Raw genomic sequence first — 229381 nt, 5'->3', positions numbered from 1 at the left:
GCCCGAGGCTTTTTTTGAACCAGCCGACCGTCGGAGGCAGATTCAGCACAGGATCAGAATCCGAATCAAGAACGACGGCCCGCGGAGCGCGAAGCTGCTCTTTAGCGAGCCGATGAAGTATCAGGTTAATGGTGAAACCGAAGGAATACAGCAGCACTCGGTAACAAAGGACAGTGTCCCAGTCGGCATCGGAGAAACACTGGTGGGTGAGTTCACTCTTGCCAGGCCCGCGGCATTCTGGATGGATGCTCATGCATCCAGAGCTCAGGGCAGAGTACCTGACGACTACCCGCAATTCTTTATCAGGTACCTGACCGATGCAGATACGGGAGCGCACGAGAACCACACGATCACACTTTCCGGCGAAGCCCTGAAACCAGATGCTACTCAAAACGGGCGTTGGTTCCACCGTCCCGAGAATGAGTTCAATGGCGAAACCAGCGAATTTGGTGCGTTCGTGGAACCGGCTCGGCGGATGTATTTCCTCTCTCGTGTTCGAAATGAAGCGCTTCCAGAGCTTTCGTGGGAGGAGATATCCAGGACACCCCAACCTCATGAAGGGCCGACAGGGGCATCTGCAGGAAACCCCGGGATCTAGACTTGAGGCCATGATCAGTGCCGAATTGACGATCGGCGGTCTTGCCGTTGGAGATGTTGCCACGTGGGTCGGTGCAGTGGCCACCAGCGGTGCACTCTGGCTGGCGATCCTCGGCCTGCGGAATGAGCGACGCCACCGAATCGCTGCAGAGAATGCAGCAACGGAGCGCGCACACCGCTCTCAAGCTGAATCCGTCTTCGCCTGGTATGCGGGTTTTACTCCAGGTACGGAGCCCGCGCCTGCCGGAGGATACGACTCCCTGATTGTGCGTAACGACTCCAACCTGCCTGTATACGATGCTGTTGTAAGCCTCGTCCTCGTCCAAGGCGCAGGGGCACGGACTAGCGAGCAACTGGCAGAGCACCCGCACCTCAGCTTTACCCTTCGCAAGGAAACCTTTGTAATTCCGCCAGGAACATGGCGATTCCGCATCGTCGAGGGATGGAGGGGGATGAGTGCCCGCGCCGGTGCAGAGGTCGCGTTTAGGGACGCGAGAGGTAGCTCTTGGGTGCGTCGAGCTGATGGGGTGCTGGAAGAGCTTCGGGAAGGGCCGTTTGAACATCTGACCGTGTCGCGCCCGATCAACGACTACGAGCTGGAGCCGGTCCTCTAATCCAACGGTGAGGGTGCCTTGAATGCTTCACAGTTCCCTGTCCCACTCCCTTAGAAGCGGGACGTTCGTGGGTGGGCGCCCGTGGCGGTCAGTGCCGGGCGTCGCAATTGGGTCTCCAGAGGAAACCCACTGCAGGACGTCCAGACCGACGCCTAGACTTCGGGTATGTATACGGGGGGAATGCCGGTTGATGAGTGGACGCCCTTGCGTCAGATGCGCCGGACTCAGAAGTCTGGCCCCCGGCCGGTTATTGAGCACTTCGGGGAACGTCTGAGGCAAAGCAAGTTCGGTCACCAGCTGACGCGTGAAATGTACGCCATTCCGAACAAGAAGCCTTCGGCGGTAAGGCCGCGTGAGCTCGTGGGCGAGGCATTCTGGGCCTCACAGGCATGGGCCTACGAGGACGAGGGGCATACGGTCCTTTCAGATGACTTCTGCCGGCAGCAGCGCGATGACGCGCTGGAGAACTTCGACCTGAACATGGCCTTTTTTGCGACGCTCCGGCCCGATGCTTTCGAGGCTGCCCTGGCCGAGATGCTGGCCAAGAACAAGCAGCTGCGGGAGGTGACTGATTTGAAGACTCTCGACTGGGAGGAAGGCGCCTACGTGATGGTGCTGGACAGGTACCGGCAGGCCTACATCGGCCAGGCCGTGGATATGAGGGCACGCATCCGCAGGCACTGGACCGCCAATAAGCAGTTCGACCGGCTCCTGTGGGGCCACAAGCACCAGTCGGTCCTCTCGGTTGACTCGTTCCGGGCCCTGGACACGACCAGGATCTTTGCCGCGAAGACCATCAACGCGGACCGGCTCGAGCGAAGGCTGGTGAAGAACTTCCCGCCGGACTTCCTGCTCAACCGCATCGAAGGCGGAAAGTTGAGTGCTGTACGTGGGGCATTCATCGCCACTGAGGTCAAACGGCGGCAGCTGGTTGTTGAGCCGGGATTTTGAAGTGCCCGAGAACTTGCCGGGTCGCGTAACCTTTGCGTCCCATAAGATGTCCCAAAACTAGGGGCGCGTTACGCGGCTTCGGACTCGACTTCTGGGACGTCGTTCCTGCTAAGAGCCCGGGTCAGTGAGGAAACGCTGACGCTAAGCCGCTCAGCCGTTTCCTTCAAAGTCTTTCCTTCGCTGCGCAGCTGCCGGGCCGTTTCCAGTTTCCCTGGCGTCATCGACCGCGGGCGGCCGCCGAGCCGGCCTCGCGCTTTAGCTGAGGCCAACCCCGCCTTTGTTCTTTCCGACAGCCGTGATCGTTCGTATTCCGCAAGGGAAGCGAACATGTCAAAGATGAGCTTGCCGTGGGCACTAGTCGTATCCAGCCAAGGTTCAGCCAGGGAACGGAAGCCTATCCCCCGCCTGCCCAGCACTGTGACGATGTCCGCAAGGTCGGAAGTACTACGGCCTAGCCTGGTCAAGTCCGCGACCAACAGCACGTTGCCCGGCTGCAGGTAGTCCAAGCAGTCCTTCCATCGTGCCCTTGCCTGGGTAGCCCCGGACGCGTACTCCTGAAAGACGCGGACTGCTCCGGCCGCTACCAAGGCGTCCACCTGCGAATCGAGCGATTGACCACGAGTACTGACCCTCGCATAGCCGACGATGTTCCTAGGCACGTCAAAAACCCTCTCATAACCCTTTTGACCGAATTTCTTTTCGGCAACCAGTTTTGACTAAGAGTAGGTGTGACTCGCGGCGCTAAATGGCGGCATTTTCGCGACACTAAATGTCGCCCCAGATGACGTTGCGAATGAGGAAGCTCGGACCCAAAAAGCCGGCGCGGTTTTAGGCGGTTCTCTCAAGGTCGGACGGGGATTCGTTCTCCCGCTCCTCCAAGGCGCCTGTCACCGATGCTGTGAGGCTGTTTGCGATGTGGGTGCGAGCGAGTTCTGCCGCGCCGGGCCCGTCTCCCGCGGTGACGAGTTCAAGGATTTGGTGGTGCTGGTTCAGGTCGATGGTGCGGGGCTCGTCACCGGAAGGCAGCTCCAGGCCGATGCGCCGGTAGCGGTCGGACTTGTCCCAGAGGTCATCCAGGAGCTTGATCAGGGTTGTGTTGTGAGAAGCAGTGTAGACGGCGCGGTGGAAGTCGCGGTGAGCGATGATGGCGTCTTCGCCCCAAACGCGAGTGACGGGGAGTAGTTTTTCGGCGGCCGCCCTGATGATGGCAATGTCAGCGTCGGTCCGGCGGTAGGCGGCAAGTTCCGTTGCGGACGGCTCCAGGGAGAGCCGTACTTCCAGCAGTTCGCGGGCTTCGGCGGCGCTCATGTCCGCCACCTTGGAGTCGCGGTGGGTGTCCATGATGATCAGCCCCTCACTCGAGAGCCGGCGGATGGCTTCACGCAGGGGGGTGATGCTCATCTGCATGTTTTCGGCCAACTCGTATTGAGAGATGCGCGAGCCGGGGGCTAAGGCGCCGGTGAGGATCATCTGACGCAATTCGCTGTACGCCAGGCTGCCCTTGCTCGAAAAGACGTTGGTACTCATCTGCCGCTCCAAATCTGTGGGAGCGTTGCCCCCGTCCCGCTAAGTGTAGCCCTCCAATCAACATCTTATAAGAAATCTCGCCTGCGGGCTTGTGCTCCGGGTCACGGGCCGCTAACCTCGATTCAACGTCTTATAAGATATTTACATCCCCCACTCGCCGGATACGCGGCCAGTGCCGTGGCCTGAGTATCGATCTTATAAGAAATAAGATCCGACCAAGAGAGATTCAAAGATGAAAATCGTTTCCGCCCACGTAGGCACCATCCCCATCAGTTCCTCCATCCGGAACGCGTTCATCGACTTCACCAAGATGGACTGCACCATCATCGCGCTCGTCTCCGATGTGTTCGTTGACGGCAAGCCGCTGGTCGGCTATGGCTTTAACTCCAACGGCCGCTACAACGCGACGGGCATCCTGCAGGACCGCATCCTGCCGCGCCTGATGGATGCTCCTGCCGAAGACCTTCTGGATGAGAACGGCGAACTGTCGCCGGAGAAGGCATGGGACATCATGATGTCCAACGAAAAGCCCGGTGGCCACGGCGAACGGTCGGTGGCCGTGGGTGTGGCCGACATGGCCCTGCACGATCTGGCAGCCAAGATCGCCGGTGTGCCCCTGTACCGCTGGATCTCAGATCACTACGGTGACGGCAACCCGGACAAGGACGTCTTCGTGTATGCCGCCGGCGGCTACTACGCCCCGGGCAAGACCCTCGAAGACCTCCAGAACGAAATGCGTGGGTTCCTGGACCAGGGTTACAACATCGTCAAAATGAAGATCGGTGGCGCCGACCTGGCGGAGGACCTCCGCCGGATCGAAGCCGTCATCGAGGTCCTCGACGGCGACGCTTCCCGATTGATGGTGGACGTCAACGGCAAGTTCGACCTGGACACCGCCCTGGAATACGGCAAGGCCATCGATAAGTACGGACTGTTCTGGTACGAAGAAGTCGGCGACCCGCTGGACTACGCCCTGAACGCCGCCCTTTCCGAGCACTACAAGAATCCGATCGCGACCGGCGAGAACCTGTTCTCCCTCCAGGACGCCCGCAACCTCATCCGCTACGGCGGCATGCGCCCGGACCGGGACTTCATCCAGGTCGACCCGGCACTGAGCTACGGCCTCACCGAATACCGCCGGATCCAGGACATGCTTGCCCAGCACGGCTGGTCCTCCCGCCGCTGCATCCCGCACGGCGGACACCAGTTCTCCCTGCACATCGCCGCAGCCCTCAAGCTCGGCGGCAACGAGTCCTACCCCGGCGAATTCCAGCCCACCGGCGGCTTCACCGACGACGCAGTCGTCGTGAACAGCCGCGTAGCCCCCGGCGACCTGCCCGGCATCGGCCTGGAAGGCAAGGCCGAGTTCTACAAGGTCCTGCGCGCACTGCACCACTAAGAAACGCCGCATGGTCCCGGGCAGCAGATCTGCCCGGGACCAGGCAACCACCCCCAACTTTTCTGGCTGACGTGCAAAGGAGCACTCAAGATGTCCCACACTGTGCAGGACCACCACCATTCCCCACACCCTCCCAAGCAGATGTCCCGGTTCGGGCGCCTGATCCGTGAACTCTGGTTCCAAGTGCTCCTGGGTGGAGTCCTCGGCATCCTCGTCGGTATCTTCATCCCGCAGGTCGGTTCACAACTGACCCCGCTCAGCGACTGGTTCATCGCCCTGGTCAAGATGATCATCATCCCGGTCGTCTTCTGCGTCGTGACCCTCGGCGTTGCGTCCATGGACAGCCTCCGCAAGGCAGGACGAATCGGCCTAAAGGCCCTCGGCTACTTCATCGTCCTTTCCCTGATTTCGATGCTCATCGGCCTGGTGGTGGCGAACGTCTTCCACCCCGGCGAGGGCATGAACATCGACGTCTCCAAACTGAACGCCGACAAGATTCCCGGCGCCGGCAAGAGCTTTGACGGCATCGAGTTCGTCAACGGCCTGATCCCGGCATCCTTCTTCGGTGCCCTCACCAGCAGCGCCATCCCGGCCGCACTCCTTGTCTCCATCGTCTTCGGCGCAGCACTGAACCTCTCGGGCGAATCCGGCGTCCTGCTCACCGGCGGCATCCGCGCCCTGTCCACCGTTATCTTCCGCATCGTTGGCTGGCTCATGCGCCTGGCACCCATCGGAACCTTCGGCGCCCTCGCCGCAACGGTGGCCAAATACGGGGCCACCAGCCTTCAGCAACTCGGCTTCCTGATCCTGCTTTTCACCGCCACATGCATCGTTTACGTCCTGGTCGTTCTCGGCATCATCGCCCGGACGTGCGGGCTGAACATCTTCACTGTGATGCGCTACTTCAAAGACGAGCTCCTGATTGCCCTGGCAACGTGCTCCAGCGAAGCTGTTCTCCCTCAGGTCATGAAGAAACTGGAAAACATGGGCGTCGGCAAGCCGACCGTCGGCATCGTCATCCCGTCCGCGTTCTCCTTCAACCTCGACGGATCCGCGATCTACCTCACCATGGCATCCGTCTTCCTGGCCCAGGCAGTCGGGATCAACCTCTCCTGGGAACAGCAGCTGGCCATGGTCGGCATCATGATGATTTCCAGCAAGGGAACAGCCGGTGTCGCCGGCGGAGCCTTCATCGTGCTCGCCGGCTCCCTCGGAGCCGTCAGCGCGATCCCAACCGCCGCTCTGGCCCTCATCGTCGGTGTTGACCGCCTCCTGAACGAAGGCCGCGTCTTCATCAACGTCATCGGCAACGTGCTGGCAACAGTCGTCGTCGGCAAATGGGAGAAAGACTTCGACCTGGAACAGGCCCGCAACGTAATACACGCGTCAGGCCAAAAGAAGAACGAACTCCCTGCCAGGACGCCCGAACACCTCGAAGCCGACACCGTCGACGCCCACTAAAACCCCGGCAGGGCCGCCGCACACTATGCGGCGGCCCTGCCACGTGTGCCACCCCGCACAGCACCAACCCACCGCTACACCGACGAGGAACACACCACCATGGCCCGGCGCATACTCATCACCACCGACTACCTCCACGAAGGAGATGCCGTCGACCAGCTCCTGCGCGACCACGGATTTCATCCCGTCTATTCAGCCGCCACCGGCCCGCGGACCTTGGAAGAACGCCGCAGATTGTTCGACGGTATCTCCGGCGCGATCCTCGCCAGCGAACCCGTCACGGCCGACATGCTCGCTGACGCGTCCTCCCTCAAAGTCCTTGCCCGCAGCGGCGTTGGATACGACTCCATCGACCTACAGGCAGCCACCGGACACGGCATCAGGGTCTGCAACGCCCCGGGAACAAACCACCACTCAGTCGCCGAGCTGACCATCGGCCTGATCATCAATGCCGCACGCCACCTCACCCAAGTCACCGCCGCCGTCCGTAACGGGCAATGGCCCCGCGAGGCCGGCCGCGAGCTGCACGGATCCACCCTCGGGATCATCGGCTACGGACCCAGCGGGCGAGCCACAGCGGACCTCGGTATCGCCCTGGGCATGAACGTCCTGGTCAGCACCTCCCATCCAGACCCCCAGAACACCTCGATTCAGTTCACGGACCTCGACACGGTCATTCGGGACTCTGACTACCTCTCCCTGCACACCCGCGCAGGTCACGCGACGAGAAAGCTCCTCGATGCCTCCCGGCTGCGGGCCATGAAACCCACTGCCGTCCTCATCAACACAGCCCGCGGCTCCCTCGTGGACGAGGAAGCACTGGCCAAAGCATTGTCCGATGGCAGCATCGCAGCAGCTGCGCTGGACGTCCTCGACTCAGAACCTTTACCCGGCGACAGCCCCCTCCGAGGCCTGGACAACGTACTCATCACCTCCCACCTCGCCGGGCAAACAGTTGAAGCCCGCGTCCGGGCCGGACTGGCAGCCGCACACGCCGTCATCGACGTCCTCGAAAACCGCGAACCGGAACACCCGGTCGACCGCTAACCCCAAACACCCGACAAAGACGAAGAAGGTTCCCTGATGTCGAAACCCCACCGCATCGCAGTCATTCCCGGAGACGGAATCGGCACAGAAGTCGTACCCGAAGGCCTGCGCGTCCTGGACGCCGCAGCCTCAGCTTTCGACCTCAACCTCAAATACGAGCACTTCGACTACGCCTCCGCCGATTACTACACCCGGCACGGAAAGATGCTCCCCGACGGGTGGTTTGAGGAACTGCACCAGTTCGACTCCATCTTCTTCGGCGCCGTCGGCTGGCCCGACGTCGTCCCTGACCACGTATCGCTGTGGGGAAGCCTGCTCCAGTTCCGCCGCCATTTCGACCAGTACGTCAGCCTGCGCCCGGTCAAGCTCCTTCCCGGGGTGCCCAGCCCCCTCACCGGGCGCATCCCGGGCGACGTGGACTTCTACGTCGTGCGCGAAAACACCGAAGGCGAATACTCCAGCATCGGCGGGAAAATCTTCGAAGGCACCGACCGCGAAACCGTGGTCCAGGAAACCGTCATGACCCGCACCGGCGTGGACCGGATCCTCAAGTACGCCTTCGATCTCGCCCAAAGCCGGCCCAAGAAGCACCTGACCTCCGCCACGAAGAGCAACGGAATCTCCATCACCATGCCCTACTGGGACGAACGCGTGGAAGCCATGGCGAAGGGCTTTACGGATCTGAAGGTGGACAAATACCACATCGACATCCTCGCGGCGAACTTCGTCATGCACCCGGACTGGTTCGACGTCGTCGTCGCCAGCAACCTCTTCGGCGACATCCTCTCCGACCTCGGACCGGCCTGCACCGGGACCATCGGCATCGCCCCCAGCGGCAACATCAACCCCGAACGCAAATTCCCCAGCCTCTTCGAACCCGTCCACGGCTCAGCCCCCGACATCGCCGGGAAAGGCATCGCCAACCCCATCGGCCAGATCTGGTGCGCCGCAATGATGCTGGACCACCTGGGGGAACCCGAGGCCGCAACCGCCATCACCACCGCCATGGAAACCGTGCTCGCCGATGGACATCAGGCACTCACACCCGACATGGGCGGCAATGCCACCACAAAGGAACTGGGCGAAGCTGTGGCATCGGCCCTGACTGCATCATGACCTCCTCGACCGGCCCCAGCAACGGGCGCACACCCGCCGTCGGAGAGCGGATCATGCTCCGCCAGCACCTCCACTGGCGACGGCTCATAGGAGCGACCGTTCAGATCCGCCAGCACGGCCAACTCATCCGCACCGGAATCGTGGATGATGCCATGGCGGACTCCACAGCGCTCTGGGTCGCAGGGGACGCCACCCAACCACGCTCCATGTACGAATCCGCACACGGGATCGAAGTGTGGGCCCACCCGGAAGAGGCCGAAGACGGGATCTGCTACCGGACGACATCGACAACATCATCACAGAACTGACCTAGCATGGAGACCCATGACCCAGCCCACCTACCTGCCCCAAAGCACCGACGACACCTCCTACTCCACCCCGGTCCTAAGGAACGTGCTCCCGGGCGTCGTCCTTGAACGCAATATCCCCGCAGAGATCGCCCGTTCCTGGCTGCTCGTCAATGCCATGAAGCCGGAGCTCTTCGACCAGTCGGCCGTGTCCCGCGCCGATTCGATCATCCTGGATATTGAAGATGCCGTGGACCCGTCGCAGAAGGACCAGGCCAGGGCCAATGTGGTGGACTGGCTGACCGCCGGCGGCCAGGCCTGGGTCCGGATCAGCGCCGCCACCAGCCCGTTCTGGGCCGATGACCTCGCGGGCCTGCGGGGCACCCCGGGCCTGTTGGGGGTCATGCTCGCCAAGACCGAGTCGGCTGACCAGGTGACCGAGGGCTTCCACCGCATGGACGGCAAGACCCCTGTGATCCCGCTGGTGGAGTCCGCGGTCGGCATCGAGGAAGCCAACAACATCGCCAAGGCCCAGGGCGCGTTTCGGCTGGCGTTCGGTTCCGGTGATTTCCGCCGCGATACCGGCATGGCCGCCACCCCGGAGGCCATGGCCTACCCGCGCGCCAAGCTGGTCGTCGCCAGCCGCGTGGGCAACCTGCCCGGCCCCATCGACGGCCCCACCGTGGGCACCAACCACCCCATCCTGCGCGAGCAGACCGGCATCACGGTGATGATGGGGATGACCGGTAAGCTGTGCCTGGCCATCGACCAGACCCCGGTGATCAACGAGGTCATCAGCCCCACCCCGTCCGACGTCGCATGGGCCACCGACTTCATGAACGACTTCGAAGCCAACGGCCGCGTGATCCGTGACGGCTCCGACCTGCCCCGCCTGGGCCGCGCCGAGAAGATCATGAAGCTCGCCGTAGCCTTCGGCGTGCACCCGGCGCACTAACCTCCGTTCCCAACACGGACGCCTGCACGAGGCGGCCAAGGCGAACAACCATGCCCTTTGCACGTCCGACCCCCAGCAGCCTCATCAGCAAACACAACCGTCAAGAGAGAACGAATGGCTTACGCAAACTACCGGTATAAGGGTCACAACTACCTCGGCGAAGTTCACGGCGATTACCTCATCCCGCTAGCCGGGCTCACCGACATCGGACCGGAAACCTCCGCCGATCTCCTTGCCAGTGCCGCCCGTCTGACCGAATCCCGTGTTCCCCTATCCGAAGTGACCCTGCGCGCGGCGTCACCGAGGGCCGGCAAGATCCTCTGCGTGGGCCTGAACTACAAAGACCATGCCGATGACACCAGCACTGCCACCTTTCCCGTCCTGTTCCCCAAGTACACGTCCACCCTCATAGGACCGGCCGACGACATCATCCTTCCCCCGGAATCCACCCAGGTCGACTTCGAGGGCGAACTCGCCGTCATCATCGGCAAGACAAGCCGCCGCATCGCCGAACACAACGCAATGGAGCACATCCTTGGCTACTGCGTCTCCAACGACGTCACCATGCGCGACTTCCAGAACAAGTCCCACCAATGGCTGCAGGGCAAGATCTGGGACAACACCACCCCGCTCGGCCCGCACATCGTCACGCAGGCAGACACCGACATCAGCAAAGCTGGCATCAGCACCACCCTGAACGGGGAAGTGGTCCAGAAATCCGACCTCTCCCACCTGATCTTCAGCATCCCCACACTCATCGCCACCATCTCCGAATTCACCACCCTGGAACCAGGGGATCTCATCCTCACCGGTACACCAGCCGGAGTCGGATACCGCCGGGACCCCCAACTATTCCTCAAGGACGGAGACACCGTCACCGTGGCCGTCGAAGGCGTCGGCAGCGGGACTGTCCGATAAACGGTGTGTGGAGTCCGGCCGGTTTCATTATTGAGTGGTTCTTTCGAACCGGCCCGCGAAGGTAATCGCGAACGCGTTTAGAGCAGGCTTCCATCTCATCACCCAGCGTGCCCGGCCACCGCCGGTCGGATCAAGAGACCTGGTGACCAGATACAGGCATTTCAGCGCAGCGGCCTCGTTCGGAAAGTGCCCGCGGGCCCTCACCGCCCTGCGGTAGCGGGCGTTGATCGACTCGATCGCGTTCGTCGTGCAGATGACCCGCCGGATCTCCACGTCGTACTCCAGGAACGGCACGAACTCAGCCCACGAGGCTTCCCAGAGCCGCACGATTGCCGGATACCGTTGGCCCCACTCCGCCGTGAACTCGGCGAACCGGTCCTTCGCCGCTTGCTCGGACGGGGCCGTGTAGACGGGCTTGAGGGCCTTGACGATCCCGTCGCGGTGCTGGCGTCCGGCATAGCGGAAGCTGTTGCGGATCAGGTGCACGATGCACTGCTGCACGACCGTTCGCTCCCAAGTGGTGGTGATCGCCTCCGGCAGGCCCTTGAGCCCGTCGCAGACGGCGATCAGCACATCTTCCACGCCCCGGTTCTTCAGCTCGGAGAAGACCTGCAGCCAGAACCGGGCACCCTCGCCACCGTCGCCGGCCCAGATGCCCAGAATCTCCCGCTCCCCGCTGGTGGTGACACCCATGACGACATAGAACGGGGTGTTGCGCACCTGCCCGTCACGGACCTTGACCACGACCGCGTCGACGAAGAGCACCGGATAGATCGGATCCAAAGGCCGGGCCGACCATTCGGCCAGCTCCGAGGCGACCTTCTCCGTGATGCGGCTGATGGTGTCTTTGGAGACCTTTGCCCCATAGACCTCCTCAAAGTGCGCCGCGATCTCACCGGTGGTCAGACCCCGGGCGGACAGCGAGAGGACGATCTGGTCGATCCCGTCCAGACGCCGTTTCCGCTTGGGCACGATCACCGGCTCGAACGACCCGTCCCGATCCCGGGGCACCTCAATCTCGACCGGGCCGATCTCGGTCAGCACGGTCTTGGACCTCGTGCCGTTCCGCATGTTAGCGCCGACCGGCGTCTGGCCATGCTCGTGGCCCAGGTGCTCGGTCAGTTCCGCTTCCAGCGCGGTCTCCAGCACATTTCTCGTGAGCTCGTTCAGCAGCCCGCCCGGGCCCACCAGGCTCACGCCCTGTTCCTTGGCCTGCGCGAGCAACCGCTCCGCAAGCTCCTTCTGATCGATGATCTCTCCCGTCACAGGATCGATCATCACCCCTGTCATGTCGGTCGTGGACTCTGACACGGCCGTCTCCTTTCGGATCAGGCCGGACCCCACACACCGTTATTCAGACAGTCCCTCGGCAGCATCACCAACACCGTTAGGGCGGAAGCCAGCTGACGAGGACCCATATCAAGAAACCAGCCCACTTCTGTCTCAGAAAACAAAAGCTTTTCAAGACACTGCCTATTTCCTGGAGAAGCCGAACCGGAGCGGCGTCCGGACGGGCATCTCGATGTCTCGGAAAGTTGTCTCGCCGTGTTTTGTCTTAGACGGATGCCGGAAGGGGTTTTCCGAGGCAGAATGAGCCGGTGAGACATCTCGGATATACGCGGGTAAGCACCGCCGGCCAGGACGCCAAGCTGCAGCTTGATGCACTCGTGGGCGCCGGAGTTCAAAAGCGTGATGTCTTCGCCGATGTCACGTCCGGAAGCAGGGCTGCGATCGAGCGGCCTGGGATGAAGAAGCTGCTGGACTATGTGGAGCCGGGCGACACGGTCGTGGTGTGGCGGATAGACCGGCTCGGCCGGTCCCTGATAGATGTTTTGAACACCGTGAACCTGCTTCGGGAGCGCGGTGTGCAGCTGAGGTCAGTCTCGGATGGCATCGACCCTGCCACAACGTCGGGCCGGCTGATGCTGAACATGCTCGCCACCTTGGCGGAGTACGAGCGGGAGTTGATCGTCGAACGAGTCAATGCCGGGATCGCTGCCGCGCGAAAGGGCGGAACAAGGTTCGGCCGCCCGCTCTCGGACCCCGTCGTAATAGCTGACAAGCTGCGGATCGTGACCGACGCGCGGGCCAAGGGCCGCACCGCTGAGGAAGCTGCCCGCTTAGTCGGGTGGAGCCGAGCAACGCTTTACCGCCACCAACAAGCCCTCGCTGCCCGCGAGAGCGCTTCGATTTAGCTGCGTCATGAGAGGCGCAGAGCGGTGGCGGATCCTTCGATTGCACGTCGAAGACGAGATCCCCCTCGCGGAGCTGGCCCGGGAATCAGGGGTCAGCCTGCGCACGCTTGAGCGCTGGCACCGATCCTTCCAGGTCGGTGGCATCGCGGCGCTTGATTCGCGTCTCAGGGTCGATGCCGGCAGCCGCCGCACAGCAGCGGAAACCGTGGCGTTCATCGAGAGGCTAGCGCTGACGAAGCCCCGCCCGAGCCTTGCAACCCTGCACCGGCTCGCTGTCGCCGATGCCCGACAGAGGAACGCTCCGGCGCCTGGGTATTCAACCGTTCGGGACATCGTTAGGGCCCTGGATCCCGGTCTCGTCACCCTTGCCCTCGAGGGGCCGGCGTCCTACCGCGACCGGCACGAACTCGTGTACCGCCGCCGGGCGGAACGGTCGAACCAGATATGGCAGGCCGATCACACCCAGCTCGACATCCTCATTCTCGGCACAAACGGTAAACCGGACCGTCCCTGGCTGACCACGGTGATGGACGACTACTCCAGGGCAATCTGCGGCTACACCGTCTTTACCGGCGCACCCTCAGCCCCGAACACAGCCCTCGCACTTCGGCAGGCGATCTGGCGCAAACAGAATCCATCCTGGGTGATGTGCGGACTTCCAGATATTCTGCACGTCGATCACGGCTCCGACTTCACCAGCCACCACCTTGAACGCACCGCCGTCGCCCTGCACATCCGAACCATCCACTCCACCGTCGGCCGGCCTCAAGGCCGCGGCAAAATCGAGCGCTTCTTCGGAACGATCAACACCGAGGTCCTCGCCGCCCTGCCCGGGCGCCTCGGACCCGGAATCCGCACACCACAGCCTGTGCTGGACCTGCCAGCACTTGATCGGGAGATCGGCGCCTTCATCGCCATCTACAACGACCGGACACACAGCGAACTCGGCACATCACCCCGGGACGCCTGGGTCGCTGACGGCTGGCTGCCCCGCATGCCCGACACCCTCGAAGAACTCGACGGGCTCCTCCTCACCGTCCCGAAGAACCGCGTCGTGCAACGCGACGGCATCCACTTCCAAGGCCAGCGCTACCTCTCTCCCACCCTGGCACCATTCGTCGGGCGCACCATCACCATCCGCTACGACCCCCGCGACATCTCCGAAATCCGCGTCTACGACCACGACACCTTCATCTGCACCGCCATCGACGAGGACCACCCGAATCTCCGGCTGAGTCTTCGGGACGTCGAAGCCGCACGCCGCGCACGTCGGCGCGAACTGCGCCGCACCATCAACGACCGCATCCCGACCAATGCCGCCCGTGAACAACCCCGAACGGCTGAACCACCGCGCCGCCGGCCACGGCTCCGCACCTACGAAGAGGACGAATGATGGACCAGCCATTCATCGTGACCAAAGAACACCGGCGCTTCACCGAGTTCGCCAACGCCGTAAGAAAGGAACGCACCATAGGCATCTGCCATGGTGACGCCGGCGTCGGTAAAACCTACTCCGCCCGGCGCTACGCAAACTGGGATGCCCTGGAACCCTACATAACAGAGTGGCGGTCCCGCGACGCAGAGGAAGACGCCAAGCACTTCTCACTCGCCAACAGATCCCGGGCGGTCTTCTACACCCCCGAGGTACTCTGCCGCCCCAAAGAACTCCTGGCAGAAATCCACCGCGCCCAGGTCCGGGTCGCCTCCTGCATCGATGGCCACCTCCACCGAAACGACCAGACAACCCCTCGCATCATGAACGGCATCACCAAACTCGTCGAGCTGCTCATCATCGACGAAGCCGAACGCCTCACCCCAGCCGCACTGGAACTCCTCCGAGACAACCACGACCGCACCCATCTCGGAATCATCCTCATCGGCATGCCCGGCATCGACCAACGATTCCGCCACTACCCACAGCTCTACAGCCGCCTCGGCTTCTCCCACCGCTACCGGCCCCTCGGCCGCGAGGAGCTCCTGTTCGTTCTTGACCGGCACTGGAAGCGACTCGGCAGGTCCCTCGATCCGGACGACTTCACCGACGCCCAGGCAATCGCCGCGATCGAACGAATCACCCGCGGAAACTTCCGGCTCCTCGAGCGACTCTTCCCCCAGATCACCCGTGTACTGAAGATCAACCAACTCGAAACAATCACCGACGACGTCATCGAAGCAGCCGCCAGCACCCTGGTCATCGGCAACTAACGACAAAGAGCGCCAACAAAAAACCGTCAAAGAGCACCGAACTCCACAAAGAATTGTCCCCTACCGGCCTCTCCCCTATCGCCGGCACGGTCGCGGCTCAGAAACGGTCGTTATCGCTGTGCCCTGACGGGAACATCGCGCCGCCCCTGAAATCTGATCGAGAGTGAGACGAAAGTCAACATCGCCATTGGCAAGACCTCCGACGAGGGACAGTGGTAACCCAACCCGGCAAGCCTTCCTGCCATACACCATGCGTTCATGCATGAATGAATGTACGCATGCATGCGCGCGTGCTGGCGGGTATCCAGAAAACAAGCAAGACCGGTGCACACAAGTGTGCGCACGAACATGCAGGCCTGCTGGGCGGCGCAGCCCACCCTCCCCCTGCCAGCATGGACGACAGCAGAAGGTGACGAGACGCGGATCGCAAGAATCTGCCAGGGGCCGGGGCAATGCCGACCGAACGCAGGCGGGGGAAGGTGTGGTGGGCGGCAAGGGGCAAGGGGCCTTCTCGGGCCGGCGAGCAAGCATTCCTTCATTCATACCTGAATGCAAGCACTCCGCTTTGGTCAGGAGCATAAGCTCCGCCCGGCATGCCGGCTTTCGACGCGCGAGTTTTCTTTCATGCATGAATGAAAGAAGGAGAGACCGGTCGGTTTCGGCATTGCGCTCAGGCATTCACTCATGCTTGAACAATTGACGAAGTTCCAAAGCTCCAGCAGGGCACTTGCATGCATTCATGCGGGAACGTTTAGGATCCACCAGTTCGTGACCCTACTGGGTTAAATGAACCCCGCCGTCGAAGTTCACACGCGCAAGCGACGGGAAGGAATGCATTGATTCATGCATGAAGGACGTGCGGGAAATGAAGCCTGAGTAAAGGCCGGACAGCGCCGCTTACGTAAGCCAGGCCGGACAGCCGAAGAGCAGGCTTGTAAGCTGGAATGCCAGCGTGCGTTCCTTCAGGCATCGTTGACAGCCTTCCCGCATGCAAGCCAGCGTGCCTGCAAGCATTCATGCATGAAAGCATCGTTGCATTACAGCACGTACTCGGGATGCGGGTCGGGTCCGGCTCCCCACCCGGTCGGGTGCCACCTCGGGGGTTACACCTCTTCCCACTTATCCTTCCCAAGATGCATACACCTTGCATTCGTTCATGCATGAATGCACGCAGGAAGGACCAGCAGCAGGATAAGAGAACACCCGAATTAGCAAGGGAAACGGGGCATGGCTTTGGGACGGGGGAGGGGAGTGGTTGGCGTACCGTTGCAGCCGACTCCGACTGAAAGTTGTGAACGAAGCATGCCTGCGTGCTTACTTTCTTTCATGCATGAATGAAAGAACTCTGTCATGCCAGTTTGATCACAGCTGGGGAGTAGACGGCGTGGCTCCTTGTAACGCACAAATGCGCCCGGGAAGCTTGAGCCATGCAAACAATCATGGTTTACAGCGAGTCAGGTGGCGCCACCAAGACGACGTCAGCTGTCTCTCTCGCCGCTGTAACTGCCGCCTCGGGACGCAAGGTCGTCCTCGTTGATCTCGACCCGCGTGCCGCCGCAACCAAGTGGATCGGGGTGGAGCCGAAGGAGTCTGGCCTCCACGTCGGTGCCATCCTGGGCGACCCGGACCCGGAGGGTTGGGCTGAAGACCTAGCCGTGGGGTCTAGCTGGTTCCCCAACCTCCGCGTCGTTCCGTCTGCCCGCAGCGTCTCCAACCGTGAAGCAGACCGGGCCGATCACGCAGAGCTCCGTCTCAAGACATCCCTAATGGGAATCGACGCCGACGTCGTCATCATCGACTGCCCGAACCGTCAGGGTGGGCCGCTCACTCTCTCCGCCCTCAACGCAGCGGACACCATCGTGTACGCCGCCGGCGCCACGGTGGACGGTGTGGATGGGGTAGCGGGTGCCCGCCGAAGCGTTGAACAGTTCCGCACCTCACGCAAACGCATCGGTGCGCCCGACAACCTCCATGAAGCCGGCATCATCGTCGGCGCCGTTGCCTCCACAGTCATGTCCAGAATTGCGGTCGCCAGCATTGAGGAACTGCGTGAAACCGGAATGCTGCTCACCCCGCTGGTCCCGCACCGTACCATCGTCCAAGAGATGCGCATGACCCAAGAGTGGTACGGGGAGTACCGAAAAGGCCTGCCGGTAGTAGAGGCCTACACCAAGCTGATGAAAGAGATCGTCCGATGACCGAGGCAAGCGTAATCAAAGACCGACCGGCACAGCTGCGCCGCAGGCCCCGGCCCGCCCCGGATGAGACGGTGGACCCTGTCGACTACAACCCGGCAACCCATACCCAGGCAGCACCGGCCGCCGCCCCGGTCCAGCCTGAGCCCGACCCAGCCAGTGCGGGAGGGGAGCAGGGGCCTGCCGTGGAGGCAGCGCCTGCGACACTTCCTGCTACCACGGCTGAGCACGTCTCTGTGCCAGAGCCAGAGACTGCAGTCCAGGCTGCACCTGCGGCAGTCGCGGTTCCCTTCGAGCCGCAGGCTCCCGCTCCTGCGCGCCAAGCGTCCAGAGCGTCAAAGGCCAAGGCCACCACGAACAAGAAGTCCCAGCGCCGCGAGGTAACGTTCCCGCTGAGCACCCGCGTCTCCCAGGAGATCCTGGATCTGCTCTACGACGCCCAGGAAAACGAAGGCGTTACCCTGCGAGACGCAATCGAGCAGGGTGTCCGGATGCGCTGGGGCTCCGCCCGCTAACCCGCATCCCCTCGAGCCATGCTTTCGTGCATTCATTCATGCATGAAAGCATGGTTTTTCCCCTCGCCGCCGGAGGAGGGGTCAGGCCGGTTGTCTGAAAGCCATGTCGGATAATGACCACTCATCGGGCGGTGCGTCGAACAGCTCCCACGGGTAATCCTCACCGGGCGAGAGAAGCTCAGCTACGGTAGTAACGTTCTTGGCCAGCCATTCCCGCCAGATGATCCGGTCTTGACGGTACCTCTGCACCTGCGCCGCCACTGCTTCCAGAACTCCGAACTGTTCAGCGAGCTGTCTCAAAGACGTCGCGGTTACCACAGACCAGGCCCTTCCGGCGTCACGGGCGACCAGGTTCCATGCCGTAAGGACTTCTAGCGCCTCGTGCACCGCGGACCTGGAGAGGCGCGTAAAACGGACAATTTCCGATGTCGGCATCGCGGGAGATTGCTCCAGGGCCTCGTAGACGAAGGCCGCCGGCAGCCCCAACTCCCGGAACACCGGACGCAAGGCGTGAAGCTTTCCCTTCTGCCACCTCACATCTTCGGCGGCGGCCCTGAGCCCTTCAGGCACGGTTAGCATGTACAGATCGCCTTTGGTTCCACGAGCTTCTTCCACCAGCGTCACTAGGGGATCCTTCTCTGCACGCAGCTCCCTCAAGTGGAGGCCGACGGTGGTGTGGTCAAGGCCGGTGGCAACCGCGATGGACCGAATGCCGAATTCGATGAACCGGGAAGCTGTCATGTGGGCTGCCTCGCCCAGTGCTCGTAGCACCATTCGTCGTGCCATTCCCTCCCTGGATTCCTGGTAATTCACCTCTCTGATCCTGAGCGCGTTCCGCCAGGTCCTGATGAACCGATGCTCTGCATCGGGGTTGGAATTTGAGGAGGAGCCCTTTACCGCTGCCGCCTGTGTGTGTGGCTGGCTTGTGGGGGATCTGCGGACATTGTTATTCGAGTCGTTATCGGTCTTGTTTTTGCTGAGGTAGCTGAGGGCGTTCATCCAGTCCCGGCGCAGGGACGGAAGTCTGTGACGGGTTGCGTACCGGGCGTAGAAGGAGGCGAGCCCGGGCCAGGTTCCCTGGAGCATGCGGCGTTCAACATCGACCAACTCGAGGCCGGCGGCCGCCGCGGACAGGATGACGGCCTGGCGTGCGTTGGAGTCCGAGGCGTACTGATTTATGTCGTAGAGTCCGGTCTGGGCGAGCACCTGCATTGATCGGGACATGCGTCCGGCGGGCTGGTCGATGGCCGGGGCGTTCGGGATTGAGGGGGTGAAGGATTCTTCCTGCCTGAGGGCCCGGACAGCCCTGATCTCTGCGGCTAGGTCTTTGGTCATGGCGGTCCAGACTGCGGAGCTATTGGGCCGGCGGGCGATGTCGTAGGCCATGGAAAGGCTCATCGCCAGCTGCTGATGGCCGCCGCGCTTGTGCGCTGAGCCGGGGGTTCGCATGCAGCCGTGGAGCAGGTTTTGGTGCGGGGTCTTGTCGAGGGTCCGGTACCGGGTGCCCAGCGCCTCGACAAGATCACGCGCTTCGGAGAAGGTGACCCGCTGCGCCAGCGGGATGTAGACATGGCGGCCGCCGTTGGGAGAGTAGTCCTCGATCCAGCGCGCCCCAACTGAGTGCAGCCAGGTCTGGACAGCCCGGACATCGGCCTGGACCCAATCCTGCCCGGCTACCCCTGAGTCGAAGTCCAGGAAGATCGCAGCGCAGGTGCCGTCCTTGCCAAAGATCCGAACTGCGGCGGGAACCGAAGGAAGTACATCGGTGAGATTTCGTTCATGTTTTTGCGGATAGGACCTGCCCGCATCCTTGGAAAGTCGGACCCGGGGCTGACCTGCGAGGACGGGTGCGAGGGCAGCCCACGCCTCTGCAGGCGAGCATGATGAAGTGGGGTTGCGCGACACGCCCGTGACAGGTATGGCTGGCGACGCCCATGGGTGTCCATGTACGATGGGAACAATCCTTTCGGGGAGAGTTGCTGTGAGAGGCAATGAAAAGGGACCGATCTTGGCGGATCGGTTTTGTTACACAAATGAAGCCCTGTCAAGGACTTCCAAACGATTCGCGGACTGTTCGCCGGCAAGCATCCCAGTTCGTGAATCAGAAGCTTCGAAGGCCCGCCTCGTGCGGGCCTTCGGCTTAAGAAGCTAAGCGGCCAAGTGGCAACTCCTCCTGCTGAACGATTGCGTGAAGTTTGGTGTTGGCCAGGCGTTCTTCGACCACATCGGACAGCCAGTCACTGACGTACTGGTACCCCTCCGCTTTTGCAATTTCCTCCATTGCATCGGCCTTTGGAGTAGCGATGCGGAATCCGACAAATTTGCGGTCGCCCTTAGAGCGCCTGCCCGTACGAGTAGTTGGAGCCATCATCCCTGTCCTTTGAACTACGGCAACCGTGGCTGCCTTTACTTCAATAGAGTGATCGAGCCGCATTCTTTGTGGCCCTAAAGGAGCGAATGCTGGGCCTCCAGCTCCTCTGAAACTGAAACTACCACCGAGAACTTCCACGCCTCGGCATTGAAACAGAAACAGTTCCCGGCGTGTTGAAACGGAAACAGCCCCTTGCGCTCCGGTGCTTGTCCCAACCGCGGAGCCGGGACGGCACACCTGGTGGGATCCTCAACGCGACCGTTGCACGAACAAGCCTTAACGTCCCGTGATGTGATGGCCGCCGTTGACTGGGCTATTTCGCCTGCGGTTGCTGCGAACCTGCCCCATAGTAGGGCTACCCCCGGCCGTTGCCATCAGCTGCGGATTCGGTCCGCGCCCTCTCATGGTGGCCCCGTCTCCTCAATACCCTTTCCGCACTCTCCATGCTGTCAATGAGCGCTCTGTTCGCTTTTTCAAAATCTCGCGCAGCGACAGACTACATACATGCTTCGCACATGTACAACTCGTTGCCTATACCCGCAGGGAGTCATCGGGTAACATTTGGTGTCAGCTGCCCGCCTGCTTTGTGTGGCGGTCTACACAAGAGGCTGAGCTTGGCTAAGGAGCTACCTGGATGGCAAATGGGGGCCGCAGCGTGTTTCTCACGCAGCAACAGAAGAAGGAGCGGCTGGCGGATCGCATGGGCATCCTGGTGGATATCTGGGAGTCCGATAACAACATTGCGCTCACTTACCCTCATGTGGAAGAAGCACTTTCTTCTCACGGAATCCACCTGTCACGAACCCGATGGTCGTACCTGATCAATGGCACTGGGAGCCTTGTGACGGATCAGGAACTGCTAAGGGGCATGGCAGAGTATGTTTTTGCGGTACCTGCCAGTTATTTGTGTGATCTCAACAGTGAGACTCCCCCCGAAGTGGAAGCGCGCATGGAGTTCCTGGTACAGATGCGCAAGCTGAAGGTGAAAAACTTTGCCGCGAGAAACCTGGGGGCCACCTCGCCCGAGATGCTGAAGACGATCACCAGGATCATCGATGGATCGATGAACGGCGAAGAGGAGGACTAAATGAGCCTCCCGTCGGTCGCAGAAAAGGTCGAGGAGCTATGTGGGGACGGTACGACGTCGCTGGAGGACGTTGTCGACCGCTTGACCGTCATCTGTGAGAAGCCGATCAACCTGATCGAGTACAAGGAGTCTTGGGGTGCGTTGACAGCCTTCAAAGCCGAGTTTGAAGATCGCATCAACGTCTACTTCCCACCGCAGAAGTCGCAGCAGTACAAACTTCATTGCATCTATCACGAGCTTGGGCACATCTTTTTGGAGAGCTTTCGGATTTCTCTGGCCCTGCCGAATCTCTCGGAAGAGATGCTGCGGGAAACCGCGGATGCAATCAGTATCACCTGCCGGTCTGTTCCGAATCATCCTGTCGAACGCTGGGTAGAGGAGTTCGCCTTCGAAATGTCGAAAAAGACCCGGACGCGGAGCTCGCTCGAGCCTGAGCCTTTCCTCTAAACCATGAAACTGCTGCTCTTTGTGCTGCTGACTGCCCTATGCCTCCTGCGGATCCCCTCAGTGGTCAAGGCGTCGGAAGCCCGGGCATCGTGGGTGGCATCGATGTTCGGCCTCGCGGCGCTCTATGTCCTGGGGACGGTTACACCGTTGGCGTCCATCGACAGCTATCTGGGTGGCGTCAACGTGACCAACCTTCTTCAAGCCGTCTTCGCGCTACTGGCGATCTTCTTCTTCAACGACAGCGTCCGGCGGTTAGCAAACGTACCCGTCAGATGGACCTACTATGCTCCGCTACTGAGCATTCCCGTCATGATTGTCAGCTTCGCCCTCATTCAGGACAAGGGTCCAACCTCTGCGGACTTCATTGATTACCGCATGGACCAACTCGCAACTGCCACGTACAGCGGCACGTACATGCTCGCGTTGCTCTTCACGGTTCTCCGGATCATCTACATGCTCCGGCACAAGGCCCGGGGCCTGTACGCAACATTTTCAGCGGGCCTGCTGGTGGTTGCAGCGGCTGTCTCGTGCCACATTGCCTACGTGCTGCTGTTCCACTTCACGCCCTGGCATGCGTTCGCAGAGGCGATCGGAGCCTGGTTTGACCGGCTTTTCTATGCCGGCCTCTCGGTGACCGCTGCGGGGTGGCTGATTCTATTTCTGTCCAAGCAGTTGCCGAAGTTGCGGCTCTGGATGGTCGATGCGTTTTGGCTTACTGCGCTGCGGATCCGGGTACATGCCGATCAGTCCCGCGTCAGTCCGGCGTGGGACCTGTTCAATGAAACGCTGGAGAATGGGGTCTACAAAAGCCTCATTGTGCTGCACAACTACCAACGGGCGAGCATGACGACGTTCTCGGACCCTGTTCAGGGCAGAATCAGCCACATTGAGGCCAAGCTTGACGCGCAGACCTAGCCCCTTGCTCAATTCAAGATCGTTTTGCTGATCCAACTCGTGAGTTCATTGGTGAAAGTATCAGGCGAGGCATTCCATTCCTGAGTATGGTGCGCCTCGGGTAGGGGTATCAGGGTGACGGTGTCAGGATTCGCGCGTTGGAACGCAGCCGAGATCTCCCAGGGAACCTCCTGATCGGCGCTGGAGTGCAGGACCAGCGTTGGAACTGCTACCCGATTAGGATTGTCGACCCATTCAAGGGCATTGAAGTTGATCGGTTCCTCCAGCCCGATCATCCTCGCGAATGGGGGAGCCTGCAGCAGGGACATGACAAGGCCGGCCCCCACAGCCGGCACGCAGGCCGCGGCCGCTCCTGCCGCGATGGTCTTCCGCCAGCTCGTGACGGGTCCTACTAGGACCAATCCAACGATCCGGTCCCGGTAAGCGCTGAGCTCCGCAGTGAGTAGAGCAATGGTGCCACCCATTGACCAGCCCGAAAGGATGATTCGCTGCGCTCCATGAGCCACGGCATAGCCCACAGCGCTGTCTACGTCTCGCCATTCCGTTTGACCAAGGTGACTCGCTTCGGCCTGCGGCGGACTAACCTCCAGGTCACTGCGGAATGAGGGCACCAAGGAAGTGAACCCCAAGGGACTGAAGGCATGGACATCCCGGAACATGATCGTGCGATCGGTCCAGCTGCCATGGATATGGATAACCCATGTGTCCGCGTTCCGACCTTCGAAAAGCCATGCGGGCGCCTCACCGTAGGCGGTGGGGATACGGACCTCTTCAAACCGTCCGGACACCGCAGACGGCTCGAAGAACACATCGGGGGTCCAGTCGACCACGGGTCCCAGAGCCGCCGGCCCCGATCCGGCCGGATGGATTAGCCGCTCAACAAACTTTTGATCATGGTCGATCAGAGTGATCTCGCCGACTCCGGTGTACCGCTCCGCTACAGGGTCGAACACTCCAAATTCGCCGGGTGCTTTGGTGTAGTCATCCAGGTCGATGCGAACTTTGCGGCCATCATCGGTCAGCTCGGCGCGACGGTAGTCCTTTGGACCCCGTTTCACGATCTTGCGGGCCATGACGACCGCGAATCCGAATAGTGCGGTCGGCGGTGCAAGGAACGCCACGCAGGCCAGGCCACGCCGTGTCGTCAGCATCAGGTCCCACCCTCCAGCACCGATCCGGGAAGTGTATCCAAGTCCAATTATCGTAAACGTTCCTCTCATTTTGGATATGTATGATGCATGTGCACTACAGGCATTGCACATGTGCGCTACAGGCGGATACCCTTAGTGAGGGCTAGCCAGGGGCTCAAAGGGGGATTTACATGCAGCGGAAGTCACTTGGTCTCGTGGCACTGATCGTCCTCCCTGGCATCTTGATAGGCGCGGTCTTTCCCATCCTCTTACTCCTCACCCCAGCGAGGCCCGCTGCCGCCGACTGCGGGCCAACCGTATCGGTGGCCATCAACGGCGACACTAAGGTGGAGGGTTACTCCCAGGAACAGTTGAAGAACGCAGCGGCGATTCTGGGTGCCGGGAAAACGCTGAACCTTCCCGTGAAGGGCCAGATGATCAGCGTCATGGTCGCACTGGGGGAGTCGGGGCTACGTGTTCTGGACCGCGGCGACGCCGCCGGGCCTGATTCCCGGGGGTTGTTTCAGCAGCGCGGCAACGGTGCGTGGGGTTCGTACTCGGACCGGATGGACCCGACCATTAGCGCGACGAACTTCATCAAGGCACTGCAGAAGGTGGACGGCTGGGAGCTGTTGGAGCCGACCGTTGCCGGCAATAAGGTCCAGCGAAACGCTGACCCGTACCACTACCAGAAGTACTGGCCCGAGGCAGTGAATCTCGTCCAGGCACTCTCCGACGGCAAGTTCTCATTGGAAGGCAGCGGCTGCGCAATCCCTGGGCAGCCCGGCGCCGGAGATGACTACCTGTGGAAAAACTGGCCCACTTGGATACAGGCCGGAGAGGCGGCGGCTTCACCGCTGGGCATGTTTTACCGCGAATGCGTGGACTTCGCCCTGTGGCGGGTGAACCAGCAAATGGGATCCACCAGTGCCCCGTTCAAGTTCCTCAACGGCACCTTCCGCCCTGACGGGCAGAAGCTGGGCTCTGCCCGGACCTGGAAGGACGGCTGGGACGCCAAGGGCTGGGCCACAGGCACGACGCCACGGATCGGTGCGGTCGTTTGGTACGCGCCCGGGGCCGGGGGAGCGGACCCGACCTACGGGCACGTCGCCGTGGTCAAGGAAGTCAAGGACAACGGGACCTACGTCGAAGAGGGCTACAACGGCAACCCGCCACCGGATGACCACAACTACTACACCCGGACGGTCAGCAACACGGTCCCGTCAGCCTTCCTGTACCTGCCCATCCAAGAGGAGAAGAAGTGAAAAAGTCACTGGCCCTGACCGCGGTGGTCCTGCTGTGCACTGCCTGCGCACCGGCAGCGAACACCACACCGGTCCCGGCGACCAGCGCGGTCGCCACGGCCTCTGCGCCGGTCTCCCTGAGCGCGGGCAGCGGCCCGCAGGCCCCCGACGGCACCGTACCGGCCACCATCGGCATCAGCTGGGATCAGGCCAGCAAGGACGCCGCCGTAGACACCGCCCAAAAAGCCATGACTGACTTCGCCCGCCCGGGCGTGGATGACAAACAGTGGGCCAACGACCTCGCCCGTTGGCTCACGCCGCAGGCCACCGCTGATTACTCCGCCGTTGACCACGCCAACGTCCCCGCCACCCGCGTCACCGGGCCCGCGACGCTGACGGTCGATGAGGCCAACGGCTACGGCGTCATGGCAGCCGTGCCCACCGATGCCGGGACCTACACCGTGCAGCTGCTCCGCACCGGCCCGGAAGCCCCGTGGAAGGTCAACCGACTCACCCCACCCACATCCTGAACGCCGCACCTCACTAACCCCGTCAACGTAAGGAATCAGGTTCATGAGCACCACTTCAACAGAGGTCCTGGCCTTCCCGAGCATCAAGGCCATCATCAGTGACAACGGCACCGCCGAGGTCGTCGTGGCAGGCAACTCGCGCGTCGTCCCGGCAGGGGAGACCCTGCAGGACATGCGCGACAACGCCCTGGCCCTTGTCGTGGCCGAAGCCAGGACGCTGCAGCGCCCCGTCCGGGTACGCATCGAGGATCCCGAGGGCCACGGCGAACTGATCGTCCACCCGGACGGCAACGTCGAGTCCGTCTCCTACGAGCCCCGGCCCGCCCGCCGCAGAACTGCCGCACCCTCCAGCACGCACGCTGCAGCCGCCGGCGAAGTTATCGACGCTACTCCAGCGGCAACGCCTGCGGTGAAGCCCGAAGCTGCCCAGCCGACGGTGGAACGCCAGCTGTGGCCGCCCCTTCCAACGGATACTGCGTTGGCCGAGGACGAGGCTCCGGCCGACGATGAGGCACCGCAGCGGGCTGTTGCAGCCGATGCGCCGGTGACCCGAAGTAGTTTGAAGGAGACCTCCTTCCTGGTCAGCGCCCCGGTGCTGGAGCCGGCTACGCAGGGCTGGCGGGGTGCGTTTACGCGCCTGGGCGTCCGGATGGACCCCTCGGAGGAGGAACTGTCCGAGCGTGAAGATATCCGCACCGTCAGCCAGCACTGGCCCGGACCGCGGACGATCGCCGTGGTCAACCGCAAGGGCGGGGCGAACAAGACCCCCACGGTCGTGATGCTCTCGGCGATCCTTGCCCGCTACAGCGGTGCAGCAACGGTGGCCTGGGACAACAACGAATCCCAGGGCACGCTGGGATGGCGGACCGAGAAAGGGGCCCACGGCCGCAGCGTCCTGGATCTGATCGATTCCTCCACCGAGCTGCTGTCCCCTTCCACGAACGCGGCCGAGATCGCCAAGTTCGTACACCACCAGACCGCCGACAAGTTCGACGTGCTGCGCTCGGACGAAAACGAAGAAGGCGACCACGAAGTCACCGCCGAGGAAGTGGACATCGCCCACCAGGTCCTCACCCGCTACTACCGGCTGGTCATCATGGACTCCGGCAACACCGCTAGGGCAGCGAACTGGCGGCGGATGATCGACCACACCAACCAGCTCGTCGTCCCCGTCACCGCCATCGAGGACCGCGCAGAAGCAGCACGGCTGACCCTGCAGACCCTGGAATCCCGCGGCGGACACAACGCCGAGCTGGCACGCAACGCCGTCGTGATCGTCTCCGAATCCACCGACGCCAAGCGCAGCATGACAGGGGATGCCCTCAAGCGCGCCAAAGCCGAGGCACAGCGGATCGCTGACGGCTTCGAGCCGTTCGTGCGCGCCGTCGTCCGCATCCCCTACGACCCCGCCCTGGTCAACGGACCCATCCGCTACGAAGCCCTCCAGCCCGCGACCCAGCGGGCATGGCTCGCCGCGGCCGCCGCCGTGGCCAAAGGCTTCTAAAACATCCCTACGGAACTTGAGAGTTGAGAGGAGGACCAAATGCAACAGACCCTGAACCCCTGGGTTACCCGCCCCACGGCTGATAAACCGGCTGAGGAAACCCGGGCCGCGGCTCCCCCACCGGCCGCAATCATCAGCACACCGCTTCGGGGCATGGTCGAGCCAGACGCGGCAGACAGGCTGGCGACCCGCAGCATGGCCGGCACAGCCCGTCTCTGGGTTGTTGGCACCCATGGGGGAGCGGGTGAAAGCCGGATCGCCGACCTCATGGAATCGGCCCGGTCCACGGATCATTGCTGGCCTGTTCTCCCCAGCGGCGGCAAGCCGCGGGTGCTGCTGGTCTGCCGGGCAGACATGCGGGGCCTGACAACTGCAAGGAACACGCTCACCCAGTGGGCGTCAGGCGCAGCCCCGCAGAACGACCTGCTCGGCCTCGCCGTCCTGGCAGACGCGCCGGGAAAGACACCCAAAGCCCTCCGGGATTTCGCCGCCCTTGTGGGCGGTGGAGCCCCACGGTTCTGGACGCTGCCCTGGGTGGACGCCTGGCGGCACACGGACGCCACGGAACTGCCAGTCGCCCGCGAATACCAGCGCTTCATTACCGACGTGGCCGCCCTGGCCACGGCTACCAACCACTGAAAGGTCTCACCATGAACACGATCACTGCAGTCACCACCAGCGTTATCCCTAACCCCACCCCCGTTGTCCCTGCGCAGGCGGGCGGTCTGCTGACCATCCTGAACTGGGCCTCCGGCATCGGCCTGGTCCTGGGCGTCCTGGGCGTCATCATCGTCGGCATCGGCATGGTCATTCAGCTCCAGCGCGGTGAAGGCGCGCAGGCGATCGGCAAGCTCGGCTGGGTCCTCATGGGCTGCATCATCATCACCGGCGCCGCGGGCATCGTCCGCGCCTTCGTCTAAGCCAGCACCGTCAACGGGAGGTTCTGTATGAGCCAGTCAACAGAGAGCACCACCGAAGGCAATTCGTTCACCAGGCCCGGGTTCATCGTCGCGGCCGCGCTTGTGCTTGCACTGGTTGCGGCAGCGATCGTCATCTTCCTTCTCCCCAAGGGGCAGAGCGATGCCGGCCCCCTACCTGATGCAGCGGAATCCGCTTCAGCTGCAGCAAGTGTCAGTCCCGCACGTGCAGACAAAAGCATCTGTGGGCTGCCTTCTTCTTCTGACACAGCCCTAGGAAAGGCTCCCCAATCCAAGTGGGAACTGGTCGGCCGCATGGCTGCACCGACTGAGCCCACGACTTCCGGCCCAGGTTTGACCGACGCCAGCGGCTTCCGCTCCTGCTTTGCACACTCACCGACTGGAGCACTCTATTCCGCGGCGAACGCCGTCGCTCTCGGTTCCTCCGCTCAGGACGAGGTCAAGCTCGCGGAGCGGCTACTGGTACCGGGCCCTGGCAGAGATGCGGCCATCACGGCCGCGACATCACGAAGTTCATCGACTGAATCCAGTCAAAGCGCACAAATCAGGGGTTTCATCATGAAGTCCTACAGCCCCACTGAGGCCGATGTTGATTTGGCCTTTCAGCTCCAAAACGGGGCCTTGGCGCACAGCGTCCTCTCGCTGCGGTGGGTGGACGGGGACTGGAAGGTTAAAGCCTCAGATGATGGCCAGATATTCACCGGCACCGCCCAGCTCACTGATCTGAGCGGCTTCATTGCCTGGTCTGGGGTGTAAGCGATGGCTGACTGCAAACTGGGGGATATCACGTGCGTTGCCGGCAACGTGGTATCGGGAGCCGTGGACGACGCTATAACCAACCTGGGCAAAGCCATCACTGAAGGCATGAGCCAGATGGTGACGACGTTATCCACGTTCTGGGTTTCCATGCCGACCGTGAACCTGACCAGTGAGGACGGATCAGCAGCGAGTCCAGTGGTATCCGCCGTGAACAGTGAGCTGATGCCCTGGACTCTGGCCCTGGCCGTCCTTGCCGTAATTATTGGCGGCATCCGAATGGTCTGGGAACAGCGCGGGGCGCCCCTAAAGGATCTGCTCCGGTCGCTTCTCACACTCACCCTGGTTTCAGGACTCGGTCTGGGAGTCATCGCCATATTAGTGATCGCAGCCGATACCTTCGCGGCCGCGATCATCCAGAGGTCCACAGATGGTAAGGGTTTTGCCGAGGCAATGAATGGCCTGGTTATGACCGGTCAGAGCGGTATCGCCCGGTTCATTCTGATCGTTCTGGGCCTGGTTGGCTTGATCGCATCTTTGGTGCAGATAGTGCTGATGGTTGTCCGCAGCGGCATGCTGGTGATCCTGGCGGGCATCCTGCCAACCACGGCCGCCTTCACAAACACGGAAATGGGCAGGCAATGGTTCCAGAGGGCAGTCGGCTGGACTATCGCCTTTATCCTCTACAAACCGGCGGCAGCCATCGTGTATTCGGTCGCGTTCCTACTGATGGGCAACACCAGCGGCCGTGACGCTCTGGTGGGTTCCATCAGCGGATTCACGCTGATGATCGTGGCCTTGTTCGCGCTTCCAGCCTTGATGCGGTTCGTCACCCCAATGGTCGGAGCCGTTGCCTCCGGCGGTGGCGCGGCAGCCGGGGCCGCGTTCGGTGCTATTGCAACCGGGGCTGTCTCCATGGGCCGTCCCGGCAGTGGACGAGGTAACGCGACACCGATGCCGGCCAGCAGCAACAGCACGTCCAACACCCACACGGGCAGCTCTCCAAAGGGCAGCGCTGGTTCTTCGGGCCCACGGGGTGGGGGAGGACAGCCGACGCCCGGCACTACAGGACCGGGCGGCGCCGCAGGCACCGCAGGCAAAGCGGGAGCAGCCGCACCGGCCGGAGGTGCTGGGGCTGCGACGGGAGCCACGGCCGCGGGCCCGGCCGGCATGGCCGTAGCCGCAGGCGTACAGGTGGCGTCCAGGACATCAGAGGCAATCAAGACGACCGCGCAGGATTCAACCGGGGAGGGCCCCAGTGGCAGCAATTAACACCGAATACAAGGAACCGTCCTACGGCAACTGGCGCGTCCCGCGCTCAGCCGGACTCGGCAACCTCGGCGCTATCGGCACCGGCATTGTCGTGGTCGGACTCCTTCTGGGCATCGTCAGCTTCGCCATCTGGGGCCTGTTCGTCGGCCTGGGCGTCCTTGCCGTCGCCGGCGCCTGCGCGCTGCTGCTGACCGTGAAAGACAAGCACGGCCAGTCCGTAGTGGACCGTTTCGGTACCCGACTGGCTTTCAAGGTGTCCAAGTCCTCCGGCACCAACCTGTACCGTTCCGGCCCCCTTGGCGTGACCGAGTGGGGCAGGTACCAGCTGCCCGGACTGGCGGCGAAGTCGACCCTGTACGAGTCCACCGACTCCTACAAGCGCCCCTTCGCCATGCTGCACGTCCCGGCTACCAGCCACTTCACCGTCATCTTTTCCACCGAACCGGACGGTGCCTCCCTCGTTGACCCGGAGCAGGTCGATGCCTGGGTCGCGAACTGGGGCGGCTGGCTCGCCGGGCTCGCCGATGAGGCCGGACTGGACGCCGCGGCCGTGACCGTTGAGACCGCCCCGGACTCCGGGTACCGGCTGCGGAATGAGGTCATGATGAACATCGACCCGAACGCTCCGCAGTTCGCCAAGGACATGCTCCATGAGGTCGTAGACACCTACCCGGAAGGCTCGGCCACGGTCCGCGCCTGGGTGTCCCTGACCTTCAACACATCCCTCCGCGCAGGCTCAAAGAAGCGCACCCCGGAAGACGTCGCCCGCGACCTGGCCTCCCGGATCCCCGGCCTCTCGGCACGACTACAATCCACCGGCGCAGGGATCGCCCGGCCCACGGCCGCGCAGGAACTCTGCGAGGTCGTCCGGATCGCCTACGACCCGCCAGCAGCGCTGATCATCGACGAAGCCCACGCCGCCGGCACCCCGGTATCCCTGAGCTGGGGCGACGTCGGCCCGACCGCAACCCAGGCCAGCTGGGACGACTACCGCCACGAATCCGCATTCTCGGCCTCCTGGACCATGACCGGCGCTCCCCGCGGTTCGGTAAATTCCTCCGTCCTGTCCCGGCTGCTGGCCCCGCACGGCGACATTGACCGCAAGCGCGTCTCCCTGCTCTACCGCCCGATGGACTCCGCCAAGGCAGCAACCATTGTCGAAAGGGACCAGAACAACGCCAACGTCCGCATCACCTCGGGCACCCGGCCCACGGCCCGTGCCCTGGTGGATGCCCGCTCTGCTGTCCAGACCGCCCAGGAAGAAGCCCAAGGTGCAGGACTGGTGAACTTCGGCATGGTCGTCACCGCCACCGTCACCGATAAGAAACGCCTGCCCGACGCCGTTGCCGCCATCGAGCAGACCTCAGGCACCGCCCGGGTGCTGCTGCGCCGCGCCTACGGCTCCCAGGACACCGCCTTCGCAGCCTCCCTACCGTTGGGGCTGGTCCTGCCCAAGCACAGCATGGTGCCCGCCGAGATTAAGGACGCCCTCTAATGGCCCGCATGAAGCTTTTGACAGCAAAGAAGGCAAAGACGGTAAAGACAGCACAAACCCCGGTGAAGGAAGCAGGGCCGGGCTCGAGGGGTTGGACCGGACGGGGCGGCGGCATGGCCCAGCTGCTCCCTTCCGTGCGGGAGTACCGGGGAACGACCGTTCAGGTCTGCGGGCTGTGGCCGTTCTCATCCGGCGCATCCTCGCCCATGATCGGTGTGCCGCTGGGCCGGCATGAGGAAACCCAGGCAACGGTGTGCTGTGATCCGATCAGCTGGTTCCAGCGGGCGCGGCTGATTTCCAACCCCTCGGCGTTCATCCTCGGCAAGCCTGGCCTCGGAAAGTCCACGGTGGTGCGGCGGATGTTCATCGGTCTCTCCGCCCAGGGAGTGAACCCGCTGATCCTGGGCGACCTCAAAGGCGAGCACGTCAAAGCCGTGAAAGCCCTGGGTGGGCAGGTCATCAAGCTTGGCCGCGGCGTCGGCTACATGAACATCCTCGACCCCGGGCAGGCCGTCGAAGCGGCCCAGCTGCTCGACGACAGCGGGCACCATGAAGACGCAGCCCGGGTCCGCGCCGACGCCCACGGCCGGCGCCTAACCATGGTCGTCTCCCTCATCACGATCAGCCGGAACAACCCGCCGACGGACCAGGAACAGACCATTCTGGACCGGGCGCTGCGGGTCCTGGACGAACGCTTTGACGGTGTCCCGGTCCTGAAGGATCTGCTGGACGTGATCGTCTCCGCGCCGGACGAGCTGCGCCAGGTCGCACTGGACCGCGGCGACATGAACATCTACCTCCAGGAAACCCGGGCGCTGGAAGCAACACTGCTGGGCCTGACCGGGGGAGGGAAGCTCGGCGAAATCTTCTCCCGCCAGACAACGAACCCGATGAAGCGTGACCGGGCCGTGGTCTTCGATGTCTCCAGCATTGACGAGACCGAGACGGACCTGCAGGCCGCTGTGCTGCTGGCCTGCTGGTCCTACGGCTTCGGTACCGTGAACGTCGCCAACGCCCTCGCCGATGCAGGGCTGGAGCCGCGCAGGAACTATTTCGTGGTCTTGGATGAGCTGTGGCGGGCCCTGCGCGCCGGGAAAGGCATGGTCGACCGCGTGGACGCCCTCACCCGTCTCAACCGGTCCGTCGGCGTCGGACAGATCATGATCTCCCACACCATGTCCGATCTGCTGGCCCTGCCCGCCGAAGAGGAGCGGATGAAGGCCCGCGGCTTCGTCGAACGCTCCGGCATGGTCATCTGCGGCGGCCTCCCCGCCTCCGAAATGCCCCTGTTGACCTCCGCGATACCGCTGTCCCGGCAGGAACAGCAAAAGCTCATCTCCTGGCAGGACCCGCCCGCGTGGGACTCCCGCGGTGTAGACGTCGAACCACCAGGGCGTGGGAAGTTCCTCATCAAGGTCGGCGGCCGTCCCGGAATCCCGGTCCAGGTGGGCCTGACCTCCGTGGAGCACGGCCCCGACGGGGTCAACGACACCGACGGGAAATGGCACGGATCCCACGGAACCCATCCTGGACCCGGTCGCACCTATCCTGCCAACTGAAGGAGACTCACTGTGAGCGCACCGAACCGCAAAGGCATGGGCCTCGGCGACGCCATCCTCGTATGGCTGGCCATCGGCTTCATCGTCGTCTTCGGCGGCGGCACATACGCCGCCGTGCACCTCGGGTCCTGGATGGCCGGCATCGACGCGCCGCCGGCCCACCCCATTGACCTGATCGCCGGGCTCATCAAGGGCAAAGTCCCCTGGCCCACCCAATCGACCGTCGTCGTCTGCGTCATGGCCGGGTTGGTCCTGGCACTGGCCGTCGTCGTCCTGGGGGCGTGGCGGCAGGGTGCGTCCAAACGCGCCCGCGTGGACAAGGCCGCCCGCTACCTCGGCCGCGGAAAGTCCCTCTCCGCGTTCTCCGACAAGGGAGCCCAAGCCAAGGCCGAACGGCTGGGCATCAAGGACAACCCCGGCATCGTCGTCGGCAAAGTGGTCTCCACCGGCCAGAAATTCGTCCAGTCCTGGGAAGACCTCAGCCTCGACATCTGGGGACCCCGAACCGGTAAATCCACCTCCCGGGTGATGCCGGCGATCCTGGATGCCCCCGGCGCGGTCGTCTCCACCTCCAATAAGCGTGATGTCGTGGATGGCACCCGTGGCGTCCGCGAGGCCACGGCCCCGGTATGGGTATTCGACCCGCAAAAGATCGCCCAGGAAGAACCGGACTGGTGGTGGAACCCACTCTCCTACGTCACCGACGAAGAGAAGGCATACAAGCTCACCCAACACTTCGCCGTCGGCTCACGGGTGCCAGGCTCCAAGCCCGACGCATATTTCGACCCCAAAGCAGAAGACATCCTCTCCTCCTATTTCCTTGCAGCCGCGCTCGGAGAGCTGCCGATCACGCAGGTCTACCTTTGGGTGACGGAGCAGGTCAGCCAGGAACCCATCGAAATCCTCCGGGAGCATGACTACGAGCTGCAGTCCAAGGGCCTGGAATCCACGCTCAAGCTGGCCGACAAGCAGCGCGACGGTATCTTCGGCACCGCCGAGAAGATGATCCAGTGCCTCAAGAGCCGCAACACCCTCCGCTGGGTCGCCCCAACCGGCGGCGCGGGGGTCACAGGCGATACCCGTCGGCAGTTCGATCCGCACGCCTTCGCCGCATCCCAGGAGACCATCTACATCCTCTCCAAGGAAGGCGCCGGCTCAGCCGCCCCACTCACCACGGCACTCACCGTCGCAATCGCCGAAGCCATGGAGGAACGGGCAGAGCGCAGCGGCGGCCGCCTGCCCAAGCCAGCGCTGTTCGCCCTGGACGAGCTAGCCAACGTCGTTCGCTGGGCCGCCTTGCCGGACCAGTTCAGCCACTACGGCTCCAAGGCCCTCATCGTCATGGGCATCCTGCAGTCCTGGTCCCAGGGCGTCGAACTCTGGGGCGAGGCGAACATGCGCAAGATTTGGTCCGCCGCGAACGTCAAGGTCTACGGCGGCGGTGTCGCCGAAGAAGGCTTCCTCCGCGCCCTCTCTGACCTGATCGGCGACTACAGCTACATCAACGTCTCCGTCTCCTCCGGCAAAACTGGTTCCAGCCGCTCCCGTCAGGAAAGCAAGGAACGGATCTTCGACGTCTCCAACCTCGCCGAGCTCGACCGCGGCCGCGCCGTCGTCCTCGCCTCCGGCGCCCCAGCCACCCTGGTCCGCACCATGCCCTGGTACACCGGCCCGCACAAGGACGCCGTGGAAGCCTCCATCAAGAGGTACAGCCCGGAGCCGGAGGAAGAACCGGTAGGGGTGGCGGCGGCGCGGGCGGAAAATCCATGGGTAACCGGATAGGGGAGTAGGCCATGACGATAGACATCGGACGCTTCAGTGAAACTCCCAGCTCGGACGCCCACGAAGCTGGCGCTGATGGCGACAAGCAGCAGAAGCCCCCGCAGCTGGTCTACGGCTCTGCCGAAGAATTCCTGCACGAACAGCTGCTCCCTACCTACGTCCGCGCCGTGGACGGGCGCGCAGCGAAATGGTGCCTCGAATGGTATTTCCACCCGGAAGCTGTCTGCCGCGTGGAGGCGCTGTGGCGGGCTTGGGAACATCTCAGACTCGACGGGGCCACCGGCATGAGCGTCTGGTTCAAAGACCACGCAGACCACCACATGAGCGTCCTCCTCGACCCGCGCGGCCCCTTCTACAAATGCGACATGCAAAAGCACCGCGACCCCGAACACCTCGAACCAAAGAAAGCCCCAGCCGGGTGGTTTCCGGACGTGCGGACCATTCTCACTTAGAAACAGACAGCTGCAGGATGAGGCAGCCCAATAAATAGGTCGAGGCTGGAACCTGTTATAGATCCCAGCCCCGACTTTTCTTTGCTTCGGCCCTAGTGAGCGGCTTCGTACTTCTCTACGACTTCCGCTTGAATACGACCACGAGTATTTACCTGGATGCCGTTCTCAACCGCCCACATCCGTACCGCTTTTGCGTCCGGGCCACCCTGCGACGACTTGGTACGGGCCGCCGGACGGCCACGTCCGCCAGATACCCTGCGTCCAGCGTCGGTAAAACGACTCAGAGCTCCGCGCAGTTCATTCGCGTGCCCCTCGTTCAGATCAATCACGTATTCACTGCCGTCGAGGGCGAAAGATATCGTTTCGCTAGCTTCCGAGCCATCAATATCATCTTCCAGAACCACGACTGTCTTTTTTGCCATAAAACAAGGTTAACAGCCAGCTGACTAGGCAGCGTGCCGTCCAAAACAAGTAATCGCCTGCACAGCCCACCCGACCCGTGAAGGTCACTCTAACCTCTGGAAATCAAGTGAAAGCGGCACGCCTCGTAACGGCACCCAAGAAAGCGAGCGATCCGCAGTTGGGGTCAGGCCGGGTTATCCACGCCTGAAAATCGGGAGCCATCGGAAAACCTCCCTCAGCAGCAGTAGCGGTGGATAACCCCATCAGGATCGTTCCCGGCTGTGGGCAGCGGAATCGAGCAGAGAGACACCGCTTCGTTCACGGCTGCATTTGACAATGAACCGAAGGCAACTGACAGGCCATCGGCAAGTCCCCTGCAAACGGAAAGCGAACGAACTGCTTGCTGAACCCGAGTAGCAGCCTTTGCCAAACGTGATTATCGAGAACTCACGCGTCTGATGGCCCGGCGCCTCTGATGCTAGAGGATCCATCGACCCAGGGTACGACTTCAGATTCACCCGCCCAGCCATGGATACGTGTACGATCCGACACCCGCCCTTCGTATTTGAGATTGTGCAGGAGCAACAGATCGAGGTAACGGCGGACTAGTCGCGACGCTTCAGCGACCACACCCGGCCTGGTGTAGAGGTCTTCGGTGTTTTTGGGGTGAGTTAGATTATCTCTAATTCTTGTCACTGCGATTGGTCCGTCACCCAACTGAACCTCACGGGCGTATTCAGCCAAAGCAGGCGTGTGTGCTGGATCCAGAGCGATGGAGACCGACGCGTCCCTAAGCAACCTCCGAATTCGCCAATGAGACTTTTTCCCCGCCATTCGATTTCTGTAAGTCTTCCGGTTTGAACTTCCGTGATCCAAGACAAGTTTTCAATCGCCGCCAGACACGTCATTAGCCTTTGTTCCACGAAAGCCCCCTCCCCGGCGGCTAAGGCGGAAGTTACGAGGAACGACAACGGCTGCCGTTTGGTGGCGTCATCCCAACGATCGATCCACCTGCTCAGGAAAGACCAGAGGTCCTCAGGTCGGTGACTTACCCACCACCGCCCGGAACCGTGCATGGGAGGATCAATATGCCACGCTGCCCAATCGGACCATCGATATTGGCCGTCCTGAGAGAAGCCAACGGGAAAGATCGGCGCAACCCAGCGGCTGAGAGCAAAGCTCATTCCGAACTGCATGCCCGTTAAAACGTCGCAGCATCTTTGGAGGAAAACAGAGTTCCGTCCGCACGTCTAATCTCCATTACATGCGTCACGATGTTGAGGTAGTCTGCCTTGGCTTCTTTGTAGACCTCATTCAGATCGGGCCTGCCATCAAGGCGGCAATGCCAGTCACCCAAGACTATTTCGTGGCGGCCACCCCACTCCTGCCATCCACCGCCTGGAAAAGTGACGTGCAATCTCTCACCGAAGGGAATGTGTGGCAGGTTTACCCAATGCGCGATGACGTGTTCAAGTTTCTTCTCATCCTCGCTAGGAGCAGATTGACTTGGAACGAAGCCTTGGCCAGCCGAAGTTTGGTGCACGCGCAAGGAGATGGTTTGGCCATGAAATTTTAGATCGAGGCTCTCTGAATCTTCAGATACCTGATAGTCCCACGGGTCGTCTTCGACCGCTTGGCTTGGGAAGCTCTTGGACCAATGCAGATGTGTCCCAGCCCGTACGATTAACCGGATCTGTCCTGAAGCAAACCTAGTCTTACGGCCACCGGATCTGAGTCTCATCTGGCCATTGAACAGTTGAAAAGTATCTGAGGGAGAGGACCACGGCAGAATTGCTGCAACCGGTGTAGGGGAATTAGGGACCTTTCCGAAGTGCTCTAACGTAACCAATCTGTAGCTCGCCTCTCATACTGATTTGTTCCGCTATCACTCTTACGGTCGCTTAGGCGCTTGCTAGGCCACCATCCGTTTTTGAACACACGTAGACGCGCCTCCAGCCTACGTTCGGCTTCAGGTTTCAGCCTCCACGTGACGCAAAGGCTTTGCTCTCAGCGCTTCTTCGTAAAATGCGAGCCTTGTAGCAGCGCGCGCCATTTCGTGCTGAGCATGAACAAAGGAGTAGGCAATCCAAAATCCTGCAACCAAGACCACAAGTGCGATGGCAAGAGCTGAGGTGAACGGGCCAACCCATGAGGCCGTTCCCTGGACGAGCAGTGGCAAGGCAGCCAAGGTGACACTGACGTAGAGGGCGGTGTAGGCACCCAAGCTACCCCCACCTAGGTGGGCGGCGCGGGTGCGGAGTTCGCGCAGGTCTTCGAACTGCTTGTTTTCGTCGAGAGCGAGAAAAATGTCAATGTCTTCTCGGGTGACCTCAGGAAAGCGGCGTGATCGCAGTCCGCGGCGCGTGAACGAGTGCATGTTAGAGAGCATAACGACGGCTTCGGACGACCTTGTGAAAGAGGACGAGTTTCTCATCGGCGTACGGTGTGAGCTGGTGGAGGGCGCCTACCGCAGTCAACGATGTCAGACATGGTTCTAAGACCGTTTGCGCGCCATGTTCAAAAGAGGAATCAGGTACCCTATTCCGACGCATATTTACCTGGTGCCTGACGTCCGGTTGGGGTGTGCTCTATCTGGAGCTTTGCGTGCCCGAAACGAGCCCGCGGACTCTGTGTCATCTCTCGCGGCCCGTGACGCGAATCCGACGCCTTGGTTCCACGACGCCATCAGACCGGGGTAGGCGTCTCCTGCCGCCAACATGGGGTCATGGCCACCCGCTCCAGCCCAAGTACGGCTGGCCCTGCAAGGACGTTCGGCCGCCATAGGGAGGCGGCCCGGAGGACCGCCGATCGGGACGAATTCGGTCGCTTTATGAGCGTTCGGGAAGGCGGCCCCACCTATTTTTGAACATTGTCCTGCGTTTGTTGGAAGAATAGGCTAGTCGTGTCCTCGGCAACGAGCTTTGCGGAGGCGCGTTGTCGCTGCCACGGGTCTTCATGCCCTGTCCCCTGCGAGATAGGAGGGCCCGGTGCTGGCCTTTGAGCCAATAGACAGCGGTGACCCCGCTCTGTCCCTGATGAAAGTCGAGACCGGAGCCTTTCGAGCGATTTTCCTGCCTTCGGTCGGCGGACGGTTGCTGTCCTTGCGCGTGGATGGGAACGAGCTTCTGTGGGTCAACCCGCGCATCTTCGACCGCTCCTTCAGGGCTCTGCAGCCTCGATCAGCGTGGCCCGTCTGTGACGGAACCTTCAAGTCTTGGACCAACGTCGGGGGCTCAAAGACCTGGCCGGCGCCGCAAGGGTGGGGCGGTGACCACCAGTGGCCTGGGCCGCCAGACGATGTTCTCGATGCAGGGTCCTGGTCATTGACCACGAAGAGGGATTTGGACTCGCTGGTCGTGACGATGGTCAGCCCACATGACCTTCGTACCGGGCTGTGTATTACACGCGAGTTCACGTTTACCGCTGGCTCGTCCGGTTTCCATGAGCGAATCCGGTTCCTCAATGTATCCGGCCGGGTCGTGGAGTGGTCACTCTGGGAGGTGGCACAAACCGATACTTCGACCGGGGGAGTGGTTGACGTGTCAGTATCAACGCATGCGGAGCCTGTCGACCTCGGGCAGTATGCCGGTTCGGCGGATATCACTTTTCAGGACAACACGGCGCGGATGTTGATTTCACCAGGAGTGGCGAAGTTCGGGTTTCCGAATGCTACGGGACGTGTTGCATGGACCGGGCCGACTGGGGAAAAACTGCAGCTGAGCGTGGACGTCCATGACGGCGCGACCTACCCTGACGGCGGCTCCCGGGTTGAAGTATGGACTCAGTCTCCGCTTCGCGAGCCGTTGCCTTCATTGGATGGGTTCCATCCGGACGCGTGGCTGGTGGAGCTGGAAGTCCTCTCCCCGCTCTACAAGCTCGCGCCAGGGGAGAGCGCTGACTTTGAAATCACGTGGGATACCGCCAGCGGCGGACAACCTGGCGGTTGTTGACAAAACGCCCTAGTAGGAGAAGACCTTCCACCCCCAGCGCTGAACATAGGTCCAGGTCAATGACGAAGTTCGTCCGCCCCTCGACCAACAGCACACGTTCCAACCGGTGCGCGGTCATCGGTCCCCGCTCGCTTAGGCGCTCCGGAGGTGTCGCACGGATGGGTGGTCAGTCCCGTCACCGGGCCACTGTGCTGATCGGCGCGATGTCGCGGACGGGTCGGAGCATGTAACGATTCAAAAAAAGGTTGACGGGTAGGTGCTGGACGTCTAGTTTCGAGAAAGCGGTTACTCAGCAGATCGAGACAAAGTCTCAGACCGTGACCGGTCACGAGCCAGCAATTCGTGGAGATTTGCGTAGGGAATGTTTCCTCGAGGATGTTTCCGGATTCTGTGGTCACGCCCGGATGCCTCCGCTGGTCACAGCAGAGTTAGCCGATACCTACCCCCGAAGAAGTGGAAAAGGAACAAAAATGATCCACAGGAGAGTCTCCCTTGCCGCCGCATTGGGTATTGCCACGGCGCTGACCATGACAGCTTGCCAGGGGGCTGAAACAAGGTCCACGGACCTGGAAACCATCAATATGATGGCACCCTACCTCGAGGCGCAGCCGCCGTCTGCCGACGGTGCCGTTCAGAAGAAACTTGAAGAGTTGACAGGAAAACAGGTCAACATCACGTGGGCACCTAATTCCTCGTACGAGGACAAGACCAACATCACTCTGGCCTCGTCGGATATTCCGCAGGTTCTGGTCATGACGGGAAAGACGCCTGGCTTTGTAAAGAATGCGCAGGCCGGCGCCTTTTGGGACCTGACAGACAAGCTGGGCGAATACCCCAACCTCAAGACGACCTTCCCCGAAGTGCAAACAGCATCGAGTATTAACGGGAAGGTCTATGGTGTGTTCCGTGCCCGCGGCCCGATGCGTGCGCTGGTCATGTTCCGGCAGGACTGGCTGGACAAGCTGGGCCTGCAGCCGCCCAAGACCGTGGAGGACCTCTACAACGTGGCCAAGGCCTTCACGGACCAGGACCCAGACGGCAACGGCAAGAACGACACCTACGGCATCACGATTCCCAAATGGGGCGGGGGCGTTGGCACCAACAGCCCCTACGACATCATTGAGGAGTGGTTTGGCGCCGGCAACCGCTGGACCGAGCGGGACGGGAAACTGGTCCCCAACTTCGAAACGGACGAGTTCCTCCAAGCCGACCGCTTCATCAAGAAAATGGTGGATGAGAAGCTCATCAACCCCGACTTCGCCACGTTCGACAGCACCAAATGGAACGAGCCGTTCCTCAACGGCAAGGGCGGCATCATTGTCGACGTCGATACGCGCGTCCACAGTCTTGTCAGCCTCTTCAAGCAGGCGGACCCCAACAACTTCCAGAACAAAGTGGGCTTCGTGGGCAACCTCGAAGGCCCCGACGGCGAACTGCATGCGCACCCCACCGACGGCTATGGCGGCTTTCTGGCCATCCCCAAAGCGAGCGTTCGTACAGAAGCGGAGCTAAGGACGGTGCTTGAGTTCCTGAACAAGATGAACTCAAAAGAAGCGCAAGTGCTGTTCAAGAATGGCATCGAGGGCGTGAACTTCAAGCTCGAAGATGGCAAGGCGGTCCAGATTCAGCCGGAAACCCCCGAGGGAAAGGCTGTGGCCACCGATATCAAGAGTTATGCGCAGCTGGGTACGAGTGTCACCGGCAACGAGTTTTATCTTCCTAAAGAGGCGACAGATTATGAACAGCAGGTCGTCGACAAGCGCATCCGGGTCATGGCGGAGGACCTGAAGAGCGCGGTCTACAACCCGGCTGCGCCGTACGTTTCCGCCACCTACGTCGCCAAGGGAGCCCAGCTGGACAACATCGTGGCCGATGCCCGGATCAAGTACCTCGCGGGTCAGATCGATGAGCAGGGGCTGAAGGACGCCATCAAGCTGTGGGGCACCAGCGGCGGCAACAAGGTCAAGGAAGAGATCAACAAGCTCTGGCAGGACAACAAGTAAACGGATGGCCTTGGTCATTGACGCAACCGCGGGGCAAACGCATGGAAACTCCCATTCCCCGGGCCGAAACGGCCGCCGAGTCGTCAGCGTAAACCACACTTCGAAAGACACCCAATGAGAAAATCACGAGAATTCAGTTCGGCTACCACTGCCGAGGTCAAGACGTCTGCCAAGGACGGCCGCAAAGCGCGCCTTGCCCTGGTCGGCACCGGAGGGCGTTCCGAAATGTACATCCGCGCAGTGTTCGGCAAGCACGCCGACACCGCGGAACTGGTCGCGTTCTCGGACGTGAACCCCGGCCGCGTGGAGTTCTACCAGGGCCTCATCCAGGAGCTCGGCGCTCCCGGCCCCATTGCCTCGTTCGATCCGGCGGACCTGACGGCCTTTATCCAGGCCAACCACATTGATCGCGTCGTGGTGACCACTCCGGACTACACCCACGCCGACTACATCGTCGAAGCCCTCAGGGCCGGCGCGGACGTGGTGGTGGAGAAACCGCTCACCATCGATGCCGAGGGTTGCCGCCGCATCACCAAAGCGGTCCAGGAAACCGGCCGGAATGTGGTGGTGACGTTCAACTACCGCTACTCGCCCCGCAACAGCGCCCTGAAGGAGATCATCCAGAGCGGCGTGATCGGCAAGGTCACCTCGATCGACTTCAGCTGGGTCCTGGACACGGTCCACGGCGCTGACTACTTCCGCCGCTGGCACCGCGAGAAGAAGAACTCCGGCGGCCTGCTCATCCACAAGGCGTCCCACCATTTCGACCTTGTCAACTGGTGGATCGACGACGTCCCGGAGCGCGTCTTCGCCTCCGGCGGCCTGAAATTCTATGGCGACAAGAACGCTGCCGAACGCGGGCTTGGCCCCCGCCCCGAGCGCGGAACACCCGACGCGGGTGCGCCGGCCGGTGACAAGGACCCGTTCGCGCTGGACCTCCGGGAGGACGAGCGGCTCAAGGCGCTTTTCCTGGACAACGAGCACTACGACGGCTACCGCCGCGACCAGGACGTCTTCACCGGCGGCATCACCATCGAGGACAACCTGGCACTGGTGGTTGAGTACCAGGGCGGGCCGCGCCTGAGCTACTCCCTGAACGCGCACAGCCCGTGGGAAGGATACCGGGTGGCGGTCAATGGCACGGAAGGCCGGGCTGAGCTCGAAGTGGTGGAACGCGCCGCCGTCCTGCACAGCACGGACAAGAAGACCGTGGTGGACCCGAGCGCAACCCCCGTGGAGGAAGAGGACGCCGTCCGCCGCAACGGCGAACGGCTGGTGGTCCAACGCCACTGGGAGGCAGCGTACGAGGTCCCGATCGTCAATGGCGAAGGCGGCCACGGCGGGGGCGATGAGCTCCTGCTCTCGGACCTCTTCAACGGCCCGGGCGAAGACCCGTTGGGCCGCCCCTCCGGCTACCTCGACGGGCTGCGTTCGGTATCCGTGGGCATCGCCGGCAACCAGTCGCTCGAAACCTCGCTCCCCATCCGCGTGGAGGACCTGGACCTCGGCGTCGACCTCCGCCGCGCGAATAACACAGGAGGGGCGAAGTGAAACAAAAGTCATTGAAGCCAAAGGCCAGGGTCCATGGTTATCTAGAATTAAGTGAGGCGCGACTATAGTTTGCGCATGTGCAATTCCACTAAGTCCTGGTGCCGTGAATAAGTCCCCATCAGCTTCGATGCGATCCCATGTTGACCGTTCCTCACCTGTTTCCGAATCTGGTGTGCCGCCAGCGGGGCGCGTGACCATTCGCGATGTTGCCCGGGCCGCCGGTGTGTCGCGCCAAACTGTTACTCGTGCAATCAACGACATGGCTGAGATCAGCGAGGAAACACGTCAGCGCGTGATGAAGACGGTCGAAGAGCTAGGGTACAGACCCAATCGCTTTGCGATTGACCTGTCTCGCCAAAGGACGCATGCCGTAGGCCTCATCGTGGGTACGTTTCGAAATCCGTACTATGCACAACTCGCCGATGCCTTCGTCACCGAGCTCAGACGCCGTGACTGGCAGGTTGTGGTCGGGACGGCCGATCAAGGGGAGGCCGAGGCCGTTCGCTCCATGTCGGCCCAGGCCGACGCCATCATTGGCTACTTCCTGGAGCCCCCCGAACATTTCGTGCCGGCAGCACGCGGCGTACCCATCGTCCTGCTGGAAGACCGAGCCAGCATCCCAGGCGTGCATTCAGTGGAACTTGATTTTCGAACCGGTATCAACGATCTGATCACGGCACTCAAGGCAAAGGGCGCCAGCCGTTTTGGCATGGTTGACTCCTCGAAGCCGGCCTCGGATGGAGTCCCCGTTGGTTCACCGCGCCGTCATTTCTTCGAAGAAGCGGTCGGAACGTCGTGCTCCGTGGTTGCCGAACCGGAGACCATCGCCGGTGGCGCGGAGGGCTTCAGGAGACTTCTTGCCCAGGATCCAGGGATCGACACGGTCCTCGCTTTTAACGATTTGATGGCGATGGGCGCGGTGCAGAGCGCACACGCGCTGGGAGTCGACGTGCCGGGCAAAGTTCGAATTGTCGGCATCGACGGGATCTCGCTCGGGGAAGCTATCAGTCCTGCCCTCACAACCCTGTCTTTAGAGACTCAAACGGTGGCAACCGAAGCTGCGTCCATTCTTGCTGAATTGTTCGCGAGTGAACCTATGTCCTCGGCGTCTATCAGGCGCATCGTCAGACCTGTTCCGCTGTGGCGGGAATCCGCCTAAGAGAGCCGCGCCACATTCATCATTGACATTGCGAGCCTGCGCTACGTAGCATTGTCCGTGACCGGTCACGGGAATGGTGCTGACGGACTTCGCGGCCAGCGACTGATCACAAATGGCCTTTGCAAACTGCCAAGCTGCCAACGTTCCGGGTTTGAGCTGGGGCCCCGCTGCAAAGCGCAACTTTTTTCATTGAACACGCAGTCGAAGGTTCCTAGCGAACGCGACTGGAGCAAGGAGGCTCGTATGATCGACAGAAGGCATTTCCTCACAACCGTGGCCGTCGGCACCGCATCGGCCGCAGCCCTGGCAGCCTGCGGGAACGGAGGCAGCTCGTCCGGCCAGACCGGAACCGCCGAAAAACCGGTGACCATCAATTACACCTGGTGGGGCAACGACGACCGCGCCGAGCGGACCCGCAAGGCCATCGCTTTGTTTGAAGCCAAGAATCCGGACATCAAGATCGCGGGGAATTTCACGGATTTCGGTGGTTATTGGCAGAAGAGGGCTACTGAGGCTGCCGGCGGCGGCCTGCCTGACGTGATGCAGTTCGATCTGTCCTACCTTCGCGATTACGGCCAGCGCAACCAGCTCTTGGACTTGGGCACGGTGAAGATCAATACGGACGCATTCGAGAAGTCGGTGCTGCCGTCGGGCCAGGTCAAGGGCAAGACCTATGGCATCCCAACGAGCACCAACGTATTCGCGGTCTACTACGATCCAGCCAAACTTGCATCCCTTGGGGTGGCTGAGCCGGACGGGAGCTGGACCTACGCTGAGTACAACAAGTTCATGGCGGAGGTTAGCGCCAAGAGCCATGGCGCCATTTTTGGTGGCACCGACTACACCGGTGTTTGGTGGATGTTCAATATTTGGCTGCGCCAGAACAACATCAAGGCGTTTACCGATGACGGCAAGCTGGGCTTCAGCAAGGACGACCTGAAGAAGTGGTGGAAACTTGCCGCTGATGTGCGTGGCACGTCTGCGGTGGTCAGCGAGGAGAAAGTCACCCAGCTGCTCCCGAAGTCACCGTTTGGTTCAAACGTGACCGCCACCGAAGTGACCTGGGATAATTTCATGGCCGGGTACCTGGCTGACAGCGGTGCCAAGGAACTCAAGTTGGTGCCGGTGCCCTCGGATGACCCGAACAACCTGGGCTTGTTTCCCAAAGCTGCGATGTTGATGTCTGCCAGCGCTAAAACCAGGTTCAAGGACGCTGCCGCACGCTTCATCGATTTTATGGTCAACGATCCCGAGGTGGGCCAGATCTTCAAGACCTCCCGCGGCGTTCCGGCCTCCAAGACCCAGCGCGACGGCACCACCTTCGATGGCGCCGACAAGCTGGTGGTGGATTACGAGAAGTCCATCGAGCAGTACCTCAAGGACTCACCGGAACCGCCCATCGTCGGTTTCGGCACACTGGAGGCATCTTTCAAGCGCGTCAGCTCCGACATGAACTACGGCAAACTCACTATCGACAGCGCTGCCGACGCGTGGTTCAAGGAAGCCGAAGACCTCATCAAGCAGAACGCCTGATCCGGCCAGTGCCTGATCGAGTGTTCACGACTGACGGATTGAACTCGTGACTCAAAGCCCAACCCTGAGCAGGCGCCAGGGGCATCCCGGTACCGCGTTGCCGCGCAAGTCGCGGCAGCGCGGGGCGGATGCCCGCGCCGGTTACACCTTCCTGCTGCCCTGGCTGCTGGGTTTCATCGCCCTGACGGTCGGGCCGATGATCTCCTCCCTGTACCTCTCGTTCACCAACTACAACCTGTTCGAGCCGCCCAAGTGGATCGGCTTCGACAACTACGCCACCCTCTTCCAGGACGAACGCTTCCTGCAGTCCGTGGGCGTGACCCTGTCCTACGCGGTCTTCGGTACCCCGCTCAAGCTTGCCGCGGCACTGGCAGTGGCGATGCTGCTGAACAGCAAGCGCCGCGGCCAGGGCTTCTACCGGTCGGCGTTCTACGCCCCGTCCCTGATCGGGGCCTCGGTGTCCATCGCGATCGTCTGGAAGGCCATGTTCGGCGATTCCGGACCGGTGGACCAGGGCCTGTCCTTCTTCGGGATCAACATCGGCGGCTGGGTGGGGAATCCGTCCATGACCATGCCCATGATGATCCTCCTGACCGTGTGGCAGTTCGGCGCCCCGATGGTGATCTTCCTGGCCGGCCTGAAACAGATCCCGGGCGAACTCTACGAGGCGGCATCGATGGACGGTGCCGGCCCGGTCCGGAAGTTCTTCAACATCACCTGGCCCATGCTCTCGCCGGTGATCTTCTTCAACCTCTTGATGGAAACCATCCACGCGTTCCAGATCTTCGCGTCGGCCTACATCATCTCCAACGGTGACGGCGGCCCCGCCGGCTCCACCCTCTTCTACACCCTCTACCTGTACCTGCGCGGCTTCAGCGACTTCCGGATGGGCTACGCGTCGGCCATGGCCTGGCTGCTGGTGATCGTGGTCGGCATCATCACGCTGATCTTCTTCCGCACCTCCAAGTCCTGGGTCCACTACAGCGGTGATGCAAAATGACAACCACGGCAACCCCCGTCCAGCCGGCCCCCGGCGCCACCGCCCCGGCCTACAACCCGAAGTCCGAATCCACCACCGCCAAACGCGCCAAGAGCACCATCTTCCACGCCGCAGCTCTCCTGCTGACCTGCGTGGTGCTCTACCCGGCCCTGTGGATGATCGCCTCCGCGTTCAAACCCAACTCCGAAATCGGCGGCCAGAACACGTCGCTGTGGTCCAACAACTTCAGCTTTGACAACTTCGCCACCGCGATGGACGGAATCGGCGGGGTCTCCACCCTGCAGTTCTTCACCAACTCGCTGATCCTGGCCATCGGCGCCGTCGTCGGCACCATCCTCTCCGCGAGCGTGTCCGCCTACGCCTTCGCCCGGATCAAATTCCCCGGCCGCAGTGTGTTCTTCGGCATGATGATCGCCACCTTGCTGCTGCCGTTCCATGTGGTGATCATCCCGCAGTACATCATCTTCCAGCAGCTCGGACTGGTGGACACCTACGTCCCCCTGCTCATCGGCAAGTTCCTCGCCGGAGACGCGTTCTTCGTGTTCCTGATGGTGCAGTTCATGCGCAACCTGCCCGCCGAACTCGACGAAGCAGCCCGCATCGACGGCGCAGGGCACGTCCGGATCTTCACCTCCATCATGCTGCCCCTGATGAAACCGGCCCTGATCTCCACCTCGATCTTCTCCTTCATCTGGAGCTGGAACGACTTCCTGGGCCCCCTGCTGTACCTGAACACCCCCGACAAATACCCGCTGCCCCTGGCCCTGCGCCTCTTCGTGGACCAAACCCAGTCCTCGGACTACGGCGCCATGATCGCCATGTCTGTCCTGGCCCTGCTCCCCGTGCTGATCTTCTTCCTGATCTTCCAGCGGTACATCGTCGAGGGCGTTTCCACCCAGGGCCTCAAGGGCTGACGGTCAACGGAGAGAAAAATGAGCGCCATGGACAGCACCACCCCCGTTTCCGGCCACGAGCCCATTCCGGTGAACCGGTTTGCCCTGTTCTCCGAAACCCTCCTGGCAGGCCTGCTGGTGCTGGTGCTGTCCATCCCGCTGGTGACCCTGCCGGCCGCCTACGCGGCCGGCATCGCCCACCTGGAACGGCACCTGGCCGGCCGGGATGATTCCGTCCGCGGACTCTGGAGCCTCTTCAAGGCGGCACTGCCAGGCAGCTGGAAGCTGGGCCTCACGACGGCGGCGGCCGGCGTCGTGATTGTCCTCAACCTTTTACTCGCCTGGGTGGGGCAACTGCCCGCTCAGGCAGCGGTCGTGCCAGCCACACTGACTTTGGCGGCCGCGGGTGGTGTGCTTTTACTGCGGACGGCTGCCAACTGGAGCGGCGGGTGGACTTGGGGCGTTGACGCTGGCTGGCAGAGCCCGGACGCGCCGGGCTCCCAGCGGTGGGCCACGGCTTATACCGCCGCGAAGAATGACGCGCTGCGCGATCTGGCTGGATCGCTCCTGCTGATTGCGGCCATCGTCATGTCGGTCGTCTTCGTCTGGATGCTGCCGGCGCTGTTTGTGATAGTCCCCGGCACCCTCGTCCTTGCCGCTACAGCTATCAAGAACAGGACTGCACGGTCGGCCCGAACGTAGCCACATCCATCGGACGCCGGCCAGTACAAATGCCCGCAGGTTTCGCTGTGGCGTTGCAAACCGGAGTTAGCCACTGGGCCGGCGGCCCAGATCACCTATGACACAGCAGTTTCTCTGCTCCATATCGAGTAAATCAACGCATTTCCGAAGTCACTATTGAAACGATTCGACGCCCAGCTGAAGCGCACTTTGCCTGGGACTGCCGTTGGATAACGCGTAATAACCCGAAAAAGCAATCAAGGTTGAAGGAGATTTCCTATGTCCACTTCCATTGCCCGCCGTACCCTTTTGGGCTTGATGGGCGCGGCCGCCAGTGCCGCCGTCCTGCCCGTCTATGCATCAACACGAGCTTCGGCTGCGAACGGGCCGGACGTGACGATTGTCGATCATGGCTCCACGGTGACGCTCAGTAACGGCATCGTTCAGTTCGATGTCGTCAAAGCCAGCGCGGACATCAAGAACCTGTACTTGGTCGGCAGCGCGCAAGGCAATGCAAGCCAAAACCTTCTTCCAGGCTCGCACGGGCATGGGTACACAACGTTCGACTACTCCGGGGCAGCAAGATCGACCGGGATGAAGGGGGAGCCTTTAGCGTGGTCAGCCAGAGCGCCGACCGCGTGGAGGTGTCCATCCTCTCTAATGACCCGACGAAGAACACGTTCTACGTAGACATCCGGATCGCGCTTGAACGAGGTTCATCCGGTCTGTATCAATACTGGATCACGAAGTACACCGACAATATGCCCGACGGCCTAACTTTCGGACAGTTGCGCTACGCCTTTGCGGCCGATGATCCTGCTTTCAAGTGGTTCGTAGTGGACGACGAAAGGGGCATCCAGCAGCGTCCCAGCATCGAAGACACCAAGAACTGGGTGGTGCTCCAGGATTCAACCGAAGTTTTGCCGGACGGCACCATCTATTCGAAGTACCAGAACGCCACCAACCTGGAAGGCGACAACCACGTCTTCATGATCTCCAATGGCAAGTTGGGGCTCTCCCTCGTCCAAGCAAGCAAGGAATCATTCGGGGGCCCGACGCGTCCGGAACTGACGTGCCACGACTATTACGATGGCATGATTCTTCTCTGGCACCCCCTCACCGGGCACTATGGCGAGCCTGACACTCAGCCCTCCCGCGGATGGGAGAAGGTCTACGGACCCTTTTACCTCCACGTGGGCGAGGCGGCGGCGGGCGACGAACGCTCCAATGTCGCGGCACTGTGGGAAGACGCGAAGCGTGCCGCCGTGCGCGAGCAGGCGGCATGGCCGTATACATGGGTCACCGAACCCATCTACGCGGCCAAGGAGCGATCAACAGTCACCGGCAAGCTGACCGTCCCATCTCTTGGAGCAGTCGACAACGGTTGGGCCATCCTGTACAAGCCAGGGCCCGACAGGGATTTCCGCGGTGTAACCCTGGACGGCACAGATTGGCAGTACCTGAGCCTGGACTACACCTACGCCGCCAAGATTGGCCCCGGTGGCAGGTTCAGCATCCCTGCCGTTCGCCCTGGCAACTACACCCTGGCGGCATTCACCAAGGGGGTCATGGGGGAGTACCGGCGCGAAAATATCACGGTCACAGCCGGCGCGAGCATCGACACCGGGAATCACGTTTGGCACCCCACTGAATACGGTCCCACTCTGTGGCAGATCGGGACGCCGGATCGTTCGGGGGAGGAGTTCTTCATCCACGGTGGCCCCGGCGGCTACCGGCGCAACCTCACGTGGCTGGAATATCCCTACGACTTCCCTAACGGGGTCGATTTCAAAGTCGGTGTCGACGACCCCGCCAAGAAATGGAACTACTTTCACCCTGGGCTGAGGACACCGGGGACAGCCAAGCAAGCTCGAATGGCGAGGCACCACACCAGATACTTCACTCGAAACATGGAAAATCCGCTTCGACGCCCACCGCTACCAGCAGGGCAAAGGTTACCTCGACATCGCCCTCGCGGCCCAAGTCTATGCAACACTGGCGGTCACGCTCAATGGAACCCCGATATCGACATTTGACCCCTTGCCTGGTGTCCCCGGTGACAATTCCTCCTACCGGCTGACAGCACGTTCCATGTACCGAAAGCTGCCCACGATCGAATTCCCTGCCAGCCTGATCCAGGACGGCGAAAACGTGATTACCCTCGCCAACGTCCGGCCGCCAGAGGTCCCCATCGCCGACAACTGGATGGCGCCCATGGGCGGGATCATGTACGACAGCATTCGCCTTCAGGTCAACGAAGGCGCATAGAAGCTGCGACCTGGCCTCTCCCCTCCTTGAGGGATATTAGGGGACAGGCCAGGACACAGGACTGACACCACGGAGTTCCGCATGACGGCGGAGACTTCCAACACCACCAACCGAAGTGGTAACACCCAACAAGCAACAGGACACGTCGTGACCGAACAAACCTACCCACACCGGGATGCATCTCCACATCTCTACGTCGGGGCCAACTACCATCCACATGATTCAGGCCACGAGCAGTGGGAACGCGATATCCGCCTGATGTCGGCGGCTGGACTGACCGTCGTAAGACTGGGGCATCTGGCTTGGGACAGCTACGAGCCGCAAGACGGACACTACGAGTTCGAATGGTTCGACGATGTTATGGATCGGATGCACGACGCAGGGATCAGCGTGATCCTCGACATCGCCGTTCGTCCGGCGCCCCTTTGGCTGCACCGCAAACACCCAAGCATAAACATTACCGACTCTACGGGCAGCCGCCTGTATCCCAATTCACGCTACATGGTCGACGTCGGGGACCCGGCCTACCGGGCGCATGCCCTGCGGTTCACCGATAAGCTAAGCTCCCGCTACGCAAGCCACCCGGCGCTCCTGGCGTTCGGCATCGACAACGAGCCGGGAGACGGACCATATTCGTACAGTGAGACGGTTCGATCACGCTTTCTCGAGTGGCTGCGCAAGAAATATGGAACCGTCGAGGACCTCAATTCGGCCTGGGCCGGCCAAAGATGGTCCCGTCGCATCGGCGACTTCAGCGAGATCGGGCTGCCCAAGTCCGCGGCGATTGACGGCGCACCGGAACGTGTCCTGGACTTCCGCCGCTTCGTCTCCGACGAAATCAATGAATTCCTTCTTTCCGTGATGGAACAGGTTGAGCAAAATGCCCCCGGTGTTCTCCTGACGACCAATGCCTGGTACTACAAGGAGGACGCCCGCTACTTCGACTACGCAGAGATCGCGTATACCGGCAAGATGAGCCGTGGCGGCATGGGCTTCTATCCCGGTTACTCGCTGGTGAACAACGATGGGCTTTATGAAGCCCTTCTGGGTCTTGCGCGCATTCAGTTTGAAAGCCAGTATCCGTTTTGGTGCACAGAGTTCACCACGATGACAGCGGTTCCGGGATCAGTCCGAAAGACCGCCTACGCGTCTCTTCTTTCCGGAAACCAGATGGTCTGTGGCTGGACCTGGCAGTCGATGCACAGCGGAGAGGAACAATACCTGCAGGGCATGGTCGACTGGGACGGCCAGCCCAATCGAAAGTACGACGAATACCGACACTTAGCTCAGGAATTCAGCAAGATCGGACGTTACGGGTTTCCATATCGTCCCCACGCCGACATCGCATTGGCGTTCTCTTTCGATAGCCAGCTCGCGAGTGCCTCTTTACCGGAGAAACACGATCATCAGCTCCAAACCTGCTTCAACGCCGTGTTGGAGCGCAACCTGGACCAGCGGATTGTAGATCTGAACCGCAGCACCCTGGACTACAAGATTCTTATCATTCCCGGCGCCACATTAATCGACGAGACCGCATCTGAACAGATCCGTCGCTTCGTAGCGCAGGGCGGAACGGCCATCATGACGTCCTACTCCGGCTTCGTCGACGCCACCGGGCAGGTCCACAGGAGCACGCGGCCGGGGCTGCTTGCTGACGTCTTTGGCATTCGGCTGGGGTCGTATCAGGAAACGGGGCTCCTGAACGAGCTTTCCCGCGGCACGTCAGGGCAGTGCCTGGACATCGTACTTGGTGATGCAATCGTCCAAACCGGATCGCCACGCTTCGACGAGATCAACACCCGCACCGCCAGCGTCATGGCATCGATCGCGGGTTTGGATCGGGACTACCCTGTGGCCACCGTCAACGAGTTCGGTCGCGGGCGCGCCATCTACCTCGGCATACCAGCGAGACGAGAGTTGCTCGACCCCATCCTGGACTCGGAGATCAACCACAGGCAGGTCAGGCGGGGTCCCGAAGTACCGCCCGGGGTACTCGCCAGGTTCATTGATGAGACACACATGCTGTGCGTCAACCTCGACGGCATACCGAAACAGATCACGATGACCGGGCCGTCAAGGAGCATCCTCTACGACCGTGACTATACGGGCGAGTTCACACTCGCCCCGTACGACGCTGATTTCGTCGAGGTGCAGTAATACTGCCGAATTCCCCGGCATCCAAGCACTTCTGTTCAAAGACCAAACCCCACTCCGAAAGATGAAAATGTCAAAAATATTCCCGGGACAACCATGGCTCGATACCAACGGTAACCGGATCCAGGCACACGCAGGATCCATCTTCTTTGAGAACGACGTTTTCTACTGGTACGGCGAGAACAAGGAGCGCACCGAACCCGGATCCGACATCTGGCACTGGGGAATCCGCTGCTACTCCTCGACCGATCTCGTCACATGGGAAGACCGCGGCCTCATCATCCCTCCGACACCTGAAGACATCGATTCGCCCCTTCACCCCACCAAACTGCTTGACCGCCCCCACATCATCAGGCAGCCGGAAACCGGCAAATACGTGTGCTGGATAAAGATCATGGGAGAAGGATTCAGCCAACGCACAACCGTACTGGTGGCCGACGACATCCTCGGACCCTATGAAATCGTCACCACCGGCCTCAAACCCCTAGGGATGAACGCCGGCGACTTTGACCTGGTCGTGGACCCTACAGACGGAAAGGCCTACTACTACTTTGAGCGGGTCCACAGCGAGTTGATCTGCGCGGACCTTACTCCCGACTACACCGGCGTCACCGGCTTCTACTCAACCCATTTCCCACAGCCAGGCCCCCCAGACGTGCGAGAAGCACCCGCCTACTTCCGCAAGGGATCCAAGCACTATCTCATCACCTCTGGAACATCCGGCTACTACCCGAACGCATCCGAGGTGGCCAGCGCCGACACCTACCACGGACCATGGACCGTCCTGGGCGATCCGCACCCGGATGACGACAGCAGGACGTCATACCGCACACAGGTCAGTTCAGTATTCCGCCACCCGCACAAGCGCGACCTCTACATTGCCTTGGCTGACCGCTGGCTACCCGACCTTTCCCCAGAAGAATCCGACCAAACAGAACGATACCGCCGGCTCTTCAGCGGCGATGAAGCACAGACCGAAAAGGCCGACGAATCCGTCCAGCACCAGTCCGACCTTCGCTTCGCCGAATACGTCTGGCTCCCCATCAATTTCGACGGCGACGTGCCGCGGATCGACTGGCGCGACGCATGGTCGCCAGAAGAGTTCGACTGATTCCAGCCACAGCAACTTCAGGGGTTACGACGCCGCCCGCCCGCGGCCCGTCGTCGTAACCCCTGAAAACTCCACCACCACTTACCTGACAAAGGAAGAATTGTCATGTCCGAATGCGATGACCACTGGCGAAATCTTGTGGGCCGCACCATCGAACTCAGGATCGGGGACCGACTCGTGAGAACCGCACAAGTAGAAGAAGTCAGCGCCGACTCCTCATTGGTCTGGCTTCGCCCGCACGGCAATGACGGCAGGCAAATCATAGGGCAATGGGAAGGGTACGACATCACTGTCGTGGACTGATGACCCCCGCTCAACGACCCCGATGCGCTGGCTCTCCTTTTGCAAGCGGGCGTCGCAAAAAACCGATATGAACGTGAAAGTAGAGGTAAATTCCCGTGGGAAGACTACTCGACGGCCCTTGGCCCATGATGATCATCATTGTTGTTGCACTGCTTCTTTTTGCCACACCCAAGCTTCCGGCCATGGCACGCAGCCTCGGGCAATCAATGCGGATCATCAAGTCTGAAGTCAAGGAAATGAAAAACGACGAGAAAGTCGTGGACGCCGATGCAGCAGGTCCCCTTTTCGATGGACACGGTCAGTACTCTCCGGCCAAGTCCGTAGCACCACCAACCGGCACGCCCTGATGAATTCAATCACCGCAAACTTGGAATGGCTCTTTACCGAATCAGGCGACACCACCGCTGAACGTATCCGCGCAGCAGCCGCGCATGGAATCAGCGCCGTAGAGATCTGGGGCTGGCGCGACAAGAACCTGGACGATGTTCGGGAAGCCCTCGACGAGACGGGCGTTCCACTGCTCTCCATGACCGTGGACCCCCAGCGGCAGATTACCGATCCCACCCTCCACGACGAATACCTTGTCGGTGTACGCCAGTCACTCGAGGTGGCAAAGCGGTTGGGTGCACGGTACCTTGTCGTCGTTGCAGGACAGGAGATACCAGGACTTGACCGCGCCCACCAGCATTCCGCGGTCGTTTCCGTCCTCTCCCGCGCGGCCACGCTAATGGAAGGGAGCGACGTGACACTGCTCCTCGAGAATCTAAACTCGCGTGTTGACCACGTCGGCACGTACCTCGACTCAACGCGCGAAGCTCTCGACATCGTGCGCGAGGTTGGATCAACGCACCTGCGCCTGCTGCTCGACGCCTATCACGCACTTGTTATGGGGGAAGACCTCGCCAAAGAAATCGGTGAGGACATAGACCTGGTCGCTCATGTCCAGGTAGCAGATGCTCCAGGCCGTCACGAACCAGGCACCGGAGATCTCGATTGGGAGGCACAATTCCGGCTCCTCCGCAAACTCGGCTACGCCGGCTGCTGGGGCATGGAATACCTGCCGACGTCTAAAACAAGCTCATCACTTGCAGCAGTGGAAAGAATTGCCGCACGGGTGGACGACAATAAAAAACCTACTCGGTGACATTGCATTTCGAAGCGTCTGGTTGGGACTTTGCTCTTGCTGCTGGAGAAGGATCGCTGCGAGGAGAAGCAACTAAGTCGTGGATCTGCGTACACCTGATATCTCCGCCGAGCACCATAGCGTCCGCGACAACCAGGGCCGTTCAACCTTACCCAGGGCGCTTGCCGCCTGCCCGTACGACAAGCTGCCTGCCGCAGGACGCAGACCCCTCCCACCGACGGACTCCCCGCCGCGGCCTTGGAATTGAGCGGCGTAGAGGTGGGGAGCCCATGAGAATTGTCCCTGGCTGTGGGCGGCGGCGGTACCGTCTCTGTGGAGTTGGATGGAAGTCCCTTGTTTCTGGGGCCCAGAGTCCGTCTGTGTCGCGTTTGGGTGTACCCAATCGGGTCGGGTTCGGAGTAGACCGATCGACCTTTTTACGTTGGCCGCTGTTGCTGAAGGGGACTGGGAACGGGCGATGGGATGCAGGCCTTGTCAGGTGGGCGAGAGGCGTGCGAGTACCGCATCGAGACCTTCGCCCACCGCGGTGAAGGTGCCTTTCGCGGTGAGGTGCTTTGCGAATTGTTCGTTGAGGCCTCCTTCTGTCGTGTGCGCGCGGGCCAGGGCACTGAAATCGACATCTGTTGTGTCCAGTTCTTCGGACAGGTCGCTGAACGTGGCGGCGACATATCGACGGGCATCTGTGCCGGCCACTCCATGCGCAGCGAGCCAGTCGGCGATGGTCCCAAGGTAGTGGAAGTAGGCTTCGACAGTGGCCGATGCCGCAGAAACTGCTTCGTATGCGAGTTCATCGGCGAGTTCGAATCGTCCGCCGAGTCTGTCGTAGAGGTCGCGGGCAGCTTCCGTAGAGGGGTAGATCGGTGTAACGCTCGATCGTGTGGCTACGGCTGGCGCGGGGATGCTTCGTGCGATGTCTCTGGCCGGGAAGACCAGGTTTTGCAGGACGGTCAGGTGCACCCCGGCCATGGCACTGACGACTCCCCGGGTTTCTCGAAATGCCAGTTGCCCGAGCACTTCCTCTGCCTGGTGCGGTAGTACGCACAAGACGACCACATCGCTCTGGTCGATGACCTTTTGGTTGGTTGAAGCAATCGTGACTGTTCGGAAGCGTGCGGCAAGATCACTGGAACGCGCCTGGCCGCGCGGTGACAGCACTACCTGTGGGGGTTCTCCCACGTCTTCACATAGGCCCGTGACGATCGCGGAAGCAATGGACCCGACGCCGATTATTCCGAAGACCGTCATGAGGAGGTCCTTTCAAGAAGAGAATGAAGGATCAGGTCCTGGCATGGCTTGGCCCCTGCGGCACCCACGCGGGTTGTTCCTACTACCCTGCGGGTTTCGTGGCTGCGAGTATCTGGGATGCTACCCGTTCTCCTTCGGAATACGCCCCATGGGTGCCGGCAGTCTCCGAGGTATAGTCACCGGCGAAGTGCAGCCATCCAACGGGGTGCTGGAGTTCGGGAAGGGCTGAGGCCCGTTCCGGGCTGAGCAGGGCGAAACAGTGCTGCCAGGTTTGGGCGTGCACGCCGAGCACCCGGCCGCGAAGCTCCGGGGCCACCGTGTACACGTCCTCCATCCAGTCCATGATGTGTTCCTCGTTGTCAGCAAACCCAGGCAGGTAGCCCGACGAATTTCCATAACAGGTCAGCTGGAGAATGTTCGCCTTGCGTGTCTCCTCGGTACCGCCGGGAACAGGGTTGATGATGGCGTCAAAGGCCATGCCGACCGTCACAATGAAAGCCCAGTCCCGGAAGCGGGCAGCCCTTCAATATCGGCGACGATGTTGAGCGTGGTGCTGCCTGGGCTTGCTACCTTTTTCAGCGCTGCGGTCTTCCATTCAGGCAGGCTGTTGACGATGTCTGGAACCACCGGGGCGGGGACGGCCAGCACGACGTGCTTGGCCGTGAGCTTCTGCGGGCCTTCCTCACCGGTCACGGTGACCTCGTAAAGCTGTTCTTCGAGCGGCACCACGTTCGTGACCTGGGTGTTGCAGCGCAGGGTGTGGTTGGGAAGGTGTTTGAGAAGTGCCCGGGGTATGGCTTGCATGCCTTCCAGCGCGAACAGGCGGTTGTTCTTCTCTCGTGCGAGATAGCTGGCAAAGTAGCGGAGCGCGTACTTCGCGGAGAGGTTGGCGGGATCACCTACTGCGCCGCCCCGGATGGCTGTGCTGATGATTTCCTGTACGGCGGGCTGCAGGCCGATCAGGCGTTCAGCTACGGTCTCTTCCGATAGCTTGCCCAGTTCACCGACAGGTGTCGCGTCAGCTACGTAGTCCTGGTATTCCGTGAGGGACGCATCGATGAAGTTGAGAAGCTCTGTTTTTTCGGACTCGCTGATATTAAGGCCGGCTACAACGTCTTCATTGGTTTTGGCCACAACGGTCTTGCCGTTGACGTGGATTCCGTAGGTTTCCGGGAGGAACGGAACGGCATCTATTCCCAGCTCATTGACGAGCTCTTCGGTTTTAGTGTCTTTGTAGACAAACATGGCTCCGGAATTGGCTGCGGTTCCGGCGAGGGGGACTGTGTGTGCCCTGCCGCCGATGTCGTCGCTGGACTCAAGGATGAGGACGTCCAGGCCAGTGTCCCGCAGATGGTACGCGGTGCTGAGTCCCGCCGCGCCGCCTCCGACAATGATCACGTCATGCAATATGGGCTCCTGGTGAAATTCAGACTCTGGACTCGTGAATGCTTTTCGGCAAGCGCTGGTTCAGTCCGCGTCGTATGTATTGGCGATGTAGACGTCGCAGGGGGCGTTGTGGGCCACGCTGTTGGCCACGCTGCCCAGAACCCGTCCGATGCCCTGCATGCGGCGGTTGCCCACCACGATTATTCGTGCTTCTTTGCCGATCGCTTCCCTGATGATGGCGTCGGCTGGTCTGCCCTGTGCTGCGGAATAGGTGATGTTGATGTCCCCGCCCAGGGTGTCAGCGACTGCCCGGGCGACGTGTTCGGCCTTGTCTGCGTCCGATACGAGCCATGTGTTGCTGCCGCTGCCGAACATCTGGGAACGTTCGCTGTCGAAGGCTGAGACCACATGAAGGGTTGCTCCCAGCGCCGATGCCAGGTCCCTTGCGGCCTCTGCTGCCTTTCTGGCCGTTGGGCTGCCGTCAACCCCCACAACGATGGTTCCGCTCATGTGCATGCTCCTTTGCTTGCTTTGCTTTCAGACTCTGATGTACGGCGCCAACAGGGACGCCGCATAGGGCGGCGCCGGAGAAGACATATATTCCGGCGCCGCCCTGTGCAAGACGTGTCGGTTAGAGCTCGCTGGGTGCCCCCGGCTCACCGACAGAGGGGTCGATGCCGTACTTCTCGAGGATCTTCTTGATCGTTCCGTCTTCACGGAGCTTTTTGATGTCCTCGTCCAGCGCTTTGCCGAGAGTGTCGTTGTCCAGGCTGGAGGGCAGCATGACCTGGCCGACCGAGGCGAACTGGGGGACGTGCGGGTTGGGCTTGACGGGAATCACCTGCGCGCCCTCGATAGGGGCGTCCTTGAACCGGTACTTGGCGGATGCGGCGGATGCGACGAGGGCGTCGATGCGGCCGGCTTTCAGGTCGGAGTAGATGGATTCGTCGTCCTGGTAAATCTTGAACTTGTCGCCAAGCCACTTCGACATGCTGTCGTTCCAGAGGTTGCCGGCGACCGAGCCCACGACTTTGCCCTCCAGATCATCGCTGGTTAGGCCCTTGGTGGAGACGATGGCCTGCGGGTCGCTCCACAGCGGGGTGCTCAGGTAGACGATCTTGGTGCGTTCCTTGGTGCGCAGCCAGTTTCCCGATCCGATGTCCACGCGCTTGGCCTGCACGGACGGGATGACTGCTCCCGCACCGCCGGAAGTACTGACGGTGAGCTTGAGGCATTCGAGCTTCGCGATCTCATTGATCAGGTCGCCTTCCATGCCGGTGACGTTGTCGCCCTGCAGGATGGTGGCGGGTGCGTAGTCATAGCTCGCCACGGTCAGCTCGCCCTGGTTGATGGTTTTGAGGTCTGTGTGGGCTGCCTTGCAGTCGCTTGAGCTGCTGGCTGTGTTGGTGCCGCCGCAGGCGGAGAGGCTGATGGCGAGCAGACCGGCGGCGGTGCCGGCCGAGAGCGCGCGCACGAGAGTACGGGACATGGTTTTCTCTTTCTTGTTGAGCTGGTGGGGTGAATCCCCGGGGATGGATGGAAAGGTTTAGTTGCGTTGCAGGTGCCGTCCGAGGCGCTGTTCCAGGAGCCGGACGAGTCCGAGGAAGACGAGGGTGAGGGATCCATAGATGACTGCGGTGAGGGTGTAGACGCTCAGGTACTGGAAGGTGATGGATCCGATTTCGAAGGCTTTGGACATCAGTTCGGGTACGGCGATCACGAAGGCCAGTGCGCTGCCCTGGAAGATAAGGACGGCGAGTCCGGCCAGTGGCGGGGTGGAGATCCTCAGTGCCTGGGGCAGGATGATGAGCCGGAATCCTGTCCAGCCGCGGAGCCCTGAGGTCAGTGCCGCTTCCCGTTGTCCCAGGGGTACCGCGGCGATTCCTGCCCTGAAGTACTCCGAGGCGTAGGCGCCGGTGTTCCAGCTCAGCGCTATGACCGCTGTGGTGAACGACGTTAGGGTAATGCCGGCGTCGGGGAGGCTGAAGTACATCAGGTACAACAGCACCAGGGCCGGAAGGCCGCGACCGATCTCCACGAAGAAGAAGGAGATCCACTGCAGGGGCGCGATTTTCGCGGCGGCCATGACGGCGAACAGCAGGCCGAGCGGGAAGCCGAAGAGCAGCGACAGTCCGGTCAGCTGGAGGCTGATCATGAGGCCCGGGGTGAGGGCGGGCATCCAAGCGAGCCATTGGGTGAAGATGTCCATCACGCCACTCCGATCTTCCTGCGCAGCGTGAGGTCGACCCGCCGGGAGATGAGGGCGACGATGAGGCTGATGACGATGTACAGGGCACCGGCGACGACGAATGACAGCAGGCCTTCGTGCGTCTGCTTGGCGCTTTGCTGCGCGTAGTAGGTGATCTCACGCACGCCGATGGTGGAGGCCAGGGCGGAGTCCTTCAGCAGACCGATACCGTAGGTGGCGATCGCGGGCAGCGCGACCCGGAAGGCCTGTGGTGTGATGATGTGCCCCACCGTGGTGACCGAGCTCAGGCCGAGCGCGTGGGCGGCCTCGCGTTGACCGTCGAGGATGCTCAGCAGGCCCGAGCGGTAAATCTCCGCCATGAACGCCGAGGCGATGACTGAGAACCCGATAATTGCGGCTTGGATGGTGGTCAGCCTCAGTGCGAACTGGGGCAGGCCGAAGTAGATCAAGAACAACCAGGTGATCGGCGGGATGACCCTGACGATGTTGATGTACAGGGTGGCGACGGCCCGAACGGGGGCGATGGGTGAGCGGGCCGCGCCGACGAGCACCAGGCCGCCGATGCCGCCGAACAGCAGGGATGCGCCGGTGACGTAGAGGGTGAGCCCTACACCCTGAACGATCGAGGACAGCAGTTGCGTGATCATCGCCGGCTCACCTGTCCAGCACAGCTTTGAGGAACTGCCGGGTGCGTTCGTTCTGCGGGTCCGACATCACTTGGTGGCTGGGTCCGATTTCCAGCACCCCGCCGTTGCCCATGACCATGATGCGGTTTGAGACGTCCCGGGCGAAGTGCATCTCGTGCGTGACCACAAGCATGGTCATGCCCTCGTCGGCCAGGTCACGCATGACGGCGAGGACTTCCAGGCCGATCTCGGGATCAAGCGCGGACGTCGGCTCGTCAAAGAGCATCACCTTCGGGGACAACGCCAGGGCCCGGGCGATCGCGATGCGCTGCTGCTGGCCTCCGGAAAGTCGGGCAGGATAGGCCTTGGCCTTCTCGGGAAGACCCACCCGCTTCAGCAGCCGGTTGGCGACCTCTTCGGCCTGCTCCTTGCTTGAGCCCAGCACCTTGCGCTGGGGGAGCGTGATGTTCTCCATGACGGTGAGGTGCGGGAACAGGTTGAAGCTTTGGAAGACCATTCCGGTGACCCGGCGAAGGTGATCAAGGCTCGCCTTGTCCGGCAGCTTCCCGCCGGCCACGACGTGGGCCCCGCCGATGGAGATCTCGCCCTCGGTGGGGGTCTCCAGGTAGTTCAGGCAGCGCAGGAAGGTGCTCTTGCCAGCCCCTGAGGGGCCGATGATGGAGACAACTTCACCTTCGTTCATCGTCAGATTCACATCCGACAACACGCGGCTAGCCCCGTAACTCTTGCCTAGTCCGGAGACCACGACGCCTCCAGAGAGCGCGAGCCGGGGAGCTTTCGTGCCAAAGCTTAAGCCCATCTTCGTTTCCTTCAAGTAGCGGACGCCTTGACCCTGAGAGTCGGTCCAAGCCGGGTTTTCAGGGGAGCGTGACTTGCTGATCGCCGGTAACAGTGCTTGCCGGCTTGTGGTCTAAGTCACTGTAGCCAGCCCGCTGCGCCCTGTCTAGATCTGTGATCACATTTCTTTTGCCGGAGAGGCGCCCCCGGTCCTGCAGACGTCCGCCTGCCCAAGCGATCCCAATCCGGGATCGAACACGTCCTGCCGCTGGCAGGCCCCCAGCGCCACTCACCTGGCCACCATCGAACTGAGCGCACCACGCCGTCGCCTCGGACCGACGCGGCGAAATGGCCCCGGGATGGGCCGGCAGTTCGACGCCCCTCACTTCGCATCGTTAAGGCCTACCGGGGAGAACGTGGGCGGGTAGTCCTTGTAATTCGGAGCTAACCCGCGCGTGCAAGGTGGCCGGTTCCCCGGTGTCCCGGCAGGCCTACCGGGGGATATCAAGCACTAAGCAGAGCCCTGGTCGGCCAGGCGGGCCTTGATCCGCTCGCTGGCGTCCAGGAGGGAGGCGCTGTTTACTGCCGCCGCCGCAGCCGGATCGCTGTTGCGGGCGGCGGTGATGAGATCCTGCTGGTAGCGCCACAGTGAGTCGTCGTTCCCATTGTCAAGCGAGCCCTGGGCGCCCACGATCTTGTATGCGCGGCACTGTTGCCACAAGCTCCTGATCATCTGGAGCAGCACGGGGTTGCCGGCAGCCTGGTACAGGATGGCCAGCATTGCCTCGTCATGGTCCAACGTGGGGATAACCTGCCGCTCGTCGATCGCCTTGCGCATCAGGTCGTATTCGGCCTGCATCCGGTCGCAGTCATCCGAACTGACGTTTTCGCTGCCTAGTCGCGCCGCTTCGGTTTCCAGAAGCCGCCGGACGTCGTAGACGTGGATCAGCTCCTCGAAAGTTAAGGTCTTGACCACCGCGCCCTTGTGCGGCTCACGCTCGGCGAGCCCGATCTCCTCCAACCGCCGGATTGCCTCACGGACAGGCATGACGCTCGTCCCTACCTGCTCGGCCAGGTCGCGCACCTTCAGGCGGGACCCGGCGGGGAGGTCTCCGCTCAGGATCGCGGCGCGGATCATCGAATAGACCTGATCGGTCAGCAAGGTGGGCTCTGCGCGCTGGGATATGACCACAGATCAAATATACGGGTGAGTCGGGAGGGTCGGTCCTGGCTTGCCCGGCCAGTCCAAAAGATTTTGCCGCAAACCCTTGTTTGATTTGTGATCACATCTTATGGTGGTTTGTGTCACAACGTTTGGGTTCCTCCTGGGGGAGGGGCAGAAGGTTTGGCTTGGTATCCAGCCAATGATGGCCGGTGCCTGACCAGAGACTTATCTCCTTCTGGTGAATCCGCAGCGCCAGCCGTTCCGCAAGGAACCGGGGCGTGCGGTCGCCAACATATCAGCATCAACACAGCTAGGAATGGGAATCATGAAAGACGCAGTTATCGTCGGTGGTGGCCTGGCCGGACTCTCCGCGGCTTGGCGGCTCCGGCACTGGGACACGGTAGTCCTGGAGTCGGGAGATCGGGTTGGCGGTCGGATCCGCTCCGAACGCCGGGGTGACTACTGGCTGAACTGGGGCGGGCACGTGTTCGCCGGCGCCGGGTCGTCCACCGATGCGCTGCTCAACGAAGTCGGCGTGATGGCAGTCCAGATCCCCGGGTCCCTGCAGGGCCTGTCCATGAACGGCACGTTCATAAAGAAGGGGCACATTGCCACCTACCCTCTCCGCATCCCCATGTCCCTGACCTCCCGCATCGACACATTCCGCGCCGGCCTGAAGGTGGTAAGCGGTGTGGCAAAGTACACCGGCGTGGTGCGGAAGCGCACGGGTGAGTCCGGTGCCATGCGGCAGCAGCGTATCTACGACTTCGAGAACAACACGTCCTTCCAGGACTTCATCGGCAACCTCTCCGAGGACGCGGCCGCCCTGTTCAAGACCACCGTCACCCGCTCCGCCGGCGACATGGACCAGATCTCCGCCGGGGCGGGCATCGGCTACTTCAGCCTTGTCCTCGGGTTCGGCCAGGGCCTGAGCCGGGGCATCGTCGGCGGTCCGTCCACCCTGACCGAATCCATCGCGGCTGCTATGGGCAGCGACCGCATCGAACTAGGCGCCGTCGTCCACGAAGTAGTCCACAAGAAGGAATCCGTCGTGGTCCGGTACCGCCAGGACGGCGTCGACCGCGAAGTGGAGGCGCGCACCGTTGTCCTCGCCACCACCGCCGACGTCTCGCACAAGGTCGGCGTGGACCTTCCCGAGGACCTCCGCGGGGCACTGAGCCAGATCAAGTACGGCCCGCACGTCAGCACGGCATTCCTGACCAACGAAACCACCGCGAAGCCGTGGGACGACATCTACGCCATTGCCGCGCCCAAGCGCTCTTTCGCCATCGCCCTGAACCAGGCCAGCATCGTCCGAGGCACCGAATCCGTCCGCAAGCCCGGCGGCAGCTTCATGACGTTCTCTCCGGCCAGCCTGGGCAAGGCGCTCCTGGAGAAGAGCGAGGAGGAAGTCATCAAGACCCACCTCACCGACCTCGACGAAGTCCTGGGCCACGGCTTCGCCGACAGCGTCGTGGAGGCCAAGGTGGACCGGTGGAAGAACGCTTCCCCCTACTGCTTCCCGGGCCGCGCCAAGATTCAGTCCACTCTGATGCGTGGAGCCGACCGTGTCTTCCTGGCCGGTGACTACCTGGGCACCCTGTACACCGAAAGCTCCATCACCACCGGGTTCTCCGCAGCACAGGAAGCCGCCAGCGTCCTGGCCACCCAGCGCCAGGCACCGCACCAGTCCGGACTGTCCGTCGTCGCCTGACCCCCAAACCACTGACCACACCCACGAACTTCCCTAAGGAACCATTCATGTCGCAGAACCTCCGCGGTGTTCTCACCGCCCTCTCCACGCCCTTCAACCAGGACGAAACCATCGATGTCGAAACCCTCCGCCGCATCGTGGACCGCTCCATCGACGCCGGTGTCGACGGCGTGGTTGCCGCAGGCTCCACTGGTGAGGTCGGCGCCCTGTCCTCGGAGGAACGGCTACTGCTCATCGAGACCGTCATCAAGCAGGCCAACGGCCGCGTACCTGTCATTGCGAACACGGGTGCCACGTCCACCGCCGAGGCCATCCGCCTGTCCCAGGCCGCCGAGAAGCTCGGCGCGGACGTGCTCATGCTGATCACCCCGTACTACGAGCCGCTGTCCCTGGACGAGACCGTCACCTACATCAAGGACGTGGCCAACTCCGTCACGATCCCGGTGATGCTCTACAACATCCCTGCCGTTACCGGCGTGAACCTGGACCCGGCCACCGTCCGTGCCCTCGCCGAGGAAGTGGAGAACATCCGCTACATCAAGGACTCCAGCGCCAACTGGGAGCAGGCACTGCAGCTGATCCACCACTACTCCGACGTCATCGGCACCTTCATCGGCTGGGACGTCTACCTCTACAGCGCTCTTGTCGAAGGCGCGGCCGGCGTCATGGCAGGCACCGCCAACGTGGTCCCCAACGAAATCGTTGCCGTTAGCCGCAGCATCGCCGATGGTGACCTGCAAGGCGCGCTGGACCAGTGGAAGAAGGTGTATCCGGTCATCGATGCCCTGCTCTCCGTGCCATTCATCCCCGCAGTCAAGGTCGGCCTGACCCTCCAGGGTCTTACCGCCGGCGTGCCCAAGCGGCCCACGGCAGAGCTCAGCGCCGAGGACCACGCCCGCGTCGAGCAGGCACTGTCCGCCCTCTACCAGACGGTGGCATAGCAATGAGCACGACCAAGACCTCACCGTTCACAGTTGTGCGGGCAGAAAACACTCCTGCCCCGTCCCTTCCACCCTTTGGCCAGTTCATTGGCGGCGCGTTTGCTCCGTCCACCTCGGACGAAAAGGTCGACGTCGTCAACCCGGCCACCGAGGAAGTCCTCACCCAGGTGCCCGCCGGTTCCGTCGAGGACGTCGACGCTGCCGTCGCTGCCGCAGTCGCTGCCAAGGCAGCGTGGGCGGCGACAACGCCCAAGGAGCGCGCGGCCGTCCTGCTGCGGATCGCGGACATCATCGAATCCAACCGGGAACTGTTCGAGACCCTGGAATCCGCCAACACCGGCAAGACGGCGATGGTGGCCGAGGACGACATCTCCAGCGCCATCGACACCTTCCGGTTTTCCGCCGGCGCAGCCCGTGCCTACAACACCCTGGGCGCGGACGACTACGCCGAGAACCACACCTCGGTGATCTTCCGCGAACCCGTGGGCGTCGTCGGGGTGATTACGCCCTGGAACTACCCGCTGCTGATGGCTGCCTGGAAGATCGCCCCCATCCTCGGCGCCGGCAACACCCTGGTGCTCAAGCCCTCAGAACAGACACCCCTGACCACGCTCAAACTCGCAGAGCTCATCGCCGATGAAGTGCCCGCCGGTGTGGTGAACATTGTCACCGGGCCCGGACGGGTGGTGGGCAACAGGCTCGCCGAGCACCCGGATGTCGACCTCGTGGCCATCACCGGAAGCGTCGGCAGCGGCCAGAAGGTCGCCGCAAGCGCCTCATCCTCGGTCAAGCGCGTGCACCTGGAACTCGGTGGCAAGGCCCCCGTCGTGGTCTTCGCCGACGCCGACCTTCAAGCCGCCGCCGAGGGCGTGCGTTCTGCCGGGTTCTGGAACGGCGGCCAGGAATGCGGAGCCGCCTGCCGCGTCCTGGTGCACGAATCGGTCGCGGACAAATTCATCGAACTCCTCGTCCGGGAAGTCAGCGACATCTCCATCGGCACCCCCGGTACCGGAGGCGACGTCGAAATCGGCTCCATGATCTCCGGCGCCCATTACGAGCGCGTACTGGCCGCACTCGAGGACATCCGCAAGGACGGCCTGACCATCGCCGTGGGCGGCAACGCCATCGACGGACCCGGCTACTTCATCGAACCAACCGTGGTCACCAACGTCCCCGCGGGTGCCGCGATCGCCAGCAACGAGATCTTCGGCCCGGTGGTATCCGTGGAGACCTTCAGCACCGACGAAGAAGCTGTGACCCGCGCCAACGAGACCATCTACGGCCTCGCGGCATCCGTGTGGACCAAGGACAGTGCCCGGTCACTGACCGTGCCGCGGCAGCTGGACTTCGGCACGGTCTGGGTCAACTCGCACCTGGTCATCGCCACCGAGATGCCCTGGGGCGGCTTCAAGGGCTCAGGCTACGGCCGGGACCTCTCCAGCTACGCCCTGGACGACTTCTCCCGCACCAAGCACGTCATGTACAACCGCGGATAAGGCCAGGTCGACAATGTCCCAACGCCAACTTCTCAAAGAAGCGAACAAGGCGAACCCCTCTGTCCCTCCCAGGTCGCCAGGAGTGATCATGTCTTCCATGAAGAACCAAACGGCCCACAAGGCTGTTGCATCAGCGGCCAGCAAACGACGGTTCCTGATCAGAATGGTCACTGTCCTGATCGGCGGAATGGTGCTGGACGGCTACGTCCTGGGCATCATCGGTCCGGTGTCGGGGACCATGGCCCAGGACCTGCACCTAACGGCCCTGTGGCAGGGCCTCATCGCCGCCGCCGCCCTTGTCGGCATCCTGATCGGCTCACCTATCGGTGGATGGGCCTCCGATAAGTGGGGCCGCAAGCCGATCTTCATGTTCGACATCGGAATTTTCGCCATCGCCTCGGGAATGCAGTTCTTCGTCGACTCACCGGTATTGCTCGTTGTGGTCCGCCTGCTGATGGGAATCGCGATCGGCACCGAATATGCCGTGGGCTGGCCCCTGATGGCTGAGTTCTCACCCTCCCACCTGCGCGGACGCCTGATGGCCGCCATGGGGATTGCCTGGTACGGCGGCTTCATGGTCGCATTCCTGACCGGCCACCTGCTCAGCACATACACGCAGCTGAGCTGGAACTTCATCCTCGGCACGAGCACCTTCATCGCAGTGGCCATCTTCCTCGCCCGGCTCGGCATGCCCGAGTCACCACGTTGGCTGTGGAGCGTTGGACGCAAGGACGAAGCCCGTGCCCTCGCTGCCAAATACATGCCCGAGGACGCACTCGAGGACGTCCAGCACGAAGACGTCCGCAAGGGCAGCTTCGGGATGCTGTTCTCCAAAGAATACTGGCGGTCAACACTGTTCATCTCGGGCTTCTGGTTCTGCGCCGTGACACCCTACTTCGCGATCGCCACATTCGCAGACAGCGTCCTGGACCAATACGGACTCTCGGGCGGCCTCGCAGGCGGAGTCGGCCTTTCCGCCGTCGCCCTTGCAGGCGTGATCGTCACCTTCCTGCTGATCGAAAAGATTGGCCGACGTGCCCTGACCGTCCCGCCGCAATGGTTGTGCGCCATTGTCCTGGCAATCATTGGGCTCTGGGCCGGTGCGCCGGCCATCATCGTGCTGATCCTGTTCCTGGTCTTTTCATTCTTCAACGCCGGATACAACACGTTGACGAACGTCTACCCGGGTGAGGTCCTCCCGACCGAAATCCGCGGAATCGGAACAGGCTTCGCGGCTGCCGTCAGCCGGGTCGGGGCAGGCATCGGCACCTTCCTGCTTCCGATATCAATGCAGAACCTTGGACCAGGTCCCACCATGCTGATCGCAGCCGGGGTCGCATTCGCCGGAGCCGCGTTATCCCAGTGGCTCGCCCCGGAAACCAAGGGCAAAACGCTCACGGAAGCGGCCGCCGGGTACGCACACTAGCTACGACCGCCTCCACGCCGGCCGCTTTCCCTTCTTCTGTATGAGCTTGCCCCGAGGTATCGGGGCAAGCTCATACAGAAGACCATGACGACTCAATAACGAACAGGAACCTGAGCTTTGGACAAGCGACGCATCAAAGACTGGACGATCCTTCCCGGGGCAAGTGTCGAGATCCGCCAGCAGGGGACCAGCGTTTGCAGCGGCTACGTAGACGCAGTTACTGACGACGGGAAAATCCTCTGGGTCAGCTCTCCTGCACAAAACCGCAGGCTCTTCGAAAAGGCTGATTTCTACGAGGCCTGGGCAGCGGAGGACCGAGACGGTTTCCATTACGAAGTCACCAAGAGCCTCGAAAAACCAGATGAAGTATCGGCGGAGTAAGCCCCAGACTAGTTCGAGCGTCCGTTCACCATTCCGGGCCGTGCGGCATCAGCAGGCTATGCGGAACATGCCGCCCGCGGCGGCTCAATGACGGCGAGCTGGCCAGTAGTGTCCGGAACGCCGGGAAGTTGCACCGGCGGCGCTTCGCCGGAAGCCGCACCATAGTCCGCACGCATCCGAAAGAGTGCGACAGCGGAAATCAGGAACCAAGCGACGTTCGTGGCAACGGAAGGCCAAGCTCCATGGAAGGCGCTGTTAATGATGAATGCGCAGGCACCCACGAGGTTCGCACTCTGGAATGCCCGCCCGGTCTTCAGCCAGCCCATAGACACGGCGAGGTACGCACCGAGTATCGCGACGGCGCCAGCCCAACCGGCAACTTCCCAAACCAGTTCCATCGTGCCCCTTCCGTAATCGTTACCTGGCAATTGTCCGGGGCCCAAGAGATGTAGTTCAATTGCATTCTTCTGAAGACCTCGTTTAGGAATGCTTAACATGGATCTAGACCCCCGCCGGCTACTTGTGCTTCTGGCCGTCGCCCGGACCGGGGGCATCCTCGCAGCTGCCGACGAGCTGCGCCTGACGCCATCCGCCGTGTCCCAGCAGATCAACAAACTGGAGCGCGAAACGGGCCACGCGCTGGTGGTACGTACTCCGAAAGGCTCAGCGTTGACCCCCGCAGGCGTAGCGATTGCGGAAGCCGGCGAAGAAATCGAACGCGCGCTCAGCGTGGCCCAGGCCCGAATGGAGGGCGGCGCCGAAGTGGCCGGCGAGGTGAGGGTGGGCGGCTTTACAAGCTTCATTCGGACACTGGTGATTCCACGTCTCCCCGAATGGCGGAATCAGTACCCCCAGCTAAAGATCCGCATCATCGAGGACGATTTCCCGGCGTTGATGCGGCTGCTGCGTCAACGCCAGCTTGACGCAGTGGTGGTCGAATTGGATTCGACCACGGCCGCACAGCTTTCACTCGGCGCCGGCATGATCGAGGAACCACTGCTGGACGAACCCTGGAAGCTGGTAGTCCCCTCCGGAGCACTGTTTAGCACCGAAAACGTGGACCTTGGTCGCCTGCCGCTCCCGTGGCTTGGGGTGGACTCCTCAGCCGCAAACTCCACGGTACTCGGAAGGCTTCGCCAGTCGACTGGCGCCAACATTGAGACAGTGCACCAGTACCAGGAAACCCTAACGGCCCTCGCGCTGGTCGCTGCCGGCGAGGGAGTGGCCATTGTGCCCACCCTGGCGCTGGCCGGCGTGGTCCATGACGGCGTGGAGATCTTGGACATCCCCGGGCTGGGAACGCGTCGCATCGTCCTGCGACGGTTTGACGGCCGCCAGCGTAACAGCACGCCGGTCGATACCCTCGCCCGGCTGCTGCGCGAATCAGCTGCGGCCTTCGATACGCGGTCGGCGTCCTGACAGGCGCCGATTATCCCACCCCCCTCTGGAAATGCGTCCAGATCTCCGCAGTCCCGTTCGTTGCAAACGGCGGTTGCGGGATCAGGGCTAAGCCTCCTGGCCTGGGGAGAACGCGCTAATGAAGGCGGGAAATGACCCCGTTTGGCGCCCCTCCCCCGGCTATTTCAGAGAGCCGATAATGGATATTCGGTCAACTAGCTATCGGGTTTATGCCCAGGGGGCAGAAACCGTAGGAGTGTCCCCTCGCACCCGTCCAGGTTCTCGGAGATCGTCTCGCCGAAGAGCCGCATTGGACCGGCCTGGCAGGCAGCGCGGGGCTCACTTGCGGCCGCCGATCGGCCGACCTCACCTGGCACGCGAAACTCGAAGCAACGATCGGCGTGGCGTCAGAATAGGGAGAAGTTTCCGTTTTATTGACAGTCGCTCATGATGTTCTCAAATCCCACCCTGACAGTCGAATGGCAGGAAACCGAGGTGCGGTAGCCCGAGAATCATCGAAATAGGCCAAAGAACCGGGACTCGATGAGACTCGCTTGCGGCAAGGAGCTGACGAAGTCCCCTCTTGCGGCTAGACAGATGCCTGAGAACAAGAGCGAAGCCCCACCGGCAGGTGAATCCTCCCTTGCGAGACCACCTTTACGTCAGGCTGGGGTGTGGTCGAAACTCACAGACCAGGACTAAGCCAGCTTTCATCGCTCAAGCATCGGCGTCATCCGGCCAGCAGCAGGACCTGGAATGCATAGTCTTTAGAGCAACAGCTAGCCCAGCAAATCCGCTGGGCTAGCTGTATGTTCTGCTCGCATTCGTCACCTGGGAGCGATCGATGACGAGCATCTGGATGATCCGGATCCGGTCTATATCAGGCAGGAACGACGACGACCCCTTCGCGATAGTCAAAGGCGCGACGTGAATTTCCTGCCGTTATCCATAGGACGGTTTTGTCCTCAGTAATTTCGTCAACGGTGGCTGGGTACCGAAGGGACGGGGCTTCGGTGACATAGACAGATTGGCCCGGTTCGAGCGCTGCCCAGTTCTGAGCTACATGACTGTTCATCACGCCCAGATGCTACTTGGCGTAGGGGTCGGCGATGCCGATGTATTGGGTGGTGGTGTATTCGGTGATGCCTTCCGAGCCGCCTTCGCGGCCCAGGCCGGACTGCTTGACGCCGCCGAAGGGTGCTGCGGCGTTGGAGATGACGCCGGCGTTGAACCCGACCATGCCGAATTCGATCTGCTCCGCCACCCGCACCAGCCGGTTGAAGTCGCGGCTATAGAGGTAGGACGCGAGGCCGTACTCGGAAGCGTTGGCGAGCTTGATGGCTTCTGGTTCGCTGCTGAAGGTGGTGACGGGGGCGACGGGGCCAAAGATTTCCTGGCCCAGGATCGCTGCGTCGTTGGGGACATTGGCGAGGACGGTGGGCTGGTAAAAGTAACCTGGCCCGTCCACCGGGGCGCCGCCAGTGACCGCTACGGCTCCGGCCTCGACCGCCGCAGAGACCAAAGCATGCACGTCATCCCGGGCGCCGCCATCAATGAGGGGTCCGACCTTGGTGTCCGGGTCGGTGCCGCGGCCCGTGGTAAGTGCCCCCATCGCTGCAGCGAACTTGGCCGTGAACTCGGCCGCAACGGATTCGTGGACCAGAAAGCGGTTGGCGGCCGTGCAGGCCTCGCCCATGTTCCGCATCTTCGCGGCCATGGCCCCTTCAATGGCGGCGTCCAAGTTTGCGTCCTCGAACACGATGAACGGGGCGTTCCCGCCGAGCTCCATGGAGGTGCGGAGCACGTTCTGGGCCGCGTCGGCCATCAGACGCTTGCCAACAGGGGTGGAGCCGGTGAAGGACACCTTCCGAAGCCGGGAGTCCTTCAGCAGCGGCCCGGAAATCCCGGAAGCCGAGGATGAGGCCACGACGTTGAGGACACCGGCGGGCAGGCCGGCGTCGAGCATGGTCTGCGCGAAGTACTGCGCCGTCAACGGCGTCAGCTTCGCAGGCTTCAACACCATGGTGCAACCGGCGGCGACGGCGGGGGCGACCTTCCTCGTGGCCATGGCCAGGGGGAAGTTCCACGGCGTGATCAGCAGGCAGGGGCCAACGGGTTTGTGCTGGACCAGGATCTTATCCTTTCCCTCCGGAGAAGTGAGGTAGCGGCCGTAGTCACGCACGGTTTCCTCGGCAAACCAGCGCAGGAACTCTGCCCCGTAGGTGACTTCGCCGCGGGCTTCGGCCAGGGGCTTGCCCATTTCCAGGGTCATCAGGAGGGCGAAGTCCTCGGCGCGTTCGGTGACGAGGTCGAAGGCGCGGCGCAGGATCTCGGACCGCACCCGGGGAGCGGTCCGTGCCCAGGACGCCTGCGCGGCGTCGGCCGCGTCCAGCGCGGCGACCGCGTCCTCGCTGGTGGCGGACGCGAGGGTGGCGAGGACCTCCCCCGTGGCGGGATCATGCACATCGAACGTGCCGCCGTCGGACGCGTCCCGCCATTCACCGTTGATCAGCAGGCCGGTGGGCACGGATGCGAGCAGGGAGGTTTCGCGGTCGATGGTCAGGGTCGTGGTGTCAGCCATATCGGCTCCTTAGAATGCGTGGTTCAGTGTCTTAGAGTTCCGGCCGCTGGGTTCGTTGCGGGTCTTCGACGGGGATGGGGGGAAGTGGGAGATGGACCATTCGTGGACCTTTTGGACGTCCTGGCGCAGCTGCTCCATAAGTGACTGGACGTTCTCAAAGGCCCGCTGATCCCGGATTTTCGTGGCGAGTTGAATATGGATTGTTCGTCCGTAGAGATCTTCATTGACGTCGAGGAGGTGCGCTTCGAGGAGGCGTTGTCCCTTTTCGTAGAACGTCGACCGGCGGCCTATGGATACTGCGGCCGGGACCCGTCTGCCTGGTTCGAGCAGTACGATGGCTCCCCAAACACCGTCCTCGATGTCTTCGTTCTCTAGCGGGATGTTGGCGGTGGGGAACCCGAGAAGTCTGCCTCTCTGGTCACCGTGTTCCACGGTGCCTTCAATGGTGATCACTGTTGTTCCCCTGTTGATGGGCGTGGCGCTGCCTGTAGGACGGTGTCGAGCCAGGGAACGCGGTTGGAGAACCGGCTGATCTTGGACGGGATCGTCCAACGGTAGGCATCGTGTTCGTCGTTAATCGTCAGCCGGCGCCGCAGGCTTGTCGCGGTGAAGGTGTGCACCAACCAGGGGTTACCTTCGTGGTCGGGGATCAGGAGTTGTTCCCCGCGTTGAAAATCGGCCAGGTCCTGCAGGGTGAGTCCAGCTTCTTCCTCCAGCTCGGTCAGGGCCTGCTGCTCAGGGGACACCTTCGGCTCGAGGTAGCCGCTGATGCAGTGCCAGAGACCGCGTTCGTGGCCGACGGACTGGCTGCGCTTGAAGAGGGCGATCCTGCCGCGCCACTGAACGATGGTGGCGATGACCTCTCGGGGGAGGCCGGTGGTGGGACTGGGATCTTCACGCACCGTATCCGGCAGTGTGGAGGTGTTCATGTGGTGCTCCGGGTGTGGCGGGTTTTCAGGGGCGGGAGTAGTCGTTCCGCACGGTGCGGGTAAGGAACTGCTCGCTGGTCATCACTTCACACATTGGTGGGAGCAGTTCCAGGAGCGCCAGGGTCTGTTGCTGGGCCTCATCGCTTACGGCGGCGCAGGCATCGGAGATGACGGTGATGAAACGTCCGGCGTCGATGGCGCCGAGTGCGGTGGACAGAACACAGCAGTCGGTGGCGACTCCGGTCAGGACCATTTCGGTTCCTTCCGGGATGAGGGCTGCCAGCTGTGGTCCCCATTTGGAGAACGTCGGGGCGTTGACCACCGTTGCCGTGTTTGGGACATCCATGGTGATGTCCCAAGTCTTGGCATCAGCCGGATGACGCATCTCGTTCCAGCGCTGGTAGTAGGCGGCCCACGCACCGTGCTCAGCTTCGTCGCGGACGAAGCGCGTGAAAACGGTGCCGGATCCGAGTTCTTGCTGGAGCCATTCGATGACGGAGACGACCTCGTTGTACCGAGGGACCTGCCATTGCCCCTCGTCCCGGAATGCCCGCTGCATGTCGATGACGACGAGCCTCGCGGTGCTGGGGCGAGGGGCGGCGGTCACAGGGTCTGTCCGGCCGGGGTGCGGTCCAGCATGGCGTGGCCGGAGAGGCGCTGACGGCGGTGGGTGGCGAAGTAGACGCCGGTCGCGACGGCTGCCCCGATGTAGTAGGAGAGGTCGCCGATCTGCGGGAAGGCAGCTGCGATGGGGCCAGTGTAGATAGAGGACATCCAGAAGGGGGAGGAGAGGACGACGCCGGCGGCCCAGGCCACGAAGCCCCATTCGAATTTGCGGGATTTGTCGAAGAGCTCGCGCAGGCCGCGTTTGGTACGGCGGCCGCCGAAGAGGTAGTCGCAGACCAGGACGGCGACGTAGGGGGCGATGCAGTATGCGGTGAGGTTCAGGAAGGCCGTGAAGCCTTCGTTGAACCCTGTCTGCCCCCATTGCGCGACCAGGTAGGAGGCGACGCAGATGAACACGACTGCGGTGTGGCGCTTGACCGGCACGCCCATCGTTTGGATCGAGATCGCGCCACCGTAGACGTTGAGGAAGTTCTGGGTGAATGAGGACAGGGCGACTACGCCGAGGCCGACGGCGGCCCACGGACCCATGAGTTCCTTCAGGGCTCCGATACTGTCGGACGCGGTGGTGGTGGTTCCCAAAAGGGTGCCGAGGATACCCATCCAGACAAGGGTGACGAAGTTGCCGAGCATGGTGGCCCAACCGGCTCCGCGGCGGTTGCCGGGTGTGTTGGGCAGGTAGCGGGAGTAGTCGGAGGCGAAGGGCATCCAGGCGACGATGAAGGAGAAGAACCAGCCGAAGAAGATGATCCAGCCACCGACCCCGTCGAAGCCCTTCGCGGCTGGGTTGAAGTCGCTTTCAATGCGTCCGTTGGCCGCTGCCACGACGGTGATGAAGATGAAGCCGATGACCAGGACGAAGGAGAGGATCCGCTGCAGGAAGTGGATCAGGTTGTAGCCGATGACGGCAACACCGAGCTGGATGCCCATGAGGATCAGCGAGGAAAGCCAGAAAGAAATGTCAGTGAGCAGGGATATGGCCTTGCCGCCGAGGATGACGGTGACGGCGGCCCAGCCGATGCCGGCGAAGACATTCACGTAGGCGACCGGGAAGAGGTTGCCGATGAACCCGAGGGGGCCGCGGCCCTGCATTTGCTGCGGGACTCCAAGCCTGACTCCCATCTGGGACAGGTACCCCATACCCGCCGATGAGGTCACCCCGGCGAGGATGATGGCCAGGGCCGCGGCCCAGAAGGGGAGGCCGAAGTAGGTGGCGCTGAAGCCGAGGACAACGATGGGGAAGTTCATTCCTGCGGCGAACCAGAGGAAGAACTGGGAGCGTGGCTTCCCGTGGCGTTCGACGTCGGGGATGTGCTCGATGCCGTAGGGCTCGATTTTGGTGAGGCTGTTGCGGTATCCGCGGTCTTCGGCGACGCTGTCTTCGCCAGCGCGCATGGTTTCAGAGCTCATCTATGTGTCCTAATGTGGGAAGCGCACCCTTGGTGCGCTGCTTGCGAGCAGATTGGGTCGGTGCGGCTGGTGCCTGTCGGAGGGTGGTCAGTCGCGCCGGCCTTTTTAGAGTTCGGCGAGTTCAGCGCCGTCAAAGAACCGCCCGGCCTTGTAGACCATGGGTGTGGTGTTGCTGGTTTCAGCGTGCCGGACCCGGCAGATAAACACGGTGTGGGTCTTGGCCTGGAACCGTTCCTGGATTTCCGCTTCCAAAGAAGCTGCGGATCCGTCCAGCAGGGGGCTGCCGTTGGGGCCGTCATGCCAGTTCAGTTCGGCGAACTTGTTCGGCGCCTTCGAAGCGAACGTCTTCACGGTGTCCAGCTGTTCGGTGCCGAGGATGTTGATGCCGAGGTGGCTGGAGGAGAAGAGAGCAGAGTAGGTGCTCGAGGTTTTCTGGACGCAGACGAGCACCAGGGGCGGTTCGAGGGAAACCGAGCAGTACGAGTTCGCTGCCAGTCCCTTCGGCGTTTCGCCTTCCTTTGTGGTGACGACCGTTACCCCGGTGATGAACTGGCGGTTGAAGGACTTCATCAGGTCCGGGTCCAGCTCTGGGAACTCCGCCCCGTCCGTGGTGGTGGGCGTGGCGATGCCGCGCAGGGGCCTGATCCCGAGACCGGCAAGCAATTCGCTTCCGTCCCACGTCACGGACTCCTTCAGGATTCGTCCGTTTTCAAGGACGAGTATGTTCGATCCGCGGGTCTGGACGGTCAGTCCGGTTGCGGGGACGCCGAGGTATTCGTTGGTGTGGGTTCCGGTGGAGGTCCAGAAGACGGCGACGGTGCCATCTCCTTCGACGACGTCATCGACCGTGGTGCGCAGATCGGGGAAAGCTTCCCGGACCGCCGCGATCTCTGACTTAAGGCCGGCAAGGTCAACGGTTGCACCCGTCGCCTTGCTGGTGCGCGTGTAACCGGGGGCTACGAGGCCGTCCAGGGCATCAAGGTCACCCTTGTCCCAAGCGGCCAACCAAGCCGACGTGATGAGCGGTTCCAAAGTCTGTTGCATACCAAGAACGGTAATCCAGCTCACAAGCCAAGGTCAAGAGGGTTGAGAAAATCAGCTATATTTCCGGCTTTTCTACGGTTTTTGCAGATTTTTGGAGGTCCTATTGACGTTACTGATGCATGCAACATACGCTTTCATGTATGCAAGATAATCTCGCAACAGTCGGTGAAGCCGCCGAACAGGACGGACTCCTGGATCGCATCCGCAGGCTCGTCCTGAGCGGGGAGTTCCCTCCGGGGGCAGTCCTTCCGGAGGCCTTTCTGGCGCAGGAATTCGATGTCAGCCGAACACCGATCAGGGAGGCGCTTAAGCAGCTTCAGCACGAAGGGCTTGTTGAGATCCGCCCGAAAGTAGGCACCTTCGTCCGCGAGCCTACGCGCCGGGAGATCATCGAACTCTTCCAGCTCAAGGAATCAATGGAGGGACTGGCCGCTTCCCTGCTTGCCCGCCGCGGAGAGGTCCCGGAACTCGCTGTACTGCGGCGGAACCTTGAAGAATCCGAAATGGCCTCGCTCACGCACGACACCGACGCCTATGCCCGGCTTGTCCACGAGTTTCACTGGACCATCGTGCGCGGCTCGGACAGCCGCAAGCTCGTGGAGCACTACGGGCGGCTCATGAACCAGCTCGCCTACCAACGGCTGGTCCTGCGCACGGTCGAACACCCCGGCAGGCTTGAAGCCTCCACCCGTGAACACCGTGCGGTCCTGGAAATGATCGAACACAAAGACCCCTTCGGAGCCGAATCCGCTATGAGGAACCACGTTCATGCCTCCTCCCGGGAAGCTCTGAGCGACCCAGCAGTGGATCCCCGGAGTTGAACACACCACGAAAGGAAGCCATGCGCTTCGTTACGACCGAAAAGACTCAACGATGAACGACCAAACTCCTGGCATCCGGAAAATCGTCTACTACAGCGAGGAAATCCTGGACGAGAACGGCCTCGCGCCGGCCATCCCCGCAGTCCGCGCCACTGCAGCGGCAGTGGTCACCAATCCCTGGCTGAATGGCCGTCCGACGGATGACCTCAGTGAGGAAGTGGTCCAGCTCGCGCCCGTCCTGGCACGTAAACTCACCGACGTGCTCGCTGAAAACCTCGGTGGCGTCGAAGCCATCCAGGCTTTCGGCAAGGCGGCAATCGTCGGTACAGACGGTGAAATCGAACACGGCGCCGCCCTGATCCACACACCCTTCTTCGGCAACCTCGTTCGCGAATTCTTTGAAGGCGAGTCCATCATCTGCTTCGCCGACGACCGCGGTGACGCCGGGGCCTCGCTCGTCGTACCACTGTGGCACAAGAACGCTGCTGCAACACGGACCCACTACCAGACCATCACAACCCGTGTCAGTGACGCGCCGCGCCCGGGCGAGATCGTCGTCGTTCTCGGGGCCTCCACCGGCCCGCGCCCGCACTCGCGCATCGGCGATCGCCGTACCGACCCCATCGTCAAAGCAGACACAGTAGGAGAACTTGTTTCATGAGCATTCGTAAGATCGTCACCGTCACCGAAGACGTCCTCACTGAAGGAGGACGGGAAGTCAGCCCGGCGGCACGTGTCGCGGTTGTCGCGGCCATCGTCAAGAACCCGTGGGCCGGCCAGGGATTCGTTGAAGACCTCTCTGAAGGTATCGACGCCAACGCTTCGGACCTTGGAGCGCTTCTCGCCCCGCGGGTGCTCGAGGCCCTGGGCGCTCCAGCCGAGGCGTATGGCAAGGCCGCCATTGTGGGGCTCAACGGCGAGATCGAGCACGGCTCCGGGCTGATCCACACCTTGGCCTTCGGAAATCATTTCCGGGACGCCGCCAACGCCACGACACTCCTGCCCGCAGTGGAAAAGCGCGGTCCCGCCGGTGTCCTGTTCGACATCCCGCTCAAGCACATCACCGATGCGACCATCCGCTCCCACCACCAGAGCATCGAGGTCAGGATCAACGACGCACCGCACGCCGATGAAATCGTGATCGCCCTCGCCGCCGCTGCCCAGGGCCGGCCCCAGCAACGCCTGGCAGCCTTCTCCACCGAAAAGAACTGAGGTGCCATCCGCCGTGAGCCGTGAGCGTGTAGCACTGATCCACGGGGTGGGACTGGATGGATCGATGTGGGAGCCCCTCCGCGAATACCTCGAACCGGAATACGACGTCCAGGTCCTGGAACTGCTCGGACACGGACAGCGTCCACCGGCCCGGGACGGAATCACGCTTGCCGAGCTCGCGGCGGACGTCGCCGGACGGCTCGAACCGAACACCCATCTGGTGGGTTTCTCGCTCGGCGCCCTCGTGGCCCAGCACGTGGCCAGATTCCGACCTGACCTGGTGGCGAGCCTGGTATCGGTGGCATCCGTGTGCGACCGCACTTCCCAGGAGCATGCCGCGGTTATGGTCCGGCTCGCCTCCGCTGCATCGGATTTCCCTGCGACGGTCGAGGCATCGATCGAGCGCTGGTATCCGGAAGAATCCGCTGTCCCCGCGGCACTGATCGATGCCACGCGCGAGGTGCTGCAGAGGAACGATCCGAAGTCCTTCCTGGCCTGCTACCGCGTCTTTGCCACCGCCGACGCCGAAATCGCGCCAGAACTCCCTGACATCAGCGTCCCTTCCCATGCAGTGACGGGGAAGCTGGACCCGGGCTCCACGCCGGAGATGAGTGCCCGGCTTGCTGCGGCCATTCCCGGCTGTACCTACTCCATCATTCCCGCCGCACGTCACATGATGCCGGTCGAGCGTCCACAGGAACTCGCCCACACGCTGACCGCCTTTATCAAGGAGCATTCAAATGTCCGCTGAACTCCGCTACGACCACTTCATCGGGGGTACCTGGTCGGCTCCAACTGGTGGCGAATACTTTGCCAGCACCAACCCCGCAACCCTCGAAGTGCTCTATGAAGCTGCACGGGGAACCGAAGAGGACGTCCGCCGCGCCGTCGCAGCAGCCAAAGAAGCCTTTGAGTCCCCGCTGTGGCGCGACCTCACGGCCACTAAGCGCGGCCACCTGCTCCGCCGCCTCGGGGACTTGATTGGCGAACACGCCGACGAGCTCGCCGAACTGGAAACCCTTGACAACGGCAAGCTGCTGCGCGAGATGCGTGGCCAGATGGCCTCCCTGCCTGAGTACCTGTACTACTACGCCGGGTTGGCCGACAAAGTCCAGGGCAGCCAGATCCCCACGAACTCCATCACCATGCTGAACTACACCCAGCGTGAGCCTCTTGGCGTCGTGGGTGCCATCACGCCGTGGAACTCGCCCCTGACGCTGACCACCTCCAAGCTTGCCCCTGCCCTGGCCGCTGGCAACACCGTCGTCATCAAGCCCAGCGAGTACACCTCCCGGACCATCCTCCGCGTAGCCGAGCTGGCCTCCCAGGCAGGGTTCCCCGACGGGGTCGTGAACGTTGTGACCGGCTTTGGACAGGAAGCAGGAGCAGCCCTGGTCAGCCACCGCGACCTGGCTAAGATCTCCTTCACCGGCTCAACCCAGACAGGGGCCCGAATCGCCGCAGAGACGGCATCACGCTTCATCGGCTCGACCCTGGAGCTGGGCGGCAAGAGCCCCAACATTGTGTTCGAGGACGCGGACGTATCCAACGCGGCGATGGGTGTCATCGCCGGGATCTTCGCGGCGGCGGGTCAGACCTGCATTGCCGGCAGCCGGGTCTTCGCGCACCGCAGCGTCTACGACGAACTCGTCGAGCGCGTCGCCGAGCGAGCGGCCTCAATCATCATCGGTGACCCGCGGGTGGCCACCACCGAGCTCGGCCCCCTCGCTTTCGGTGCCCAGCTGGACAAGGTCAGCTCCTACGTCGATCTCGGTGTCAGCGAAGGTGCAACTGTCCGCACCGGCGGCAAACGCCCAGAGATCGACCTTCCCGGGTACTTCTTCGCACCCACGGTGCTGACCGATGTGGACAACAGCATGCGCGTCGTGCGGGAGGAAATCTTCGGACCAGTGGCGGCGATCATGCCCTTCGAGTCCGAGGACGAGGTCGTGGGTCTGGCCAACGACACCGAATACGGACTCGCCGCCGGTATCTGGACCCAAAACCTTGCACGTGCCCACAGAATGGCACGGCGGCTGGAAGCAGGCACGGTGTGGGTCAACACGTACCGGGCCATGTCCCCGATGTCACCACGCCAGGGATTCAAGAACTCGGGCGTCGGCATCGAGCACGGACTGGAGTCCATGCACGAATACACCCGGCTCAAGAGCGTCTGGATAAACACCGATGAAGGCCCCGTCTCGGATCCCTTCATCATGCGCAGCTAAAGGAAACCTCACATGCCACTTATCGAAGTATCAATAGCCCGGGGCCGCAGCCCCGAACAGCTCCGCTCGCTCATCAACGAGCTTCACCGGGCAGCGGAAAACGCAGTCGGCGCCGTACCGGAAAACACGACCGTCATCATCCGCGAGATCGAGCACGAGCATTGGTCCCGCGGCAATCAGACCATAGCCGAACGCAACGCCGCAGCCACCAGCTAAGTACAGCACTAAACCGTGCTGGCCCGGCGGACCGCCGCTTACAAAGGAGTTAACAATGCGCTTTTCCCTCTTCGTCCACATGGAACGCTGGGACGAGTCCGTCTCGCACCAGGAATGCTTCGAGAACCTGACAGAGCTCACCCTCATGGCCGAAGCCGGCGGCTTCAGCACCGTCTGGATCGGTGAGCACCACTCAATGGAATACACCATCTCGCCCAGCCCCATGCCCCAGCTCGCCTACCTGGCAGCAAAAACGTCCAAGATCCGCCTCGGCGCCGGCACCATCATCGCTCCGTTCTGGAACCCCCTCCGGGTGGCCGGGGAGTGCGCCCTCCTGGACGTCATCAGCAATGGCCGCGCTGAGGTTGGCCTGGCCCGCGGCGCCTACCAGTTTGAGTTCGACCGCCTCATGGGCGGCATGTCAGCCGTTGACGGCGGCAAGCACCTCCGCGAGCTCGTCCCGGCGGTGCGCAAGCTGTGGGAAGGCGACTACGCCCACGACGGCGAAGTCTGGCAGTTCCCCACGTCCACGAGCGTTCCCAAGCCCGTCCAGAAGCCCACGCCGCCCATGTGGATCGCCGCCCGCGACATCTCCTCCCACGAATTCGCAGTCGAAAACGGCTGCAACGTCATGGTGACGCCACTGATGAAGGGCGACGAGGAAGTCGAAGACCTGGCACGCAAGTTCGACTCCGCCGTCGAGAAGAACCCCGGCATTCCCCGCCCGGAACTCATGGTCCTGCGCCACACCCACGTCCACTCGGCAGACGAGCCTGAAGGCTGGCGCCGCCCCGCCGAAGGCATCAACAAGTTCTACCGGACCTTCGATGCCTGGTTCGGCAACAAGGCCACCCCCAAAAACGGCTTCCTCGAGCCCAGCCCGGAAGAAAAGTTCGCCGATCGCCCCGAGTTCACGCCCGAGTCCCTGCACAAGACAGCCATGATCGGCACCCCGGACGAAATCATCGAACGGCTCCGCCACTACGAATCCCTCGGCGTCACCGAATTCAGCGTCTGGTCCGACAACAGCCTCACTCACGAGGAAAAGAAGCGCTCACTCGAACTCTTCATCGAACACGTCGTGCCGGCGTTCCAGGAGCAGAGTGTAACCGTAACGAGCTGAGGCACCCAGGGGTTCACCACACGGAACCTCTTATCTTTTTCAGGCGGCGGTTCGTCCTTTACGGACGGACCGCCTGTCTATTTCTGAAGGAGGATCTGTTGATGCTCTCGCCTGCCGAATGGAGGGAGCGTTGAGTAGCTCGCCTTGGTCCGATGCGAAAATGCTGTTGTCTAGGATAGCTGATATGACCGAAGAAGCTGGAGACGGCGCCGCAGAGCAGACGGCGGGCAAGTTGGAGCAGGTTATTGCCGCCCAGGTACGGCACTATCGGCTAGCTCAAGGACTATCGTCGGCCGATCTGGCGGTCCGAATCGGAGTGTCTAAGGCGAGTCTTGGAGCACGTGCACAGTACGTGGGATATCTCGCGAGGGCCGGAGGAGACTATCAAGAAGGTCATGTCCCTCGTCGACGGGGTATTGAGAAAGGGTCCGAACCAGCCTGTCTGGAGTGTAGTCGTGGGCCTGCCCGGCCCTGTCGACTTCGCTACGGGACGGCCTGTGGCGCCTCCCTTAATGCCGGGCTGGAATGACATCGACGTCCGCACTCCCTTCGAGGAACGTTTTCACGCTCCTGTCTGGGTGGACAACGACGTGAATCTCCTGGCGCTTGGGGAACGCGCCCGGCGACGTGGCTCCGTCGTGAATTTGATCTACTGCAAAATCGGCTCAGGAATCGGCGCCGGCCTGCTGTCCGAGGGAAAAATTCATCGCGGCGCGAACGGCGCCGCCGGCGACATCGGTCATGTCAGGATTGGGGACCCAGATGCTCAATGCCGGTGTGGCAAGACCGGTTGTCTTGAAGCGTCAGCCGGCGGGTGGGCATTAGTGCAGCAAGCAGAAACGGCGATTAGTGAGGGCCGTACTACCTCGCTTGCCGCCCGGTACAAGAAGGGCGCGCTGACCATCCACGACATAGCCCAGGCCGCTCAGGCAGGTGACGCCCTTGCCATAGCGTTCGTCCAAAAGTCGGCCCATGTCGCCGGGGAGAGCTTGGCGGCCATGGTGAACATGTTCAACCCGGAAGTACTTGTGCTGGGGGGTGCCATGGCCGCAGCGGGCGAAGTCTTCCTTGCAGAGGTCCGGCAGCGCATTTATGAATTATCGCTGCCGCTCGCCACCCGAGATCTCCAAATCACCTTCTCCATCAAAGACGAGCGGGAACCACTGAGGGGAGGAGCCGCGTTGGCACGTGAGCAATTGTTCGACGAAACGTTTCCTCGCTGGTTCGCAAATCAGCAGCCCTTCCCGGAACTGACAAGAGCTACCCAATGACACACTTTGGTTTACGTCCCCGACTTTAATGTCAGCGATGGTCCAAAAATTGGCCACGCCGGCTTGTTGCCCGGTTACCGATATCAGGTGCAGCACCTCCATATTGAACAGGCTCCACGGGGATTGGGAGCCGTCGGGGTAGCCCCCGGCAGCAACGGGGTTAACTCATGAGAATCGCCCCGGCTCTGGCCTGGAGCGCCTTCTTCGCAGCTTAAACGGACATCGATTCCCACTCCTTCTTCAGCCCAGGTCGTGAATAGTCTTGTTGAGGTGTGCTTCCAGATGCCGTAGGTCTGCCCCTTCCGGCCGGTGGGACGGTGTTTTTGCCGGAGGCTGGCTGTGGGGCTGTTCTAAGTCAGCCCTTGGCCAGCCTGACCGTGCGTCGGGCGTCCCAAGGTTTTTACGCACGCCTTGGAGTGCCTGCTCCCAGAATCTGCTGCGCCGTCATCCGGTAGCTAAGTTCGCCGCATAATTTTTGGGGTGTGACCCAGACTTGGTGTCCTTGGCAGGCTTCGAACATCTGCCGTGGTCCGTTGCGGTCGGCGGCGATCCAGAGGGCAGAGGAGTCGGGCATGGCGTTTTCGACGAACCCAGTTCTGAGCACCTGACCGTGGAGTCGGATTTCCACCACGGTGTTGATCAGGAGGCTCCATTTGTCGTGCTTGCGGGGTGCTGCTCGGTTGAGGGTCATGTGCTCTGGCTTTCGCGGTTTGGGGCAGGATCCCGGCGGCCCGTTCCGGCCGTGTTCCTGACGGTCATACTGAGGGCCGCTCTCGCCCTGCTGTTGCGTTTCAGCGTTTGCGGGTGGGACGGCGGGAGGTGCGAAGGGGCCTTCAATCTGGTCGCACGCACGGTGTTTGTCGCCTTCGGTGATGGCGTCAGCGATGAGGTGTGGTCCTGGAGGCTGCGGTGGAGCTCGGTCGAGAGCGTACGACGGCGGAATATTCCCGCCGTCGTACGCTGTCGCTGCTTTATGAAATGGGTGGCGGCTACGACACGGAGTTTCGGGCCGAGGAGGGGACTGTGGCTTTGTCGGCATCCCCAGCATGGAGGTCTGCTTCAAGGGTTGAGCTCTTGGCGGGATCTTTGACCATGACAGCAGCGACAAGGGTGAGGGCGATGCAGACTGTGACGTACCAGAAAAAGGCTGACTCGTTTCCGGCCTGCTTGAGGGCCAGGGCGATGGGTTCTGCGGTACCGCCGAAGGTTGCGGCGACGAGCGCATGGGGAATACCGACGCCAAGGGCGCGGACTCGGGTGGGGAACATCTCGGCCTTGACGACTGCAGCCAAAGCGGTGTAGCCGGAAACGAAGACTAGGCCGGTCATCATGAGTGCGAATGCACCGAAGACGTTGGTCGTGTGCGAAAGAATCGTCATCAGTGGGACGGTCATGATGGTGCCGCCAATGGAAAAGAAGAGCATGACTTTACGTCGTCCGATTCGGTCCGAGAGCGCACCGGCTGCTGGCTGGAGGAACATGAAGACGAAGAGGGCGCAAAAGCTGATGACGGAGGCATCTTCCTTGCTGATCCCCGAGGTGTTGACCATGTATTTCTGCATGTAGGTCGTGAAGACGTAGAACGCCACGGTCCCTCCGAGGGCCAGCGCAAAGACGGCCAGGAGTTGTCGCGGGTACTGCATCAGGGTGCGGAGCGAACCAGCCGGCTTGGTGCTGCTGGAGGACAGTGAGTTCTGCCTGGCCTTTTCGATCTTGTAGTGCTCGGATTCGTCCATGCTTCGGCGGAGGATCATGACGACGAGACCGGCTACCGCTCCGACGATGAAGGGGATGCGCCATCCCCACGCTGCCATTTGTTCGCCGTTCAGGACGCTTTGAAGCAGGATCATGACCAGCAGCGCGGAGAGTTGGCCGAGGATGATGCCCACGTATTGGAAGCTTGAGTAGAAGCCGCGCCGGCCGGGAGTGGCAATTTCTGACAGGTATGTTGCACTGGATCCGTATTCGCCTCCGACGCTGAGGCCTTGTGCGAGCCGCGCGATGACGAGCAGAATCGGGGCAAACATGCCGATGGAAGCGAAGGAAGGCGTGAGGGCAATGGTAAGGGACCCTGCGCTCATTAGCAGGACCGAGGCGGCCAGAGCGTTTCGGCGGCCGAACCTGTCTGCATAAATTCCTAAGATCCATCCGCCCAGCGGCCTCATGAGGAAGCCGACGGCAAAGACGGTAGCCGTTGAGAGCAGTTGTGCCGTTTGGTTTCCGCTGGGAAAGAAAGAGGCCGCGAAGTAGATGCTGAAGGATGCGTAGACAAACCAGTCGTACCATTCGATCAGGTTGCCGAGGCATCCCTTGACCACATTGCTGACGACACGCGGCTTCGCCGCCGGCGCCGAAGCTTGTTGCATGTTCATTTGAACTCCTTTGTTCTTGGACGGTGCCATCGGCGTTCTGCTGCCATTGGCGTCGTGTTCGGGTCTTATGCCCTGGAACTAGTTCAAATGTGTCTCACATCACCGATTCACAAAATAGAAACAGCGAATTCTTAGGACTCCCTTAGGGTTGTTGGGATCCCGCCTACACCCGGGTGAGCCCCAGAGCGGCCCGATTCGGGGCCTCGTCCGACTTTTCGAAAGAAGCCATGCGCTTGTCGAAGTGGGCGCCAAGCAGCTGTCCGCAATACACGATGCGCCCTTCCATTTCCTGTCCGGCCGCGTCGGCGTCCTTGGATCGGATGGCCTCGAGCAGTTTGAAGTGGTCATCCACGCTGCCCCGGGGCCAACCCTGGATGTTCGAGTGGCGGCGCGAGGAACGGAGCAGGTTACTAGGCCCATCACTCAAATGATTTTGCGGTCGTCGGCCAGCAGGTTGATCTCAGGGTGGAAGGCATGGTTCTTCTGCTCAAGGAGCACCTCGTCGTGCCGGGACGCGGCGGCAATGAGTTCGTGGTCGAGGGCCACAAGTTCGGGTCGCCCTCGGACGCGTTCAGTGTTGCCCTGCGGCCAAGTTACGACCAACGAGTGCCTGGACCCGGAAAATATCGCGGATGTCCGTCCCGCTGACCGGGGCGCCACCTGGAATCCCTTGCGGGGACAAGTTCCAGGGACCCTTCAAGCTGCCGGATATGATGAGGGCGCGGATGGAGGAGGAGGACTCATCACTCAGCTGAGGACGACCTCACTTCCGTGTGGTCATGGTTCTGTCTTTCGCTGGTGCGGTCCAAATTACTGCATCCATGCCGGTGTCATCGGTGATGGCGTCGGTAGGCCGCGGCGGCTCCGGGGTGGAGGGGTACGCCGGATGTGTAGATCAGGGACCTGGTGTCGAGATATTGGACACCCACGGTGCCTGGCGGCACCAGCTCGGAGGATCTTTCGATCAGGACATCGACTATTCGGCCTACAACATCGTCCGGGAGGTCGGCCCGGGCCAGGAGGAGGCTGGCGATGCCGATGGAACCGATCTCTTGCTCGGAGCCGTAGAGCCCAATGGGCAGCCTTACCTGCTGGTAGACGGGACCGTATTCTGCTTGCAGGACCTGCAAATAGCTGGACAGATCAATCAGGCGTATGCCTTGGGCGGGCCCGCGCCCAGCGCTTGGGTCCACGGCGGGGTGGGGAACGCCGCCGGCGAACAGGGCTGCCTCCACTTCCCCGCCTGCGAGGGCGTCCAGGACTGCCGTCACGGGAACGGCCCGTACGTTCACATCGGTTTCGGTGAGACCGGCGGCCTTCAACAGCAGGCCGCCCGCCCTGGTGGTCGCGGAGCTTGCTCCCAGGCTGATGGTACGGCCGCGCAGGTCAGCAAGCGTCCGGACCGGGGAATCGGCCGGTACCGCGAACTGGAGATAGTTCAGGTAGACGCGGCCGACCGCCCGCAGGTTGTCCCGTTCTGTGGCGGCGACGTCTGCCAAAGCAAGGGCCAGGTCCAGCCGCCCTGCCATGATGTCCGGTACATTCTCGACGGAGCCCCCGGTTATGAGCGGGTTCAGTGTGAATCCGGTGTGGGCCCGGGCTACGGCGGCGGTCAGTGATTGCCCGAAGTCGAAGAAGAAGCCGCGGTTCTCGGCGGTGCCAAGGCTGTATGCCCGAACATCCGGCCTGCAGCCGCCGAGGGTGATACCGGCGGTGACCGCCGCGGCGCCGGCGAGCAGCCGCCGTCGGGACAGCAGGGCACTTCCGTCTGGTCGAGGTGTCATGTCCCCGTCTCCTTGTGCGCGGGGGCCGCGAAGGACATCACGAATGTCAGGCCGCCACCGGGCGTTTCCCGGATGAACAGCTCTCCGCCGTTACTTTCCACCAGCGCCACCACGATGGACAGGCCCAGGCCGGTGCCCATGGGGCGGTCATCGCCTGTGGCCGTGCCGCCCCGTGAAGTGCCGCGGTAGAACCTCCGGGTGATCAGTTGCAGTTCGTCGGAAGCTACCCCGGCGCCGTCATCGGACACCGTGACTACGGTCTGTTGGCCGGACTCAGGACTGCGGCCCGGACCTAGGCCAACCGAGATCCGCACCGTGGTGCCTGGGCCGGCGTACTTGCAGGCGTTGTCGAACAGCACGTCGAGGATCTGTTCCAAGTCGCCGGCATCGATCTGCGCTTCCAGCCCGTCGGGGTCTTCGTCCACATGGAAGCCGGTGCCGGATTCCGCGGCCGTGTCATGCCAGTAGTCCGCCCGTTCGACGGCGACGAGGTACGGAACGCACGTGTTCTCGCCGGCGCCGCCTTTGATCCGCGGAACTTCGGCTACCGACAGAGCCAGCAGGTCATCGAGGATTTCCTCGAGCCGGATGGCCTCACCCATGGCACGTTCGTGGCTCTTTTTGCCGTCCTCCATCACGCGGGGACCGAGGGTGTCCAGCCTCAGCTGTAGGGCGGCCAGCGGATTGCGGAGTTGATGGGCGGTGTCTGCCACGAGCCTGCGCTGGGCGTCCGCGGACGTATGGACTGCGGTGTCCATGGTCTCGAAGGCGGCAGAGAGAGCCCGCAACTCAGGCGGGCCGGTCCTGCCTACCGCTGAGGGAGCACCCGTGGTTCCGCTGCCAAGTGCAACAAAGGGGAGGCTGCGCGTCAGCCGTTGCATCCGTGTGCTGACTTCTTCGAGTGGGCGCAGCACCCATCTGCTCACCGACAGCGCGAGGACGCCAAATCCGACGATGGCGGCGAGGGAGCCTGTTGTGATGATGACCCAGGCCAGCAGGATGTCTTCACGGGCGGATGCGGTGGATGCAGCGATCACCACAGCCCCGTTAACCTGCGCACCTGTGCCAATGGGTTTGGCAAAGATAATGGTGCCCGGGCTCCAGGGGGTCAGCAGCTCCACCGCGGATGATCGTTCGTTCCTTAAGGCACGGCCGATGGCGGCCGAGACCGCGGGGTCCTCGAGGGTTGTTCCCACCGCCCGCGGCGCTGAGCCCCTGGTGGAGACCACAGCCAGGGCTTCCCCGTACAGGCTGTGGTAGGCATCGGCTTCTTCAAAGAGGAGCCCGGGATTTCCGTTTCTGGCATAGCCGTCTGCGAGGTCCGCGAAGCGCTGCAGGTCAGCGTCCCTGCTGAGGACGAATTCGCGGGTCCGCGCGTCTGCCGTGGAGACAGCGAGCGGGAAGGCAAAGCCCGCGACGACGACGGCGCCTAGGATCGCCAAGACCAGGAGGAGACGGCTGCGCAAAAGTTATCCGATCCAGCGGTAGCCGAAGCCCCGGATGGTCTCGATCCGGGCGGGGCGGCCGAGCTTCGCCCTTAGCGCTGTCATGTGGACATCCAGGGACTTTGAAACTGCTACAAAGGCGTCGCCCCAGACCTGGTCCATCAACTGCTGCCTGCTGACCGCGGTGCCGGGGTTGTCCACCAGTGCGGCGAGGAGGTCGAATTCCTTGGTGGTCAACGGGACGGGTTTGCCCGCCACAGTGAGCTCGCGGCCCGCAAGGTCAACCGCCAGTTCACCGAACTGGCGGACGGTCGCCGTCGACTCACGCGCCCTGCTGGCCCGCCGGCGGATCGCCTCGATCCGGGCCAGCAGCTCGGTCATCCGCGCCGGCTTGACCAGGTAGTCGTCGGCTCCGTTTCGCAGGCCCCTGACCACCGACCGTTCGTCGTCGCGGGCTGTGAGGATGATGACCGGGACGGCCGTGACCTGCCGGAGGCTGCGGAGGACCTCGATGCCGTCCATGTCCGGCAGGCCAAGGTCTAGGAGGATCAGGTCGAATTCCGGGTGGCGCGTGAGGACGTCCCCGCCGCGGGACATCCGGTCCGCGGCGATGCGGTGGGACGCCAGGGCATCGAGCAGTGCGCCGGCCACGCCGTCATCATCCTCGACGACTCCTATCCGCATCCCTTGACTCCTCTCACTGCGCGAAGGCGGTGCAGGTTAGCCTGCACCGCCTACGCGCCTGTCCGATACTCTAGGCCCCGCGTCAGCTGATGCGGTAGTCGACTTCGCCGGCCCGGGCCGCCGTGGCGAGCAGCCGCTCCTGCCCGGCTTTGTGTGCAGCGGAGTAGCCGTCGGCGGGGGAGGCCGCTTCGGGCCTGCCGACGTAGCCGAGGTTGAACTTGCCCAGGCCCAGCTTCAGGAGTTTGGGAAGGACGTAGGTCCAGGCGCCCATGTTCTCCGGTTCTTCCTGGAGCCAGACGATTTCTTCGAGGTTGGCCGCGGCGGCGACTTGCTGCAGGATGTCCTCCTGCGGGAATGGGTAGAGGCTTTCGAGCCTGAGGAGCCGCACGCCGTCGCCGAGGCGGTCCTTGACTTCGACGCCGACCTTCCCGGAGCAGAGCAGCAGCCTGCGGGTCTGGTCGCTGGAGGCTCCGCTGGAGAGGACGGGGTTGAACCGGACCGGTGCGAAGTCGGCCACGGGTGACTTGGCCGACTCTGCCCGTAGGAGGGACTTGGGGGTAAAGATCACGTGCGGCCGCGGGTCATCGGCCGCAGCTGCTCCTACCAGGGCCGCGAAGTACTGGGCCGCTGTTGTGGGGATCAGGATGCGGGAGTTGTTCCGTGCGGCGAGCTGGAGGAATCTTTCCAGACGTGCCGAGGAGTGCTCGGGTCCGGCGCCTTCCCAGCCGTGGGGGAGGAGGATAACCAGCCTGCTGTCGCGGCCCCATTTGTCGCGTCCGGCCATGATGAACTGGTCGAACATGACCTGGGCCACGTTGACGAAGTCGCCGAACTGGGCCTCCCAGATCTGCAGGGAGTTCGTGTTTGTCCGGCCGTAGCCGTACTCGAATCCAACGGTAGCAACCTCGGTCAGGGGCGTGTTTGCAACGAGGAACGGGGCTTTGTCGAAGGCCAGACGCTCGGCCTTGTCACCCGTGGTGGCGTCGTGAACAACGATGTGCCGGTGGCTGAAAGTTCCGCGCTCAACGTCTTCACCCGTCAGCCGGACAGGAACGCCCGCCTCGTTGATCAGTTTCAGTGCGAGCAGTTCTGCCTGCCCCCAGTCAACCATCGCGTCCTTGGCCCGTGTGCTCAGCCGCTTTGAGAACTGGCGCATAAGCTTCGGATGGATCGCAAAGCCATCCCGGTCTTGCTCGGCTACGTCGAGGACCTGGACGGCCCAGTCGGCCGGTGCGGTTGCCAAGGCAGCCCGCACGGCCGGCCGGGGAGGCAACTCCTGGTTGACGACGGTCTTCAGATCGAACGTCCTGGCCTTCTCCAAGGACTCCACCAGTGCAGCGCGCGCCGCGGTCCTGGTGGTTTCCACGTAGTCGGACGGGACCAGCCCGGAGGCCTCGAGGCGGGCAGCGTAGATTTCGTGCACGGGAGGGTGTTCGTCGATGTCGGCGTAGTAGACAGGCTGCGTGTAGCGCGGCTCGTCCGTCTCGTTGTGGCCATGCCGGCGGTAGCCCAGCACGTGGATGATGATGTCCTTGCCGAAGCGCTCCCGGTAGTCGAAGGCGATCTTGGCGGCGACCAGGTTGGCGTCGATGTCGTCGGCGTCCGTGTGGATGACGGGGACGTCGAAGCCCTTGACGACGTCGGAAGGCCACAATGTGGAGCGGAGCTGGAAGGGGGTAGCCGTGAAGCCGAGGCGGTTGTCCTGGACAATGTGGATGCTTCCGCCCACATCGTAAGGCGCCAGGTTCTGCAGGTTCAGGGTCTCGTACACCACGCCCTGGCCGGTGAAGGCGGCGTCGCCGTGGAGGAGGACAGGAAGGACCCGGTGACGGGCCTGCTCCCTGCTTTCTCCGCCGGCCACGATCTGGTCCTGCTTGGCCCGGACCGCGCCGAGCGCCACCGGGGAGACAAACTCCAGGTGGCTGGGGTTCTGCTCAAGGGTGACGTTGATGGAAGCGCCGTCGACGTCGTCAAACCTGCCCTTACCGCCGAGGTGCTGGCGGACATCGCCCACCGGTGCGTTCTCCGAGGCACGCGCCGTGGGCAGGAACTCCGCCAGGATACGCTCCGCCGGCCAGTTCAGGACATGGGCCATGATACTCAGCCGGCCCCGGTGCGCCATACCCAGGATGGCGTCCGAATAGCCTGCCTCCGCAGCATGGCCGGCCATTTCGGCAAGGGCGAGGACTGTCGCTTCCAGCCCCTGGACGGACAGGGTCTTCTGCCCCAGGAACTGGGTCTGCAGATAGGCCTCGAAGACGTCGAGTTCGGTGGCCAGCCGCAGTGCCTGAAGGCGGCGGGAGGAAGCGGGCGACGGCGTGCCGTTCCTCAGGAGCTCGGCGAGCCATTGGCGGGACTCCGGGTCCGAGAGGTGGCTGAATTCCACTTCCACACCGTCGGGAAGCCAGGATCCTTCGTCGCGGGCACGCACCGGTTCAAGCCGGGCGACGGCGGTGCTGGCGGAGCTTTCGTACTCGGCCAGCCTGATGTCGTCGTGCTCGGAGCCCGGCTCTGCGGGAATGCCGAGCAGGACATCGCCGGAGGTGCCGCGCAGTTCGCCTTCGAGCTCAGCGAGGAATTCCGGGGAACGCAGGAGCTTCTCGACGGTCCCCAGGAAGAGTCCGGAATCCGCGCCCTGGATGGCTCGGTGGTCGTAGGTTGAGGACAGGGTGAGCACGGGATCCACCTGCTGGGTGTGGGCGAGTGTCTCAAGTCCGGCCGGGATGCCGATGGCTCCCGCCGCGACGATGATTCCCGAACCCGGCGGGAGCAGCGGGACGCCGGTGGTGGACCCGAAGCGGCCGGTGCTTGTCAGGATCAGGGTGGCGCCGCGGAGATCGGCGACGGCGACCGTCCCGGCACGGCACGCCTGAGACAGTTCGCCGAGGCGGCTGACGAAGGCCGGGAAGGAAAGCTTGGCGGCGTCACGGATCACGGGGACCATGATCGAATGGCCGGCGGCGGTCTCCACATCCACGGCCACCCCAAGGTTCACCGTTGCTTCTTCGACCAGTACCAGGTCCTTCTCCGCCGTTTCAATCCTCCGCCTTGCTGCGGGTACAGGACCCTGGGCGGCTCGGGCCATCGCCGTGGCGAGGACGGCGGCGATGGGGACGTTGAAGCCCTCTGCCCGCAGCTTTTCCCGCCAATGCATCAGGGCCGAGACCTCGAACGTGCGGATGGTTGAGGCCGTGGGGATCGCCAGGCTCGCCTCCATGTTCCGGGCCATCGCGGCGGACCGGCCCCGCAGCGGGCGCCGGACGTCGGCGTCTGGCGTCCTGCTGGATTGTTCCCCGGATTGGGCGGGCTTTGGATCGGGGGTTGTTACGTGGGGCAGCATCTCTATCCTTCGCGCGGTGCAGGTGTGTCGGGTGCCATCAGGATGTTGCCGGGGGCACCAACGGGATTCATTCCATCGTCCGCGTTATGGATCAGGGTCACAAATACCTTTTTGTGATGGACGAATGTCATAGGGTGATCGTGAGCCTATTCGGTGCCTTACCTGCCCCAGGAACGGCAGGTAAGGCAGTGTCCTAGGCTCCGGACGGAGGAACCATGGAAATGAGGCAGCTTCAGGCACTGCTGGCGGTGGCAGACACGGGAAGCGTGACACGGGCCGCTGAGCTGCTGCATGTGGTGCAGCCCGCGGTCACCCGCCAAATTCACAACCTGGAGGCCGAGCTCGGTGCAGTGCTCTTCGATCGGGGCCGCGCAGGGATGAGGGCAACGGACATCGGCGTCCAGGTCATCGAACGCGCACGGCGGGCACTTAGCGAGCTGGACCGCGCCCGGGAGGAGGCGCGCTCCTCCGGTGCGGGCCTCTACGGAATCGTGACTCTGGGCCTTCTGGCCAGCACCGCCGCCTTACTCGCTGTCCCCGTGGTTTCCGCCGTGACGGAGCGGCATCCAGGGGTCCGCCTGCGGATAGTGACCGGGTATGGCGGCCACCTCAGCCGCTGGCTTGAGGCTGGGGACGTGGACGTTGCCCTCACCTACAACCAGCCGCCGGCGGCCGCACTTGACGTTAGGACGCTCTTGGATGAGGACCTGTGGGCGGTGGCACCCCCAATGGAAGGCCTTCTCGCGGCTGAGGGTGTGGACCTTCGCGACCTGTTGCAGCGGTCCCTTGTGATGCCGAGCCCGCCGCATGGCATCCGCTCGCTCGTGGAAAGTTCCGCGGCGCGAATCGGGCTGGCGCTGGACATAGCAGTGGAAACCAATGATGCTCTGGTTCAGAGACAGTTGGTGCAGGGCGGGCTCGGATGGACGGTCCTGCCAGGCATCATGGTGGCGGCCGAAGCGGCGGGCGGCACCCTCAACGCAGCTCCCATCGTCAACCCGGGGATCCCCCGGAGGATCGTCCTCGCCAGGCCCGCGGGCTCACGGTCCACGAGTGCCGTCCGGATGGTCGCGGACGTCCTGGAAGAGACGGTTCTTAGCCTGATTAGTGCCGGAAAGTGGCCGTCCGCCCGCCTGGTTCAGTAGTTCAGTGGCACGTCTGGGAGAAGATAATGTCACCTGCAAGCTGAACCGTGCCTAGGAAGGAGGCGGGACGTCACGCTGGGCTGCGGCGATGCGGTCGTCGAAGTGGGCGGCCAGCAGTTCACCCGAGTGGACGATGTGCTGGTGCATTGCTGCCCGTGCCGCCTCCGGCTCTTTTGCTTTGATGCTCTGGAGCAGTTCGGCGTGGTCGTCCATCGTTGCTTGGGGCCAGCCGGGGATGGTGGAGTAGAACTGCCGGGGAACGTAGCGGGTAACCAGCCCCAAGACCCATACAGTTTTCCGGGAATCGGCCATCAGGTTGATCTCGCGGTGGAAGGCGTGGTTCTTCTCTTCCAGGAGTTCGTGGTTGTTCCGGGCGGCGGCCGCGCTCAGTTCGTGGTGCAGTGCTTCGAGTTCGGCCACATCCTGTTCGGTGGCGTTGGCGGCGGCCCGAGCGGCTAGTTCCCCGCCGATAAGGGCCTGGACCTGGAAGAGGTCGCGGATGTCCTGCCCGGTCAGCGACGCCACGACGAACCCGTGCCGCGGCACAAGTTCCAGGAAGCCTTCCACCCTGAGGGCCTGCAGCGCCTCGCGCGCCGGCGTGGTGGAGATGCCCAGTTGCTCGCCGATTGTCTCGGGGCGGACCAAGGTTCCAGGCCGCAGTTCACCGGACATGATGAGGCCCCGGATATGGGCCGTTGCCTTCTCGCTCAGTTGCGGGCGTGCGCTGCTGCGGGGGCTGCGGCTGGTCATGGGCTGCGGACTCTTTCTGATCAATTTCCCCACCTAACATACGGCATTAGCCACGGCAGGCCCGGGGTTACCGGGCCTGCCGTGGCTAATGCGAAACCCGGGAAACTCAGGTGGTGGTTCCCGGCATAGCCAGCCCGGGGCTCAGAGCCCCAGTTCGGCCAGGATCTTTTCGGTGTGTTCGCCGATCTCCGGCACCGGATCCATCCTGACGTCGGCTTCCCGGGATGTAACCGGCGGGAGCAGGCTGCGCAGCGGGCCCACAGGGGAGCCAACATCACGCCAGCGGTTGCGTTCTGCCAGTTGCGGGTGCGCGGAGAACTCGTGCATGTCGCGCAATTGGGCGTTGGCAACGCCCGCGGCGTCCAGCCGGGACAGGACCTCGGCCACCGGCAGCGTCCCGAGGACTGCGCTGATGGCTTCGTGCAGCGCCGGACGGTTGTCCACGCGCAGGGCGTTGCCGGCGAAGCGTGCGTCCTGCGCAAGTCCGGGCTGCTGCAGCACATCAGTGCAGAACTTGGCCCATTCGCGCTCGTTCTGGATGCCGAAGAACACGGTGCCGTCGGCAGCGCCGAATGGTCCGTAGGGGGCAATGCTGGCATGCTGCGCACCGCTGCGGACGGGTGGGGCCCCGCCGTATTCCGTGTAAAAGTAGGGCTGGGCCATCCATTCGCCCAGTGCTTCGAGCATGGAGATCTCCAGGACGTCGCCGCGGCCTGTGGTAGCCCGTTGCAGCAGTGAGGTCAGGATGCCGGAGTAGGCGTACATGCCGGCGGATACGTCCGCGATAGACACGCCCACCTTGGCGGGGGAATCCGGGGTGCCGGTGACGCTGAGCAGGCCGGTCTCGCACTGGATCAGCAGGTCGTAGGCCTTTTTCTGTTCATAGGAACCGCCGCGGCCGTAACCGGAGATGGAAGTGTGGATCAGGCGCGGGTTCAGGGCCAGAGCCTCGTCCGGGCCCAGTCCCAGGCGTTCGATGGCACCGGGGGCGAGGTTTTGGACCAGCACGTCAGAGGTGGACACGAGCTTGCGGAGTACCGCCATGCCTTGGTCGGACTTCAGGTCCAGAACGATGCTTTCCTTGGACCGGTTCAGCCAGACAAAGTAGCTGGCCATGCCGTGGACCTTGGTGTCGTAGCCGCGGGCGAAGTCACCGGTGTCCCGTTCCACCTTGATCACCCGGGCGCCGAGGTCGGCGAGCTGGCGGGTGGCGAACGGGGCGGCGACGGCCTGTTCCAGGGAGATGACGGTGATGCCTGCCAGGGGGAGGGTGCCCATTTACTGCTCCTTCCCTGCACGCTGCAGGATACGTTTGGCCCGCTCTGTGACGGGCCGGTCGATCATCTGGCCATCCACCTGGGTGGCGCCGCCTTCGGCGCCGATCACGGACAGTGCCCACTCTATGTCCGCCTCCGTGGGCGCAAACGCTTCGTGCACGGTGGCGAGCTGGGCGGGGTGGATACAGAGCTTGCCGCCGAAACCGAAGTTCCGACCCAGCCGTGCCGACTCGGTTACACGTACGGTGTCCTTGATGTCGGTCGACGGCGAATCGAGCGGCGCGGCAATGCCGGCGGCGCGGGAGGCCAGGACAAGGTGGGACCGGGCGTGGTCAAGGAATCGGTCCCCGCCGTCGGCGTCTATGTCGAGGGCGAAGTCGATGGCTCCGAACGCCAGCCGGGTCACGCCCGGCACCCGTGCCAGTTCCACGGCGTTCACCACGCCGAGCGCGGACTCGATGAGCGGGACCAGGGCCAGGTGCTCGGGCATGTCGGCGCGCAGCTGGCGCAGTGCGCCGGGGTCTTCGGCCTTCGGCACTACGAGGCCCAGCAGGCCGGACCCCGGCGTCCGGGCGGCGGAGAGCAGCAAGGTGGTGTCGGCGTCGTAATGGCCGGAACCCTGCGGGTTCACCCGGACCAGGGCAGGCACCGGTGCACCTCGGTCGGACGGTGCCACTGCCTCCACCGTCGCTGCCAGCGCTGCCGACTTGGCGTCCGGGGCCACGGCGTCTTCGAGGTCAATGATCACGATGCCCGCGCCCGCGGCGGCTGCCTTGGCGAGCCGTTCGGGGCGGTCACCGGGAACGAACAAAGCGGTGACCGCAGCAGCGACGGTGTCCGCGGCGGTCAGGCCCGCCGTCCCAAGGTTTCCCGGGGCCGTCACTGAAAGTCCCCGATCGAGGGCAGTGTGGCCTCATCCGGGCGGGCGGACTCGACGCCGGGGAGGTGGCCCTGCCGGTACACCATGAATGTACGGCGGTAGCTGATCACGATCTTGCTGTCCTGGTTGAAGCCTTCGGTGGCGACAGTGACCAGGCCGAGGTTGGGACGGGACTTGGACTCCCGGGTGGAGAGGACCTTGGACCGGGAGTAAATGGTGTCGCCCTCGTAGACGGGGTTCGGCATCCGGACCTCGTCCCAGCCCATGTTCGCGAAGACATTCATGGACAGGTCGATGGTCGACTGGCCGGTCACCAGCGCGAGCGTGAAGGTGGAGTTGACCAGTGGCAGGCCGAACTCGGTGGCCTTGGCGAAATTGCGGTCCACGTGGGTCTTGGCCACGTTCTGCGTCATGAGTGTGAAGGACTGGTTGTCCGCCTCCGTCACGGTCTTGCCGAACGGGTGGTAGTAGATGTCGCCGGGGGAGAAGTCTTCAAAAAGGCGCCCCGTCCAGCCCTCAACCACGCGGCCTTCGGTTGATGCTGCCTGCGTTGCTTCGTCGGTCATTGGTGATCTCCTTGATCCAAATATATTGATGATCCTCCACAAGTTTGGCGGTTTTTTTCCTGTAATGTCAAGGTTTTTGTATGTTGGCTAATGGCAACAAAAGGCCTTGCGAGCTCCCAATATATTAGAGTATCGTCGTGTCCCAGCAGTGACAGAAGGTCGCCGTCAACCATTCAAAGGAGCACCGATGCATACCCTCACCGCCGGACTGGACCAGCTGCGCGAGCAGACCCGCCTTTTGTGCGCAGGCTTCCCCGACGAGTACTGGCGCGAAACGGACCGCAACCGCCGCTACCCTCAGGAATTTGTGGACACGCTCACCGAAGCCGGCCTGCTCTCGGCCTTGATCCCCACCGAATACGGCGGCCTGGGCCTTGGCCTGACCGAGGCCAGCGTCATCATGGAGGAAATCAACAAGTCCGGCGGACACTCAGCGGCATGTCATGCGCAGATGTACACCATGGGTGCTCTGCTCAGGCACGGCAACGCCGACCAAAAGAACGAGTACCTGCCGCAGATCGCCGCCGGCTCGCTACGGCTGCAGGCCTTCTCCATCACCGAAGACAAGGCAGGATCGGACACCACCAGCATCGAGACCGCAGCCGTGCGCGACGGCGACGATTTCATCATCACCGGTCATAAGAGCTGGACCAGCCGCATCGAGGAATCGGATCTGCTCTTCGTCCTGGCCCGCACCTCCGAAAAACCCGAAGGCAGAGGCACCGACAAGACCGACGGCCTCACCCTCTTCCTGGTGGACCTGCGCCAGGTCCGTGCCGAACAACCGGAGACCCTCGAAGTCGTCAAGGTCCGCACCATGTTCAACTACGCCACCAACCAGATCCACTACCACGGCATGCGCGTCCCGGCATCGGCCGTCATCGGCGAGGTAGGCAAGGGCTTCCGCTACGTCATTGACGGCTGGAACGCCGAGCGCATCCTGCTGGCCTCCGAAGCGATCGGGGACGGCTACTGGTTCACAACGCGCGGCGTGGCCTACGCCAACAGCCGCGAGGTGTTCGGCCGCAAAATCGGTACCAACCAGGGGGTCCAGTTCCCCATCACCGACGCCTACATGAAGGTCCGGGCCGCGGACATGATGCGCTACGAGGCCGCGCGGCTCTTTGACGCCGGCGAACCCTGCGGCGCCGAGGCCAACATGGCTAAACACCTGGCCTCCGAAGCCAGCTGGGCGGCAGCGAACGCCTGCCTGGACACCCACGGCGGCTACGGTTTCGTGGACGAATACGACGTCGAACGCAAATTCCGCGAAACCCGCATGTTCCAAGTAGCCCCAGTCAACAACAACCTGATCAAAAGCTTCGTCGCCACCAAGGTCCTGGGTCTGCCCCGCTCCTACTAATAGCATCGAAGCACGCCACGTCGCATTTTCATGCGCCACCGCAGTGCCGCGGCTGGTTTTCACGGCTTTGCAGCAATGACTCCAAGTCCCGGAGATGTCCTATCGGTATAGCCACACCGCAAGCGGGAGGTGGCCGTGGACCGGACATTCGGCCCTGTCGCAAACGACGCCGAGTGCTGTCGGAGCCGGCCGGCAAAACTGCCATGACGGCTGGCGCTGATCCATTGCAGGGACCAAAGACGCGCAGCATCTGCCGGCCATCAAAGGCGCAGGGCCGACCAATGCGAGGACCAGGCAAGGAGACATGCAGCATCTTTGGGTTGGCATTCTTCTGCACCAGCACATCCGCAGTTCCACCTCCGGTAAGAGTTCAAGGGGCTCGCCGCGGACTCCATCTCGATCACTCGGAACCTCTTGTATGGATGTGACAGTTCATCTGGGCCAGAGCCCATCCCGCACAGTCGAGGTAATAAGGCAGCGCCTTACGGATGACGGAAACGTACCCGGTCGCCGACACGGAAAGCAGCCGTCTCCGGCGCGACACAGTCGGCGGGGACGTGCCCGATGACCAGGTCGTGGGACATCGTTTCGCATGTCGCGATGCTGAAGCCTTCGCTGGAGAGTGTCAACGTTCTGGGGGGCACTCTGCTTACTTTCCTGTGCGGCAGGTGTCCGGCTTGTAGGCGGGGGAAGTCCCTCCTGAAAAGCTGGGGAGACCTTAACGCCCTCGCCACAGCCAACCGGCGGTTTCACGAGGCCATCGTGGAACTGGCGGAGAGTAAGCCTGATGCAGCAAGTCCTTGCTGAGATGCGGCTGTTCTTCCATAAGGAATCTGTCAACGTCGCCTCCTGCACCCGCTACTGCAGGAGAACGAGCGCATTGCCGACGCCTTGTCCGCCGGGGACTTCCGCGGAGCTTGCTGACATGCTCCTGGAATACCTTCGCCGGTCCGAAGACCACCTAATGTCGATCTACCTTTATGGGGAAGGGCGAAGAGGCTGACCTGAATGGGCAGCGGGGCGGGCGGCTCTTGCCTTCCCATCCCGCTGCACAGCCGGAGCCGATGGGTTTATGACCCGGGTCGGTCCGTCCGGTCTGCCACGACCGGGAAGCTTCCGGTGTAGCCCTGCCGTTCCCGGGCAGCGGCTTCTATCCCTTTGCGGGCGGCGAACCAGCCCGCGATCAGGAGGGGAATGACGATCAGAAGTGATGCCAGGACCCAGCGGCCGGTGTCGGAGAATCCCATGGATACCAGGACGAAGGCCAGGAAGGCCAAGGTCAGCCAGGCCGTGAATGGGGCGCCGAACAGCCGGAAGGCAGGCCGGACCAGCAATTCGGCCCGGACTTGCCGGTGCAGTTTCATCTGGCACAGGATGATGGTGGCCCAGCAGCCGATGATACCCAGGGCGGACACTTCCAGGACGATCTCGAATGCCTTGGACGGGACCAGCGCGTTGAGCCCGACGCCGAGCAGGGTCAGCACCGTCGTGAGGAGGATTCCGCCATAGGGGACTCCGTTGGTGCTCATTCTGGCCGTGAAGCCAGGCGCTGAACCGTTCAGCGCCATGGAGCGCAGAATCCGACCGGTTGAGTACAGACCGGCGTTGAGGCTTGAAAGTGCTGCGGTCAGGACGACGAAGTTCATGATGGATGCGGAGGCGGCCCCGGCCGCGGGGTTGCCAAGGTGCGAGAAGAACGTCACGAAGGGTGATTCGCCGGCCTTGTATGTCGTGAAGGGCAGGAGCAGTGACAGCAGGAGCACTGAGCCGACGTAGAACACGGCGATCCTCAGCACCACTGTGTTGATCGCTTTGGGCATGATCTCTGCCGGTTTGGCGGTTTCTCCGGCGGCGGTGCCGATCAGTTCGATGCCGGCGTAGGCGAAGATGACGCCGGTGGCGGCCAGGAGGGGCGCTATTGCCCCGGTCGGGAAGAACCCGCCGTTGTCGGCAATCACGCTGAAACCGGTGGGTCCGGCTTCGGTGGTCGCCCCGGTCAGGATGGAGACCACACCGATGATAAGGAAGGCCACAAGGGCGAGGATCTTCACCAGGGCGAACCAGAACTCCATTTCGCCGAAGAGCTTGACGGATACCAGGTTCAGGGCAAGCACCACGACTAGGGCGATCAGGGCCAGCGACCATTGGGGTGCAGCCTGCAGCGGTTCCCAGTACTGGGCCCAGAATTTGAGGTAGAGGGCTGCCGCGGTGACATCGACGATGGAGGTCATGGCCCAGTTCAGGAAATACAGCCAGCCCGCGGCGAAGGCCATCTTCTCCCCGTAAAACTCGCGTGCATAGGAGACAAAGGAGCCGGACGAGGGGCGGTGCAGGACCAGTTCCCCCAACGCGCGCAAAATCAAAAAGCCAAAGAATCCGCAGACCGCGTACACAAGAATGAGCGCAGGACCGCTGTTGCTGAGCCGTGTGCCGGCGCCCATAAAGAGGCCCGTGCCGATCGCGCCGCCGATGGCAATCATTTGGATCTGCCGGGGTTTGAGGCTCTTATGGTAGCCCTGCTCCTCCCTGGCGAAGTCACGGACAGCGGCGGCGGCGTCGCCGGTCAGCTCCCGTTCGTTTTCGAGCTCGTCGGCGAGGTCGTGTTGAGGTACTTTCATTCAGTTTTCTCCGAAGGGTTTGGGACGGCACATCCTCGTGCCGGCGGTGAGGTCACGTGCAGGCGGTCTCCGCAGCATGTGAGGATTCATTCGCCCGTTCCTGGAAGGCCGCGATCCTGCGCCACATCTCCGGGGCGTTGGAGTACATGGGGAAGTGACCGCTGTGCGGGATTTCGGCCAGAACCACGCCGTTGGCTGCCAGGTGGGGCAGGTAGCTGAGGGTCTTGTTCTGCTCTCCGTACATGAACATTCGTGGCAGCGGCAGGGCCAGGAATTTCTCCATCAGGTGTGCGTTGTCCGAGAGGTCCACCATGGATTCGAAGATTCCGCGGACCGCGCGGGCGCGGACCTTGTAGCGGACGCTGGTCGCGTACAGGGGGCTGGAGTAGAAGGGGGCAGCCCAGTTCCTGGCGATGAAGTCTTCAAGAAACTGCTCCGGGTCCTCGTGCGGGTGCAGGAAGATCTGGCGGCTGAGGAAACAGTCCTCAGGCGCTACGTTGCCCTCAATGTCGGTGAAGCTGGCGACGCGTTCGGGGTGCTGGTGGGCGAGCATCAGGGAAGTCAGCCCGCCCATCGAGTGCCCCACCAGGTCGAACCGGTCAATGCCCTGCTCGGCGAGGGCTGTCAGGGCGGTCTTAACCAGGAAGGGAATGGAGATCCGGTCCAGGTCGGAGCACTCGGACTCCCCGCAGCCGGGTGCGTCGTAGGCAAAGATTGGGCGGCCTGCGAAGGCAGGATGCAGCGCCACATCCGCGTAGTCCTCCTTGGTGGAGCCGAAGCCGTGCAGGAACACGATGGGAAGCCCGGCGCCGGAGCGGCTGATGCAGGAGAGCTGCACCGTGGTCCCGTCGATCGTCAAAGGCATTCGGTGCCTGGTTAATGTGCTCGGTGTGGTCAAGATCTTTCCTTCGGGCATGTAGTTTTGGCCGGACGTTTCCGCTGTCGGGGGAGCAGGTTTATCCCAGTGCCGGGGTTTGGCGGATCAGGGGTTGGAGATCCCGGGGGCTGATCCACGCCTCGAAGCCGTCGGACTTTGAGAAGTACCGCCGCTCGTGCATCGGGTCTGCATCCAGCCAGAGCGCGGAGGAGTCCGGCATCACCATTTCCACGACTCCGGTCTGGACCACGTGTCCGTAGCGGCGGATCTCCACCCGCCCGCCCGCCAGTGCATCCCAATCGTCGTAACGGAGGCTCCTGAGCCCCTCTGAGTGAATGGCGGCCCTAAACAAAGAATCCCTGCGTTTCATACCAGTACCTGCACTGCCGCTGTGAAGCGGGCCAGCCCTTCCTTCAGGGCTTCAACGTCCGTCGCAAAGGAGATGCGAATGTGGCCCTCACCGGAGGGCCCGAACTCGCTGCCGGACCGGACCAGTACCCCGGCCTCAGCGAAGCGGGCCGTCATTTCATCCGAGCTGAGGAGTGAGGTGATCTTTGGAAAGGCGTAGAACGCGCCCTGCGGCGTCAACATCTCAACGCCGGGAAGCCCGGACAGGGCCTGGACAACGACGTCCCGCCGTTGCTGGTACATCAGTGCCGCAGCCTGAAGGTCGGACTCGGGAACCTCAAGAGCAGTCAATGCCGCGTCCTGAATGAATGTGCTCAGCGGCCCGTTAAAGGTGCGGTGGATGGTGTTGATCCTGTTGGCCAGTTCCACCGGCGCGACAACGTGTCCCAAGCGCCAGCCGGTCATCGCGTAGGTCTTGGAGAAGGTGCTGCAGCAGATGATTTGCTCCCGTGCATCTGCCAGTGTGAGCGCGGAGGTGAAGGCGCCTCCGTCGAAGGTGATGTCTGCATAGGCTTCGTCAGCCAGGAGCAGCAGTTCAGGGTTGTCCTGGAGGAGCTTCTCGAGCCGGCGCAGGTCGCTGTCGGAGTAGACGCGGCCGGTGGGGTTGCCGGGATTGCACAGGATGATCATCCTGGCCGCGGCTGCCTGTTGCTGGAGGGTGTTCAGGTCCAGGGAACCGTCGGCCAGGTTGGGTACCCAGATGACCTCGGCGCCGATCATGGCTCCGTGGTCTGCATACAGGGAGTAGGTTGGTTCCGGGATCAGGATACGGTCTCCCGGGTTGACCAGGGCGAGCATGGTCGCTGCCAGCCCGCCACTGCCGCCGTGGGTCAGAACGATTTCCTCGGACATGGTGGGCCGACCGTATTTTGTGGTCGTGTGCTTGGCCAGGGCGTGCTGGAGCGTGGGGGAACCGGCCATGGGAGCGTAACGGGTCCTGCCGGAGGCCAATGCGGCCGTGGCCGCTTCGATGATGGCGGCGGGGGTGCCGGAATCCGGTTCGCCCATGGCAAGTGAGATCGCTCCTGGCTTACCGGCCCCAAGGGTTTTGGGGCGTCTGCTGCTGCTGATGATGCGTTCCACGGCGGTGGAACCGGTGGTGCGGGGAAGTGACGGGGCTGCAGTTTCCATGACGTCTTTCGGGCAATGGCCGGGGAAGGGTTCGCCTTCCCCGGCCAGCGGGTTAGCGTGCGCTGAAGGTGCCTTCGGCGCGGAGGTTGTAAAGCTCAAGGGTGGATTTACCGGCCCTGATCTCGGCGATGATGCGCTGCTCGTCGGCAACGCGCTGGTCGGCGCGGCTGATAATGGCGGCGGCGGATTCCTGGGGCAGGACGACGACGCCGTCAGCGTCGCCGACCACGATGTCCCCTGTGTGGACCACGATGCCGCCGACGCGGACCGCGGAGCGCAGGTCACCGGGGTAGTCCTTGACGGTGCCGACGACGGTGACATGCCGGGCAAAGACGGGAAAATTCATGGTGCCCATTTCCTCGGAGTCCCGGACGCCACCATCGATGACGAGCCCGGCAATCCCGCGGTGCTGCGCGGCGACGGCAAGCACTTCACCCCAGTGCCCGTACGCGGCGCCCTGCAGGTCGACGACCAAGACGCTTCCGGCAGGGGCGGAGAGGACGGCGTTGTGCAGGGCTAGGTTGTCCCCGCCGATGCCGCGGACTGTGAACGCCGGTCCGGCGACTTTGGCTCCGGGCCAGGCTGCCTTCAAACCTGGGTCACAGGCGCAGGGCAGTTTGGCGGCTTCGTACAGTGTGGCTGCGGAGTGTCCTCCTGCTGCGTTGCTCATGCTTTCCTCGTCTGCAGGTCGTGGTAGCCCAGGTCGGCGCGGGCCTGGACCAGGGTGGATCCCGCCTTGACGGCCTCGATGATCCGGGCCTCGACGTCTTCGATACGTTCTGCGATCTCGGCGATCTCTTCAGCGCGGGAGGCGGGAACGGTGAGGGCGCCGTCGGCGTCTCCGCAGATGATGTCCAGCGGTGAGATCTCGACGTCGTTGATGGTGACCGGGGCGTTGACAGCGACCAGCCGGACGCGGTCCTTGCCGGTACGCATAAACCGGCCGCGGCTGAACAGCGGGTAGTCCTGCCGCAGGGCCGCGTTCAGGTCGCGGCAGACGCCGTTGATGACGGTTCCGCCGATGCCGCGGGCTGCGGCGATTTCGGTCATGATGCCACCCCAGACGGTGACGTCGGTGCGGGCGTGGTTGTCGATCAGCACGACGGCACCGGGCGGGACGTCGTCAAGGAAGTCACCAACGCTGCCCCGTTCGGAACCGGCGGGTTCGTACTGGACGGTGAAGGCTGGTCCGCCTACCCGGAAGTCATAGGTCAGCGGCGCGAGGCCGTGGAGGGTGCCGTGGATGCCGAGGGAGTCCATGGCATCGGAGATGGAAGCTGTCGGGATCGCCTTCAAACGGGCGGCAATGCCGGAAGTAATGGTGCTCATCAGTGTCCCTCGGTGGTTCCTGCCAGGCGCGCGTCGCGCATGGCCTCGTGAAGTGCGACGCCAGCGCGCAGGTCCGCGGCGATGCCGCGTTCCCGTTCCGCGACGGCCTGGGCCTTTTCAAGAACTTCTCCGGCGTGTGCCCGGGGCACCACGACGACGCCTGTTTCGTCCGCGAAGACCACGTCGCCGGGGGTGACGGTGACGTTGCCGAGTTGGACAGGTTCGCCGGCGGATTTCTGCTGCAGGCGGCCGCGGGCAGTGGCCGGGATGCGGCCCTTGGAGAAGACGGGGAAACCCATTTCGCGGGCTTCGTTGACGTCGCGGCACGCGCCGTCGGCCACGACGCCACGGACACCGTTCAAGGCAGCGCCCAGGCTCAGGAGTCCGCCCCAGCAGGAGACGTCGGTGCGGCCTTGGTTGTTCACCACGATGACGTTCTCACCGGTGGCCTCGGCAACAGCGGCGGACCCAATGTGGGCGCCGGAGGGGCCCGGGACGTAAGGCTCGAGCTGAACAGTGACAGCGAAGCCAACGATTTTCGGGTGTCCCCAGACCGGCAGGAAGCCGGCCTGGCCCGGGGGCAGATCCAAAGCATCCAGGGCGTCCGAGACGGCGGCCGAGTCGAGTTCGGCGTACCCGGCAAGCAGGGAGGTGTTTGAAGTGGTCATGCTTCAAGTGAACCGGACCCGGTTGATAGAGTGAAGGTCTGGTTTGATATAGCTGAAAGACGAAGGGCGACTAGATCACGATGGTGGAAGTACGACAGGCCCGGTACTTCATTGCCGTTGCCGAGGAGCTGAATTTCAGCCGCGCAGCCGACAGGCTGAACATGTCGCAGCCGCCCTTGAGCCAGGCCATTCTTCATCTGGAGCGCCAGCTGGGAACGGCGCTGTTGAACAGGTCAAGCCGGAGCGTCTCGCTGACCGGGGCGGGGCAGTTGTTTTTGGAGCAGTGCAGGCTGCTCGTCGGGGCTTCTGAACGTGCCCGCGAAGTGGCGGCGCTGGCAAACGGCGGAATGACCGGCACCCTCCGGGTCGGGGCGGTCACTTCGGCTTTCAGTGAAACGCTCCCGCAGATTCTGCAAAGGTTCCGGGCGTCCCGCCCGCTCGTGGAACTGCAGGTTCAGGAGATCGACTCCCACCATGGGCGCGATGCCTTGGAGCGCAGGGAGCTGGACGTGGCCGTGATCCGCCAGACCGCCACAGGCAGACGGCTAAGGTCAGTACCGCTGCGCCGGGATCATTTTGTGGTTGCCTTGCCCGAAGACCACAGGTTCGCTCAGGGCGAGGGGCCAGTCAGCCTTGCCGAGTTCCGTGATGAACCATGGGTGTGGCTGCCACGGCATATTTCACCGGACTACCATGACGAACTCGTGGCCGCCTGCCGCCAAGCGGGGTTCAGCCCCGAAGCCCGGCACTACGCCAACTCCATCAACTCCCAGCTCGCCATGGTCCGGTGCGGGCTGGGAGTAACTCTTGCTCCGGAGTCCTCGGCCAGGCAACAGCCCAAGGGGCTTGTCTGGCGGGAGCTGCGCAGGCGCGTTGATCTGGTGGAGCTTTCCGTAGTGGTGCGCTCTGGAGACCATGAGCCCCTCGTCCAACATTTCATTGCCTGCTCCGAGCCGTACGCGGACGCCAGCCCGGCCGGGCCGCCAGCCCTAAAGGAACCGATGATTTGAGCGGCACCGCTCCGCCTTGGGAGTCCGTGCCTCCATGTTTAGGCGAGCCGGTTTCGCCTATATTTCGGCGAGCCCGGCTGCGGTGGTTCGGATATGCCCAAGGAGGGCGTTCTTGGCGATTTCCGGGTCCTGGGATTTCAGGCCATCGATAATTGCCTGGTGTTCAGCGATGACCGCAGCCTGACGCTCGGGGGTGTTCATCAAGGCCCGTATTCCGATGCGGATATGCCGGGCGCGAAGATCCGCATAGGACTTGGTCATCAGTGAGTTGCCCACCGCTCGGACGAGTGCGAGGTGGAACTCGTTGTCCCACTCCACGAACTCTCTTTCATGCCCCGCGTCCGAGCTGTCGGACTGATGTTTTAGCGCCAGTTCCATGGCTTCCACAGGGATGGTTCCACGCTCAATCACGACTTCTGCAGCCTTCGCTTCAATGAAGGACCGGTATTCCAATGCTTCATTGATTTCCTGCTTCGTCACCGGCGGGACATAAGCCCCGTGCCGGGGGACAAGCTGCAGCAATCCTTCCGAAGCCAGCAGCAGGAACGCCTCCCTGACCGGGGTACGGGAAGTCCCGCCGACGCGGTCGGCCACCTGCTCCTCGGTGAGGAAACTGCCGTGCTGGGTCGAGTCCGGCAGGATTTCGTCACGGATAAAGGCGTAGACACGGTCACGGTTGGACGGCACTGTTTGCATGGCCATAGTATACGCTCCGCATACGTAAAGGGGGCGGCGCCGGCCAGGACCGGGCGCGGCGAGGAGGTGGCACCTCATGGGCGGGCGGGAAAGATCTCCGCCCGCCCATGAGTGGCCGGGGATGATCAGCCGATGGGGGTGGCCATCTGCACAACGTCGTAGTTGAGGGAGATGGTGCGTCCAAGCTTTGGGTCAGTCAGTTCTGCACGCCACGCGTCCGCGAACTGGTTGACCCCTTCGACCATATTGACGGTGCCGGAGATCAGGACAGTGCCGGGGTTGAGGAGGTTGCGTTCCTTCAGCACATCCACCCAGTGGGAGGGGGAAGCAGGTCAGCGAATGTGGCGGACTGGATCTTTTCTTCCACTCCGTTGTTGGTGACCCAGGCCGTGAGGGTTAGTTCGTCAATATGATCTTCGACCTCACTCAGGAGCCAGGCGTCCGTCGCGAGCACATCAGGGGAGGCATTCTTTGACCAGGCAATGCCATGGACTTCAAGTTCGCGGTCGGTATGATCACAGGCCAGGGTCAGGAGGATGCGGCCATCCTCGGCCACGACAATGGCCCATTCCACTTCGCCCGACGTCTTTTGGTGCTGCACAGGGACAACGGTGGCCTGTTGTGCCAGGTAGGGCGAGACCGGGTACATCGTCGGAGTAACGGTCGGAGCGGGGACGCCGAGCAGGGCGAGTTCCTCGACGTGCGCCCGGACGTGCTCCTGGTGACGGCCGGCGTAGCCGCCATTCAGAAGGTTGATTACATCAACGGCGACGGATTCGCTGGACGGAAGCGTGAACTTCAGGGACATGAAAGCTCCTTATGAACAGTTGTTAGTGGGGTATTGCTGCGATGCGCATCACAGTATAGTGTCAGCATACACACTCCATACGGCTCTGTATACGCTCTCTATACAAAGCAAGCCCGGAAGTTTGGAAAGCGGCCAACGGCCCTAAACCATCCCGCCGCGAACATCATTCGCATCAATTCCATAAGGAGCTACCCGTGACTGAGCAGATCTCCACGGCGCAACAACAGGGCAATACCGCCCACAAGGGTCAGGGAAAGCGCGGCTTTATCGTCGCCCTTACCGGAACCAGCCTTGAGTGGTACGACTTCGCCATCTACTCCGCGGCCTCGGCGTTGGTCTTTGGCCAGGTGTTTTTTTCCTCGTCCGATCCACTGGCCGGAACACTTGCCGCCTTTGCCACCTACGCCGTCGGATACGTGGCACGTCCCCTCGGCGGCGTGCTGTTCGGCCGGCTCGGTGACCGGATCGGCCGAAAGAAGGTTCTGGTCTGGACGCTGCTGCTGATCGGCATCGCTACCGTCGCGGTAGGCCTGATCCCGGCATATGCCACGATCGGCATCGCTGCCCCGATCCTGCTGGTATTCCTGCGCCTGTGCCAAGGCGTTGGCGTCGGCGGTGAATGGGCCGGAGCCGTCCTCATATCCGCAGAACATGGCGATCCAAGCAAGCGAGGACTGTTTGGATCTGCAGCCCAGATCGGACCGCCCCTCGGCAACCTGATGGCCAACGGAGCCCTCGCACTCCTTGCCCTTATGCCCAAAGAGGACTTCCTCGCCTGGGGCTGGCGCATCGCATTCCTGATCTCCGCCGTCCTGGTGGTTGTTGGCCTCATCATCCGCTTCAAAATCGAAGAAACGCCTGTGTTCGAAGCCATGAAGGAACAGGGCCTGACCCCTAAGTCCCCGCTGGCCGACCTCTTCAGGACCGAGCGCAAGGCGCTGCTCGCCGCCACCATGTCACGCATCGCACCCGACGTCATGTACGCGCTGTCGACCGTCTTCATCCTCACGTACGCAACCCGCGAGTTCGGGCTTCAGCCAGGCCAGGCGCTTCTCGCCGTCGTGATCGGCTCGGCATGCCAGGTCTTCATGGTGCCCGCCGCAGGCTACCTCTCTGACCGTATTAACCGACGCCTTGTTACCGCCATCGGCGCCGGGCTGTCCATCATCTACCCCTTCGTCTTCTTCCCTCTGATGGCTACCGGCTACTTCGGCATCGTCCTCGCCGTGATCTTCGGCCTACTCTGCAACTCGCTGATGTACGGACCCCAGGCAGCACTCGTGTCCGAACAGTTCAGCCCCCGCCTGCGCTACGCCGGCAGCTCCATGGCCTACACCATCGGAGGAGTCTTCGGCGGAGCCATCGCACCACTGCTTTTCACCTGGCTCCTGGGAACCTACGGAACCTGGCTGCCCCTGGCGCTCTACATCGTCGTCGTCGCCACCATCACACTGATCGGCGTCAGCATGGCCCGTAATCCAGACAGCCGGGAACTCGCAAGCCACTCCATCTACTAAACCAAAACTCCGCCTCGTCAATCCAACGCAAACAAAGGACAAACACCATGACCTCCCCGCAGCTCACCGTCGCAGTAGAACAGATCGCCACCACCCAAGACCCCAACAAGAACCTCGAACTCGTCCTGGACGCCGTGCGCAAAGGCGCCGCCACGGGCGCCCGCGTCGTCGTACTTCCCGAGGCTTCCCTCGTCCGGTTCGGTACCGCCCCGGCTGCCCATGCACAAACCATCGAAGGGCCATGGGCCACGGCCGTCCGAGACCTCGCCCGCGAACTCAATGTGATCGTCCTCGTCGGAACGTTCCAGCCCGCAGCCGGCGGCAGGGTAAAGAACACCATCCTGGTCACCGGTGAAGGCATCCATGACGGCTACGACAAGATCCACCTCTACGACGCCTACGGATTCTCAGAATCTGCCGACGTCGAGCCAGGCAGCGAGCCCTTCACCTTTGAAGTGGACGGAATCACCGTGGGCGTCGCCACCTGCTACGACGTACGCTTCCCCGAACTCTTCCGTGAGCTCGCAGACCGCGGAGCCCAAGTCATCATCGTCACCGCTCACTGGGGCGCCGGTGAAGGCAAAGTAGACGCCTGGCGGCTCCTCAACCAAGCACGCGCCATCGACTCGACCACCTGGATCATCGCCTGCGACCAGGCAGACGCATCAACCGCCGGGATAGAGGAACCCGCCGGCCCCCGGTTCGGGATCGGCCACAGCCTGCTCGTTTCCCCGATGGGCGTCGTCCTTGAAGAACTCGACGAAAAAGTCGGCGAACTCGTGGCCACAGTCGACCTGGAAACGGTACAGATGACACGCCAGGTCATCCCCGTGCTGGCGAACCGCCGGCTGCACGCCGGAGTCTGACAACCCCCACCAACCGACCTGCCACTGCCGCTTCAAGCAAAAAGCTGAAGCGGCAGTGGCACGTCGTGGCCGCCCGAAGCACAAGCAGTCCACTCCCAGGGCCAAGGCTGTCCCAACAGTTCTGCCATCAGATGTAACGGCAACGGCCGATGCCACGACAGAGCAGCATCAAGGATTTATATGCAGAAACCGGCGTTGGAACTCCACGAGCCCTTCGCACCTTGGCGACAACTGAACGCACTCGCCCGTAGTGGGATATGGGAGCAGATCCTGGCTCAGGACCCCTCTACAGGGGACTCCACAGCGCGGCAGCGGTATGACCCGGGCGCCGAAACAGGTAGCGGTGTGATCACCCACCACTACTGGGAGGAAATTCTGATTCTCTCCGGGGCCATCACCGACCTGTCCTTGCAGACAACCTTCACCAGCGGGATGTACGCACCCGGCCGCCGGCATGCCCCACGGTCCATATCGCAGCGATGCGGGCTGCCAAATGATCGTTTTCGTACACTCAATGAGCACCTTGACGAACTTCTCGCCAGAGGTGTGTGACGCTACTGCTCCCGGGTGAGCATCTCAAAGCCCAAGCCCTTTCCAGGCCTGACAAGGACCTTCAAGACCCTTCATGGACTGAACAACGGAGACCAACCACGCCGACAGTCACTTCAATCATTATCGAAGCGCAGGACCGCGCAGCGCGAGATCGCCAACTGGAACATGCCTCCCGTCTGCTTTAAGCGAAAGCTACCGATTGCGGCATTCTCGTAGCGAGGCACAGCTACAGGACATTCACCGCCACACTTAGCCCCGATGTCGACTTCGGACTCATCTAGGAGTTGGATCTGCTGTAAAGCTCACCCTCCTCGGGCAACCAAATGCACGCCTATTTTTGCTTTTTGGACTACTCCCCCGGCCGATTTTTCGTACGCCGATAACGGCGATTTCGTCAAGCCGCGCTTCAGTTGCTGGCGCTGTCCAGAGCCTCCTGAGCAACCAGCAGTAAGTCGTCGCGGTTACTGAGTTGCATTGAGTGTTCACCGTAAAGCTCGACTGCTACGTCTACGGCCGCTTCGGCGGTGCTTATGTCCAAGGCGCGACAGAGTACGGCGATGTCGGGGATGTCCCGGTCCCGGCCGGCCGCGAGCTTCATGGCTAAGAGGAATCTTGGTGAGGCGACGCGCAGCACGAGATTGTCTGCGACTGTTACTTCTACCGCTTCCGTGTCCTGTCCGTCCGGGATGTAGGCCCGGGCGGCGTTGTTCAGCCACCGCGGGTCCAGACCCAATTCTCGGGCCATCTCAGTGGCTACATCCTGCACCGTCTGCTCCGGGTGGTACACGGCATCGATGTCTGTCGTCGACCGCCGTGAGTCAAACTCGATGGCGATCGCCGCTCCGCCGACGAGATAGATATCTGCCCCCGCACCTCTGGCGTGGAGCCGGCGTGACAGTTCCACGAGAAGCTCCCGTATGTCATCCGATCCGTAATATGAGCGGCGTCCCGCTCTCACGCTGCGGCCAGGTTCGCGGCGTCGAAGACGATGTTCGCTTCGGCGAATTCAACGGGCGTGCGTTCGGCCATTCGTTGTTTCCAGGCATGCGAGACATGTTTGCGCGGGGTGGCATACCATTTCGACTCCAGCGGGGGAGTGCTCGTCCAGTCCGGCTCTTTCAGTCCGTGCTGATGGCATTTGTAGGCGAAGGTCCTTGCCAGCAGGGCGTCCCAGCGCTTCCGTCCAGTCGACGCAGGCCGGGCGCGGAGGAATCGTCGGCGGTCGGCTGGGTTGAGATCGTCGAAATAGCTGGCGGCCATGGAAAGCACGCGCATGGCGAAATCCGGATCCCCGTTGCGGAGCTCCCGCTTAATCTCACGGGCTGCCGTTTCCGCGGTCCAGTAGAGTTCCGGTTCCCGAGGGATCCCTTCAATGGCCAGCCCGCTGCCCAGCTGGGAGAGAACCTTCAGGGCGGTGCTGACGGAGACGTTCCTGCCCTGCTCGAGGTCAATGAGGGTTGAACGGCTGATACCGGTTGAACGGGCAAGTGCCTCCTGGGACAGGCCAGCATGGAGCCGGTGGCTTTTCACCTGCTCGCCGAGTTCCCGCGCATCCTGGATATTATTCACGGCAATCACACCTCAATGTCGGATAAGTCCATCATAGTGTGCAAGTGACGTTCCGTTCTTCAGGTAGTTCATGCTCACCAATAGCGTCTCCGGCACGAGGAAAATCGGGGACTGACGGCCGGGGGAATTGCCACCTCCGAGGGCCTCCCACACGGGGTACCCGAGGCTGGAGCAGGCTTCGCTGGCCGCCGTGTGGGGGGTCGCCTCGGCGTAGAGTCGCCTAAGACAGTGAACGGTGCCGGGCTCCACTAAAGAAGACTGGAAATGGGACCCAAGCTATACCACAAGGCCTCTGACAGACCGTTCGGTCGCGTCGGCGCCATCCTGCAGCGCTTGGGGCATGAGGTGTCCGTACACCTGTTCGGTAGTCCGAACGGATGCATGGCCTAAACGTCGTGATAGCGCGAAGAGGGAAATTCCGCCGTCTTGGATGAGCCAGGAGGCATGTGTGTGCCGCAGGTCGTGGATTCGTGGTGTCTTTGATAGGCCCTGCGCTTGTGCGGCATGGACAGCTGGTACCCAGTGGTGCTGCCAGAAGGGCTTGTGAGCGATGCGCTGGCCGTCGGGCGTTGTGAACAGCAGTTCGCTGCCGTGCCCTCTTGCGACTAGGGGGATGAGCAGGTCTACCAGGGTGGGATTGATGCCGATGGTGCGTTTTCCTGCCTTGGTTTTGGTCGGCCCGATGTAGTACTGGGATTGCCCGTCACGTTTCCACGCTTTGCTGATTCGTGCAGTCGGCGGTTTGGAGAGCAGATCGATATCGGCGACTCTGAGTGCGGTTGCCTCGCCGAACCTGGCCCCTGTCATGACCAGGAATTGCACCAAAGTCTTGTACTGCGTCGGCAAGCCTGCAATGAGCAAGCTGACCTCGGCATGAGTGAGGAACAGGGCGTCGTCCTCCGCGCTTTCAACCGTGGGGAGCGGGACACCGCGGCAGGGGTTGCGGGAGATGTACCCGAGCAACTCAGCGGTCTTCAGTGCAGCCGACAGCAGCCCGTGCAGGTTGTGGATGCTTTTAGGTGCGAGACCCTGGACGGAGAGGCCTTTGATCCAGCGCATGACGTCCCGGTACCCGAACTCGTCGACTGGAATATGACCGATGGTGTCCCTAATGTGCAGGTCGAGCATCCGCTGGTACGTGCCGATGGTCCCGGGGGAGGGGCGAACCAGCAGGTCGATGTGTTCCTGGACTACTTCCGCGAGGGTGGGAACGCCCCGCTTCCCAAGAAGGTCGGCAGGCCTAGGCAACTTCGACACCTGCCCGTTGTCGTTCAGGTGTCGCACAAGGGCGAGGGCTTCCTGCTCGGACATCAGGGTCAGACGGTGTTGATGACCGGACCTGTAGTCCCGCCACCGCACCGAGACAGCGGTAGTCCCATCCCAACGTGCGCGGGTAACGATGCTGGCCACGAGGACAGGCTACGCCCAAGCGAACCCGTAGTCAGCAGAAAAGCTGACTACCATGGGGTATGGCCACGAAGAGTCCTGATCCGGAACCCGAAGGCCCGGATTATTCACGGCAGCAGCCCGGCAAAGAGCACCGCAAGGACAACGATCTTTGCCCCGGAAGCCAGAAGGTATCCCGACGTCAGACTATCGACGAGGGGCTCAAGTACGTCCTGGTCCACGACGCTGGACTTCTGGTCCGTCTCGCGGACGCCTAACGCACGGGACCCGGGCAGGAATAAGCGAATACGACTTCGAAGCGTAGAACCCCTGTTGCACCGATGGGGCAGCAACAGGTCATGGCTGGCTCCTAACAGACAGGATGCCGGTCAGCCGCCAGCCGCGATGGGGATGAACTATGCCCGGCCCGCAACACCGCGGGGTCTCCTCCCCTGTGCTTAGGACGGCCCCTCGTCGTCCAATTGACCGTCAAAAAATGCCTAGCAGTCGAGCTTCTATTGCGCGGCGTCAGAATGATGTTAGTTTCCGCATTATTGACACCTGCTTATGCGGTTCTCAGATCCCACTCTGACAGTCGGAGGCGAAGGAAACCGCGGGAGGTGTCCCGAGAAACATCGAAATAATCCAGGGAATCTGGACTCATTGAAATCCAATGCGGGCGCGCGGGGGTGATATCGCCTGCTGTGACTTGATAACTCCGGAGAACAAGCCCGAGCTCCAACGCATAGCGGCATTTGCCCTTACCAGGCGCGTTGACGTCAGGTTGGGGTGTACTTCAGTCGGACGATATTCGAAATACTGCCTCGGCGAGGCAGACCCTTTCCAGGGAGTGCCTCGCCGAGCCGTGATTGGGACTTTTGTGGATCAGGCCAGGGCTTCAGACAATCAGTATGTGGCGCGTCCGCCGCTGATGTCGTAGACCGCTCCCGTGGAGAAGCTGACCTTTTCCGATGAGAGCCAGGCGACCAGTTCGGCTACTTCCTCCGCTTTGCCCACTCGTTTCATGGGGATGAGGCTGGTGATGTGGGCGAGCACTTCTGGTGATGTGTTGTCGTTCATTGGCGTCGCGATCACGGCGGGTGCGATGGCGTTGACCAGAACGCCGGTGGTCGCTAACTCTTTGCCGGCCGATTTGGTGAGGGCAATGACGGCGGCTTTTGATGCGGAGTAGATGGACAGGTTAGGATTTCCGTCTTTACCGGCCATGCTCGCGAAATTGATCACGCGACCCCACCCTCGGTCAACCATCCCGGGCACGAAGGTGCGCATGGTAGCGACGACGCCGAGGACGTTTACGTCGAAGACGGTCCGCCAGTCGGTGGATGTCGTTGTGACGAGGGGAATACCCGGGCCGACAATGCCTGCAGAATTTATGAGGATGTCAACTGGACCGATTGCTGCGGCGGCCTCGGCGAAGCGGTCTTCATCAGTGATGTCGACGACGACGTCTACGTCGCCAGCGATGTCGAGTGTGATCACGCGGATGCCGTCCGCTCTGAGCCGATCTGCAACTGCGGCACCAAGGCCTCTGGCGCCACCGGTGACTAGTGCTGTTTTCATAATTTCTCCTGGGTGAGTCGAGGGTCGACGTGGACTTTCGGGCCGTGGCCGGCATTCTTGCCTCGATGTCCCTCGAGTCGGCTTGGGACATCTTCGAGCGCTATCACTTCGCTGACTATGGCGTCGGGGACTACGGAGCCACTCGCAAAACCTGCAATTGCTCCGGACAGGCCAGGGGATGCCGAAAGAATTCCCACTGCCGTGATGTCCTTCAGTGCGATCTCGCGGGTGTCGACGTGGCTGGGGCTTGAGGACAAGCCGATGTAGACCGCTCGTCCGGCTGGCTTCGTGAGGCGAACGGTGAGCGCCGGCATGTCAGCGTTACTCGTCGCCTCGATGACGGCGTCGAATTCATCGGATCGGCCGTCGTTGAGATCGTCGAGCTGCCATGTGTGCTGCACGCCCAATGAACGGGCAAGGGCCAGTGATTCTTCGCGTACGCCACCGACGTGGACCTCGACACCATCCGCGAGTGCGAACAGCGCGGCGAGGAGCCCGATGGTGCCGGAGCCGAGGACGAGGAGTTTTTGCCCTGGAAGCAGACCTGCGGCGCGCACGGCGCGGAGGGAGTTGCCGGCGGGCTCGACGAGAGCGGCGGAGGTGAGGCTGACGTTCTCCGGGATTTCGTACGCAAATTTGCTGGGGACGAGCATGCGTTCGGCAAGGGCCCCGTCCCAACCGTCGCGAACTCCGACTTCGAATCGGTTGGGGCAGACGTGGTGGTGTCCTGACTGGCAGTATTCGCACTGCCCGCAACCGAGCATGGTGTCGCCAGTGACCCGTTTGCCGATCCAGCTCTCATCTGCTGGTGAGCCTGCTGCCACAACCCGGCCGGTCCACTCGTGGCCAAGCCGCAGGGGAAAGCTGGTGAAGCCCTGGTCAATGTAGGCCATTTGGCCCGTGTAGAGCTCCACGTCGGTGCCGCATATACCGACGCGTTCGACGGCAACGAGTAATTGACCGGGCGCGGCGACGGGGTCGGGGACATCCTGCACGTGGGCCTGGCGGGGCCCGGTGACGACAAGTGCACGCATCAGTTGCCGATCACTTGCTGCGTCTGGGTTCCCAGCCTGGTGATGCCGAGCGTCATGGTTTCGCCGCCGTGCAGGAAGACCTGGGGTGACATTCCCATGCCCACGCCGGGGGGCGTTCCGGTGTTGATGAGGTCGCCGGGCTCGAGCGCCAGGAACTGGCTGAGGTAATGGACGATGAAGGTGGGGCTGAAGATCATCGTCGACGTCGAGCCGGTCTGGCGGCGCACGCCGTCGATGTCGAGCCACATGTCCAGGTTCAGTACGTCATCGATCTCGTCCGGTGTTACGAGGTAAGGTCCTGCGGGATTGAAGGTGGGCGCGGATTTTCCTTTGGACCACTGGCCGTTTCGTTCGAGCTGCCATCCCCGCTCGCTGACGTCGTTGACCAGGACGTAGCCGGCGATGGCAGCGGCGGCTTCTGTCTCGTCCGCGAGGTAGGAGGCGCGCTGTCCGATGACGATGCCGAGTTCGACCTCCCAGTCGGTCTTCTCCGAGTTGCGCGGGATGAGCACGTCGTCATTGGGACCGATGAGGGTGTTGGGCGATTTCGTGAAGAGGATGGGCTCGGTTGGTACGGCCTGCCCGGTCTCGGCGGCGTGGTCGCTGTAGTTCAGACCGATGCAGAGAATCTGATGGGGCCTAGCGATGGGCGCACCCAGTCGGCGTCCACCGATCGTTTCACCCCGCCCGTCTGCGATTCGGGCAGCGATAATGGCGGGCAGGCTCGCGATCGCACCCGATGCGAAAAACGCCTCGTTGAAGTCACTGACAATATCTGAGAGGTCGATGAAGGTGTCGTCGTCAATCAGTGCGCCAGCGGTCTCGGAGCCGGCGGCTCCAACTCGTACGAGTCTCATGTGATTTCTTTTCTCCAATAGGGGATGGTTGTGTTGCCTGCCCACCGGTGTGGTGGCAGGCCTGAAACTCCGACGTCGGCGAGGAAGATGGCTCCCGCTTGGTCGGTGAGGGTGTCAAGCCCTTCCTGGGCAGTCGTGATGGCCAGGGTGTCGTAGTTCGGTCCGACGAAACCTGGGCATGAGGCCTGGGCAGCGTCTACGTCCACGATTGCAAGTAGTTCGCCGGTCGGTGCGTGCCGTCGCACGCTCGCTCCGCCCCACTGCGCCACCCAGAGCGCGCCCTCGGCATCCACGGTGAGTCCGTCCGGGTAAGCGGGCAGGCCGTCGATGACAGTGACCCAGGGTTCTTCCGGGTTGAATGGCGCGGGGCTGTAGGAGTGCTGTGAGACTGTGCCGGCGAAGGTGTCGACGTGGTAGATCGTGGCTCCGTCGGGAGAGAACGCGACACCGTTGGAAAGTCCGATGCCTTCGCGCAACGTCTCAATGCGACCATCCGGCCATACTCGTAGCAGGACCTCTTCGTCGGTGCGCTCGGTGAGCGGGAGCGTGCCGACGACGAAGGCGCCGTGGGGGTCGGCTGTCCCGTCGTTGAACCGCACGCCGCTCCGCTCGCTCAGCAAGTCAGGCCCCAGCGATATATCACCTGTGGGTGAGATCGTTGCGAGGCCACGGGCGGCGGCTACGAGGAGTCCGCCGTCGTCGGCGAGTGCGACCGCTCCGGCGGTTTCGCCAATGGTGATCTCGCGGATGTTGGTGATCCGGCCGCTGTCGAGTGCGCCGGAGAGTACGCGGCCTTTCCAGATGTCCACCCATCTGATGAGGCCGACCCGGTCGTCCCAGAGCACGCCTTCGGCAAGGTTGTATTCAGCGGGCGTCGCGGCCGTTGCTGCCAGGCGGAGAATCTCACTCATGGTCGTCCTTTGTGTGTGGATCTGCTGCCCGGTCGAGTACCTCGAGGACGTGGACGTATGGCTGGCCGGTAGCCCTTGTCATGCCGATTTCGCAGGTGCGGTTGCACGAGACGTAGGCATCGAATTCGCCGGCGACGATCTCGTCTGACTCGCGCTCGGTGGCGCTGGCTGTTAGCTCGGGATGCAACATGCCCCGGTCGCCGGCGAAGGCGCAGCATCCCCAGTTGTCCGGGACTGTTACTTCGGAGGCCACGGCGGCGGCCAGCTTGGCGAGGTTTTTGTTGGAACCGGCCCGGGTACTTGAGCACGTGGGGTGCACGGCCACGCTGTTGACTGTCGTGCTGATTTCGAGATGGGGCAGGATGTGCTCGGCGGCGAAATCCACGGCGTCGATGATGCGCATTGCCCGGTAATCCGGATGTTTGTGGATCGCGTTTTCAAGCGCAAGAACGAGGCCTTCGGAGCATGAGGAGTTGTCGCAGACGACGGGCAGCCGGCCGTGATCGGATGCCTCCCATAATGCGGCGGCGGTATGGCCAACCATGCTGTGATACCCGCTGAGGATTCCTTTGGACTTCCAAGGGGTGCCGCAGCACAGGCCGCCGATCCCATCCGGCCGTACGAGCCCGATACCGGCCTTGGTGGCGAGGGATTCGAAGGCGGCTGCGACGCCCTCGCCTCCTTCGGCGGGGCCGAACATGGTTCCCACACAGGCTTGGAAGTAGACGGCGTCAACTGTGGTGTCCGCCCCTGGGCGGCGTCTGCTGCCGCCTTTTGGCAGGTCTTTGGACCACAGCGGAAGCGTGTCTGCGCCGAGCAGGGCCCTGGCGGCGGAGTTCGGGCCGGTGATCAGTGGAGCGGGCACAGCAGACGCGATCGTGAGGGCGGCGGAGGCGGCCTGGGTCACGGGTTTCCATGCCTTGCCCGCGGCGGTCCATACTGCGGCCTCTACTGCGCCGACTTTTTCGGACCGGAGGCGCCGAACTAGGTCTCCTGTGTTGATGAGCACCGGACACGCCGTTTGGCACATGCCGTCGACGGCGCATGTGTCGACGACTTCGTATCCCTGCTCGCGGCGCAGCTCCTTGGCGAGGCCTGTTTCACCGCGCATGTCCGCCTCGGCGATCGCTCGTTGTACAACGATGCGTTGGCGGGGTGTGGTTGTGAGGTCTTTGCTGGGGCAGACCGGCTCGCAGTAGCCGCATTCGACACACCGGTCGACTTCGGCTTCGACGGTGGGTGTGGATTTGAGGTCTTTGAGGTGCAGGTCGGGGTCGGTGGTGAGGACGGCGTCGGGATTGAGGATGCCTACCGGGTCGAAGGCCTTCTTGATGTCCAGCATGATGCCGTAGAGCACTGGGCCATACTGGCGTGCGACGAACGGGGCCATGATCCGCCCTGTCCCATGTTCGGCTTTGAGGGTGCCGCCGGCGCCGAGTACGAGCTCGACCATGTCTTCGGTGAACGCCGAGTACCGGGCGAGATTGGACTGTTCATCGAAGTTTTCGTTGATGAGGAAGTGCACGTTGCCGTCTTTGGCGTGCCCGAAGATGACGGCGTCGTCATAGCCGTGAATTTGGAACAGGCGGGTGAGGCCCGCACATGTCTCGGAAAGCGCCCCAACCGGCACCGCGATGTCCTCAAGGAGAGCGGTCGTGCCCGAAGGGCGTGAGCCGGCAATTGTTGCGTAAAGTCCCTTGCGAATGCGCCAAAGGGAAGCACGGTCCATCTCGTCCTGGGACAAGACAGGCGCAGCAGTAAGCGGCAGGCGGGCAAAGAGTGCCTCTGCCCGGCGGCTGAGCTCCGCGAGTTCAGGTGCGGTCGCCGCCTGATACTCCACCAGCAGCGCGCAGTGGTTGACGGGCTCGAACTGGGGGAGCGCAGCGCGGGACGCTGGATCAATGCGGGCCGCGCGCAACGATGCCGCGTCCATGAGCTCAATAGTTGCCGGTCCGCTGGAGATGATGTCCACGAGCGCGTCGGTAGCCGCGCGCAGGGTGTCGAACACCAGCAGGGTCGTGGCCCCAAACTTGTGCAGCGGCACGGTGTTGAAGGTAGCTTCTGCGACGAAGCCAAGTGTGCCCTCGCTGCCAATCATGAGGTGGGCGAGAATCTGCACGGCCGTGTCATGGTCGACGAGCGCATTGAGACCATACCCCATGGTGTTTTTGATGCTGTACTGACGTGCAATCTCAGCGCCAAGCTCCGGTTCGGCGAGGACCTGCTCCCGCAGTGCCATAAGCGAGTGCCAGAGCTCAGGGTCTGTGGCGCGAAGCATGTCGTCAGCGTCTTCGGCGCTGGTGTCGATAATGCTGCCGCTCGGTAGGACGATGACCGCCGACCGCAAGGTCTGGTAGGTGTTCTGGCGGGTGCCGCAGGCCATGCCGGAGGAGTTGTTGGCTACGACGCCGCCGATGGTGCAGGCGATCTCGCTGGCAGGGTCGGGCCCGAGTTTGCGGCCGTGGCGCAAAAGTCGAGCGTTGACTTGGCGGACCGTCGCGCCTGGGCCTACCCGGGCGATGCGCCCGTCATCTTCGATGGTGATGGAGCGGAAGAATTTGCGCGTGTCGACGAGGATGTTGCCGGTTGAGGCTTGCCCTGACAGGCTTGTGCCGCCGGACCGGAACGTCAGAGCTTGACCGCTAGCCGTCGCGTAGGCGAACAGTGACACGACTTCCTCGGCGTTCTTGGGGGTTACGACTGCACGCGGAGTCAGCAGGTAGTGGGAGGCGTCGACGGCGGCGATCACCCGGTCGAAAGGGCTTGTTGTGACTGCTCCCTCACGGGGGAGGGCCTTGCTAAGGCCGGTGCCCAGCCCGGTCTCCGGGCCAGTGAGAGCGGAGCGAAAGGCTACGTTAGTGGCTTTCACGGCCCGCCGCTTCCCCGCTGGAGCCCACCAGGAAATCCAGGTCGGCGCCCTGGTCGGCCTGCATAACGTGGTCGACGTAGAGTTTCGCCCAGCCGCGCGCGGGTGCGGCATAGCCGGCCTCACTGGCCGGGCTCTGTGTGCGGGCGTGCAGCTCCTCATCCGAAACGTCCATGGTGAGGGAACGGTTTTCGACATCGAGGGTGATGATGTCCCCTGTGCGGACAAACGCGAGCGGCCCACCGGCGGCGGCTTCGGGGGCGACGTGCAGGATGACGGTGCCATACGCGGTGCCACTCATCCGGGCATCGCTGATGCGTACCATGTCGCGAACGCCCTCCTCCAGGAGTTTGCGGGGGAGCGGCATGTTGCCCACTTCGGGGAACCCGGGGTAGCCGCGGGGTCCGCATCCACGCAGGACGAGCACGGAGTCGGCGGTGACGTCCAGGTCCGGGTCGTCGATGCGCGCGCGCATGTCTTCGATGCTGTCAAAGACGACGGCGGGGCCGGTGTGCTGCAGCAGTTCGGCCGTCGCGGCCGCGGGTTTGATGATGGCTCCGCGCGGGGCGAGGTTGCCGCGCAGTACCGCTATGCCCGCATCCTCCATCAACGGGGACTCGCGGGGGTAGATGACGGTTTCGTCGTGGACCGGCTGGTCAACGAGATACTCGACGAGCGGAGTACCTGTAACGGTGATGGGTTCCGGGTGCAGGAGGTCCTTGATTTGCGACAGGAGGGCGAGTACGCCGCCGGCGCGGTACAGGTCATCCATCAGGAACGCGCCGGAGGGCTGCAGGTTTGCCATGACGGGCACCCCAGCACCGGCGGCGTCGAAGTCTTCGAGGGTCAGGTCGATCCCGAGGCGCCCGGCGATGGCGAGCAGGTGCACGACGGAGTTGGTTGATCCGCCCACGGCGGCGACAGCGATGATTGCGTTGAGGAATGCTTCCCTTGTCATGACGTCGCTGGGCCGGCGGCCCTGTGCCACCATGTCAACGATAAGCCGACCGGTGTCGTGAGACATGGAGAGCAGCCGGGCGTCCGGCGCCGGGATCCCCGCGAACCCGGGAATTGTCATCCCGAGTGCTTCGGCGACCACGGCCATGGTCGAGGCGGTTCCCATCGTGTTGCAGTGGCCCTTGCTGCGGATCATCGATTGCTCTGACTTGATGAACTGGCTGTTGGTGATCGTGCCGGCCCTGGCTTCTTCACTCAGGCGCCAGACGTCGGTGCCGCAGCCCAGGGCCTTGCCGCGGAAGTGGCCGGTCAGCATCGGTCCGCCGGGTACGACGATCGCGGGGATGTTGACCGACGCTGCGGCCATCAGCAGCGCCGGGATGGTTTTGTCGCATCCGCCCAGCAGCACGAGGCCGTCGATGGGGTTGGCACGGAACATTTCCTCCATCGCCATGGCGGCCATATTCCGCCAGAGCATGGCAGTGGGCTTGACCTGGGTTTCACCCAGGGAGACGACGGGCAGGTTGAGCGGGACTCCGCCTGATGCCCAAACGCCCTGCTTGACCGAGTCGGCGACTTCGTTGAGGTGCATGTTGCAGGGAGTGAGGTCCGAAGCCGTGTTGGCGATCGCGATCTGAGGTTTCTCGGAATCGAGAGCGTCCTCGGGAAGGCCGCGGCGCATCCAAGCCCGATGAATGTACGCATTCCGGTCCGAACCGGCGTACCAGTCCGCGCTCCTTAGATGATCCACAGCAACCTTTTCCATTAATTAGAATTTAGTAGTAACATATGGAATTATGACACACGATGCATCTTTAGGCCAAGGGGAGCGCCTGGTTGGCTCGGACCGCGTACTCGCCGTTCTTATCGAACTTGCAAAGCGTCCTGAGGGCGCGACCCTGGAGGAGCTCGCAGGCGCCCTCTACAGTCCCAAGTCCACGGTGCACCGCGCCCTGGCGTCGCTGCGGAAGGCATCACTTGCCGAACTGACCTCCCGCGGCGTCTACTCGCTGGGGGATGAGTTTTTCAGGCTTGCCTTCAGCAACCACGCCGCCCGCCCAGAGACAGAGAGGCTCCAGCCGCTCCTGAGTGCACTGGCCGAGGAATACGGCGAGACCGTTCACTACGCTGTGCTCGAAGGCAAGGATGTTGTGTACCGAGCAAAGGTCGACCCCGCCCAGGGGTCAGTAAAGTTGACCTCGTACGTCGGCGGCCGGAACCCGGCCTACCGGACCGGGGTCGGGAAACTGCTTCTGTCCTACATCGTGGAGACGGAAGACCAACTTGCTGCATGGCTTGACGGCGCCAAGCTGGAAGCAAAGACGGCATCGACAATCACAGACCCGGCTGCTCTCCTGACCGAACTACAGGCGACCCGCTCCCGCGGCTATGGGATCGACGACCAGGAAAACGAGCTCGGCATCAACTGCATCGCCGTCCCTGTATTCAACGCCTCCTCCACCACGCCAACAGGTGCCATCAGCGTCAGCGCCTTGCGCTTCCGATACCCCTTAAAGCGACTGGTTCAGACGGCCCCGACGCTCGCCGCCCGCGTGCGCTCCGCCTTGGCTGGCTGAGCGCACGAGCTTCCGGTCAGGTCGTTGACCGCTGGACTACCCCGAAGGCAGGGTTGGCATGATGCCGTCCGTCAACGGACTCGCCTATTCCGGCCAGTGCCAGAGTAATAAGGTTGTGAGCAGCAGCCTTTACGTCATAGCCGACGGTCGTCAGCGGGGGAGAGGTAACGGCCGACAGCGGGTTGTTGTCCATCCCGATGACTGCCACATCGCCTGGAATCCTCCAGCCGCGGCCGGCCGCAGCGGACAGTAGCGCAATGGCCACGTCGTCGTTATAGCAGGCAATCCCTGCACCCGGAAGCTCAAGCGAATCCAGCGCCCTCAGCGCCTCCACAGGATCAAGGCCAAGCCTCACAACAGCCGGCTCACTCAGACCTCGTTCCCGGCAGACCGCCCGAACGCCATCCTCGCGGTCCTTGCCAAACAGGTCCTGCCGCGCGTCCTGCAGGTGGGCAAAAGCCAGCCTTCCACAGCCGCGGTCGATCAAGTGCCGCGCCTGCACAGCGCCGATCTGGAAGTCCGCGTTTGATTCCGCTTCCGAAGTCACAGGATCAAAGGCCTTCGCGCCCCGGGCCGTCAACACTGCCCGCTCGTGATCAGTGAACGGCGTCAGCGAGATGACGGCCCGCGGTTTCATTCCCGTGATGACCCGGTCCAGCGGCGCTGTGGACGACGTGGCCATGTGGAGCAAGAGCGTGAGGCCGCGCGCGGCCAGGTCCTCGGTCGCCGTCTGGAAAATATCCTGCAGATTACCGCCCCAGGTGGTGTTGGGGATCAACGCAAGCAGGACGTCACTTGACCCCTTCGCTAAGGTGCGTCCCGCCGCCGAGGGTTGGTAGCCAAGTTCAGCGGCAGCTTTGGTGACCCGCGCCCGGGTGTCGCTGGAGAAGCGGTGACCCTTCCCGTTCAAAATCATGCTGACCGATCCCCGCGAGACACCAGCCAACTTCGCCACGTCTTCGCTTGTCGCAATCATGGCTTCATCATAACAAGTTGTTGACGCGCGTAAATAGATGTGGCTACCATTACATTTACGCGCGTCAATAAAGCCGGACGCATTCCATCCCGGCACCCTCACCTCCCGCTATCCCCTGACAAGGAAGTCACTCGTGAAATCCACCGATGAGAACATCATCTCGACCGCCGGGGCGGTCCCCCATTGGCTGGCCCGAATCCAAAGCACATAGCTGAAGGCCTGGCTGACGCGAAAGGCCTGAGCGAACCGGGCGATGATATGCCGCCGGTAAGCCGCGGATGGATCGCACTGCTCTTTGCAGGTGTTTTCGGCATTTACATCGCGTATGTCACGCCGGTTGCCATCTCCCTCTCCATCCGCGTTCAGGAGCTCGCGCCGGGCCACGATGAATATCTCGGGTACATCATCGGAGCCGGTGCCCTTGCTGCCCTGCCGCTTAGCCCGTTCGCCGGTCAACTGAGTGACCGCACGCGAAGCAGACTGGGTCGACGGCGGCCGTGGCTCATCGGCGGCACGATCGGCGGTCTCGTTGGTCTGACCGTGATGGCACTGGCGCCGAACGTCGTAGTGCTTGGCATTGGCTGGGTGATCGCGCAGATCACTTTCAGTGTCGTCGTCAACGGCTTTGTGACCATCCAGGCCGACCGACTGCCGGCCATCCAGCGCGGACGGGTCGCCGGAATCACCGGATTGGCACAGCAGGTTGCCCCTGTTACCGGCGCGGTCATGGGCGGCTCCCTCGCCGCCAACCCGATCCTCCTGATGCTCGTACCCGGCCTCGTTGCCGTAGTGCTTGTCGGCCTCTTCGTCCTGCGCTACAAGGAAGCAGACAGTCGAGGGATGACCCTGGACCAGCCGCTGACCGTCCGCTCTGTCCTCGCCGGATATGTCTTCAATCCGCGCACCAACAAGGACTTCGGATGGAACTGGCTTGGTCGGCTGTTCTTCTTCTTCGGCCTCACCCTCAGCTCGACCTACACCGCGTTCTTCTTCGCTTCAAAACTGAATCTCGAGGTCAAGGACGTCGGCGGCCTGATCGCTACGGCCGGCCTGGTTGGTATTGTCGGCACGATCGGCGGCGCCATCGGCGGTGGCTTCCTGACCGACAAGTTGCGCCGGCGCAAGCCGTTCGTGCTCGGATCAGCCATCCTCTTTGCCATGTCGACAGCGATGATGGCGTTCGCCCCTGATCTTCCTCTTCTGATCGCCGGATCGTTCCTGAGCACACTGGCCATCGGGGTTTTTTCCGCGGTCGATCAGGCACTTCTGATTGACGTCCTCCCTGCCAAGGAATCCGACGCCGGCCGCTTTGTGGCCATCACCGGATATTCCGTTGCCATCGCACAGTCATCGGCCCCGTTCCTCGCGTCGATTGTCCTGGTCGTAGGCGTGACAGCGCCCGGGCAGCAGAACTACACGCTCTTGTACGTCATCGCCGGCGTCTTCACCATCATCGGCGGTTTGCTCATCATGCGGGTCAAGGGAGCCCGCTGACCTCCCGCCGCAACCACACATAGTCACAACGAAAATCACCAGGAAACCCTGCCGGGTTAGCCGCTTTGTCACCACATTAAAGGACATCATGACCGACCTACCCTTCCGCCGCGCAACGCTACCCACAGAGGAGCGCGTCGTAGACCTTCTGTTCAGGCTCACACTCGACGAGAAGGTTGGGCAGCTCACCCAGTTCTTCCACTTGGGCCTCGAGGTTCCCGACGACCTTGACGTCGATCTCCTTCCACCGGAGCAGCGCGCCTATGCTGAGCAGCCCAAGGTCGTTGAAGGTGCCATCCGCGGGGGCTTGACCGGGTCGATTCTCTTCATTAAGGACGCGGCGAAAGCGAACCGGATGCAACGGCTCGCCGTCGAAGAGAGCCGCCTGGGTATTCCCCTGTTGTTCGGCTTCGATGTCATCCACGGTCTTCGAACGATCTTCCCGGTGCCACTGGCTCTGGCGGCAACCTGGTCGCCCCACACCATCGAAGCAGTCCAGGCCACGGCCGCCCGCGAGGCGCGGGCGGCAGGAATTCACTGGTCCTTCGCCCCCATGGTCGATGTCGCCCGCGATCCACGCTGGGGACGAATCATCGAAGGCTCAGGCGAGGACCCCGTGCTTGGAGCGGCCGTTGCAGCCGCACAGGTACGGGGCTTCCAAGGAAACCTCGGATCCGACAACATCCTCGCCGGACCCAAACACTTCGCCGGCTACGGTGCTGCCCGTGGAGGCCGGGACTACGACGACGCAGACATCTCCGACTCAGAGCTGTGGAACGTCTATCTGCCCCCGTTCCGGGCCGCGATCGAGGCGGGCGCAGCCAACGTCATGAGCGCCTACATGGACTACAACGGCGTACCGGCATCCGGAAACCGCCACCTGCTCACTGACGTGCTCCGCGACGAACTTGGCTTCACCGGGTTTGTTGTCTCTGACAACAACGCTGTGCGGTCACTCGAGACCCAGCACTTCGCCAAAGACCTCACCGACGCGGCCGTACGTGCCATATCGGCGGGCGTGGACATGGAAATGTCTATGTTCGACCCTGCGTTCTCCCGGCTTGCTCAAGCGGTAAGAGACGGCTTGGTGGGAGAAGAAGTTATTGACGATGCCGTCAGTCGAATTCTTAGAGTTAAGTTCGAGCTCGGCCTGTTCGAGACGCCGTACGTTGACGAGGACGCGGCGGCCGCAGTCCTGACAGCGGCCGCCAGCCGGGATTTGGCCCGCTCAGCGGCTGAGGAGTCATTCGTGCTCCTGAAAAACGAGGCAGGAGCATTGCCCCTCACGGCCGCTTCGCTCACCTCCGTTGCGGTGATCGGCCAACTCGCCGACAGCAAGCGCGACACCCTTGGCCCCTGGGTCTTCGATCATGACACCGAGGAAACCGTTACGATCCTCGAAGGTTTGCGATCACGGCTCGGCGACGGTGTCAGTGTCGGCCATGCACCCGGCGCCAGCATCCCGAATCGGATCTTCCCGTCCATGTTCGACCAAATGGACCAGACGGTCGTCGCGACGCCGGACGACTACGACGATGCCGCCGAAATCCAGAAAGCAGTGGATCTTGCAGCTGAAGCAGACATCGCCATCGTCGTCGTCGGGCAGCGGCAGAACCAGATAGGCGAGAACGCCTCAACGTCGACCCTTGAACTGCCCGGCGCCCAGGAGGAACAGCTCCGCCAAATCGTCAAGACCGGCACGCCCGTCATCCTGATCGTCATGTCCGGCCGGCCGTTGGATCTGAGGTGGGCCGACGCGAACGTCCCGGCCATCCTGCAAGCGTGGTACCCCGGAACAAAGGGAGGAGACGCTGTCGCCTCCGTACTCCTTGGTGATGCCTCGCCCGCGGGACGGCTGCCATTCACCTGGCCCCGCCACGTGGGCCAGGTGCCCATGGTGTACTCCCACTACCGCACCTTCGCCCCGCAGGACCAAGGCGCCCGCTACTGGGAGGAAAGCAGCACGCCACTGTATTCCTTTGGGCATGGACTCTCGTACGCCACCTTCGAATACGCCAACCTCCAGCTGGACCGCGCGTCAATCCCGGTCGGGGAAACTGTCACCGTGTCCGTGGACGTGACCAACACCTCCGCCTCCAGCGCTGAAGAAGTGGTGCAGCTGTACATTCACCAGAGATACGGCACCTCATCGCGGCCTGTCCGGGAACTCAAAGCGTTCGAGCGCGTGATGATTGCCGCGGGCGAGACGCGGACCGTGCAATTCACCCTCGGCCCGGACCACCTGCAGTACTGGAGCGCCGTGACAGGCGGGTACGTGCAGGACGCAACCACCATTGACATCTGGGCCGGAGGCAGCTCGACTGCCGAACTCACTACTGTGCTCGACGTGACCGATTCCGCCGCGGCCGCCACCGCGGAGGGGGACAACTATGAGTAAGACGCGGATCCTCTGCAATCCACTCGATCTGCCGTACGCCTATTCGGACGTCCGGAGCCTTGCGGGCAAACGATCGCTCTCCCGGGAGGCTGCCGACCCCTCGGTCGTTCTCTTCAACGGCACCTACTTCCTGTTCGCCTCCATGACCCCGGGATTCTTCTATTCCAAGGACCTGGTCACCTGGACTCTCAAGCGAAGCGCGAAATTCCCCGCGTACGACTACGCACCGGACGTCCGCGAAGTTGACGGAGCGCTGATCATCTCCGCCTCCCGCCGGGGCAAGCCCTCGCCCTTCTACCGCAGCACCGATCCGCTGGCCGATGACTTCACAGAGATCACGCCCGGCAGCTTCCCCTTCTGGGACCCGAACCTGTTCCAGGACGACGACGCTCGCACCTACCTCTACTGGGGATGCGACGCCCGCGTCCCCCTGCAGGGCGTGGAACTGGACCGGTCAAGCTACGAACAGATCGGGAGCCCGAAACCGCTGATCTCAAGTGCCACCGGATCACGCGGCTGGGAACGCACCGGTGAAAACCACGACCCCAAGCAAAGCAGTTTGCTCTCCAAAATCGTCTTCGGCGGCCGCCCTCACATCGAGGGCGCCTGGATGACCAAACGCGAAGACACGTACTACCTCCAGTACTCTGCGCCGGCAACGGAAGTGAACACCTACGCCGACGGGTACTACACGGGCACAAGCCCGTTGGGGCCGTTCGAATACTCGGCCGACAGCCCCTTCTCATCCAAACCCGGCGGCTTCATCACCGGCGCCGGACACGGCAGCACCTTCCAGGACAAACACGGGAACTGGTGGCACACCTCAACGATGCGCATCTCAGTGAACCAGAACTACGAGCGTCGTGTCGGGCTCTTCCCCGCCGGCTTCGACGACGACGGCGTGCTGTTCTGCAACCAGAACTTCGCCGACTACCCTATGATCGTCCCCGACAAGCCGTTCGACCCGTGGACAGACACCTTTCCCGGGTGGATGCTGCTTTCCTACCTCAAGCCCGTGACCGCGTCCAGCTCCTTGCCCGGCCATGAACCAGGCCTCGCGGTCAACGAAAACATCCGGGACTGGTGGGTTGCAGGGACGAACGCGCACGGGGAAAGCCTCACCGTCGACCTGGGCGGGGCCCTGACCGTACATGCGATACAGGTCAACCTCGCCGACCACGAACTCACAAAGATCACCCCTGCACCAGCGCGAAAGTCACTGCGACAACTTGAAGGCCACAAACGCCTGCTGGACCCTACAAGCCACCCCACCGAATACACGCTCGAAACGTCAGTCGACGGCGAACACTGGACGACGCTGTGGGATGGCCGCGGCACCGGTGAGGACGCCCCCCACAGGACGGTGACAGCCGAGGGCGGCGTTTCCGCCCGTTTCGTCCGCCTGACCGGATACGCAGTACCGTTCGGAGCCCCCTTCGCCGTCAGCGGCCTGCGGGTCTTCGGAACCGGCATCGGAGCCCCGCCCGCCGCAGCAACAGCCTCCGCTGCTCGAATCGACGCCCTAACCGCAGCCGTCTCCTGGCAACACGTCCGAGGAGCCGACGGCTACAACGTCCGCTACGGCAGGCACCCGGAGAAGCTATATCACAGCTGGCTGGTCTACGAACAGACAAACCTAAACCTCAGCTTCCTCAACGCGGAAGAAGATTACTGGGTCGCCGTCGACGCCTTCAACGAAAACGGCATCACCCCCGGAGAAATCGTCGCCATCTCAGGGCACGCGCGAGAAAAGGTCAAGAAATGAGCTCCCTGCTCTTCACCGATGGATGGACCGTCAGCGCCAACGGCGGAGAACCACAACCCGTAACACTTCCCCACGACGCGATGATCGGCGAGACCCGAACCGCTGACGCCCCATCCGGAGCCCACGGCGCCCACTTCCCGGGCGGACGCTACCTCTACACCAAACGATGGACAACGCCGGCGGACGCGGCGGACAGGAGGCTCCGTCTCTTATTCGAGGGCGTATATGGAGAGACGACCATCCGGCTCAACGGTGAGGAAGTTGGGCGCAACGTCAGCGGCTACCGTGAATTCGCCGTTCCCCTCGCGGGTGTGATGCCAGGCCAGGAGAACCTGATCGAAGTAGATGTCGACAACTCTGCCCAGCCCAACAGCCGCTGGTACTCCGGGTCCGGAATCTATCGACGGGTCTGGCTCGAAGACATCCCTGCCATCCACCTGGACCCTGCAGGAATCGGCATCCGCACCGTCTCCCTCGGCAGTTCAGCGATCATCGAAGCTGTCCTTGACCTCGACGGCGCCGCCCTGGGGGCGGAGGCCGCAATACAGCTGACCGATGACGGCGTACTGGTCGCCGAATCATCCGCCGTTGTTGCCGGCGGGCGGACGACCCTGACCCTCAAAGTCCCCGACCCTAAACCTTGGTCCGACCGCTCACCGCACCTTTACACCGCGTCGATCACGCTTGCCACCAGTGACGGGGTCCGCGACCAACGCGAATACCGTGTCGGACTCCGCACCGTCGAGATCGATCCTCGCCGCGGGCTCCTCATCAACGGCGAACCCACGCTCCTGCGCGGCGGATGCGTCCACCACGACAATGGTCCGCTCGGCGCGGCGACCTTCCGAACGTCCGAATTCCGACGCGCCAGAATCCTCAAGGACAACGGTTTCAACGCAATCCGCAGCGCACACACGCCCATGTCACGTGACCTACTGGACGCGTGCGATGAACTCGGACTCTACGTCCTGGACGAGCTCACGGACGTCTGGTTCAACACCAAGAGCCCATTCGACCTGTCGTCACGATTCGAAGAGCTCTGGCCCGACGACATTCGCTCGATGGTCGCAAAGGACCGCAACCACGCGTCAGTCATCATGTACTCGATAGGCAACGAGAACACCGAAACGAGCACCCCGCAAGGCATCGAGACCGCCAGGGTCATGCGGGCGTTTCTACGCGAACTTGACCCGGACCGACCGGTCACCGCAGCCGTCAACTTCCTGCTGAATCTCATGGCCGGAAGCAAAAAAGGCGCCCAGTCCGCCGCTCCCGCACCTGCGGCAGCCAAGAAGAAACCTTCCCCCATCACCAGTACCGCCGCGAACATCATGGCCAACAAGCTCGGGAGCATCATGCAACTCGTTGCACGAGCTCCCGGCGCCGATAAAGCGACCCGCGACGTCATCGGCACACTCGACGTCGCCTCCTATAACTACGCCTGGGGCCGCTACAAGGGAGACGCCAAACGCTACCGTGACCGGATAGTCGTGGGTTCCGAATCGCTCCCCGGAGATATCGCACGCCTGTGGCCGATCGTGGAAAAACTTCCGAATGTCATCGGCGACTTCAGCTGGACCGCATGGGACTACCTCGGCGAAGCAGGCATCGGGACATGGGCCTACGGGGCCGACGCTGAAACGGCCGGCCTCTCCAAGCCTTTCCCGCACGTCGTCGCAGGGCCGGGCGCCATCGACATCACCGGTGTCCCCGGCGCACAGGCCCTCCACAATCGCGCGGTCTGGGGTCAACTCCAGGAACCGGCCATCACAGTCCGCCCCCTCAACCGGGCCGGTGAAAAGGTACGGCGAACGGCGTGGCGCAGCACAGATGCCGTCGCAAGCTGGTCATGGCATGGCGCAGAGGGACGCACCGCCGAACTTGAAATCTACTCGCCCCACGACGAAGTGGAGGTGTTCATTAACAATCGTTCGCTGGGAAAAAACGGGCAGGAGCCAAAACCGGGTATGTAGCGCGTTACCGGAGCACCTACGAGCCAGGGGAGATCGTCGCGATCGGATACGTAGGCCGCACCGAAGTGGCTCGCAGCGTCCTCCGCACCGCACAAGGCCCCAAACTGCGCCTCATCGCCGAAACGAACCAACTCGAGGCCGATCCTCAGAACGTCGCCTTCATCCGAATCGAGATTGCCGATAACGACGGCGTAATCGAGATGCTTCAAGATGACACCATCGAGGTCGAGGTCGAGGGCGAGGCAACTCTCATAGCCATGGGCAGCAGTGCCCCCGCAACGACCGAATCTTATAGCTCTGACAGGCACTCGACTTACTACGGCCGGGCTTTGGCGATCGTTCGAAGCACTGGCGCCGCCGGAGAGATCCATGTGCGCGCCACAAGCCAGCGGCACGGCACCGCCACCGTGCAGTTGAGCGCACAGAGCGCATCCCTATGCGTATAGGGATACTTGGTGCGGCACGCATCATCGGCGGAGCCCTCACAGGCCCGGCGACGAGAGTGCAGGGGGTCACGGTCGCTGCGATCGCGGCACGTAACCCCCTGCGGGCGGCCGCCGCCGCCAAGCGGCACGGCATCGAACAGGTTTATCGAAACTACGACGAATTACTTGCCGATGACTCACTCGACGCCGTCTACATTCCCCTTCCAGCAGCCCTGCACGGCCGGTGGGCCCGGGCAGCCCTGGACGCCGGCCGCCACGTGCTCGTCGAAAAGCCGTTCATGGCAAACGCCCACGAGGCAGAATCTGTCGCCCACATGGCCGCCGACGCCGGACTGGTCCTCATGGAGGCACACCACACGGCGCATCATCCGTTCACAACACGGATAGGCGACATCGTCGAGTCCGGGATGCTCGGGCCAATCGAAACCGCCCATGCCACGTTCAGCGTGCCGATCCCTCCAGGCCGGGACATCCGCTGGAATTTTAGGCTCGGTGGTGGAGGGCTCATGGATGTCGGATGCTATCCGCTCCGCATGCTGCACGACGTCCTCCGCTGCGAGGCGACCGTCATATCCGCCGAAGCCAAGTTCAAAGGAGACATCGACCGCGCTATGACTGCACGCCTACGGTATGGCCCCACGCACGCTACGGTGAGGAGCTCGATCTGGTCGCGAAGTTTGTTCTCGGCCCGCGTTGACTTGCAAGGCACACGCGCACGGCTGCGCGTCTGGTGGCCCTACCACCCCCAGCAGGGCGGGCGCCTTCGTATCGAAGGTCCAGCCATACGGGAGCGGGAGTCAGCGAACAGGCGCTCAAGCTACGACTACCAGCTCGAAGCATTCCGTGACGCGGTTGAACAAGGTGGACCCAATATCACTGACGCAGCGGCTGGAATAGCGACCATGAAAACGATCGACGAGATCTACCGGGCGGCCGGCATGCGCATACGAGAACCAGGCCTTTAGAGAATAACCAAGTCACCAAGATGCCACCGAGGACGTTTGGAAAAGCACACCCGGTGACATGTGCCCCTGCAGTCCGCAACTGAAAGTCGCTTCCCATGCACTCTTACCCTCAACCACTTGCACCTCAGCCGGGCGAGACACCGATCACCAGATTTCTTCTCCAGGGGTCGTCGAAGTGACAGTAAACGAAGCCTCTGCCCTTGATGACGCCCTGAACAACGCCCTGGAGATCGTGCTTGAAGCGGCAACCAGGCATAAGACAGGAATTCTGGTTACCCGAATGGAGGCCGGGCGGTACGTCGTTCGAGCCCATCCGACCGTCCCCCTTGGTCTGATACGCCAATGCCACTTTTAGACTGTTGGATCTGCCGCAGCTGCCCCGTCTGGAGGCGTTAGACCTTGGCCACGTCTTCACCAAGGGTCAGTACCGCCAGTGCTGACCGAATGTAAGGGATGGGGTCGGGATCTTCGCTGGCTGCCCAAAGCAGCCAGGCTTCGAAGGACGCTCCGTTGAGGGCAGCACAAAGATACCGTGCGGTGTCCTCAGGAATGCCATGGGCAGTGAGGTAGGAGCGGGTCTGCTCACGACGGGTGCCCAAAAAATCCTGACTCCGGCTCATCAGCTCCGGGTGCTCAGCGATCAGACGGAGCCTTCCGCGCGTCACGGCAAGGTCCGGGAGAACGGCAGCCCCGGCAAGCACTGCTTCCCGCAGTCCGTCCAAGATTTCCTTGTTTGACATGTCGGGGGAAGGGACTGCCTTCAATGCGGCTGCGGACGCTTTAAGGACCGGTCCCATCCCACCCCACACCAGGTCAGCTTTATTCGCAAAGTGGCGGTACAGGCTTTTGCGCCCGACCCCGGCCTCGCGCGCAATGTCTTCCATCGAGGTCTGCTCGTACCCACGCTGGGCAAACATTCGCAGAGCAAGGGCGGCGACCGCCTCGGGATCGATGCTCACAGGCCGCCCCGTCGGGCGGGTGGAGGTGATGGGATCATTCGAAAACATCTCACCAGTATTCACCCTTCCATAATGACACAGTGTGTCATAAGATTGGCTGCAACATTGTTTAGCGTCTGAAAGGACATCATGGGCAACGAAGCCACGTGGCACGAAACCATCACCAACACCCGTTTTGCAGGAAAGACCGTTATCGTCACGGGGGCAGCGTCCGGCATTGGGAAGGCGACTACCCTGCGCATCGCCAGGGAGGGCGGCAAGGTCATCGCTGCGGACATCAGCAAAGAGCGCCTCGATGCCTTGGTGGAAGAGAACAGTGGCCTGGACCTGGTGCCCGTCGCCGGTGACATCTCCACCGAAGAAACCGTGGCGGCAGTCATCGCCGCCGCCGGCGGACGCGTGGATGCCTTGGCCAACGTCGCTGGAATCATGGACGATTTCGCACCTATCCATGAGGTGGATGATGATCTTTGGGACCGGGTTTTCCGGATCAACGTCACCGCCCTCATGCGCCTCACACGCGGCGTTGTGCCGCTGATGCTGGAAGCCGGGGCGGGGTCGGTAGTGAATGTCTCCTCGGAGGCCGGCATCCGTGGTTCGGCTGCCGGGGCTGCGTACACGGCGTCCAAACACGCCGTTGTCGGCCTTACCAAGAACTCCGCAGTGATGTACGGCCCGAAGGGCCTGCGCTTCAATGCCGTGGCTCCGGGACCCACTCTCACGGGCATCGTGGCGAACTTCGGATCCCAGCTGGCCACCGAACGCCTCGTTCCACTCATGCAAGCCAACATTCCCACCCCCGCCACGGCGGCGCAGCTTGCTGCTTCGATCACGTTCCTGCTCAGCGATGACGGCACCAACATTAGTGGCGCCATTTTGGCCTCCGACGGAGGCTGGTCAGCGATTTAGCTGCCTCGGGATCGCTCTTCGAGCTAACCGGCGAGGGTCCTGTATCGCGGCACCTGACATGAGGTATCGGACGCTCACACGAGAAGCCAACGGCAGTTGCGAGGCGAAATGATGGCCAAAAGGTTGGCGTCTCGGGACATCAACGTCGACCGAAATCTTCAGGACGACGTATCCGACGACTCAAGCTCCTTTTGAGCGGACAACTTCGAGCCAAGGATCTACGTATTGAATCCGTGAATGCTATCCGCAACGGTGGCCACTTGACGGCGCCTAGGGTGTCCGTTGTTCAGCTTCAAATCGTCCCATAACAGGAGTTTGCCCATGTCTGCACGCAGCGCCCTTGACCCCTCCAATACCAGAACCCGCCCGTTGGTTGCGGTTTTAGCTTTCGCCGGGATAGTTGCGTCGCTGGCGCATACTTTGGCGGTCCCACTCCTGGTTGAGCTGCCGAAAATTTTCGACACCACCCCTTCCAATACTTCCTGGGTGATCACCGTGACACTCCTGGCGTCAGCCGTCATCACCCCGGTCGCCGGGCGGCTGGGGGACATGTACGGTAAGCGCCCGGTTATCCTGGGCTCCTTCGTTCCCCTGATCCTCGGGTCGGCTATTTGCGCCGTGGCTGACTCCGTGGTCCCCATGATCATCGGTCGAGGTCTGCAAGGCCTCGCAGCAGGCGTGGTCCCTTTGGGCATCAGCCTCCTAAAAGACGTGCTTCCACCGGGCCAACTGCGCGGGGCCATTGCCCTCGTCAGTTCATCGCTGGGTATCGGCGGCGCCCTCGGTCTCCCGATCGCCGCCGCGGTTGTCCAATTCAGCGATTGGCGCATCCTCTTCTGGGTCACGGCGGCGGTCAGCCTGCTGTGCCTGATGTTGATCTGGAGAGTTGTTCCGGGGGCTGTCGCTCCAGAACGTGCCGGGAAGTTCGACTTTCCCGGAGCCTTTGGTCTTGGTGCAGCCCTGATCTGCCTCCTGCTGGCCGTGTCCAAGGGGGAGACTGGGGCTGGGGAAGTCCGGTAGTGGTGGGTCTCTTGGGCGCGGCAGTCTTTCTCTTCGGGTTTTGGGGCTGGTGGGAGTTGCGCACCCTTTACGCCCTGGTGGACCTGCGGGTGACTATCCGTCGGGCGGTGCTGCTGACGAATGTGGCGTCGATTCTGCTGGGCTTCGCGATGTATGCCCGGTCGCTGATTCTTCCCCAGGTCTTCCAGCTACCTACTGAGACGGGTTACGGCCTAGGCCAGTCGATGTTGCAGATGGGCTTTTGGATGGCGCCGGCAGGTCTGGCGATGATGCTTGTTTCGCCGCTGGGAGCCAAGCTCAGCGCCAGCAGGGGGCCGAAGATGACGCTGGTTGCGGGCGCTGTAATTACGGCGTCCAGCTACGCCGTATCCACATTCATGATGGACAGCGTCTGGGGCTTGATGGCCGCTAATGTAATCGGCGGCATCGGGCTCGGCTTTGCTTATGGTGCCCTGCCGGCCTTGATCATGGGGGCCGTACCCAATACCGAGACGGGGTCGGCGAACAGCTTCAACGCGTTGATGCTGTCCGTCGGCATGTCCATCTCCGGCGCGGTCATCGGGGTGGTGCTCGCCCAGATATCCACGCCTTCAGGTTCGCACTTGGTGGCAACAGCCGACGGCTTCAGATACGGGTTGTTTATCGGCTGCGCTGTGGCCCTGGTCGCCGCCCTGGCTGCCCTTGCCATACCCAGGAACCGGACGTTGGAGCGGGACGGGGAACCACAGCAGTACAACGAATCATCCGCAATACCCAAATAACCACAAACAACACTGGAGTTGAGCTGTGAACGAAGGCCCCTATGACTACATCATCGTCGGAGCGGGATCCGCGGGATGCGTCCTCGCTAACCGGTTGACGGAGGACCCGAAATTAAGGCTCTCGTGCTTGAAGCAGGTGGGCCGGATCCGCACCGTATGATCTCCATCCCCAAGGGAATTGCCTTCGCCCTGAGCAACCCCAAGCACGTACGCCTGGTTTTACCCTACCGAGCCCTTCGGCCCCAATGGCAGGTCGAGTATTGGGCCCGCGGAAAGGTCCTTGGGCGGTTCAAGTTCCGTGAGCGGAATGGTCTACAACCGGGGGTCGCAGGCCGACTACGTCGGCCTTGAAGCATTGGGAAACCCTGGCTGGGGGTGGGACGAAATGCTCCGCGTTTTCAAGAGCATGGAAGATCAGTCGTTGGGTCAATCCGATATGCGTGGTGCTGGTGGCCTCTTCAGGTGGGCGTCCGCAAGGACAGCGAAACGGTCGGAGAGGCCCTGATGAAGTCCGCCGGTGGCCTGGGCATCGAGACTGTCTGGGGTCTCAACGACTCCGACGGCCAACGGATCGGGTACGCGCCGGCGAGCATCCGCGACGTAGTACGGGTCAGCGCGGCCAGGCCTTCCCTACGTCCGGCCCTCAAACGACCCAACCTCACCCTGCGCACCAATACAACGTGTCCGGGCTGACCTTTAACGGCGAGACGGTTACCGGGGTAACGGCGCTGGCGGGGGATTCGACGTGACCTTCAGCGCCAAGCGCGAAATCATCCTTAGCATGGGCTCAATCGCCACACCCCAGCTGCTTGAGGTATCCGGCATCAGACGGCGTGACGTACTCACAGCCGCTGGCAGCGATGTTCGCGCAGAAAGCGAGAACATCGGCGAAGGCGTACGCGAACACCGATGCCTGCCGCTTCAGGTCCGCCTGAACAAGAACATCGGCTGCAACAAAAAGCTTTCCTCCCCGCCCAGGCAGGGTTAGCGGCCTTGAGTGGATGCTGACCCGCAAAGGATCGATTTCCACACCCGCCTACGACATATTGACCTTCTTCAAGACCGCGCCGGAACTTGCACGCCCGGACGCGCAGGTACTGTTCCTCAGGTGCAGGGTCCATTGGTTCCGACATCAAAAAAGGCCCGGTTACTTCCTGCTCGGATTTGCCCTGCGGCCCACCAGCGAGGGATCAGTGCACATCACATCCAAGGATCCACGGGCCACCCGGTTACCCCCCGGATCACTCCCAATTACCTGTCAATCGAAGACGACCTTCGGAAAGACCAGGAGATCCGACAGCCTGCCGGCGCCCGGGGGTTTCGATGGCAAGCGAGGGCGGGCTAATTCATCAGCCCGCCCTCGTGGCTGGTACTGGTTGAGATAACGACGAACAGCAACGAGGCGAGGATGGGCGCTGCAACGATCCTGGACATCCCCCAGATCATCATGCCGCGGAAGGTTTTTCGCGTTTTCTCCATCGGTGTTGGCACCCGCGAGTGCGCCGCCGGTGGAGAAGGGGCTGGAGTCCACGGCCGATCCGGCGATGCAGAGGGCGATATCGAAGCCGAGAACGCCAATGGTTCCGGTGGTGAGCAGGGGGCTGCCAGTGGGACGAGCACTACGAACATGGCGTTGGTGGAGGCGAAGGCTGATGCAAAGCCTGAGCGACCAGCATCATGAGAACGGCGAGGAGCGGTGTGCCGTTGCCTGCGACGGAGTTGACGACTTCTTTGATGACTCCGGCTGTTTCCAGGATGGTGATGTACGTGACGATGCCGCTGATGAGCAGGATGACGTTCCAGCCGATGTGGCCCCAGCGCTTCCTGCGAGTGAGCGCCCACCAAGGTGCTGGCCATGAGCATCACCGTGACGATTTTCTGGCCGGTCCAGGTTGCTGACTTGGTGATGGTTGCCGTGCCGACGCCGAGGTATGAGGTGGTGGCGTCTGCGGTCTCTTCTTCCCGTCCGCCCCGCATCAGATCTGTCTTCGCGGCAGGATGAAGGCCACGGTGTTGATGACAGCGTTTGCGATGAAGGTCCAGAGGAGGAGTTGGCCAGCGTCCACCGAGACGCCGACTTTGTCCAAGGACACCGTCCACGGACCTCGCCGCGCCGGTTGCCCGAGCCATGTTGTTCCGGGCCTTGCCCTTGTTCAGCCCTGCGGTGCCCAGTTAACGGAGGGTGTTGTATGCACAGCTGGGACCCGAGCAGTGGTCAGGCCGCAGTTGACGGTAGGGGCGGCAGATCCTGCCGGCGCAACGCTGTCGCCAGATTGAGCTGGAGCTTCAGTTTCGGCGCGGCTTATGCGGTAGTGAAATCCGGCTCGTTCATCTAGGGCCCATACTTGGTATAAGTCTGCTTTCTCGAAGAGCCGCCGGCCCTCGACCGGTGAGTGTATCCAAAGAATGCTTCCATCTTCGGTGACCGCGTCTACGATGCCGGTGCTGACTACGGTGCCCTGTAGTCGAATTTCAACGCTCCCGCCGCTGAGAGAGCACCAGTCGTTGATGCGCCGCTGTGTCATGTCAGTACTCCTATTCTCAAGTTATGCCCACCAGGAAGATCCGTACTGGGGCGGAGGGGTCAAAGCACGGCTGGTTCAGTGACACATTCCAAACCCAGCGAGAAATCGCGGAGACGTCCGCAGGAGCCAGTGGTTGTGGTGCCTTCAATCAGTGGCACGACAATGGCTGCCGCGAAATGAATTGGGGCCGGAACAGTCGTCAGGGTTTCAGTGCCCCGAGCACGCAGCAAAGTGAGGATTCCACGCGCATTTCCGGTTCCCCACAGCTTCTGGACAGTGGGCGCTGGGCGGCACGCTCAGAAACCTGACGCGGTTGCTATTGGATTGTCAGTGGAGTGTCATCTGAGTCCTAAAGGATTCCATTCGCCTTTGCGATTGCGCCCAAGTGGGCGAGGCTGGGTTTGGGGAATCGCTCGAAGGTGGTGCGGTCAACGCTGATGAGGCCGAAAGTGGGGTCCCAATGGCCCCACTCGTAGTTATCGAGCAGGCTCCAATGGAGGTATCCCCGAACATCTGCCCCGTCCTCAATGGCACCGGAGAGGCCAGCCAGCGCTTCGTCGATGTAGGCAATTCGACGTGTGTCATCTGCCGTGGCTATGCCGTTTTCAGTGATCAGCATCGGTAGGCCGCTGACCTCCCAGACGTGCTTGACTGCCATCGCAAGGGCGTCCGGGCGGTAAGCGACACCGGTCATAGTGTTGTCGGGGTGCGGCGGGTGGGGGACTATGCCCTTCGCGTCAACCGACTGGGTGGAATAAGCCTGGACACCTACAAAGTCGTCTCCCTTTGAGCCCTCAAGGTACAGGTCCTCCTGGTCGTAGCGGACCTGCTCAAACTTCACTTCATTTCCGACAGTTGGGGTGAGAGCGGGATTTGCGATGGTCCAACCGACCTTGGCGCCCGTACGTTCCCGGACGATATCGCGGACGGCGTGGTGGACCTCGACGAAGCGGCGTCCGAATTCCGGGCGGGGCGAAGGCAGGTTCGCGGCGATGCGCTCCCGGTCGTATTCGCCCTCGACGGTTGGGCTCTGCCATTCCGCGCGCTTGCCGGTGCGCATGTCATCTTCGAGCATCACCATCATCGCGAGCATGTTGGGCTCGTTCATGGTAACGACCCATTGCACTCCGGCGAGGATGTCCGTGGCTGCCCTAACGAACGCTGCGAAGCGTTCAATCGCCGTCTCGGCCATCCACCCGCCTTCTTCGGCGAACCAGCGCGGGACGGTGAAGTGCTGCAGCGTGATGACAGGCTCCAGCCCCAGCTCGCGGGCGGTGTCAATCATGCGCCGGTAATGCGCCAGGGCCGCCAGCGAAAATTGGCCTTGTCGAGGTTCGATCCGCGCCCATTCGATTCCGAACCGGTAGGCGTTGCATCCGGAATCTGCGAGGAGTTGCATGTCCTCCCGGTAGCGGTGGTAGCTGTCGACAGCGTCGCCGCTAGGCTCAATGCCCGGCGTGGTTCCTTCGCGGGCCCACCAGTCGCTGTTGGTGTTGTTCCCTTCAATCTGATGTGGGGCAGTGGAGGCCCCCCATAGAAATCCTTTGGTAAAGCGGGAGAGAGTCATCACGAGCCTTTCAAAGTGTGAATTACGGTGGAGATACTGGCAAATCAGTGGTGATCTGGTTGTCTCAGTCAACTAAGGGTCAGGGGCTGGTGAGAAGCTGGGCGGGCGAGGCCTCGGCAGCCTTGTGCGGCAGGCGTGCCTCCAGTGTGAGGATGACCGGTTCGAGGCCTTCGGCCGATACCGTCACAGTAATCGTCCCTGGATTCGTCGGCCTGACAATGGCCAGCGCCCGTCCATCGAAGGTGGTGCGCTGGTGCGCATCGAACCGCTCCTGGGTGTCCGGGCGGGCACTCGCAAGGCCCTGGAGTACGCCCGGGCCCTCAACGGTCACGTCGACGAGTACATCGCGGGCGCTGGCAAGATTCCCCTGGGCGTCGCGGAGTTCAACGGCAATGTAGCTGAGGTCGGAGTCGTCTCCGCGCAGCTCGCTGCGGTCGGCGAAAGCGGTAAGCAGGGTTTGCCCTTGCGCCGAACGCAACACCGTGCGCCCGTGCTCCACGCCGTCCTTGTACGCGACGGCAGTGAGCTCTCCTGGCTCGTAGGCGATGTCGAAATCGGCGATGAACTGCTTCGATGCTCCCGTTGCCGAAACGCCAACCGATCGGCCGTTGAGCAGCAGTTCCACCTCGTCCCCGCCAGTGTAGACCTCGACGGCAATCGGGGCGCCGTTCGGGATGTCCCAGCTCCAGCTGGCTACGGAGTCACTCCATGCCCACATTCCGGGCAGTACATCCCGGCCGTGGTGCTCGGCACGGAGCACCGCGATGTACGGCTCGGTCCGAAGGCCGAAGACGATCTCGCGGTAATAGGAGATCGGGCGGCGGTGGCCGGTGATGTCAATGTCGCCTGTGTGCGCGGACAGCCACGGGAACGGCGCTTCAAATTCGGGTGGGGCGTCAGCGTACTTGACACGGCCTGCCCCGACCTCGCCGAGGTAATCCCAGCCCGTCCAGGTGAAGTCCCCAAGGACGCGCGGGTTGTTCTGGACCAGGTGCCAGTTGTGGGCGATTCGGGGCGGGTAGGTCTCAGTGCCTATGACCAGCCGGTTGGGGAACAGTTCACGGTCCAGTTCGTAGCGGGCCTCGCCGTAATTCAGGCCTGCAACGTCGAGCATGGCGAAAGACGCCTCGGTGCGCTCGGTGACCATCGGTGCGGCGCTGATCTGGCCCATGAAGTCGGCGGCGTTCATGATTGCGTTGACACCGCCGTCGCCGTTTGCCGCGCCCGCGTTCTCCTGCATCATCCCCATGACGTCGCTGAGCACGGAAACGAATGGATTGATTCCGTTGGTGACAAAGCGCGTGCCGTCCAGAGAGTTGACTTTCTCGGCGAGGACGCGTCCCCATTCGGAGCCGAGGGGGTCGCCGGTCTCGAAGATCTCGTTGCCGATGGAGTAGAAGACGACACTAGGGTGGTTGTAGTCCTTCCCAACCAGCGCCTCGACGTCGCGCTCCCACCACTCAGGGAACGACAAAGAGTAGTCGAACGCAGATTTTCCCTCCGTCCACATATCGAATGTTTCGTCCATCACCAGCATTCCGAGCCGGTCGCAGGCATCCAGCATCGCGGGGCTCATTGGGTTGTGTGAGCTGCGTATCGCGTTGAATCCTGCTTCCTTGAGCAACTCGATCCGCCGCTCTTCAGCGCGCGCGATGGTAGCCGTGCCCAGGGGGCCGTTGTCATGGTGGATGCACGCGCCTCTCAGCTTCACCGACTCACCATTGATCCGCAGACCGTGTATAGGGTCCAGCTGAAGTGAACGGATACCGAAGCACGTCGCCTCCTCGTCGAGGACGTCGGCGATGTCCTCCAGCACGGTGCGCGCGGTGTAGAGCACAGGACTGTCGACGCTCCACAGCGAAGGGGCCTCAACATAGAGCCGTTGACGGACGACGGCGGAGGCGCCGGCGCGGAGTGTGACGGGCGCGGAGCCACCCGTTATATGTTCGCCGCCCTGGTCGAGCAGTTCGGAGCCGACCCTGACTGTCCGGGTCTCGACGCTTTCATTGACGACCGTCGTCGCGACCTCGACGACGGCGCGGCCGGTGTCGATGTCCGGGGTGCTGATCCGCACCGGTCCGAGGTGTACCAGTTCGGTGACAATAAGGTTGACGTCCCGGTAGATGCCCGCTCCGGTGTACCAGCGCGAGTCGTCGTGTGCGCGCGCGTCGACCCTGATGATGTTCTCGGCGCCGTACCGCAGGAAGGGGTCCAGCGGCACGCGGAAGGGCGAGTAGCCGGAGGGCCGCTGACCGGCGAAGGTGCCGTTTACGTAGACCATCGCGTCCCGGTAGACGCCCTCGAACTGGAGGGACACCCGTTTGCCGCGCCAGGCTTCGGGAACGTCGAAGTTTTTGCGGTACTCGAACGCGCCGCCGGGGTAGTACGCGGTGCGGCCACCGGACGGTGCGCCCGCGCTTCGGGGCAGAGCCAGAATCGCGTCGTGCGGCAAGGTCACGGGCGTGCCCTCCCCGGCGCCGCCCTGCAACTGCGCAAAGGGGCTAATCTTCGGGGCGACGCGCCAGTCCCGGTTGAAGGATTTCATAGTCATCTTGCTGTTCCTCGCTTGCGATGGTCGGGGCGACCGGGGTCGCTCTACTACTACTGAAATTGGGAGTTTCGAACGACCGCCGTGCTCGTGGGCAAACCAGTGATGAGCCGGCAACTCTCTGGCCCCCACACATCGGTCAGCGCACGCTCTTGACGCGCAGGAGAAGGATCAGGCCGCCCCCTCGCGTGCGAACCCGCCTGCGATCATGTATTGCAGCGGCACTAAGCGTCGGGCACGTTCTTCGTAGAGTAAGCCCCGCGACAGAACCCCAGTCACTGGGATCGTGCGCTGGTTGCGGCCGGAGGACCACATCGGGATGATCCTGGCCATGGATCTGGCTCTCTAGGAATCCTGGCCTTCGGGGGCGAGGAGCTACGGCAGCGTAAATCTCATGCTCGTTGGACTCCGCTGGCCCGTAGCAGCTTGCGGGCCTCTCTGCGTTGGCGTTGGCGGTCCGGGTCAGCCGTGGGCGCAGCAAGCAGCAGGTTCTTGGTATAGATGTTGCTCGGATTAGTGGTCACCTGAGCGGTGGGCCCGGTCTCGACGAGTTCTCCCTTATACATGACGGCTACTCGATGGCTGACGTGTCGCACCACTGCGAGGTCGTGAGTGATGAACAAGTAGGCCACTCCGGTGCTCTGCTGCAGCTCGATGAACAGATCCAAGGCACGGGCCTGGGTAGTGAGATCCAGTGCAGAAACGGGTTCGTCGCAGACGATGAGGCGCGGCTCTAGCGCAAGTGCCCGTGCGATTGCTACCCTTTGACGCTGGCCGCCGCTGAACTCCCGCGGATACCGTTCCGCGGCGTTGCTGGGCATGCCAACCCGGTCCAGGAGGTTGCTGACCGATCGGCGCGCTTTCCTCGGATCTACTCCTTGGGCGATCAATGGTTCGGAAAGGATGTCGGCGATCTGCAGCGCCGGGTTCAGCGACGTATATGGGTCTTGAAAGACCACCTGAATATCGCGGGCGAGAGGCCGACGGGCACGGTGGCTCAGATGCGTGATGTCGCGGCCGTCGAAGCGGATTGAGCCGGCGGTTGGTTTTGCCAGGCCAAGTACGGCACGCCCGAGCGTAGTTTTCCCCGATCCCGATTCGCCAACCAGTCCGAGAGTCTCTCCGGGGGCGATAGTCAGCGATATGTCGCGCAGTACTTCTGGAGCTGTTCCCCGCAACCCGCGGCTGGGGTAGCTAAGCCTGAGGTTGGAAATTTGTAGTAGATCTGTCACTTGCCCTCCTTGGTGGCGGCCGTGTGAACCGGAATTGGAATTAGGTCGCTGCGCACTGTGTCTTCATCGAGGATGGACCCGATGAGTTCCTTGGTGTATTCGTGGCTCGGGGCATGGAAAATCTGGCGTAAGTCGCCCCCTTCGACTAGCTCTCCTTCGCGCATGACCAGGACGCGGTCGCAAAGGTCCGCGACCACTCCGAAGTTGTGAGTGACAAGCAGTACTCCCATGCCATATTCATTTTGGAGATCCCGCAGCAGATCGAGGATCTCAGCTTGCACCGTTACGTCCAGGGCTGTTGTGGGTTCATCTGCGATCAGCAGCTTCGGGCGGCTTGCAACGGCACCTGCGATGAGCACCCTCTGCGCCATGCCACCAGAGATCTGATGGGGATAGGACTTGAAAGTACGCTGCGGGTCGGCGATTCCAACCCGTCCCAGCAATCCGAGAACAGTTTGTTTTGCCTCTTTGCGGGACATGCGGTCCTTCAACGGTTCGACGAGCTGGCTGCCGATGGTGAAGGAGGGATCCAGGTTTGCCATTGGTTCCTGCGGTATGTAGGCCACGACACCGGCCCGGACTTTTCGCATCGCCTTGCGGTCTTTGCCGAGCAAAGGTTCTCCGGCTACCTCCATGACGTCGGCGTTGATTTTTGCCTCCTTGGGGAGCAATCCGAGAATGGCGAATGCGGTTTGGGTTTTACCCGAACCTGATTCGCCCACCAGACCGACAATCTCGCCGGGCCTGACGTCGAGGGAAACGCTTTTCACCACTGCTTTGACGCTTCCATCTGGCTGTGGGTACTTCACCCGCAAATTTCGGACGGCCAGAAGTCCGCCGGGGATGCTGCGAGCTGGGGCAACTGGAGCCGATATTTGTGTTGCATCTTCTGCGTCGGGTGTCTTGCGGAACGCCCGTTTCTTAGCCAGGGCGGTGGGTGCCGCCAGAGCATCACGATAGGCGTTTCCAAGGAGCACGAGCCCACCCGAAAGCAATCCGAGGAAGACTGCAGGCCACACCATCTGCTCCGGACGGGTGTAGATGTTGAGGAACGCGTCGCTTGTCATAGCACCGAAGCTTGGCGTGGTTGACGATCCAAAGCCGAGAAAGGCGAGCCCCGCTTGTACGCCGATCGCGGCACTTGCCATAAAGGCAGCCGAAATGATGATCGGTCCGCGGACAGCATAGAAGACGTGCCGGGACAAGATACGCCACGTGGAAAGCCCCGAGACCTTGGCCGCGTCGACGTAGAGTTCGTTTCGGACTCCGACTACCAGGTTGCGAACCAGCCGGAAGATGTTTGGCGACAGGAAGAAACCAAATACCAACATCATTCCCTGGTATGAGGATCCCATCACCGGGTAGAGCACCATCACGAGCACCAGCGCGGGAAAGGTCATGAGCAGGTTGAACGCCCAGGAGATGATCGAATCTGTTCTGTTGCCGACATAGCCTGCCACCAGACCGAATAATGTACCTATGCCAAGGGCCATGCCTGCACCAATCAGGGCGGAGATAAAGGAGACCTGCAGCGAGGCAAGCGAGCGGGCCCAGAGGTCGCGGCCATTCTGATCCGCTCCCAACGGCCAGCCCGGGGTGCCCGCCCGAGCATTGACGTGCTGGAGAGAGCTGAAGGCGGGATCATGGGTGCTGAGCACCGGTTCGAGCACGGCAAGAATGGCAAGTATGGCGAGTGCTACGAGGGAGAACAGCCCGAGCGGCTTGGTCAGAAGCCGTCGGAAGGCACCTGCTCGGCGCTTCGCCTCCGGCACGCTGGCCAGGGTGATGGTTTCAGGATCTGGAATAGTCATGACGTTCTCGCCTTAGGGTTGAGCCATCCGTTCAGGACATCGACGACGAGGTTGACCACAACCACCAGGCCGACGCCGAACAGGGTTACGCCGAGCATCGCCGGCAGATCTCCTTGGAGGGTTGCAGTAAAGCCGTACGTGCCGTAGCCGGGAATGGCAAAGATTTTCTCGATGAACAACGACGCTCCGAACAGTGTGATGAACTGCAGCGAAAAGGTCGTGAGCGAGGGGCTGGCTGCGTTCCGCATCGCGTGTTTGAGAAGGATAGCTCTCTCGGAGACCCCGCGGCTGCGGAGGGTCCGGATGTAGTCGCGGTTCAGTTCGTCGATCAGCGAGCCACGGATCTGCGAGGCGAGGGCGGCGATGCCGCCGATGGACAGGAGCACTGCGGGAAGGATAACCGACGCGAACCATCCCATCGGTGATTGCGAAAACGCTACGAAGCCTACGGCCGGTACCAGTTTCAAGGTGATGGCGAACAGGTACACCATTCCGATGCCGAGGATGATTCCAGGAAAGATGAATGACAAGGTGGTGATTCCCTGGAGGATTGAGTCGAGAAGGCCGCCGCGGGCTGCGGACGTAACGCCGAGAACCAGACTGATCAGGATGGTGATGATGCAGGCGAGCAGCACGATCGACAACGTAACCGGCAGGCGACCGGCCATAGCGTGGGCGACCGGTTCACTGGCTGAAATACGACCGCCCCAGATCTCCCTGCAAGGCGTGGGTTACCCAGCTCCAGTACTGCTCAAGGATGGGGCGGTCGAGACCGAGTTTCCGTTCAAGAATAGTGATTTGGTCAATGGTTGCGTTTGGCCCCAGAATGTTCAGCGCGACCGGGATGTTGGCGCCGAAGGTCAGAAAAAAGGTGATGGCGGTGACGATGAAGACCAGGAGGATTCCCTCGCCAATTCGTCGAAACAGGAAAGTGAGCACAAAAATCTCCGAAGTCTGCGTGCGGGAGCCGAAGCCCCCGCACCACAGTGGATATGGCTAGCCGTTGCCAGCGGGTTGGAAGGGCTCGACACCCATACCGAACTGAACCGGCGGGGTGTACTTGACGGTTTTGGGGGTGACATAGAAGCCGCCGATGTCGCTGATCGGGACAGCCCAGGAATCATTCACCCAGTACTCGTTGATCGCCCGGAACGCTTCCCCCTGCTTATCCTCGGGCGCTGCATTGGCAGCGGCCTCAAGTTTGTCAAGCTCCGGTGTTGTGTACTTAAAGGGATTGAAAATACCTGACTTGGAGGCGTTGTAGTCCTGGGCATCCGAGCCGCTGAGGCCGTTGTACATAAAGAACATGCCGTAACTGCCGCCAAAGACCTTCTGATAGAACTGCTGGAAGGGCACAGATTCCCACGTCACTTTCACGCCGATGTCGCTCAGTGACTGCTGGATAACTGACTCAAATGCCGTAGTGACGCCGGTGACGCTGGGCATGGTGACAGCGAAGCCATCTGCATAGCCGGCCTCAGCGAGCAGCTTCTTGGCCCGTTCCACGTCGTACGGGGTCTTTGTTTCCAAGTCTTTGCTGTAGGCGTCGCCTTGCCCGCTGAACAGCTGGTTTGTCGGCGTTTTGGTGCCGGGATTCAGTTTGGTGGCGATGCCCTGTCTGTCGATGGCGAGGTTTATTGCCTGCCGTACCCGAGCGTCTTTGAGGGCCGGAACGATTTTGCCTTCCCGGTCTACAAGCCAGAGAGCGGCGACAGTAGACGGCTTTCCTTCACCAACCGTAAAACGGTCCGCCGGGAATTGCGCTTTGGCATCCAGCGAGCTAAGACCCGTGTAATCAAGTTGCCCGGACAAAACTGCGTTCTGGGCGGCAGTCGGGTCCTGCATGATCTGGACGTCAACAGTTTGGTAGGGAAATGCGTCCGCGTTCCAATAGTCAGCGTTCTTCTTCAGGACGTAGCGGGAACCTACCGTGGACTCATCCTTTGAGAGGGCGTAGGGGCCGGATCCGACCGGCCAAAGCTTGGCGTCCTCGGCCGTCAACGAATCAGGATCTCCGACAACTCCGCCCGTTCCAGACAAAGAAGGCAGGAACGCTGCATCCGGAGCCGAAAGAGAGATGACCACCGTGGAGTTATCAGTCGCTTCTACCTTGGAAATTAAGGCAAAGTTCTCCTTGGTTGAGGCCCCGACACGGGCTGCTTCAACTGACGCAGCGACGGCTGCCGCGTCGACCGGATGCCCACTGGTGAACTTCATACCCTCCCGGATGCTCAAGGTCAGTTGTGTCCGGTCTTCGTTGTACTGCCAGGATGTGGCGATGCCCGGTACAAGTTTCCCATCCACGGCGCGGTGGATGATGGAGTCATAGGCCGACATGAACAGTGTGGCGTCGCCACCGGACCAGTTGCCGACCTGGAAGTTCGACGGCGGGGCCGACAGAGACAGGCGGAGGGTCTGCGGGCCTTCCTGCCCGTCTGTTCCGGATGTGCCGGTCGAACCTGTGCAAGCGGTGAGCGTGAGACTTGCCGCAACCGCAACAGCGGCGGCGCGAGCCCAATTTCTCGTCTTCATGAAGACTTCCTTGTCAATGAGGGAGCTGCTGTAAATCCATGGATGTCCTGAGGCTCGGCCGAGACTGCCATGGACACTCAGTAAGGTGCGTTCTGTGAGTGCGCTCACGTACCACGCGATACCTACAGTAGGGCACACGTGGTACCTGCGTCTAGAGGCTATTTTTAGTCAAGTCCTCGAAGATCGTTAAGCCTCCGCTCGTGCGCCGGCTTCGGGTGCAAGGCGCTCTTCTCTTTGTGGATTCCGCCCGCAAGAATCCGGCACAGGCGCACGTGGGGACCCCCGCTACCCCCGGTGCATAGTCAAGAGGCTGCCGGAGGATACACCGCAGTTCCCACGTGCCGCTCTTCAGGATTCCTGACGCCTTCGGTGCGGTCGTCATACTCCTGTTCGCGTGTTTACAATGACGCCTGAGGCCGGGAGGCCTCGTCCAAGACAAGGTGAGATTGATTTCGGTACTCGCCGGTAACGGCCACAGCGTTCAGTTTCGGACTCTTGATCGCAGCGAAGCCCCGCGCTCTAATCAGTTATCTCCGCGGCCCGACTGCCATTTCGGGGCTGCCCGATCCGTTGGGTGCGCAGCGATAAGCGGTGTCCTGTCAGACAGGCCCAGGCCCAGACGTTCATCATTCCTGCCGGCCTGCTCTATGCCGCAAGCTGATCGCGCTACTCGCAGGCATGCTCCTGAGCCGGGATCGGAATCTTTTATGCTGCGGACATTTCCCTGTGCCTGGAAGTGCTTGCCGAGGAGGACACAGGCGGACCGCCTCGCCGGTATGCATTTCTCGGCGTTAATCCCCGATTCGCAGTGGCCGCTGAATGCTCCACTATTCGGCGTGGTTAATGTGACCGGAGATGTCCGCCCCGTCTCAACTTGATTCGCCGGGGTGCAGGCTCAGGGCGAGGTCGTTGCCATTTGAGGAAGGCAATTTTTCTCCTTTGATGGCCGCCGTAAACTGGGCCACGGCCAGATCGATGAGTCCCCTCATGTCGACCACGATCGAAGTGAGGCGGGGGCGCCATAGCTGACCTAGCTCGCTTCGGTCAACGCCCACAACCGAAATTTGATCCGGTACGGAGAGCCCAAGCTTCTCCGCTGCACTCAGCACAGCCAGGGCCACCGAGTCATTGTAGGCGGCTATAGCGACTGGAATTTCTTTCTGGACTCCGCGAAGGGCAGTAATTGCCCCTGCGATCTCCATCGGGACGACGATGCGCTGCGGCTTCGGGATGCCGCGTCGTTCACAGGCTTCCGTAAGGCCAGTCGTCCTGCGATCACCAAAGGGATCAGGCCTTCCATTATCGAGTCCTGCATAGACGATTTGGCGGGGACCGTTCTTTGTCAGCTCAGCTACCTGTAACTCTGCGATGGCGAAATCTGTTGGCATGCCGTTTGCGAGGATCCCCCGGTCCATGTCTGGGACAGTAGGCACACCATTCGCTGCCAGGCGTTCCCTGGCGGTCCGTGGCAGTGATCCGAGATCCACGACTGCCATGGGGCGGAGCTTGAGGATCGATGTAGCCGTTGTCTCTGGGTCAGGGCCGACAAAACGCATCACTACGTTGACGCCGGCATCATCGAATTTCTCGGCCAACTGTTCCAGCGCCTCCTGGAGGTTGGCCTCGAGGGTCGTATTTGGTGCGAGGAGAACTATGGTGTCGCTGTGCCCCTTGACCAAACTCCGGCCGGCGGGCGAGGGAAGGTAGTCCAGCTCTGCTGCGGCCATCCGAACTTTCGCTCGTGTCTCTTCGGGAAACCGGCCCTCCCTCCCGTTGAGGATATGGCTGACAGTGGCTCGGGAAACACCGGCACGTTCGGCAACGTCGGCAGCCGTGGCCGGCTTGGAACGCATCGTCCGTTGTAGCATGCGGTCATTTTCTCACAGCTTGTTTGGAAATAGGCCAAATAGCGGGTTGCGTGTATCGCGCGATACCCCTACGCTTTCAATCACTCGGTATCACGTGAGACTCTTTAATTTCGTTCTCTTGCCGGGGGAGTAGTTATAGCTGGGGAAAGTCTGTGCGTGTTGCCCCGGACCCCGGACTCAAGGGTGCGTTGCAAGGACCTCGACTCGTCCTGAGAATGTGACACTCTGCCAAAGGCTTCCGCGAATGCCGTGTGCTTGGGCGCTTCCGCTGAAAATCACAAGGCTTGGTTCCGTTCGTGTCGGAACAGTCTCTGATGCCCCGGCAGCGAGAAAAGCGCGATCACCGGGAAATCGACCAGAAGCGAAAGGAAACACCATGACAGGTTTGCAGCGGTGGGCAGTTATAGGCACAGGCGCCATCTCGCGGACGTTCGTGCAGGACCTGTCCTTGTGCGATGGCGTGGAGATAGCTGTAGTTCACAGCAGGGACGCGACGAAGGCCGCCAATTTTGCGGCCGAATTTTCCGTCCCTCATTCCACTGCCAATCTGGATCTCATACTGGCGGATGACGGGGTGGACGTACTTTACGTTGCAACCCCCTTCGCGACCCACCGCGGGATCGTAGAGCAGGCGTTGCAGGCTGGAAAGCATGTTCTCGTCGAAAAGCCGATGGCACTTACCGAAGCTGAAGTGATTGAACTCTTCGAGATTGCCAAAGCGCAGGAGGTATTCCTGATGGAAGCGATGTGGATGAAGTTCAATCCTGCCTTCCGTCGGCTTCGCTCCGAAGTGGAGGGCGGCCGTATTGGTGAGGTTCGCAACGTTCGTGCAGCATTCTCTTTTCCTTTCCCGGAATCCATGGGAACCAGCCGTTGGGATCCTCGGCGCAGTCCAGGATCGCTCCTGGACCAGGGCATCTATCCGGTAACACTCGCGCATTGCATGCTAGGGACACCCGAGTCAGTGCAAGCCAGTGGCATGGTTCGAGAGAACGGAGTGGACGAAGCTCAGCACTACACACTTGAATTTTCGGCCGGCCGCTTTGCACAGTGCGTTAGCGGCATGACGGAATTCTCTGACCCATCGGCGTCAGTGAGCGGCACCGGAGGTTGGATAACCCTACCTGCGCCGTTCTGGTTCACGACGGACCTCGACATCCACGCCACAGGAGCAGGCGTGGACCTGTTCACCAATCCAGAAAAGGTGCGCTTGCCACGTGAAGGCAACGGATACCTCCCCATGATCCGCTCGGTGGCAAAGGCTGTTCAAAGCGGCCTTCGGGAACATCCCGAACATACGGCGTCGGACACTATTGCCGTGTTTCGCACCCTCGACGCCATTCGGGCAAGCTTCAGCGCCAATGGTCCGACAACACCCGCAGCATTCAGCGTTGAAGCCGTCAAACCCAGCGCATGGATTTCCTGAACTGCATGGGCAGCGACGTCATTTGAAAGCCAGAGATATTGACCAGCCTCTCCAAGAAGCGTTGCATCCGTCACCAGGGATGGTCGAAGTCAGGGTGGAAGATCCCTCTCGGGTCAACGGTGCCATCAGCAAGGCGATCGTGGCGGTGACGGATGCAGCTGACCGTCACCAGATAGGGATCTTGATCACGCAAACCGGGCCGGGACTCTACACAGTTCGGGCGCACCCAGCCGTCCCTTACTGATTCGTCCGGGAGCGCCACCGATGACCAGTCGCGGCACGACGAGTACACCATCAACGCTCAACCCACATTCCAGTTGCCAAGGGAAAAACTAGAAAGGGCACCACCCTGTCATTCTCGTCCGGGTGGCTCGTCAACCCAAGTAGGAAGGAGAAGATGCGGAATTAACCCAGCTGGAGGACCGCAAGGGCCCGCCGAAGGTAGGGGACCGGGTCGGCGTCATCACCAGCCGCCCATTGCAGCCAAGCTTCAAATGATGCCCCGGTAAGGGCGGCGCACAGGTACCGGGCGGTGTCATCAGGAATGCCCCCCGCAGCGAGGTAGGAGAGGGTCTGCTGACGACGAGTTCTCAAAAAATCCTGGCTTCGGCCCATCAGTTCGGGGTGTTCGGAGATCAATCGAAGCCTTCCTCGGGTCACGTCGAGGTCCGGGAGGGCAGCAATACCGGTAATCACGATTTCCCGGAGTCCGTCCAGAATCGCGTTTCCGGACCGGGAATTTGCAGGGGCTGACTCGAAGGCGGCAGCGGAGGCTTCTATTACCGGTCCCATTCCACCCCATACCAGGTCCGCTTTGTTGGCGAAATGGCGGTACAGGCTTTTACGCCCTACCCCAGCCTCGCGCGCGATGTCTTCCATCGAGGTCTGCTCGTACCCACGCTCGGCAAACATTCGCAGGGCAAGTGTGGCAACCGCCTCGGGGTCGATGCTCACGGGCCGTCCAGCAGGGCGGGCAGTGGTGACCATGTCATTCGAAAGCATCTCACCAGTATTCACCCTTCCATAATGACACAGCGTGTCGTATGGTGGATGGCATCATTGTTTAGCGTCTGAAAGGACAACATGGGCAACGAAGCCACGTGGCAGGAAACCATCACCAACAACCGGTTCGCAGGAAAGACAGTCGTCGTGACCGGCGCAGCGTCAGGGATTGGGCAGGCGACCGCCCTGCGCATTGCCAGGGAGGGCGGCCAGGTCATCGCCGCCGACATCAGCAAGGAACGCCTTGATGCCCTGGTGGAAGAAAACAGCGGCCTGGACCTGGTACCCGTCGCCGGCGACATCTCCACGGAAGAAACCGTGGCCGCTATCGTTTCGGCTGCGGGCGGACGCATCGACGCGCTGGCCAACGTCGCCGGAATCATGGACAACTTCGCCCCCCTCCACGAGGTGGACGACGAACTTTGGGACCGCGTCTTCCGGATTAACGTCACCGCCCTCATGCGCCTGACCCGCGCCGTGGTGCCGCTGATGCTGGAAGCCGGCACAGGCTCCGTGGTGAACGTTTCCTCCGAGGCCGGCATCCGCGGCTCAGCCGCCGGGGCCGCCTACACGGCCTCTAAGCACGCCGTCGTTGGCCTGACCAAAAATTCAGCGGTGATGTACGGCCCCCAAGGTCTGCGCTTTAATGCCGTGGCTCCCGGGCCCACCCTCACCGGCATCGTGGCGAACTTCGGATCCCAACTGGCCACTGAACGCCTCGTCCCGCTCATGCAGGCCAATATCCCCACGCCGGCAAGCGCCGCGCAGTTGGCTGCGTCCATCACCTTCCTGCTCAGCGACGACGGCACCAACCTCAATGGCGCCATTCTGGCCTCCGATGGCGGCTGGTCGGCGATTTAGCCCCAGCGGGAGCCGCTCTTCCAGGCTGATTCAGCCATGAGTAGACGTGCCATGCACCCGGCTTCAAGGGTGCATGGCACGTCTTGGAACAGGATACGAAGTGTCTACAAATCTGAGACGCATTACAGACTGGACGATCCTTCCAGGCGCGCGCGTCGAAATCCGGCAGCAGGGCTTCCCCGTGTGTACCGGGCACGTGGACGCGGTCACCGAGGACGGCAGCATCCTCTGGCTGACTGCCCCGGCCCAACAACGCAGGCTATTCGAAAAGGCCGAGTTCTACGAAGCCTGGGCGGCGGAAGACCGTGATGGCTTTCATTACGAGGTTTCAAAAGGTTAGAAAGTGCCGGAGCACGGCTAATCACACCAGCCTCTCCACCTGACGTCGGAAGAGTCTGCAAGGCTTTACGAAAATCCGCTACAAAGTATTCCGGGTGAGCACTTATATCTCGGGGGACGCCATGTGGCCGGGGTAGTGGTGACGCTGAGGGCTGCACGGCTTTCGGGCATCCGCGTCCATCGGGCCTTCTGAGCGTATGCGCTCTGAAACGCCGATAATGGCGATTCTGTAAGGCTGGCGAGTAGGGGAGTGGTACTGCCATTGAGTAGGTAGACGTCGCGATCGAGAACCCTGCGCCGTTAGTTGCGAGTCTTGATGGCAAGCGGGAGGTAGAGAAGCGGGCATTACCGGTAGCAAATCTTGCAGGTTCACCTTCAAGGTTTCTCGGGACACTGCGACCTGCCCGCTGACTGCAGGTAGTGGCAGGACCATCGTTCGGAAGCTGGGCGCGGGCAGCCTTGACTAGTCTTCTTCGGACGCGTCCAAGGATCGCGCCGGCCCCCGATGTCAGACTGTTGGAGTCAAGCCCGCTTTCGACTCAATAGAACCTTCCAAGGAAAGGAAGTCGCGAAGGGCTTCCAACTGCCCCAAAACCTCGTCGTATGTCACGATGCGAACGTTCGACAAGTACTCACGGTACAAATCAAACGACTTCTTCCTGTCATCAGTAGTGAGTTCTTTGGAGGCGTGTCCGGCAACAACAAAGCAGCGAGGGGCATTGCTTGCCCAGGTCGCATCGCCCGTCCGCTCTTTGGTTGCTGTCTCATAGCGCGTTAACTGAAGCGCCTGATCAAGCACCTGGGTTACCGCCTCGGCGATTTCAGACTGCACACCATAAACCCCATGCCGATATGGTCTCTTTTTCATAAGCTTCGTGGTTGGCTTCTTGATCTCAACCAGGGCCGCGTTATTAGTTAATGCGTTCTTGAATAAATAGTCGGCAATTTTCTTGCCTTTAGCCACTTTGGCGCCGTCGCCTATTGGCACTTGCGCGCCTACGAACGCCGTAGGGCCGCCGAACAAGAGTTGTAGGACAAAGACGTTTTCTTCAAAGAATTTCTGCCACCAGTTCTCATTGTGCCGATGCTGCAGGGCTGTATCGTACGCTCCTATGAGTCGCTCCAGATTCACCAGGTTAATGTCACGCTGAAGTCGCACCATTTTTTCAGGAGCCACCGACGCTATCTGTGCCGCATGCTTGGTCGTTGCATCGAGAAGCGTGTCCTGTTCCTCGATGTTGAGCGGCTCCTCACCGGCAGCGACCTTGGTCATCCACTTCGACGTAGTCAGTACACCGAGAGTAAGCTGTCGCGGTTTTAGGCCGAGCAATCCGGCCAGCGAATTGTGAACATGTGTCTCCTTCACACGGCGAATCCCGTGGTCACCACGACTCTTGATGCTAGCTAAGTCTCTTCTTAGCGAGCTGAACCTGGCGAAGCTGATGAAGAACGTATTCTGTTCCACCTTAGAATCACCCGAGCTGATGAACTCTATCGCGGTGCAGTTAGTCGACTCCTCAATGAGGTTTACAAGTACATCGCACTCTTTCGTGAGCCCAAGGCCGTACTCCGGGTCACTAATGAAACCGGCTGGCAACGTGTCTAGTATGTCTGCAACCTCAACATGCGGGTCTACATCCGCTGGCATGACTATGGCCCGGATTTTGGAGTACTTCGGACCCAAAAAACTTTCGCTATGAGGCCGGGTATCGGTTGGGTAGATTGTCATTTGGCGCTCAGATGGACTGACGTTGACGAGTGTAACCCCACCGTCCGACAGGAACTGCGCCGCTCCGCTTGCGGGGGAGGGAGCTTCTTTGGGAATGAAGCGCCCCTCAATGAGTCCATCTTCACTCCAGTGTGTCATCAGGGTCCCTCGGTCGCCGGGCTGTATCCCGTACTGCGCCATAGATAGTCAACTTTCTTCAAATAGGGCTGCACCCTCGGTTGGGCGAACTACTTCATCAACAGTCGGTTTAGCAGGCTCAAGTGAATGCCTGGCTGAATGGCGGCTGGCGACGGCGAAACGGGGCCGGGGAGAGGAGTCGGTGTGGAGCAACGCTGGTGGCGCGTCGCGCAGCAGCTGTGCCGCCGGTATGTCCTTGTATCAAGGAGTCCATCTCTTGACTGCGGGCCCGAGCGTCGGCCTACTGCCGGTCCGGAAGTCCAATCCAATTCTCGACAACGCGATCAATGTGTGCTGGCAGTTGGCTAAGTCTCTGCTTATCAGCCCACCTATTGATGAAGTCTGGATCGTTGCTCTTTGGAGCGTTTTGGATATCGCGGATTCGAACAGCCGCGGGCACGCCGGTGCTTACTCCGGTTACCAAGGCATGTTGCTGCGCGAGGCTAGGAAGCTGATCCAGAAGAGATCTTGAGCTGAGCGACGTCGCATGGCGTAGCAAGTTTTGGTCAGCCTCATGCGTCAAGCGGTGCGCGATTACTGTCCCGCACTGTGCGACTACCGTTTCACTAAGTTCACTGGGACGCTGGCTTGCCAACAACAGGGACAGTCCAAATTTGCGGCCTTCCTTAGCGATCCGTTCGAATACAGAAGCGGACCGGCCTCCTGCGCTGTTCGATTCGCTGCGTGCGGGGACAAATCGGTGCGCCTCTTCGAGTACGAGCAAGATTGGATGCTCGGCCCGTGGATCGCTTCTAACAGCGAAGTCGAACAGGATTCTTCCCAGCAGCGCGGTGACATTCTCCAAGACGTCACTAGCGACCAGGCTCAGATCGAAGATGGTGACAGACGGGCCATCATTGTGGTTGGCCGATTGTTCTTCATAGAGTTTTGCCCCTGGCCAGTCGGAGTCATCCCCTTCCTGTCGGGGGTCCGCCCCCATCAGCATCCTCAGGTATGAGCCCAACGGGTCGTAGTGGTTTTCTACCCGCGACATGAAGTCATAACGCCCATCTGCGAGGAGCCGGCTTAGCCGCATCTGTAGGGTTGCGACATACGCGGCGATGCGATTGTCGCCCGCTTGTTCCATGGTGACGCGGTTTGGCAGGAAGAAATCACAGAGTTCCTGCAGCGAGTAGTAGATCGGTGCATCGAAGTCAGGCGAGGCCTTCTCACTGCCAAGATTGAGAGCGCTGATCGCCTGAGAAATCTGAGCACGAAGCCCGTCGAAGAGAGTGTTGAGGGAGACGATCTGCTGTGCATCAAGCGGCGTCCACGGCTGCGGCCGGATGTTGCCTTGCCTGACCGTTTCACGCACCAGGCTCAGCATTGCGGTCCACTGGGCACTGCACGGACCTGAATTTTGAGCTTGTAATTGGAACAGTGCCTCGAGCGCGGATAGTTGCTGGGAGACTCGCAATTCGGCCTGCTTATCTGCGTAAAGTCCCTCGATAATGGTGATGGAGCTACGGACTGCCAGCAATCTGTTGACGTCAGAGCGCCCATCGGATTTGCTCGCCCGTGCGTCCGCAATCGAACGCTGCAGAATCGGGGCTTGAACTCCTTCACCGGCACGGAACAGCGCAAGGTTCTCTTCGCTATTCATAAACCAATGTGGCAGGAACAGGCCGTCCGATGCTCCCAGAGACGGCCCCAGTACCAGAGTGCGGGTAGATCGCCCGCGCGTAGAGTCATCACGGAACGATTGGGCGTACTCTCCGTTGACGTCGAATATGACGATGTGACCGTTAGGAATTGGTCGGTCAAGCAGGCCGTCGATTATTGCCATAACAGTGCATGACTTTCCTGATCCCGTAGACCCAACCACTGCGCAATGGTGTCCAAGGAGTAAATTTGCGTCTAGGTGAACGTCTTGGTCGGCCGCCACCGTCGAAGTTCCGAGGCGGAGCGCGGGGACATCACGAGGTAAGAAGATACTTTTCACCTCGTTTGGCGTCGCCGAGTTTACGGGAGCGTGTAAAGGCGGGTATCCAGTTAGTCCTGACTTGAATGCCCCACCTTCGAACCGTCCGACCACGGCTGCCTCAAGTTCGTACGCGCTCTGGTCGTCTTCGCTGCGGACAACTGACTCGCCGCTGGGTTCTATTCGTCGGCTGATATAAACGCCGGTCACGATAGCCACGACCTTATGGGCCCCCGCCGGCACAGTGACATAGGAGTTTACGACACCGACAGTATGGAGGCCGTCCGGCCCTACCTTGGTAAAGCCTTTCGCGCCGACATCCAGCGCGACCCGGAGCGTGGTGCTCTGAACTGCGGTTACGCGTCCTATGACGCCTACTTCAGGCACTGAAACCGTCCTCCGCTAGAGTTTTCGCGGTCGTCTTCCGGCCAATGAGCTCTAATGATTCGATAAGCTCGGAAACCGTTCGAGGGGATGCCACCGCGTCGCCCAGTGAGGGATCCGGCATAAGGTCTGCAAAGACGGTGAATTTTCCCGCATCACCTGTAAGTACCGCGATTCTTGCGTCGGCAGCCTGGGCAAGTGCCGATACTGCCGTCCCCTTCGTCTTGCGGCCATCAGCGTCGAGACGCTTACCGACTACGTCATCGGATCCCAGTATTTCTGCCATCACCGAAGGTTCCAGCACGGCGAACGGGTCGACTACCAGCACATTCAGGGCTGGGTTAACTGCCAGGCTACGCAACAGAATCCGATTGATATGGGGATCCGCAAAACCGTATCCAACCGCAAGGATGGCGGTATCGTCCTGCTGAACCGAATCGCCTAACTGCCGCATTAGGTCGGAGTATGGAAAAGCGAGTGTGTCACCTTCTTTTGCGGTGGTCGGGTAGATAAGAACCCGGTCATCACCTGAGGGGGCGCCGTCTGCAACTTGGTGCACTTCCAGTGATTCGACACCAGTAATACGGTCTCGTTCCGTTCTGGCACGCCAGTTCAAACTGCCGTGAATCTTATGGACGTAGAGAGCACCGTCGGCCCGGGCGATGACTTTCTGCGTACTCGTGTCTATCCGGTGAAAATCGAGCCCATAGAAGGACAAATTGAGTCTTCGTTCCACAGTCCCACTGAAGCCGTCGACGTATGGATATCCGAGTTCATCTAAGGCTCGCTCAATGACCAGATCGTAGTTGGTTGTAAAGATCCTGGGACGAGGTAGATTGGAACGCCGCGATCGAACCATCCGGGAGATAAACGTCCGGTGGGCCCGTAATGGGTCGGACCGGTAATCCTCGTCGACATCGTCCGCTTTTCCTGGGAGCTTGCACGCTTCAACAAGTGCGGAACCGATCTTATGCCGTAGTGCTTCGAGAGCATCGACGTTGAAAGTCTTAGCAGCCGCGCCTTCGCCGAGGGTAACCGTCCCTCCTTGAGTATGGATAGCTAACGCTGAAGCCAACTGCAGAGCGTTCAAAAGGCGTTCGAGATCACCGTTGTCCCCTGGGTTGACCAGCTTGAGTAGCGCCCTATCGGCATCGTTCACACTTCCCCCCGCGTTTCCGATCAACTCGACAACCTTCTCGTTATTCAGGTTGCGAGTCTGCGGTGACCCCAGGTGAAACGACGCTCCCGACCCAAGAAGAACCACTAGGTTATGAACCTGCAACAGGTTCGAAAGGTGGTCCTGAAGAATATGCCGGTCCGCCGATGTGACTTTCGATTTGATGCGTCCGCCGACTAGGAAGAGGCCCTGCACACCCTCTTGTTCATTCATCCCCATAGGCATACTCTCTCACGGGCTCGGCCAGTGTTTGAGCGCACTACTGGTACCTGACTTACACACAGGACCTGGTAGCTGGCGGGACAGAAGGTCCATTTTTGTCAGCGGCAGTCGATAATCTTTTTTCGGAAGCAAACCGAAATCGAGTTGGGGAAAGACGATGGCTGAACAAGTCGACGTGAACAAGGCCATAGAGGGCATTGGCAAGGTCTTTCGAAGCGCGTCGACGCAGCTCATCGAGCAGATTGACAGCGTCAGGGAAGCCGCCAAAGACACGGTCGATAAAATGGCAACGAAGACGCCGGACGCCTACGAGGAGGCCATAGCGGAGTACAACGCGGCCTTCGCTGCGATGAGCGACAAAGGGCTTTCGCTCCTGCGCCAGCGCGAACGGTCAGCCGACCTTATCGAGTTCGTCGAGGTGTTGGTGAACAGCATCGCCAACACCCCGAAATCGTTCGAGACGTCCTTCGGCGAGATTGGGGATTACAAGGCCAAGTTCCTGGATGCGGAGGAGTTCGCCCGGAAAGACCTGGAAGCTGCTCAGCGGTCTGCTGCCGGTGCCGGCGCTGGGTTTGCCGCGGGAGCTGCAGTCGCGAGCGTTGCGCCGACGGCCGCGATGTGGGTCGCCACCACTTTCGGCACTGCCTCGACTGGTACCGCCATCTCCGCTCTCTCCGGAGCCGCTGCTAGCAACGCTGCTCTTGCATGGCTTGGAGGCGGAGCATTGGCTGCCGGAGGTGGAGGCACCGCGGCAGGAGGCGCATTACTGGCGTTGGCCGGCCCCGTCGGTTGGACCGTCGCAGGAGCAACCCTCCTCGCCTCAATCGCGCTGTTCGCAAAAAAGAAGTTCGACAATCTCGCGGCAAAGCAGGAGGCGCTTGCTGCTGTAAAGCGCAACACCGCGGCCGTCAAAAGCGATGATGCAAAGATCGCCGACCTCCTCCAGAAGACCACCACGCTTCGCCTAGAGCTGGTGAAGTGCTACGGCGAAGCACTGCCGTACTTTGGCGCCGACTTTCGTTCCCTCTCCGATTCCCAGCAGCAAAAACTCGGCGTCCTCGTGAACGATACGAAGTCGTGTGCAGCACTGCTGAACACGCGCATAGAGCGGGATGCGACTGGTGAATGACCTGCCGAAGTTGGTCAGGAGCAATCAGGAGCAGGCAGTCGCTTCATGGGTGAACTACCTCAATCAACTCCGCATCGACGACCTGCTGAGCTCTTTCAGGCAGCAGGACGAGAACCTGCTGAATGCACTCACCAACATCGATGAAGCTATTCGGAAGATTGACCTTGAGGTGGTCACAGCCAACCGCGGTGGACAGCACGGGATGCACGGCTTCATCGCTGAGATCGCGGAGGTGGGTATCTCCAATGCCCGGCAACAGATACTGGGCCAGGCGCCGGTCTACCAATGGGTGAACGACAACGGGCCCGTGGACCTGATCCGCTGCGGGGTGGAAATCCAGCAGAAGTTTGTCGCAGCAGGTGGCAGCTTCTCCCTAGGAGCAATTGCCGAGCACCTCCAGAAGTATCCCGACTTTGTGCAGAACGGCGGGAAGTACCAGATACCCGCTGATTACTTCGAAGTGATCAAGGAACTGTACTCTCTGCCGCCGGATGAAGTAGGAAAGCTACTGTCGCGCAGTGGAGACGGCCCCTCCTTCAAGGACTGGCAACGAATCGATGGGTTTTTTCAGGAGGGATCCATCGGTATCGATGCACTCGAACCATCGACGCTCAAGTACCACGAGGTACAGAGGGGCGCTTACGAGTCGACCATGGCGGCTGAGGAAACCTACCTCCGTTCTACCGACAAGGCGCTTCGTGACAACGCCTATCAGGAGAGTCTGCCAAACCTGGAAGAAGGAGCAAAAGCCACACTTGCAGCCGCCGTGATTGAGGGCGGTACAGCTTTCGCGCTGGCAGTGGCCGCCAAGCGTCGGGAAGGTAAGCGACTCAAAGAGTTCAGCGAGCAGGACTGGCTCGACATCGCAGGAGAGACCGGCTTCAGCTTCGTCAAAGGCGGAGTACGCGGCCTCAGCATCTACACGCTGACGAATTTCACCGCCACATCAGCGGCCGTCGCGAGCTCAATTGTCACCGTCGCCTTCGGTATCGCGGACCAGGCGAATAAGCTCCGCTGTGGCGAGATCGACCAGCTGGAGTTCATCGAGAACTCAGAAGCTCCTCGCTCTGGAAGCCGCGGTGAGCGCACTGTCTTCTTTTGTCGGCCAGGCGCTCATCCCAGTTCCAGTACTCGGCGCCGTTATCGGCAACACGGTCGGCACAATAATGTACAAGGCGGCCGCAACATCCCTCTCGAAGCGAGAGGCCGAGCTGATCGAACGCTATCTCAGCGAGCAGCGCATGCTCGACGATCAGCTCTCCGGCGAGTACCAAGAGCTCACCGAGAAACTGGACCAGGCCATGTCCGACTATCTCGGCTTGCTCGAACGAGCCTTCTCGCCTGACGTGCAGGTCGCGCTCATTGGATCAGCCGAACTCGCACGACGACTGGACGTACCTGCAGACGAGATCTTGGACTCCGACGAGAAGGTTCACGCCTATTTTCTCGACTAGTTTTTGCGCTCAATCATCAGGTGGTCCTGAGTCCTCGCCATTCTTGTGCTGACTGAATGTCTAGAAGGGCCTCTAAATGCGCTGAGTGGGAGGAAGTTACTTTCAATGCATTCCATTCGCGTGGCGGAGATACTGATAGACTGTTTCCCGGCTGATTCTGTAATCGCGAGCGAGGACAACTTTTGGGATCCCGCTGCCGGCTCGTTGGACTAGCTCGGCGGCCCGTTCCGGTGTCAGAGTTTTCTTCCGGCCCTTATACACCCCGCGCTGTTGAGCCAAGGCAATGCCTTCACGCTGGCGTTCCCTGATCAAAGATCGTTCGAATTCGGCGAAGGCGCCCATGACCGAGAGCATCAGGTTGGCCTTGGGGGAGTCTTCGCCGGTGAAGACGAGCTGTTCTTGAGGAACTCCACCCGCACTCCACGCTTGGTGAGTCCCTGCACCAGGGCGCGGAGGTCATCGAGGTTGCGGGCCAGCCGGTCCATGCTGTGAACGACGACGGCGTCGCCCTCCCGGACGAACCGGAGCAGCTCGGTCAGCTGCGGCCGCGCGGTGTCCCTGCCGGAGGCCTTCTCGGTGAAGACCCGGTCAAGAGCAAGCGCCTCGAGCTGGCGCTGCTCGTTCTGGTCAAGGGTGCTGACCCGGACGTAGCCGATACGCTGACCGTTCACGGCAGGCTCCAAACTGTAGGCGTGTGAGAACGAGTGTCGGCTCACCCCGCGACCACGTCAAGATCCCCGGACGCGGGAAACAGGTCCGCCCGGGGGAGCGGCTGGATCCGCGGACGGGAATACCGTCGCGGTGGTGTAGGTTGCTCTCTGGCCAGGAAAACACCCGCCGAAGAAATTGAAATGAGGACCACCCAGTGGCAGCCGATTACGACGAAGTCTGTGCCGACGTCAAGGAATCACAAGACAGCTCCCTGGAGGCCCTGAAATCCGCCAGCGCCCCGGATGCCCGCAGCGTCGTCACCGAACTCGACGAAGCCGACGCCCTCGATGGAGGGCTGACCCCGGGCGGGGAAATCGTCTCCGAGGAACTCATCGTCCAGGTCATCCCACAGGTGCGGACGAGTTCACCTGCTCATCCTGTTTCCTGGTCCGTCACCGGTCCCAGCTGGCACGCGAAAGTAACGGCCGCTCATATTGCATCGAATGTGAAGGCTGATCCGCTACGCGTCGACGAAGGCTTCCACGAACCTAAGAGGAGCCCGAAAAGATGCATATGATGCAATTCGCAGCCTTCAAGCGGGAACGGCACTTATCCGTCTGAGTCCTATTGCTGGCGTTTCACCAGATTAGGCGCCCGCTATGGCGTGGCGGTCGCCTCAGCTCAGCCTGCTTCATTGACGAATCTGTCGCCGGCGTATTCTTCAGAGGGAGAAGTCGGCTGCGCGATAGCCATGTTAGGTGTTTTGTCGTGCGTGGTATTTGGGGGATGACGTGGAGGGTGAGAGTGGTGGCGGCCGAGTCAGCCTGAGCCCGCGCGTCCGGATCGCTGTGAAGGTGTTCCTGCTGGCTGTGCTGATCATTCTTTCTGCGGGCGTTGCCAGCGGTGTTCTGCCGTACTCTGTTGTGGCAGTTGCGATAACGGGGCTCCTTGTGGGCCAGTTCTCCACCGCGGATCGTAAGCCCCCGGCCGACGTCAAAGGACGTCTTGGCTGGTGGAAACGTAGGGAACGTGGAGCTTTCTATACGGCCTGGTGGGTACTAATACTGCTCGCCGGTGTCCTGATCAGGACGCTTTCCGTCGGCGGACTGGACTGGCGAATAGCCTTGATAGTAGGCATCATGGCTATCCCTCTCTGGACCATTCTCCGCAAGCCTCCTGAGCGTCCATGGGACCCTGGCCGGCTTACAAAGTAGTGGCTGGCCGACCCGCCGGGGTGATAAATGCTTCATGCATGGGTCTTATCCGGGCGAGGTGAGCTTTGTCGCGGAGCCGGCCATCGGGACGCCGGCGTCGGCGGCGTGTTTGTGGATGACCTGGTAGCTGTAGCCGAGTGCGTTTGCGACCAGGGTTGGTGGCAGTTCCTCTATGAGGCTTCGCAGGGCGGCGTTCCGGGCGCCTCCGAGATCGATCCCGAGGGCGCGGAGTTGGCCCATCATCGCGTCGGCGTGGATGTGCTGGCCCGGCAGGGTGCCGGGGAAGAGCCACTGGCTCCCGGCGTTGCCGGTCTGTTGGTTAGGCCGGTCGTGCAGGTAGTCCCAGAACATGGGGGAGATCTGGGCAGGAACCAGGACGGGGATGTTGCCAAGGCTCAGGTGCAGCCCTTCGGGCAGGGCTTGCAGGTCCGTGCGTTTCAGGGCGGCGATCTTGCCGACCGGCTGGCCAAAGAGCAGCAGGATTAGGCCCGCGACCCGGAAGCCCAGGGGCGCTGCCGTGGAGTCGATGCAATGCCGGATGAGGGCGAGGCGTTGCTGTTGGGTGATGAGCGGCTTGGTGGCGGCGTAGCGGTGCGGTATCTGAAGCCTGCCGATTTCCTTGTTCTTGATGTGCCAGACGAGGAAGGTGCGGATGGCGTATCGGGTCGTGGGCCCTTCGCTCAGGTATTGGTTCAGGTGCGTCTGCCTCAGTCCGTTCAGGGTGAGTCCGTGCTCCGCGTAGAGCCAGGCAAGGAATTTTCCGGTTTCGGTGATTTCCTGTTTGGCGGAGCGGACGGCAGTGTTCAGCGACTTTCCTGGGCCGGCCATTTGGCGGAGGCGTTTGAGGTGGTGCCAGCGGGCGAACCGTTCGATTGGCGCCTGGATGTGTGGTGTTTCGGAGAGGTCCTGGATGCGGGCCGTTAGCCACGCTTCGAAAGCGGCGAGTTGGCGGTCGCGGTCCGGGAGCATGCCGTGGTGGACGAGCAGTTCGCGAAGGTATTCCACTGAGCGTGAGGCGGGCAGAGCGTCGAAGGATTCGTGGGTGAGGGCGATGCTTCGGGTGCCGAGACCGGTGAGGAGTTCTTTGGTGTTGGCCCCGCGCACCCAGGTATAGATGCTCTCGGGCCTTGCTGCGCCGGCGAGTACTCCGATGAGGCGTTTGAGGCTCAAGTCCGGGGGAGTGCGGGGTTGGAGCAGGGCGTCCAGATCGGTTCGGAGGACGCAGCGGATGCAGTGGCCGGCGCGGAATCGTTCGGTTTCGGTGCCGCAGCTCTCACAGGTCATGTTGGTGGTGATGCCCGCGCAGTCTTTGCAGATGTCGACGCCGTCGGCGGTCCTGCCGGGGAGCAGTCTGTCTTTCCCGCAGTCGGGGCAGGTTCCGTGTGTGCGCAGTGCGGTGGTGAAGCAGATCCCGCAGACTGGTCCGTCGGGCCAGGTCACGCGGATCTTGGCGGCCATGCGTCCGCATCGGGCGCACCGGTGGCCGCCGTGGGACCGGGGCCGCCCGCGGGTCCCGGGTTTAGTCGTCGTCAAGGATCCGGGCCCTGACAGGTTTGTAGGCGTCAGCAAACCTGACCACGTTTTCCCCGGAGGCGGCGGCCTGTTTCTGGCGTTTGGTCCTGGCGTCGGTGGCCGTGAAGGTGAAAAGCTCGTTTGCCTCCACTCCGAAGATGTCGCAGAGGGCGGCCAGGAGTTGGAAGGAGATCCGTTCGGGGTTCTGGCTGACCATGCGGTAGATCTGTGACTCGGAGAGGGTGATGCCTCTCTCGCGCAGTGGTGCCACGAGTTCGCGGGTGTTGCGCATGCCGTGCCGGGCCATGAGCTCCCGGGCCCGCCACCGGTATTCGATGTCGCGTTTCATTGTCTTTCCTCCTTCGGCCCGACGGCCCTGTCAATCATGCCTTCCAGCACACGGTTGAGCTCACTCGTCTGGTAGTCGCTGGAGACGGCCGTATAAAGGGACGTCGTTGAGGCGTGTTCGTGGCCGACCTGCCGCTGGACGAAGGTGTGGTCGAAGCCGAAGTGCTCGAACAGATGGGTGACGTAGGACCGGCGCAGGGAATGGATGTCCAGGCCCGGCGGATAACCGAGCTCATCGATGTAGTCCCGAAAGCGGCGGTGCAGGTTGGACTTGGGAACCGGCAGCCCGGTCGCCGTGGGAAAGACGTCCGACACCGCCGGCGCCAGCCACGGCAGCCCGGTCCGGATCCAGGTATCCACGACGGATGGGGACCAGTCAAAAACCGTCAGCACGGAGCGTCGCTTGGGTGGTGATCCGCGCTGTGCCTTGCCGTATCGGACCTGCAGGACACCGAACTCGCCGAACTGCGGGGCACGGCGGTTCCGGGAAAAGTCCACGGTCTGCAGGTGCGTGACCTCGTTGGCCCGCAGGCCCCAGGCATAGGCCGTTTTGAACAGCGTGGCATCACGGTAGGCGGCGACCGCCCCCTTTCGTTCCGAGGCCAGGACCCGCTCGACCTCGAGGTCCGCCAGATCGAAGAATCCCTGCAGCTCGACCCTGCTGAACGGCCGCTTGGCAGGTGCCTGCTCGTTGTTCTGCGCGTGGCGGGCGCGGTTGAATTCGGTGATGATCTGGGCAGGGGAGCGGCCGAACCCCTGAAGGCAGAGGCGGTCCCATTCGTAGACAGGATCGGTCAGGAAATCGCAGAACACCTTTAAATGCGTCTGATAGGCCCGGATGGTGGCAAACGCCAGATTCAGGATGGAGCGCTCGTGGGCGAAGAAATCGTCGGCGTCACCGACAGTCCAGTCCCACGGAAAATGCCCGGTGTGATCCACGAAACGCCGGACCAGGCTTTCACGTCCTCGGATCGTGCCGACCGTGAAGTTCCGTGCCAGCTGCTGCCGCTTCCAGCCCGTGAGCATGTCCTCGAACACGGCGTCCGCAGAGAATGCACCCTGACGCAGCGGAAGCCTGATCAGCTGGCCCTCCCAGGGGTCCATCACGCCTCCGATGCATCTGCAAATAATGCTCTTAGAGTGCATAAAATGCGAATCGGTGTCAAGGAAACCCCGGAAATCGGCGAAATCATCAGCCTGCACGGCCCCTGGATCCCGTCGACTGTTCGATGCGCCGGACCGACGCCCGGCGCATCGTCGAACAGGCCCGGATCCCTGTAACGGCAAGGATTTCAATGGGCAGGAAGTCGGAAACGGGAAGGCGTATCACCGGGTCCCAATCTGCAAATTCTGCAATTGGATCACTTCAGCTTTACATAACCTATATTATCGGCGTTAAAACCACGGGAGTAGAAGTGGATGCACGAACTCCCGTCTCCTGACGGAATGCTGATCTTTTACGGGCCCCGTTCAAGCGCCGTAGGCTGCGGGAAAGGCCCGCAGCCTACGCAACGAGGGAAGCGACACAGGGACCAGGACCCGCTCAGTGCCTGACCCCCTCGATCCGGCTTAGAGTTCGATGTATACCGCCGAGTGTGCAGCAAGCCACCCGGACGCGGAGGGAATCAACGGGATTTGCCGTCGCGCGGGGAGCGCACTGATATCTACGGGCGATGCCCGATGGTTTACGATGACTGCGCTGTTTCCGAAGAGCGCAGTCTCAACACCTCGGGTCGGGCGCATCAGGGCGGACGGGGAGATGCCGATTTCGTCATTGATGGGTGTCGTCTCCAGAAGTACCAGGGGGTGCATCTCACTCCGACCGTAGGCGGGAGGGACGATCGGCATAGTGCGGCGGGAGTACGCGTAGCCGTACTCGAACCCGAATGACAACACTTTCCCTCGACCGACGGGGGTGCGGAGGATGGCCGGTCGGCCCGAATCAATGTACGAGCCTACGTTTTCACCAGCAGACGTAAAGGCCGAGGTCGACCACCCGTGAGGGATGAGATCCTCGTGCCAACGTATGCAGTCGAAATCCACGGCTTCTTCACTGATTCCGAATACGCGCTTGGCGAGTAGGCATCCCGCTCCGTGCATCATCGTTCCGCCTGCCTCCACGAACTCGCGGATCGCCTTTTCAGCGGCGCTGGTGTCCGTGAGACCGTAGAGCGAGTCGGTGGGAACGACCAGATGTTGGTAGTTCTGCAGGGCGCCGGCGGCGACTTGGTCTGGATGGACGATATCGACATGCCAGCCGAGATCGGTTAGCTGCTGGTACCACCCGAGGAGGTCCATTCGGTGGCAGCCGCCTTCGTCCAGCTCCAGCGGTTCGTAGAAGCTCATTGCCGCGGGGAAGAGAAGCGCGACTTCTTGTTTACGAGGCTCTTGGAGAAGCGGTATTACCTCGGCTGCCCAACGTGTGCCACGGCGTAGGGAGTCTTTGAATACGTCGTCCATGCGGAACAGGACGCCGCCGTCGTCGAGGCCGCTGTACCCGTAGGTGTGGAGTCGTTGCGCGCCGGCAGCGACCTGTGAGGCGATCGCTTCTGCCGGCGGCACGGTTCGGTAGACGTCCTCATTGATGTGGCGGCCCAGGTAAAGCCCGCCAGTAAACGGACGCCCTTCGTTCGCGGTTCGGGCAATCGCACCCTCGACACTAAGAACGGTCGCGTCGGGACGGTTCTCTGCATTCAGCGGCGCCGCAATGAACAACACACTGTCAACGTGCTTGGCCAGCCGGTAGACGTCCAGAGCACGTTGTCCGGTTTGCCAGTCTGGTTGCCCGGGAGGGTTGAAGAAATAACCCCACTGGTGCAGCACGGGTTCGACGAACAGCTGCGGATCCATAGCCTGCCAGTGCTCACGCATCGTCGCGAAATAGTTGACCATCACTTCACCCAAATATGTCTGGTTATCGACCCAGCGATAGTAGTCCGGGGTTTGCGCGAGGAAATCGTTGGCCGTCGGCAGGGCACACCCGACCCAGTTCAGTTCGTCTGGTCGGAGCCAGTAGTCCGCGGGAAGCAAGCTTTCGAAACTGCCGGCGATCACGTCATAGCGGCGAGACAGTTCGGCTATGTCACCGTTGTAACGCTGGCTGAGCCAATCCAGGTAGTGCTTTCTGCCTTCCTCGTCGAAGCTTGGCTTGGCGATCGGGTCGAACATCGTCTGCATCACGATCTTGCCCTCGCTCGTGCGACGCATGCCCGCTCCATAGAGGCGCAGGAGCCCGGCAACGTGCTCCACCATCGTTGCTTGAGCGACGGGTGACCAGTACTTGTACGTACCCATCGGTTGACCGTTGGGGAGAACTGCTTGTTCTCCCCGCACAGGGGGCACGTCGCGGATATTCGGGTAAAGGTTGTCGCCGCATAGGTAAAGCGCGAGGCACGTGTAGTCCAGGCCGTGCTTTGCGGCCTCGCTCATCATGAGTTCCTGCGTGGCTACGTACTGGCTGGATGGTTCGCCTCTGTACCGCGCGAAGAAGTCCTCCCAAGGCTTAGAGTCGAGGTTCACGGAGTTGAACCCGAGACCCGCGACGTCTGCGATACCGTTACGAACTGCGTCGGCGTCGGAGTAGAAGGGCTCGAAGAAGTTTCCAAACCACATGCTGATGAACGGGCTCGGGGTGTGGGCTGTTGGCATCTCAGTCTTTCGGTCTCTAGTTTGGATGCGATTCCGGTACGGGGGCGCGGTATCGGTGGATAAATCGTGGGCGTCGTCCGGGCCTCTTCAGCCCTCTGGATCCGAGAAATGACGTACAAGCGTGAAGCGCTGGACCTCCGGTGCAGAAGGCTCTCTGGGTCTGTGAATAACACGGGTTGTGGCCTGCCTCCGCGTCAGGGGTAAGGCATGCCTTGATGGGTGCCCCACCCATGTCGACGGGGGCACCCATCGGGTTCCACTGGCTCATGCCCTTTCAAGTCGTGGCTGTCCCTGGTGAATGTGACCGGATGATCAACTAATTAGGTTTCACATATGGTGTACCCACAGGGGACTTCCGGATCAGCCTGTACCGCGAACTCTCCGGGGGCCAACCGTGTGATTCTGATACCTTGGCGCGTTGCCAGGGCCTCAGGGATGGTGGCGTCGACGGCGGCGCTCAGCGCGGCTTCGAGTTCTGCCGCATCTGTCGCTGATATCCGCCTGGCCTGCGTTGGTTGGGCCGCTTCGGTGCAGGTCATGGGCGGGCCGACGGATCGAACAATACGACGGTTTCCCCGGGACCAATCCGTCGCATCTGCGGGAGAGCTGTCTTTTGTCCGGTGACGCAGTCGATCCCTGTTCCTGTTGCTGGGCACTTATAGTCGAAGCTCTGGTCGCTGGTGGTGTTCATAGCAACGTGGTAACCGGCGTAGGAGAGCCGATAGAAGGGGGCACGCCCCGATTCGATGGCCTCCACACCGAGGGCGGTGGCGCCGAGCTTCGGGTCCATGCCTTCCGGCGTCCGGGCGATCGGAAGCTCCTCGCCGGCGTACGCCTGATGGAGGGCAGGACCGGGAGGGGCGAACCCACCGGGCCGGATGCCGTTACCGTCGCTGTCGTTGATGGTGTAGTCCCAGCAGACCCAATCCTGGATGGTGAACGTCCCCACCGGATTTGCAGACCCAAACTCAACGTCGCAACGGACGGTTGCACTCCTCTCGGTATCAGGCCGCAACAGGTGGACCCGTGACCACCGGTTCACCGCCTGCCGCGCCCGCCAATAGAGTGATGCGTACAGAACCTCGTCGCCGCGCTTCACTGCAATCACACCCGTGGTGGGGTCGGCGAAAGCAAAATCGGGACGTCCCCATCCCGCGGGGAGTCGCTCACTGCTCGGGGCCGCAGCCTGGAAAGCCGGAAGGTCGTGCATGACGAACCGGGCAGCCGTGAGCCCGATCCTCGCCGATGTATCGGTATGCAGGAGGGCGAGTGCAGGCCCAAGTTGTCCGTCTTTGACCATTTGCTGAGCCCAGCCGACAAGTTTGGCGCTCGGGAACGCGGCCGTTGCCTGTAGCGGGGTGACATCCTTGTCTGTAGGAGTCACATAAACCACTTCACCGGGGTAGTGCTCATTGCGCCAGCCGATGATGGATTCGAGCCGCATGACCCGGTGGCCTTCCTCATCGAAACCTTCGTGCCTGAACCATCCACGGGTAAGGAAGAGCTGCTCCACCCGGGCCCGCAGCTTTTCATCGTCCCGCTTGATGGCGCCCGTGGTGACGGCTTCATACATGGCCACGAGCAGATCGGCAGTGATCTCGCCGTAGCCGCCCACATAGCCAAGCTCGCGACTCAGGCCCTGCTCGCTGTAGATGTAATACTGCCTTCCCAACTTCCACTTCTTGCTGCCGTCGGCGTTTTCTCCACTGGACAAGGGAAGCAGCCCAACGGCCTCATAGATCCACTCGCGGGCGCGTTGCTCCGGCCACGCGTCCGCCGGTGAGAGCAGTTCCAGGCCCTTGTTGCAGAGATAGACTCCCAAGCTCGTGAACTGGACCTGGTTGGTGTAATGCCGCTGGTTTTGCCGCCAGTACTCCCGGCTTTCGACGAGCATCTCGCGGTACGCAGCCTTCCTCAGCGGGAGTGTGCCCGACGTTGGGGGCGTACCGTTGACCAACTCAAGGGCGACGTCATCGAACCACGCTGTTCCGGTTCCCTCGACCCTAAGGTCGATGCGGATGCGGGCTGCCCCTGCCGGGGTGGGTAGCTCCGCCGTGATCTGTTCCCAGTCGTGAGTGCCGGTGGTTGCGAAGAACTTACGGTCGGACTGCACCACGGCGCCGGCAGAGTTGTAGAAGAGGACATTCATGTAGGCGCCGGGGGCGGTGGCGTCTGCTGTCTTGCACCAGGCAGAGATACGGTAGGTTCCGCTTCCTACAAGGGGCCGGCTGTTACCGGCAAGGGTGACGCCCACGACGCTGCCGGTTGAGCCGTTCGGGTTCGCTGTGGCCTTGAGCGAGCTCTTGCCGGACCTTCCAACGGAAGGGTCCGCAACGACGGAGCCACTCCCCCGCCATGTGGTGACAGTCCAGCCTGCTGTTCCGGCCTCGAATCCGGGGTTCGGGACCAAGGTGCTTCCCGGCGTGACCTGCTGGTCCAACAACGGTTGGATGTCTCCCCAGAGTGTGTCTAGTGCAAGCGCGACGCGTCCGAACCCAAGCCACTGCTGGCCGGACGCAGTGAGGACAGCATTATTCGCTTTCCACGCCAAGTAGGTGGCGTCAATTGCTTCACAGATCTTGGTGAGCGTCAGCGGCGAGTTGAAGGCGGGGCTCTCTTTCCACTGGTACCCATGGACGAGTGTCATCCACGCCCAGGGATCGAGGGACGCCGGTGGCTTGGCGTAAAACAGGGCGTTCTGGTCTGCCAGCACCCGCTCGCGGACACGTTGGATGGCATCTTCCGAATCGTCCGGGCGGACACCGCGTTGCGACGGTGTCCCGAAAGGGTCATCGGGCGCCGGAACGAAGAAGGGATCGGTATGCGTATAAGCGGCGTAGATGGGACGGGACGGACTGGTCATGGGCTTGTAGAAGCTTGTTCCGTCGCCGTAGGCCCAAATCCTGCCCAGGGAGCGGATCTCCACCTCCAGTTCCGTCCGACCGCTGGTGAGCTTTTCGGGCAGCGGGATGGTGTGGAGATAGAACATCCCGGCTGTCCGAGGTGCCAGGCTCATCTGATCCAAACCATCCACAGGTCCCTGATCTAGCCATCCGGCAGACTTCCCGTCAATGAAGAGCTGGAGGCGCCACTCCTGCTCCTGTGCAGCAAAGTCCTCGCCCCAAAGCTTGAGCGAAAGGTACGTGGTTTTCTCCGGATCCACCATCATGCGGAAACGCAGCGTGCCACCCCAGGAACCCGCCGGTTCGGTCGGGTTGAGGACCCGTGCCGGCTGAGACAAAGCACCGGTCAAAGAGGACGACAGGGAGCTGCCCACACCGTGGGCAGTTTCCGAAGCGGGGTTGCCCAATCCGAGACGGTCCAAGGGAAGAGACCCACCGGGTGCAGCCTTGGCTGCTCCCGCATCGGTCAAAGTCCAGATGCTCGCTGTGGCCAAGGCCGCTGAGGCGGCCTGTACGAAAGTGCGACGGGATAATTCGGTCATGCGGGCTCCTTTGGCCGACAAATCAAGGGATAGGGCGACGATGCGGGGCTGAACTGCCCTCAGATGCTGACCACCCTATGATATCGATTTCAGAGATTCAAGTCACAGTTAGGTTTTCTTTTACGTTGTGAGTTGGAGGATTTACCACCTTCAAGAAAACGCGGGGCGCCCGCTCCTGAGGCACACTTGTGTGTCTTGATTGAAAGCTGGCCCTCTTTGGCCGGGCAGTGCACGGTCGACAGGGAAACAACGACTTGATGCAGCTCATTCGCGGCGATGTTGGGTCTCCGGACTTCGTCACTCGCCCCGGCACGCAGGGTCGGGAGCGCATCAGTTGCATGTGACATTAGGACGAAGGTCCTGCCGGATGCTGGGTCCACCGCTACAACTGCAAATGCTGCGGTCCTGCCCCGCCACTTGGTGCTCCAATTCGACAGGACAGCCCTGGACGCTGGAGGTTGAATCGAGAACTGACAATGTCAAGCTGTTGAGTATGAAAAGTCCCTCTTAGCTGGAGGCCTGCCCGGCAGGAACAGCTTCGACCGCTGGCAGTTGACCGTCAGGCAGCTGCGGTTGTGACGTCACCAACGAGACATCGCTGAATTCTGCGGTCCAAGCGTGTTCAGCTACGTCTACCGTGGCAACGCCGGCGAAAGCGCCCGTGAACCGCAACAGTCCGGCGTGATCGTCACTCTGCTCGCTGATATCCACTGGGAGGTCGAGGGGTGTCCATGACGATTCGTCCAGTGAGGCATATGCGCGCACTCTCGCTCCTTCGAAGGCGATCTGCAGATGGACCGGTCCGGCGGGGCCAGGGTCGAAGTCCAGGACGGCACGTGAGGCGGAGGTTGCGTTTCTGCGCTCGATGGCCAGCAGTCTTCGTCCTTCGTCGGAGGCCGTGAGGTGCCAAAAGATGTGGCTGGTTGTGTCGTAATAGGCAACGACACCGGCCTGATGTGCCGGCTCCGTCGGGGCGGCATCCACCGTGGCCTTCAACCGTGCAAAGACGGAAGTGAGCGGGTGCGCGACCAGTGATTGGGTATGTGTCGAACGCAGGCTTTCCCGGCCGGTAATGCGGAGGCTGTGTCCAGGGTTCGTTGTCCACTGCAGCCAGGACTCGTCAGCTGGGACACGGAGAGTGTGCCAGCCCTTGGCGAGGGAATGCGGAGAAAGGACCTGGTCGGCCGCTGCGGGGACTGCTGTGGCTGGGGCCGGAAGGGACGCGGGAGCCCGGACTGCCAGCGCCGGATGGTAGCCGCCATGAGAAAGCCGCAGCCATCCGTCTTCGGTCCAAGTGACCGGCTGCAGGCACGTTTCGCGGCCGAGCGGGCAGACCGCGCCTTCCGCTGCTTCCAACGGCCGGGACGCGAGATGAACGAGGTACCACTCGCCGTCGGGGGTCGAGACGAGCTCGCCGTGGCCGGCCTTATGCAGCCCGCCGGAGGGCCCGGATTCACCCTTTCTCGCTACGTCGAGCGGGTCCAGGTCCCTGGTGGTCAGGACGGGAACGGGGTCTTCCTCGTACGGCCCCCACAGGTCGCGGGAGCGGGCGAGTCGTATGCCGTGGTTCCAGCCGGTGCCGCCCTCCGCTAGAAGCAGGTAATACCACCCGTTGCGGTAATACATGTTCGGGCCTTCGATGAGCTCCGTTGACGTGTGCACCACGCGGGCGGAACCGAGACGCTCGAAGGTGGAGGGGTGCAGCTCCTGGACCTGGATGCCACCGAATCCGGGGTTGCCGATGCGGTGGTCCCACCGCAGCCCAAGGAGATAGAGCCGCCCGTCCGGGGCGTGGAAGAGCGATGCATCAAAACCACGTGAGCCCACGTACACGGGCGTGCTCCAGGGCCCATCGATGGCTGGGGCGCTGGTGATGTAGTTGTCGACGTCCTTGGTCTGGCCCAGTGTCCGCACAATTGTGAAAAGCAGCCGGTACTGCCCTTCGTGAAAGTATAGGGAGGGTGCCCAGATACCCCCGGAGTCGGGCACGCCGCGCAGGTCCAGGTGTGTCGGGTCGGTGAGTGCGTACCCGGCCGGTTGCCACGTGACCAAGTCCTCTGAAGTGTGGAAGCGGACTCCGGGGAACCATTCGAAGGTACTGGTGGCGATGACATAGCGGTCGCCGGCGCGGATGATCGTGGGGTCGGGATTGAATCCCGGCAGTACTGGGTTGCGGATCACCCGTGGGTCTCCTTTGGTAAGCGGTGTGGCAGGGGGATGGACGTTTCGCGGAGGCGGGGCTTGCCGGGCATGCTCTCCCTTCATCGACCGTGTCGTTGTGAGGTCGGGCATGGCTGCGGCCGTGACGTCTTCGTGGAGTGTCCCGGCAGCAATCCGGCCGGGGTTCGCGGCGGGGAACCGGGTTCCCCGCCGCGCCCTACTTCAGTGCGCCCAGGGAGACGCCGGTGCGCCAGAACCGCTGGAGGGCGATCATGACGATGGCCAGTGGGATGACCGAGAGGAGAGAACCGGTGATGACCAGGGTGTTGAAGTCATAGACACTGGCGTTGCTGACCTGGCTTTGCCGCAGCCAGTTGTACAGGCCCAGGGTCATGTTCCAGTTCTCCGGGCTCTGCAGCATGGTGATGGGGAGGAAGAACCCATTCCATGCGCTGACGAAGGCGAGCAGGAAGATGGTCGCGCCTGCGGTGGTGAGCATTCGCAGAACGATCATGAAGAAGATCCGGATCTCGCCGGCCCCGTCGATGCGTGCCGCCTCCAGGAGCTCGGCCGGGACTGCGCCTTCGATATAGACCTTGGCGAGATACACGCTGAAGGGGTTGATGAAGGTTGGAATCAGCACGGCCCATGGTGAATCGATCAGGCCAATGTTGGAAAAGAGGAGGTACAGGGGCAGGGTGAGCATGCTGTAGGGCACCAGGAAGGACGCGATGACCAGCCCCATGGACAGCGAACGTCCCGGGAAGGAAAAGCGGGCCAGCCCGTATCCTGCGGCTAATGCCACGAGGGTGCCGACGGCGGCCCCGACGCCTGCATAGATGATGGAGTTGGCGGTCCAGCGCAGGAAGATCCCGTTTTCGTACGAGAAGATATCGGTCAGGTTTTTGCCCAGGTTCCAGTCGGCGAACCACAGGCCGTTACTCAGGAGCAGGTCGCGAGTGTTTTTTGTCGAGTTGACGATGAGCCACCAGATCGGTGCAACCGAGTAGATGGTGAAGAGGGCCAGTCCAATGAGTACCAGCAGGCGTGTGCGCCGGGACTGCCGGGCGTCGCCCGAGTCATCTTCCAGGTTCCGGATGCGGGTGGTTCGCTTCGGGGCTTTTGGTGTGGCCGGACGTTCCCGCCGGTCCTTGGCTGTGTTCGAGAGCAGCGCGTTCACGCTGACCTCCTGTTCGTTAGGCGGTAGAAGAGGGCGGAACTGAGACCGACGACAAGCGCGAGGATCACCGACAGCGCCGCCGCATATTGGTAGTTGCCTTCGGTGAATGCCAGGTTGTAGATCATCATGATCGGGGTGAAGCTGGCTGTGACTGTTTCCGGTGAGCTGACGCGGAAGACCAAGGGCTCGGCGAAAATTTGCAGCATGTGGATGATGGACAGCATGCCTGTCAGGACCAGGGATGAGCGGACGTAGGGGATCTTGATGGACCAGGCGATCCGCAGTTCTCCGGCACCGTCCAGGCGGGCGGCCTCGAAGAGGTCCCGGGGCACGGACCGCAAAGCACCGTACAGGATCAGCATGTTGTATCCGATGCCGGCCCAAGTGAGCAGATTTCCGATGGAGACCCAGAGCAGTTCAGGTGAGAAGAAGTTGACGTCTGTCCCGAACGCTTGACCGATCTTGGTGAGGGGGCCGAGGCGCGGCGAGTACAGGTACAGCCATACCAAGGTGGCGACAATGGCGGGGATCATGTACGGGACGAGCAGACCGACGCGGAAGAAGCGTGCTGCTTTGCCGGTCATCATGTCCAGGAACAGTGCCATGAGAAGGCTCAGGAACAGCATGATGGGGATCTGGACCAGGGCGAAGACACCGACTCTGGCCATGGCGGACCAGAATTGTTCGTCGGTGAATCCTCTGATGAAGTTGTCGGCTCCGACGAAGGCGAGGAAGGAGCCTCCCAGTCCGTTTCCGGATCGCCGGACGGCGAAGAATGCCTGCACGAGGGCGTAGATGAAGGGGGCGACGAACACAAGCAGGAACCCGGCGAAGAACGGGACGGTGAAACCGAATCCCTTCAGTCCGCTGAGGCGCTGCCATCCCATGGCGCGGGGCCGCGGGGCTGCGTTGCCGGTCGTCGAGGGTGGAATCTTTTCTTTGCTGGCTGCGAGGGCCATGATGTTCTCCAGTTTCGAGCGGGTTCTGTCTGCCTGTGACAGGTGGTGTGGTCCGTACGGGAGTCCGTCGCGGACCACACCTTCAAGTCCCGGCGAATCAGTGGTTCAGTACGGTGTATCCCTGCTTCTTCATGTCATCCACAACCCAGGCCTGCAGCTGCGGGGCGATTTCCGTTGCCTTGATCTGCCCTGCTACTGCTTTGCCCCAGAGGTCCTGGAGTTTGGTGAAGGCACCGGCGTAGTCAGGTCCCCAGGTCCAGTCGGTGGCTCGGGTTTGAACGGCTTTCTTCACGACAGGGTCCCACTGGTTGATGTTGTCGCCCAGGAGGGCCTTGGGGGCAGAGGTGGCGATGTAGGGCGAGGGATCCGCGACGGCGGGGAACCAGCCAAGCCCGGTCTGAGGGCTGGCCAGGGCGGCAACAGAATCGGCATTGGTAGAGAGCCAGTGCGCTGCAAAGACGGCAGCATCTTTGTTCTTTGTCTTCGAGTCCACGGCGTAGACGCGGGTGAAGGCCGCATTCACAGTGTCCTGTCCCTTCCAGGCAAGGTTGGGTGCCGGAACCCACTTACCCAGACCAGTGGTCAGGTTCGCCTGCATACCCTTGGTCTGCCAGGTTGAGAGCTGGCGGGCGGCGATCTTGTTGTTGTTGTATTCCTGCATCATCGCCGAGTACTCGGCGTAGGAGATCTTGCTGAAGAGGCCGTTTGAGAAGGCTTCATCGAAGTATTCGGCCGCGCGGCGGGTTTCTGGGGTGTCGATATTGACGTTCCAGCCGTCGTCCTTCAGCTCCCACCACTTCGCCCCGGCTTCCCACGCCATGTAGGTGTAGGTTGTGGGATCTTCACCTGCGACGTTGAAGACGGAAATGCCCTTGGTTTTGAGTTTTTTGCCTGCCTCAAGGAAGTCCTCGTATGTGGTGGGCAGGGCGATCCCGTTCTGATCAAACACCTCCTTGTTGAAAAGCGTGAAGGTGGGGATGTCCGACGCGGGGATGCCGTACTTGCTGCCACCCAGGCTCACAGCGTCAAGAGTTGCCTTCGCGTAGTCCTTTTCGATGCTGGGGAAGTAGGGGGCGAGGTCTGTCGCGATGTCTTCGGCGATGTAGCCGGCCAGGTCCGCGGTTTGAGTGGCAAAGATGTCCGGGGGATTTCCGGCGGAGTGGGCATTGCGGACTGACTTCGCCAGATCTGTGTTGGGTGAGAATTCGATTTTGATTCCCTGGTCCGCGTGCTGGGCGTTGAAAAGGTCCACTGCACCCTTCATTGCCGCGTTGTCGTTCCAGAGGGTCAAGGTGACGTTCCCGCCAGTCCACTTATCAGGCACTGCAATGGCAGAAGCTGTGGGTGCCTGCGTGCCGGCTGTCCCTGAACAGCCGGCTAAGGTGCCGGCGAGGACGACCGCAGCAGCAGAGCTGCGCGGCGTGTGATGGTGGTCTTCATTGTCACTCCTATGTGTTGGGTTGGGCTCTTCGACGAACCCTGCTGTATGCGGTGAGATTGGCTTCTTGGGCTGTTCAAGGGTGTCTATTGGCGTTACCGGCAGTGCTCGTTATGGTGTGCACCGGGTGCGCCGAACCAGGCAAGTTGTCGTTGTCTGGTCAGTTGTTACGGATGTAAAAAGGTGGTCGGCATCTGTAAGTGCACTGGACCCCGCGTTTTGCAGGCACTTCATGCCGAGCGCACCAGATCCTGAAGGTGGACGGGGTGGCGGGCAGGTTTGCCGGCGGCAAGGCGTTCGATTTCATGCACGGCGAATGCGGTCATGCGATGCAGTTCGGTGCCCATCGACCCGGCTATGTGCGGGGTGAGTTGTACGTTGGGAAGTTCAAACAACGGGTCTCCGGGTTCCAGCGGCTCAGGACTGGTCACATCCAGCACGGCGGTGAGGCGCTGCGCCATCAGTTCCCGTCTCAGGGCGTCGTGGTCAACGAGGTCACCGCGTGCCGTGTTGATCAGGGTTGTCCCGGTGCGCATTGCGGCCAGTTCTTTTTGTCCCACCATCCGCACGGTTTCAGGCAGGACCGGGGCGTGCAGAGAGACGACATCGCTAAGCTTCATCAGTTCTTCAAGCCCGACTTTCCGCACACCCAGTTTCTGCGCTTCCGACTCGGCGATGGTCGGATCGTAGAGCAGCACGCTGAGGTCGAACGGCTTGAGCCGGTCGATGACCAGCCGTCCGATCGTGGACGCGCCCACAATCCCGATGACTTTGTCGTAATTGCCCGTTCCCGGGAACTCGATTTCCCGGTCGATCCGTTCTTGGCGTTCACGGTACAGCTGCGTTGCAGCGAGAACAGATTTACCGGCCAAGAGGATTTGGGCCAGCGTAAATTCGGCGACGGGGACAGCGTTGGCGATCGCAGCAGTGGTCACCCTGATGGGCCGGCTCCAGCAGGCCGGGTCCACATGGTCCTTCACACTGCCTCCTGCGTGGGCGATGAGCCGAAGGCGGGGCATCCGGTCGAGGACCGTTTGATCAATCCTGGGGGAAAACCAGCCTGTCAGCAGAACATCCACGTCCTGAAGCATTGTGTCCGGGACAGCGGTGAAATCGTTGATGACAAGGCTGAAATCACAGTCTGAAACTGCCGTGAGCCGGCGCCTGAGCTTTTCGGAGAACAGGGCATCTCGCAGGTTTCCGTCCTGCATTGCGAGTGCGACCCGTGGACGGGCTGCGGTCCTGTCGGCCTGAGCTGCGGGGATTACCAACGTCATCGCTTGACTACCTTCGAATTTTCCCGGTCAGACCACAACCGGGCGGAGGCGAGAGCCTCCGGCAGCGGTGGGGCTGCCGGATACCAGGCGGCTTCAAGCTCCAGGGTCACGGTTCCGCTGTATCCACGCCTGACCAGAAGATCTCTAAATGCTTCACAGGGCAGTGTTCCATCGCCGATGAGAACGGGGGTCCTGTCCTCAGGAAGGGCCGCATCCTTGATCTGCACGGAACCGAGGCCTTGACTGAGCCAAGGCCCGAGAGCGGCCCACGTTTCCATCAGGGACTCTCCTACCCGCCATGGGTGCATCAGGTCCCACACAACTCCCACCGGCCCATCCACGAGGGCGGCAATGGCGGCGATGTCACGGCCGGTCGGGTGCGAATCGTGAGTTTCAATAACCGGCAGGACACCGAGACGCGCAGCTGTTCCCGCTACGCGAGAGAGCCGGCGTGCAGCACGTTCGTTCACCGTAGCCCGCGCTTCAAGCAACCCCGGCGCGGCCATGTAGCCGCGGTCTTCGGCGGGCGCACCCGGAAAAACGCGAACAAAGGGGGCGCCGAGATCGCTGGCAAGTTCCAGAGTGGCGACCAGTTCACTTTCAATCTGAGCGTCCTGCCCGGCCTGGGCGATGTGGACGTAGCTGGCGAGCCCGGTGAGTTCCACGCCGGCAGCGTCGATCTTGTCCCTCAGTTGCCGGCGACGGGCGGGCTCCATGTCCGTTCCGGCGATCTGCCCATCCCCGACGCGGAGCTCCAGCCCATTGACGCCGGACTCGGTCAGCCAGCGCAGCAGCTGGTCTGCATCGACGTCCGGCGCCCCAAGAGACGAGGCTGATAGTTTCATGTGGCGCTGCTTTCTGGTCTGGTTCCCGGAAGCACAAGACCCCGGGTTCTCAACAATTCGCCCCCAGCCGTGGGTGTGGGCGGCAAAAGTTGCCGACCCGGAACGGGGATAGAAAACTGCGGTCCAAGGCTCAATTTGGAGTGCTGCGGCTGCTTGTGCCGGAACGAAGCGCGCACACCTGTGTGCCATGAAAAGTTCTCCTTGTGGTGCCGTCCTCCGTGGACGACCTCATGAATAAACAGTATGATATCGATATCAGAGGCGCAAGTCACAGTTTGAAATTTCTTATGATGGAATCTGCAAATCCTCCCGGATGCGCAGTATGAGCGATGGGACGTGGATGAAACAGGCCAGCACAGACGCTGGCGCCGCAGCGGTCGGACTTGGACAGACATCCGGGTTTCGGGTTGGCGGCGTTGGTGCCTTCGAAAGGAAGAGGCCCTGATGGCGGACAGCCGTGCGTTGGACTCGTTGCGCCGCGACGCGGATGGGTCTGGTTCGAGGATCCGGATCACCAAAGACCAGAGGAAACCTGTCATTGCTGACGTTGCCAGGCTGGCTGGCGTGTCGGTCCCAACTGTTTCCCGCGTCCTGACTGGGAACATTCCGGTAAGCGAAGAGCGACGGCAGCGGGTGCTCGCAGCCATCGAGGAACTGCAGTTTCGGCCGAGTTCGCTTGCCCGGGCGCTGAAATCTGGTGCACGGAAGATGATTGCCATCCTTGCCGGGAGCACCGAACACTACGGCTACACCCGCACGATCGCCGGTGTAGAACGCGCTGCGCAGGAGGCGGGATACTCGGTCGTCATATCGGCGGTGAAATCTGCAGATCCGGAGGACGCGAAGGCGGCCCTCGCCCCGGTGCTTGAGCAAGAGGTTGCAGGCGCTTTGGTCATTGACTTCGATCCGGCCGGGGCTCAGGTCCTGAGACATCTCCCAGAGGACTTGCCAGCGGTGGCAGCTTCTGGTTTTTCTCAAGGGCAGCCGGGTTTCCCCTATGCCTTCATCGACGAATATGCCGCCGGACTTGAGGTCACCCGACACCTGCTGGGCCTTGGTCACGCCACGGTGCACCACCTAGGATTGTTCCCGCTGTCGCAGTTCTCAGGGCGATACCAAGGGTGGCTGGATGCACTGAAAGAAGCCGGCGTTGAACCCCCACCGGTCCTGCCGGCGAGTCGTTCGCCCAAGACAGGCTATGAACAGGGCCTGAAGATCGCCGACGACAAATCGATCACGGCCGTCTTCTGCTCCAACGACGGACTGGCACACGCGGCGCTGCGGGCCCTGCACGAGCGCGGAGTGCGGGTGCCGGAAGATGTTTCGCTCATGGGTTGGGACAATCAGCCCTTTACAGAATTCACTATTCCAGCCCTCTCCACGGTGGAACCCGGATTTGGCGATGTTGGTGCGCGGGCTTTCGAGCTTCTGCTCAAGAAGATGTCCGGAGATCAAGACGTTTCGGACAGTATCGCCGCGCCTGTGCTCGTCATCCGCGAATCCACTGCCCCGCCGCCCGCCGCCCGCCGGATCTGATTCACAACCCACCTCGCGTCCCATATTGGGGACGCGCCACTTCTGCCTGCCTTCACCCCGGCATGAAGGTCCCGCATGCCTTTGGAGACCCATGTTCAAACTAGACAACCCCGTTCGCCCGTATTCCTGGGGATCGGTTACTGCCATGGCCGACCTCTTCCGCCGGGCGCCTTCAGGTTCCCCCGAAGCCGAGATGTGGATCGGCGCCCATCCTGGCTCCCCCTCACTCGCCGAGGCGCCCGATGGAAGCATCCTCCCACTGGACGAGTTGATCAGCAGCAGCCCGACCGCCCTCCTCGGATCCCAAACCGCGGAGGTCTTCAGCGGTCGGCTGCCCTTTCTGGCCAAAATACTCGCCGCTGGTTCACCGCTGTCCCTTCAGGTTCACCCCAACCTGGAACAGGCACGAGACGGTTTCAAGGCAGAGAACGAGGTTTGGCCTTCCCCTCTCGTCAGAGCATCGAAACTACAAGGACGCACATCACAAACCTGAAATGATCGTCGCGCTGTCGCCCTTCGACGCTCTTTGTGGTTTTCGCTCCCCCGCAGTTGCCCGCGAACTCCTCCTGGAGCTTGGTAGCCACTTCTCACACCGCGGGGCTTCGACGCCGGAACCAATCCGGATCACAGCAGAACTACTCGGCGAAGAGGACACTGGCCTGCGCGAAGGCCTTTCCTACCTTCTTGCCGGTGATCACTTAGTCGCCGAAGCGGTTGCCGCGTCCGTTGAACTGCTCGCGGGACTCCCCTCAGTCAGGGCAGAGTTCAGCGCGCTCGTCGGACTTGGAAGGGCTTATCCCGGAGACCCCGGGGTTCTCATCTCCCTGCTGCTCAATCACGTCTCGCTGCAGCCAGGTGAAGCCATTTACCTGCCTGCCGGAAACGTCCACGCTTACCTTGCTGGTGTGGGCTTCGAGGTGATGGCCTCCTCCGACAACGTCCTAAGGGGCGGCTTAACCTCCAAACACGTCGACGTGGCGGAGTTCCTGAAGACAGTCGACTTCCGCACCATGGACACCCCGAGACTGCAGGCCCAGGAGCCCGCCGCTGGAATCAAACGCTGGGTTCCTCCATTCCGGGAATTTCAGGTGGAGCGGATAGAGGCCAATGCCCAGGCCGGGGCTGTGCCCTTGAACCAGAATGGCCCCGTCCTGGTTCTGGCAATTGAAGGGCAGGGCGACGTCTCCATCCCGGGGCAAGCCTTAAGTTGAGCGCTGGTGAGAGCGCCTTCGTGCCCGCCAATGCCCAATCGCTCACACTGCAGGCTGCCGGCGGGGCAAGCCCGCCCTTCGTCGCGTTCGCTGTCACCGTTGGAAAGGCCGCAGTATGACTGTTCTTGTAGGGCTGGATATTGGGGGCAGCAAAACACACGGAATTCGATTCGTGCGTGGCGAGGCCGCTGCTGAAAGGACAGTCGGCAGCGCCAATGTGCAGAATGTTTCCGCGGAGGCGGCTGGCGCTCAGCTTGAAGAGCTCTTCGCCCAGATCGGCTCTGACGTGACCCACGTAGTAGCAGGCGCAGGCGGCATTGACACCCCTGAGGATGCCCGGGGGCTTGAAGAGCTCATTCGGCCCCTGGTAGGAACTGCGGCGATACACATCGTTCATGACTCCCGCCTTATCCTCGCGGCGGGAGGCTTCGATACAGGGATCGCCGTGATCGCCGGAACCGGATCGGCCGTCTGGGGATGCAATCAGGAAGGCCGCGAGGCGCGCATCGGCGGATGGGGTTACCTCCTCGGAGACGAAGGCAGCGGCTACTGACTCGGACGGGAAGCTGTGCGCCACAGCCTCCGCCGGATGAACAACCGCTTGCCTGTCGATCCTTTGACGGAACTGCTGCTTACCGGATGTGGGCTCAAGGGGCCCGAACAACTGATAGCCCTTTTCCATTCACCGCATCACGGCCGCCATTTTTGGGCGGGACAAGCCAGGCATGTCCTTATGGCCGCAGCCAGAGGCCACGAAGCAAGCACTGCGCTGCTGCAGCAGGCCGGCCGCAGCCTGGCAAGCATGGCAAAGGATGCTGCCGGCCAACTTGGAATACCGGGCCCGGTTGTCCTTGGCGGTGGCATCGGCATGAACGCCGAGCCCGTCCAAGTGGCCTTCACATCGGCACTTGCTGATGCGGGACTCACCGACGTACGCATCCTCACCGCGGAACCCGCCATGGGAGCGCTACGGCTCCTGCAGGCCTAGGATTTGGCAGCATTTTCGCCAGGCTTTGCCCCGGGGAAGGTTTGCCCAGCAAGTGTGTATAGGAACAGGTCTGGTTCCCGCCGCTGGGCGGCAACCAGACCTGCCCGGCTTACAGCTTAGGACGCCGTTGGGCTTAGAAGAGCGGTACTTTAGCGGGATCGGCGAAGTACTGGGGAGGATGGGTGAACGTGGTGTTCTCGAACGTTGGGTAACTCTTCATGAGCAACAAGTCGCTGTCCCTATTGGCGAAGATGCTGTTGATTACCACGCTGCGGTTCACGCCGACCCTTGTAGGGGTCGCCACGCAGGATCTCCGCGACCGCACATTCACGGCCGATCTCACCGACTTCACCCGCCGGCCATCCTGACCAGCAGAAATCCCGGGCCCGGAGGCCACGCCGGCGGCCCTCGTATCTTGCAAGCACCCTTATCCTCATCTACACTGATCGCGACTGACCTGATATCGATATCAGTGAGCGGAGTCACTTTCACGATAGCTGATGTGACAGTGGCCCGACGCCTGACACCACTCCTCCCACCATCGCCCGAACGAAGGGGTTCATCATGAATGACAACGGTGCCTGCTTTCCCACGAGGCGTCAGTTCACAGGGGTCGGAATTACTGCTGCCCTGACCATCCTGGTATCTGCTGGTGTCACAGGGCCAGCGGGAACCGCGGCGGCAGACACCGGTGAGGTGACGCTCACTGAAAGCGTTGGTAAGAACGGTTTCGTGCACCCGGGCATCGGCGTCAGCGCCGCCAACCTGCAGAATGCCAGGAACATGGTCAAGGCGGGGATTGAGCCGTGGAAGAGCCATTATGATGCCATGATCGAAACGCCTTTCGCCGCACGGAACCTGCGTAGCGCAAACGGCAGCAACGTTCAGGACATGCCCGGCAGCACGGCCTTCAACTCGCAAAGCGTCCAAAGCAAGCTCATCAAGGATGCCTTCGGCGCCTACACGCAAGCGCTGCTGTTCTATATCACCGGGGATCCCGTGTACCGGGAGAACGGCATGCGGCTGATCAGGATCTGGAGCAACATGGATCCGTCCAAGTATGCCTACTATCCGGACGCGCACATCCACTCAGGTGTGCCGCTGTACCGGCTGGTGGCGGCGGCCGAGCTGTTCCGTTCCAGCAGCGTCCCGGCCGGCTACATCGCCTACGACCTCGCCTGGAGTGAGCAGGACACGGCCAACCTGGCCGCGAACCTCATCGTGCCGATGACCGAAACCTTCCTGCACACCAACTACCGATACATGAACCAGCATTCGTTCCCGCTCATCGGAGCAATCGCCGGGTACATCTTCACGGAGAACCGCGAACGCTACGTGGAAGCGGTCGAGTGGTACACAGTCAACGCCTCCACGTCCCGGCCGGAGCAGAACGGTTCCATCGCCGCCATGTTCCCGCTAATCGCGGCCAACGATCCGTTGAACAGGTACGGCTACCCCTTCGTCCAGCATCAGGAGATGGGACGCGACCAGGCCCACGCCTGGGACGGCATCAACACCACAGGGGCGCTCGGCCGTTTTTTGACCATCCAGGGCACGAAGGTCGACCCCGTCGCCGGCACGATCTCCACTGCCGCGAATGCCGTGTCGCCCTACGATTTCCTGGATCAGAGGCTGCTCAAAGCAGCCAACGCCTTCTCCGGCTACATGCTTGGCTACGACATCCCCTGGATCGACACGACGGGCGGACCCGGCGCGCTGTCCCCGGCTTACCGTGGACGCACCCTCTACGCGATGGATGAGCTTTACTACGTCTACCGCTACAAGCTAGGCGTGGACGTCGACAAGAAAGCACCCTTCCTCGCCGAACTGCACGCCAACTCCGACGGCCCCAAATTCTATTGGGGCACCGGGCTGCGCAATTTCTGGGACAGCAACCCGGATTACAGCCCGGAATCCTGGCTCTCGCTTCCCGAACAAGTTGCAGGGGTAGTTCCGCGGGTCGCTGCTGACGCGAAAATCCAGGTCGAGACACGCAGTGCGGCGATGGATGCGCGTTCAAAGGTTGTTACCCAGGATGGTCGCACCTTCGTCCGTGTGAACGGGTCTGAGTCCGGCAGTACCATCGCCGTCCGGACGCTTATGTACCTGAGCCGTACCGGCTACAGCCCCGTGGGGATCCTGCTGCGCACCAACGGAGAGGCCCTACTCGCGATCGGCAGGAACCCGGACGCACGGATCGAAGCTGCCACTTCCCAACACCCGTAACCAGTGGCGGTACGTTACCTTTGACGTTGATGCCGAGAAACTGTCCGGGATCGACCTTGGCGGCGAGAACCTCGCCTACCTGACAGTCTTGGGTTCAAGCGTAAACGTCGACTTCGACCACGTCTCACTGGAGGCAAAAACCCAGCTCACGATCCCGCAGTTCCCCGCCGGCACAAAGACACCGCTCATCGGACTGGCTGGAGCGGAACTCAACCGCTCCCTCGCCGCTACAGACGCGGCGGGAGAGGTCCTGCGCTACACAGCATCAGGCCTACCCGCGGGAGCGCGCCTGCACCGTGAAACCGGTGTACTGGCCTGGAAGCCCAGTGTCGGTGATGTCGGAAGCCGCACCCTGCAGGTCACCGCAGACGACGGAACAACCCTCGCCGGCCGCCCGGCAACCGTCCTGGTTGCGGCAGACCGCCAGTCTGCCTTCGACGCAGCGCTGACGGGTTATGAACCTGAGTCAGAGTATGTGACAGCTTCGCTTGCCGCCTTCACCGCGATAAAAGACGAGGTGCACGCATCAATAGGCGCCGCAGGAGACAGCCAGTACCTGGAGCAGCTTGTCCGGCTCCAGAATGCCGTCCAAGCGCTCCAGCTGCTTACCCCGCGGTTGGCGGACGGATCCATCGACTACCGCGGGCTCGTCGCAACGAATCCCGCTACCGTGCAGCCGCTCAACCTGGTGGATGGCGACTTCAACACCTTCACAGGTGACCTTCGAGCTCCCTTCACCCTCGACTTCGGTCCCGGCTTCCGGGTCTCGGCTGAAGCGATCGGACTGCAGGCAAGGTACAACTTCGCCAACCGCTCCGAGGGCGCGAATGTATACGGATCCCAGGATGCAAGCACGTGGACGCTCCTGACCGAACGACCCACGACGAACACCACCGAGTCCAACTTCGCCATGGAAACTATTCCGGTCCGCGCAGAGGCTCGCGGGCAGCTGTTCCGGTACCTCAAAGTGCAGGTGGACAGTCCTGGCGTGCCGACAGATCCTGCCTACCCGGGTATCTCCTCGTTCAGTGAACTCCGCATCCACGGCAAACGCCATCAGTAACTCGGGACGAAAGAGCGTCCTGGTATACAAATGCGGAGGGCGTCCCCAACGGGGGGGCGCCCTCCGCGTCAATGAGATGTACACCCCAACCGGACGTCAGGCAGGAACGAAATGTGCGTCTGGATAGGGTTCAATCCAGCTCTCTCAGACAGGTCGCCCGCAGAGTCCTAGGCCCTAATCTGACGATTCGCATATGGACGGCGGCGCAAACAAAGCCATGGAATCGCCCGCCACCAGCTCTCCGGCGCAGCGCAACGGATTTCCTGCAGCGCCCGCACAACTCGCTGGATGGAAGCCGCAGGGCCAATGGTCACCGAGGGCGACTGCTGGCTGCGGCTCATGAAGCCGGATGGGACCAACGAGACCGCAAACCGAAACGACCGGCCGGGCAACCGAACGGCGAGGCTAACACCCGCCCTGAGGAACTGGACAGACAACAACTGGGGGCCGTATCCCGAAACCCACGGCACCCCATCGCGGCGACCGCCAGGCGTTTTGCTAGAGAGCGGCCAAGAGGCTTCGGGCGGAGTCGAGGTATGCCGTTTCAGCATCCTCTCCGGCCAGGGCGGACTGGATGGCGCAGCCCTGGATCAGCCCCATGACTGCCGGGGCGAGACGGCGGGCCTGTAATTCCGCGTCTTCGGAGGGGCGAGCGGCCAGAGATCAACGCACGGCCAGACAACTATCCCTTTTCTTTGGTCTGGGCGGCCGTTTAGAGGCATTAGAAACGCAGGTGGACAGCAGTGACCAGCGGGGACAGCTTCTGGGAAGTATTAGCAGGTGGAAGGGGGTGTTGGTATCGTGGGGAGGCCGCGTGGGCGGCCCTGCTCATAGGAGTACGAATGTCAGAGGATCGTGTCTCGTACGGCTTTCCGCTTCCTGAAGGTGAGGTGTGCCCGACGGGGACGTTCAGGCTGTCGCTGGTGACCGGCCGGTGCGAGTGGTCCGACGGGCTGTACCGCATCCACGGCTACACCAGGGGGCAGGTCGTTCCCACCGTTGAGCTCGTACTCGCCCACAAGCACCCCGATGACCGGGACGCGGCTTGCCAACTCATCCAAACCCTCGCCCGGGCTGGCGGACAGGGCTCCAATTTCCACCGCATCATCGATGGCAGGGGCCGTGAACGCCGCGTCCTGACCGTCGCCGAAGCCGACCGGGACGGGACCGGGAACGTGGCCGGCATCCACGGCCTCACTATCGATCTGACCAGGGCGCTGGCCATCGAGACCGGCCACGCCGCAACCGCCGCCCTCGTCAACGCCTACGCCACCCGCAGTGTTATCGAACAAGCCAAGGGCATCCTCATGGGCTATTTCAACATCGGCGCGGCCGAGGCCTTTGACCGGCTCACCGGACAGAGCCAACACACCAACATCAAAGTCTCCGCCCTCGCCGGCCATCTTGTCGCCGCCGCGGACCGGGGACGCCTCCACTGCGTCCTGGACAACTGGGCGGCCCCGCAGGCACCATGGCAGCACGGCCGCGCACCCAGCCAGTGACCTACGAGTGAGGTTCGGGCGGGTCTGTGGCCCCCCTTTTCCGTACCGGCGAGACATTCAGGGACGCACCTTCCATTCAGGCCCGGCTGCGGCACGCCTGCAGGTATTTGATCGCGGCAGCGTCAGAATTCCCGGGGCGTTGTCGACGCGGTGTACCGGCCGCGATGGCGTCCGGTGGTTACAGGGCGCCCAGGGGCCTGAAGGACGTGGTGTTCACGCGGCAATTAGGTAAGCGGCACGCAGGGGTCGGGACTGCAGGTTTTAGGGCGTCGAGCGCCGTTTCCGGACGATGGTGGCGGCGGCTATCAGCAGGGCGGCCGTACTCAGGCCTATTTGGGCTGCCTGCTGGCCGTAGGGTTCGGCGCCGGTGAAGTACATCAGGGCCAGGACGGGGGCGATAACGGCGAACTCGTAGCGCCGGCTCAGCACAACGAACGGCAGCAGGAGCAGGGCGTACCACGGGTAGCCGGGCGAGACGAGGAGCAGTGTCGCCCCGACCATGAACACTTGCCCGTCCCAAGGCCGGGCGGTGTCCGTGGTCCGCCAGTCGTAGACGGCTAGACCGAGCAGCAGGAGCAGCGCTGTCGGCGCAGCCCAGCTGGCCGGGAGCAGGAAGCTTAACAGTGTAAAGCGCGGGCTGTTCTGCCCGTCGTACCCCTCGGACCGGAGATATTCGGGCAGGTAGCCCAGCACTGTCCAGCCGCTGGCGATGACGTACGGAATATATGTCACCACGAAGGTCGCCGCCGCCGTAGCGACAAAGCCGATCGGGCGTCGGTAGAGCAGGGCGGGGGCGCTGATGGCCGGAATCAGTTTCGTGGCTACCGCCGCTCCGAACGCCACACCGGACCAGCGCGAATGACCGCTGACCAGCAGCAGGGCGGCGGCGAGGGTGAGGGCGGCACCGAGCGTGTCAACGTGGGCGCCGTTGATGCCATCGATGGCCACCAGCGGTGACCACCCCCACCACACGGCCTGGTGCGCGTGCCGGCCGGTACGGTGCAGGAAAATCAGCAGCAGTGCGGTCACCGCCAGGCTCAGCAGCAGACCGGCAAGCTGGAAGGCGATGAACGGCACCTCGGCGTCCGCGGCGAGTCGGACGGTGAGGAAGTACAGTTCCCCCGCCGCCGGGTAGACGGTGGGAACCGCAGGACGGTTGATGGCTGTGCACAGCGTGGTGCCACCGGGCAGGTTCGTGGTGGTTTCCGTGCCGGTGGGAAAGGGGTTCGTGTGGCACGTTCCGTCCGGGTCGGGGTCCTGAAACAGCCATTGTGGCCGCAACGTCCGGAGCGCCTCATCGGCGGGTACATAGCGGTAGGGGGAAATCCCCGCCTTCTGGACGATGCCGTCCCAGGCGTAGCGGGCGGAGTCATTGCTTGTGGCGGGCGGGGCAGACATCGCCGCGACACCCAGCATCACCGACCCCAGCAGCACGACGGTGGCTCCATGCCGGGCCGGGATCCGCCGCGCCGCCAGGGCCGCCGGCACAAAGAGTGCCCAGGCCGCGACCGTCCCAACCGGTGACACCCACTCCGCTTCGGGGTCGCTCATCACCATCCACCTGAGAGCACCGGCAAGGAACACCACCAGCCCCAGCGATGCCAGGACCGCGACCGGATGCGGCCGCACGTTTGCCGCCGGAGGGTCCTCCGCCTGTCTAGGGCGTCCCAGTGCCATGTCCTGGGCGGCTTGTCGGTTCGTTCACTCCCTGATCGTGCACCATGAAAAGGCCTGCGATCGATGAAATCACCGGAGCGTTCTGGTTTCGTAAGCTCTGGCCCGGGACTGTACGGGGATCCCGCTGGTCTGATGTGGGTATGGATAGATTGACCACCATGCTGCACGTGCGCATGGACGCGGTGAACGAACGCTTCTCCTCCCCGTTGCGCAGCAAACGGCTAACCGTGGTGCTGGGCCGCTGGCTCGGCGCGGCATTCACCGTGTGCTTTCTGACCGGGCTGTACAGCCACCTCCTGCAGGATCCCCCGGGTTGGATGGCTTTCCCGGGCCGTCCTGTGTGGCTGTATGCGGCCACCCAGGGCGTCCACGTCACGGCCGGAATCGCCTCCATCCCGCTGCTGGCGGCGAAGTTGTGGTCCGTGTTCCCGGAACTGTTGCGGTGGCCGCCGCTGAAGTCCGTGATTCACGGCCTTGAGCGGGCCTCGATTGCCTTGTTCGTAGCATCCTCCCTGGTCGAAGTCACCATCGGTCTACTCAACACGTTCCAGTGGTACCCATGGCCGTTCTCCTTCAGGGATGTCCATTATTGGCTGGGCTGGGTGGTCATCGGGTCACTGGCGCTGCACATTGCGGTGAAGCTGCCGCTGATTCGGGCGCACTGGAGCCGGCGTTCCGCTAATGCGGTCGAAGCGGCACTGCTTCAGGAAGCGCTTCCTGCCGCGGTCACGACCGGCCCACGGCCGGGCTGGAACCGCAGGGGGTTCCTGCTGGCGATCACCGCAGCTACCGGCGTTGTCGTTTTGACGACGGCGGGCCAGTCGTTCTCGTGGTTGGCGGGTCTGAACCTTTTCGCTCCGCGCAGGATGGATGCCGGTCCGCACGGGCTGCCGGTCAACAGGACTGCGGCCGAGGCCGGTGTCCAGGACGCCGCCCTGGCCACCGACTGGGCGCTGACGGTCGCGTCGGGATCGGCGCAAAGGACGTTCACTCTGGCCCAACTAAGCGCCTTGCCGCAGTACAGCTACGGACTGCCGATAGCCTGCGTGGAGGGATGGAGTCAGGACGCCCAATGGCGCGGGGTCCGGATACGGGACCTGCTCGCCACGGTGGGCGCGCCAGCGGATTCAGAGCTCCAGATTTCCAGTTTGGAGCGGGGCGGGGTCTACGGGCGCTCCTTCATGCCGGCCGCATACAGCCAGGATGAGCAGACATTGCTCGCGGTCGAACTCAACGGCATGCCGCTGGACCTCGACCACGGGTATCCGGCACGCATCATCGCCCCCGGCCGGCCAGGGGTTCTGCAGACCAAATGGGTGCACAAGGTTGAGGTGATCTGATGCGGCTCATTCGTCCGAAGCGAACGGCTGGCCGCGGAAGGCAATGGTGGGTCCGGGCCGTGCTCGGCGCCGCGGGCCTGGCGGCGATGGGGTACGCCCTGGTCGGATTACTGACCAATGTTCCACCAGCCCAGCTGATCGGCGTCGCGTCCTGGCTGGCCGCGGCATTGGTGGTGCACGACGGTGTGCTGGTTCCGTTGACAACGCTGGCCGGCGGTGGATTGTCGCGGCTGACGTACGGGCTGCGGCCCGCCGAACGCGGGATAGTCCGGGGGGCCCTGCTCGTGGGGGCCGTGGTGACCCTCGTCGCGGCCCCGCTGATCCGCGCCCAACAGGTGCTGCAGCCAACCGGTCCGGGAAGCGGCGTCAATGACACGGTCCTGCAGGGCGACTATGGGCAGGCCTTAGGCGCCGTTTGGTTGGCTCTTGCTGTGGCCACCGCGGGGGCCCTGGCGGTGTTAAGACTCTATTCCCGGCGCTCGAGCGTCAAAAAGACCCGTCCCTGAACAGCCCGGGTCGCGACGACTCTCAGCCCCGCCCGGGCTGCATAGTCTGCCAACGCTGCAGCGCCGGCCCGCGCCCAGGGAAAAGCGGCGCTGACCCGCCCGGCGCTGTCCTCCAGCACCGCCAGGTAGGCCACATCGAGTGACTCATTCGTTTCAGCTTCTGCCAGTGCCTGCCCGCCTGGCGCCAGTAACGAGGCAATGCGCTCGAGCAGGACCTGGATGTTTCCGCCGATGCCGATGTTGCCATCCAGCAGCAGCGCCGAAGCCCAGGCGCCCTCGTGCGGGACCGGCTGAAATATCGAGCCATGGACGGCCGCGACGCCCCGGTTGATGGCCTGCCGCACGGCAGGAGCGCTGATATCAATGCCCATCGCCATCAAGCCCAGCTCGCGGGCAGCGACCAGCATCCGGCCGGGGCCGCAACCGATATCAAGAACCGGCCCGCGCAGTGCTCGCAACAACTCGCGTTCCCCGGCCGTAGCGCGGACAGACCAGGCGGTGACGCTGAAACGGACAGTCCCAACCCGTTCCGTGACGGACCGGTCCGGACGGAGGGTCAAGTTCCCCGTCCCCTTGACCAGGCTGCCGGCGTAGGGCTCGTGTCCGCCCTGGCCGAAGAAACCCGGCGGGATGCGGCCGCCTGATGGTATGACCGCCCATCCCCGGGTGCTCCCGGCCGCTGTCGGGGTGCTCATGAGATGGCCGGCGCTCTCGTGGGTGTGTTCACCGGCCCGGAAACCCGCGCCTGTGACCCGGGCAGCCTCCGGGTCAGACGCTCAACGGCCCGGGCAAACGGAGTGCCCGGGCATTCCCGGGCGGCGGCCAGCGCATCGGCAAAGTGATCGACATCCCGCAGGGTCGGCAGCAGCCCCAGTACCAGGCCGGCGGCGGTGATCCGGGCCGCCTGCTGGGCCCCGGTTTCCGGGGTGGACATTTTCACGCCCTCGATCAGGTCGGGGTCAGGCTGCTGCAGGGCCAGCGCCCAAAACCCGCCGTCGGACGCGGGCCCGATCCAGCTGTCATGGGAGGGTACTGGGAGCGACCAGTCCGCCAACAGCGCAGCGAGCGGCGCACGCGACAGGTGAGGGGTGTCCATGCCCAGAATCAGCAACGGTCCGGTAACCTCCGAACAGATGGCCGCCAGCCGTTGGTCCAGCCGCCCGGGGCTCTGGGCCACGAGGTCAAAACCCGCGGCGTCCCGGGGGTGCGGTGTCCCGTCGAACACGAGCACGCGCCTGGTCGCGGGCAGGGACCGTACGCACTGCAGCGACTGACTGAGGCTTACCTGGGCCAGGGCTGCGGCCTGCCCCGGAGTCAGCGGAGGAGTCAGGCGCGTCTTGACCTGGCCCGGAACGCATTCCTTGGCGATGACGGCGATGCTAAGGTTCATCGCCGGGCTCCGCGGGGGCCCGCCGACGGCCCCTCCGCTGGCGGCACGTCCCCGGACGGGTCGGCGGATCGCGACGCTGGAGCCCGGCGGGATGCGGCGTTCAGTTGTGCCTGCATGTCCCTCAGGGCCTTTATGGTTCCCCGGAGGGTTCCGGTGACCTTTGACTTGCCCAGGCGCGGGACATAGCTGACAGGGATCTCGGTTACGCGCCAGCCGTCGTGGTGTGCTTTGAGGAACATTTCCAGGGGGTAACCACTGCGGCGGTCGGTGAGGTCCAGCTCCAGAAGCGCGCTGCGCCGGGCCAGGCGAAGCGGGCCAAGGTCTGTGATGGGGACCCCCGTCAGCCGGCGCAGGCGTCGGCTCAGTGCGACGTTGGCCAGCCGGGCATGGATCGGCCATGCGCCCGGGAGCGCTTGCCGTGCGCCCAGGACCAGGTCGGCGCGCCCGCTGCGCACAAGGGTCAGCATGGGGCCCAGTTGGGCTGGGTCCAGGGAAGCGTCGCAATCGCAGAAGGCCACAAATTCGGCAGTGGCGGCCAATAGACCCGCATGGGCCGCGGCCCCGAACCCGCGCCTGGGTTCCCGGATGACGGTGGCACCGAGGCTGGCGGCCAGCCGCCCGGAGCCATCGGTGGACCCGTTGTCGACCACGATTGCCCGGTACTGAGGGGGCAGTGCCGCCAAAACCAGGGGGAGGGCCGAACGCTCATTGAGGCAGGGCAGCACAACGTCCACCACAGCGACGGGCCCGGGACCGGCCGGCTGGTCCGGTCGGCTGGCACCGGTTCCGCCGCGCCGACGGCTCTGCGTGTTCTTCACTCCTTGACCGTAAGGTCCGGCGCCGCGGCAGGGCAGGTGCAAATCCTTACGGAACGGGGACGTTTGGGCTCCGGAACCGGGAGCAGACCCATGGGAGTGAAGTCGAACCTATGCTGGGGCTGTGAACACTGTTCAGCCAGGGGCAGACCCGAGGGATGTCGGTAACCGGCGCATCCTGCTGGTGGAGGACGAGGCCACCATCGCGACGATAGTGCATGACTATCTGGTCCTGGCCGGTTTCCAGGTGGATATGGCGGCGGATGGATTCAGTGCCCTGCACCTGGCCCGGATGCATAACCCGGACTTGGTCATTTTGGACCGCATGTTGCCTGGTCTGGACGGGGTGGAGGTTTGCCGGCGGATTCGGCTGACACAGTCCATGCCTATCATTATCCTCACCGCACTTGGTACCGAGGACGACCGCATCCTGGGCCTGGAAATGGGCGCCGATGACTACGTCACCAAGCCTTTTTCGCCCCGGGAACTGGTGCTGCGGGTGAAGTCGGTCCTTCGCCGAAGTATCAAGGAATTCACCCCTGAACCACCTGTGGAGCTGGCCGGCTTTATCCTCAATCCGGCCTCGCATGTCGTCACGTACCGGGGAAGGAACCTCACGCTTACAGCGCGGGAGTTCGATCTTCTTGCGTTCTTTCTGCGCCGCCCGAACCAGGTCTTCAGCCGTGACGTGCTCATCAAGGCCGTCTGGGGCTGGGATTTTGGTGATCTGTCCACCGTTACGGTTCACGTCCGCCGGTTACGGGAAAAAATCGAGGCCAACCCGGCCCGTCCGGTGTTGCTGAAAACGGTATGGGGCGTCGGGTACCGGTTTGACCAGGACACCGACCAGGCGGACCATGACTAGCGCCGATCTGTTCACCATTGTCGCCGTCGTGCTCTCGTGGGCCTTGGGTATCGGTGTTCTGACCGTTGTGCTGCAGCGTCTGCTGCGCAGGACCTCGATTGTGGTGCAAATCCTGCTCGTGGTCCTGGCCACGGTGGCAATCCTGGTCGCGGGGATGGTCAGCGCATTCAACGCCATGTTCATCACCGAATCGGATCTGCAGGTGATGTGGGTCATTCTGGCGGTCGCCTCGGTCGTTGCAGCCGTCGTAGCCGTGCTCTTGGGGGCTGGGCTGGCCCGGCTCACCAACAGCCTGGCCGGGGACGCCGCCCGAATCGGCCGCGGGGAACCCGTCTCGGCGCAACGGAAAATTACCTCGGAGCTGTCCGCGCTGGCGGCCGAACTGGCCGCCACCAGCCGCAAGCTGGAGGAATCGAGGCGACGGGAACAGACAGTGGAAGCTGCGCGCCGGGAATTGGTGGCGTGGGTTTCGCACGACCTGCGCACCCCGTTGGCCAGCCTGCGCGCCATGGCCGAGGCGCTCGAAGATGGGGTTGTCGACGATGTCTCCGGATACCTCCAGCGGATCATCGGCCAGACCGACCGGATGGCCGACCTGGTCAACGACCTGCTTGAGCTCTCCAAAATCCAGGCCGGCACTCTGGTGTTGGAGCACCAGCAGCTTGACCTGTACGACGTCGTCAGCGACGCCATAGCCGACCTCGCACCGGTCGCAGCGAGCCGGGCGATTGCCATCAACGGGGACGCCGTCACCCCCACCATGGCGACGGCCGATGGGGCCTCGCTGTCCCGGGCCATCCGGAATGTCGTCCTCAACGGCATCCTGTACAGCGTCCCGGGCAGCACCGTGTCCATTGCCGTGACCTCCACCGGCGGCGAAGTCTCAATCGAGGTCCGCGATGGCTGCGGCGGGATTCCGGCGGAGGACCTGCCAAGGATGCTCACCCCCGGCTGGCAGAAGGACGCCGGACGCACCAAATCACGCTACAGCGGTGCGGGCGTTGGCCTAAGCGTGGTCCACGGCATCATGCAGGCCCACCGAGGCACCCTGGAAGTAGCCAACACCGAAGGTGGCTGCAGGTTTCTCCTGCGTCTGCCGGCCGGGCAGGAGAACCCCGGAGCGGCGGGTATTTAGACGCGGTCACCGCGCATCGGAGCCGTCGCGAACTCACGCATCCCATCCTCAAACCCACGCCGCGCCGCCCAGCCCAACTCGGCCGCCGCTCGCGCCGAACTCGCGGTGATGTGCCTGACATCCCCCAGCCGGAAGCTCCCCGAAATGACAGGGACCGGGCCGCGGCCAGCAGCGCTCAGCGCAGCTGCCACTTGACCGATCGTGTGGACTTCCGGAGCCCCTACGTTGTATGCCCGCAACGTCCCCGGCGGCAGGGCCCGGCGGTCCTCTGTCAACGCGTCCACGGCGCACAGGTTTGCCGCTGCCACATCGGTGACATGGACGAAGCTGCGGCGCTGGCGGCCATCTTCCAACACCCGCGGCGGCTCCCCACGGGCAAGTGCCGAGCGGAACACGGCGGCCACCCCTGCATAGGGGGTATCCCTGGGCATACGGGGACCGTAGACATTGTGGTAGCGCAGCGCGACGGCAGTCCCCCCGGTAGAACGCGCCCATGCTGACGCCAGATTTTCCTGGGCCAGTTTGGAGGCAGCATAGACGTTCCGCGGATCCAACACGGCGTCCTCGGTGACCAGCGCAGGCAGCAGGAGCTCCCCGGTGGCCGGGTCCCGCGGATCAAAAATTCCTTCTTCCAGGTCCTGTAGCCTGCGCGGGCCCGGCCGCACCACGCGGCCGGTGGGATCGGTGTAGGCGCCCTCCCCGTATACCACCATGGAAGAGGCAAGCACCAGCTTGTCCACGCCGGCTGAGGCCATGGCTGCCAGGAGCACGGCGGTGGCCAGGTCGTTATTGCGGACATAGTCCGGCGCATCCGAGAAACCCGCGCCCAGGCCCACCTTCGCGCTCTGGTGAACCACGACGTCGATCCCCTTCAGCGCCCCGGCGACAACCGATTCATCACCGACATCCCCCACCAGCAGCAGCGCCTCCGGATTCACTGGCGCCGGGTCCGGATGCACGGCCGGATTCAGCGAATCCAGGACCCTTACGTCCCAACCACGATCGAGGGCAGCGTCAACGACGTGGCCCCCGATGAAACCGGCTCCGCCAGTAACCAGGATCCTCACAGCACGCCCGGTGCGGTACTAGGGCTAACCGGGCAGGAGGCACCCATCACGACCGCCACGGCTTCGGCCGGGATAAGGGTCACCGGCGGGAATTCGTCCTCCCCCAAAGTGCCCGCCCCGGCAAATCCCGCCAGCACCGCCGGGACCGCCGCGGCCAATACCGCCAACAGCCGCGGCTGGGCGACCGCCAGGCGCTCAAGCACCACGGCAGCGGTCACTGGTGCGGAACCGTCGTGGCCCGTGTCGGCGTCTGTGATGAATGCCAGCGACGCGAAATGCATGTTCAGCTCCGCGGCCAGCACGGGCTCGGGGTACTGCGTCATGCTGACCAGGTGCGCGCCGGCCAGCACCAATTCCGCCGACTCCGCCCTCGTGGAGAAACGCGGGCCGTTGATCACGGCCACGGTACCGGCAGGGAAAAGTCCTCACCCCGCAGCTCCAGGGCCGCGAGAAGCGCCGCGCGCAGCGGTGCGCTGTAGGGCGCGGCGGCCGGAAGGTGCTGCACCCCGGTGGGCAGCGACCCATCGTAGAAGGTGTCTGCCCGGCCCCAGGTCCTGTCCAGAAACTGGTCAGGTACGGCAAAGGTGCCGGTCCCATGGCTGGGAACCAGGCCGCCCACGGCCGCGCAGGAGATAACCGCCTCCGCCCCGACGCTCTTGAGCGCCCAAAGGTTGGCGCGATGGTTGATCTGTTGCGGGGCAATGCTGTGGTCGGGTCCGTGGCGGCTCAGGAAGGCGACCGTCGGGCCATCGGCTCCGGCGCGGCCGCCTATTGGGCCCAGCTGGGTAAGGGTGACGGGGCTGGAGGGCGCGCCGAACGGTGTCGCGACATCCAACGCGCCGATCGCGGCGGCATCAGGAAGCCGGTACAGCCCGGTCCCGCCAATGATGCCGACTCGGGCCAGAGGTTCCGAAGGGTAGGCCATGACCCCATCATGCCAACCCCGGCAACAACCGCAACGAGGCAATCCTTACAGGTTCCGAACGCCAATCCCCTGGCAGCCTCGCGGATACGTACCCACCAACGGTGACCATCGAACCGCCAGCTGCCCAGGACGAACCAGCGGGCAATACACCAGCGCGTGTGCCTGGAGCCGCATCGTCGGCGAGATCCGTGTGCGCAGATACTCGTGCTCGTTGTTGCGTTGGGACACATGAAGGGCACTACCAGCCCTAGGATGAAGCAGCAGGTGGAATGAGTTCAGGTGGTTTGAAGCAGGCAGCGGGGGCGCGGTTCACCGCATCAACGTTTAGAAAGTCGGAAGGACTACGGGAAGGCGGACAGCTGGCATGGGTGCCCCGTTCCGTTTCCCGCGCGCCGTTGCCGTGACGGCCTCGATGGCTGTTTTGGCGGCCGGGGCCCACGTGTTGGCCGGAGGGACGCTGCCCGGGCCAGGAATAGCAGCCGGCATCTGCGCCGTGATGCTGGCACCGGTGATGCTGCTGACAGCGACGAAGATCAATGCACCGACGATGGTCGTTGCACTCGGGGCAGCCCAGATATTCCTGCACGGGGCCTTCAACGCATTCTCGATATCGGCGTCTGGATTCAGCCCGGCCGCCGGGGAGCATTTCCACGGGCCCATACCCTCCGTGCTCCCGCCACCGTCCCTGATGGCTGGGCACACCGCGGACCCGGAAACGCTGATGGTGGTTCTTCACACGGGCGCGACCCTGATGACGGCCCTGATTTTGGCCCGGGGCGAGGCCGCGCTGTGGGCACTGGCCAGTTGGTTACGCCCCCTGATCCGGCTGCTGACCGGAATCGTCATCCATCCGTTGGGGCCGCTGCCGGCCTGGCCCGGCATTGCCATTGCTCCGCGTTGGCGGACCCTGCGCTTACCCGCGTTGCGCGGGCCGCCACCTCTCATCTTAGTTCGTTGAGGGGGCCTGTTCGCACAGACCCAGCCGAACCCGGGGCCCTCGACAGGTTGCCCGGGCCCTGACAGCGATGTTATTTCCCTTCAGTGCAATGCCACGCTCGGCGGCTGTGCCCTGAAACCCTTTTTTTGCTTGCCTGAAAGGCATCACCATGACTGCACTCCCCCGTACCCTCAAGACCCTGACGGCCGCCACAGCCGCCGCCGGGATCATTGTCCTAGGCGCCACCGCAGCCTCTGCCCACGTCACGGTCAGCCCGGATGACACCGGGGCCAACGGCTACTCGCACCTGAGCTTTAATGTCCCGAATGAATCCCCAACGGCCAAGACCGGAAAGTTGGAGGTCAAGCTCCCTACCGACACACCCTTCACGTCCGTTTCGGTCAAACCCGTGGAGGGATGGAGCGCCCAAGTCATCACCAGTGAGCTTCCCGTACCGGTCAGCATCGCGGGAACCACCGTGACCAAGGCGCCGAGCTCGGTGGTGTGGACCGCGGACACGGCGCACCAGTTGGGACAGAACGAATACCAGGCGTTCTCCCTCTCGGTCGGCAGGCTGCCCGCGGCAGGGACCACCGTCATCCTGCCGGCAACCCAGACCTACACCGACGGAACCATCGTCAACTGGGACGAAAAGGCAACATCAGAGCAGCCCGAACCCAAACACCCGGCACCATCCTTCACGACCACCGCCGAAGACGCGGCCATAACCCCGCCCACGACCACGGCTTCGACAGATGCCATCGCCGCCAGTCAGACCTCGGAAGAGTCCAGCGATGGGACATCAGGCTGGGCCATCATCCTGGGTGCCGCCGGAAGTGTTCTCGGCGCAGCAGCCCTGGGCCTCGTTCTGACCGGACGCCGGACCCGCGCTGACATGTAACCAACCACCCTGCGGTGCGGGGAAACTTAGCAGCCTCCCCGCACCGCACCCGAAAACATACCCACGAAAAGGGGACCGGTAATGAAATCGCCCGCTCGAAATACTAAAAAGACCGCGAGGGGTGTGCTGCTGGCTGTGGCCACGGCAGGGTTGCTGATGCTTCCCTCCATCCCCGCGCAGGCCCATGACACGCTCGAAAGCACCGATCCTGCCGACGGGTCCGCTATGGGAACCGTTCCCGCCCATATCCAGCTCACGTTCGATCACACCCCGCTGGCCATTGGGTCCCTGATACGGGTTGTGGACGCCACCGGCGTTGACCGGGCCGATGGACCCGTGGTGATCGTCGACAATCACGTCACACAGGCCATCAAGACCGGCGCGCCGGAAGGCAAATACATGGTGACCTGGCGGGTTGCGTCCGCCGACGGGCACGCCATCGAAGGCACCTTCAGCTTCACCGCCGGCACCGCACCGTCCCCCGTTGCCGCCGCGGCCGGCACCACTCCAAGGACAAGCACAGCCCCGCCGACGGTGGGGATCGTGGGCGGAGCCGTGGTGCTTTTGCTCATCATCGCGTTCGCCGGGCTGGCTGTCACCGTTAAGCGGCGGCTGAGCCGCCCCGACTCCTGACCGCGGGTCACGCCTCACCCCGAACGGTGGTCCCGGGAGCCGCTCACGTCCAGAGCAACAACATGGGCGCAGGGGCCGCCCCGGTCCGGTTTTGAGAGCCGTTCTAATGCCGCAAGTACGACCAGAGACCGTGTTCTGTACGGTCCAGAGACATGATGGGCCGCGCCCCCGCAGCCGGGACACACTTCGAGGACCGATCACCGGTGGGGGAACCGGGCGCGGTGTCATCAACCCCGCCGGTCCGGACCCGAGTGCGGTGGCGGCGGGGAGCCTCGCGGGCGCCGCGCGGGCCGCCGGCCGTGGCGGCGGTTCCCAACGACTGTGATTTACGGTTCGGGGTTCCGGTGTCGCCTGGGGAGGAACAACGCAATGGCCGCGAGGAGGGTCGCGAGGACCTGGGCGAAGGCGGTGAGGGTTTTTTCGAAGAACCAGACCGGTTCATACATGGCGGGGAAAGGCCCGAACGCGGGGACGTCGATGTATCGGTAGAGGAGCAGGACGGCCAGGCCACCGCCGGCGGTGAGCAGGGCAAGGATCCAGGCTGGCCGGCTTCCGCGGATCAGGACGTAGAGCCCGGCCACCGCAGCGACTACAGCTTCGGCGAGGAAGAGGTTGCCCTCGCCGAAGCCTTCCGGGGCGGCTGATTGGTAGCCCGGGGCGAGTTGTGCGTGCACGGCAGCGTCCACCGCGAGGGCGGCCGCGGCCAGGACCCGAAGGATCAGCCTTGCAGCCGTGATCCGGGCGCTCCGGTTCCCTGCCTTCACCGGCCCTGTGTTACCGGCGCCGTGGGCCGTGCCGGGATGCTGGCTCATTTGACGCTCAATGTTCCGTGCATGTTGGAGTGGTAGGTGCAGTGGTAGGTGTAGGTGCCCGGCTTTGCCGGGGCGGTGAAGGTGGTGCTGGTCCCGGCTTTGACGACGGCGTCGAAGGATCCGTCGTCAGCGGTGACCGTGTGGGCTACGTTGTCCATGTTCATCACCGTGACCTTTGACCCGGCCGGGACACTGTCCGTGCCCGCGTAGGCGAAGGATTTGATGTGGATCGTCGCTTCGGTCGCTGCTGCGGTGGACCCGTTGGTCGTTCCCATCGATGATGGGGTTGGGGACGGGTTCATGGTCATGCCTGGGTCCATGGATGCGCCCGCTGATGTGGCCACCGTCGACGGCGGGGTTGATCCTGTGCCCGTTCCGGTGGTTCCGCAGGCGCTGGCCCCGAGGATGGTCGCGGCACCGATCAGGGCAACGGCGAGACGTTGACGGGTGCTTTTCGTCTTCATGGTGTTTCCCTTTCAGGGAGCTGACGGGGCTTGCGGGACGGGGCCGCGGCTGTCCCGGGTTTAGGCGGGGTGGCTGGAGGTGAGGTGTGCGTAGACGACGGTGTTGTCCAGGTATTCCCTCGTGGCGGGGTTGTAGCCGCCGCAGGTGATGAGCCGGACTTCGGGGCGGTCCGCGTTTTGGTAGACCTCGATCGTGGGGAACGTGGCTTTGCGGTAGACATCGACCTTGTCCACGGTGAACACGGCAGCTGTGTGGTCTGCGCGGGTGATGGTGATGTCCTGGCCTGGGGTGACTTCGTGAAGCCGGTAGAACAGCCCGACATCGCTGTTGGTGGCGTTCACGTGGCCAAGGATTATCGCGGACCCCGTTTGGCCGGGGGTGGGTGAGTCCTGGTACCAGCCCCCGGGAGAACCCGGTTCACCGGACGGGGTCTGGATTTCGCCGTTCGCTTGCTTGCCCAGTGGAATCAGGCCTGCATCGACCCCGATGGAGGGGACTTGGACCCGGACCGGGACGGAGGCCGGCAGGGCGGCGTCGGGGGCGCGGGGCACTGGCGGGGCCGGTGCGGAAGGAATGTTCGCGGCGGCTGGGTCCGGGGAAGGACCGGCCGGGTCGGTGGCGGCAGCGGGTGGCGGCGCGGAGACGGAGACACTGGTTGCCGCGGGTGTGGGTGGTTCGGCGTGCAGGCCCAGGCCGATGGTGGTGATGCCGCCGGCCAGGAGGATGGCGGCCGCCGCGGACGCGACGAGGCGTCCGCGGCGGCTGCTCGTTTCAGATCCCATCAGAGCCCTGAAATTCCGTCTGCCTTCTCAGGCCTTAGGCTGCGATCTTCTTGCGGAGGGCGTAGGCTCCGCCGGCTGCCAGGACGAGGCCGCCACCGGCGGCGAGGAGGCCCAGGTCCGGGCCGGCCGGGGCCGGGGCGGTGATGCCGGTGCCCGGGGCTCCGGCAGGCATTGCGTTCAGCGTCCCGCAGAGGGCCGGCGAGGTAGCGGCCAGCGGCAGGGACGGGACCAGGTCGCTGGGTTCTTTTTGCGCGGCGGCGGGCAGCGTTGCCGGGTCCAGGCCATGGACGACGACGACGGCGGTCCCGGCCTTGAGTGAATCAGCCGTCTTTGCGTCCAGCGTGAAGGTCCGGTTGTAGGTGTAGGAGGCGCCCATCCCGGCGACCTTCAGGTCGGTTCCGGCAGCAGGGCTGGTGTCACCGCTGGTGGACAAGGTGGTGCCGATCCCGCCGTAGAAGGGGGCGCCTTCGGTGGTACTGATGACGCCGTCCTTGCTGGTATCAGCTGACATGTCCGGGCAGGTTCCCTTGGCACCGATATGGATGTGCTGGACGTGCGGGTAGGGGCTGCCGTTGAACATCGCAGCGAGACCGGAAACCTTCTCGGTCACGGTGGCCTGGTCGCCGTTGACGGTGATCATGACGGTTCCAGAGGCATTACTGCCGTTGATAGCTGCGAGGTTTGCCTGGTACATCGTGTTGTCTGCGGCGAGGGCCGGGCTGGTGGAGAGCGCGAGGGCGCCGAGGGCCAGGACCGGGGCAATCAGGAAAGCGGATTTCTTCATGACGTGTTTCCTCCGTTGACAGTGAACGCTCCCCTGATGGGCACGCCCATGACTGTGACATCAATGGTTCGTTGTGTTCCATCTCACGGATTGGTCAAATCAAGATGATCTATTAAAGATCCTCACCGGCCCCGAGTTTTGACCTGCCCATGGAACCGTGGACCCTAAGTTTTCCAACCCGGCAGGAGATGTTATTCGGACCAGCAGGCCAGTACCGTAGTCGCGACCTGGTAGGCGAACGCGGCGCGCGTGACGTGGTTTGGTCCCACTGTTTCCGGGAGGGCTGCCGCGTCCACGGTCAACACGAAGTTGTCCTTCGTGAAAACGGCGGAGGCGGGCGTTTGGAATGCCGGGAATCCGAGGTTGGCCAATCCTTCGATCGGGGCGGCAGCGGGTGTGGTCCGCTGTTGGTCCTGGAACGTGGCGCGGGCGGTATCCGGGTCCGCTGCTTCTTTGACCGAGAGGACGAGGGACCCGGCCGGAAGCGCATAGGTGCAGGTGTAGAGCTTGCCCGCCCAGGACGCCGTGGTACGAGGAGCAGTGGGGAGGGCTAGGATCCGGCTGATGTTACCCCGGGTTTCGTCCGCGCAGACCATCAACGCAGCCGCCGAGGGCCCTCCCGCGTCCGTAGCGGGAATATCGGAGGGTGGCGACGCCGTGGCGGAAGCTGCCGAGGCGGATGCGGCTACCGAAGAACCCTGACCGGGTACGGGGTTTCCCGGACCGGCCCCGCATCTTGCCAGGACCAGCATCGTCAGCCAGGCGAGAGCGGGCAAGAGCACCGGACGTGATCGTGATCGTGTGGGCGGACTGACTCGTCCCATGAAGCACACACCTTTCGGAAGGTAGTTCCGGCCGACACCTTATCGCGCCCTTTATTGCGATTCGTTGCCGCGGGGGCCGTGGACGGGCAGCTCGATCGACGGAACCGCTTCCGCGCGGGGATTCCTGTTGGCACCAGTTCCTGGGTCGGAGTGCCCTCGGTGTCGGGCCGTCTCTGGACATGGGCCGGCGACCACCGGCATTGAACCCAGTTCGACCCGCCCTGCCGCAGGCTGAGGACTCCTGCTGCTGGCATGCATGCCGCCGTCCTTGCCTAGCGCGATCACCACTCCCGGAATCGCCGCAACCGCCGCAACCGCCGCCGGCCAGCACGCCGTCCTGCAGGGAAAACACGGAGGTACCATCCCGAATCCGCTGCCCGGCCACCATCAATGACACACCACACCTCATGGGAGAGAGTCGGATCGGTCGGAACCACTCCAAGGTGGTTGAATCTTTTATCCCCGGTGTTTGCGCGGAGGTTGCCCCGGGTGCTTCCGTCCCGGAGGAGCCCATCTTTTGTTGTCTCCGTGCCGAATTATGGACATGAACTATTACAGCCCTGCGGCCCAGGAACGGGTCAAAGACGCTGCCTACGATGCCTTGGAGAGGGTGCTGTCGGGCATGTTCGAACCGCTGAGCCGACAAGCCCTTGCAGTTCGCTGGAACCAGGCCGTTGAGGCTATGTCCAAACACCTCGAGGCGCAGGACACCGGCTCCGACTAAGCCTCACGGGCACCAGGGCGGCCGGGGGCCGGGAGAAGTGCGGGACCCGGCGGTGCGGGGCGGCTGGCAACGCACCGCATCGCCCGTCCCTGGCCGGCCCATCGGGCCTATCAGGTGACGGCCCCCACTGACTGGAGACGCACCTTCGCCCACGCTGCCGCGTGGGCGAAGGTGCGTCTCTCTTGTGCCGGACACATACGGTGCAGGCCCGGCTTCTTGTTCGGTTGTTTTAGTCGTTGTCGTTATCGCCGCTGGTGTTGATGCTGCCATTGACGCCGGCTGGGAAGAAGCCGCCCGAGCTGACCTGCTCGGAGTCGAGGTAGGCGATGTTCAGTACCTGGGCCGCGGTCCGGCTGAAGGCCAGCCCGTTCGCGTCGGTTGGAACGAGGTTGGCGGTGGCGGCGGTGCCGATGCCCTGGTCGAGGTCCGTTGTTCCGTCCAAGCTGTCGCGGGCGTCGGAGATCTTTTGCACGGTGGTGTAAATGGCGGGTGTCTGCACGCCGAGGGCGTAGAGCGTTGTGCGGATGATCCCTGCATGATAGGCCTCCACAGCCAGTAAACCGGCGGCGGCCTCGAGGTAGGTTTTGTTGCTGATCAAAGGGGCGGCCCCCTTGTAGGCCGTGACGCCCACGTCTTCGAAGATGAACGCCCCGAAGAGGAAGTTCAGTTCATTGGCGTAGACATCGAACGTATCGTGGGCACCGATCAGTCCGGCGGCCCGGGCTGCGGCGGTGAAGCTGTCGTCAAGGCTGATTTTGGGCCGTGAGACTGCCGCGGAGCCCAGGGCGCTGCGCAGGAAGGCGACGTGGGTTTTTTCGTCCCCGGCGATTTCCTGGGCGTACTTTTGGATCAGTGGGGTTTTGAAGGTCACCTGCCGTCCACCGGTGACCGGGCCGCGCTTGCCCGTGCCGGTCGTCATGTTCTCCGGCAGGCCGGTGCCGGTGACCGCACGGAGGTAAAACTCCGCCTCGAGGTATTCCAGGTTCAAGGCGAAGTTCAGGATCGCCGCGTCACTGGGCGCTCCGTCTTCTTCCGCGAGGGCGGGGGAAGCGGCAGCGGAGGCGGCAACAAACGCTGCGCCGGCCGTTATGCTGCCCATGCCCGCGGCCCGGAAAAACCTGCGTCGGTCCACCGCGTTTTCGGCACTGCGGGAAATTGCATCAACTATGAAACGCTGTTCGAACATGGAACATTCTCCTGCCATTCAGATTGAAATGGCGGGGGCAGGACTCGGTCCTTTAGCGCACCCCAGCGCTGCGACGTGCCCTCGTCGCCACAGCCAAAACGGCCGTGATAAGCGCTACAGTACCCTCCCCGCCGATGATGAGGAAGAGAGAAGCAACGGCGCCCGCCACTACCCGGGAACCTGCCCTCACGGGCGGTTCGGCCCATCCGCTGGGGCCGGCCCGCCGGCAGTCACCCGGCACGGTGCAACACGTGGAGGCCGCCACAGGACGTAGGCGCCCCCAGGCACCCCCAGGCCGGCGGGTCAGCGGGGCTTTGGCGCAGCTTGCGATTCTCGACACGGGCTCACATCACCGCATGCAGGGGCGTCGTTGCTGGGCTGGCGCACGCTACTTGCCGGGCATTGGCCCGGGGGTTGGACATGACGGAATGCCGTCAGTGGGGCTGCCTGTGCTGTTGAGGCCGACGGGGGTGGCGTGGAAAGCGACATCGATGAGGATTTCCGCGGCTGCGCGGGCGTGGTGGGCAGGTTCGGCGCTGGCTGCGATGGCTGCTGTGGTGATGGCCCCCTCGGCCAGAATGGCAAGCTGCGGAGCCAGGGCATCGGGTGCCCCGGCCTCGGCTGCCAGCCGGGCCAGGTAGTCCTGGAAGTGCCGTTTTTGTTCTCTGACGATGTCCGTGATGCGCCCGGAGGCACCTCCGACCTCGCCAAAGGAGTTGATGAACGCGCACCCTCGGAATCCCGGTGATGTGAACCAGCCGGCGAGGAAGTCGTAAACCGCCAGGAGCTGTTCGCGCGGCTCCTGTGCTGCCTGGACTTGGGCGGTGATCCCGGCGGTCCAGACGTCCTTCCAATGGTGGAGGACCTCTTCGACGATGGCTTCCTTGGCCGGGAATAAACGGTACAACCGCTTGAGCGGGATACCGGATTCTGTCCGCAGTTCATCCATCCCCACCGCGGTAAAGCCCCGGGCGTAAAACAGTCGGCCGGCGGCCGCGAGTACCAGCTCTCTGGCGGCGGCATCAGCGGGCCTGCTTGGGACGGCCCCATTCTCAACTGACTCGGATGAGGCCACAGTGAGTGTTTCTTTCTTGTCGCTTGCGTGGAAAACGATTGTTCTCTAGTCTAAGCATCACCAGGGAGAACGGGTGTTCTCTCCGGTGATGAATAAGCCGTTTGGCGCCTGTGTCCAGGTTCTGGCCGGTGAACGCCATGGTACGCACGGTGCGGCGTGGGATCTGTTCAGCCTTGGCCGACGGCCTGGGGGCAGCAGCCCGCGCACATCAGGGTGGCCGGATTGCATTACCTGCTGGATCATGGCTGCCCGCTGGGGGCGGTCGTCCCTGACGGCTGAAGGCGCGATGAACAGTTCAAGAGAGTCACAACAGCCCGTGCCCTTCGAGACGACCAAGGATTTCCTGGTGCATCTCCTGGGGCGGACAGGGCAGGGCGATCATGAAGCGTTCAGGGATTTTTATGGCCGAACCTCGGCGCGGGTTTTCGGCTTGGTCCTACGGGTGCTCGTTGATCACGGGCTGAGCGAGGAGGTAACCCAGGAAATCTTCGTCGCGGTGTGGCAAACGTCGTCGAAGTACAACCCGGCGGCGGGAAGTCCGATGGCATGGCTTATGACCATTGCGCATCGCCGGGCTGTCGACAGGGTTCGTTCGCACCACAACAGCCGCATTCGGGACTTGCGGTGGGCGGCCAGCGCCGAGAACGCGCCGTATGACCAGGTGTCGGAGACGGTCATCAACAGAATGGACGCACAAGTCCTCCACCGGAGCCTGGGTTGTTTGTCTCCGCTTCAGCGCGAGGCCATTGTCCTGGCCTATTTTGGGTGCCTGACCTACCGCGAAGTCGCCGAACAGCTCTCCACGCCATTGCCGACGATCAAATCGCGCATCAGAGGCGGCCTGCTGCGGCTCCGAACGGAGCTCGAACCTGCTGCACCGTTTCCCTCCGACACGGTCAGTGGCCTGAACCATTGACCCGTCGAAAAGTCCACGTGGAACGGGACGTGCCACCGGCTTGCTCCACGGCATCGCCCGGGGGTCGGTCGGATGGTTCCCTTTTGGAATCCACCAGCGACTCTGAGTACCGCGGCGCGGAAAGTGGCTATCAACGCCGACACCCAGGAGAGCAGGCGCCAATCCGCTGGAAGAGCGGCGCCGAATCGTTGTTGAGGTCCCCGTCCGGGGGCCACGACACCACCGGCCCTGCGCTTTGACCCTGCGAGGGGCCCCGCTCTGAAAGGTCCATGTGTCATGCGCACTTCCCCCAACCGATTGATTGCCACCATTTTTGGTTCCGTTTACCTGCTCGTCGGTCTTCTCGGATTCGCGGTAACCTCCGGCGTCGGATTCTTCGCGACCGAAGGACCCCTCCTGATTATTTTTGCCGTCAACCCCCTGCACAACGTCATCCACCTCGCCATCGGCGCGGCACTGCTGGCCGCCGGCCTGAAGTCCGTCCCCGCCTCCCGGTCGGTCAACACCACGGTCGGGGCGGTGTACCTCCTGGTCGGGATCGTGGGTTTGTTCCTGCTCAATACGTCCTTGAACATCATCGCCCTGAACGGCGCGGACAACGTCCTGCACCTGGCCAGCGCCGTGCTCCTGCTCGGCGTGGGCCTCTCCCAGGACAAGACCGTCAACCGCCGCACAACCGTCCGCGCCGGCCGGGCATGAACCACGCGGCCGTGGCGGGGGCACCGCTCCGGGCCCGGGGTGAGAGCCCGGTCCGGGGTCTGCTTCTGGCCGAGTCCGTCAGGAACCTTGCAGCGTTCGCCGGCCTGGGGGCCGCTACCCTCAGTTTCGGGACCAGCGCGACATTGCTGAGCACGGCCAGCGAAAGTCCCTGGACAATGGCAGGAACGGTCGCTGCCGGCCTCTGGGGTGCGGCACTCTTGATGTGGGCGGTGCAAAGTCTCCGCAACGGAGCCCCGTCCTGGCCGCGTGTGCTCCTTCGCGTGGCCCCCGTCGGGGTGTTCCTGCACCTGGCCGCCGTCGCGTTGAGGATCTGGTGGCCCGGCGGATCTTCCCGCTCACTCGATGGAACCGCTCTGAGTGCGGCCGTCTTGGAACTGGTCATCCTTGGCTGCGTGGGCTGGCTGGGTCGCCAAACCTTCCGTCCGAGTGATCGTCCTGCCGCCGCGGGGCCCCTCTTGACGGTCACCTTCGCTGCAGCGCTCATCGTGGCGGCGATCACCACCCCCGGCCTCGCCGCAACCGCAGCCGGCCAGCACGCCGTCCCGCATGGAGAACACCGCAGCAGCACCCAGAATGCTCCGGCCGGCCACCACCACTGACCCACACCACAGCTCACGGGAGAGCCGGTACCGACCACGTCAGCCCGGGGCAATGCAATGTCCACCTCCGCTGCTTACAGGCGGTTCGCCGTCTGATGACAGGCCGGAAGCACTTATGGAAGACATTACCTATGACCTGGTCAGCGGCGGCGTTCTGAATCTCGCCGAGCTGTATGCCGCGGACTGCCTGGGCAGCCAGGCCGAGCAGGCAGTGGAGGACTTTCTTCGATCCGGCCCCGAACCGGTAAGACACCAATTTTTCCTTCGCGTCGAACAAACTCGTGAAGCGCTGCTGCTTACCTACGGGTCGCTACACGCTGAGCCCACCGCAGACTTACTGCCCAGGATCCTGGCTCAGCTGGCCGTCCCACCGCCCACGAGCAAACGCAAACGTTTCTGCTGCCCCAGCCCTGCTGACGCTCCCCAACAAGCCCAAGACCGGGACCCGCTCAATGACACGCAATACCAGCACGAGGACAATGAGAGATCTTCCGGCCCGGTGTCGCACCGGCACGAGGACGGCCCGGTGTGGGGATGCGCGGGTTCACGAAAATTCCCTGGCTCTAACCCATCCACGTCCTGGCCCCGGCCGAATAGTCATTGAGGCACCAGTCAACGGTAGGTGTCGATAAACCACGGGCAAGCACGGCCCATCATCGTTCCGGCTCAGTACCATGCCACCACAAGGAGAACCTCAAATGCAGACAATCAAGCGCACCACCTTAACGATCGCAGGCGTTGCAGCGGCCGCTCTGCTCAGCCTCACCGCGTGTGGCGGTTCGGGCAGCACCTCCGGGTCATCGGCATCTTCGGCGCCGATGTCCTCCGCCCCCAGCTCCAGCATGGCCTCACCGTCGTCCAGCGCGATGGCCAGCTCCTCGGCCGGCAGCATGGACTCGGCAGCAAACCTGGTCGGCCCGGGCTGCGCCGCCTACGCCCAGCAGGTTCCCACGGGCGCAGGCTCCGTAGCCGGCATGGCCCTGGATCCGGTGGCCGTCGCCGCATCCAACAACCCCATCCTCACCACGCTGACCGCATCGGTGTCCGGCAAGCTCAACCCCAAGGTCAACCTGGTGGACACCCTCAACGGCGGCGAATTCACTGTCTTCGCACCGGTGGATGACGCCTTCAAGAAGATTGACGCCGCCACCATCGACACCCTCAAGACGGACGATGCCCTGCTGAGCAAGATCCTGACCTACCACGTTGTTCCCGGCCAGATCACCCCTGACAAGATCGCCGGCACCCACGCCACCGTCGAGGGCGGCTCCGTCACCGTCACCGGCAGCGGCAACAACCTCAAGGTGGACAACGCCAACGTCATCTGCGGCGGCGTCAAGACCAAGAACGCCACGGTCTACCTGATCGACTCAGTACTCATGCCCAAGTAACAGAGGTTTGCGCACGGTCTATACCTGGAAGTCATAGCCGGCCCCGACGCGTCGGCGCAGAAAGTTATGACGGAGGCCGTGAGGGCCTGAGCCGGTACTGCACCGGCTCAGGCCCTCAGGCGTTTTAGAGAAGCTCTCGCCACGAGGATCTGGGCCGGGCTGTCCTCGTCGAGATCCGCAAAGTACAAAGGTGATCTGCCGCGTGGATCCATCGTGTTTTAGAGCGGATGACGTGCCTAGACTATGCGGCGCGGATCCCCGCCGGGACTCTTACAGCCAACCTCGTCGCCTCGCTCCTCACATATGTAGCCCATTCCATGATCGCGGCCTGGTACCTCGTTCCGGCCCCAAACGAAGGCCGGTTGCCGTAGCTCTGACCGCCCTTCTCGTGTCCGCCACGGTGGCGGGGGTCAGCGGCCACCTGATAGAAACAGCCAGGAACGGGTCATGGTTCATCCTCGCCATCTACGTGCCGGTCCTGTGGGTCACCGCCGTCATGACTTTTTTGGCCGCTGCTCACGCGAGGCAACGAGCGTCGTCTCACCGCTGCTGAGGGACAAGACACCATGTCCCAGGTCCCTTGAGCCTGGCTCCGGACATCCGTCGGCTCAGAACCCACGCGCCAACGATGAGGTGGGCGGGCGCCCCGGCCCGGTTTCGGGCTCGGGTTGTACCCGTTTCGCCACACACCCTTTGTCGCTCCGTGTTTCGGGTGTCCTCCGGCCGGACTGGACCCGCGGCGATCGTCCTCACAGCGCCCCACCCACTCTGCATGAATCAACGCCGAATGAGCTAACGGGGCCGCAATTGGGGGCGTTTGGTGGCGCGGCCTTGCGCGATACGTTAGTGACCACTAACGTATTAGATGTGTTCGATGCCTTGGAGATTGCTGCGGAGCCGAACCGGCGCCGGTTGTTGCATCTTCTGGCACGCGGGGAGCAGGCGGTGAGTGAGCTGGCTGCCCAGTTCGCGGTGAGCCGTTCCGCGGTCTCCCAGCATCTGTTGTTACTGGAGCAGGCTGGACTGGTGGCAGCCCGCAAGGAGGGGCGGAGCAGGTATTACCGGCTCGACCCCGTGGGCATGGGCCGGCTGCGTGCGCTGGTGGAGCAGTTCTGGACCGACGAACTGGATCTGCTGGCCGCAGATGCCGCCGCCTTGGCCACCAAGAGGCAAAGAGGGCCGCAACATGATGCAAACCATTCGGCCAAATCACTTCACATTAAGGACCTCCCATGAGCTTTGATAAAACGATCCACCTGCCCGTCAGCGCTGACGAGGCGTTTGCACTCATTACCGAACCGGAACGTCTGCGTCGCTGGCAGACGGTCGCCGCCCGTGTAGACCTGCGGATCGGGGGCGAATACCGCTGGACGGTAACCCCGGGCCACCACGCGTCCGGGACGTTCCAAGAAATCGACCCGGGCAAGCGGATCGTCTTCACGTGGGGCTGGGAATCCGGGATGGACCTGGCACCCGGCGCGTCGACCGTGACCATCACGCTGGAGCCGGACGCCGAGGGGACCTTGCTGCGCTTGGTCCACGAAGGACTCACCGCCGAACAGGCCACAGCGCACGCCGAAGGATGGAACCACTACCTCGGCCGCCTAGTCGCCGAAACGTCCACCCCGGCAGGGGCCGGGCCCGACGAGTGGTCCGCCGCTCCCGCACAGATCGATCCCCTCAGCTCGGCCGATGCGTCCCTCGCCGTGCTCCTGGGCGTGCTGCGCAAGGTCGCCCCGGCAGACCGGGAGCAAGCAACCCCCTGCGTAGACTTCACCGTCCACGAGCTGCTGGAGCACCTGGCGGGATCGCTGAAGCAGATCGGCGCGGCACTCGGCGCGGACGTCACGGACCACCCGAATTCCTCACCCGAGGTGCGCATCGCGGCACTTGCGCAGTCGACCCTCGAGGCATTCACCCGCCGCGGCGTCGAGGGCACCATCGACATGGGCTTCGCCGAACTCCCCGCCACCGTCGTTGCCGGAATCATCAACCTGGAGCTGCTCGTGCACGCCTGGGACTTCGCCACAGCAACCGGCCAAGAACTCGCCGTGTCTGACGTCGTCACCGACTACGTCGAAGGTCTTGCTCAACTGACCATCTCGGAACAGGTCCGGGCCAGCGGCAGCTTCGCCCCCGCCCAGCCCGTCGCCGAGACCGCCGGGAGCCTTGAACGTCTGATCGGATTCACAGGCCGATCCGTAGCCGCCTGAAGTACTGCACCCCAGTAATCGCAAGAATAAATAGAAAAGAAGGAAACCATGTCCAAGTTCGTCTTCATTTACCACGCCCCGATGACCCCCGCAGAAGCCGCGCCGCCAGCTCCGGAGGACATGGCCGCCGTTATGGAGCAGTGGAATGTCTGGGCCGGCAAGGTCGGCAACGGCTTGATCGATTTCGGCACGCCTCTGGCTAACGGTGTCCGCGTTTCCGCCGACGGCACCACCGCACCGAGCCAGCGTGAGGTCGCCGGATACAGCATCATCGAGGCCGATACCCTTGAAGCCGCCGTCGAGCTCGCCAAGGTCCATCCGCACCTGGACATGCCCGGCGGCTGCGAAATTGAGGTCCACGAAGCGCAGCAAATCCCTGGAATGTAGCACGGGGCCAAATACTTCGGAAGGCATGTCCGCCGCTGCCGCGCGGTAGTCGGCGGACACGCCCCAATTTGTACAGAAGCGCCTGGATGGCGCAGCCCTGGATCAGCCCCATGACTGCCGGGGCGAGGCGTCGGGCCTAAAATTCCGCGTTTTCGGAGAGGTACGCAAGGCACGCGTCCACGCCTCTCAATAGGTCGCTATGTGCCCTCAGAATTTGGGTAAGGCTACTGCGCGCCACCTGGGCAGGGCCGTGAAGATTTTTTCGAAGAACCAGACTGGTTAGTACATGGCCGGAAACGACCCAAACGCCGGGACATCGACGTAGCGGTAGAGCAGTAACAGGATCCAGGCGCGCCGGCTTCCGCAGATCAGGACGCACAGGCCCCAGCCCGCAGCGGCGGCGGTTTCGGCGAGGAAGAGGTTACCTTCGCCAAAGCCGCCGGGGGCGGCGGACTGGTACCCCGGGGCAAGTTGTGAGTGCACGACGGCGTCCACGGCCAAGGCTGAGCCGGCCAAGATTCGAAGGATCAGATCTGCAGCCTTGATCCGGGCGCACCTGATCCCAGCCCTCATCTGCCATGTGTCGCCTACCTCGGGGCCGGGCCAGAGTGCTGGTTCATTTGATGTTCAGTGTTCCGTGCATGTCCAGAGCGGCAGGTGTAGGTGCCCGGCTTGGCCGAGGGCACCATAAACCAGAAATTGTGACTCTTGACGGGAACTTAAGCCGATCTTGGGTTGCCGGTCAAAACCCTCGGGTTAGCATGTGGTCAGGGCAATACTGTTGGGAGTAGGACCCTACTCACGGGGGCAGAGCCGGCGGCGGACCGTCCGTTTGACCTTTCGGACAATGAACGATCCGCCGTCGACCGCCTCGTACTCTCCAGCCACGCCCGGTCAACCATAGAACTCGACATCGATGCCCGCCTCGCCGAACCTCCGCTTCCGCGTGTAACCACTGCGGAGTTCGAGGACACCGCGGACGGGAAGACGCAGCCGCCGTTGACCGCGATCTGTATGGCAGCCACCGCCAACGAGAACAAGAACCCGGAGCGTAATTACCGCCGGGCCACATCTTCCAAAATGGCGGGTAGCAAAGGTCGCCCGGTTGCGGTACCGCTTTCCACACTCTTCGGTGAGGGGCAGACTGGGACGGGAGACGTCCACGCGATCACAGGGGAGCATCCATGAGTACGGCCACGTCGGTCATTGTCTTCGATGTCAACGAAACGCTGTCGGATATGTCTCCCATGAGGGAATGCTTCGGAGAAGTCGGGGCACCGACCGAGCTGGCCGGCTCTGGTTCGCGACGCTGCTGCGTGACGGCTTCGCTCTAGCAGCCAGTGGAGGGAACGGATCGTTCGCGGCCATGGGGGCCGAGGCACTTCGGGCACTCCTGACCGGTGTGGACCTTAACCGCCCACTCGAGGCAGCGGTTACCCACGTGATAGGCGGCCTGAACAGCCTCCCGGTCCATCCGGACGTCCCCGGGGGCATCAGGGCACTCGCCGATGGAGGGTTCCGGTTGGTCACGCTCAGCAACGGTTCGGCCCAGATGGCCGGGAAACTCCTAACCGAGGCTGGAATCCGGGGTGATTTTGAGGCGCTTCTCTCCGTCGAAGACGCACCGGCGTGGAAACCGACGCGGAGTTCGTATGAGTATGCTGCTGCCTCTACCGGGGCTGACCCGGGCGGCATGCTGTTGGTCGCGGTGCATCCGTGGGATATCCACGGCGCCGCCCGTGCCGGGCTGCGCACGGCGTGGCTGAACCGAACCGGGGGCAGTTTTCCAAGCTACTTCGAGGCCCCCGACTTCACCATCACATCCCTGACCGACCTTCGTGCAGCCTTGACAGGAGCAGACTGAAGTCCACAAGCGGCACATGCTGCCGATGTCGGCCTGCCCTTGTTCCTCCTGCTGGTCCGGACGTGTCCTGGCGTCCCTTCGCCACTGATCTGTTCGTAAGTGCGAGGACATAATTACGGTCGCAATGGAGCGGGCTGGACGAAGTCAACTCCGCGCTACCTTGCGGAAGTTGGAAGCAAACATCCCATAGAGGAGTGACTCACATGTAGCTGCAGACTCGTCCTGGAACGAAGGTTGCGTCGTTCCCGGCGGCGTTGGCGTGGAGGCCGGCGACGCCGGATCGCATCGCGATCAGTTCAGGAATCTCGTTGTACCGGTTCGGCCAGCTGGTTGGAGAGAGGGGTCTGGACGTGGGTGCAGGGGTTACTCCGGCGGCACAGGGGCCAAAAATTTCGCGTATTTGCGTCAGGGCGAGGCCGGCGGCCCGTCCGATGTTCGGCGAAGCGGTCCGGGCTGGGAGTCTGCGATGATCTCCCGAACGGCGCGGCAGATGAGGTCGGGTTCATCGCGGTGGATGTGGTGGCCTGCGTGTTCGGCTATGACGAGCGTGCCGCGGGTTGAGAGCTGGGCGAGCTCTGATTGGAGGTCAGCCCATAATGTCAGTGCCGCCATTGTCCCGGCAGCAGTCCTGCCGGAGCCTGCCGGCCCGGGCCGGTAGGCCGCGCGTGTGATCACTGTGAGCGGTAGATCGCCAAGGGTGGGGGCATGGTTTCTCAGGTATGGTCCTGCGGTCAGGAGGGCGTGTACCTCCCCGAGAAGAGAGCAGCGGTGCCTGTTCCGCAGTTGCAGTGCCAGCCCGAGCTCGACCGGGCTTCCGGGGAACCGTTGGCGTGCCTCGGCGCGGGTTTTCCGGGCGATGCCGATGTCCGCCCCGAGCCGGACGAGACCGCGTGGAGCGACCTGCCCGGCGCCGGCGAACAGCCTGGCGGCCAGCCGCCGTGCCCGGACCCGTGCGTCGAGGAACTGTCCGACACGCTCAAACTGCCGGTCATGCGGGGTATCGACCAGAAGCAGCCCGAGCATCCGATCCGGGTGGTTGGCCGCGTAGATCCGGGCAACCATCCCGCCGAGCGAGTGCCCGACCAAAAGGTAGGGCGGGGAAACATGGCCGGCGCTCAGGAGCCGGTCAAGGTCATCAACCATCCCCGCGACAGTTTCCGGCCGGGTCCGGGCCGGGCTCCACCCGAGGCCAGGACGGTCGTAGAGGCACACGGTTGTGTCGCGGGCCAGTTCCCGCTGCACCCCCGCCCACTCAAGGGCGGCCGCGCCCAGCGCAGTAACCACTACCACGGCCGGGGCGCCGTGTCCGGCGCGCCAAAGATGTAAACGGCGCCCGTCGATGTCCACCAGTTCCCCGGGTGGAGGGAATCGGCGGCGGTCGCGCTCCGTAGCGATCACCTGATAACCGACGCTCAGCACACCAAAAGTAACGCAGCCTGCCAGCAGACCAGGGATTCCCGCCAGCTGCCGTTCCGGCATCCGCTCAGCCGCCCTCCCACTTAGTAAGCACTCATTCCAGTAAGACTGGTGTCCCGCCGTTCCGGACTGGCTTCGAGTTTTTCGTGCCGAGTGCCGCTAGCTCTTCGTTGGCGGCTTTACTGCCGGATACGCGGTCGCATACGCACACGATGACCGCCGTAGCAAGGGACGAAAGCTACTCGGCCGAGAGATTCCGCCCCAACAGTCACCAGCCGTAAGAGGACCTGAAACGGCTCATACCGCTCCGCAAAGCGTTTGTGTGCTTCTATGGTTGGTCGATGCGTCTGGCTGCCTCCTTCTGCCCTGGTGGCAGGACGAAGCTCTTAACGATGCCCAAGTGCTGGATTTCCGCCGGTGGCAGCCCGGCGGCGGCCACGAGTTGCTGGAATGGTCGACCGCTGCTGAAGCGGTCAAAGACTTCCTTGTTCGGGCAGCTGTCGAGGACAGCGATGCCGTCTTCCGTTTCCACGCAGAGGTGTAGGTCCAGTTGGCCTTCCGGAAGGAGGGCGAGCATGCGGTCGTGCCCGGCAAGTAGCTCAGCCGGGTTCCCCCTGAATGTGTACATTCCTAGATACATTTTCTGCCTCGCTTGTTTCTCGCTGGGTCGCTGTTTTGTTCGGTGGCCGGGGAAGCGGATTTACAGCCTCGTGGTTGTTGGTCGCCGCGCGGCCCAGGGATTGGCCCGTTCCAGCTGCGCGGCAAGACGGAAAAGGGTTGCCTCAGCGCCGAAGGCGGCCAGGAAAGACATTCCGACGGGGAGCCCTGCGGAATCGGTGCCCGACGGTATCGACACGGCCGGGTTACCGGTGATGTTGGCGTACTCGCCATCAAACATCAGGAACCGGCCAGCTTCCCGCTCGCCGCGGAGGGGGTCCTCGACGGTCGCCGTCAGCGTGCCCAGCGGCAACGGTGGCCAGCCGACCGTCGGCGTCAGCCAGAGGTCGTAATTATCGAAGAATCCGGCGATCCGCCGGCTAAAGCGCTGCAGTTCCTCCACGCCCTGGAGGTAGTCCGCGGCACTGACCTTGCGGCCGCGTTCGAACAGGACCTCGGTGTAGGGTTCGATTTCGCCCGGTTCGGGCCCGCGCCCTTGCCGGTTCGTCCAGTACCCTTCGATCCAGCTGGCCGCGGCACCGTATACGGCGCGGAGAGCTCGGTGTCCGGCACGATCCAGCGGTTCAGGATGCGCTTCTTCGACGTGGTGGCCCAGGCTGACCAATAAGTTCACCGTCGCGTCAAAGGTCCGCTGGTAGTCAGGATGGACTGACTGGCCCCTGTTGGGTGAAGCCGTGGCCGCGATTCTCAGGCGTCCCGGCGCGGTCATTATCTCGGCCGTGTAGGGGCGCTGCTGCGGCGGAGCGCAGTATGGGTCACCGGGAGCCGGTCCGGCTACGGCGTCCAACAATGCAGCCGCGTCGCGGACTGTGCGGGTCAGCGCAAACTCGGCCGCGAGGCCGCCCGCGATGTCGCCATATTCCGGTCCGAGCGGAACCCGGCCCCGGGTTGGTTTGAGGCCGAAGAGTCCGCACCACGCTGCTGGATAGCGCAGTGAACCGCCCAGGTCGTTTCCGTGGGCCATCGGGACGAGGCCTGCCGCAACGGCCGCCGCCGACCCGCCGCTTGATCCGCTGGTGGAAAGAGCCAGGTCCCATGGGTTGCGCGTTGGGCCATGGAGGATTGGTTCGCAGTGCGGACTTAGTCCGAACTCACAGGTGTTGGTCTTGCCGACGATGGCCAACCCGGCCCGCCGGAACCGCCGCGCGAGCTCCTGGTCCGTGCGTGAGACGTTCCCCGCAAGCCAACGCGAACCTTCCGAAAACGGTGTCCACGCGATTTCCAGGGCGAGATCCTTGACCAGGAACGGCACCCCAGGAAACGGATAGTGATCTCCGTTGTCAGGAGGTGTGTTTCCGGCCAGGGCGGGCAAACCGTCGTGCGCCGGGTCCAGCTCGACGATCACGGCGTTCAGGGCAGGGTTCATCACCCGGATGCGTTCCCTCGCTTCCGCAAGCAGTTCACCGGCGCTGACCTGGCCGGAGCGGACTAAATCGGCCTGCTCCGTTGCATCCATCCAGCGGAGTTGTTCATCCACAGCGGCCCTCCTTGGGCGGCATTACGACAGTCCCTGTCAGCGCACGGTTCCACGCCCGGAAACTATGGGCGGACAGTCCACGCTGCAGGGCTCAAGTCGGCCGTTGGAATCCTCGGCGACTTCGTCGGCAAGACCGGGCCTGTGCGGCTCGCTGCCTCGCACGGCCTCCCAGGGAGCCAAATGCTGCTGTACCGGGCGGAGCCGGTGCGCGGTTCCATTTCCCGGCAGCCACAAGCCACCGTGGGCTGCCGCTACATTCCGGGCATCAGGCCCAGTTGCCCCATCATCGACGCGACGTCAGGATGAGCCCGGAAGGAGACGATCTTGCCGTCCCTGATGGAAGCAAAATAGGTTCCTGTCCCGACCACGGACTTGCCCGTCGCGGGAATTTCCTGGTCTCCCATCCGCAAGGGACCGGTATTCGTTCCGGTGAACTCCACTTCCGCCGCCACGTCGTCATCGCTGACCACCCTGCTCGTGGTCTTCACGTGCATATCCGGGAAGGCCGAGAACCACGCGTCCATGTAGGACTGGACCTGATCCCGCGTGTGGAAGGGCTCCGCGGCCATCACATCCGAAAAGGTAAAATTATCGGCCAGCAGGCCGGCGAAGCCGGCCGTGTCGTGCTGGTCCCAGGCCGCCATCCCGCGGTCGTCAAGCTCCTCAACTTCAGCGCGTGACATCACACATCTCCTCCTTGAAAATGTCCTGACGCGGTTCATGGTAGACCTGCCAAGGCACCAGTCAATGGGTCGTTGGTCCCTTATCTCCCCACCACCGTCGCGGGTGAAGTCAGACAAGTTAGGCACACAGAAAAGGCAAGGATCCGCGTCCGGAAGGCATCGACGCCACAAACACGGTCAGCGTGCGCAGGGCAGCCATGGGCGCACAGCCGTTTCGCATCGGTCAAGATGATTCAAGGCAGGCTTTGAGCGATGTGAGCTGGCTGACCTCGGCGCCCATGGTGCGTTGTATCAAGGGTCCGGCCAGTTTCATGAGGCCCTTGGGCTGCACATCGAGAGTGAATCTCACGAGGGTCCCCCTGGCGTCCTGGGTCAGTCTGTATTCCCCGACGGGACGCGCCGGGCCAGCTACGACATGGAACGCCAGGTATTCCCCAGGCCGGGCTTCCGTAATTTCGTAGTCTCCAGCCACCGGACGGCCTCCGGGACCGGTAAGCGTCTGCTGGTAGATGGCCCCGACGCTGCCGGCAGCGCCGCTTCGCAGGCTGATGGCCTGAACACCCGAGCGCCATTTCGGGTTGTTCAATCCATCCGCGAGGAACGCATACACCGCCTCAGGTGAGCGGTCGATGGTGATCTGATTTTCTGCGTGGGCCATAGTTATCCTTCCAACAACGGAATGCACGTCACCGACCACGCAATTCCACCAATACTGGCGGTTTCGCGGCGTCCTGCCGAGGCAGGCCACGTCGGCCAGCTTCTCAGGAGAACGTTGACTAAGTCCAGGGTCAGGATGGCTTACTTCAGGTGCCGGACTGCTGCCCCAGTTCGCCACCTTGGTGGAAGCGTATCCGTGCGGTCGACCCAGAGGGACCATCGGCCCTGTCTGAACCTGTTTTGGTGCGGAATGCTTTCGTCTATGCCGTTCCTTCTTGAGTACGGAACCGACCACGGAGCTGGATGGTTCACGGTTGCGGGCACGAACTCCAGGGACGCCATGGCCAAGGCTGCGGAGGCTTTGCGGGGTCTGGAGTGCAGCCATGCGGTGTTGCGGCAGACTACTTACCCGCACACCCTTGTTGGGCTGGGACCGGTTGTCGCCGCCTTTACCAGGGGTGGAGGGTGGACGGTACAAGGCGTCTGGCCGGGCCTGTGACGACTTCTGCCACGGGAATCTGGCGGTCAGCGAAAGATTGGACGAGCTGACAGCGTGGAGTCCGCAGCGAGCGACTCCAACCTGGTGAGGTTCGTGGGGGTGCACACCCGTGGACTTTCTGCGCGATATGCCCCTCCCCGCCGTGTCGGGGAACTCGTATGCAGAGGGCTGAAACACAGGTGGTTCAAGGCCCGACGCGGTGCTGATACTAAGCCGACTCGGCGCACATTCAATGCCCTGACCTGCCCTGGCGGGGCAACCAAGCCTAGACTCCTGATCATGATCTCAGTCGAAATGCAGGGCCGAGCCGAGGATCGCTGGCCGGCCGTGATTGGCCTCCTCGCTGCGCTGGGCTTGTACGGGACGCTGCCGACGACATTCCTGCCGGGCGTCCGCTACGTCGTCGTGGTGGTCGGCCTTGGCCTGCTGATTCCGCTGGTGGTCCTGAATCCTCGCCGGCTCACCCGCGAAACCCGCTGGTCCCGAATTCTTTCCATTGGCCAGGCACTCCTCCTGGTCGTGGCCAACGAGGCTGCCTTGGTTCAGCTGGTCATTGCCCTGACGACAACCAACAGCAACGGACCCACCCTTTTGCTCGCCGCACTTCAGGTATGGGTAACGAACGTGATCGCTTTCGCCTTGGTCTATTGGGAACTGGACCGCGGCGGACCCGTCTCCCGCCGACACACCCCGCGCCCCCACCTGCCCCGAGCAGACTTCCGCTTCCCGCAAGATGAAGACCACGACGCTGTCAAGGAAGTTGCGGCCAGATCTTCGGTCACTACCGGCTGGACGGCTGCGTTCATTGACTATCTGTACTTTTCGCTGTCCAACTCCATGGCATTCAGCCCCACGGATACAATGCCGCTTTCAGCCCGGGCCAAAGGACTGATGGGGTTGGAAGCCTTCGGCGGCTTCGTGCAGCTGGCGTTGGTCATCGCCCACGCCGTCTCCCTGCTTGGCCAATAACAGCCCAGGGTGGTGCAGCGGCCCAGGCACGGGCCACCAGGGCCATCGCGGCGGCCACGTTGGCACCACAGTCAGGGTCGTCCTCCGGCGTCCGCCCCCAATCCCAGGCCTCACCACCACAAGGGCCACGAAGTGCACTCACCCGCTGCCCGAACAGAAGACCGCCCTCTCTGCGCGCCCACGGGCATGGTGCCCTCGGAGTTGAGGTCGGAGGGATATATTTTGGGTGTGCGTCTCCGTCCGGGTGTTCGGGCGGCCCGGGTCTCGAGTTCTTGCGGGTGCGAGGCGCCCAATTGGGAGGGCTCAACGTGTCTCAGAACGGTCGCCTCGAACTTCCTCAACCGGTAGGCCGAAGCAGAACCAGGCTCGCTTGGCTCGCGGGATGTGCTGTCGTACTGCTGGCTGCGCTGGCATTGTATTTCGATTGGAATAACGGAACCGCGGCCGCCAGGGTGACCGGCGATTTCCTCATCCTCGCGGCCGCTGTAACGGCTGGCATCAGTTGCAGCAGGGCCGGCCGGCGTGGTGAGAATGCACGGGCGTGGTCCCTCCTGGCTGTGGCAGCGTTTACCTGGGCTGCGGGGCAGGCGCTCTGGACTTACTTCGGGCTCGCCAACAACAACACATATCCGTTTCCCTCGGTTGCCGACGTACTCTTCCTTGCGTATTCGATCCCTGCCGCCGCCGCGCTGTTCAGCTTCAAGCGGCCGGCTGACACCGCCAAGGTGGGTTGGGTCAGGTCGGCACTCGATGCCTCGGTGATTGCCGGCTCGGTCTTGGCGATCAGCTGGTACACGGCGCTCGGGCCGGCCCTGAGCTCTGAAGGCGACGCCCTGACCGTGCTTGTCAGCGTCGCATACCCCGTCGTGGACGTGGTCATCACGTCCCTGGTCCTGGTCCTGGCCATGCGCCGGCAACCGGGCGAACGTCTCCCCTGGTTGTGCTTCGGCAGCGGGCTGCTCGCCCTGACCATCACCGACAGCACCTACGTCAGGCTCACGTTCGACGGCGTCACCGGCGTCACGGGATCGCCCCTTGCCCTGGGGTGGATTGGCGCCTTCCTCCTGATCGCGCTTGCACCATTGCTGCCGTACGCGGAAAACCCGCAGCCTGAGCGCAAGGCGTTCGCCCTGGCCCTGGAACTGCTCCCCTACGCGCCGATCCTGGCGGCGCTGGTTATCTTGGCCGGCCCGCACGTCCAGGAAATGAATACCTTCCTGCTGGTGGTGGCCAGAATAACGGTCGTCCTCATCCTGGTCCGTCAGGTGCTGATCGTTGTTCAGAACCTCACCCTGACCACCGGTCTCGAAAAGGAAGTGGCCGTCCGGACCGCGGAGCTGGAGGGCCTGGGCGCGATCGTGAATTCCTCCACGGACGCCATCTTCAGCACCACCCCGGAGGGCATCATTACCAGTTGGAATCCAGGGGCTCATGTGCAGTACGGGTACGTTGCCGAGGAGGCCCTCGGCCGCGACGGGCGCATCCTCGTGGCGCCCGGCAGCGTGGACCGGACCGAGGACATATTCGAACGGCTGAGGGAAAGCGGCGCCGCGGTGAACTTCGAGACCGAACATGTGAGGAAGGATGGGACGCCCATCCCGGTGTCCCTGACAGTCTCACCGATCAATAAAGACGGGAACCTTCGCGGCATCGCCGTCATCGCCAGGGACATCACCCTCCGCCGGGCCGCCGAGGACGAACTGAAGGCCGCGAAGGCAGCTGCGTTGGAAGCCAGCAGGCTCAAATCCGAATTCCTTGCCACCATGAGCCATGAAATCCGCACGCCGATGAACGGTGTGGTGGGACTGACCGCACTCTTGCTCGAAACCCCGCTGGATGACACACAGAAGCAGTATGCGCAAGGGGTCAAAGGCGCAGGTGACGCCCTATTGGCCTTGATCAATGACATCCTGGACTTTTCCAAACTGGAGGCCGGCAAGGTGGATCTGGACTTGCGCCCATTCGATCCCCGGGTTCTGGTCGAGGAAGTCGCAGGGCTGCTGGCAGAGCCGGCACAAACCAAAGGGTTGGAGCTCATCGCCTATTGTGAGCCTGACCTGCCCGGCAGACTGATCGGGGATTCAGGCCGGATCCGCCAGGTCCTGCTGAACTTGGCCTCCAATGCTGTGAAGTTCACCGCTGCCGGCGAGGTAGCCATTCGAATAAAGGCCGAAACACGCGATACCCGGCCCGGGTCCGCCGGCATGGTCCACTTCGAAGTCCGGGACACGGGAATCGGCATCGAACCCGCACACCATGCCCGGTTATTCGAATCATTCTCCCAAGCCGACGCCTCAACAACCCGCCGCTACGGCGGCACCGGACTGGGTCTGGCAATCTGCAGCCGCCTCACAGACGCAATGAACGGTGAGATCGGGATGAGAAGCACCCCCGGTCAAGGGAGCACCTTCTGGTTCCGTATCCCCCTGCCGGTGGCACCGCCGTCGACCGATCCCCTGCCGACCGCCGAAATTCTCACCGGGCTGCGGGTACTGGTGGTCGACGACAACGCCACCAACCGACTGGTACTGGAATCGCAATTACGCGGCTGGCGGCTGCAGCCTGACACCGCGCCCGACGCCCGGACCGCCCTGGCCAGGGCCCGCGACGCGGCAGAACGGGGAGAACCCTTCGATCTTGCGGTACTGGATCTCTGCATGCCCGAAACCAACGGCCTGGACCTGGCCCGCTCCATCAAGGCCGACCCCGCCCTGGCCACCATGGAACTGATCATGCTCACCTCCACCATGCAGATCAGCGGCGCAACAATTGCCGAAGCCGGGGTCCGGGAATGGCTGATGAAACCTGTCCGCAGCTCCGAGTTCTACAACCGCCTGATCCGCCTGATGTCCACCAGCGAACAACGCACCCCGGCCGAGAGGCTCACGGCCCTGACAAGTGCGGCCTTGCGTGAGCGGCCAGCCACCAGGCCCGCGAGCCCAGGGCATATCCTCGGCCGACTCCTGATCGTCGAGGACAACGAAGTCAACCAACTCGTAGCCCGCGCAACAGTGACGATGTTGGGCTACGCGGCGGACGTCGCCGCCAACGGCGTTGAAGCCGTGGCCCGCACCGAAAGTACGCGGTACGACGCCGTCCTGATGGACTGCCATATGCCGGTCATGGACGGGTTCGAGGCCACCAGGATCATCCGGAGCCGCGAGAACGCGAGCAGCCGGCTGCCCATCATCGCCATGACCGCCGGGGCCCTCGACGGGGACCGGGAACGCTGCCTCGCCGCCGGCATGGACGACTACCTCTCCAAACCTGTTGCCGCCACGGACCTCGAAACAGTCCTGGCCCGGTGGGTCCCGGATCAGCCAACACGGTTCGTGCCCGGGGAACCCCTGGCCGCCACCGGCCGCCGGACCGCCAGTGACCCAGCGTCCCCTCGGGCCGGGCTCGACCAGGGCCGTCTGGCCATCCTTCGAGACCTCGGACCGGTGGACGGGCTGGGGCTGCTGCCCGCCGCGGCAGAAGCGTTTCGGAAAGATGTCCCGCACCGGCTTGCCGCCCTGGACAGAGCAATCAACGACCACGACGGTCCCGCAGTGACCAGGGCCGCACACGCCCTCCGGGGTGCCGCGGCCAACATCGGAGCCACGGCAGCTGCGGCCCTGTGCGGCGACCTGGAAACTCTGGGATCGGCCGGGCAGTACGACGACGCTGCGGAGATGGTCCGCAGGTTGGAAACGGAGCTTGAGCAGGTGGATATCGAACTCGATCGTGCCCTGGACGTCGCCCCATGATGGTCCTGGTGGCAGATGACGACCCGGGCTCGCTGCTGGTGGCCAAGGCCGCCGTCGAACGCTCCGGCCATAGCTGCCTCACCGCCAGTGACGGCGATGAGGCGTGGGCCCTGTTTCTGGAACACCAGCCGGACGTGGTGGTCACGGACTGGATGATGCCCGGCCTGGACGGACTGGCGCTGTGCCGCGCCATCCGGGCACGGACCACCGACCTGTACACCTACATCATGCTCCTGACCTCGCAAGGATCCCGGGACGACGTCCTCGCCGGCCTCGAGGCCGGCGCCGACGACTACGTCACCAAGCCGCTGGACCCCTTCGTCCTGCATACCCGGCTGCTCGTGGCACAGCGCGTGACCACACTCCACGCCGACCTGGCACACTATCGGACGATGCTCTCCCACCAAGCCCGCACCGATCCCCTGACCGGTCTGAGCAACCGCCTTAAGCTTCACCGAAGACCTCCAACAACTGCACGCACGCAGCCTCCGGTACGGCGAGGAATATTGCCTCGCGATGTGCGACGTGGACAACTTCAAAAGCTACAACGACATCTACGGGCACCAGGCAGGCGACCTCGCCCTGCAGGCCGTTGGTGCCGCCCTCGCCACAGTCGCGCGCGCCAGCGACGGCGTGTACCGGTACGGCGGCGAGGAATTCCTGCTCGTCCTGCCAAGGCAAACGCCTCAAGGAGCCAAGGAAATGCTGCAAAGGGCCCTGCAAGCGGTCCAGACACTGAACATCACCCATTCCGGAGACCCAACCGGCCACCTGACACTCAGCGCAGGCATTGCAGCATTCGCCGACTATCACGCCGAGCCCGACAACGTTCTGCGTGAGGCCGACGCGGCCCTCTACGCCGC

209 protein-coding genes and 6 pseudogenes (1 of these 215 cut by a window edge) are annotated in these 229381 nt (G+C 62.6%); 112 read left to right on the top strand and 103 right to left on the bottom strand.

All coding sequences use genetic code 11. The annotated features are described in order from the left end of the window. The 3 genes from ACX5I6_RS20995 to ACX5I6_RS20985 all read left to right on the top strand — a co-directional run. Positions 1-598, top strand: the 3' portion of a protein-coding gene (locus ACX5I6_RS20995) for a hypothetical protein (protein ID WP_461841946.1). 347 nt of this gene lie to the left of the window's left edge; only the last 598 of its 945 coding nucleotides appear in the window; its start codon lies beyond the left edge, outside the window; the stop codon is at positions 596-598. A gap of 10 nt (positions 599-608) precedes the next feature. Next, positions 609-1211: a hypothetical protein gene (locus tag ACX5I6_RS20990; protein WP_461841945.1), complete on the top strand. Its 603-nt coding sequence runs from the start codon at positions 609-611 to the stop codon at positions 1209-1211. 309 nt (positions 1212-1520) lie between these two features. After that, on the top strand, positions 1521-2162 hold the full coding sequence (locus ACX5I6_RS20985) for a GIY-YIG nuclease family protein (RefSeq protein ID WP_461841944.1): 642 nt from the start codon (positions 1521-1523) through the stop codon (positions 2160-2162). Positions 2163-2230: 68 nt separating this feature from the next. Here the strand turns inward: ACX5I6_RS20985 and ACX5I6_RS20980 are convergent, their stop codons facing one another. Both ACX5I6_RS20980 and ACX5I6_RS20975 read right to left on the bottom strand, forming a co-directional pair. Then, positions 2231-2821, bottom strand: coding sequence for a recombinase family protein (locus tag ACX5I6_RS20980; RefSeq protein WP_461841943.1), 591 nt, complete (start codon positions 2819-2821; stop codon positions 2231-2233). A 169-nt stretch (positions 2822-2990) separates the two neighbouring features. Further along, a complete protein-coding gene (locus ACX5I6_RS20975; protein WP_461841942.1) occupies positions 2991-3689 on the bottom strand; it encodes a GntR family transcriptional regulator in 699 nt (232 codons plus the stop codon). Between the two features lie 232 nt (positions 3690-3921). Between ACX5I6_RS20975 and ACX5I6_RS20970 the strand changes: the two genes are divergently transcribed. From ACX5I6_RS20970 to ACX5I6_RS20940, 7 genes are all read left to right on the top strand, one after another. Beyond that, positions 3922-5088, top strand: coding sequence for a mandelate racemase/muconate lactonizing enzyme family protein (locus tag ACX5I6_RS20970; RefSeq protein ID WP_461841941.1), 1167 nt, complete (start codon positions 3922-3924; stop codon positions 5086-5088). 90 nt (positions 5089-5178) lie between these two features. Continuing rightward, a complete protein-coding gene (locus ACX5I6_RS20965; protein ID WP_461841940.1) occupies positions 5179-6549 on the top strand; it encodes a cation:dicarboxylate symporter family transporter in 1371 nt (456 codons plus the stop codon). Positions 6550-6594: 45 nt separating this feature from the next. After that, positions 6595-7596 carry a phosphoglycerate dehydrogenase gene (locus ACX5I6_RS20960; RefSeq protein WP_223917497.1) on the top strand — a complete coding sequence of 334 codons (1002 nt, stop codon included), beginning with the start codon at positions 6595-6597 and terminating at the stop codon, positions 7594-7596. Positions 7597-7632: 36 nt separating this feature from the next. Then, positions 7633-8712 (top strand): tartrate dehydrogenase, encoded by a 1080-nt coding sequence (locus tag ACX5I6_RS20955; RefSeq protein WP_223917498.1) that lies wholly within the window; start codon positions 7633-7635, stop codon positions 8710-8712. After that, positions 8709-9020 carry a hypothetical protein gene (locus ACX5I6_RS20950; RefSeq protein WP_223917499.1) on the top strand — a complete coding sequence of 104 codons (312 nt, stop codon included), beginning with the start codon at positions 8709-8711 and terminating at the stop codon, positions 9018-9020. Before ACX5I6_RS20955 ends, ACX5I6_RS20950 begins: the two co-directional genes overlap by 4 nt. A 16-nt stretch (positions 9021-9036) precedes the next feature. Beyond that, entirely contained in the window at positions 9037-9954 is a 918-nt protein-coding gene (locus ACX5I6_RS20945; protein ID WP_461841939.1) for an HpcH/HpaI aldolase/citrate lyase family protein, read from the top strand. A gap of 114 nt (positions 9955-10068) precedes the next feature. Further along, entirely contained in the window at positions 10069-10872 is an 804-nt protein-coding gene (locus ACX5I6_RS20940; RefSeq protein WP_461841938.1) for a fumarylacetoacetate hydrolase family protein, read from the top strand. A 27-nt stretch (positions 10873-10899) separates the two neighbouring features. On the opposite strand, the gene ACX5I6_RS20935 is transcribed toward ACX5I6_RS20940, so the two are convergent. After that, positions 10900-12150 (bottom strand): IS256 family transposase, encoded by a 1251-nt coding sequence (locus ACX5I6_RS20935; protein WP_461842003.1) that lies wholly within the window; start codon positions 12148-12150, stop codon positions 10900-10902. A 320-nt stretch (positions 12151-12470) separates the two neighbouring features. Between ACX5I6_RS20935 and ACX5I6_RS20930 the strand changes: the two genes are divergently transcribed. The 5 genes from ACX5I6_RS20930 (at position 12471) to ACX5I6_RS20910 (ending at position 17982) form a co-directional block, all read left to right on the top strand. Further along, a complete protein-coding gene (locus ACX5I6_RS20930) occupies positions 12471-13067 on the top strand; it encodes a recombinase family protein (protein ID WP_461841937.1) in 597 nt (198 codons plus the stop codon). A 7-nt stretch (positions 13068-13074) separates the two neighbouring features. Further along, complete coding sequence (locus tag ACX5I6_RS20925) at positions 13075-14460, top strand: transposase (protein ID WP_461841936.1); 1386 nt, start codon at positions 13075-13077, stop codon at positions 14458-14460. Continuing rightward, a complete protein-coding gene (locus ACX5I6_RS20920; RefSeq protein WP_461841935.1) occupies positions 14460-15272 on the top strand; it encodes an AAA family ATPase in 813 nt (270 codons plus the stop codon). The genes ACX5I6_RS20925 and ACX5I6_RS20920 overlap by 1 nt, the downstream gene beginning before the upstream one ends. A 1427-nt stretch (positions 15273-16699) precedes the next feature. Then, positions 16700-17470 carry a ParA family protein gene (locus ACX5I6_RS20915; protein ID WP_109864093.1) on the top strand — a complete coding sequence of 257 codons (771 nt, stop codon included), beginning with the start codon at positions 16700-16702 and terminating at the stop codon, positions 17468-17470. Next, complete coding sequence (locus tag ACX5I6_RS20910) at positions 17467-17982, top strand: hypothetical protein (RefSeq protein ID WP_461841934.1); 516 nt, start codon at positions 17467-17469, stop codon at positions 17980-17982. The genes ACX5I6_RS20915 and ACX5I6_RS20910 overlap by 4 nt, the downstream gene beginning before the upstream one ends. A gap of 81 nt (positions 17983-18063) precedes the next feature. On the opposite strand, the gene ACX5I6_RS20905 is transcribed toward ACX5I6_RS20910, so the two are convergent. Further along, entirely contained in the window at positions 18064-19887 is a 1824-nt protein-coding gene (locus tag ACX5I6_RS20905; RefSeq protein ID WP_461841933.1) for a MarR family transcriptional regulator, read from the bottom strand. 235 nt (positions 19888-20122) lie between these two features. Beyond that, positions 20123-20416, bottom strand: a complete 294-nt coding sequence (locus tag ACX5I6_RS20900) for a hypothetical protein (protein ID WP_240617864.1) — start codon at positions 20414-20416, stop codon at positions 20123-20125. Between the two features lie 571 nt (positions 20417-20987). On the opposite strand from ACX5I6_RS20900, the gene ACX5I6_RS20895 reads away from it, so the two are divergent. From ACX5I6_RS20895 to ACX5I6_RS20885, 3 genes are read left to right on the top strand one after another with little or no spacing between them, the layout of a single operon-like run. Next, on the top strand, positions 20988-21440 hold the full coding sequence (locus ACX5I6_RS20895) for a hypothetical protein (RefSeq protein ID WP_109864096.1): 453 nt from the start codon (positions 20988-20990) through the stop codon (positions 21438-21440). Next, entirely contained in the window at positions 21441-21887 is a 447-nt protein-coding gene (locus tag ACX5I6_RS20890; RefSeq protein WP_109864097.1) for a hypothetical protein, read from the top strand. 3 nt (positions 21888-21890) lie between these two features. After that, positions 21891-22802 (top strand): hypothetical protein, encoded by a 912-nt coding sequence (locus tag ACX5I6_RS20885; protein ID WP_461841932.1) that lies wholly within the window; start codon positions 21891-21893, stop codon positions 22800-22802. A gap of 8 nt (positions 22803-22810) precedes the next feature. Here ACX5I6_RS20885 and ACX5I6_RS20880 read toward each other — a convergent pair whose 3' ends face one another. Further along, on the bottom strand, positions 22811-23953 hold the full coding sequence (locus tag ACX5I6_RS20880) for an alpha/beta hydrolase family protein (RefSeq protein WP_461841931.1): 1143 nt from the start codon (positions 23951-23953) through the stop codon (positions 22811-22813). Positions 23954-24123: 170 nt separating this feature from the next. Here ACX5I6_RS20880 and ACX5I6_RS20875 point away from each other — a divergent pair, with 170 nt between their 5' ends. The 11 genes from ACX5I6_RS20875 to ACX5I6_RS20825 are packed head-to-tail and all read left to right on the top strand — an operon-like array spanning position 24124 to position 35464. After that, a complete protein-coding gene (locus ACX5I6_RS20875) occupies positions 24124-25197 on the top strand; it encodes a CHAP domain-containing protein (protein ID WP_461841930.1) in 1074 nt (357 codons plus the stop codon). Continuing rightward, a complete protein-coding gene (locus ACX5I6_RS20870) occupies positions 25194-25706 on the top strand; it encodes a hypothetical protein (protein WP_461841929.1) in 513 nt (170 codons plus the stop codon). Before ACX5I6_RS20875 ends, ACX5I6_RS20870 begins: the two co-directional genes overlap by 4 nt. Positions 25707-25749: 43 nt before the next feature. Beyond that, positions 25750-27210, top strand: coding sequence for a MinD/ParA family ATP-binding protein (locus ACX5I6_RS20865; RefSeq protein ID WP_461841928.1), 1461 nt, complete (start codon positions 25750-25752; stop codon positions 27208-27210). 39 nt (positions 27211-27249) lie between these two features. After that, positions 27250-27849 (top strand): DUF6668 family protein, encoded by a 600-nt coding sequence (locus tag ACX5I6_RS20860; RefSeq protein ID WP_461841927.1) that lies wholly within the window; start codon positions 27250-27252, stop codon positions 27847-27849. A gap of 11 nt (positions 27850-27860) precedes the next feature. Then, complete coding sequence (locus tag ACX5I6_RS20855; protein WP_109864104.1) at positions 27861-28130, top strand: hypothetical protein; 270 nt, start codon at positions 27861-27863, stop codon at positions 28128-28130. Between the two features lie 27 nt (positions 28131-28157). After that, entirely contained in the window at positions 28158-28904 is a 747-nt protein-coding gene (locus ACX5I6_RS20850) for a hypothetical protein (RefSeq protein WP_461841926.1), read from the top strand. Between the two features lie 3 nt (positions 28905-28907). Beyond that, positions 28908-30176 (top strand): hypothetical protein, encoded by a 1269-nt coding sequence (locus tag ACX5I6_RS20845; RefSeq protein ID WP_347886767.1) that lies wholly within the window; start codon positions 28908-28910, stop codon positions 30174-30176. Then, positions 30163-31671 carry an SCO6880 family protein gene (locus ACX5I6_RS20840; RefSeq protein WP_461841925.1) on the top strand — a complete coding sequence of 503 codons (1509 nt, stop codon included), beginning with the start codon at positions 30163-30165 and terminating at the stop codon, positions 31669-31671. The genes ACX5I6_RS20845 and ACX5I6_RS20840 overlap by 14 nt, the downstream gene beginning before the upstream one ends. Before the next feature lie 8 nt (positions 31672-31679). Beyond that, positions 31680-33230, top strand: a complete 1551-nt coding sequence (locus tag ACX5I6_RS20835) for a helicase HerA domain-containing protein (protein ID WP_461841924.1) — start codon at positions 31680-31682, stop codon at positions 33228-33230. 12 nt (positions 33231-33242) lie between these two features. Further along, on the top strand, positions 33243-35012 hold the full coding sequence (locus ACX5I6_RS20830) for a type IV secretory system conjugative DNA transfer family protein (RefSeq protein ID WP_461841923.1): 1770 nt from the start codon (positions 33243-33245) through the stop codon (positions 35010-35012). A gap of 11 nt (positions 35013-35023) precedes the next feature. After that, complete coding sequence (locus ACX5I6_RS20825; protein WP_461841922.1) at positions 35024-35464, top strand: DUF4913 domain-containing protein; 441 nt, start codon at positions 35024-35026, stop codon at positions 35462-35464. 92 nt (positions 35465-35556) lie between these two features. On the opposite strand, the gene ACX5I6_RS20820 is transcribed toward ACX5I6_RS20825, so the two are convergent. From ACX5I6_RS20820 to ACX5I6_RS20810, 3 genes are all read right to left on the bottom strand, one after another. After that, a complete protein-coding gene (locus ACX5I6_RS20820; RefSeq protein WP_461841921.1) occupies positions 35557-35886 on the bottom strand; it encodes a histone-like nucleoid-structuring protein Lsr2 in 330 nt (109 codons plus the stop codon). Between the two features lie 1181 nt (positions 35887-37067). Continuing rightward, positions 37068-37607, bottom strand: coding sequence for a hypothetical protein (locus ACX5I6_RS20815; RefSeq protein WP_461841920.1), 540 nt, complete (start codon positions 37605-37607; stop codon positions 37068-37070). A 228-nt stretch (positions 37608-37835) separates the two neighbouring features. After that, the gene (locus ACX5I6_RS20810; RefSeq protein WP_461841919.1) at positions 37836-38243 is read right to left on the bottom strand and encodes a hypothetical protein; all 408 of its coding nucleotides are present in this window, start codon (positions 38241-38243) and stop codon (positions 37836-37838) included. Between the two features lie 610 nt (positions 38244-38853). On the opposite strand from ACX5I6_RS20810, the gene ACX5I6_RS20805 reads away from it, so the two are divergent. From ACX5I6_RS20805 to ACX5I6_RS20740, 14 genes are all read left to right on the top strand, one after another. Then, entirely contained in the window at positions 38854-39816 is a 963-nt protein-coding gene (locus tag ACX5I6_RS20805; protein WP_461841918.1) for a hypothetical protein, read from the top strand. A 317-nt stretch (positions 39817-40133) separates the two neighbouring features. Further along, positions 40134-41819 (top strand): extracellular solute-binding protein, encoded by a 1686-nt coding sequence (locus tag ACX5I6_RS20800; protein WP_461841917.1) that lies wholly within the window; start codon positions 40134-40136, stop codon positions 41817-41819. 114 nt (positions 41820-41933) lie between these two features. Beyond that, positions 41934-43370 (top strand): Gfo/Idh/MocA family protein, encoded by a 1437-nt coding sequence (locus tag ACX5I6_RS20795; RefSeq protein ID WP_461841916.1) that lies wholly within the window; start codon positions 41934-41936, stop codon positions 43368-43370. A gap of 190 nt (positions 43371-43560) precedes the next feature. Next, entirely contained in the window at positions 43561-44529 is a 969-nt protein-coding gene (locus ACX5I6_RS20790) for a LacI family DNA-binding transcriptional regulator (RefSeq protein ID WP_461841915.1), read from the top strand. Between the two features lie 243 nt (positions 44530-44772). Beyond that, entirely contained in the window at positions 44773-46062 is a 1290-nt protein-coding gene (locus tag ACX5I6_RS20785) for an ABC transporter substrate-binding protein (RefSeq protein ID WP_461842002.1), read from the top strand. Between the two features lie 46 nt (positions 46063-46108). Then, on the top strand, positions 46109-47062 hold the full coding sequence (locus ACX5I6_RS20780; protein WP_461841914.1) for a carbohydrate ABC transporter permease: 954 nt from the start codon (positions 46109-46111) through the stop codon (positions 47060-47062). After that, complete coding sequence (locus ACX5I6_RS20775; RefSeq protein WP_285247010.1) at positions 47059-47976, top strand: carbohydrate ABC transporter permease; 918 nt, start codon at positions 47059-47061, stop codon at positions 47974-47976. The genes ACX5I6_RS20780 and ACX5I6_RS20775 overlap by 4 nt, the downstream gene beginning before the upstream one ends. An 18-nt stretch (positions 47977-47994) precedes the next feature. Further along, the gene (locus ACX5I6_RS20770) at positions 47995-48657 is read left to right on the top strand and encodes a Poxvirus protein I5 (protein ID WP_461841913.1); all 663 of its coding nucleotides are present in this window, start codon (positions 47995-47997) and stop codon (positions 48655-48657) included. A 563-nt stretch (positions 48658-49220) separates the two neighbouring features. Continuing rightward, the gene (locus tag ACX5I6_RS20765; protein WP_461842001.1) at positions 49221-50672 is read left to right on the top strand and encodes a hypothetical protein; all 1452 of its coding nucleotides are present in this window, start codon (positions 49221-49223) and stop codon (positions 50670-50672) included. After that, positions 50554-50904: a polysaccharide lyase family protein gene (locus tag ACX5I6_RS20760; protein WP_461842000.1), complete on the top strand. Its 351-nt coding sequence runs from the start codon at positions 50554-50556 to the stop codon at positions 50902-50904. Before ACX5I6_RS20765 ends, ACX5I6_RS20760 begins: the two co-directional genes overlap by 119 nt. A gap of 81 nt (positions 50905-50985) precedes the next feature. Next, the gene (locus ACX5I6_RS20755; protein ID WP_461841912.1) at positions 50986-53061 is read left to right on the top strand and encodes a beta-galactosidase; all 2076 of its coding nucleotides are present in this window, start codon (positions 50986-50988) and stop codon (positions 53059-53061) included. Positions 53062-53128: 67 nt separating this feature from the next. Continuing rightward, positions 53129-54169 carry a family 43 glycosylhydrolase gene (locus ACX5I6_RS20750; protein WP_461841911.1) on the top strand — a complete coding sequence of 347 codons (1041 nt, stop codon included), beginning with the start codon at positions 53129-53131 and terminating at the stop codon, positions 54167-54169. 398 nt (positions 54170-54567) lie between these two features. Further along, positions 54568-54819: a Sec-independent protein translocase subunit TatA gene (tatA, locus tag ACX5I6_RS20745; RefSeq protein ID WP_461841910.1), complete on the top strand. Its 252-nt coding sequence runs from the start codon at positions 54568-54570 to the stop codon at positions 54817-54819. After that, positions 54819-55616, top strand: coding sequence for a hydroxypyruvate isomerase family protein (locus tag ACX5I6_RS20740; RefSeq protein ID WP_461841909.1), 798 nt, complete (start codon positions 54819-54821; stop codon positions 55614-55616). Before tatA ends, ACX5I6_RS20740 begins: the two co-directional genes overlap by 1 nt. Positions 55617-56090: 474 nt before the next feature. Here the strand turns inward: ACX5I6_RS20740 and ACX5I6_RS20735 are convergent, their stop codons facing one another. The 9 genes and pseudogenes from ACX5I6_RS20735 to ACX5I6_RS20695 form a co-directional block, all read right to left on the bottom strand. Then, complete coding sequence (locus tag ACX5I6_RS20735) at positions 56091-56861, bottom strand: NAD(P)-binding domain-containing protein (RefSeq protein ID WP_461841908.1); 771 nt, start codon at positions 56859-56861, stop codon at positions 56091-56093. Positions 56862-56943: 82 nt separating this feature from the next. Then, positions 56944-57351 (bottom strand): FAD-dependent oxidoreductase, encoded by a 408-nt coding sequence (locus ACX5I6_RS20730; RefSeq protein ID WP_461841907.1) that lies wholly within the window; start codon positions 57349-57351, stop codon positions 56944-56946. Next, positions 57348-58274 (bottom strand): annotated as a pseudogene (locus ACX5I6_RS20725) (flavin monoamine oxidase family protein); the annotation flags it as partial. The gene ACX5I6_RS20730 and the pseudogene ACX5I6_RS20725, both read right to left, overlap by 4 nt. Positions 58275-58328: 54 nt before the next feature. Further along, entirely contained in the window at positions 58329-58757 is a 429-nt protein-coding gene (locus ACX5I6_RS20720) for a universal stress protein (RefSeq protein WP_461841906.1), read from the bottom strand. A gap of 121 nt (positions 58758-58878) precedes the next feature. After that, complete coding sequence (locus tag ACX5I6_RS20715) at positions 58879-59736, bottom strand: substrate-binding periplasmic protein (RefSeq protein ID WP_461841905.1); 858 nt, start codon at positions 59734-59736, stop codon at positions 58879-58881. 57 nt (positions 59737-59793) lie between these two features. Beyond that, the gene (locus tag ACX5I6_RS20710; RefSeq protein WP_461841904.1) at positions 59794-60456 is read right to left on the bottom strand and encodes an amino acid ABC transporter permease; all 663 of its coding nucleotides are present in this window, start codon (positions 60454-60456) and stop codon (positions 59794-59796) included. Beyond that, the gene (locus tag ACX5I6_RS20705; protein WP_461841903.1) at positions 60456-61103 is read right to left on the bottom strand and encodes an amino acid ABC transporter permease; all 648 of its coding nucleotides are present in this window, start codon (positions 61101-61103) and stop codon (positions 60456-60458) included. The genes ACX5I6_RS20710 and ACX5I6_RS20705 overlap by 1 nt, the downstream gene beginning before the upstream one ends. A gap of 7 nt (positions 61104-61110) precedes the next feature. Then, the gene (locus tag ACX5I6_RS20700) at positions 61111-61902 is read right to left on the bottom strand and encodes an amino acid ABC transporter ATP-binding protein (protein WP_285249499.1); all 792 of its coding nucleotides are present in this window, start codon (positions 61900-61902) and stop codon (positions 61111-61113) included. Between the two features lie 489 nt (positions 61903-62391). Continuing rightward, positions 62392-63072 (bottom strand): GntR family transcriptional regulator, encoded by a 681-nt coding sequence (locus ACX5I6_RS20695; RefSeq protein ID WP_461841902.1) that lies wholly within the window; start codon positions 63070-63072, stop codon positions 62392-62394. A 298-nt stretch (positions 63073-63370) separates the two neighbouring features. Between ACX5I6_RS20695 and ACX5I6_RS20690 the strand changes: the two genes are divergently transcribed. The 5 genes from ACX5I6_RS20690 to ACX5I6_RS20670 all read left to right on the top strand — a co-directional run bounded on the left by ACX5I6_RS20690 (position 63371) and on the right by ACX5I6_RS20670 (position 69003). Beyond that, the gene (locus ACX5I6_RS20690) at positions 63371-64759 is read left to right on the top strand and encodes a protoporphyrinogen/coproporphyrinogen oxidase (protein WP_461841901.1); all 1389 of its coding nucleotides are present in this window, start codon (positions 63371-63373) and stop codon (positions 64757-64759) included. Positions 64760-64806: 47 nt separating this feature from the next. Beyond that, positions 64807-65700: a 4-hydroxy-tetrahydrodipicolinate synthase gene (gene dapA / locus ACX5I6_RS20685; RefSeq protein ID WP_461841900.1), complete on the top strand. Its 894-nt coding sequence runs from the start codon at positions 64807-64809 to the stop codon at positions 65698-65700. A gap of 2 nt (positions 65701-65702) precedes the next feature. Beyond that, positions 65703-67196, top strand: a complete 1494-nt coding sequence (locus tag ACX5I6_RS20680) for an aldehyde dehydrogenase family protein (protein ID WP_461841899.1) — start codon at positions 65703-65705, stop codon at positions 67194-67196. 88 nt (positions 67197-67284) lie between these two features. Beyond that, the gene (locus ACX5I6_RS20675; RefSeq protein WP_461841898.1) at positions 67285-68622 is read left to right on the top strand and encodes an MFS transporter; all 1338 of its coding nucleotides are present in this window, start codon (positions 67285-67287) and stop codon (positions 68620-68622) included. Positions 68623-68739: 117 nt separating this feature from the next. Then, positions 68740-69003: a hypothetical protein gene (locus tag ACX5I6_RS20670; protein WP_461841897.1), complete on the top strand. Its 264-nt coding sequence runs from the start codon at positions 68740-68742 to the stop codon at positions 69001-69003. A 56-nt stretch (positions 69004-69059) separates the two neighbouring features. On the opposite strand, the gene ACX5I6_RS20665 is transcribed toward ACX5I6_RS20670, so the two are convergent. Then, positions 69060-69401: a CBU_0592 family membrane protein gene (locus ACX5I6_RS20665; RefSeq protein ID WP_461841999.1), complete on the bottom strand. Its 342-nt coding sequence runs from the start codon at positions 69399-69401 to the stop codon at positions 69060-69062. A gap of 97 nt (positions 69402-69498) precedes the next feature. Here ACX5I6_RS20665 and ACX5I6_RS20660 point away from each other — a divergent pair, with 97 nt between their 5' ends. Beyond that, positions 69499-70422 (top strand): LysR family transcriptional regulator, encoded by a 924-nt coding sequence (locus ACX5I6_RS20660; protein WP_461841896.1) that lies wholly within the window; start codon positions 69499-69501, stop codon positions 70420-70422. Between the two features lie 1066 nt (positions 70423-71488). Here ACX5I6_RS20660 and ACX5I6_RS20655 read toward each other — a convergent pair. The 6 genes from ACX5I6_RS20655 to ACX5I6_RS20630 form a co-directional block, all read right to left on the bottom strand. Then, complete coding sequence (locus tag ACX5I6_RS20655; protein ID WP_461841895.1) at positions 71489-72982, bottom strand: NAD-dependent succinate-semialdehyde dehydrogenase; 1494 nt, start codon at positions 72980-72982, stop codon at positions 71489-71491. Positions 72983-72991: 9 nt separating this feature from the next. Then, positions 72992-73435, bottom strand: a complete 444-nt coding sequence (locus ACX5I6_RS20650; protein WP_461841894.1) for a riboflavin kinase — start codon at positions 73433-73435, stop codon at positions 72992-72994. Continuing rightward, positions 73432-73911 (bottom strand): NUDIX domain-containing protein, encoded by a 480-nt coding sequence (locus ACX5I6_RS20645; protein WP_461841893.1) that lies wholly within the window; start codon positions 73909-73911, stop codon positions 73432-73434. Before ACX5I6_RS20645 ends, ACX5I6_RS20650 begins: the two co-directional genes overlap by 4 nt. Before the next feature lie 25 nt (positions 73912-73936). Next, positions 73937-74518 (bottom strand): cysteine hydrolase family protein, encoded by a 582-nt coding sequence (locus tag ACX5I6_RS20640; protein ID WP_461841892.1) that lies wholly within the window; start codon positions 74516-74518, stop codon positions 73937-73939. Continuing rightward, positions 74515-75945, bottom strand: a complete 1431-nt coding sequence (locus ACX5I6_RS20635; protein WP_461841891.1) for a purine-cytosine permease family protein — start codon at positions 75943-75945, stop codon at positions 74515-74517. The genes ACX5I6_RS20640 and ACX5I6_RS20635 overlap by 4 nt, the downstream gene beginning before the upstream one ends. Before the next feature lie 105 nt (positions 75946-76050). Beyond that, positions 76051-76989 carry a flavin reductase gene (locus ACX5I6_RS20630; protein WP_461841890.1) on the bottom strand — a complete coding sequence of 313 codons (939 nt, stop codon included), beginning with the start codon at positions 76987-76989 and terminating at the stop codon, positions 76051-76053. A gap of 140 nt (positions 76990-77129) precedes the next feature. Between ACX5I6_RS20630 and ACX5I6_RS20625 the strand changes: the two genes are divergently transcribed. The 8 genes from ACX5I6_RS20625 (at position 77130) to ACX5I6_RS20590 (ending at position 83860) form a co-directional block, all read left to right on the top strand. Continuing rightward, entirely contained in the window at positions 77130-77810 is a 681-nt protein-coding gene (locus tag ACX5I6_RS20625) for a GntR family transcriptional regulator (protein ID WP_141182921.1), read from the top strand. Between the two features lie 52 nt (positions 77811-77862). Beyond that, entirely contained in the window at positions 77863-78471 is a 609-nt protein-coding gene (locus ACX5I6_RS20620; protein ID WP_461841889.1) for an amino acid synthesis family protein, read from the top strand. After that, a complete protein-coding gene (locus ACX5I6_RS20615; RefSeq protein ID WP_110542234.1) occupies positions 78468-79022 on the top strand; it encodes an amino acid synthesis family protein in 555 nt (184 codons plus the stop codon). The genes ACX5I6_RS20620 and ACX5I6_RS20615 overlap by 4 nt, the downstream gene beginning before the upstream one ends. A gap of 13 nt (positions 79023-79035) precedes the next feature. Further along, positions 79036-79773 carry an alpha/beta fold hydrolase gene (locus tag ACX5I6_RS20610; RefSeq protein WP_461841888.1) on the top strand — a complete coding sequence of 246 codons (738 nt, stop codon included), beginning with the start codon at positions 79036-79038 and terminating at the stop codon, positions 79771-79773. Continuing rightward, positions 79763-81250, top strand: a complete 1488-nt coding sequence (locus tag ACX5I6_RS20605; protein ID WP_461841887.1) for an aldehyde dehydrogenase — start codon at positions 79763-79765, stop codon at positions 81248-81250. The genes ACX5I6_RS20610 and ACX5I6_RS20605 overlap by 11 nt, the downstream gene beginning before the upstream one ends. A 12-nt stretch (positions 81251-81262) precedes the next feature. Continuing rightward, a complete protein-coding gene (locus ACX5I6_RS20600) occupies positions 81263-81466 on the top strand; it encodes a tautomerase family protein (protein ID WP_461841886.1) in 204 nt (67 codons plus the stop codon). A gap of 55 nt (positions 81467-81521) precedes the next feature. After that, on the top strand, positions 81522-82589 hold the full coding sequence (locus ACX5I6_RS20595) for an LLM class flavin-dependent oxidoreductase (RefSeq protein WP_461841885.1): 1068 nt from the start codon (positions 81522-81524) through the stop codon (positions 82587-82589). A gap of 341 nt (positions 82590-82930) precedes the next feature. Next, on the top strand, positions 82931-83860 hold the full coding sequence (locus tag ACX5I6_RS20590) for an ROK family protein (protein WP_461841998.1): 930 nt from the start codon (positions 82931-82933) through the stop codon (positions 83858-83860). Positions 83861-84260: 400 nt separating this feature from the next. Here the strand turns inward: ACX5I6_RS20590 and ACX5I6_RS20585 are convergent, their stop codons facing one another. The 8 genes from ACX5I6_RS20585 to ACX5I6_RS20550 all read right to left on the bottom strand — a co-directional run bounded on the left by ACX5I6_RS20585 (position 84261) and on the right by ACX5I6_RS20550 (position 93485). Next, positions 84261-84551 carry a hypothetical protein gene (locus ACX5I6_RS20585; RefSeq protein WP_461841884.1) on the bottom strand — a complete coding sequence of 97 codons (291 nt, stop codon included), beginning with the start codon at positions 84549-84551 and terminating at the stop codon, positions 84261-84263. A gap of 298 nt (positions 84552-84849) precedes the next feature. Next, positions 84850-86232, bottom strand: a complete 1383-nt coding sequence (locus tag ACX5I6_RS20580; protein WP_461841883.1) for an MFS transporter — start codon at positions 86230-86232, stop codon at positions 84850-84852. Positions 86233-86395: 163 nt separating this feature from the next. Then, the gene (locus ACX5I6_RS20575) at positions 86396-86584 is read right to left on the bottom strand and encodes a hypothetical protein (RefSeq protein WP_461841882.1); all 189 of its coding nucleotides are present in this window, start codon (positions 86582-86584) and stop codon (positions 86396-86398) included. A gap of 71 nt (positions 86585-86655) precedes the next feature. Continuing rightward, complete coding sequence (locus tag ACX5I6_RS20570; RefSeq protein ID WP_461841881.1) at positions 86656-86778, bottom strand: hypothetical protein; 123 nt, start codon at positions 86776-86778, stop codon at positions 86656-86658. A 284-nt stretch (positions 86779-87062) separates the two neighbouring features. After that, positions 87063-88016 (bottom strand): TAXI family TRAP transporter solute-binding subunit, encoded by a 954-nt coding sequence (locus ACX5I6_RS20565; protein ID WP_461841880.1) that lies wholly within the window; start codon positions 88014-88016, stop codon positions 87063-87065. Further along, positions 88013-89458 (bottom strand): sensor histidine kinase, encoded by a 1446-nt coding sequence (locus tag ACX5I6_RS20560; RefSeq protein ID WP_461841879.1) that lies wholly within the window; start codon positions 89456-89458, stop codon positions 88013-88015. The genes ACX5I6_RS20565 and ACX5I6_RS20560 overlap by 4 nt, the downstream gene beginning before the upstream one ends. A 27-nt stretch (positions 89459-89485) precedes the next feature. Beyond that, positions 89486-90145 (bottom strand): response regulator transcription factor, encoded by a 660-nt coding sequence (locus ACX5I6_RS20555; RefSeq protein WP_461841878.1) that lies wholly within the window; start codon positions 90143-90145, stop codon positions 89486-89488. A gap of 82 nt (positions 90146-90227) precedes the next feature. Continuing rightward, positions 90228-93485, bottom strand: coding sequence for a 2-oxoglutarate dehydrogenase E1 component (locus ACX5I6_RS20550; RefSeq protein WP_461841877.1), 3258 nt, complete (start codon positions 93483-93485; stop codon positions 90228-90230). Positions 93486-93706: 221 nt separating this feature from the next. Between ACX5I6_RS20550 and ACX5I6_RS20545 the strand changes: the two genes are divergently transcribed. After that, positions 93707-94630: a LysR family transcriptional regulator gene (locus tag ACX5I6_RS20545; RefSeq protein WP_461841876.1), complete on the top strand. Its 924-nt coding sequence runs from the start codon at positions 93707-93709 to the stop codon at positions 94628-94630. Between the two features lie 51 nt (positions 94631-94681). Here ACX5I6_RS20545 and ACX5I6_RS20540 read toward each other — a convergent pair whose 3' ends face one another. The 4 genes from ACX5I6_RS20540 to ACX5I6_RS20525 form a co-directional block, all read right to left on the bottom strand. After that, positions 94682-95380 (bottom strand): GntR family transcriptional regulator, encoded by a 699-nt coding sequence (locus tag ACX5I6_RS20540; protein ID WP_461841875.1) that lies wholly within the window; start codon positions 95378-95380, stop codon positions 94682-94684. Between the two features lie 141 nt (positions 95381-95521). After that, positions 95522-96658 carry a CaiB/BaiF CoA transferase family protein gene (locus ACX5I6_RS20535; RefSeq protein ID WP_461841874.1) on the bottom strand — a complete coding sequence of 379 codons (1137 nt, stop codon included), beginning with the start codon at positions 96656-96658 and terminating at the stop codon, positions 95522-95524. Then, positions 96659-97540 (bottom strand): HpcH/HpaI aldolase/citrate lyase family protein, encoded by an 882-nt coding sequence (locus ACX5I6_RS20530; RefSeq protein ID WP_461841873.1) that lies wholly within the window; start codon positions 97538-97540, stop codon positions 96659-96661. It lies immediately after the preceding gene. Further along, a complete protein-coding gene (locus ACX5I6_RS20525) occupies positions 97537-98103 on the bottom strand; it encodes a MaoC family dehydratase (protein ID WP_461841872.1) in 567 nt (188 codons plus the stop codon). Before ACX5I6_RS20525 ends, ACX5I6_RS20530 begins: the two co-directional genes overlap by 4 nt. A 187-nt stretch (positions 98104-98290) precedes the next feature. Here ACX5I6_RS20525 and ACX5I6_RS20520 point away from each other — a divergent pair, with 187 nt between their 5' ends. After that, positions 98291-99466: an acyl-CoA dehydrogenase family protein gene (locus tag ACX5I6_RS20520; RefSeq protein WP_461841871.1), complete on the top strand. Its 1176-nt coding sequence runs from the start codon at positions 98291-98293 to the stop codon at positions 99464-99466. A 1070-nt stretch (positions 99467-100536) separates the two neighbouring features. Here the strand turns inward: ACX5I6_RS20520 and ACX5I6_RS20515 are convergent. From ACX5I6_RS20515 to ACX5I6_RS20485, 7 genes are all read right to left on the bottom strand, one after another. Beyond that, positions 100537-102084 carry an amino acid permease gene (locus ACX5I6_RS20515; RefSeq protein ID WP_461841870.1) on the bottom strand — a complete coding sequence of 516 codons (1548 nt, stop codon included), beginning with the start codon at positions 102082-102084 and terminating at the stop codon, positions 100537-100539. A gap of 52 nt (positions 102085-102136) precedes the next feature. Beyond that, positions 102137-102949: an alpha/beta fold hydrolase gene (locus ACX5I6_RS20510; protein ID WP_461841869.1), complete on the bottom strand. Its 813-nt coding sequence runs from the start codon at positions 102947-102949 to the stop codon at positions 102137-102139. Between the two features lie 91 nt (positions 102950-103040). Further along, positions 103041-103331 carry a hypothetical protein gene (locus ACX5I6_RS20505; RefSeq protein WP_461841868.1) on the bottom strand — a complete coding sequence of 97 codons (291 nt, stop codon included), beginning with the start codon at positions 103329-103331 and terminating at the stop codon, positions 103041-103043. After that, positions 103328-104500, bottom strand: coding sequence for a pyridoxal phosphate-dependent aminotransferase (locus ACX5I6_RS20500; RefSeq protein WP_461841867.1), 1173 nt, complete (start codon positions 104498-104500; stop codon positions 103328-103330). The genes ACX5I6_RS20505 and ACX5I6_RS20500 overlap by 4 nt, the downstream gene beginning before the upstream one ends. A gap of 52 nt (positions 104501-104552) precedes the next feature. Next, on the bottom strand, positions 104553-105170 hold the full coding sequence (locus ACX5I6_RS20495; protein ID WP_461841866.1) for an RraA family protein: 618 nt from the start codon (positions 105168-105170) through the stop codon (positions 104553-104555). Then, positions 105167-105829, bottom strand: coding sequence for an RraA family protein (locus ACX5I6_RS20490; RefSeq protein WP_461841865.1), 663 nt, complete (start codon positions 105827-105829; stop codon positions 105167-105169). Before ACX5I6_RS20490 ends, ACX5I6_RS20495 begins: the two co-directional genes overlap by 4 nt. Continuing rightward, a complete protein-coding gene (locus ACX5I6_RS20485) occupies positions 105829-106497 on the bottom strand; it encodes an RraA family protein (RefSeq protein WP_461841864.1) in 669 nt (222 codons plus the stop codon). The genes ACX5I6_RS20490 and ACX5I6_RS20485 overlap by 1 nt, the downstream gene beginning before the upstream one ends. Positions 106498-106577: 80 nt before the next feature. Between ACX5I6_RS20485 and ACX5I6_RS20480 the strand changes: the two genes are divergently transcribed. Beyond that, positions 106578-107507 carry a LysR family transcriptional regulator gene (locus tag ACX5I6_RS20480; protein ID WP_461841863.1) on the top strand — a complete coding sequence of 310 codons (930 nt, stop codon included), beginning with the start codon at positions 106578-106580 and terminating at the stop codon, positions 107505-107507. A 57-nt stretch (positions 107508-107564) separates the two neighbouring features. Here ACX5I6_RS20480 and ACX5I6_RS20475 read toward each other — a convergent pair whose 3' ends face one another. Both ACX5I6_RS20475 and ACX5I6_RS20470 read right to left on the bottom strand, forming a co-directional pair. Next, a complete protein-coding gene (locus tag ACX5I6_RS20475; protein WP_461841862.1) occupies positions 107565-108203 on the bottom strand; it encodes a GntR family transcriptional regulator in 639 nt (212 codons plus the stop codon). Between the two features lie 125 nt (positions 108204-108328). Continuing rightward, a pseudogene (locus ACX5I6_RS20470) lies at positions 108329-109011 on the bottom strand (DUF2848 domain-containing protein). A gap of 194 nt (positions 109012-109205) precedes the next feature. On the opposite strand from ACX5I6_RS20470, the gene ACX5I6_RS20465 reads away from it, so the two are divergent. Both ACX5I6_RS20465 and ACX5I6_RS20460 read left to right on the top strand, forming a co-directional pair. Continuing rightward, positions 109206-110528, top strand: coding sequence for an MFS transporter (locus ACX5I6_RS20465; protein ID WP_461841861.1), 1323 nt, complete (start codon positions 109206-109208; stop codon positions 110526-110528). Positions 110529-110575: 47 nt separating this feature from the next. Further along, positions 110576-111394 carry a carbon-nitrogen hydrolase family protein gene (locus tag ACX5I6_RS20460; protein ID WP_461841860.1) on the top strand — a complete coding sequence of 273 codons (819 nt, stop codon included), beginning with the start codon at positions 110576-110578 and terminating at the stop codon, positions 111392-111394. 958 nt (positions 111395-112352) lie between these two features. Here ACX5I6_RS20460 and ACX5I6_RS20455 read toward each other — a convergent pair. The 3 genes from ACX5I6_RS20455 to ACX5I6_RS20445 form a co-directional block, all read right to left on the bottom strand. After that, complete coding sequence (locus ACX5I6_RS20455) at positions 112353-112850, bottom strand: DUF6036 family nucleotidyltransferase (protein WP_461841859.1); 498 nt, start codon at positions 112848-112850, stop codon at positions 112353-112355. 50 nt (positions 112851-112900) lie between these two features. After that, a complete protein-coding gene (locus ACX5I6_RS20450) occupies positions 112901-113515 on the bottom strand; it encodes a helix-turn-helix transcriptional regulator (RefSeq protein WP_461841858.1) in 615 nt (204 codons plus the stop codon). Positions 113516-113791: 276 nt separating this feature from the next. Continuing rightward, the gene (locus ACX5I6_RS20445; protein WP_461841857.1) at positions 113792-114925 is read right to left on the bottom strand and encodes a tyrosine-type recombinase/integrase; all 1134 of its coding nucleotides are present in this window, start codon (positions 114923-114925) and stop codon (positions 113792-113794) included. Positions 114926-114984: 59 nt separating this feature from the next. Here ACX5I6_RS20445 and ACX5I6_RS20440 point away from each other — a divergent pair, with 59 nt between their 5' ends. Beyond that, positions 114985-115179 carry a hypothetical protein gene (locus ACX5I6_RS20440; protein WP_461841856.1) on the top strand — a complete coding sequence of 65 codons (195 nt, stop codon included), beginning with the start codon at positions 114985-114987 and terminating at the stop codon, positions 115177-115179. Positions 115180-115807: 628 nt separating this feature from the next. Here ACX5I6_RS20440 and ACX5I6_RS20435 read toward each other — a convergent pair. From ACX5I6_RS20435 to ACX5I6_RS20410, 6 genes are read right to left on the bottom strand one after another with little or no spacing between them, the layout of a single operon-like run. Then, entirely contained in the window at positions 115808-116482 is a 675-nt protein-coding gene (locus tag ACX5I6_RS20435; protein ID WP_461841855.1) for an SDR family NAD(P)-dependent oxidoreductase, read from the bottom strand. Then, positions 116479-117516 carry a zinc-dependent alcohol dehydrogenase gene (locus ACX5I6_RS20430; protein WP_461841854.1) on the bottom strand — a complete coding sequence of 346 codons (1038 nt, stop codon included), beginning with the start codon at positions 117514-117516 and terminating at the stop codon, positions 116479-116481. The genes ACX5I6_RS20435 and ACX5I6_RS20430 overlap by 4 nt, the downstream gene beginning before the upstream one ends. Next, complete coding sequence (locus tag ACX5I6_RS20425; protein ID WP_461841853.1) at positions 117516-118373, bottom strand: fumarylacetoacetate hydrolase family protein; 858 nt, start codon at positions 118371-118373, stop codon at positions 117516-117518. Before ACX5I6_RS20425 ends, ACX5I6_RS20430 begins: the two co-directional genes overlap by 1 nt. Beyond that, entirely contained in the window at positions 118370-119284 is a 915-nt protein-coding gene (locus ACX5I6_RS20420; protein WP_461841852.1) for an SMP-30/gluconolactonase/LRE family protein, read from the bottom strand. The genes ACX5I6_RS20425 and ACX5I6_RS20420 overlap by 4 nt, the downstream gene beginning before the upstream one ends. Then, positions 119277-122153, bottom strand: a complete 2877-nt coding sequence (locus tag ACX5I6_RS20415) for an FAD-binding and (Fe-S)-binding domain-containing protein (protein ID WP_461841851.1) — start codon at positions 122151-122153, stop codon at positions 119277-119279. Before ACX5I6_RS20415 ends, ACX5I6_RS20420 begins: the two co-directional genes overlap by 8 nt. Beyond that, on the bottom strand, positions 122140-123873 hold the full coding sequence (locus tag ACX5I6_RS20410; RefSeq protein WP_461841850.1) for an IlvD/Edd family dehydratase: 1734 nt from the start codon (positions 123871-123873) through the stop codon (positions 122140-122142). The genes ACX5I6_RS20415 and ACX5I6_RS20410 overlap by 14 nt, the downstream gene beginning before the upstream one ends. Before the next feature lie 31 nt (positions 123874-123904). On the opposite strand from ACX5I6_RS20410, the gene ACX5I6_RS20405 reads away from it, so the two are divergent. Continuing rightward, on the top strand, positions 123905-124684 hold the full coding sequence (locus ACX5I6_RS20405; RefSeq protein WP_461841849.1) for an IclR family transcriptional regulator: 780 nt from the start codon (positions 123905-123907) through the stop codon (positions 124682-124684). Positions 124685-124700: 16 nt separating this feature from the next. Here the strand turns inward: ACX5I6_RS20405 and ACX5I6_RS20400 are convergent, their stop codons facing one another. Further along, entirely contained in the window at positions 124701-125660 is a 960-nt protein-coding gene (locus ACX5I6_RS20400) for a LacI family DNA-binding transcriptional regulator (protein WP_461841848.1), read from the bottom strand. A gap of 183 nt (positions 125661-125843) precedes the next feature. On the opposite strand from ACX5I6_RS20400, the gene ACX5I6_RS20395 reads away from it, so the two are divergent. The 6 genes from ACX5I6_RS20395 to ACX5I6_RS20370 all read left to right on the top strand — a co-directional run bounded on the left by ACX5I6_RS20395 (position 125844) and on the right by ACX5I6_RS20370 (position 134701). Further along, a complete protein-coding gene (locus ACX5I6_RS20395) occupies positions 125844-127154 on the top strand; it encodes an MFS transporter (RefSeq protein WP_461841847.1) in 1311 nt (436 codons plus the stop codon). Between the two features lie 88 nt (positions 127155-127242). Next, positions 127243-129552, top strand: coding sequence for a glycoside hydrolase family 3 N-terminal domain-containing protein (locus ACX5I6_RS20390; protein WP_461841846.1), 2310 nt, complete (start codon positions 127243-127245; stop codon positions 129550-129552). After that, positions 129545-131317, top strand: coding sequence for a family 43 glycosylhydrolase (locus ACX5I6_RS20385; protein WP_461841845.1), 1773 nt, complete (start codon positions 129545-129547; stop codon positions 131315-131317). The genes ACX5I6_RS20390 and ACX5I6_RS20385 overlap by 8 nt, the downstream gene beginning before the upstream one ends. Continuing rightward, positions 131314-133290: a glycoside hydrolase family 2 protein gene (locus tag ACX5I6_RS20380; protein ID WP_461841844.1), complete on the top strand. Its 1977-nt coding sequence runs from the start codon at positions 131314-131316 to the stop codon at positions 133288-133290. Before ACX5I6_RS20385 ends, ACX5I6_RS20380 begins: the two co-directional genes overlap by 4 nt. A gap of 65 nt (positions 133291-133355) precedes the next feature. Then, on the top strand, positions 133356-133736 hold the full coding sequence (locus ACX5I6_RS20375; RefSeq protein ID WP_461841843.1) for a hypothetical protein: 381 nt from the start codon (positions 133356-133358) through the stop codon (positions 133734-133736). Beyond that, positions 133727-134701 (top strand): Gfo/Idh/MocA family protein, encoded by a 975-nt coding sequence (locus tag ACX5I6_RS20370; RefSeq protein ID WP_461841842.1) that lies wholly within the window; start codon positions 133727-133729, stop codon positions 134699-134701. Before ACX5I6_RS20375 ends, ACX5I6_RS20370 begins: the two co-directional genes overlap by 10 nt. Before the next feature lie 392 nt (positions 134702-135093). On the opposite strand, the gene ACX5I6_RS20365 is transcribed toward ACX5I6_RS20370, so the two are convergent. Continuing rightward, on the bottom strand, positions 135094-135660 hold the full coding sequence (locus tag ACX5I6_RS20365) for a TetR/AcrR family transcriptional regulator (RefSeq protein WP_461841841.1): 567 nt from the start codon (positions 135658-135660) through the stop codon (positions 135094-135096). A gap of 129 nt (positions 135661-135789) precedes the next feature. Here ACX5I6_RS20365 and ACX5I6_RS20360 point away from each other — a divergent pair, with 129 nt between their 5' ends. Then, positions 135790-136569, top strand: coding sequence for an SDR family NAD(P)-dependent oxidoreductase (locus ACX5I6_RS20360; protein ID WP_461841840.1), 780 nt, complete (start codon positions 135790-135792; stop codon positions 136567-136569). Between the two features lie 218 nt (positions 136570-136787). On the opposite strand, the gene ACX5I6_RS20355 is transcribed toward ACX5I6_RS20360, so the two are convergent. After that, on the bottom strand, positions 136788-137063 hold the full coding sequence (locus tag ACX5I6_RS20355; RefSeq protein ID WP_461842004.1) for a hypothetical protein: 276 nt from the start codon (positions 137061-137063) through the stop codon (positions 136788-136790). On the opposite strand from ACX5I6_RS20355, the gene ACX5I6_RS20350 reads away from it, so the two are divergent. The 5 genes and pseudogenes from ACX5I6_RS20350 to ACX5I6_RS20330 all read left to right on the top strand — a co-directional run bounded on the left by ACX5I6_RS20350 (position 136990) and on the right by ACX5I6_RS20330 (position 139338). Beyond that, positions 136990-137589: an MFS transporter gene (locus ACX5I6_RS20350; protein ID WP_461841997.1), complete on the top strand. Its 600-nt coding sequence runs from the start codon at positions 136990-136992 to the stop codon at positions 137587-137589. The two genes, ACX5I6_RS20355 and ACX5I6_RS20350, sit on opposite strands and share 74 nt — an antisense overlap. A gap of 11 nt (positions 137590-137600) precedes the next feature. Continuing rightward, on the top strand, positions 137601-138350 hold the full coding sequence (locus ACX5I6_RS20345; protein ID WP_461841839.1) for an MFS transporter: 750 nt from the start codon (positions 137601-137603) through the stop codon (positions 138348-138350). 256 nt (positions 138351-138606) lie between these two features. Next, positions 138607-138855: pseudogene (locus tag ACX5I6_RS20340) on the top strand (GMC family oxidoreductase N-terminal domain-containing protein); the annotation flags it as partial. Next, complete coding sequence (locus ACX5I6_RS20335; RefSeq protein WP_461841838.1) at positions 138813-139043, top strand: hypothetical protein; 231 nt, start codon at positions 138813-138815, stop codon at positions 139041-139043. The pseudogene ACX5I6_RS20340 and the gene ACX5I6_RS20335, both read left to right, overlap by 43 nt. 88 nt (positions 139044-139131) lie before the next feature. Continuing rightward, complete coding sequence (locus ACX5I6_RS20330) at positions 139132-139338, top strand: hypothetical protein (protein WP_461841996.1); 207 nt, start codon at positions 139132-139134, stop codon at positions 139336-139338. A 353-nt stretch (positions 139339-139691) separates the two neighbouring features. Here the strand turns inward: ACX5I6_RS20330 and ACX5I6_RS20325 are convergent, their stop codons facing one another. The 9 genes from ACX5I6_RS20325 to ACX5I6_RS20285 form a co-directional block, all read right to left on the bottom strand. Further along, complete coding sequence (locus ACX5I6_RS20325) at positions 139692-139829, bottom strand: hypothetical protein (protein ID WP_461841837.1); 138 nt, start codon at positions 139827-139829, stop codon at positions 139692-139694. A gap of 1395 nt (positions 139830-141224) precedes the next feature. Beyond that, the gene (locus ACX5I6_RS20320) at positions 141225-142442 is read right to left on the bottom strand and encodes a glycoside hydrolase family 1 protein (RefSeq protein WP_461841836.1); all 1218 of its coding nucleotides are present in this window, start codon (positions 142440-142442) and stop codon (positions 141225-141227) included. Between the two features lie 79 nt (positions 142443-142521). Continuing rightward, complete coding sequence (locus ACX5I6_RS20315) at positions 142522-144993, bottom strand: glycoside hydrolase family 2 TIM barrel-domain containing protein (RefSeq protein WP_461841835.1); 2472 nt, start codon at positions 144991-144993, stop codon at positions 142522-142524. A 389-nt stretch (positions 144994-145382) separates the two neighbouring features. Further along, the gene (locus tag ACX5I6_RS20310; RefSeq protein WP_461841834.1) at positions 145383-146222 is read right to left on the bottom strand and encodes an ATP-binding cassette domain-containing protein; all 840 of its coding nucleotides are present in this window, start codon (positions 146220-146222) and stop codon (positions 145383-145385) included. Continuing rightward, the gene (locus ACX5I6_RS20305; RefSeq protein WP_461841833.1) at positions 146219-148033 is read right to left on the bottom strand and encodes a dipeptide/oligopeptide/nickel ABC transporter permease/ATP-binding protein; all 1815 of its coding nucleotides are present in this window, start codon (positions 148031-148033) and stop codon (positions 146219-146221) included. Before ACX5I6_RS20305 ends, ACX5I6_RS20310 begins: the two co-directional genes overlap by 4 nt. Beyond that, positions 148030-148668: an ABC transporter permease gene (locus tag ACX5I6_RS20300; RefSeq protein WP_461841832.1), complete on the bottom strand. Its 639-nt coding sequence runs from the start codon at positions 148666-148668 to the stop codon at positions 148030-148032. Before ACX5I6_RS20300 ends, ACX5I6_RS20305 begins: the two co-directional genes overlap by 4 nt. A gap of 49 nt (positions 148669-148717) precedes the next feature. Then, positions 148718-148972 carry a hypothetical protein gene (locus ACX5I6_RS20295; protein ID WP_461841831.1) on the bottom strand — a complete coding sequence of 85 codons (255 nt, stop codon included), beginning with the start codon at positions 148970-148972 and terminating at the stop codon, positions 148718-148720. Positions 148973-149029: 57 nt separating this feature from the next. Further along, positions 149030-150565: an ABC transporter substrate-binding protein gene (locus ACX5I6_RS20290; protein ID WP_461841830.1), complete on the bottom strand. Its 1536-nt coding sequence runs from the start codon at positions 150563-150565 to the stop codon at positions 149030-149032. 869 nt (positions 150566-151434) lie between these two features. Continuing rightward, on the bottom strand, positions 151435-152418 hold the full coding sequence (locus ACX5I6_RS20285; protein WP_461841829.1) for a LacI family DNA-binding transcriptional regulator: 984 nt from the start codon (positions 152416-152418) through the stop codon (positions 151435-151437). Positions 152419-152809: 391 nt separating this feature from the next. On the opposite strand from ACX5I6_RS20285, the gene ACX5I6_RS20280 reads away from it, so the two are divergent. Then, entirely contained in the window at positions 152810-153859 is a 1050-nt protein-coding gene (locus ACX5I6_RS20280) for a Gfo/Idh/MocA family protein (RefSeq protein ID WP_461841828.1), read from the top strand. A 405-nt stretch (positions 153860-154264) separates the two neighbouring features. Here the strand turns inward: ACX5I6_RS20280 and ACX5I6_RS20275 are convergent, their stop codons facing one another. Continuing rightward, positions 154265-154861 carry a TetR/AcrR family transcriptional regulator gene (locus ACX5I6_RS20275; RefSeq protein WP_461841827.1) on the bottom strand — a complete coding sequence of 199 codons (597 nt, stop codon included), beginning with the start codon at positions 154859-154861 and terminating at the stop codon, positions 154265-154267. An 81-nt stretch (positions 154862-154942) separates the two neighbouring features. Here ACX5I6_RS20275 and ACX5I6_RS20270 point away from each other — a divergent pair, with 81 nt between their 5' ends. Together ACX5I6_RS20270 and ACX5I6_RS20265 are read left to right on the top strand one after the other, a co-directional pair. Beyond that, on the top strand, positions 154943-155722 hold the full coding sequence (locus ACX5I6_RS20270) for an SDR family NAD(P)-dependent oxidoreductase (RefSeq protein WP_461841826.1): 780 nt from the start codon (positions 154943-154945) through the stop codon (positions 155720-155722). A gap of 100 nt (positions 155723-155822) precedes the next feature. After that, entirely contained in the window at positions 155823-156062 is a 240-nt protein-coding gene (locus tag ACX5I6_RS20265; RefSeq protein ID WP_461841825.1) for a hypothetical protein, read from the top strand. A 507-nt stretch (positions 156063-156569) separates the two neighbouring features. On the opposite strand, the gene ACX5I6_RS20260 is transcribed toward ACX5I6_RS20265, so the two are convergent. The 3 genes from ACX5I6_RS20260 to ACX5I6_RS20250 all read right to left on the bottom strand — a co-directional run bounded on the left by ACX5I6_RS20260 (position 156570) and on the right by ACX5I6_RS20250 (position 161668). Then, positions 156570-157928, bottom strand: coding sequence for a Shedu immune nuclease family protein (locus ACX5I6_RS20260; RefSeq protein ID WP_461841824.1), 1359 nt, complete (start codon positions 157926-157928; stop codon positions 156570-156572). Between the two features lie 280 nt (positions 157929-158208). Next, a complete protein-coding gene (locus ACX5I6_RS20255; protein WP_461841995.1) occupies positions 158209-159909 on the bottom strand; it encodes an ATP-binding protein in 1701 nt (566 codons plus the stop codon). A 358-nt stretch (positions 159910-160267) separates the two neighbouring features. Beyond that, positions 160268-161668, bottom strand: coding sequence for an SIR2 family protein (locus ACX5I6_RS20250; RefSeq protein ID WP_461841823.1), 1401 nt, complete (start codon positions 161666-161668; stop codon positions 160268-160270). A gap of 160 nt (positions 161669-161828) precedes the next feature. Here ACX5I6_RS20250 and ACX5I6_RS20245 point away from each other — a divergent pair, with 160 nt between their 5' ends. Next, complete coding sequence (locus ACX5I6_RS20245) at positions 161829-162800, top strand: hypothetical protein (protein WP_461841822.1); 972 nt, start codon at positions 161829-161831, stop codon at positions 162798-162800. Further along, on the top strand, positions 162793-164145 hold the full coding sequence (locus ACX5I6_RS20240) for a hypothetical protein (protein WP_461841821.1): 1353 nt from the start codon (positions 162793-162795) through the stop codon (positions 164143-164145). Before ACX5I6_RS20245 ends, ACX5I6_RS20240 begins: the two co-directional genes overlap by 8 nt. A gap of 211 nt (positions 164146-164356) precedes the next feature. Here ACX5I6_RS20240 and ACX5I6_RS20235 read toward each other — a convergent pair. Continuing rightward, a pseudogene (locus ACX5I6_RS20235) lies at positions 164357-164925 on the bottom strand (recombinase family protein). A 194-nt stretch (positions 164926-165119) separates the two neighbouring features. Between ACX5I6_RS20235 and ACX5I6_RS20230 the strand changes: the two are divergent. After that, positions 165120-165421, top strand: a pseudogene (locus tag ACX5I6_RS20230) (DUF4193 domain-containing protein). Positions 165422-166164: 743 nt separating this feature from the next. On the opposite strand, the gene ACX5I6_RS20225 reads toward ACX5I6_RS20230, so the two are convergent. The 3 genes from ACX5I6_RS20225 to ACX5I6_RS20215 all read right to left on the bottom strand — a co-directional run bounded on the left by ACX5I6_RS20225 (position 166165) and on the right by ACX5I6_RS20215 (position 169083). Further along, complete coding sequence (locus tag ACX5I6_RS20225) at positions 166165-167577, bottom strand: site-specific recombinase (RefSeq protein ID WP_461841820.1); 1413 nt, start codon at positions 167575-167577, stop codon at positions 166165-166167. A gap of 61 nt (positions 167578-167638) precedes the next feature. After that, positions 167639-167980, bottom strand: coding sequence for a helix-turn-helix domain-containing protein (locus ACX5I6_RS20220; RefSeq protein ID WP_461841819.1), 342 nt, complete (start codon positions 167978-167980; stop codon positions 167639-167641). Then, positions 167977-169083 carry a tyrosine-type recombinase/integrase gene (locus tag ACX5I6_RS20215; RefSeq protein WP_461841818.1) on the bottom strand — a complete coding sequence of 369 codons (1107 nt, stop codon included), beginning with the start codon at positions 169081-169083 and terminating at the stop codon, positions 167977-167979. Before ACX5I6_RS20215 ends, ACX5I6_RS20220 begins: the two co-directional genes overlap by 4 nt. A 45-nt stretch (positions 169084-169128) precedes the next feature. Between ACX5I6_RS20215 and ACX5I6_RS20210 the strand changes: the two genes are divergently transcribed. Further along, positions 169129-169260 (top strand): hypothetical protein, encoded by a 132-nt coding sequence (locus ACX5I6_RS20210; protein WP_461841817.1) that lies wholly within the window; start codon positions 169129-169131, stop codon positions 169258-169260. A 288-nt stretch (positions 169261-169548) separates the two neighbouring features. On the opposite strand, the gene ACX5I6_RS20205 is transcribed toward ACX5I6_RS20210, so the two are convergent. From ACX5I6_RS20205 to ACX5I6_RS20170, 8 genes are all read right to left on the bottom strand, one after another. Further along, positions 169549-171627, bottom strand: a complete 2079-nt coding sequence (locus ACX5I6_RS20205; RefSeq protein ID WP_461841816.1) for a beta-galactosidase trimerization domain-containing protein — start codon at positions 171625-171627, stop codon at positions 169549-169551. A gap of 535 nt (positions 171628-172162) precedes the next feature. Continuing rightward, the gene (locus ACX5I6_RS20200; protein WP_461841815.1) at positions 172163-174643 is read right to left on the bottom strand and encodes a carbohydrate binding domain-containing protein; all 2481 of its coding nucleotides are present in this window, start codon (positions 174641-174643) and stop codon (positions 172163-172165) included. Between the two features lie 936 nt (positions 174644-175579). Next, on the bottom strand, positions 175580-177253 hold the full coding sequence (locus ACX5I6_RS20195) for a family 43 glycosylhydrolase (RefSeq protein ID WP_461841814.1): 1674 nt from the start codon (positions 177251-177253) through the stop codon (positions 175580-175582). 196 nt (positions 177254-177449) lie between these two features. Next, positions 177450-178412, bottom strand: a complete 963-nt coding sequence (locus ACX5I6_RS20190; RefSeq protein ID WP_461841813.1) for a carbohydrate ABC transporter permease — start codon at positions 178410-178412, stop codon at positions 177450-177452. Then, positions 178409-179371, bottom strand: a complete 963-nt coding sequence (locus ACX5I6_RS20185) for a carbohydrate ABC transporter permease (protein WP_461841812.1) — start codon at positions 179369-179371, stop codon at positions 178409-178411. The genes ACX5I6_RS20190 and ACX5I6_RS20185 overlap by 4 nt, the downstream gene beginning before the upstream one ends. 97 nt (positions 179372-179468) lie before the next feature. After that, positions 179469-180662: an ABC transporter substrate-binding protein gene (locus tag ACX5I6_RS20180; protein ID WP_461841811.1), complete on the bottom strand. Its 1194-nt coding sequence runs from the start codon at positions 180660-180662 to the stop codon at positions 179469-179471. A 377-nt stretch (positions 180663-181039) separates the two neighbouring features. Beyond that, entirely contained in the window at positions 181040-182086 is a 1047-nt protein-coding gene (locus ACX5I6_RS20175; protein WP_461841810.1) for a hydroxyacid dehydrogenase, read from the bottom strand. Continuing rightward, a complete protein-coding gene (locus tag ACX5I6_RS20170) occupies positions 182083-182931 on the bottom strand; it encodes a sugar phosphate isomerase/epimerase family protein (protein WP_461841809.1) in 849 nt (282 codons plus the stop codon). The genes ACX5I6_RS20175 and ACX5I6_RS20170 overlap by 4 nt, the downstream gene beginning before the upstream one ends. 444 nt (positions 182932-183375) lie before the next feature. On the opposite strand from ACX5I6_RS20170, the gene ACX5I6_RS20165 reads away from it, so the two are divergent. The 9 genes from ACX5I6_RS20165 (at position 183376) to ACX5I6_RS20125 (ending at position 191457) form a co-directional block, all read left to right on the top strand. Further along, a complete protein-coding gene (locus tag ACX5I6_RS20165; RefSeq protein WP_461841808.1) occupies positions 183376-184467 on the top strand; it encodes a LacI family DNA-binding transcriptional regulator in 1092 nt (363 codons plus the stop codon). Positions 184468-184558: 91 nt separating this feature from the next. Beyond that, a complete protein-coding gene (locus ACX5I6_RS20160) occupies positions 184559-184960 on the top strand; it encodes a type I phosphomannose isomerase catalytic subunit (protein ID WP_461841807.1) in 402 nt (133 codons plus the stop codon). Between the two features lies 1 nt (position 184961). Next, positions 184962-185678 carry a hypothetical protein gene (locus ACX5I6_RS20155; RefSeq protein WP_461841806.1) on the top strand — a complete coding sequence of 239 codons (717 nt, stop codon included), beginning with the start codon at positions 184962-184964 and terminating at the stop codon, positions 185676-185678. A gap of 115 nt (positions 185679-185793) precedes the next feature. Continuing rightward, on the top strand, positions 185794-186231 hold the full coding sequence (locus ACX5I6_RS20150; protein WP_461841805.1) for a BadF/BadG/BcrA/BcrD ATPase family protein: 438 nt from the start codon (positions 185794-185796) through the stop codon (positions 186229-186231). Positions 186232-186411: 180 nt separating this feature from the next. Continuing rightward, a complete protein-coding gene (locus ACX5I6_RS20145) occupies positions 186412-186666 on the top strand; it encodes a hypothetical protein (protein ID WP_461841804.1) in 255 nt (84 codons plus the stop codon). 218 nt (positions 186667-186884) lie between these two features. After that, positions 186885-187034, top strand: coding sequence for a hypothetical protein (locus tag ACX5I6_RS20140; RefSeq protein ID WP_461841803.1), 150 nt, complete (start codon positions 186885-186887; stop codon positions 187032-187034). Positions 187035-187230: 196 nt separating this feature from the next. Continuing rightward, positions 187231-188892 (top strand): hypothetical protein, encoded by a 1662-nt coding sequence (locus ACX5I6_RS20135; RefSeq protein ID WP_461841802.1) that lies wholly within the window; start codon positions 187231-187233, stop codon positions 188890-188892. 88 nt (positions 188893-188980) lie between these two features. Next, positions 188981-189955: a discoidin domain-containing protein gene (locus ACX5I6_RS20130; protein ID WP_461841801.1), complete on the top strand. Its 975-nt coding sequence runs from the start codon at positions 188981-188983 to the stop codon at positions 189953-189955. An 842-nt stretch (positions 189956-190797) separates the two neighbouring features. Continuing rightward, positions 190798-191457 (top strand): PAS and ANTAR domain-containing protein, encoded by a 660-nt coding sequence (locus tag ACX5I6_RS20125; RefSeq protein WP_461841800.1) that lies wholly within the window; start codon positions 190798-190800, stop codon positions 191455-191457. 261 nt (positions 191458-191718) lie between these two features. Here ACX5I6_RS20125 and ACX5I6_RS20120 read toward each other — a convergent pair whose 3' ends face one another. After that, positions 191719-193086 carry a glycosyltransferase 87 family protein gene (locus ACX5I6_RS20120; RefSeq protein WP_461841799.1) on the bottom strand — a complete coding sequence of 456 codons (1368 nt, stop codon included), beginning with the start codon at positions 193084-193086 and terminating at the stop codon, positions 191719-191721. 206 nt (positions 193087-193292) lie between these two features. Between ACX5I6_RS20120 and ACX5I6_RS20115 the strand changes: the two genes are divergently transcribed. Together ACX5I6_RS20115 and ACX5I6_RS20110 are read left to right on the top strand one after the other, a co-directional pair. After that, positions 193293-194474 (top strand): molybdopterin-dependent oxidoreductase, encoded by a 1182-nt coding sequence (locus ACX5I6_RS20115; RefSeq protein ID WP_461841798.1) that lies wholly within the window; start codon positions 193293-193295, stop codon positions 194472-194474. Then, a complete protein-coding gene (locus tag ACX5I6_RS20110) occupies positions 194474-194980 on the top strand; it encodes a hypothetical protein (RefSeq protein WP_461841797.1) in 507 nt (168 codons plus the stop codon). The genes ACX5I6_RS20115 and ACX5I6_RS20110 overlap by 1 nt, the downstream gene beginning before the upstream one ends. Here the strand turns inward: ACX5I6_RS20110 and ACX5I6_RS20105 are convergent. From ACX5I6_RS20105 to ACX5I6_RS20095, 3 genes are all read right to left on the bottom strand, one after another. Further along, positions 194941-195441, bottom strand: coding sequence for a methyltransferase domain-containing protein (locus ACX5I6_RS20105; protein ID WP_461841796.1), 501 nt, complete (start codon positions 195439-195441; stop codon positions 194941-194943). The two genes, ACX5I6_RS20110 and ACX5I6_RS20105, sit on opposite strands and share 40 nt — an antisense overlap. A gap of 230 nt (positions 195442-195671) precedes the next feature. Beyond that, entirely contained in the window at positions 195672-196370 is a 699-nt protein-coding gene (locus tag ACX5I6_RS20100; protein WP_461841795.1) for a TIGR04282 family arsenosugar biosynthesis glycosyltransferase, read from the bottom strand. Then, complete coding sequence (locus ACX5I6_RS20095; protein ID WP_461841794.1) at positions 196367-197188, bottom strand: glycosyltransferase family 2 protein; 822 nt, start codon at positions 197186-197188, stop codon at positions 196367-196369. The genes ACX5I6_RS20100 and ACX5I6_RS20095 overlap by 4 nt, the downstream gene beginning before the upstream one ends. Before the next feature lie 121 nt (positions 197189-197309). Between ACX5I6_RS20095 and ACX5I6_RS20090 the strand changes: the two genes are divergently transcribed. Both ACX5I6_RS20090 and ACX5I6_RS20085 read left to right on the top strand, forming a co-directional pair. Then, positions 197310-198050, top strand: a complete 741-nt coding sequence (locus ACX5I6_RS20090; protein WP_461841793.1) for a response regulator transcription factor — start codon at positions 197310-197312, stop codon at positions 198048-198050. Beyond that, on the top strand, positions 198043-199185 hold the full coding sequence (locus ACX5I6_RS20085) for a sensor histidine kinase (protein WP_461841792.1): 1143 nt from the start codon (positions 198043-198045) through the stop codon (positions 199183-199185). Before ACX5I6_RS20090 ends, ACX5I6_RS20085 begins: the two co-directional genes overlap by 8 nt. On the opposite strand, the gene ACX5I6_RS20080 is transcribed toward ACX5I6_RS20085, so the two are convergent. From ACX5I6_RS20080 to ACX5I6_RS20070, 3 genes are read right to left on the bottom strand one after another with little or no spacing between them, the layout of a single operon-like run. Then, positions 199182-200252 carry an NAD-dependent epimerase/dehydratase family protein gene (locus ACX5I6_RS20080; protein WP_461841791.1) on the bottom strand — a complete coding sequence of 357 codons (1071 nt, stop codon included), beginning with the start codon at positions 200250-200252 and terminating at the stop codon, positions 199182-199184. The two genes, ACX5I6_RS20085 and ACX5I6_RS20080, sit on opposite strands and share 4 nt — an antisense overlap. Next, positions 200249-200650, bottom strand: a complete 402-nt coding sequence (locus ACX5I6_RS20075; protein WP_461841790.1) for a phosphorylase family protein — start codon at positions 200648-200650, stop codon at positions 200249-200251. The genes ACX5I6_RS20080 and ACX5I6_RS20075 overlap by 4 nt, the downstream gene beginning before the upstream one ends. Continuing rightward, complete coding sequence (locus ACX5I6_RS20070) at positions 200647-201177, bottom strand: MTAP family purine nucleoside phosphorylase (protein ID WP_461841789.1); 531 nt, start codon at positions 201175-201177, stop codon at positions 200647-200649. Before ACX5I6_RS20070 ends, ACX5I6_RS20075 begins: the two co-directional genes overlap by 4 nt. A gap of 364 nt (positions 201178-201541) precedes the next feature. Here ACX5I6_RS20070 and ACX5I6_RS20065 point away from each other — a divergent pair, with 364 nt between their 5' ends. From ACX5I6_RS20065 to ACX5I6_RS20055, 3 genes are all read left to right on the top strand, one after another. Next, positions 201542-202135 carry a hypothetical protein gene (locus tag ACX5I6_RS20065; protein ID WP_461841788.1) on the top strand — a complete coding sequence of 198 codons (594 nt, stop codon included), beginning with the start codon at positions 201542-201544 and terminating at the stop codon, positions 202133-202135. A gap of 148 nt (positions 202136-202283) precedes the next feature. Further along, on the top strand, positions 202284-203015 hold the full coding sequence (locus ACX5I6_RS20060; protein WP_461841787.1) for a YcnI family copper-binding membrane protein: 732 nt from the start codon (positions 202284-202286) through the stop codon (positions 203013-203015). An 81-nt stretch (positions 203016-203096) separates the two neighbouring features. Beyond that, positions 203097-203648, top strand: coding sequence for a copper resistance CopC family protein (locus tag ACX5I6_RS20055; protein WP_461841786.1), 552 nt, complete (start codon positions 203097-203099; stop codon positions 203646-203648). A 326-nt stretch (positions 203649-203974) separates the two neighbouring features. Here ACX5I6_RS20055 and ACX5I6_RS20050 read toward each other — a convergent pair whose 3' ends face one another. The 5 genes from ACX5I6_RS20050 to ACX5I6_RS20030 form a co-directional block, all read right to left on the bottom strand. Then, positions 203975-204460, bottom strand: a complete 486-nt coding sequence (locus ACX5I6_RS20050; RefSeq protein ID WP_461841785.1) for a hypothetical protein — start codon at positions 204458-204460, stop codon at positions 203975-203977. Beyond that, positions 204457-204924, bottom strand: a complete 468-nt coding sequence (locus ACX5I6_RS20045; RefSeq protein ID WP_461841784.1) for a cupredoxin domain-containing protein — start codon at positions 204922-204924, stop codon at positions 204457-204459. Before ACX5I6_RS20045 ends, ACX5I6_RS20050 begins: the two co-directional genes overlap by 4 nt. Positions 204925-204984: 60 nt before the next feature. Beyond that, positions 204985-205707, bottom strand: a complete 723-nt coding sequence (locus ACX5I6_RS20040) for a class F sortase (RefSeq protein ID WP_461841783.1) — start codon at positions 205705-205707, stop codon at positions 204985-204987. A gap of 34 nt (positions 205708-205741) precedes the next feature. Then, on the bottom strand, positions 205742-206491 hold the full coding sequence (locus tag ACX5I6_RS20035; protein WP_461841782.1) for a hypothetical protein: 750 nt from the start codon (positions 206489-206491) through the stop codon (positions 205742-205744). Positions 206492-206682: 191 nt separating this feature from the next. Then, entirely contained in the window at positions 206683-207273 is a 591-nt protein-coding gene (locus ACX5I6_RS20030; protein ID WP_461841781.1) for a hypothetical protein, read from the bottom strand. Between the two features lie 586 nt (positions 207274-207859). Between ACX5I6_RS20030 and ACX5I6_RS20025 the strand changes: the two genes are divergently transcribed. Further along, on the top strand, positions 207860-208039 hold the full coding sequence (locus ACX5I6_RS20025; protein WP_461841780.1) for a hypothetical protein: 180 nt from the start codon (positions 207860-207862) through the stop codon (positions 208037-208039). Between the two features lie 229 nt (positions 208040-208268). Here the strand turns inward: ACX5I6_RS20025 and ACX5I6_RS20020 are convergent, their stop codons facing one another. Both ACX5I6_RS20020 and ACX5I6_RS20015 read right to left on the bottom strand, forming a co-directional pair. Continuing rightward, complete coding sequence (locus tag ACX5I6_RS20020) at positions 208269-209138, bottom strand: ferritin-like domain-containing protein (protein ID WP_461841779.1); 870 nt, start codon at positions 209136-209138, stop codon at positions 208269-208271. Positions 209139-209613: 475 nt separating this feature from the next. Beyond that, a complete protein-coding gene (locus ACX5I6_RS20015) occupies positions 209614-210300 on the bottom strand; it encodes a TetR/AcrR family transcriptional regulator (protein WP_461841778.1) in 687 nt (228 codons plus the stop codon). A 73-nt stretch (positions 210301-210373) separates the two neighbouring features. Between ACX5I6_RS20015 and sigK the strand changes: the two genes are divergently transcribed. From sigK to ACX5I6_RS19980, 7 genes are all read left to right on the top strand, one after another. Continuing rightward, entirely contained in the window at positions 210374-211216 is an 843-nt protein-coding gene (gene sigK / locus ACX5I6_RS20010) for an ECF RNA polymerase sigma factor SigK (protein ID WP_461841777.1), read from the top strand. Between the two features lie 276 nt (positions 211217-211492). Then, a complete protein-coding gene (locus ACX5I6_RS20005) occupies positions 211493-211915 on the top strand; it encodes a DUF4383 domain-containing protein (RefSeq protein WP_461841776.1) in 423 nt (140 codons plus the stop codon). After that, on the top strand, positions 211912-212535 hold the full coding sequence (locus ACX5I6_RS20000; protein WP_461841775.1) for a hypothetical protein: 624 nt from the start codon (positions 211912-211914) through the stop codon (positions 212533-212535). Before ACX5I6_RS20005 ends, ACX5I6_RS20000 begins: the two co-directional genes overlap by 4 nt. Before the next feature lie 698 nt (positions 212536-213233). After that, complete coding sequence (locus tag ACX5I6_RS19995; RefSeq protein ID WP_461841774.1) at positions 213234-213926, top strand: fasciclin domain-containing protein; 693 nt, start codon at positions 213234-213236, stop codon at positions 213924-213926. A gap of 846 nt (positions 213927-214772) precedes the next feature. Beyond that, positions 214773-215162 carry an ArsR/SmtB family transcription factor gene (locus ACX5I6_RS19990; RefSeq protein ID WP_461841773.1) on the top strand — a complete coding sequence of 130 codons (390 nt, stop codon included), beginning with the start codon at positions 214773-214775 and terminating at the stop codon, positions 215160-215162. Next, entirely contained in the window at positions 215159-216139 is a 981-nt protein-coding gene (locus ACX5I6_RS19985; protein ID WP_461841772.1) for a TIGR03086 family metal-binding protein, read from the top strand. The genes ACX5I6_RS19990 and ACX5I6_RS19985 overlap by 4 nt, the downstream gene beginning before the upstream one ends. Before the next feature lie 48 nt (positions 216140-216187). Further along, entirely contained in the window at positions 216188-216526 is a 339-nt protein-coding gene (locus ACX5I6_RS19980) for a YciI family protein (RefSeq protein WP_461841771.1), read from the top strand. A 279-nt stretch (positions 216527-216805) separates the two neighbouring features. Here the strand turns inward: ACX5I6_RS19980 and ACX5I6_RS19975 are convergent, their stop codons facing one another. After that, positions 216806-217042 carry a hypothetical protein gene (locus ACX5I6_RS19975; protein ID WP_461841770.1) on the bottom strand — a complete coding sequence of 79 codons (237 nt, stop codon included), beginning with the start codon at positions 217040-217042 and terminating at the stop codon, positions 216806-216808. A 739-nt stretch (positions 217043-217781) separates the two neighbouring features. Here ACX5I6_RS19975 and ACX5I6_RS19970 point away from each other — a divergent pair. Then, complete coding sequence (locus tag ACX5I6_RS19970) at positions 217782-218390, top strand: haloacid dehalogenase type II (protein WP_461841769.1); 609 nt, start codon at positions 217782-217784, stop codon at positions 218388-218390. A gap of 405 nt (positions 218391-218795) precedes the next feature. On the opposite strand, the gene ACX5I6_RS19965 is transcribed toward ACX5I6_RS19970, so the two are convergent. The 5 genes from ACX5I6_RS19965 to ACX5I6_RS19945 all read right to left on the bottom strand — a co-directional run bounded on the left by ACX5I6_RS19965 (position 218796) and on the right by ACX5I6_RS19945 (position 223302). Next, complete coding sequence (locus ACX5I6_RS19965; protein WP_461841768.1) at positions 218796-219869, bottom strand: alpha/beta fold hydrolase; 1074 nt, start codon at positions 219867-219869, stop codon at positions 218796-218798. A gap of 265 nt (positions 219870-220134) precedes the next feature. Beyond that, positions 220135-220434 (bottom strand): hypothetical protein, encoded by a 300-nt coding sequence (locus ACX5I6_RS19960; RefSeq protein WP_461841767.1) that lies wholly within the window; start codon positions 220432-220434, stop codon positions 220135-220137. 72 nt (positions 220435-220506) lie between these two features. Further along, positions 220507-221961, bottom strand: a complete 1455-nt coding sequence (locus ACX5I6_RS19955) for an amidase (protein WP_461841766.1) — start codon at positions 221959-221961, stop codon at positions 220507-220509. Positions 221962-222212: 251 nt separating this feature from the next. Then, positions 222213-222644 carry an ester cyclase gene (locus ACX5I6_RS19950; RefSeq protein ID WP_223994909.1) on the bottom strand — a complete coding sequence of 144 codons (432 nt, stop codon included), beginning with the start codon at positions 222642-222644 and terminating at the stop codon, positions 222213-222215. A 223-nt stretch (positions 222645-222867) separates the two neighbouring features. Further along, positions 222868-223302 carry an SRPBCC family protein gene (locus ACX5I6_RS19945; RefSeq protein WP_461841765.1) on the bottom strand — a complete coding sequence of 145 codons (435 nt, stop codon included), beginning with the start codon at positions 223300-223302 and terminating at the stop codon, positions 222868-222870. Between the two features lie 777 nt (positions 223303-224079). On the opposite strand from ACX5I6_RS19945, the gene ACX5I6_RS19940 reads away from it, so the two are divergent. The 4 genes and pseudogenes from ACX5I6_RS19940 to ACX5I6_RS19925 all read left to right on the top strand — a co-directional run. Continuing rightward, the gene (locus tag ACX5I6_RS19940; RefSeq protein WP_461841764.1) at positions 224080-224769 is read left to right on the top strand and encodes a hypothetical protein; all 690 of its coding nucleotides are present in this window, start codon (positions 224080-224082) and stop codon (positions 224767-224769) included. A gap of 452 nt (positions 224770-225221) precedes the next feature. Then, positions 225222-228518, top strand: a complete 3297-nt coding sequence (locus ACX5I6_RS19935) for a PAS domain-containing hybrid sensor histidine kinase/response regulator (RefSeq protein WP_461841763.1) — start codon at positions 225222-225224, stop codon at positions 228516-228518. Further along, positions 228515-228796: pseudogene (locus ACX5I6_RS19930) on the top strand (response regulator); the annotation flags it as partial. The gene ACX5I6_RS19935 and the pseudogene ACX5I6_RS19930, both read left to right, overlap by 4 nt. Before the next feature lie 193 nt (positions 228797-228989). Continuing rightward, positions 228990-229381: GGDEF domain-containing protein (locus ACX5I6_RS19925; protein WP_461841994.1), on the top strand; the 392-nt coding region annotated here is incomplete at its 3' end.

Source organism: Arthrobacter sp. MMS24-T111 (assembly GCF_054888995.1).
This window is presented reverse-complemented; position numbering and strand designations above follow the sequence as displayed.

Bases quoted from the DNA above. Each gene is read 5' to 3' on its own strand.
- ACX5I6_RS20595 (WP_461841885.1), top strand. From the start codon at position 81,522: ATGCGCTTTTCCCTCTTCGTCCACATGGAACGCTGGGACGAGTCCGTC.
- ACX5I6_RS20635 (WP_461841891.1), bottom strand. From the start codon at position 75,945: ATGAGCTCTGAAACCATGCGCGCTGGCGAAGACAGCGTCGCCGAAGAC.
- ACX5I6_RS20520 (WP_461841871.1), top strand. From the start codon at position 98,291: ATGCATACCCTCACCGCCGGACTGGACCAGCTGCGCGAGCAGACCCGC.
- ACX5I6_RS20655 (WP_461841895.1), bottom strand. From the start codon at position 72,982: ATGGCTGACACCACGACCCTGACCATCGACCGCGAAACCTCCCTGCTC.
- ACX5I6_RS20410 (WP_461841850.1), bottom strand. From the start codon at position 123,873: ATGGAAAAGGTTGCTGTGGATCATCTAAGGAGCGCGGACTGGTACGCC.
- ACX5I6_RS19985 (WP_461841772.1), top strand. From the start codon at position 215,159: ATGAGCTTTGATAAAACGATCCACCTGCCCGTCAGCGCTGACGAGGCG.
- ACX5I6_RS19965 (WP_461841768.1), bottom strand. From the start codon at position 219,869: ATGCCGGAACGGCAGCTGGCGGGAATCCCTGGTCTGCTGGCAGGCTGC.
- ACX5I6_RS20500 (WP_461841867.1), bottom strand. From the start codon at position 104,500: ATGGAAACTGCAGCCCCGTCACTTCCCCGCACCACCGGTTCCACCGCC.
- ACX5I6_RS20140 (WP_461841803.1), top strand. From the start codon at position 186,885: ATGAGCAACAAGTCGCTGTCCCTATTGGCGAAGATGCTGTTGATTACC.
- ACX5I6_RS20690 (WP_461841901.1), top strand. From the start codon at position 63,371: ATGAAAGACGCAGTTATCGTCGGTGGTGGCCTGGCCGGACTCTCCGCG.
- ACX5I6_RS20175 (WP_461841810.1), bottom strand. From the start codon at position 182,086: ATGACGTTGGTAATCCCCGCAGCTCAGGCCGACAGGACCGCAGCCCGT.
- ACX5I6_RS20615 (WP_110542234.1), top strand. From the start codon at position 78,468: ATGAGCATTCGTAAGATCGTCACCGTCACCGAAGACGTCCTCACTGAA.
- ACX5I6_RS20370 (WP_461841842.1), top strand. From the start codon at position 133,727: ATGCGTATAGGGATACTTGGTGCGGCACGCATCATCGGCGGAGCCCTC.
- ACX5I6_RS20085 (WP_461841792.1), top strand. From the start codon at position 198,043: ATGACTAGCGCCGATCTGTTCACCATTGTCGCCGTCGTGCTCTCGTGG.
- ACX5I6_RS20275 (WP_461841827.1), bottom strand. From the start codon at position 154,861: ATGCTTTCGAATGACATGGTCACCACTGCCCGCCCTGCTGGACGGCCC.
- ACX5I6_RS20600 (WP_461841886.1), top strand. From the start codon at position 81,263: ATGCCACTTATCGAAGTATCAATAGCCCGGGGCCGCAGCCCCGAACAG.
- ACX5I6_RS20150 (WP_461841805.1), top strand. From the start codon at position 185,794: ATGACTGTTCTTGTAGGGCTGGATATTGGGGGCAGCAAAACACACGGA.
- ACX5I6_RS20660 (WP_461841896.1), top strand. From the start codon at position 69,499: ATGGATCTAGACCCCCGCCGGCTACTTGTGCTTCTGGCCGTCGCCCGG.
- ACX5I6_RS20605 (WP_461841887.1), top strand. From the start codon at position 79,763: ATGTCCGCTGAACTCCGCTACGACCACTTCATCGGGGGTACCTGGTCG.
- ACX5I6_RS20665 (WP_461841999.1), bottom strand. From the start codon at position 69,401: ATGGAACTGGTTTGGGAAGTTGCCGGTTGGGCTGGCGCCGTCGCGATA.
- ACX5I6_RS20490 (WP_461841865.1), bottom strand. From the start codon at position 105,829: ATGAGCACCATTACTTCCGGCATTGCCGCCCGTTTGAAGGCGATCCCG.
- ACX5I6_RS20320 (WP_461841836.1), bottom strand. From the start codon at position 142,442: ATGACTCTCTCCCGCTTTACCAAAGGATTTCTATGGGGGGCCTCCACT.
- ACX5I6_RS20505 (WP_461841868.1), bottom strand. From the start codon at position 103,331: ATGAAACGCAGGGATTCTTTGTTTAGGGCCGCCATTCACTCAGAGGGG.
- ACX5I6_RS20425 (WP_461841853.1), bottom strand. From the start codon at position 118,373: ATGAGACTCGTACGAGTTGGAGCCGCCGGCTCCGAGACCGCTGGCGCA.
- ACX5I6_RS20990 (WP_461841945.1), top strand. From the start codon at position 609: ATGATCAGTGCCGAATTGACGATCGGCGGTCTTGCCGTTGGAGATGTT.
- ACX5I6_RS20920 (WP_461841935.1), top strand. From the start codon at position 14,460: ATGGACCAGCCATTCATCGTGACCAAAGAACACCGGCGCTTCACCGAG.
- ACX5I6_RS20815 (WP_461841920.1), bottom strand. From the start codon at position 37,607: ATGAGACTCAGATCCGGTGGCCGTAAGACTAGGTTTGCTTCAGGACAG.
- ACX5I6_RS20050 (WP_461841785.1), bottom strand. From the start codon at position 204,460: ATGAGCCAGCATCCCGGCACGGCCCACGGCGCCGGTAACACAGGGCCG.
- ACX5I6_RS20975 (WP_461841942.1), bottom strand. From the start codon at position 3,689: ATGAGTACCAACGTCTTTTCGAGCAAGGGCAGCCTGGCGTACAGCGAA.
- ACX5I6_RS20270 (WP_461841826.1), top strand. From the start codon at position 154,943: ATGGGCAACGAAGCCACGTGGCAGGAAACCATCACCAACAACCGGTTC.
- ACX5I6_RS20110 (WP_461841797.1), top strand. From the start codon at position 194,474: ATGCGGCTCATTCGTCCGAAGCGAACGGCTGGCCGCGGAAGGCAATGG.
- ACX5I6_RS20325 (WP_461841837.1), bottom strand. From the start codon at position 139,829: ATGGAGAAAACGCGAAAAACCTTCCGCGGCATGATGATCTGGGGGATG.
- ACX5I6_RS20160 (WP_461841807.1), top strand. From the start codon at position 184,559: ATGTTCAAACTAGACAACCCCGTTCGCCCGTATTCCTGGGGATCGGTT.
- ACX5I6_RS20460 (WP_461841860.1), top strand. From the start codon at position 110,576: ATGACCTCCCCGCAGCTCACCGTCGCAGTAGAACAGATCGCCACCACC.
- ACX5I6_RS20400 (WP_461841848.1), bottom strand. From the start codon at position 125,660: ATGATTGCGACAAGCGAAGACGTGGCGAAGTTGGCTGGTGTCTCGCGG.
- ACX5I6_RS20065 (WP_461841788.1), top strand. From the start codon at position 201,542: ATGGGTGCCCCGTTCCGTTTCCCGCGCGCCGTTGCCGTGACGGCCTCG.
- ACX5I6_RS20885 (WP_461841932.1), top strand. From the start codon at position 21,891: ATGAAACTGCTGCTCTTTGTGCTGCTGACTGCCCTATGCCTCCTGCGG.
- ACX5I6_RS20825 (WP_461841922.1), top strand. From the start codon at position 35,024: ATGACGATAGACATCGGACGCTTCAGTGAAACTCCCAGCTCGGACGCC.
- ACX5I6_RS20890 (WP_109864097.1), top strand. From the start codon at position 21,441: ATGAGCCTCCCGTCGGTCGCAGAAAAGGTCGAGGAGCTATGTGGGGAC.
- ACX5I6_RS20630 (WP_461841890.1), bottom strand. From the start codon at position 76,989: ATGCAACAGACTTTGGAACCGCTCATCACGTCGGCTTGGTTGGCCGCT.
- ACX5I6_RS20280 (WP_461841828.1), top strand. From the start codon at position 152,810: ATGACAGGTTTGCAGCGGTGGGCAGTTATAGGCACAGGCGCCATCTCG.
- ACX5I6_RS20165 (WP_461841808.1), top strand. From the start codon at position 183,376: ATGGCGGACAGCCGTGCGTTGGACTCGTTGCGCCGCGACGCGGATGGG.
- ACX5I6_RS20555 (WP_461841878.1), bottom strand. From the start codon at position 90,145: ATGCGGATAGGAGTCGTCGAGGATGATGACGGCGTGGCCGGCGCACTG.
- ACX5I6_RS20675 (WP_461841898.1), top strand. From the start codon at position 67,285: ATGTCTTCCATGAAGAACCAAACGGCCCACAAGGCTGTTGCATCAGCG.
- ACX5I6_RS20810 (WP_461841919.1), bottom strand. From the start codon at position 38,243: ATGCACTCGTTCACGCGCCGCGGACTGCGATCACGCCGCTTTCCTGAG.
- ACX5I6_RS20925 (WP_461841936.1), top strand. From the start codon at position 13,075: ATGAGAGGCGCAGAGCGGTGGCGGATCCTTCGATTGCACGTCGAAGAC.
- ACX5I6_RS19940 (WP_461841764.1), top strand. From the start codon at position 224,080: ATGATCTCAGTCGAAATGCAGGGCCGAGCCGAGGATCGCTGGCCGGCC.
- ACX5I6_RS20485 (WP_461841864.1), bottom strand. From the start codon at position 106,497: ATGACCACTTCAAACACCTCCCTGCTTGCCGGGTACGCCGAACTCGAC.
- ACX5I6_RS20540 (WP_461841875.1), bottom strand. From the start codon at position 95,380: ATGACCAGCCGCAGCCCCCGCAGCAGCGCACGCCCGCAACTGAGCGAG.
- ACX5I6_RS20515 (WP_461841870.1), bottom strand. From the start codon at position 102,084: ATGAAAGTACCTCAACACGACCTCGCCGACGAGCTCGAAAACGAACGG.
- ACX5I6_RS20735 (WP_461841908.1), bottom strand. From the start codon at position 56,861: ATGACGGTCTTCGGAATAATCGGCGTCGGGTCCATTGCTTCCGCGATC.
- ACX5I6_RS20900 (WP_240617864.1), bottom strand. From the start codon at position 20,416: ATGCGGCTCGATCACTCTATTGAAGTAAAGGCAGCCACGGTTGCCGTA.
- ACX5I6_RS20360 (WP_461841840.1), top strand. From the start codon at position 135,790: ATGGGCAACGAAGCCACGTGGCACGAAACCATCACCAACACCCGTTTT.
- ACX5I6_RS20625 (WP_141182921.1), top strand. From the start codon at position 77,130: ATGCAAGATAATCTCGCAACAGTCGGTGAAGCCGCCGAACAGGACGGA.
- ACX5I6_RS20145 (WP_461841804.1), top strand. From the start codon at position 186,412: ATGGCCGCAGCCAGAGGCCACGAAGCAAGCACTGCGCTGCTGCAGCAG.
- ACX5I6_RS20225 (WP_461841820.1), bottom strand. From the start codon at position 167,577: ATGGCCGCCAAGATCCGCGTGACCTGGCCCGACGGACCAGTCTGCGGG.
- ACX5I6_RS20405 (WP_461841849.1), top strand. From the start codon at position 123,905: ATGACACACGATGCATCTTTAGGCCAAGGGGAGCGCCTGGTTGGCTCG.
- ACX5I6_RS20710 (WP_461841904.1), bottom strand. From the start codon at position 60,456: ATGGACATCTTCACCCAATGGCTCGCTTGGATGCCCGCCCTCACCCCG.
- ACX5I6_RS20290 (WP_461841830.1), bottom strand. From the start codon at position 150,565: ATGAAGACGAGAAATTGGGCTCGCGCCGCCGCTGTTGCGGTTGCGGCA.
- ACX5I6_RS20875 (WP_461841930.1), top strand. From the start codon at position 24,124: ATGCAGCGGAAGTCACTTGGTCTCGTGGCACTGATCGTCCTCCCTGGC.
- ACX5I6_RS20070 (WP_461841789.1), bottom strand. From the start codon at position 201,177: ATGGCCTACCCTTCGGAACCTCTGGCCCGAGTCGGCATCATTGGCGGG.
- ACX5I6_RS20495 (WP_461841866.1), bottom strand. From the start codon at position 105,170: ATGAGCAACGCAGCAGGAGGACACTCCGCAGCCACACTGTACGAAGCC.
- ACX5I6_RS20700 (WP_285249499.1), bottom strand. From the start codon at position 61,902: ATGGGCTTAAGCTTTGGCACGAAAGCTCCCCGGCTCGCGCTCTCTGGA.
- ACX5I6_RS20645 (WP_461841893.1), bottom strand. From the start codon at position 73,911: ATGAACACCTCCACACTGCCGGATACGGTGCGTGAAGATCCCAGTCCC.
- ACX5I6_RS20955 (WP_223917498.1), top strand. From the start codon at position 7,633: ATGTCGAAACCCCACCGCATCGCAGTCATTCCCGGAGACGGAATCGGC.
- ACX5I6_RS20040 (WP_461841783.1), bottom strand. From the start codon at position 205,707: ATGGGATCTGAAACGAGCAGCCGCCGCGGACGCCTCGTCGCGTCCGCG.
- ACX5I6_RS20740 (WP_461841909.1), top strand. From the start codon at position 54,819: ATGAATTCAATCACCGCAAACTTGGAATGGCTCTTTACCGAATCAGGC.
- ACX5I6_RS20755 (WP_461841912.1), top strand. From the start codon at position 50,986: ATGACGGCGGAGACTTCCAACACCACCAACCGAAGTGGTAACACCCAA.
- ACX5I6_RS20965 (WP_461841940.1), top strand. From the start codon at position 5,179: ATGTCCCACACTGTGCAGGACCACCACCATTCCCCACACCCTCCCAAG.
- ACX5I6_RS20770 (WP_461841913.1), top strand. From the start codon at position 47,995: ATGAGCGCCATGGACAGCACCACCCCCGTTTCCGGCCACGAGCCCATT.
- ACX5I6_RS19970 (WP_461841769.1), top strand. From the start codon at position 217,782: ATGCTTCGGAGAAGTCGGGGCACCGACCGAGCTGGCCGGCTCTGGTTC.
- ACX5I6_RS20795 (WP_461841916.1), top strand. From the start codon at position 41,934: ATGAGAAAATCACGAGAATTCAGTTCGGCTACCACTGCCGAGGTCAAG.
- ACX5I6_RS20435 (WP_461841855.1), bottom strand. From the start codon at position 116,482: ATGAAAACAGCACTAGTCACCGGTGGCGCCAGAGGCCTTGGTGCCGCA.
- ACX5I6_RS20390 (WP_461841846.1), top strand. From the start codon at position 127,243: ATGACCGACCTACCCTTCCGCCGCGCAACGCTACCCACAGAGGAGCGC.
- ACX5I6_RS20430 (WP_461841854.1), bottom strand. From the start codon at position 117,516: ATGCGTGCACTTGTCGTCACCGGGCCCCGCCAGGCCCACGTGCAGGAT.
- ACX5I6_RS19980 (WP_461841771.1), top strand. From the start codon at position 216,188: ATGTCCAAGTTCGTCTTCATTTACCACGCCCCGATGACCCCCGCAGAA.
- ACX5I6_RS20705 (WP_461841903.1), bottom strand. From the start codon at position 61,103: ATGATCACGCAACTGCTGTCCTCGATCGTTCAGGGTGTAGGGCTCACC.
- ACX5I6_RS20480 (WP_461841863.1), top strand. From the start codon at position 106,578: ATGGTGGAAGTACGACAGGCCCGGTACTTCATTGCCGTTGCCGAGGAG.
- ACX5I6_RS20535 (WP_461841874.1), bottom strand. From the start codon at position 96,658: ATGGGCACCCTCCCCCTGGCAGGCATCACCGTCATCTCCCTGGAACAG.
- ACX5I6_RS20135 (WP_461841802.1), top strand. From the start codon at position 187,231: ATGAATGACAACGGTGCCTGCTTTCCCACGAGGCGTCAGTTCACAGGG.
- ACX5I6_RS20750 (WP_461841911.1), top strand. From the start codon at position 53,129: ATGTCAAAAATATTCCCGGGACAACCATGGCTCGATACCAACGGTAAC.
- ACX5I6_RS20860 (WP_461841927.1), top strand. From the start codon at position 27,250: ATGCAACAGACCCTGAACCCCTGGGTTACCCGCCCCACGGCTGATAAA.
- ACX5I6_RS20510 (WP_461841869.1), bottom strand. From the start codon at position 102,949: ATGCCTTTGACGATCGACGGGACCACGGTGCAGCTCTCCTGCATCAGC.
- ACX5I6_RS20245 (WP_461841822.1), top strand. From the start codon at position 161,829: ATGGCTGAACAAGTCGACGTGAACAAGGCCATAGAGGGCATTGGCAAG.
- ACX5I6_RS20785 (WP_461842002.1), top strand. From the start codon at position 44,773: ATGATCGACAGAAGGCATTTCCTCACAACCGTGGCCGTCGGCACCGCA.
- ACX5I6_RS20025 (WP_461841780.1), top strand. From the start codon at position 207,860: ATGAACTATTACAGCCCTGCGGCCCAGGAACGGGTCAAAGACGCTGCC.
- ACX5I6_RS20055 (WP_461841786.1), top strand. From the start codon at position 203,097: ATGAAATCGCCCGCTCGAAATACTAAAAAGACCGCGAGGGGTGTGCTG.
- ACX5I6_RS20045 (WP_461841784.1), bottom strand. From the start codon at position 204,924: ATGAAGACGAAAAGCACCCGTCAACGTCTCGCCGTTGCCCTGATCGGT.
- ACX5I6_RS20285 (WP_461841829.1), bottom strand. From the start codon at position 152,418: ATGCGTTCCAAGCCGGCCACGGCTGCCGACGTTGCCGAACGTGCCGGT.
- ACX5I6_RS20170 (WP_461841809.1), bottom strand. From the start codon at position 182,931: ATGAAACTATCAGCCTCGTCTCTTGGGGCGCCGGACGTCGATGCAGAC.
- ACX5I6_RS20220 (WP_461841819.1), bottom strand. From the start codon at position 167,980: ATGAAACGCGACATCGAATACCGGTGGCGGGCCCGGGAGCTCATGGCC.
- ACX5I6_RS20305 (WP_461841833.1), bottom strand. From the start codon at position 148,033: ATGACTATTCCAGATCCTGAAACCATCACCCTGGCCAGCGTGCCGGAG.
- ACX5I6_RS20210 (WP_461841817.1), top strand. From the start codon at position 169,129: ATGCGAATCGGTGTCAAGGAAACCCCGGAAATCGGCGAAATCATCAGC.
- ACX5I6_RS20330 (WP_461841996.1), top strand. From the start codon at position 139,132: ATGGGCTCAATCGCCACACCCCAGCTGCTTGAGGTATCCGGCATCAGA.
- ACX5I6_RS19945 (WP_461841765.1), bottom strand. From the start codon at position 223,302: ATGGCCCACGCAGAAAATCAGATCACCATCGACCGCTCACCTGAGGCG.
- ACX5I6_RS20775 (WP_285247010.1), top strand. From the start codon at position 47,059: ATGACAACCACGGCAACCCCCGTCCAGCCGGCCCCCGGCGCCACCGCC.
- ACX5I6_RS20115 (WP_461841798.1), top strand. From the start codon at position 193,293: ATGCTGCACGTGCGCATGGACGCGGTGAACGAACGCTTCTCCTCCCCG.
- ACX5I6_RS20985 (WP_461841944.1), top strand. From the start codon at position 1,521: ATGTACGCCATTCCGAACAAGAAGCCTTCGGCGGTAAGGCCGCGTGAG.
- ACX5I6_RS20715 (WP_461841905.1), bottom strand. From the start codon at position 59,736: ATGTCCCGTACTCTCGTGCGCGCGCTCTCGGCCGGCACCGCCGCCGGT.
- ACX5I6_RS20865 (WP_461841928.1), top strand. From the start codon at position 25,750: ATGAGCACCACTTCAACAGAGGTCCTGGCCTTCCCGAGCATCAAGGCC.
- ACX5I6_RS20620 (WP_461841889.1), top strand. From the start codon at position 77,863: ATGAACGACCAAACTCCTGGCATCCGGAAAATCGTCTACTACAGCGAG.
- ACX5I6_RS20215 (WP_461841818.1), bottom strand. From the start codon at position 169,083: ATGGACCCCTGGGAGGGCCAGCTGATCAGGCTTCCGCTGCGTCAGGGT.
- ACX5I6_RS20205 (WP_461841816.1), bottom strand. From the start codon at position 171,627: ATGCCAACAGCCCACACCCCGAGCCCGTTCATCAGCATGTGGTTTGGA.
- ACX5I6_RS19995 (WP_461841774.1), top strand. From the start codon at position 213,234: ATGCAGACAATCAAGCGCACCACCTTAACGATCGCAGGCGTTGCAGCG.
- ACX5I6_RS20250 (WP_461841823.1), bottom strand. From the start codon at position 161,668: ATGGGGATGAATGAACAAGAGGGTGTGCAGGGCCTCTTCCTAGTCGGC.
- ACX5I6_RS20910 (WP_461841934.1), top strand. From the start codon at position 17,467: ATGACCGAGGCAAGCGTAATCAAAGACCGACCGGCACAGCTGCGCCGC.
- ACX5I6_RS20935 (WP_461842003.1), bottom strand. From the start codon at position 12,150: ATGATCGATCCTGTGACGGGAGAGATCATCGATCAGAAGGAGCTTGCG.
- ACX5I6_RS20950 (WP_223917499.1), top strand. From the start codon at position 8,709: ATGACCTCCTCGACCGGCCCCAGCAACGGGCGCACACCCGCCGTCGGA.
- ACX5I6_RS20915 (WP_109864093.1), top strand. From the start codon at position 16,700: ATGCAAACAATCATGGTTTACAGCGAGTCAGGTGGCGCCACCAAGACG.
- ACX5I6_RS20060 (WP_461841787.1), top strand. From the start codon at position 202,284: ATGACTGCACTCCCCCGTACCCTCAAGACCCTGACGGCCGCCACAGCC.
- ACX5I6_RS20880 (WP_461841931.1), bottom strand. From the start codon at position 23,953: ATGCTGACGACACGGCGTGGCCTGGCCTGCGTGGCGTTCCTTGCACCG.
- ACX5I6_RS20475 (WP_461841862.1), bottom strand. From the start codon at position 108,203: ATGCAAACAGTGCCGTCCAACCGTGACCGTGTCTACGCCTTTATCCGT.
- ACX5I6_RS20100 (WP_461841795.1), bottom strand. From the start codon at position 196,370: ATGAACCTTAGCATCGCCGTCATCGCCAAGGAATGCGTTCCGGGCCAG.
- ACX5I6_RS20005 (WP_461841776.1), top strand. From the start codon at position 211,493: ATGCGCACTTCCCCCAACCGATTGATTGCCACCATTTTTGGTTCCGTT.
- ACX5I6_RS20125 (WP_461841800.1), top strand. From the start codon at position 190,798: ATGTCAGAGGATCGTGTCTCGTACGGCTTTCCGCTTCCTGAAGGTGAG.
- ACX5I6_RS20580 (WP_461841883.1), bottom strand. From the start codon at position 86,232: ATGAACATGCAACAAGCTTCGGCGCCGGCGGCGAAGCCGCGTGTCGTC.
- dapA (WP_461841900.1), top strand. From the start codon at position 64,807: ATGTCGCAGAACCTCCGCGGTGTTCTCACCGCCCTCTCCACGCCCTTC.
- ACX5I6_RS20385 (WP_461841845.1), top strand. From the start codon at position 129,545: ATGAGTAAGACGCGGATCCTCTGCAATCCACTCGATCTGCCGTACGCC.
- ACX5I6_RS20720 (WP_461841906.1), bottom strand. From the start codon at position 58,757: ATGAGCGGAACCATCGTTGTGGGGGTTGACGGCAGCCCAACGGCCAGA.
- ACX5I6_RS20525 (WP_461841872.1), bottom strand. From the start codon at position 98,103: ATGACCGACGAAGCAACGCAGGCAGCATCAACCGAAGGCCGCGTGGTT.
- ACX5I6_RS19950 (WP_223994909.1), bottom strand. From the start codon at position 222,644: ATGTCACGCGCTGAAGTTGAGGAGCTTGACGACCGCGGGATGGCGGCC.
- ACX5I6_RS20850 (WP_461841926.1), top strand. From the start codon at position 28,158: ATGAGCCAGTCAACAGAGAGCACCACCGAAGGCAATTCGTTCACCAGG.
- ACX5I6_RS20380 (WP_461841844.1), top strand. From the start codon at position 131,314: ATGAGCTCCCTGCTCTTCACCGATGGATGGACCGTCAGCGCCAACGGC.
- ACX5I6_RS20315 (WP_461841835.1), bottom strand. From the start codon at position 144,993: ATGACTATGAAATCCTTCAACCGGGACTGGCGCGTCGCCCCGAAGATT.
- ACX5I6_RS19960 (WP_461841767.1), bottom strand. From the start codon at position 220,434: ATGTACACATTCAGGGGGAACCCGGCTGAGCTACTTGCCGGGCACGAC.
- ACX5I6_RS20035 (WP_461841782.1), bottom strand. From the start codon at position 206,491: ATGAAGAAATCCGCTTTCCTGATTGCCCCGGTCCTGGCCCTCGGCGCC.
- ACX5I6_RS20545 (WP_461841876.1), top strand. From the start codon at position 93,707: ATGAGGCAGCTTCAGGCACTGCTGGCGGTGGCAGACACGGGAAGCGTG.
- ACX5I6_RS20845 (WP_347886767.1), top strand. From the start codon at position 28,908: ATGGCTGACTGCAAACTGGGGGATATCACGTGCGTTGCCGGCAACGTG.
- ACX5I6_RS20970 (WP_461841941.1), top strand. From the start codon at position 3,922: ATGAAAATCGTTTCCGCCCACGTAGGCACCATCCCCATCAGTTCCTCC.
- ACX5I6_RS20835 (WP_461841924.1), top strand. From the start codon at position 31,680: ATGAAGCTTTTGACAGCAAAGAAGGCAAAGACGGTAAAGACAGCACAA.
- ACX5I6_RS20820 (WP_461841921.1), bottom strand. From the start codon at position 35,886: ATGGCAAAAAAGACAGTCGTGGTTCTGGAAGATGATATTGATGGCTCG.
- ACX5I6_RS20895 (WP_109864096.1), top strand. From the start codon at position 20,988: ATGGCAAATGGGGGCCGCAGCGTGTTTCTCACGCAGCAACAGAAGAAG.
- ACX5I6_RS20020 (WP_461841779.1), bottom strand. From the start codon at position 209,138: ATGGGCAGCATAACGGCCGGCGCAGCGTTTGTTGCCGCCTCCGCTGCC.
- ACX5I6_RS20585 (WP_461841884.1), bottom strand. From the start codon at position 84,551: ATGACCCTCAACCGAGCAGCACCCCGCAAGCACGACAAATGGAGCCTC.
- ACX5I6_RS20855 (WP_109864104.1), top strand. From the start codon at position 27,861: ATGAACACGATCACTGCAGTCACCACCAGCGTTATCCCTAACCCCACC.
- ACX5I6_RS20185 (WP_461841812.1), bottom strand. From the start codon at position 179,371: ATGGCCCTCGCAGCCAGCAAAGAAAAGATTCCACCCTCGACGACCGGC.
- ACX5I6_RS20260 (WP_461841824.1), bottom strand. From the start codon at position 157,928: ATGACACACTGGAGTGAAGATGGACTCATTGAGGGGCGCTTCATTCCC.
- ACX5I6_RS20155 (WP_461841806.1), top strand. From the start codon at position 184,962: ATGATCGTCGCGCTGTCGCCCTTCGACGCTCTTTGTGGTTTTCGCTCC.
- ACX5I6_RS20940 (WP_461841938.1), top strand. From the start codon at position 10,069: ATGGCTTACGCAAACTACCGGTATAAGGGTCACAACTACCTCGGCGAA.
- ACX5I6_RS20440 (WP_461841856.1), top strand. From the start codon at position 114,985: ATGGCCACGAAGAGTCCTGATCCGGAACCCGAAGGCCCGGATTATTCA.
- ACX5I6_RS20200 (WP_461841815.1), bottom strand. From the start codon at position 174,643: ATGAGCCTGGCACCTCGGACAGCCGGGATGTTCTATCTCCACACCATC.
- ACX5I6_RS20000 (WP_461841775.1), top strand. From the start codon at position 211,912: ATGAACCACGCGGCCGTGGCGGGGGCACCGCTCCGGGCCCGGGGTGAG.
- ACX5I6_RS20420 (WP_461841852.1), bottom strand. From the start codon at position 119,284: ATGAGTGAGATTCTCCGCCTGGCAGCAACGGCCGCGACGCCCGCTGAA.
- ACX5I6_RS20945 (WP_461841939.1), top strand. From the start codon at position 9,037: ATGACCCAGCCCACCTACCTGCCCCAAAGCACCGACGACACCTCCTAC.
- ACX5I6_RS20680 (WP_461841899.1), top strand. From the start codon at position 65,703: ATGAGCACGACCAAGACCTCACCGTTCACAGTTGTGCGGGCAGAAAAC.
- ACX5I6_RS20565 (WP_461841880.1), bottom strand. From the start codon at position 88,016: ATGACACCTCGACCAGACGGAAGTGCCCTGCTGTCCCGACGGCGGCTG.
- ACX5I6_RS20550 (WP_461841877.1), bottom strand. From the start codon at position 93,485: ATGCTGCCCCACGTAACAACCCCCGATCCAAAGCCCGCCCAATCCGGG.